The following is a 230686-nucleotide window of genomic DNA, read 5'->3' as shown; positions in this document are numbered from 1 at the left end:
AACGGCCAGGGCGTGGACGACGATATCCTGCGGATCGATCACGGCATCCTGGCCCGCACGCCGAACTGGACGATCAGCAATACGCTGTCGTACAAGTGGGACGACGTCCGCTTCAACTTCCGCCACCGCTGGATGGACAAGCGCAAGCTCAACAACAACTCGCTTGATCACCGCTATCTGCCGCCGCAGGACAATCTGGACATCTCGGTCCAGTACGAAGGCCTGAAAAAGACGACCATCATGATCGACGTCCGCAATGCCCTGGATGGCCAGTACATTTCGGCCTACGATCCGATGATCAAAACCGGCTATCCCACCAACGTCCAGCAGTACGACGTGGTCGAGCAACTCCCGAACGCCGGTTTCCTGCTCAAGCGCAATGCCCCGCGCTCGGTATGGGTGACTGTCAAGCGCGACTTCTAATCGTAGTCAGGAGGACCGAGACGAGCGACCAGGTTTCACTGGTCGCTCGTTTATTGTTGCGCACCGGCGGCGGAACTATTCCGCCGGCCAAACAGACGAGGAAGTCCATGCGTAAATCCGTTTTGCTCTTTTCCCTGTCCGTTGCCCTGACCGGCTTGGGCGCATTGCCGGCGGTCACCTTCGCCGCCGACCAGCGCGCGGTCGAAGTCGAAGACCGGCGGATTTTCGTCAAACCCGGCGGTGTCCACCTGGCCTTTTCGGATGAAGCCATCCGCGATTTCAAAAGCCGGATTGCCAGCAATGCCGAAGTCGCCGGGCAATGGCAAAAGATCAAGGCGGAGGCCGACCGCCAGGTGGACCTGCCGCTCAAGGAGACGGTGCGGGACGGCCGCAGACTGCCCGACAGCCTTGAACCCCTGATCCTTGCCTATCGCATGACCGGCGAGGCCCGTTACGCGGACCGGCTTCATGAGGCCCTGAAGGCGTTCTGCGCGCAGAAAAACCTGGTGACCGATGCGCCGCTCCTGCAGCGCGATCCCGTGTGGAATTCCGATCTCGGCATGGGCTTCTCTGGCGAAACCTTTGGCCTGGTCTACGACTCCATCCGCGGGTCGCTGACGCTGGCGGAACGGAAGGCGCTGACGTCGGGCTTCCTCGAAAAGCTGGCGGATCCTGTTTTCAATGACTGGATCGATGGCAGAAAGCGCATTCACACCCTCGATACCATGGGCCATAACTGGTGGGCGCATATCGTCTTTGGTACCGGGGTCGGCCTTGTGGCTATCTCGCGTGACGATGCGCGCGCCATGCCTTACCTGGCGCGGTTGGAACGCGCGTCCGTCGAATGGTGGAATTTCAACGGCAGCCGAATCGAAACGAAGATCGCGACCTTCGACCAGGACGGCGGCTTCCTGGAAAGCGTCAACTATGCCGAGCTGGCGGTCGGCACCTATCTGGAATTCCGGTTGGCGTGGCGCGAGATGTTCAACGAAAAGCCGGTGGATATTCCGGTCCTGGAAAAGTCCGTCGATTTCCTGATCAACAATGCCTATCCCGCCAGGGACAAGCTGCTGCACGTCAATTTCGGCGATGGCAGCATTGACAAGAACTATTCGCGCACCGTCGCCAACTACTATTTAAGCGAACGCCGGCGGGCCGACCATCTCTGGTACATCACGAAATCGGCGTCCGCCGGAACGGGCGGGGATATCCGTTATCAGCCGCGATACCTGGTGAACATGCCCCTCAAGTCGGAAGCCGGCGGGGAGGGGCGCCCGACCGACATGCCCCTGAGCGTCTGGTATCGCGGCATGGGGTGGGCGACGCTTCGCAACGCGTGGCAGGACGATGCGACCCTGCTGGCGGTCCGCTCCGGCTTTACCTGGAACCACTCCCATGCCGACGCGGGTGGATTCGTCCTTTTTCATAAGGGCAAGCCGTTACTGATCGACTCCGGGAATGCGTCCTACGGCCGAAAGGAATATGACGAATATTATCGCCAGACCGCCGCCCACAATGTCGTGACGTTCAACGGCAAGGCCGAACCCGCCGAAGATACGTACATAGGGTCGCACCTGTCGGGTCAGATTCCCAACATGCTTGACGCTGGCGGCTTCCGCTACGTCTTTGCTGACGCCACCGGCCCGACCTCGGCCTATTTCGCACGTAATTTCCGGCACTTCCTGTGGGTTGACGGGGTCATCCTCATCTATGACGACCTGAAGGCAAGAGAGCCCGGCCAGTTCGCGTTCCAGCTTCATACCGAAGGTGAAACCGTACGCCAGGGCCAGAACCTGGTGGTGAAAAACGGCGATGCGGTGGTCAGGGTCCGCCCGCTCTTCCCGGCACCGTTTCCGGATGCAGGCCTGCCGACCGATTACCCGGAAAATATGCGCCTCAGAGAATTGCAGGGCTACAAGGACCACGCTCCGGATACCCGCACGACCTATTACGCCTTCGAGCCTGCCGAAAAGACCGAGCGCCAGAAGTTCCTGACGGCGATCCTCCCTGAGGACGGCGCACCGGCGCCGCAGATCGAACGCCTGACGGGCCAGGACATGATCGGGGCGCGCATCCGGCGCGACGGCAAGGTGACGGACGTCTATTTCAACCTCAAGGCCGACGGCAGCATCCGCCACCGCAATGCGACCGTGACGCTCTCGGGTTGGCAAACCGATGCCTATATGCTGGCCATCACCTATAAGGCGGGCGTCATGCCATCGCCGGCCACGGTCGAACGCCTGTTCGTCGCCGATGGCAGTTATCTGCGCCATTCGGATACGCTGCTGCTCGACAGCCTGTCAAAGCGCTTTGTGATCGCCGATTACGGCGCCGAGCCGCACGTCTGGATACAGGGCCAGGACGCCGCGGAACTGGGCTTGTGGCTGCCAAAGGCGGTCTCGCGCCTTCAGGTCAACGGTCAGCCTGTATCGGTCTCGGCCAAGGATCGCTTCGTAAGGTTGAAGTGCTGTTGAAACGAAAGGCGTCCAGATGACTCCCGACTACGGCATGCAGGTTGTCGCGCCCTTCAGCCCGCTCATTATGAAAGCCACTGCGCCGGCCGATATCGTCATGCGGCTGAATGACCGCGTCGACCGGATCATGGCGGCGCAAACGGAAAAGGCCGAGCGGGACTGGGGGAAGCACCTGGCCGGAAATGTATCGGCCGAAGTCCGCATAACCGACATTATCCGCGCCATGCCCGACCTCAGCGATTTCCTTTACGACGTCGCGCGAACCTACACCTACCGGTGTGAGAACGTCCTGCTGAACTACGGCAATTACGAAGATACCGAGGAATTGAAGGACAAGACGCTGGAGATCCAGATCAAGGAAGGCTGGGTCAACGACATGGTCGCCGGTGATTTCAACCCGGTGCATTATCATCAGGGCTGCGTCTACAGCTGTGTGCTGTTCCTGCGGGTTCCGGAAGGATACGAAGCCGAGTGGCGCGCCGACAAGCATCGGCAGAACACGGTCGGCTGCCTGCAATTCATCGACAGCCGGACCGCCGTAGGCGCGAGAAACCTCTTTGTCGTCAAGCCCGTGGTCGGCGAGTTCTACCTCTGGCCGTCATGGATGCTCCACTGCGTGTATCCGTTTCGCGGCCAGGGCGTCCGCCGCAGCATGAGCGTGAACCTGGCCGTCATTTAGTCAGACGGGGCAAGAAAGGCGTGTGGAGGGGGGTAGCCGTGACGGAATGGTGGAGCTAAGCGGATTCGAACCGCTGGCCTCCTCATTGCGAACGAGGCGCTCTACCAACTGAGCTATAGCCCCATTCCGATCCGGAGGGCACCTTTTAAACCACAAGACAGGCCTGTCAAGCGGTCCTTAACTTGTGCGTTTTACGGAAATGCCTATATTCCTAAGCGACTCGAAAAAAAAGGGGCAGGACGGCATGGCCGCGATTATCGGTTTTATTTTCTTCATACTGCATGGCCTGTTTTCTCTGATCATATGGGCGCTCATCATCAGCGCCATCCTGAGCTGGCTGGTGGCGTTCAACGTCATCAATACGCGCAATGGCGCAGTGTGGCGGATCATGGAGGTGCTGGACCGGATCACCGCGCCGATTCTGGAACCCTTCCGCCGCATTATTCCGCCGGTCGGTGGGCTCGACCTCAGCTTCCTGGTCGCCTTCCTGGTCATCCAGGGCATCAAGATCTACCTGCTGCCGGCGGCGGAAACCGCTATGATCCAACTCGTCGCGATGTGAGCCGGCTGTTCGTCCGGCTGACGCCCAAGGCGTCGGTGGATCGCATCGACGGCTGGGATGAGGACGAACACGGCCGCCGCTTCCTGAAGGTCCGCGTGCGCGCTGCTCCCATCGAAGGGCAGGCCAACGCCGCCCTTATTGTCTTTATCGCCAAAACTTTGAAAGTGCCAAAGTCGCGCGTCAGCCTGATCGCGGGCGATACGGCGCGGCTGAAATGCCTTGAGATCGAGGGCGTTGAGACGTTCGAAACTTTGGCCTAAGACCCCACCGCCTCGCGCGTTCGCAAAGCGAACTTCACGCGGTCCCCCGCCCCACATGCCTGCCGGCGAGGCTGAGGCAGTATAGAAAGAGCCCCGGAAGCTTGCGCTTGCCGGGGCCAGTTCACCTTTGCGAGGTGGTCTCTTAAACTTAAATAGTAGCCATTAAGCGTTGGTCAATGCCGCTTCACGGATCTGGTCGTTGATCGCCTGGGCAACTTGCGAGCCCGAAGCCGTACCGCCCAAGTCGCGCGTCAGCACGCCCTTTTCAACAACCGCATCAATGGCCGCGTCGAGCGCATCGGCTTCGGTCATCAGGTTCAGCGAGAAGCGCAGCATCATGGCGACCGACTTCAGCGTGCCGATCGGATTGGCCAGGTCCTTGCCGGCGATGTCCGGCGCCGAGCCGTGGATCGGCTCATAGAGACCCTTGCCCGTAGCGCCCAGCGACGCCGAACCTAAGAGGCCGATCGAGCCCGGCAGGACCGAGGCGAGGTCGGAGAGGATGTCGCCGAACATGTTCTCGGTCACCACGACGTCGAATGAGCGCGGGCGGGTGACCAGGTGCATGGCCATCGAGTCGACCAGGGCGTGTTCCAGCTCGACATCGTTATATTCTTCGCGGTGCAGGCGGATGACCGTCTCACGCCACAGGCGGCTCGTTTCGATGACATTGGCCTTGTCGACCGAGGTCACCTTGTTGCGGCGCTTGCGGGCGGCGTCAAAGGCGACACGGGCGACGCGTTCGATTTCGGCGACCGTGTAGACGCATTCGTCGGTGGCCGAGGTTTCGGTGCGCGTCTGCCTGCCGAAATAGAGACCGCCGGTCAGTTCGCGGACGATCAGCATGTCCGAGCCTTCGACGACTTCGGCCTTGAGCGGCGAACGGTGAACCTGTGACGCCTTGACGTCCATCGGACGCAGGTTGGCGAACAGGCCCAGCGACTTACGGACGGCCAGCAGGCCCTGTTCCGGACGCTGTTTCCCTAAGTCCCACTTCGGACCGCCGACAGCGCCCAGCAGCACGGCATCGGCCGCCAGACAGGCGCGGTCGGTGTCTTCCGGGTAGGGGTTGTTGTCGGTGTCGATGGCGATGCCGCCGATCCGCTTTTCTTCGAAGTTGAAGGTGTGGCCGTAGACGTCGCCGATGGTCTTCAGCGCGTTGACGCCGGCGGCGGCGACTTCGGGGCCGATGCCATCGCCCGGCAGGACGACAATATTGAAGCTTGCCATTACGCGGCCTTTCCGTTGGTCTTTTCAAATTGTTCGATGTCGGGCAGACGCTTCAGCAGCCAGCCCATAGCGTCGACGCCTTCCAGCAGGCACTGGCGCGCAAAGGCTTCGATCTGGAAGGTGATGACGGTGCCGTCTTCCAGGGTCAGGCTGTTCGATTCCAGGTCGATCGACACGCGCTGTTGCGGGTTGGCCAGCAGCTTGTCGTGCACGGCCTTGTCGACGACGATCGGCAAGAGGCCGTTCTTCAGGCAGTTCGATTTGAAGATGTCGGCGATTTCGGTCGAGATGACGGCCTTGAAGCCATAGTCCATCAGCGCCCACGGCGCATGTTCGCGCGACGAGCCGCAGCCGAAGTTGTTGCCGCCGACCAGGACGCGGTGCTCGGTCGGGTCGATGGTGTTCAGGATGTGCGGCTTATTCGAGCCGTCGGCATTGTAGCGCCAGTCATTGAACGCGACCTTGCCGAGACCGGCCTTGGTCGTGGTCGTCAGAAAGCGCGCGGGGATGATCTGGTCCGTGTCGATATTGGCTTCGGGCAGGACGACGATGCGCGACGAGAAGGTGTTGACGGGTTCCTGGTTGGACATGTGGATCAAGCCTCCTCAAGAGCCATGAATTGACGGGGATCGGCGACGTGGCCGGCGATGGCCGAGGCCGCCGCAGTGGCCGGCGAGGCGAGCACGGTGCGCGAGCCCGGACCCTGGCGGCCTTCGAAGTTGCGGTTGGAGGTCGAGACGGCCAACTGGCCCGGCAGGACGAAGTCGCCGTTCATGGCGATGCACATCGAGCAGCCCGGCAGACGCCATTCGGCGCCGGCTTCGAGGAAGATCTCGTGCAGGCCTTCCTTTTCGGCTTCGACGCGGACCCATTCCGAACCCGGAACGATCAGGGCGCGCACGCCTTCGGCGACCTTGCGGCCCTTCATGATGGCGGCGGCGGCGCGCAGGTCGGCCATACGGCCGTTGGTGCACGAACCGATGAAGACGACGTCGACCTTTTCGGCCTCGCGCTTCTCACCGCCGGTAAAGTTCATGTACTTTAGCGCGCGTTCGTCGTCCTCGCCTTGCGGCATGGGCACGCCCTTGGCGATGGCGGCGCCCTGGTCCGGGGACGTGCCCCAGGTGGCCATGGGCTCGATGGCCGAACCATCGATGGTGATTTCCTTGTCGAAGACAGCGCCGGCGTCGGACGCGAGCGACAGCCAGCCCTTGGCAGCTTCGTCGAAAGCCGCGCCTTGCGGCACGTACTGGCGGCCGCGCAGCCATTCGACCGTCTTCTGGTCGGGGGCGATCATGCCGCAACGGGCGCCGGCCTCGATCGACAGGTTACAGACCGTCATGCGGCCTTCCATATCGAGCGCTTCGATGACCGGGCCGGCATATTCCAGCGCGTAGCCGGTGCCGCCCGAGAAGCCGAGCGTGGCGATGACGGTCAGGGCCACGTCCTTGCCGGTGACGCCCGGCTGGAGCTTGCCCGTGATGTTGATGCGCATCGTTTTTGGCTTGCGCTGGGCCAGGCACTGGGTGGCCAGGACGTGGCCGACTTCCGAGGTGCCGATGCCGAACGCGATGCAGCCAAAGGCGCCGTGGGTCGAGGTGTGGCTGTCGCCGCAGACGACGGTGAAGCCCGGCTGGGTCAGGCCCATTTCCGGCCCGATGACGTGGACGACGCCGCGGTTTTCAGCATCGTAGCCGAACAGGCGGACGCCGTTCTTGGCGGCATTGGCTTCCAGCGTTTCGACCTGTGTCTTGGCCTGGGCGGTGACGTAGGGGCGGTTGCCGTCGGCGTCGGGGCGCAGGGTCGGAATCGAGTGATCGAGCGTGGCGAAGGTCCGGTCCGGACGGCGGACCTTCAGGCCGCGCGCGTCCAGTTCGGAAAACGCCTGCGGGCTTGTGACTTCGTGGACGAGATGCAGGTCGATATAGATGACGGCGGGCTTATCGGCCCCTTCCGGCTCCACGACGTGGGCGTCCCACACTTTTTCAAACAACGATTTCGCGGTCATAATAGGTCTCTTGTCTGATGGACCTTCGCCTCCCCTATTTATGGGGGAGGTGGATTTGCCAGCGTCAAGCTGGCAAAGACGGAAGGGGCTTTACCGTCGGTTCAGCCCCGCCCACCGCCTGACGGCGGTCCCCCCTCCCCATAAATGGGGAGGGCGAAGGTGGTACGAGTTATTCCGCCGGAACGGTGGCGTCGATCGGATCGAGCCAGCCGAAACGGTCTTCGGTCGTGCCGTTGAACAGACCATGGAACAGGGTCTGCAAACGGGCGGTGATCTTGCCGCGGCCATTGGCGCGGACAGGGATATCGTCGACGCTGCGGATCGGCGTGATTTCCGCCGCCGTGCCGGTCATGAAGATTTCATCGGCCAGGTACAGCATCTCGCGCGGCAGGTCCTGCTCCAGCACCTCGATGCCGTCGGCCTTGGCAAGCTTGATAATGGTGTCGCGGGTAATGCCGCCCAGGATCGAAGCCGCAACCGGCGGCGTGTAGATCTTGCCGTTCATCATGACGAACAGGTTTTCACCCGCGCCTTCGGAGATCAGGCCGTTGACGCCCAGGCCGATGCCTTCGACATAGCCGCGCGAACGGGCTTCCTTGCCGATCAGGTACGACGACAGGTAGTTGCCGCCGGCCTTGGCCATGACAGGGATGGTGTTCGGCGCGGCGCGGTTCCACGACGAGATGCAGACGTCCACGCCCTTGGTCAGGCCTTCTTCGCCCAGATAGGCGCCCCACGGGAAGGCGGCGATGGCGACGTCGACCGAGACATTCTCGGGCTTCGGCGTCACGCCCATGCCGCATTCGCCCAGGAAGGCGATCGGACGCCAGTAGGCGCTCTTCAGGTTGTTGGCCTTGATGATATCCTTCGACGCCTGGATCATTTGTTCCAGGTTAAACGGGATAACAAAGCCGTAGATGCGGGCGGAGTCTTCCAGGCGACGCAGGTGGTCGCCTAAGCGGAAGCCAACCGGGCCGTTCGGCGTGTCGTAGCAGCGGATGCCTTCGAACACGGAGGTGCCATAGTGCAGCGCGTGGGTCAGGACGTGAACCTGAGCGTCCTCCCAGTTGATGACTTGGCCATTGAACCAGATTTTTTCAGCGAGCTTTTTCATGTGTGTCAGCTTATCGGTATGATTTTTTGAGTGGGCGCTTTGCGGTTTTGCCCGGATGGGCTTCTCTACTCCGTTTAGCGGAGACCACAAAGGCGATTTATCGAACGCATCGGATTATGCGCGAAGCCTTGATCATACCTGGCCGGGGCCGCGACCACGGCCCCGATAAACCTTCTCTCCTGTGTTCAAAGTCGTCATTACGCCCTGGCCTCCTGCTTCGCCTTGGCAGGCTTTGCGGTGGCGCCACGCGGATCGGCGTCCAGGCGGGTAATGCCGTAGAGACGATCGATCTGCAGGTTCAGCGTCTCGAGCGTGCGGCCGGCGTCACGGACGCGAACGGTCACGTTCAGACCACGCTTCGTCTCACCGAGATCGAAGAGTTCGATACCATCGATGTGGAAGCCGCGCCGCTCGATCAGGCCGAGAATACGCAGGAGGCTGCCTTCGAGACGATCCAGCTCAATATGAATCAAGTGGCTCATCCCAGCGTTCCTCCATCATGTCCGCGTTGGACGCGCCCGGCGGCACCAGCGGCCAGACATTTTCACGCGGATCGATAACAACATGCAAAAGTGTGGGCCGCTCGGCCGCCAGCAGGCGGTCCAGAGCCGCATCGACCTCATGGCGATGGGTGATGCGGAAGGCGTCCAGGTTGAACGCCTTGGCGACGACGACGAAGTCGGGATTGTCCGACAGGTCGATTTCGGAATAGTTCTCCTCGAAGAACAGTTGCTGCCACTGGCGCACCAGGCCCAGCGAGGAGTTGTCGAGCAGGACGATCTTCAGGGGGATGTTGTAGCGATTGAGCGTCGCCATCTCCTGAATGTTCATCATGAAGCTGCCGTCGCCCGAAACAGTGACGACGTGCATCTCGGGACGGCCGAGTTTCGCGCCAAGGCCTGCGGGCAGGCCGTAGCCCATGGCGCCCGAACCGCCTGATGTCAGGTGGGCCCGGTTGTTCGGGAATTCGCAGTGCTGCGCGACCCACATCTGGTGCTGGCCGACGTCGCAGGCGACCATGAACTTGTCGCCGGCCTTTTCGGACAGGGTCTTCAGCAGGCCCGGGGCATAGATGCCCTGGCCCGGTGCGTTATAGCGGAAGCGGTGTTCCCACTTGTCGGCCTTGCACTTTTCGACCCACTTCTGGATCGGGCCGACCTTGGGGTTCAGCGCCGGCAAGCCGATCTTCAGGTCGCCGACAATGCCGACATCGGCCTTGCGCAGCTTGCCGATTTCGGCGCGGTCGATGTCAAAATGGATGACCTTGGCGTTGGGGGCAAAGGCGTTCAGCTTGCCGGTGGCGCGGTCGTCGAAGCGCGCGCCCAGGACGATCAGCAGATCGGCTTCCTGGACGGCATTGTTGGCGGCGCGCGTGCCGTGCATGCCCAGCATGCCGAGCGCCAGTTCGTCGGTCGTCGGCAATGTGCCGAGGCCCTTCAGCGTCGAGACCAATGGGATGCCCGTGCGGGCGACCAGGTCGCGCAGTTCCTGCGCGGCGCCAGCCATTTCAACACCGCCGCCGACGTAGAAGAGCGGCTTCTGGGCTTGTCCGATCAGCTTCTCGGCGGCCTTGAGCGCATCGGCGTCAGGCGCCGGCGGCGTCCATTCCGGGAAGGTGGCGGCGTCGGACGTGGCGACGCGCGTGGCGGCGATGTCGCGCGGGATGTCGACCAGGACAGGGCCGGGGCGGCCTTCGCGGGCGATGGCAAACGCTTCGGCCAGGATGGCGGGAATTTCGGCCGGGTTGCGGACCAGCCAGGAGTGCTTGACGATGCCCAGCGTCATGCCGAGGATGTCGACTTCCTGGAAACCGTCCGTGCCCATCAGGTGCGTGCCGACCTGGCCGGTGATGCAGACCATCGGCACGGAGTCCATATAGGCATTGGCGATGCCGGTGATCAGGTTGGTGGCGCCGGGGCCGGACGTCGCCATGCAGACGCCGGTACGCCCCGTGGCGCGGGCATAGGCATCGGCGGCGAAGGCGGCGCCTTGCTCGTGGCGGACGAGGATGTGCTGCAAGCCGGACCCGGCGAGCGCATCGTAGATGGGCATGATCGCTCCGCCCGGATAGCCGAATACGGTCTCGACCCCCAGCGCCTTCAGCGTGGAGATGACCAGTTGTGCTCCGGACGGTTGGTTGCTCATCGGTGTAAACTTCGAGGTTAGTTGAACCAGATAATTCCCGACCTGTTTGAGTGGGTCGAGTGCAGCGAAAGTATAGCTTTCGCCAGCGAGCGGGACCGCGAAGCGGTGGGAGGGGGAAGGCCCCAAGCTCCTGCGCTTGTTGATCCGGTGGCTTCCCCCTTCCGTCGTTTGCTCCGCAAACGCCACCTTCCCCGTAAACGGGGAAGGAAGAAATGAAAGAGCTCTTCCAGACAGAAAAGAGGTGGTGGCGGACCCGCCTAGGCCCGCCACCTGCGGCGGTGTGGACTGTTACGCGTCCACGGATTGCTTGTTTTGCAGCCACGACATGCGCGAACGCAGGTCCTTGCCGACGTGCTCGATCTGGTGATCCAAGTCCTGCTTCATCAGCGCGGTGTAACGCGGACGGCCGGCCATGTTTTCCAGGATCCAGTCGCGGGCGAAGTCGCCCGACTGGATGTCGTTGAGCACTTCGCGCATACGCTCGCGGGTCTCTTCGTTGATGATGCGCGGGCCCGAAACCAGGTCGCCATACTTGCAGGTTTCCGAAACGAACGAGTGCATCTTTTCGAAGCCGCCTTCATACAGCAGGTCAACGATCAGCTTCAGTTCGTGCAGGACTTCGAAGTAGGCGATTTCCGGGCGGTAGCCGGCGTCGACCAGGGTTTCGAAGCCGAGCAGGATCAGCTCGGTCGTGCCACCGCACAGGACGGCCTGTTCGCCGAACAGGTCGGTTTCGGTTTCTTCCTTGAAGGTCGTTTCGATAACGCCGCCGACGGTGCCGCCGATGCCGCGGGCATAGCCGAGCGCCTTGGTCGCAGCCTTGCCCGACAGATCGCGGTCAACCGCGAACAGGGTCGGAACGCCACGGCCGCGCTGGTATTCGCGGCGGACCAGGTCGCCCGGGCCCTTCGGGGCAACCAGGATGACGTCCATGTCGGCGCGCGGAACGACGCGGCCGTAGAGGACCGAGAAGCCGTGGGCGAACAGGAGGGCGACGCCTTGCGGGGCGTTCGGCTCGATGACGTCCTTGTACAGGTCGGCATGGGTCATGTCCGGCGTCAGGATGGCGATGATGGTCGCATCCTTACAGGCGTCGGCAACCGACAGAACCGTGTGGCCGTCAGCCTTGGCCTTGACTTCGCCGGCGCCGCCCGGACGCAGGCCGACCACGACGTCGGCGCCGGAGTCCTTCAGGTTCGAGGCGTGGGCGCGGCCCTGGCTGCCGTAACCGATGATGGCGATGCGTTCGCCCTTGAACGCGTCGGGCGAAACGTCGTCATTCGTATAGATCTTCACAATGGTCTCCGTGGTCGTGAGAGGTTAGACGGCGCGATTAGGCGCCTGTTGAAATCATGGATGCGTAGCGTTCGGCAGCCGCGCCGAACATTTTCGCGCCAGCCTTCTTTTGGCGAGCGCCGCGGCGGATGTCTATATCCGCCATGATGTCGATTCTGCGGCCGGCGATGTCGATATGGATGATATCGTCGTCCTGGGCATAGGCGATCGGCCCGCCGTCAGCGGCCGACGGCGCGACATTGCCGATGGCGGCGCCGACAGTCCCTGAGCCGATGCGGCCGTCGGTGATGATGGTGACGCGGTCCAGGCCCGAGGCCTGCAGGGCCGAAGCGACGCTGGCCACGCCGCCGGTCGCGAACAGGTCGGCGTCGCGGGCGTCATTGCGGATGATCAGGATGTCGCAATCGCGGATGCGGCCCTTGGCAATCGCTTCCAAGGCATCGCCGGCGGCCGAGAAGACACGCGCCGGGCCGTCGAACACTTCCGTAATAAAGTCGCCGAGACGAACCACGCAGCCTTCCGGCGCGAAGGTGCCATGCAGGATGGCGAAGCCGCTCTGGGCTTTCATGACGGGAGCTTTATCGAACTGGGTCAGGACGCTCATTTGCCTTGTCTCTGGTTGGTGTGTTCAGGTCAGTTCGGGCGGATATCGAGATGTGCGAAAAAATCCCGCCCGTTTTACGGAGCGGGAGGATGTTTCATCCTCAAAAGCGTGGGGTCAGCCCTTCGCTACCACTCCATCAAGGGGCGTAGTACGCCCCCAATAAGCGATACGATGCTAATCACGACAGCCGACGAAAACAGGCCCATGCCCAGAACCTTGAGGTTCCTGGCCGTGGTGTTTTCGATAGCAATGGCTTGCGCCGAAGTCATAATTGGGCTCCAAAACGGCCTCCTCACGAAGCCGTTACAACTGTATAACCTCAAATAGTGTGCGAATGCAAACGCATTTTGGAAAAATTTTCCGCACATTCAAGATATTACGGCGGTGCAGCAAAATTATTTTTCCCATATAGCGTTGTTTGTGAAATTATTTTTCATTGCCGGACGGCAATTGCCGCAAAACGCCGCCAGACTCCGGCGAATCTGGAAAGGTTCTGCCCTCGTTGAAAATGATACGATCCGGCGGGTGCTTGCGTGAACGCAGGCGACGACTATCATAAGGGCATGCTCGCACCCATTGCCACCTTTCGTTTGACCTGTGCTGCAGCCTTGTTTGCGTTGTGCATGGCCGTGCCTGTCATGGCGCAGGAGCGCAAGACGGGCGATTATCCGCTCACGGCCGACTCTCTGGTCCAGGCGGATATAAAGCATGGCCGGCTGGAAGGGCCGTTCGAGTTTCATTCGAAACTGATACCCGATACGGTCCGCCGCTACTGGATCTATGTGCCGGCGGGCTATGACGCCAAGACGCCGCCGAACCTGCTGGTGTTTCAGGATGGCCAGCGCGCGACCAATCCGAACGGTTCGCTGCGCGTTCAGAACGTGCTCGATAACCTGATCGCCAAGGGCGAGATACCGAAGACGCTCGGTGTCTTCGTCACGCCGGGCAATACCAGTGCGACCTATCCCGACAATCTGGGCATGAGCAATCCGAACCACCGCGCCGAAGAGTACGACGCGCTGTCGGACACCTATGCGCGCATGCTGACCGAAGAGCTGCTGCCGCACGTCGCGAAGAGCTATGCCTTTACGTCGGACCCAAAGCGCCGTGTGATCGGCGGGACATCGTCGGGTGCCATTGCCTCATTCACGACGGCCTGGAACCATCCGGAAGCCTTCGGCAATGTCATCAGCATCATCGGCTCGTACACGTCGATTGGCTATAAGCCCGCGACGGCGACGACGCCGTTTGTGCCGGGCGGAGACATCTATCCGGGCGTGATCCGCAAGTCGAAGATCCGCCCCTTACGCATCTTTATCCAGGATGGCTCGAACGACCTCGACAACGAACACGGCAACTGGTTCCTGGCCAACCAGCAGATGGTCAAGTCAATCGAATGGGCCAATGCCAACGCCGACAAGTGGGACCTGGGGCCACATCGCTACGACCTGAAATATGTCTGGGGCGATGGCGCGCATTCCGACCAGCACGGCGGCGCGCTGCTGCCCGACATCCTGCGCTGGATCTGGCGGGATCAGAAATGACCGTCATGACGAAAATTATTCCTTCCCCGTTTACGGGGAAGGTGGCATCGAGCCTTGGCGAGATGACGGAAGGGGCGTTCGCTGAACTACCGCTTCCCCCCTTCCGTCGCCGCTAAAGCGCCGACACCTTCCCCGTAAACGGGGAAGGAAGTAAACTCACTCAATTCTAGTTCATAAGGTTTCACCCCATGCCTACCTATCGTTCCCGTACCACCACAGCCGGCCGTAACATGGCGGGCGCGCGGGCGCTATGGCGGGCGACCGGCATGAAGGAAGCCGACTTCCAGAAGCCGATCATCGCCGTCGTCAACTCCTTCACCCAGTTCGTGCCCGGCCACGTCCACCTCAAGGACCTGGGCCAGCTGGTGGCGCGCGAAATCGAAGCCGCCGGCGGTGTGGCGAAAGAGTTCAACACCATCGCGGTCGATGACGGCATCGCCATGGGCCACGGCGGCATGCTCTATTCCCTGCCGTCGCGCGACCTGATCGCCGACAGCGTCGAATACATGGTCAATGCGCACTGCGCCGACGCCATGGTCTGTATCTCAAACTGCGACAAGATCACGCCGGGCATGCTGATGGCGGCCATGCGGATCAACATCCCGGTCGTCTTCGTCTCGGGTGGCCCAATGGAAGCCGGCAAGGTCGTGTGGCCGGACGCTGATGGCGCGCAAAAGACGCACAAGCTCGACCTGGTCGACGCCATGATGCAGGCCGGCGACGACCGCATTTCGGACGCCCAGGTCCAGGCCGTCGAAGAAGCCGCGTGTCCGACCTGCGGCTCGTGTTCGGGCATGTTCACCGCCAATTCGATGAACTGCCTGACCGAGGCGCTGGGCCTGTCTCTGCCCGGCAACGGCACGACGCTGGCCACCCACGCCGACCGCGAAGCGCTGTTCAAGAACGCTGGCAAGCTGATCGTCGACATCACCAAGCGCTACTATGAAAAGGACGACACATCCGTCCTGCCGCGCGCGATCTGCACCAAGGCAGCGTTCGAGAACGCCATGGCGCTGGATGTGGCCATGGGCGGTTCGACCAATACCGTGCTGCACATCCTGGCGGCGGCGCAGGAAGCCGGCGTCGATTTCACCATGGCCGATATCGACCGGATTTCGCGAGTCACGCCGTGCGTCTGCAAGGTCGCGCCGGCAGTCCAGAATGTCCACATCGAAGACGTCCACCGCGCCGGCGGCATCATGGGTATCCTGGGTGAACTGGCGCGCGGCGGTCTGCTCGACACCAACGCCAAGACGGTCCATGCGCCGACGCTCGGCCACGCGCTCAGCTATTGGGACATCCGCCAGACCAATGACGAAGAGGTCACCGAGTTCTTCAAGGCGGCGCCGGGCGGCGTGCGCACCACCCAGGCCTTCTCGCAGGAGCGCCGCTGGGACGAACTGGACCGCGACCGCGTCGGCGGCGTGATCCGTTCGAAGGAAAACGCCTTTACCAAGGACGGCGGCCTGGCCGTGCTCTACGGCAATATCGCCGAAAAGGGCTGCATCGTGAAGACGGCCGGCGTCGATGAGTCGATCTGGCGCTTTAACGGCACGGCCAAGGTGTTCGAAAGCCAGGACGAGGCGGTCTCGGCCGTCCTGACCAACAAGATCAAGGAAGGCGACGTCGTCGTCATCCGCTACGAAGGCCCCAAGGGCGGCCCGGGCATGCAGGAAATGCTCTATCCGACGACCTATCTGAAGTCGAAGGGTCTGGGCAAGGCGTGCGCGCTTTTGACCGACGGGCGTTTTTCGGGCGGCACGTCGGGCCTGTCGATCGGCCACGTTTCGCCGGAAGCGGCGTCGGGCGGCCTGATCGCGCTCGTCAAGGACGGCGATACGATCGAAATCGACATCCCGGCGCGGACCATCCACCTGGCGATCTCCGACCGCGAAATGGCCGAGCGCCGTGCCGCCGAAGAGCATCGGGGCAAGGCGGCTTACACGCCGCACGACCGCAAGCGCACGGTCTCCGCTGCGCTCAAGGCTTATGCGGCTCTGGTGACCTCGGCCGACACCGGCGCTGTGCGGGACTTGAGCCAGCTCGAGCATTAACCAGCTTGCTAAGCCGGGGCTTTGCGGTAGGTTATTCCCTGAACAGGGGAATTGGCGATGGATCGGCGGACACTGGTTGCGGGCCTGACTGGCTTGGCGGGGACGGCGGCGTGGGGCGAAGCCGTGGCCGCCATCGGCGACAAACAGGCGCAGTCGGCCCTGCGCCAGATGCTCAATGACGGCACGGTCGCCTCGGTGACCAGGCTCGGCAAGACTGACGGCTATTGGGGCGACTCGCTCGTCCGCATTCCCTTGCCGAAGACCTTGGCTAATGCGCAGAAGCTGGCCAAGCCACTGGGCTTGTCTGGTGTTTTCGATGAACTGCACCTGCGCATCAATCGGGGTGCCGAGCAGGCGGCGCCTCTGGCGCGTGACCTGTTCCACGATGCCATTACCTCGATGACCATCAAGGACGCCGTCAGCATCATCACCGGTGCACCGACGGCCGGGACGCAGTATCTGCAAAAGACGACCACGCCGCGCCTGACGACGGCCTTTACGCCGATCGTCGAGAATGCGCTGCAGTCGGCGGGTGCTGTGACCTATTTCGACCGTGCCGTAAAGCGCAACAACCTGCAGAGCTTCGTCAAGACCGACGCCAAGACCTATCTCGGCAAGTATGCGGTGACCTATGCCTTGACCGGGCTGTTCCACTATATCGGTGTCGAGGAAGCCGCTATCCGCCGCAGCCCGGCCAAGCGCGGCAGCCAGATTTTAAAGGCGGTGTTCGGTTAAAATTGGCCCCCACCACCACATCTAGCGCTGGGCGCGCCGTCTTGCGCTTGCCGGGACTATATCCCGGCTACGCTCACCCGACCTCCCCACTTGCTTCATTGCGCTGAACGTGTGAGCCGCTCGTAGGGAGGAGTGACGGAGAGTCTTATTCCTCCCTGAGAGCGTCTCGTGGTTTCAGCGCAATGAAGCGAACGGGGAGGGGGACCGCGACCCGAAGGGGCGTGGTGGTGGGGGCCTTTAAACCTCCGACCGCAGCGCGGCGGCGGCGCCCCGGAAGGAACCACTGTAACGCTCCTGCCGGGCGGAATTGCCGGAGAGTAACGCACCGACATATTTCACCGCATTGACCGCCATCAGCGCCAGGGCAGGCGAGGGCAGGCCGTATTTACGCGCGATATAGACCTTCGACCACGACTGATGATAGCGGCAAAGCGCGATCAGACCAGGGCTCAGCGCCGACGACCCGCCGCGCAAATGCCAGACCCGTGCCGCCGCGACATAGACTATGGCGCGTTTGCGGTCGCTTAGGCGCCGGCACAGATCGTCGTCTTCGTAATAGAGGAAGATGTTCTCGTCGAAGCCGCCCATGTCGAGGAAGAGGTCGCGCCGCATCATCAGGCATGATCCCTGGACCATCAGCGTACAGACGTCGCCCACCGGGCTTTCGCTGGCCTTGGGACCCGGATTGAGGAAGCCGCCGGTCTTGAAATATTCGCGGCCGTCGGGCTCGATGATGCGCGGCGCGTAGAGCCCGGCTTCGGGGTAGGTCGTCGCGGCCTCCAGCAATGCTGAGACAGCTTCGGGCGAGACGGTCGCGTCCGGATTGCAGATCAGTACGTGTTCCGTGGTCGCCGCCCGCACGCCGATATTGTTGGCGCGGCCATAGCCAAGATTGCGGCGATTGCGGATGACGATTGCGCCCATGGCGGCGGCAATGACGGCGCTGTCGTCCGTCGATCCGTTGTCGACGACGATGGCGCGGACGCCGGCGCGGTGCAGGGCCGTCAGGCACGCTGGCAGGACGGCTGCGCTGTTATAGGTAACGACGACGGCGGTCAGGGTCTCGGTCATGCCGCGCCCCTGGCAAACTGCGCGGGCAGGGCGGCGAGCTGGTAGATTTCCGAGCCATAGGCCGTCAGGTCGATGAAGCTGTAGCCGCCGTTTGCGCGGTCGCAGACATAGAGCCCGCAGCCCGAAACTTGCGACGCCATGTCCGGATCGGGCAGCAGCCGTTCCTTGCGGCGGACGGCGCTGAGGCGGCTCTTGCCGCGCTGAGCGCTGATGCCGATGATGAAGTGGTCGCTGGTGATGCACAGGCCACGCGCATAGCCCAGCACCGACAGGACCTTCTCAAAGCCGTCGTCCCCGATGCGGTAGAGCGTACCTGTCATTGATTCCAGCACATAAAGGCTGTCGCCGTCCGAGGTAACGCTGTGCGGATCGCTTAGCCCGTCAAAGTAGGGGCTGCCGTCATTGAGGCTCATTAGTGTGCCGTTGCGAAGGCCGTACCTGCGTCGGGCGCCGAACATCGAAAAGACGATGTCGCCGCGATGACGGCAGATATCATTGATGTGGTGGGCGTCTTCGCCGGCGGTCGGAAAGGGCTGAAGCATTTCGTAACGGTTGAGGTCGGGCCACAACCGCAGGACGCCGTCCGTACCGGTTGAAACGGCATAGAGGGCATAGCCGGCGTCGATCAGGCCGTGGGTATCCGACAGGCCCTTGGGGTAGACGATCCGGCGGGTGCGAAAGCTGGAGTCGAGACGGGCAATGGCGCTGCGGCGGTTCGACTGAATGGCGACGGTCACGTGCCCAGCCCCGACGACGAAGCCGGTGGCGCCCGTTACCCGGCCGTCAAAAGTGATGGGCGTTACGGTTCCGTCCGCCGCGACGACCAGCATGTGGGGTTGGCCCGGCAGGGTGTTGCACAACGAAATCAGGCAGGCCTGATTCAGTCGTGGCGATGGGTGTGGCTGGGGTTGTCTGGCGGTCCGGAACCCGCCGATGAACTCGAACATGTACGCTCCTCTCGGTCTCTGCCGAAACCCTCGGTCGCGCGGATGGCTTTCGTATTTCGCATGTGTCGCGCCGGCGGAAATGTTGTGTCGGGTTCGCGGGCTTTGCGGCGGCCGTGCGCCGGATGCGTCAGCGCTGACATGTGATCCGTACGAAACTTGACGTGAACGGAAATTTCGGCTTTCCTGCCGTTAACGAAAATGCGCCGCTCATGAGCGCTTAAACACAGGGAAACGCCATGCACGGCCTGATGATGGATGCGCCGCTGCTTATCTCCGGAATTCTGGAATATGCGGCGAAGTATCACCGCGACACGGAGATCGTGTCGCGCAACGAGGATTCGAGCCTCAACCGCTATGGCTATGCGGAGGCCGCCCAGCGGACGCGCAAACTGGCCAACGCCCTGTCGCGGCTGAACGTGACGGCGGGCGATCGGATATCGACCCTGGCGTGGAACAATCACCGCCATTTCGAAATGTATTTCGGCGTGCCGGGCGTCGGGCTGGTCCTGCATACGGTCAATCCGCGCCTGTTTCCCGAACAGCTCGTCTTCATCCTGAATGACGCCCAGTCGCGTTACCTGTTCGCCGATGCGTGCTTTGCGCCGCTGGTCAAAGGACTGCGTCCGCACCTGCCGCAACTGCGCGGCGTCGTCTTCATGTGCGACCGCGCCCACATGCCGGAAGGTTTTCCGGACGCGCTGTGCTACGAAGATCTGCTCGCCCCGGAAAGTGACCTTTATGACTGGCCGCAGTTCGACGAGCGCATGGCGTCGGGCATGTGCTACACATCCGGGACGACAGGCAATCCAAAGGGTGTTCTCTATTCGCACCGTTCGACCGTGCTGCACGCCATGGGCGTCAACCAGCCGGGCCTGTTCGGCATCGCGCCGGGTGAGTGCGTCCTGCCGGTTGTGCCGATGTTCCACGTCAATGCCTGGTGCGTGCCCTATGCGGCGGCTCAGGTCGGCGCCAAGCTGGTCCTGCCGGGGCCGCGGCTGGACGGGCCGGGTCTGCTGGAGGTCATTCACGGTGAAAAGGTCAGTATCGGCGCCGGGGTGCCGACCATCTGGCTGAACCTGCTGAATCACGCCGACCAGGCCGGGCAGTCGATCGCGCCGATGAGCCGCGTCGTCATCGGCGGCGCGGCGTGTCCGCAGACCCTGATCGAGCGGTTCAATGCCCACAAAGCCCTGACCGTTCATGCATGGGGCATGACCGAGACCTCGCCGCTTGGCTCGATCAGCGTGTTGTCGGATCACCATGGCAGCCTTCCGCCGGCCGAGCGGATGAAGTTGCAGCTCAAGCAGGGGCGGGCGCCCTTCGGCATCGAGATGCGGATCAGCGGGCCGGACGGCAAGCCCTTGCCGTGGGATGGCGTGTCGCGCGGCGAGCTGGAAGTGCGCGGACCGTGGATCGCGTCGGGCTATTATAACAATGCCGACCGCAGCCAGTTCACGGCGGATGGCTGGTTCCGCACCGGCGACATTTCGACGATCGACGCCGAAGGTTTCATGAACATCGTCGACCGGTCGAAAGACGTCATCAAGTCGGGCGGCGAGTGGATCAGCTCCATCGAGCTTGAGAACGTGGCCATGAGCCATCCGGCGGTGCTGGAGGCGGCGGTGATCGCTCGCGCCGACAGTCGGTGGAGCGAACGGCCGCGCTATCTGATCGTGCTGCGCGAAGGCAAGACGCTGAGCGGGCCGGAACTGAAGGCTTTTATCGCGCCACACGTCGCCAGCTGGTGGATCCCCGAGGACATGATCATCGTGAAAGAGCTGCCCCACACAGGCACTGGCAAGGTGATGAAGGCGGCCCTGCGTGAGCAGTACGGAGCGGAAGTGCATCCGGAGGCGGTGAAACTGACTCTGTAGAGTTTCGGGGTGTGGGGTCCGTGACCCCACAAAGCCTTCTTTTCAAACAAAAATCCCGCCCCTTAAAAGGGCGGGATTTTTGTTTGAATGGAAAGTCTTGGGGCCGCAGGCCCCAAACCCTGTAACGCGCCAGTGTCCGTTACGCGCTCAGCAGATCCATCTCACGCTTCACCGCTTCCGACGCTTCCGCCACTTCCGAGAAGGTGTGGCTGATATTGTCGAGGCTCTCATTGATCTCACCAACCGCGACGACGGCCGCCTGCATGTTGCCGGTGATCTCATGTGTCGCGGCCGTCTGCTGTTCCAGCGTCGCGGCGACGGAGCTGACATTTTCCAGCACCGAGTCCATGGAAGTCGAGATCAGCGACAGGGTGCCCACCACCTCTTCGGTGACCGACTGCATGGAGGTAATCTCATCGGCAATGGTCCTGGTCGAATTGGCCGCCTGGTTGGCCAGGTTCTTCACCTCGGACGCCACAACGGCAAAGCCCCGTCCAGCCTCACCGGCCCGAGCCGATTCGATGGTGGCATTGAGCGCGAGAAGATTGATCTGGCCGGCAATGTCCTGGATCAGCGTGACGATGTTCGTCATGGCGGCCGCGGATTTGTTGAGCGATTCCGCCGACGTATTGGCCGTTTCCGTATGCTTGAAGACGCCGGCGACGCTTTCGCGCGCATTGCCCATGCTGTCGGATATGCCCCGGACACTCTGCGCCAGTTCTTCCGCCGCCGCCGCGACGCTGTTGATAATGGCGCCGGTTTCGGTCGAGGCCGTCGACGCCACCGACGCCTTTTCGTGCGCATCGGTAATGCGATGCACGACAGACCCCAGTTCGGCGTTCAGTTCGAGACCGCGACGGCGCTTGTGCACGGCTTCGGTAATGTCGGTCGCGAACTTGACGATCTTCACGACGGCGCCGGTGTCGTCGAAGATCGGGTTATAGGTCGCCTGGATATAGACTTCCCGCCCGCCCTTGCCGAGCCGGCGATACTCGGCGGCCTGGAACTCCCCGCGCCGCAAGGCCTCCCAGAACCGTGCGTATTCGGCGGATTCGGTTTGCGCCTTTTCGCAGAACTGGCTGTGCGGCCGCCCGACGATTTCCGGCAGGGTATAGCCCACGGCGTTCAGGAAATTGTCGTTCGCGGTCAGCACGATGCCGTCGGGTGAAAATTCGATCACCGCCTGGGCGCGTGAAATGGCATTGACCTTGCCGGCGAAGTCGATGTCGCGCCGCTTGCTCTCGGTGATGTCAGAGGCAAACTTGATGACCTTGATCACCTTGCCCGACGCGTCGCGAATCGGATTGTAGGTCGCCTGCAGCCAGATGACCCGGCCATCCTTGCCGAAACGCTTGAAGGTGTTTGACGCGAATTCGCCGTGCCCGAGGCCGGCCCAGAAGTCGCGGTACGCCGCGCTCTTGGCGTATTCGGGGTCGCAAAACAAACTGTGATGCCGCCCCTGAATATCGTTGAGATTATAGCCAACCGTATTGAGAAAGTTGCTGTTGGCGGTAAGAATATCGCCGGTGGGGGTGAATTCGATAACGGCCTGGGACGCATTCAATGCCGTGATAATTGCCTTGTCGTCCGTATTGATCGCCTTGAAAAACATAATTTACCCGCCTGCGCTGTACTCTCATCATAAAGGATGATTTTTTTCAGTTAACGCTGGGTTAAATGAGGGTAAAAATATACTTTTGGTTGAAATCATGGGGCTTTTCTGAGCGGTGCCTGGGCATTGCAGATGTCGAGCGCGTTTGCCGGCCGGACAAAGAATGCGCCTGAACGGCTGGCGCGCGCCTTGACCCAAGCATCGAAAGCCGGCGAGGCCGTGTCCATGACCTGCCACGACGGCGCGCCCGCCCCGATGTCGGACGCCATCCTTGCCGAGACGATCTTCACGCGCTCGGGATCGGTCTTGTAGAAGCCCAGGGCCTCGCCGCCGCGTGGCCGGTCAGCCAGCAAGTCCATGCCCGAAACGATCCGCCCGACGACGGCCAGGTTGCGGTCGAGGTGGCGCGGCGCGTGGCCGATAATGGTATAGAGCTGCGTCGCGTCGCCGGTATCAGGCGTATTGCCGCGCGCCACGCCGATCATGCCGTAGCAATGAACCAGCCAGGTCGCGCTGCCGTCTGACGCCGCCGGCCATGAGGCGATGTGGCCGGTCTTCGGCGCATAGGCGTCGCGCCACGGCAGCGCCCTGAACGTCTTCGGTGTGCCCGCGACCTCGTATTCGGCCGGCGGCGTTTTAGTGATGCCCTTGGCTTCGGTGGTGTCCTCGTCCGGGCGGCCCCACTGGACGACATAGTTATCCTGGACACGCAGGATTGAGGCGCCGTCGAAATAGCCGGAGCGGACAAGCTGGCGGATATTGGCGACGTGGACGGGCGCGAAGTCGGGCGCCAGCTGATAGATCACCTCCGCGCCGTCGGCCAGCTTCATCACCACCAGGTCATCTGCCTTGATCGTCGCCCAGGCCGAAGCCGGGGCGGCATCGACAATCTCCTGGGGACTGGGGGCGGGTTTGGGCGCTTCGGCGGCCGCCGTCAGGGCCAGCGCCGTAATCAACAAACCGCTTATGAGTCCTGCCTTGCCGTACGCCGCCATGTTGCCCTCCGTAAGAGCGATATGCCAAAACGCGTGCAGCGGTTTTTGGCTGAATATCGCGATAAAACAAAAACCTGGAGCATGATAGCGGTCCGACTTAAACGCATCATGCTCCAGACGTATCGCGTGAGACTATCCTGCCCGCGAAACCGCGCAAGCAAAATAGCTGTGGACATGAGAACATAGAGTGAACATATTTGCTGACAGATGGCGCGAAGCACCCTATCGTCAGGTGTCTGTTTTCGTGTTCGGACGCGGGGTAAGGGAATATGTTCGAGAGCCAGGCCGTTGAGACTCAGCCAAACCTGTATGAAGGCGCGTATGTACGCCTGGATGTCCGCTGGCACCACAATCCCATCTTCCTGTGCGAGCGGGAAGGCGACCATTTCAAGGTCGCCGGCTACTATTACACCGGCGAAGGCAAGCCGCTGAAGGCGCATATTCCGACGCCGACCATCGCCGGCATCGTTCGCTAACAACAAACCCCGGCATGTATGCCGGGGTTTGTTTGTCTGTATTTAACGGCGCGGATAGGCGCTGCGCCATGGATCGTCGCGATAGTCATGATCCTGGTCGCGGGCCCGATCATCACGGCGGTCGTCATGATCGCGGTTGTAGTCCTTGTCGAACCTGCCGCGGACCTCATATCGGTCATCGAAGCGGCGGTTGTCGTCGTAGCGGCGCTCATCCGACTGACGCGGGCGATAGTCGTCGCGGTCGCGGTTGCCGAAATTCCGCCAGCGCGAACGGTCATGATCGTAATCACGGCCGTAGTTGCTTTCGGCACGGCGTTCATTGTCGCGGTCATAACGATCGCGTTCGTCGCGTGAACGGTTGTAGTCGCGGTCGCCGTAGCTGGGTTGCAGGTCGCGGCGGTAATAAGGGTCCTGATCGCGGTCCGTGCGGTAACGGTTCTGATCCCGTTCGTTGCGATGGCGTTCATCGGGGCCGTACTGGCCGCTACGATAACGCTCGCTATTGGCCCATCGGCCACCCGTGACATTGAAATCGTCGTCTTCGCGATTCCAGGGCGTGACCCGGGGTTCGTAGGTATGGCCGGTCATCGAGGTGCCGCCGGCACTGCCGGTCTGATAGGGTCTGGGCATAAGAGCCTCCTTCGAAATTCGGTTCGAAACCATAGGCCCTGGGCCGTAAGATTGGCATGCCAAGGGCGGGAGGCAGGGGTAAATTTGGCGCTAAAGGTCTTTGCGAAACCACATGTGGGCGTAGGGGCTGTCGTTATAACGCGGTATTTCCTTGTAGCCCTCGGAACGGTAAAGCGCCTGGGCGGCGCCAAGCACGCGGTTGGTGTCGAGCTGTACCTGCGTCATGCCGGCATCGCGCGCCAGATCCTCCAGCGTGCGCAGCAGTCGGCGGCCGAGTCCCAGTCCGCGCACGTCCCCGGCCGTCCACAGCCGCTTGATCTCAGCCGTCGTCGCATCCAGCCGTTTCCACGCGCCGCAGCCGACCGCGAGGCCCTCCGACCAGGCCACCAGGAAGGCGCCCCTGGGCTGGCGGTAATCATCGTGGTCCGGCGGGCCGTCGTTCGAAGCATCGTAGCCGCCCTCGAACACCTCCGCCAGCCCGGCGCCGTAGGCCTTGAGGCAGGCGAGGGCGGCGGGACTGTCCGGTTGCTCGACGGTGACGGTGATCGCGGCCGCGCGCAGCAGGCGCTCGACCTCCGCCATGGCGGAGACCAGGCGGTCGCGTTGGTCGGCATCAAGCGGCGCCAAAATGCCCTGGGCGCGGTCGTCGGACAGGCGGTCATAGGTGGCCACGGTCTCGCGGCCGGCCGCGGTCCATTCGGCGCGGCGCATGCGGCGGTCTTCCTGCGACGGCGCGACCTGTATCAGGCCCTCGCGCTCCAGTGACCGCAGCAGACGGCTGACATAGCCGGAATCGAGCCCCAATCGGTCGCGCAATGTTCGCACATCGCAGCCGTCGTCCGAGATTTCGAACAGCAGCCGCGCTTCGCCCAAGGGCCGGCCCTGGCCGAGATACGAGCTGTCGAGCACGCCCGCGCGCTGCGAGACGATACGGTTGAAGCGGCGCACCTGCTGGATCTGTGTCTGCATTCTCTGACTTTAGTCAGATAATTTCGCCGCGTCAATTTCGAAGGATGACGACTCCGACGCGGTGCTCGCAACTGTTGCGCGGCGGCGCATCGGCGGGTGCGTTTGGGTCCGCAAAGGCGGTGTGAAAGCAGGTGCCCGGCGCGGCATCCGGGCTGTCCTTCATATATTCGAAGATCTTGAAGGCTAGGACCTCTTCGGGCGTCATGTCGGGATAATACCACCACTGCTGTTCGGGCGAATATCGCAGCGACAACTGGTTGGTATTCTTGCCGGTCGGGGCGAAGCCAACGAGAGCTGCGTGGACCTTGTCTTCTCTCTTGACGGTATGGGGATCGCACACGGCCAGCGGCATGTGCTTCAACGCCGCGTCCATATAGACCGTTCGCCAGAAATTGATGACCACGAAGCCCGCGACCTCCGGCCGGTCGAACCTCTGCCGCCACGCTGCCGCATATTCCGGCGTCGACCAGGCTTCCAAGCTTTCCTGGTAATCGTCGGGTGTCAGACCGTAGTCGTTATGTATGCCCTGTGCGTAGCCATTAGTACTGGGCCCACGCCGGACGATGTAAGGGCCCTGTTCGATTTCAAGCGCTTTGCCTGGCAGCAGGCGCTGACGAATGATGGCCTCGACTTCGGGCATGTAGATGCGCGCGATCTCGTTCTGCTCATAAGGTGTGGCGCCGCCTGAATCCCAGTCCTTCACGGCAGACTGATGCTTCAGCAGGACAAAGCCGTGGTCCTCCAGAAACGCGTCTTCGCTCGCGCCTGCCTGCGGCGGCCGGGCATCGCGAATGTCGACGGGCGGCGCGGCCTCCCATGGTGCGTCAGGACCGGCGGGGCCGTTGATGCGGATCAGCACCGGTCCGTCCGGTTTTAGGTCACGGCGGATATAGCCGTTCAAGGTGGTGGTAACGGTCATGAGGCCTCCCTGTCCGTCCAAGATTGGCATGGATATGCCTTTCGGCAAGGCGGCTTGCGCACCCGCTGCTGACCTGGCACACCTGTGGGCTGCGGGGAGGGATAATGCGCGCCTATTACACAGCCGATCGCGCCAGGTTCGAAAGCGACACTGACGACCATATTCTGGGCGAGCTGACACGCCGGCATAATTTCGCGCTCGAGATCGAGCAGAAGAGCGCGTGGCTTCAGCAGATTCGCATCATGCGCAACGCCTTGGCGGCAATCGACGCCTACACGCTGGCGTTTGAGTTTTCGATCCCGCGCATGGGCAAACGCGCAGATGCCGTGCTGGTCATCGGCGATTGCATCTTCGTCATCGAGTTCAAGGTTGGGGCCGAAACCTTCGATCGCCACGCCATCGAGCAGGTCGAAGACTATGCGCTCGACCTCAAGAATTTCCACGAGGGTAGCCACGCCCTGTCGATCATTCCCGTCCTGGTGCCGACCAAGGCGCCGGCGGCGCGCGCTGTGCAGCTGGAAATGGCGCTGGCGCAGGTAGCCAGGCCCGTGCTGTCGAGCGTCATCGACCTGGCCGACATTATTCGCATGGCCAGCGCCTATCATCGTCATATCCAGATGGACGCGGCCGCCTGGGCCGCTAGCGGCTATCGGCCGACCCCGACCATCATCCAGGCGGCGCAGGCGCTTTACGCCAATCATAATGTCGAGGAGATCACGCGTCGCGACGCCGGCGCTATCAACCTGACGCGGACCGAGGCGGCCATCGGACAGGTGATCGATGATGCGCGGGCGAATGGTTGGAAGGCGATCTGCTTTATCACCGGCGTGCCGGGTGCCGGCAAGACCCTGGCCGGGCTGAATGTCGCCACCAAGCGCAGCGAGGACCGGACCGCCCACGCTACCTACCTGACCGGCAATGGTCCGCTGATCCAGGTGCTGCAACAGGCGCTGGCACGCGATCAGGCCGCGCGGGAAGACGTGTCGCGGGCCTTCGCCCACAGCAAGGTGCGCGCCTTCATCCAGAACATCCACGAATTTCGCGACGAATACGCGACGCGCAGCCAGGCCGCGCCGTCCGATCACGTCGTCGTCTTCGACGAGGCCCAGCGCGCCTGGACGCGGGCGCAGGCGTCGAGCTTCATGCAGCGCAAGAAGGGCGTGGCCGATTTCGACATGTCCGAGCCGGAATTCCTGCTCAGCGTCATGGATCGCCACCCCGACTGGTGCACGGTGGTCTGCCTGATCGGCGGCGGCCAGGAGATCAATACCGGTGAGGCCGGCCTGTCGGAATGGATGGCGGCGATCCGCGACCGCTTCCCGCACTGGCGGGTCCATGCCTCGGCGCAGATCGTCCAGCCGGACTATGACCTCAATGCCGATGCCCGCATCTTTATTGAACAATCGCATGTCAGTTTGAACGAAGATCTGCACCTGAGCGTGTCGATGCGGTCCTTCCGCGCCGAAACGCTGTCGGCATTTATTGCGCATGTGCTGAACGGTGATGTGGAGGCGGCAAAAGCGGCATCGATGCAACTGAACCAATATCCGCTGTTTGTGACGCGCGATCTCAGGGCCGCGAAAGACTGGCTGAGGACAACGGCGCGCGGCTCGGAACGCTATGGGCTGGTAGCATCGTCAGGCGCGCATCGCCTACGGCCGGAAGGCCTACACGTCAAGGCGGGCATCGACCCGGCCAATTGGTTCCTTAATGACCGCAACGACGTCCGCTCGTCTTTCTATATGGAGGAGGTCGCCAGCGAGTTCGATGTCCAGGGGCTTGAGCTCGATTATGCTGCCGTCTGTTGGGATGCCGACCTGCGTTACAATGACGGCTGGCAGAGCTGGAATTTCAAAGGTACGCGCTGGCAGGCGATCAATGATCGCTTCCGTCGGCTGTATCTGCGTAACGCCTATCGCGTCATCCTGACCCGCGCGCGCCAGGGTATGACCGTTTTCGTGCCGAAGGGCGACGCCGCCGACGCCACGCGCCCGCCGGACTATTACGACGGCACCTACGACTATCTCATTGACTGCGGCTTTACCCCGCTAGTCTGATTTTTGGCGCGCTTTCTGTCCAAAAACCGCTTCACACTTTTTGGAAAGCGCTTGTTTAACGGAGCAGCGACCCGGCCATGTTTGTCAGCACGCCGTCGTCGAATGGCTTGGGCAACTGTCCGTCGGCGCCGACCACCTTCGCGGCCAGCAATGCCTTTTCGGTCGGCAGGCGCATCTCGAGCCCGGCCGACATGGCGATGACCTTGACCCTCGGCCAGGTCGTCTTGATGCGCTTGATGCCTTCGATGCCGCCCATGCCGGGCATGAAGATGTCGCTGACGACCAGGTCAACGTGGGCGATGTCGATGTTCTTGAACGCCTCTTCCATCGTCTTGGCTTCGCTGGTGCGATAGCCGGCCTTGTCGAGCACGTCGATCGTGTGATGGCGCACGAAGCGGCAGTCGTCGACGACCAGGGCGTGCTTGCGACGGCCGCCGCGCGTCTGTTCGATGCGGGCGCTGGTCAGGATGGGGCGGATCTGATCCGGATTGAACGGCTTTCTCAGCACGAAGTCCGCGCCGGCATTGCGCGCTGCGTTCAGCGCCATGGCGACGTCTTCGTCCTTGGTGCCGGCGCTCATGACGGCGATCGGCGTCGATGGCGCGGCTTCGCGCAAGGCCGGCAGGTGCGGCAGGCTGGTTTCTTCGGCCAGGTAGATGTCGATCAGCATCAACTGGACCTTTTCGTACTTCAAAAGATCGCGTGCGGCCTTGATCTCCTTGCAGAGGACGTAATTCCATTCCTCGCGCGCCAGCATGCGGCCAATAAATTCTCCCTGGGTTTGACTATCTTCGATAATCAACGCGGTACTCTTACTCATGGCGGTCCGCTCCTTATATTTGAGAGCAAGAGTACGAATCGAGTCTTGAAAATTGATGAATTGGTTCAATTGGTTTGGCGGCCATCAAGGTGAAGGATATCATTTCAACGCGCGCCGGTTGCTCGGTCTATTCTTGAGCGTTATCTGAAAAAACTTCCAGTTGAGTGCATTTGTGCACTTTTGACCTATGCAAACATTTCGTTTGAAAACGGTTGCGCCCATTGTTCTGCGGTAGCCGCGTATATGGGCTTAAGGTCTTGAGTGTCGGCCTTCAGGGTCTCTTATACATTTTTGGCAATATTTATGACTCAAAAGTGGCGGTTTTTTTCACATGTTAACGGCACATTTCGGGTAGAAAGGGTTCCGTTTTTCGCCTGTTTGGCGATTTACGCACAGGATTTTTCGCCTGAGTCGTCACGTCTAAGTGTGTGATTTAAAAGATTCATTGCCAAAAAATGGCCGTAAAAAATCTGTGAACTGTCTATTTTCTTGACTCCGGACTCTTGCTCCCGATTCGCAAATCACCTTACCCGAGGGGAGGTGTTAAGCTTAACGAATCTGTAGGGATTTCCTGTTTAGCATGAAAGTTAACAGGACAGGCATCCCGCCTGGGCCGATCTGTTCCCACAAGCCGGGAGGGGCTTATATGCGCGTACTGCTGATTGAAGACGACAGCGCCACCGCTCAGAGCATCGAGCTGATGCTCAAGTCGGAAGGCTTCAACGTTTACACCACCGACCTGGGCGAGGAAGGCGTCGATCTGGGCAAGATCTACGATTACGACCTCATCCTGCTCGACCTGTCGCTGCCCGACATGTCGGGCCTCGAAGTCCTGCGTCAGCTGCGCGTCGGCAAGGTCAACACGCCTGTGATGATCCTGTCGGGCACCGCCGAAATCGAAACCAAGGTCAAGACACTCGGCGGCGGCGCCGACGACTATATGACCAAGCCGTTCCACAAGGACGAGCTGATCGCCCGTATCCACGCCGTTGTCCGCCGTTCGAAGGGCCACGCCCAGTCGGTCATCCGCACCGGCGACATCGTCGTCAACCTGGACGCCAAGACCGTCGAAGTCTCCGGCAACCGTGTCCACTTGACGGGCAAGGAATACGAAATGCTGGAGCTGCTGTCGCTCCGCAAGGGCACGACGCTCACCAAGGAAATGTTCCTGAACCACCTGTACGGCGGTATGGACGAGCCCGAACTGAAGATCATCGACGTGTTCATCTGCAAGCTGCGCAAGAAGCTGGCAGTCGCCGCCGACGGCAACCACTATATTGAAACCGTCTGGGGCCGCGGCTACGTCCTGCGCGACCCGCACGATCAGTCGGGCACTGTCGCCGCGTAAAGCGCAGCCCGATTAGAAGACAAGAAAACGCCTGCCGCCCTCCTCGCGGCAGGCGTTTTTGCGTCTGGTCGTCCTTATCGCAGAGTATTTTCGAGCGCGCGGCCGATCGTTTCCTGAAGCCGCAGGTCGAGCTGCTGGCCGGCGACGTCCTTCTGGAACTGGGTCAGGTCCGGCACGTTCAGCGTGACATTGACCTCCTGGCGGATGTCGCGATTGTCGGCCGTGTTGAAGATCAGGCCCGAGATCTGGTCGCTGTCCAGGCCGTGCAGCACCACCGTCCCGCCATTGTCGCCCGGCAGGAAAAGGCCTGTACCCGGCGCGCCATCGATATGGATGCCGGCGCCGGCGGCGTCCGACAGGTCGGCGCCATTGGCGGCCGTGGTCGTCTGGACCGCGCCCTGGTCCGTCCACGTCAGGTGGGTCTGCAGCGCCAGCTGCCCGTCGACATAGGTGCGGACCTCGGCGCCGAAGCCGACCTCAAGGCCCGAAGGTGTCTGGAAGCCTCCAACTTCGCGTTCCAGTTCTTCGGTCGCCAGAGGTGGGCCGTCCTGCGCCAGGGCGGGGGAGGTGGTGAGAAGGGCAATCAGGCAGAGTGCGGCGTATTTCATGTGTCAATTCCTGCCGATGGAGCCGTCGATCGCCACCGACACCTGGTAGATCGGTGGCAGTTCGCGTGTGAATCCCGACAGCGAATCGTCGGTCAACGGGCTGCCCAGCGGCGCGATGGCGTAGGGCGTCCACTCTTCGTCACGGTTATAGGCGGCCTTCGTCCTGTTCGACGCGTGAACGGCGAAGATGACGCCGTTCCACATGGCGGCGAATTCGGCCTTGGTATAGGTCTTCAGGCCCAGGGCCGGATCTCCGACCAGGACGCGGCCGTCGCGCACGCCCTTGATGACGACGAAGTGGCGATAGGTGCCGACTGTGACAACGGCTATGGCCGGACGGTTGACCTTGGCCAGCTGTTCGAAGGTGGCGCGGTAGCCATCGGCCTCGAGGCCATGGCTCGCCAGATATTTCTTGATATCCAGAAGCGAGAAGCCGACCTTGCGGATGCGGTCCTTGTCGCCGACGGCGTACATGGCCTTGAAGACTTCGCCTTCGGTGACCGGCAGGTCATAGTGATAATGGAGCAGGGTCGCCAGCGCCGCCGAGCCGCAACTATAGTCGTATTGCTGGCGGACGACGGTGCGGAAGGGAATGTCCGCCATGCTGACGACGGGCACGTTGAAGTGGATGCCGCCGTCGGCAAGCATTGCCTGTGCCTGGACAGCGCACGGCGCGCAGGTGAATAACAGGGCGGTGATGACGAGCGGACCTAATTTCATGTTCTTCGGAACTTAGGGCAGGGACGGAAGATCGGCGCTGTTGGTGATGGTGACGCTGATGCTGCCCTGCAGGTTCGAATTGTTGCCGGTATTGGTGACGAAGTTGCCGACGCCGCTGAAGCCGCTGAGCGCTCCGGCTGAGAACGAGATGTCGCCATTGGTAAGCGTATTGGCGACGATGGTGTTGCCGCTGTTGACGGCGTTCAGGTCCTGGTCGGAAATGGTGTTGATCTCGACGCCCTGCGCGGCGGTGGCGTCCAGATCTTCAATAGCCATGGGCGTTTCAGAACTTTCGGCCGCAGGTGTCTCGATTGCCGGCGGTGCGGTGACCAATGCGGCGGCCAGCAGAGCGGCCGGGAAAAGCGTAATCATTGAGATATCCCTTGTTCATTCCCGGAAAAACCAGACCCGGGCCGGCTGCCTGGCCGGCCCGGAGTTGGCAGTCTCAGGTCTTATTGACCGAAGCTGATGTTGGCGTTGGCCGAAACAGCCGTCGCCACCTGGTTGACCGAACCGATGCCGGTGTTGTTGCTGGCGGTCTGGATGCCGGCGAAGTTGGCATAGGAGCCGCCGTCGGTGTCGATGGCGCCGGTGTTGACCTGGCCGTCATTGTCCTGGTCGGTCGATTGATCGATGCCGACGCCGCTGACCGAGGCTTCCAGTTGCTGGGTGTTCAGGCTGGTATAGGTGACTGACGAGTCGTTATTCGAGTCGTTGACCGAATTGTTGTTGCCCGAATCCGACTGGCTCCAGCTGGAGCTGTCGTTGTTGGAGTCGTTGACCGAGTTGTTGTTGTTCGAATTGTGCGTCGAGTTGTCCGAGTTGTCCGAGTTGTCGTTGTTCGAGTCATTCATCGAGCTGTTGTTGTTCGAGTCGTTTGTCGAATTGTTCGAATTGTCGGAATTGTCGGTCGTCGAATTGTCGCTGTTGTTCGAGTTGTCCGAATTGTCCGTGGTCGAGTTATCGGAGCTGTCGGTGTTGTTCGAGTTGTGAGTCGAGCTGTCGCTGGTCGAGTTGTCCGAATTGTCGGTCGTGGAGTTGTCGGAATTGTCAGCCCAGGTCGAGTTGTCGGTGGTGCTGTTGTCCGACGCATCGTGCGTCGAGTTGTCAGAATTGTTCGAGTTGTCCGAGGCATCGTGCGTCGAGTTGTCGGAGTTGTTCGAGTTGTCCGAATTGTCGGTCGTGGAGTTGTCGGAATTGTCAGCCCAGGTCGAGTTGTCGGTGGTGCTGTTATCCGATGCGTCGTGCGTCGAATTATCCGAATTGTTCGAGTTGTCAGCCCAGGTCGAGTTGTTGGACGAGTCGTGCGTCGAGTTATCGGAGTTGTTCGAGTTATCCGAATTGTCGGTCGTCGAGTTGTCCGAAGCATCGTGGGTCGAGTTGTCGCTGTTGTCGGCCCAGGTCGAATTGTCGGTCGTGGAGCTGTCGTTGTTCGAATTGTGGGTCGAAGCATCGCTCATCGAATTGTCGTTGTTCGAGTTATGCGTTGAGGCGTCGCTGGTCGAATTGTCGGAATTGTCGGCCCAGGTCGAGTTGTCCGTGGTCGAGTTATCGTTGTTAGAGTTGTGCGTCGAAGCGTCCGAAAGGTCGTTGTTCGAGTTGTGCACCGACCCGTCCTGGTTTTCGGTGTTGGTCGAATTGTTGTTGTAGCTGTCGGTAATGTCCTGCGCCATCGCGCCACCGGCCAGCGTCAGGCCCAGAGCCATGGCCGATACAGAGGCCAGTAACGTCATATTCTTTGCGGTCATTTCAGTCTACCTTTGAGATTTGAGTTCGGAGGGATGTCCTCCCGGAAGTACAATCTCTAGAACTAGACTTTGGTTGCATGCTTTTAAAAATATTTTTACTAATTTTATTTCTTGAAAAATGGACGCAAATCATGCGCATAAAGAATTGCGATCTCATTTGTATAATCTGGTTTATAAAAAAGCAGTAATGTTCCCCGGCCTCTTTACGCTTTGTGCTTAAAATCGGACCGGCAGGCTGAACACCGCCTGCATACCGGGGGCGTCGGAGGTTACGCCGAACTGAAAATTGTTGGACAGGGTCAGCTTTTCGGTCAGGCGGAACGACCAGCCCATCAGGATCGAGCCGACCTGGAGGCTGTTCGATTCCTGCCACGTCGAGCCGATCTCGGTCTTGGTCGGGAAGATGTAGTTGTGGCTGTAGCCGAAAGACACGGAGAAGCGCGGATTGAGCGACAGGCCAAAGCCCAGGGACGCGCCAATCGAGTCGCCGGGCTCGACGCGGCCGATCATGGCATCACCGATCTCCTTGTCGATGTCCTTGGGCAGGTTGTGCAGGTAGCTTAAGGACGCGAAAATGACGGCCGGGTCTGTCGGATACAGCATGGTCACGCCGCCTTCGATGGCGTCGAAGCCTGAACCGGTCGACAATTCCTTCGCCACGCCGAATTCGTCGTAGCCGACGTCGTAGGGGCCCAAGCCCGTAGCCGGCTTATATCGCGCATTGGCGACGAAAATCGGCTTGCCGGGCCTGACCTCGTTGATCTGGTAACGTGCCGAGATTTCGACATCGCCGGCGCCCTGGCCGTCGAGTTCGATGGTGCGCGAAATCGTCTCATCGCGCTGGGCGACGGTCGTTACGCGGTCGTGGCGATAGACATAGGGAATGCGGCCTTCGATTTCAAAGCGGCGAGTCAGGCCGTAGCGCAGGCCTATCGCGCCTACGGCTGAATCGCGGTCTGCGTCATTGGCCTCGATCACACCCAACTGGATGCCCGGTACGATTTCGACCCCGCGGAAGACCAGACGGTTGGAACTGGAGCGGACATATTCGAAGGACGGCGTCATAACGAACTTGCCGCGTGGTGTCAGCACGCCGACGCGTTCGGGCAGGGCGGTGACCTCGACCTTTCGTTCCGGCGGCGGCGCTTCACCGACCGGGCGCTGTGGCGTATTACCGGTCACGGGTTCGACCTGCATGGCGCCGGCCAACGCTGTGGCATAGCCGCCTGACCCGGCGCGCACCGTGGCCAACGCCGCATTGGCGCTGCCGCTGCCAAGCACGGGGTCTTCGGGCGAGCCGCCATTGGTGTAGGCCAGCACGCGGTCGCGCAGCTTTTCGCGCGTGGTGCGCGGATCGCTTCCGGCCAGCTGCGGCGCGGCGGTGCGTGAACGCAGGGCGACCAGTTCGGTCTCCTGGCTTTTCAGACGCGCTTCCTGCTCGGCCAGCCTCTTTTCCTGCGCCGCCAGCCGCTCTTCATACTGACGCATCATCTGTTCGATTCGCTCCAGCCGCTTGCCGTCGGCCTCGTCCGCCATGGCGGGGGAGGCGAGGCTGATCAGGCCAAGCCCGGCCGTCAGGGCCAGCAGCGACGGGCGGAAGGTGAAGTGGCGGGTCATGCGGGGATCCTGGGATAAAGAAATGATCAGGCGGAAAGGGCTTGGACGTCGTCCGTGAGGGCCATCAGGCGGTCGCGGGCGCGGCTGACCCGGCTCTTGAGCGTGCCGATGGGGCAATCGAAGGCCTGGGCGGCTTCCTCGTAGGAGGCGCCATGGGCGACCACCATCAAAAAAGCGTCGCGCGTTTCGGGCGCCAGCCGGTCGATGGCCGCCAGCATCTCGGCATAGAGTACAGACCATTCCTGGGGCGCAGCGACCATCTGTTGCGCGGCGCAACGGCCTTCGACGTCCTGGATAGTGTCGCGGCGGCGCGAGGCGTCCTTATAGAAGCAGTTCTGCAGGATCCGGCACAGCCAGGACTTCATGCTGGTGCCGTCCTCGAAGGTGTCGCGGTACCGTAAGGCGCGCATCAAGGTTTCCTGGACCAGGTCGTCGGCTTCCGTGCGCGACTTCACCAGCCGCAATGCGAAGGCTTTCAGGACGGGAATCTGCGCAAGCATGGCCTCGCGGAAGGCGTCAGGCGTCTGCATGGTCTTTGTTTCCTCTGGCGTCACTTATGGTCGTTGACCTTTTGTTAAGCATTACGAGGCGGGTGGTTTTGCCGGATGCAGCGGCCGAAACTTTTTTTCATGCGACATGCAACCTTGGCCTGAAAGCGACCTCCATTAACCGAGCCACATTGTAAATTTACGCATTGTCCGCGCACATGACGGCGACGCATGGGAGATAACGGGTTATGCCAACAACCACGGGCCCAGCCGCGCCGGCCACCAGTTTGAACACACTGTTGATTCGCGTTGCTGAAGGCGATCCGACCGCCTTGAAAGCTCTGTACCAGGACACCGCCGGACGCCTGTTCGCCATCCTGACCCGAATGGTCAAGCGGCGGGATGTTGCAGAAGAACTGTTACAGGATACCTTTGTCACTGTCTGGCAGAAAGCGTCGCAATTCGATCCCGAACGCGGCGAGGCGAATGCGTGGCTGTCGTCGATCGCGCGGCGCAAGGCCATTGACCGTCTGCGCGTCTCGCAGCGCGAAAAGATTGGCCTGGACGCTATCTTTGACTGCGTTGGGGCAAGCGAGGAGCGGGAAAGTGTTCCCGTCGATCCTGAAACCCGCATCACACTTTCGCATCTGCGAAAATATTTGAAGCCGGATGTTAACCGTGCGCTGGAACTATGCTATGTCATAGGACTGACACACGAGGAACTGGCTGAGGAGCTGAACGTGCCCCTGGGTACGGCCAAAAGCTGGGTCCGTCGCGGTCTGAACCAACTCAAGGACTCGATGACGGCGGCATGACTGATTCCCTCGATATCCTGGCCGCACGGTACGCCCTGGGTGTCGCCGCGCCGTCTGAGATAGCGACCGCCGAGCGCCTGCTGGAAAGCGACTCGTCCTTTGCCGCCCTCGTAGCGAAATTCCAGATCACGTTTGACGACCTGCATGGCGGTACCCAACCGATAGATCCGCCGCCCGCGGTTTGGGACCGGATCGAAGCGGCCATTTCCGGCGATGCCCCGCCGCCGCTCACAGTGTCACCCGGCGCCCTGCCTTGGCGGCCGGTGGCGCCCAACCTGGAGCTGAAGGTGCTGCACGAGGATGGCGACAATGGCATCCGTATGGTGCTTTACCGCGCCGGACCGGGCGCCGTTGTCGATCGTCACCTGAACACAGTCGCCGAGGAATGTCTGGTTCTGGAAGGCGAAATCCAGATCAACGGCACGGTGTTGAAGGCGGGCGACATGCAGCTGATCGCGGTCGATACCTTGCACGGTCCCATCACCAGCGCGAATGGCGCCATTATCTATATCCGCGAAGCCTTATTTTAGCGGGCTGGCCGGGTGCGAAAAAGCTGCCGCCGGCAGCTGATCCGCATTGTCTTTTGCCACGATCTGATCCTGCTTCGCGAAAAGATTAAGCTTCATTTACCCAATTCATAAATCATGGAATAATGAGTGTGTGCTTACATGCTCTTCTAGGCCGGTACAGAAGGCACCGGTATTAAGGGCGAGCGTATGAAAAAGAAATCCGGTCCCATCAATGTCCTGTTTGTCTGCGAGCACAATTCGGCGCGTTCCATCCTGGCGGAAGCCCTGCTGAACCGCCTGGGCGCAGGCCGTTTCGAGGCCTGTTCCGCCGGCTTCGATCCGGTATCGGACATCAGTCCCTATGCCCGCGCCATGCTGCATCGGATGCCGTACAATACCGGTTGGGTATCGACCAAGCCGGTCGAGGCGCACATTGGAAAACATGCCCCTGTTTTCGACGTGATCATCCGCCTGTCGCACGGCCATCCCGCCGGCGGCCAGTGGCCGGCCTGCCGTGGCGGTCAGCCGGTCATCGTCGACTGGTTCTTCGACGATCCGCGCGAAACCCATGTCGCCATGGCCAACATCGCCCGCGCCTACGAAGAAATCTATATCGAGCTGGCGGCTCGCATCGACGCTCTGTCCAAGATGCCGCATAACCTGTTCGAGTCGGGCAATGTCGCTGGCTGGCTGGAGCGGATGGACGAGACTCCGCTACGCATGGCTTCGTAAAAAAGCCAGCGGCGCGCAGCAAAAAGCAAGCCGCAATTCGCCACGGCTCTATAACATTATTTTTATAGGCGCGCGGACCCGCGCGCCTTTATATTTCCAAAATTTCGTAATAGACACTGATCGGCTAGCGTTATTTCCCAAAAGGCTGAATTATGACCAACGACGATGCGGTAGTTAATCTCTTTGCCCTGGCTCATCCGGGCCGCCTGAATGTCTTCCGCACCATCGTCAAGGCCGGCCCGAATGGCATCGCCGCCGGCAAGATCGCCGAAAGCGTCGGCATTCCCGCCAACACGGCCTCAACCCACCTAAGCATCCTGACCGGGGCCGGCCTGCTGACCGCCTATCGGGATGGCCGCTCCATCATCTACCGGGCCAATTTTGCGCATTTTTCTGAGCTGGTCGGCTTTATGGTTGAAGAGTGCTGCGAAGGCCATCCTGACGCTGCCGTAGCGCTCAACGCCTATTTTAAGAAAAATGGCGACGAGCCCGCAGCCAAAGTCGCCAAGGCCAAATAACGACTTGTGGATAAGGGCGGCGGGCCTCAGGATTTCCTTAAGCCCGCCATAGACTCGCCAAATTGCCGCATTTTCAATTGAAATCCATATTCGTTATTTATTTTTCCAAAATATATAACATCCCTTTATTTATATCTGAATTGCATCGGGGTCATATTCGCAACAATCCTTTCCTTTAGTCTTGGTGTTCCCGACGGACGTGATGCCTTGATTGGCGTAAACGCGTCCATTCATTCCGGATATACTCGAAAGGAATCGCGATGACGCGTAAGTTCAAATATACCGCCACCGCTATACTGGCTTCTGTCATGACGGCCGCCGCCTTTGGCGCCTCTGCCCAGGATGCTACCGCTCCAACGGCTGCCGACACCCAGGCTGTCCCGCCGGTGCAGCAGACCCCGACCACCGATCCGTCCGCTGCGCCAACCTCACCGGCCCAGCCGGCCGTTCCGCCGGTTGCCGACAATACTGCGACGGCCGCCGGCACGACGGCGCCCAAGGACTTCATCCAGCAGGCTTATCTTGCCAATGAGTTCGGTGTCGCCGCCGCTCAGGTCGCCCTGAAGACGTCCACGGATGCCGAGGTCAAGACGGCCGCGCAAACCCTGCTGACTGACGGCACGGCGACGCGCCAGGAGATGATCAAGGCCATCCAGGGCTCGACTGCCGACATGCACTTCGACCAGGCCTGGCCGCAGGAATACAAGCAAAAGCTGGCCGATCTCCAGTCAGTGACCGGCAAGGACTTTGACCAGAAGTATGTCGAACTGCAAGGCGCGGAACTCGACAAGGCCACGGCCCTGTTCCAGTCCTACGCGTCGACAGCGACCGATGCCTCGACGAAGACCTTTGCCTCGGCGACCCTGCCGAAGCTGCAGGCCCAGTCGGCGGCCCTCGACGCCGCGGCCCCTGCCGCCACGGCCGGTACGCGCTAATCTCAGCGTCGTTGTTTAAAAAGCCCCGGAGCGATCCGGGGCTTTTTTTTGCTTTCACAAATTGGTCATTGCCAGAGACGCCTCACCGTAACGCGCCCCGGCAAAGCCGGTTTCGGCGATCGTGTCCTTGATCACCTTGAGGTCGGCGGGCGTCAATGTAATGTCGGCGGCCGCGATATTCTCCTGCAGACGGTCGAGATGGCGCGTGCCGGGAATGGGTGCGATCCAGGGCTTTTGCGCCAGGAGCCAGGCCAGGGCCAGCTGTGCGGGCGTGACGCCGCGATCCTTCGCCACTTCGGCCAGGGCGTCGACCGTGCGCAGGTTCTGCTTACGCGCCTCGCCGTTGAAGCGCGGCTGGGTGCGGCGGCGGAAATCATCCTCGGTCAGGTCGTCTTCATTCTTCAGCGCGCCGGTCAGGAAGCCGCGGCCGAGCGGCGAGTAGGGGACAAAGCCGATGCCCAGTTCTTCGAGCACGGGCAGGATCTCGGCTTCGGGATCGCGCGTCCACAGCGAATATTCGCTTTGCAGCGCGGTGACGGGTTGGGTGGCGTGCGCCCGGCGGATCGTCTGGGCGCCGGCTTCGGACAGGCCGAAGTGCAGGACCTTGCCCTCCTGGATCAGGTCACCGACCGTGCCCGCGACATCCTCGATCGGCACTTCAGGGTCGACGCGGTGCTGATAGAGCAGGTCGATGCGATCGGTGCGAAGACGCTTCAACGAGGCTTCGGTGACCTCGCGGATGTGCTTTGGGCGGCTGTTAACACCGCTGAGGCTGCCGGGCTCGCCCAGCTTGAAGCCGAACTTGGTGGCGATGACGACGCGGTCGCGCACCGGCGCCAAGGCTTCGCCAACCAGTTCCTCATTGGTGAAGGGGCCATAGACCTCGGCGGTGTCGAAAAACGTAACTCCGAGGTCGACCGCCTGGCGCAGGAGGCTCAGGCACTGGTCGCGGTCGGACGGCCCATAGGCCCAGCTCATACCCATGCAGCCCAGACCGAGTGCCGAGACTTCCAGTCCGTTACCAAGTACGCGTGTTTTCATGGCGCTGCCCTTTCGTAGCTCAATCGCCTCGGCAATATGGTGCCGCGACGCCGAGGCCGAAAGGGTGCACGAGCGATATGTCGAAAAGTGTGCAGAGGTTTTCGACTAGAGCATGATGCGTTTAAGTCGAACCGTCATCATGATCTAGGTTTTTGTTTGTCGCGATATGCCAAAAACCGCTGCACACTTTTTGGCATATCGCTCTAGATATCGCGACCAAGCAGAGGCTATTTCCGCCGATACTTGCCGTTCATGAACACTTTCCACGTGCCGTCGGTCTGCAGCACCTGCGATTTCAGGCTGCGCGCATCAGGACCGTCCAGTGTGTATATGTCCTGGTAGCTGTCCATCTGGCCGGGGCGATCCCAGCTGGGGCCGACGCTGTTGAGCACCAGCGCATTGCCTTCGCGCAGGCCTTCATAGACCCACAGGTGGTCCATCATCGAGCCGATCCAGGTGCCGACATACTTGCCTCTGGAGGCATCGAAGCCGAGCGTGAGAATGCTTTCGGCCTTGCCGCCGCCGGGCATGGTGCCGTGTGACTGGATGACCAGCCACGAACCGGTTTCCAGCATACGGCCGCTTTCGTGCCAGTCATCGGTGGTTTCTTCCGGCGGGGCGTCCGGATCGGCCAGCATCTGCCATTCGCCGGCAAAGCCTTCCAGCCAGCGGTGTTCGTCCCTGATTTCGACCTGCATGGTGCATCCTCCGTTTTCGGGTCGGGGAAGCATAGGTGATATGAAGCGAGAGACCTACGGGCGAGGAGATACCTCAGGCAGATGTGATCGGCTTTGTGAAGCCAGGCAGCATCAGTGCGCCTGGGAGGACTTGTCCCTGAGCGCGCGGCTCAAACTTTCCAGCGCGGTCCACACCGTGGTGAAGTTGCCGGGACCGGGATCGTCCAGCATCTTCTGCAGCAGGTCGTCTATGCCCGCCTGGCACAGGTTCAGCGCCTCGTCCTGGGTGCGGACGGTCTGGCGCAGAGTGCGGGCGCGGGTGCGCACGCGCGCGGCCTCGCGGCTGTTCCGCAGGACATAGGACAGCTGGTAGGAGACGACGCGCCAGTTGAGCGGCTTGAGCACGAAGGAGGTCGCGCCGACCGTATAGGCGCGGTCGATAGCCGCCATGTCGTCGCGGCTGGTGGCGACGACCACAGGGAGGGTGGCCAGGCGTTCGTCGGCGCGAATGCGTTCGATCAGCGTAAAGCCATCCATGACCGGCATGTCGAGGTCGACGAGGGCGATGTCGATGCCGCCGCGCTTCAACCGTTCCAGGCCTTGCGCGCCATCAGCGGCGGTTTCCACGGTGACGAAGGCGGAGGTCAACTCGGCGGCGGCGAATTCGCGCAGGATCGGGTCGTCGTCGACGGCCAGCAGGCGGGCCGGCTCGAAACGGACCGACGGGTCCATGGTCATGTCTCCGGCCTTCCTCTGTACGCGGAACTTTTGCCGCAGTTTAGAACCGAGGCGTTAAGGCGGAGATAAAACGAAAAAAGCCTCCGTTTCCAGAGGCTTCCATCGTCTGTCGGGAAGAAATCAAGCCAGTTTGCGCAGTGGCGTCGATTGGGCGACCTGATTCTTGACGTAGAGGCCACGCATGCCCTGCATCGGCTTGAAGACGTCGGTGATGCCCAGCACGGTTTCGGCCGCGCCCAGGAACAGATAGCCGTCATCGGCCAGCAGGGTGGCCATCTGCTCAAGCACCTTCTTCTTGGTTTCGAGGTCGAAATAGATCAGCACGTTACGGCAGTAGATCACGTCCTGGCGGCCGACCATGCGCAGATCGTCGAGCAGGTTGACCTTCTTGAAGCGGATCGACTGGCGCAGCTTGGGCGAGATGCGCCACATCTCGTCGACCTTCTCGAAGTTCTTGACCATCATGGTGATCGGCAGGCCACGCTGGACCTCGAACTGCGTGTAGAGGCCGGACTGCGCCTTTTCCAGGCAGCGGTCGGAAATGTCGGTCGCCAGGATGTCGAGATTGACGCGCGGGAACTGGATGCGCGCTTCGTCCATCAGCATGGCCAGCGAATAGGGCTCCTGGCCGGTCGAGCAGGCGGCGCACCAGATCTTGATGTCGCCGTTCATGCGGGTCTTGGACAGGGCCGGCAGGACGTCCGACTTGAACTGGTCGAACGGCACCTTGTCGCGGAAGAAGAAGGTTTCGTTGGTCGTCATGGCGTCGGTGACGACGGTCATGAGCTTTTCGTCGCGCTTGGTGCGCAGCGAGGCCAGGAGCGCCGAGACGCTGGCGAAGCCTTCGCGGCGCGCCACCGGGGCCAGGCGGCTTTCGATCAGATAGGTCTTGTCCGAACCGAGGATCAGGCCCGAGCGGGCCTTGAGCATGGTGGCGAGGTGGTCGATGTCTTCGTTTGTCATTCTGTTCCCCGCCTTTTACGGACGCTCGCCGCGCGCAAAAGCCTTACAGGCTGCGCTCAGGCCTTCGATCGGTTTGATAATTTCGGCAAGCCCGGCTTCGGCCACGGCGCCCGGCATGCCCCAGACGACGCTGGAGGCTTCGTCCTGCACCATGACGGTGCCGTTGACATTAACCAGAGCCTGGGCCCCGTCGCGGCCGTCATGGCCCATGCCGGTCAACACGACGCCGAGCGCGTGGTTGCCGTAGACCTCGGCGGCGGACTTGAACAGGGGATCGACCGCCGGCCGGCACCAGTTGACCTGAGGGCCCTGGTCGAGGCGGATCTGCTTGACGATCGGGTCAGGACGGATGGTCATGTGCCAGTCGCCGGGCGCGATATAGACGTTGCGGCTTTCGATCAGCATGCCGTCCTTGGCTTCCTGCACCTTCTGCGGCAGCGCCTTGTCGAGGTGCTCGGCCAGGATGGCGGTGAAGGTCGCCGGCATGTGCTGGACGATCAGGATGGGCAGTTTCCAGTCCGGCCCGAGGCCGAGCAGGAAGGTGCGCAGCGCCGGCGGACCGCCGGTCGAGGCGCCGACGACGAGCAGGTCGATACGCTTGGGGCCCGAGCGCGGGCGGACGGTGGGCGCGGCCGGAACGACGGGTTTCGGCGCGATCGGCACGATCTGCGGCCTGGCTTCTGCATCTCGTGCCGCCGGTAAGAAGGCGGACGGCGTGGGGTGCGTCGGCGTCGGCGCAGGGGCGGGCGTGGCGCCGGGCATGGGCCATTGGCGCGTGCGGCCGCACAGGGCGCGGATCTTGGTCAGAAGCTCGGTACGGAAACCGTCGGCGCCGCCGATGCGGGTCGAGTCGGGTTTCGGGATATAGTCCGCGGCGCCCAGTTCCAGGGCGCGCAGGGTGACATTGGCGCCGCGCGTTGTCAGCGTCGAGGCCATCAGGACCTTGAGGCCGGGCTTGGCGGCGATCAGCTTGGGCAGGGCTTCGAGGCCGCCCATGTTCGGCATTTCGATGTCGAGGATCAGGACATCCGGCTGGACTTCACGGACCTTGTCGATCGCCTTCTGACCATCGATGGCCAGGCCGGCGAGAACCATGTCCCGCTCCTGCTCCAGCCAGCGCGAGATCAGGCCGCGCACGACAGCGCTGTCGTCCACGATCATGATCTTCAGGGGCCGCAGGGACGCGGCGGGAATAGGGTTAACAGACATGGTCCCGGACATCTGCAGTGAACAAAAACGCAGCTACTTTTTTAGTCTTGTCGTGTGCCGCACGGGCCGCCTCCAGGAAGCGCGACCCACGTCGCGCGTAACCTCGGGCTGCGTGTGCGGCGCCTTCCGGAGGCTTGCCCCTCCGGCAGGCATCAAATCAGATCAGGCCAACTTCGGAGAACTTGGCTTCCAGGATTTCGCCGTCGAACGGCTTCATGATGTATTCCGAGGCGCCTTCGGTCAGGGCTTCGGTGATGTGGGCCAGGTCGTTTTCAGTCGTGCAGAACACGACGACCGGCGCCTTGCCGCCATCCTCCTTGCGCAGCTGGCGCAGGAAGGTGATGCCGTCCATGACCGGCATGTTCCAGTCGAGCAGGATGGCCGAAGGCATCTTTTCCTTGCAGGAATTCAGCGCTTCGAGGCCGTCATTGGCTTCGATGACCTCGAACTGCAGGTTTTCAAGGATGCGCCGGGCCACCTTGCGGATAACGCGGCTGTCATCGACGACGAGGCAGGTTTTCATCTTCTGTTACTTCCCTAATAAAGCCAGTTACGCGGCTTTGAGATGTGCGGCATCCAGCAGCGTGTGTGGATCCAAGACTATCAGAAGTTCCTTTTCCAATTGATAAACGCCGACGATAATTTCTGCCCAGCGGGGCGGAAGATTACCAGGAGGCGAGTGGAACTTCTCATCGTCCAGCTTCAGGACTTCGTCGACTGAGTCGATGACCAGGCCATAACTGTCGCCATGGACTTCGAGGCCGATGGCCAAAGGTTCGGGCGAGCCTTCCGGGCGCGGCGGCAAGCCGAGACGGCGGCGGGCGCAGACGGCGGTGACAATGCGGCCGCGCAGGTTCAGCACGCCGGCGATTTCGGAGCGCGACAAAGGCACGGGCGTCAGGCCACGCGGATGGAAAACGTCGTGGACGCGGGCGGCGTCGACGCCAAACAGCTGGCCACCCACACGCAGGGTTACGTAGTCGCGGATGCTCATGCGACGGCCCTTTCTTCATTCGAGGATTGCGGGCGGCGCTGGTGTTCGGCCAGGCCGCGCAGATGGTAATGGCTGACGTCGAGGATTTCGCAGGCCTTGCCGGCGACGACGGCGGTGCCGCGTACGCCTGCACGGTCCGGCGACAGCTCGATCTGCAGGCGGTCCTCGACGACGTCGACGATCTCGTCGACCGCCAGGCCGATGGCATAGCCTTCGCCGGTCAGGACCAGCAGGGGCTGGATGTGGGTGCTGTCGCCATGGAGCAGGCTGGAATAGTCGCCATTGACGGTCAGGATCGGCATCAGCTTGCCGCGGTATTGCAGCGCGGCGCGGCCGTCCATGATTTCGATCTGCGACGATTCGACGTGTTCCAGGCGCGTGATGTGCTCCAGTTCGACCGCCTTGGGGGCGCCGGAGCCGGCCTTGAACAGCAGCATGGCGACACGTTCGCTTTCGCTGGAGTCGGTGACCACTTCGGCGTCCTCGTCCTGCTTTTCTTCCAGCATGTTGCCGGCGCGCTCGCTCATGGCGTTCGGATCGAGGATCAGGACGACGGAACCGTCACCCAAAATGGTGGCGCCGGAGAAGAGGTTGACGTCGCGCAGGATGGTGGCCAGCGGCTTGACGACGATTTCCTCGGTGTCGAGGACGTCGTTGACGACCAGGCCATAACGGCGCTCGCCGACCTGGATGACCATGACGAAGGTCGGGTCTTCTTCCTTGGCGGCTTCGAGCTGCAGCGTCGGGCCCAGCTGGACCAGCGGCAGCAGCTTTTCACGCAGGCGCAGGACCAGGGCGTCGTTGATCTTTTCGATCTTGTGCTCGGCGTTCTGGCCAGTGCGGACCAGCTCCATGACCGAGGTCTGCGGCACGGCGAACTTCTGGCCGCCGGCGCCGACGATCAGGGCCGACACAATGGCGAGCGTCAGCGGGATCTTGATGGTGAAGGTCGTGCCCTGGCCCGGCAGCGAAGTCAGGTCGATCTGGCCGCCGATCTGCTCGATATTGGTGCGGACCACGTCCATGCCGACGCCGCGGCCGGACAGGTTGGTGACCTTGGCGGCGGTGGAGAAGCCGGGCGCGAAGATAAAGCGATGGATCTGCTGATCGTTCATGCCCTCGACTTCGACGCGCGAAGCCAGGCCCTTTTCGATGATCTTCTCGCGGATGCGGCCGGTGTTCAGCCCGCGGCCGTTGTCGGCAATGCGGATGACAATATAGCCGCCCTCGTGGAAGGCCGACAGCTTGATCGTGCCGTTGGCCGGCTTGCCGATATCGATGCGTTCCTGGGTGCCTTCCAGGCCGTGGTCGGCCGAGTTGCGCACCATGTGGGTGAGGGGGTCGCGGATCAGTTCCAGAACCTGGCGGTCCAGTTCGGTGCCTTCGCCTTCCATGACGAGGTCGATCTTCTTGCCCAGTTCGTAGCTCAGGTCGCGCACCAGGCGGGGCAGCTTTTTCCAAGCCGCGCCAATGGGTTGCATGCGCGTCTTCATGACACTGTCCTGCAGTTCGCCGGTCAGGGTCGACAGACGTTGCAAGGGTGTCGCAAACGCCGAGTCCTCGCGGTTCCGGCTGATCTGCAACAGTTGATTCCGCGTCAGGACCATTTCCGACACGAGGGTCATCAGGCCTTCCAGTACATCAACGGACACGCGAATCGACTGGATTGTATTGATACCCTGGCCGTCTTCTCCACCCAGACCCTGAAGCGCGTCGGCGGCCGGTGCCGGAGCAGCCGCGGCAGCCTTGGCGGCGACGGGCGCCGGAGCAACCTCGGCGACGGGCTCGGGTTTGGTATCGACGACTTCCGTGACCGGCTCGTTCATCCAGTCGGGCGATTCAGCGGCGGCAAAAGCGGCTTCGAGGTCGGCTTCGGAAACTTCGCCGGGGCGCAGGGTGCGGCCGGTGGCCGGATCGACATCGCCCGGCTGGAGGCCCATGCCCGGGCCATCGGCGGCGTCGAAGGCGGCCTGCAGGTCGGCTTCGGAAACTTCACCGGGGCGCAGGGCGCGGCCAGTCGACGGATCGATGTCGCCAACGCCGAGCGCCGGGGCGTTGATTTCGGCGGGTTCGATTTCGCCGCCGATCGGACGGTCCGGCACTTCGACGGCCTGGACGGCGGTCAGGTCGACCTCATGGCCCTCGGCCATGGCTTCCAGCTGCGAGATCAGGTCGTGATCGTCACCGTCGGGCTCGTTACCGGTCTGCTCGAGGCCCGCCAGGATCACCTTGATGCGGTCGATCGAGTGCAGGACGAGCGTCACGGCGATCGGCGTGACTTCCAGCTTGCCATCGCGGAAACGGCCCAGCAAGGTCTCGCCGGCGTGGGCGACCGCTTCCAGGCGCTGAAGTCCCAGGAATCCGCAGGTGCCCTTAATGGTGTGAACCAGGCGGAAAATATTATCGAGTGTCTTGCGATCGTTCGGATTGGCTTCGAACCTTACGAGTTCGCTATCGACGACTTCCAGGCTTTCGGCCGTTTCGGTCAGGAATTCAGCAATTAAGTCGTCCACGACGTACCCTCGTATTGAGAATGTGGGGGCGACAAAAGATACACCTCGCCCAACCAGTCGGGGCCATATTGCTGAACTTTGGTTAAGAGAGGGTTCGCAAATGATTACCGAAATCTGAATTTCGCCAAAAACGTGCGGACGATCACAATCGTTTGCACGCAAGCGGTCCTGCACACACCGTCTTGATCGAGGCCGCGCCGCGCAGCGGCTTGGCTTGGCGCTTGCGCCCGGTTGCCATGTCGAACACGAAAGTCGTCCTGATTCACGCGGCTCAATTCGCGCCACGTCACGCCAGCCATGCAGGCCTTTCGCAACTGGCTCCTGGAGGTGGCGGTTTCGTAGCGCTTACGTCTTTTCCAGCTCTTCGGCAGCGGATGAGGGTTCCGTGACCGGAGCGGCAGGAACGGGCCGTTTCAGCGCGGCGACAAAATCGTCACGCCAGTGGCCGACATCGAAGCGACGGACATTGTCGTACAGCGCTTCCCAACGCCGCTTGCGCTCCTTGAGTGGCATGGTCAGCCCGCGGTGAATGGCCTCGGAAATGTCCTCGCGGCTGAGAGGGTTGACGATCAGGGCGTCCTTCATCTGTTCTGCGGCTCCGGCGAACTGCGACAGGATAAGCACGCCGGGATTGTTCGGGTCCTGGGCGGCGACATATTCCTTGGCGACCAGGTTCATACCGTCGCGCAACGGCGTCACCAGGCCGATATCGGCCGAGCGGTAGATGCCGGCCAGTTCATCGCGACGGTAGGGGCGGTTGACATAGCGCAGCGGTACCCATTCGACCGTGGCGTGGGCGCCATTGATCTTGCCCGAGAGGTTGTCGAGGCGGGCGCGCAGGTCCTGATAGGCGTCGACGTCGTCGCGCGACCGCGTGGCGATCTGAAGCAGGAAAAGCTGTTCCTGCATTTCCGGATTGTTGGTCAGGAACGTGTCGTAGGCGTTGAAGCGCTCTTCCAGGCCTTTGGAATAGTCGAGCCGGTCGACCCCCAGCACCATCTTGCGGCCGCGCTGGCTTTTCAGCATGGCCTTGTAGAACAGCTCGGCGCGTTCGCTCTTGAGGGTCTCGGCGAAGTCGGTCGCATCGATGCCGATGGGGAAGGCGCGCGCGCGGATCGACCGGCCATAGGCGGTGATGACGCCATCCTGCGTTAGGGTCGCCGAGGCGTCATGGACGACATAGTCCTCGAAGGCCTCGCGGTCATCGACGGTCTGGAAGCCGACCAGATCGTAGCTGAACAGCGACTCGACCAGTTCGGCGTGTTTGGGCAGGGTGCTTAAGATTCGGCGGGCCGGCCATGGAATATGCAGGAAGAAGCCGATGCGGTTCTGCACACCACGCGCCCTGAGTTCGCGCGCCAGCGGGATCAGGTGATAGTCCTGCACCCAGATCAGATCGTCCGGCGCGATCAGCGGCAAAAGCGTGTCGGCGAAGCGCTGGTTGACCCGGGCATAGCCCTCGTCGAAGCTGCGCTCATAGCTGACCAAATCGGGACGATAGTGAAACAACGGCCACAGGGTGCGATTGGCGTAACCGTTGTAGTATTCGTTCTGATCCTGGGGTTCGAGGTCAAGCAGGGCGACAGTGACGCCGCCGACCTTCTGCATCGAAATCTGGCCGGTATACTGCTCCACCGTCTGGCCCGACCAGCCGAACCACAGGCCCTTGTCTTCGCGCAATGCCGCGGCCAAGGCCATGGCCAGCCCGCCGGCGGTGCCGACGCCGGAATCGGCAGGAGGGTTGACGCGGTTGGAAACAACAATCAGGCGGCTCACAGGGGACTCTCCAAACTAAAAACATTGTCGCTGAGCGCCTGGTCCAGCCAGGCATGGACGGCGCGTTCGTCGGACAGACGGTAACGGGCCTGGGTCTCGCGCTTTGGTCCGACAAGGACGCCGAAGCCGCCATGCGCGGTGGCGGCGGAAAAACCATCCTCGTCGGTCAGGTCGTCGCCGACGAAGATCGGCTTCGTGCCGGAAAAGGGTGCTTCGGCCATGAAGGCGCGGACCGCCTGGCCCTTGTCGCCGCCAGGGGTGAGGAATTCGGCGACCATGGATCCGCGCTGCAGCTTGAGGCCGGTGCGGCTGGCCAGGTCGTCGGCAAAGACGCGCGCCATGGGCTCGACCGACGGATTGCCACGATAATGAAAGGCGACGCTGAGCGGCTTGGTTTCGATGCGGACATCGGCGAACTGTCCGGCGAACCGTTCCAGTTCAGCCATCGCAAGCGCAAGCTGTGGATGGGCCTCATTGGCGACCAGGGCGCCTGGCGTGCGGCGTTCCAGCCCATGACTGCCGGCCATGGCGGCAACCGCGCCTTCCAGGATGCGGTCGAGGTCGGACAATGACCGGCCGCTGACGACCGCCACGCGGCCGTTTAGCCTCTCGACAACGCGTTTCAGCCGGGCATTGCGTTCCCTGTCCGGGCCAACACCGTCCGGCGTGGCGGCGAACGGCGCCAGGGTGCCGTCGAGATCAAGAAAAAGCGACACGGTATCGAGGCGAAGTCTTGTGACATCGGCAACGGTCATGCGCCGCACCGCGCCCACCGGTTCGGGTGAAATATGTATCCAGTCATAGCCTCAGCCTCCTCTTGTTACGCCACGCACCTAGCCCCATTCGCACATGCAAAAACTGATGCGCTCAGTTGTCAGCGCAATCAATACAGAAAACATGTGGATGAATCGCAGTTATTCTAAAGTAATTGAAAAAATAAGAAATTCATAAAGGGCGTATACTATATGGTTAAGATTATTGAATGGTAACGCCTATGTCTACCTTTGCCTATATATTTTTGCATCATCTCGCGGTTCTGTGATGTCTGCTGCAAATTTTTGTGAACGCTGAGTGTTATCTCCTCATGATAATGCTCTGTGCTTGCCAAAGGAGCGTTTCATGCCCGATAGCCGCCCTGACAGTCATCCGGACCTGGTTTTGCAATCGGCCGCTGCCGCACCGTCGCAACACGATCTGGACCTGGCGCCGATCGGCAATTGCGCGGCGGCGGCGCTGATCGACCGGCGGGGACGCTTTATCTGGGCGTGCTGCCCGCGCGTCGATGGCGAGCCGGTCTTTTCCAGCCTGCTCAATCCGTCGGCGGGGGATGACGCCGGCATCTGGGCCGTTGAGATCGAGGACCAGGCGGAGATTACACAGGACTATATCCGCAATACCGCCTGCCTGCGCACGGTCCTGACCGACAGGCAGGGGGGCAGCCTCGAAGTCATCGATTTCGCGCCGCGCTTTCACCAGATGGGCCGGACCTTTCGGCCATGGGCCTTCTACCGGTTGGTGCGGCCGCTGTCGGGCACGCCGCGCATCCGTGTCTGCCTTAGGCCTACCGGCAACTGGGGCAGCGACCTGGCGCGCGAGACCGTCGGGTCCAGCCATGTACGCTATGATTGCGGCGCCGCCGCCATGCGGCTGACGACCAATGCGCCGCTGACCTATTTGCGTGACTGCCAGACCTTCCGGCTGGAAGGCCCATTGGCGTTCCATCTGGGTCTCGACGAACCCTATCCGGCCGACGTGCTGAACGACGCCGAGCATATGCTGCGGGCGACGACGGCCTATTGGCAGAGCTGGGTGCGGACCCTCTACCTGCCGCTGGAATGGCAGGGCGCCGTCATCCGCGCCGCCATCGCGCTCAAGCTGTGCTCCTTCGAGGAAACCGGCGCCATCGTCGCCGCGCTGACGACCTCGGTGCCCGAAGCGCCGGGCACGGAGCGCAACTGGGATTACCGCTATTGCTGGATCCGCGACGCCTATTATGTGGTGCGCGCGCTGAATCGGTTAGGTTGCGCCGACATGCTCGAATCCTACCTGGTGTACCTGCGCAACCTGACGGACCGGTCGGCGGGGGGGCACGTCCAGCCGCTCTATAGCGTCAGCCTCGAGCCCGAACTGTATGAGCGCCTGGCGCCTGGCATGAACGGCTATCGCGGCATGGGACCGGTGCGTATAGGCAACCAGGCCTATGAGCACTTCCAGCACGATGTCTACGGCCAGATGGTCCTGCCGCTGACCCAGTCCTTCTTCGACGAGCGTTTCCTGCACCAGGGCACGATTTACGATTTCCACGCTTTGGAAAAGGTCGGCGAACGCGCCTTTGCCATGTACGACAAGCCCGATGCCGGCCTTTGGGAGTTCCGCACCATCGCCCGCGTCCATACCTATTCGGCGCTGTTGTGCTGGGCGGCGTGCGACCGGCTGGCCAATGCTGCGTCGTCCCTGGGGCTGGTCGAGCGGACCATGTACTGGGTCGAGCGCGCCAATACCATCCGCCGCGCCATCGAGGAGCGGGCGTGGAATGCCGAAAAAGGCTACTTCGCCGGCTCGTTCGGCGGCGAGGAGGTCGATGCCAGCCTGCTGCAGCTGTTCGAGCTGGGATTTTTGCCGGCGGACGATCCGCGCTGCGTGGCGACCTTCGCTGAGGTCGAGCGCCAGCTGCGCCACGGCGACAACCTTTACCGTTATGTCGAACCCGACGATTTCGGCGAGCCGGAGACGGCCTTCAACTTCTGTACCTTCTGGTATATCGAGGCGCTGCACATGATGGGCCGGACCGAAGAGGCGCGCGACCTGTTCGAAGCCATGCTGGCCCGGCGGACCCATTCCGGCCTGTTGTCCGAGGACGTCAAGGTCGATACCGGCGAACTGTGGGGCAACTTCCCGCAGACCTATTCGCTGGTGGGGCTGATCACCTGCGCGGCGCTGCTGTCAAAGCCGTGGACGGCGATCCGTTAGACTGTCTCGACGTGGAAAAGCAAAAGGCCTCGCTTTGGCGAGGCCTCAGGCTACTGACAAACCCCCTATCTTTTTTGAGAAGGGCCAATTGCCACAATTTGATTCCGATATGTTCACCGCTTGATTCCGAGACGTTCCGTGAATCAGGTGGCAATATACCGCATGAAAATTGTCCACAGACTTTGTCAGCAGCCTGAGGCCTCGCTTTGGCGAGGCCTCCTTTTTTGATCTTGCGAACCTGTAATTAAGCGCCGACCGTGGTCTTGGCCTGCCCGGAGGCGGCATCGGCCGCGTTATTGGCCGTCTGCATGGCGCGGTTCGTGGCCTGCTCTGCCGAACGCGTGAAGGCGCCGATGAACAGGCTGTAGATTCGCGCCGTCTCGTTGATATTGTCCTGCATCTTCTGCAGCGCCGTCGTCTGCAGGTCGATGACGTCCTGCGTCGTGCGGCAACTCAGCGCCTTTTTCGACAGCTCATCATAGTCGGTGAGCGAGCGGCTATAGGCTTCGGTCATGGCCTTGTTGACGTCGCCCAGGGCGCTGGCGGCCTGCTTGCCGGCCTCGACATAGGCGCCCATGGCCTGGTTGCCCATTTCCAGGCCTCGGCTGGCCATGTTCGATGCGTTTTCGCTGGCGCGGCGCATGCCTTCCCGGCCGGCGTCGGCGGCACGCTGTGCGTTTTCGCGCGCGGTCGCCTGAACCTTTTCTGCGGAGTCCTTCAGGCGGTTCGGAATGTCATTCGGGGAGTCGGCCATGGTCGTATCCTTTCTGCGGAGGGAGAGGTCGCAGCCCAGGTTACGCAATGCTGCGAGTGCGAAAAGTCATACCGCAAGCCGCGTAATGATTTCGCAGGTATTGGCCGTGCGCGCGTAAGGATTACGTAAGGGAAGTTAAACAGGCGTCAGGTACTGAAAACTTACGGGGCCGCGGGTAGTCTTGTCGAACGTCGCCTTTGAAAAGCAAAGGTGTTTTGCGCGGCAGTAGGCCCTGTGTCAGGAGCCTTTGCCGTGTGCAATGATTATGAACAGCATGTCCGCTGGCAGGCCTATATGCAGGCCCTTCATGCATTGGATATCGGTACACCTTCACACCAATCCGAGCGCGACCTGCCCCAGGCCGACGATATCCGTATCGGGTCGATGGGGCCGGTCATGCGTCAGGCGGGTAATGGTGTGGAGCTGGCGCAGATGACATTCGGCTTCCCACCGAAGGGCAGGGGCGGGCCGGTGTTTAATTTTCGCTCGGAAGGCCGGCATTTCGGCGACAGCCAGAGATGCCTGATCCCGGCCTCCGCCTTCTTCGAGTTCACCGGCACGAAGTATCCAAAGGCCAAGCATCGTTTTACGTTAAACGATGCGCCCTTCCTGTGCATCGCCGGGCTGTGGCGAGAGGGCGAAGGCAATAAGCCATCGAGCTTTACCATGCTGACGACCGAGCCGGGGCCGGACATAAAACCCTATCACAATCGCCAGATCGTGGTGCTCCGGCCAGAGTCATGGATGGACTGGCTTTATCTCAGCAAGCCGGAAGACGCGCTGCTCAGGCCTTTGCCACAGGGCTCGCTATCAGTCGAAACCGTTCGCAAGGGAAGCGACGAACCCGTCCGGCAACCGGAGCACGCCTAGGGATCAGGCTGGCAACTTTACTGTCAGGATAAGACCTTCGCAGGTACCCGCAGGGCGAAATGGTTCTGCTTCTGTTATTCCATATCCGCTTTTTATGCGCGTCTTCCTACTTAACGGTGGCTGGGCGGAAGATTGAGGTGCTCTCATGCGCGCAGAGGTTCGTCATCGCACAACAGTCGTCAACGGCGTGGAAATTTTCTTTCGGGAGGCGGGTCCTTCCGATGCGCCGGCAATTGTCCTGCCGCACGGCTATCCGTGTTCGTCATACGAGTTCCGGCGCTATATGGAGGCGCTGGGCGACCGTTGGCGTATGCTGGCGCCGGACTTTCCCGGCAGCGGCCTGAGCGCGACGCCTGAACATTTCCGTTACGATTTCGACGGCTTCGCGGATATCCTTGAGGCCTTTCTGGACCAGCAGGGCGTCCAGCGCTTTGTCCTGTATCTCCATGATTTCGGAACCTGGATAGGGCTTCGTCTGGCCATGCGCCGGCCTGAGCGTATTGCCGGCCTGATTATCCAAAATGGCGATATTTATGAAGACGCCATGGGGCCGAAATATGCCGGCCTGAGGGGGGCTTGGGAAAAAGGAGAGGAGGCGGGGCTGGCCCAGATTCGCGAGGCCGTCAGTCTGGACGGCTTCAAGGAGGAGTTTCTCAATGAGGTGCGTCCGGACCTTGCCCGGCGCATTCCGCCCGACCTGTGGCATTTGCATTGGGCGCTGACCACGGATCGCCGGCGCGAGATATATGCCCGCACCATCTTTGACCTGAAACAGAACCTCGCCTGGTTCCCGCGCTACCAGGCCTATTTGCGTGAGCACGCACCGCCCTTACTGATCCTGTGGGGGCCGCAGGACGGTTACATGCCCGAAGCGTCGGCGCGGGCCTATCTGCGCGATCGTCCGGATGCGGAGCTGCATCTGCTGGATGCCGGGCACTGGCTGCTTGAAACCAGCCTGGACGAAGCCGTCAGCTTAAGCCGGGCATTTCTTGCCCGATTGCGACAGCCCGTTATGCCGGCAGCTTGACCGTCAGGATAAGGATATCGGTTTCGGCGACCCAGCTAATCTCGCCGCCGGCTTCCGCCACGACGCTGTAGAGCCAGTGCGGCTGGATCCATTGACCGGCCAGGCCGTCGCTAAGAGGCACGCCGCTCAGGCCTTCGACGACCTCGGGCTTGAGGCGGGCGCGCGGGCCGCGAGCCTCGGCCGTGATGATCAACTGACCGTCTTCATTCGACGTTTCCAGCCGCATCTTGCCGCCCATGGGCAGCGAATTGCCGGCCAGCAGGCCGAGGTTGAGCAGGGCCCGCGCGGCGGGCTTCTCAAAAATGACGTTCGGCTCGATGCGGAAGTCGAGCTCGGCGCGCAAGGACGCGTAGACGTCGTTCAGAATCTTGTTGAGCTGGGCGGCGTTGAAGGCTTCGGCCGTATTGGCGGCGCCAAAGGCCACGCGGGCGAAATAGACCAGGGACACCAGCTTCTTGGCCGAGGTCGAGATCAGGTTCAGCGCCTCCTGCTTCATGTCCTGAGCGGACGGGTCTTCCAGCAGGTCGAGGCCCGACATGATGGCGCCGGCGGGCGAGATGAAGTCGTGGCATAGCTTGGCGACCATCTGGGTGGCCAGTTCGTGGCGTCCGGCCAGGTCCTGGGCTTCCGGTGCGGCCGCTTCGGCTGGTGTTTCGGCGGCCGGCGCTTCCATGCCCTCATTGGTTGCGGCGGGGGTCAATACCGGCGAGAGATCGTCCATGCTCATCGTCATACCTTTTTCAGCGGCCGCGCACCTTGACAGGGCGGTAAGATTAGTTTGTCTCACACAAGATGTGAGGTGATTTGGCTTAACCGGAAAGTTAAGACGCGATAATATCTCTTAAAATGTTCTTAACGAGGGATTAACAAAAGCGCACGGGCGCACGCTTTCCCTTGTCGCGTAAGGCATCTGCCTCTTCACTATTTTTAACGTTTCTTCAAGGAGCACGCCCCATGGCCTCTTCCGACGACCCAAAGCCGTCCGCCACCACCCGCTTTGCCCGCAAGGGCCGCGGCAGGGTCTTTGATTCGATCCTGGACACCATGGGCGACACACCGCTGATCCGCCTGCCGCGCCTGTCGGCCGAGTACAACGCCAAGGGTACGGTCCTGGCCAAGCTCGAATTCTTCAACCCGATGGCCTCGGTCAAGGACCGGATCGGCATCTCGATGATCGAGGCGCTGGAAGCCTCGGGCAAGCTTAAGCCGGGCGGAACCATCATCGAGCCGACCTCGGGCAATACCGGCATCGCGCTGGCCTTCGTCGCCGCCGCTAAGGGCTACAATATCGTCCTGGTCATGCCGGAATCGATGTCGATCGAACGCCGCAAGATGCTGGTCCTGCTGGGCGCCAAGCTGGAACTGACGCCGGCCGAAAAGGGTATGCGCGGCGCCGTCAACCGCGCCCAGGAACTGATCAATGAAACACCCGGCGCCGTCATGCCGCAGCAGTTCGAAAATGAAGCCAACCCCTACATCCATGAAATCTCGACCGCCGAGGAAATCTGGAACGATACTGACGGCGCCGTTGATGCGGTCGTATCGGGCGTCGGCACCGGTGGTTCGATCACCGGCATCGGCCATGTGCTGAAAAAGAAGAAGGCGTCGGTGAAGATGATCGCCATCGAACCGGAAGCCTCGCCCATCCTGTCGGGTGGTGAGCCCGGCCCGCACAAGATCCAGGGCATTGGCGCGGGCTTTGTGCCGGGCATCCTCGACCGCGGCATCATCGATGGCGTCGAAACCGTGTCGAACGACGCGGCCTTCGCCATGGCCCGCAAGGCCGCGCGCACCGAAGGCCTGCCGGTCGGCATCTCGTCCGGCGCGGCGCTGGAAGTCGCCTTCCGCCTGGCCGGCCGCGACGAATATGCCGGCAAGACGATCGTGGCGATCATCCCGTCGTTCGCGGAGCGTTACCTCTCCACCGCCCTCTTCGACGGTCTTTGACATCCAAATCCGTGGTCGATAAGTGCGTTGGCGTCGCTAGGCTGTATAAAAATACAGCCGTCGCTCGCCGCCTGCTTCTCGACTCACGGCTTCGGCGTCAAAGCAACGTCACGATGAATTAAGACTCCCTGACGCATCAGGGGGCCTTTTGTCAAAGCGACGCTTCTATAAATCTATTCCTCCCTACTTGTGGGGAGCGGACGAGCCCCTCGCTCCGTACGGTTTTTTAAACCTCGGGGACCTCGGGGTCTCGTCCGCGACCACACTATCGCGCATTTCCATGAGACAAGGGGGACCATCTGCGGAGCAGATGGTGGTGGGGGCCTCTTCTTTACTCTAACCCCGTCCGACGCCGGGGCGGGTCGTTTGCTTGGCCCAGTCAGCGATACCGAGTTTGGCGGGCAGGGCTTCCATAGTCTTGTTGAGCTGGTCGTTCTTTGTCGAACGGCAGCCGCGGTCGTGCTGCAGGACGGTTTCGGTACCGTCGGCCGCCGTCCAGACGATGCGGTAATGCTGCTGGTCGCTCATGCGCGACTCGCACTCCGTGTCCGCCGTTGTGCCGGTGGCCGGGCGGTAGGCGGCAAGCGCGTCGGAAACCGTCCGGTAGGCCTGCGCGCCGCCGTCTTTTCCCTGTTTGCCGAGCGTTGCCGTGTGGCGTTCGCCTTCGAAGGTGATGTGTCCATCCGGCATTACCGAGACGTTGTAGACCGGACAGAAGCCGAAGCATGGCCCGACCGAATAGCTGATGGTTTCCGCATCCGCCCCCGGTGTATCGGCGGGCATCATGGCGCAGGCGCTTAGGGCTGTGGTCAGTGCCAGGGCGGCGATAAGAGATAAGACTTTCATGGTGTGCTCCTGCGGCGGTAGTCCGCTACTCTGGCACCGAAATATGTCAGGGATTGAGCGCCACGGGAAGATATGCACAGTTTTGCCGCGCGATTGCCTATACAAATACTTAACGCATCCCCGGCATCATGCCCGCCATGCTCAATGCCAGTTCGCTCCCCGAAGAATCGATCGATTCCGTGCCCGCCGGCGAAGGCGCTGGCGTCGACCTGTTCGACGACCTGGCCGTGATCCCGCCGTCGGCGCCCTCGCGCCAGGTGCTGATGCGCCGGCTGGCGGACGTCGTGTGCCTGCCCGAAAGCCGCATCAACGCGTTTGAGCGCGCCGTCACCGCCGACCTGCTGGTCGAAATGCTGCGCGAGTCCGACGTGGCCGAACGCGCCCGCGTCGCCAAACGCCTGAGCATTCTGGCCGAACTGCCGAACTCCCTGGTCCGCCTGCTGCTGGTCGACGAGGCCGACGTCGCCCGTCCCCTGATCGAGGACGGCGAAGCGCTCAGCGACGCCGACCTGAACTATTGCGCCCGTCACGGCAAGTTCGCCCACCGCCAGATGCTGGCCGCGCGCAAGGGCCTGTCAAGCCTCTTGTCCGAGGTCCTGGTCGAGGGCGAAGAGATTCCGGTAATCGAGACCCTGCTGAAGAACGGCAAGGCGACCTTGTCGCAGCAAGCGCTCGAGACCATCGTCGCCATGAGCCAGAACGAGCCCTCGCTTATTCCGCTGCTTATGCGCCGTCCCGAACTGCGGCCGTCGTCGGCCTATGTGCTGTTCTGGTGGAGCCCGGCGGAGGTGCGCAAGGTCATCCTCAGCCGCTTCGGCGTCAACCGTGAAATCATGCAGGACATGGCGTCGGACGTCTTCGCCATGGCGGCCAAGGAAAAGTGGCAGGACGCCATGTCGCGCAAGGCGCTTCAATTCATCGAGCGCCGCCAGCGCAACCGCGAGGCGCTGAAGAAGTCGCCGTACGAGTCCCTCGAGGCCGCCATCGCCGACGCCGCTAAGAGCGGCATGACGCGCAAGATGGCCGAGGAAATCGCCTATATGTCGGGCATCAAGCCGTCGACCGGCGCCAAGATACTCCGCGACGCCGGCGGCGAAGGCCTGGCGGTGCTGTGCAAGGCGACCGGCCTGTCACGCAAGGCGTTGAAAGCTCTGTGGAAGGCGCTGCGCCGCCCCTTGCGGACCGCCGAAGGGCATATCCATCCGCAACTGGCCGAAGTCCTGATCGTCTACGACATGCTGGCCGTCGACCGGGCACAGACTGTATTGCGCTACTGGAACTGGTCGCTGTCCTCGGCCCTGACCCATGTCATGCTGAAATCGCTGGCCCGGGGTGAAGATATGGATCTCGACGGTCTGTCCGTACCGCAACGCGCCGCCATGCTGGCCTTCGCCCAAGACCTGAAGTCCTGACGAATACAGTATTCTAACAGGTATTCTTCGCTTCAGCGTTGCGGGCCGCTTTGCTGAAATCACAGGGCGATCGCACCATCTCCTTTGCCATTGATTTGCCAGAATCACTAAATTGCTGCTGGTATGCAGTCTTGCCGGCGTCTGTACAAGCAGAGTCCATGATTCTCTTGTAAGATGCATTGGCGCAACATCTCTTTACCCGCTTTTCAAGTAAAATATGTCCCAATATGGGTCCGTTCGTTTTTTTTAATATTCATGCTTGAATAATTCGCGAGCTTGCATTAGCTAAAGCGCAGGTTTTACAAGGGACAAGTATAATGGAAAACAAGACTGATGCGCTGGATATGACAGCAGACATCGTTTCGGCTTTCGTTGGCAACAACTCGCTACCGGCTGCTGAACTGCCGTCGCTGATCCAAAGCGTCTATCAGGCGCTGAATTCGATTTCGACCGGTGAAGAAACCAAGGTCGAAGCGCCGAAGGAACCGGCTGTCTCGGTTAAGAAGTCCATTTCCAACGACTATATTGTCTGCCTGGAAGATGGCCGCAAGTTCAAGTCTCTGAAGCGCCACCTGCGCACCAAGTACGGCATGAGCCCGGAAGACTATCGCGCCAAGTGGAACCTGCCGAAGGACTATCCGATGGTTGCCCCGAACTACGCCAAGGCGCGTTCGGACCTGGCCAAGCAGATGGGCCTGGGCCAGGGTGGCCGCACCGTTACCCGCAAGAGCCGCGCCAAGGCCTGATCTGGGCCTTATCCGGTCAAAGCAAAACAAAAATAGAACAAAGGCTCTCATCTTGCGGTGCGAGCCTTTTTTCTGTGGCTTTTTTATGATGGCAAGCTGGCGTTAACTCTTTTTTGCTTGCCAAGGAATCGCCTGTTAAGGGAAGGTGAAAAACAGGTGATTCGCTGGAAACTACAAAAACATCTGTTTTGTTTACTCAGGGCCGTAGTACACTTTCCTCATGTCTGGTTTAGCGTCCGAAATGTTGGCAGCCTTGCGCTCCCATGAGGAGATCTTTCGGTACTGGAAAGGTTTGCGTCGCCGTGGCCGGCTGCCGTCGCGGGCGGATATCGACCCAGGCGCCCTGAAACGCCGCCTTTCGACCATCTCGCTGATCGATGTCCTCGATCCCAATCCTGACAGCGAAGCCTCGTGTTTTCGCCAGCGTCTGGCCGGTACGGAACTGTTCGACGCCTATGGCCAGGAAATCACCGGTAAGACGATCAACAAAATCTATACAGCATCCGAAGCGCAATACTGGGCCGAACATCTGACCTTTGTCGTCGACCAGAAGAAACCCAATGTCGGCCTGCATTCGATGGCCTGGCGGGGCGCCAAGGGCCTGAGCCTGTTCTGGCTGCGCCTGCCCTTGGCCAGCGATGGGGTCACGGTTGACATGATCCTCGGCCACGATGCGTTGATTGGTAAGCTCGACATCGCGCAGACCGGGATCAAGAGCGCCTGATCTCCTTGACTTGAAAGTAACGAAAAAGGCGCGGACCGCAATCCGCGCCTTTCTATATTCAAGTTAAAACGATTACTGAGCCGGAGCCGGGGTGGGTTCCGAAACCACGGGCTGGTTTTCGGTGGGCGCCGGCGCCGGTTGCGGATTGGTTGTGACCGTGTCCGCGGCGTCGCGGGTGGCCTCGCCGACCTGGGCCGGGACTCTTTCGACCGTCGAGCTGAAGCGTTCGACCGTGGTGTTGGAGGTATTGGTGCTGGTGCCGGACGATAGGTAGATGGCGGCCGCGACGGCGATGGCGGCGATGATCAGGATCGCCAGGATGATGATGCCGGTATTGTTGCCGCTCTGGCTTGGGGTCTCGTATTGCGTGGCCATTGGCTTTCTCCTCAAAGGACGCGTCAACGGGTGACGGGAAAACCCTAGCGCAAGCCGTGCAAAATGGCGGTGCCGGAGATGCATTGCCGACCTAAGAATGGCGTCAATGTCTTGGCGATCGGTATGATTTTAAGTGGAAACATCATACCGATCTAAGTTTTGGTTTTGTCGCGATATTTAAGGCGAAAACCCCAAAAAACGCATCTTGGCACTTCTCGCCAGATCGCTCTAAGGGCAGTATTTATGGGTTTCAGCGCACAAGAAAGGCGGCCTTGATGGCCGCCTCAGGCTGCTGACAAAGTCTGTGGACAATTTTCATGCGGTATATTGCCACCTGATTCACGGAACGTCTCGGAATCAAGCGGTGAACATATCGGAATCAAATTGTGGCAATTGGCCCTTCTCAAAAAAGATAGGGGGTTTGTCAGTAGCCTGAGGCGGCCTTGATGGCCGCCTTTCGCAATTGCTCGTATCCCATCCTTTACATGCTGACGGTATCATCCTGTCGCACGATGACCACATTGCCGTCGTCCTCGATGATCCGGCCAGGCAGTGTGCCTTCGTCTTCAAGGACATAGCGCGGCTCCGGAGCCGACTGTTCTTCGGCGTGGACCATGGCTTCGGCGGCGGCGACGTCGACTGCAATGGCTTCGGCGATGGCGGCGGTCTGCGCCGATTGGGCCGAAGGATAGGTGTCGAGATGGGCAGCCAGTTCGGCGGCCTCCGCGCCGGTAATTTCGGCTTCGACCTTTTCGACGGCCGTGGACGTGTTCCGGACCGTGAAGACAGGCTGATTGGCGTAGACCGGCGGCGTCAGCACAGCCAGGCGACCATGGGTCACGCCGCTTTTACGGGCGGCGTTTTCCTGCCATTGCAGGCCAGTATATTCCGTAATCGGGCCAACCGCGTCGCCCGGATCGACAATCGGCAGGCTGCCGAGCCGATTGACAATGATGGCGCCGCTGGCGACCGACAGGGTGACGGCGGCGATCAGGCTGGTGAACAATGGGCCGGGCTTGCGCCGGCGTTCGAACGGGCGATAGGCCTCGGCTTCGTACTTGCTGTGATATTCTCTTCCCCCGAAATCCGCGTGGCTGGCGTAGGACATGTCGGTACTCATCTTCGTGCGTGTTTGATCCGGCCTGGGCTATTCCCTCAAAGGTCTGCCGGTTGCTGAAGATGAGATTAAATCGTCGGCAGTAAGGCGTCAGTCCGGGAGACGCCGATACAGGTGGCTTTGCCGTTAAGGTTGACGCTTAAGGATTGGGGCGACATTGCGGCAGGATTAACCGGTTGCCGACCGATTATTATCGCGTCTTCCCGTCGTGTGCCGTCTTCCTGACTGCATGCTTATTTATCGCGAACGAAACCGGCGTTTTGGTTCACTATACGGTCGCCGGCATGCCATAAAAACTCCATCAGGCGCGGCTGGCCTGTTTCAACCGCTCGACCATGGAAATGAGGCCATTGGTCCGCTGTGACGACAGGGCCTCGTCGAGACCAAGTCTGTGAAGCGTGTCACGGATCGAGAATTCCTGAATTTCCGTAATGGGAAGGCCGTCGAGCAGCCGGACCAGGACGGCGATCAGCCCCTTGACGATAAAGGCGTCGGATTCACCACGAAAACGCAGGATTCCTTCCGGCGCCGGGTCCATGACCAGCCAGACTTGCGAAGCGCAGCCGAGCACGCGGGTTTCTTCCGTTTTTTCGGATGCGTCCAGCGGCGGCATATCCTTGCCGAGATCGATAATGTAGCGGTAGCGCTCTTCCCAGTCGTCGAACAGCTCGAACTCTTCGAGGAGGGCGTCAAGGCGGGTCTGGAATTCAGACATGAAGGCGTACACTCAAAAGCGGGACGGAGGGCGCCCCGTATATGCGTATCCTTACGCGGCCTTCAAGCGAAGAATGGCCCTGAGCGACTGACCCTCGAAGCTTTCCACTTCGAATGTGCCGCCCATGGCCTGAGCGTTCAGCCGGACGATGGCCCAGCCAAGACCCGCGCCCTGGCGGGTGCGGGCGGCGCTGGAGCTGCCCTGTTCGAACGGCGCCATCAGGCGGTCGATGTCGGCCGCCGGCGGCGCGTCGCCGCGATTGAAGACGGAGAGCTCGACCATGCCACCCCGGATCGCCGCATCCAGCTCGATGCTGTCGCCGGGCGCCGTGAAGTCCATGGCGTTATGCAGCAGCTGATCCAGGCACGAGGCGAGACCGCGCGGATCGAACCAGGCCTCGAGGTTTTCATCCAGCAGGCGGATATCGAGATGGACGCCGCGCGCCGATGCGACGCCGCGCACCTTGGCGACCGCGTCTTCGAAGGCGGCCAGCACGGCGTTTGGCTGCGGCTTGAGGTCGCCGCCGCCTTCAAGGCGGACGATTTCGATGAAGCTGTTGAACAGGGCCAGCAGCTTCTTGCCGCTGTCCTGGATAATGCCGGCATATTCGACATAGTTCGGCGACCCCAGCGGGCCGTAAAGCTGCTGATGCAGGATTTCCGAAAAACCGATGATCGAATTCAGCGGCGTGCGCAGTTCGTGGCTGACCATGCGCAGGAAGGCACGGCGCGCGGCATTGTCGTCGCCATTGGCGGCGGTAGCGGGCTGCCAGGGCGCAACAGTGTCGCGTGCCTGGGACGTCTGCGGAGCAGTGGCCATGTGCCTGAACTCTGAAACAAGAGGCGCAGAGCCTCGTAAGTCTCCAATGTAACAGACGCGGCTTAAGCTTCAGTTACCCGTCCGCCTTCGGCCTGTTCGAGGGCTTCGGCCAGGGTCAGAAGGCGCGCCCACAGACCGATAACCTCGCCGGCCGGCAGGCCGTGGGCCTGGCGAAAATCGATGACCTTTTCGAGCGTCGCGGCCTGGAGCCTGACCTTGAAGGCCCTGTCCTTGCTGTTCGTCATCCTTTGCCTCCTGTCGTGTGACGGAAGCTTAGGGACGCGCACGGTGAATGGCATGAGGCCGGTCTGAGGCCCTGCTGAAAAGTTTCGCCGACGCTGGCGGACGCGTCGCGTTCGGACTTCAGCCGGTGCTGGCCCTCCACGGCCGGATTGCCAAGTCCTCCCGGCTATGTTTCATTGATTAAAACAAAACGCATAAGTTGGGGGAAGATCATGAGACACATTCGTGGTTTGCTGACGGTAGCCTTCGCCTTGATGGCGGTGCCCGTCATGGCGCATGCCCAGAACGACGGGCCGGTCGTCATCAAGGGCGCGAAACGCGTCAGGCCGGCGCCGGACGCGCCGCTGCCGGCGCTCGACATGTTCGTGAAGGCGGCGCGGATGGAGCGCGTCGCCCTGTCGGCCGATGGTAGCCAGGTCGCCTTCACCACCCACGTCGACGGCAGCCATCTGTTGGCGCTTTATGATGTCGCCACCGGCAACAAGCGCGCGATCAAACTCAAAGATGAACCGCTGTCGTCCATCCGCTTTGTCGACAACGACCATCTGATGATCGCGCACACCCACACGGGCCTGCGCAGCACTTGCGCCAATGGCACCAATCAGCAGGCGCAGAACGGCTTCAACTCGATGGTCCAGCGCCCCAATGTCGATTTCAAGAGTCCGAATGCGGGGCCGGGCTCGGGCGTGGCCGCGGTCGAAGCAGCCCTGGCCTTTTCGGCGCTCAGCCGCCTCAAGTCGCCGAGCTGCGTGAACTACGGCGTGACCGCGACCAGCGCCATTATCGTCGTCGACCTCAAGACGGAAACAGCCACCCAGATCGGCTTCGGCCTGAGCGAATATCATCACGCGGCCCTGAACATCCCCGTGACGGTGACCGCGAATGGCAAGCCGGAACTGGTCGGCGGATTTCTGGAGCTGCGCGGCCAGTCGATGAAGGACCAGCCGACGCAACGCGCCTATCTTTGGCGGGTCGATCCTGCCACGGGCGCCGGCCGGATGGTCGACGACGGTGGCGGCGATCTTGACCGCGAGTTCCGCTTTCCTGATGATTGGCTGATCGGTCCGGACGGCGGCATCCTGGCGCGTACCGTCTATCAGTACGACACCCAGACCTTCTCGATTCAGGTACGGGATGGCCAGGAGAAGAAGGGCAAGACGAAATGGAAGCCTGTCCTGTCGCGCAAGGTCGCGCACAATCTTGACGCTTTCGCGCCGCAGATGGCGGGTCTCGGCCGCGATGGTCAGTCGATCCTGATCATCGACCGCGATGCCGCCGGCATCTATCGTTATTATGAATTGTCGCCGGATGGCGCCCTGTCCGAGGCGCTTAATCCAGGCGACGCCACGACCGACCGGCCGATCTTCCATCCGCAGACCCGTCGGCTGGCGGGCTTCGTCAGCCAGCAGGAGAGCCCGGCCTATACCTTCTTCGACGCCGGCCTGGCCAAGGTCTATGCCGCCGCGCGCGACGCCGCGCCCGGGCAGGCGGTCCGCGTCGTGGCCATGGCCGACGATCCGCGTAAGCTGATCATCTCGACGCATGGCGATGTCGAGGCCGGCAACTACTACTATCTCAACCTGACCGACGGCAGCTTCATCGATCTTGGCAACGACCACGCCGCCGTGCCGCCCGAATGGGTCGCGCGCCAGTCCGTGGTCAGCTACAAGAGTCGCGACGGGCTCGACATCCAGGCCGTACTGACCTTGCCGTCCAAGCCGCAGGACGAGAACCTGCCGGTGGTCGTCCTGCCGCACGACGGGCCGTACGGTCACGATCGGCTGGAATTCAACTGGCTGGCCCAGTCGATCGCCTCGCGCGGTTTCGCCGTGCTGCAGCCGAACTATCGCGGGTCGAACAATGCCGGTCCGGCCTTTACCGCCGCCGGCGACGGGCAGTGGAGCGGCAAGATGCTCGACGACATGGCGGACGGGGTCCGCTACCTCGCGGACGAAAGCATTGGTGACGCCAAACGCGCCTGTATCGTCGGCCAGGGCTATGGCGGCTATGCCGCACTGGCCGGTGCGGTGGCGGGCAACGGCACTTACCGCTGCGCCGTGTCGATTGGCGGCATTGCAGACGTTCCGGCATACAAGGAATGGTTCATGCAGAACCAGCCGCGCATTAATCCGGACGACTTCGGTGGCCTGGAGCCCGACCCGGCCTGGCCGCGCGCCTTCAAGGCGGCGAGCAATTCCGGTGACCGGCTGAAGCGCCAGCTTGGCGCGGGTGACCCGGCGGCCATGTCGCCGGTCGCGAAGGCGGAGCAGGCGGTGCCGACCCTGGTGCTGCATCCCGAAGCCGACAAGGACGTGCCGCCGCAACAAAGCCGTTTCATGCGCGACGCCGGCAAGGGGCGGATCCAGTACCTGCAGATGACGGATTGCGATCACGGCCTGAAGACCGAAACCTGTCGTCTTCAGGCCGCGCAGGCCGTCACCGACTTCCTGGTGAAGTACAATCCGTAAGCATTTCCGGAAAGGTGTGAAGCGGTTTTCGAATTAGGAAACGGGACAAAATAAAGAGGTTGCCGCAATCGCGCTCACGATATGGTCTTTCATTGTAACGGAAGTTGAAAGCGAAACGAGTCGAAAACCTTTGAAATTTGCTGCGGCGCACCATATAGTGAGGGTGTTCGGCGCTTTTGCGCTGATTGCCCTTCCTGGGCGTTTCCTCCCTGTAAACTTTTAGCCGCGCTGTTTAGCGCGGCTTTTTTTTGCCTTAGGCAGGGAAACCGAAAAGAAAACGTCGACCTAGATGACGTAGGCGACGTCGTCCGACAGATGCAGATCGGCGCGGGTACCGGTCACCGACCAGGCATTGTTCTCTTCCTTTGGCGCTGCCTGGTCCTGGGAGGAGATCCAGCGGACGGCGCTGTGAAAATCGGAAAAGTGGCAAATGGCGCGGCTGGGAACGGCAGGAGATACGGATGGGGTGCGCGTCCGGTCGAGAGGGTTGCAACTGACGACCGCCAGCTTGGAGCGCGGCGTGCCCGGAGGTACCATGGCGTGCCAGCGGCGGCCCATTTCTTCGATATAGTCTTCGGAAATCTGGCCGTCGAAACGGCGGAAATCCATGATCCGGTTATAGGTCCACGGTTTGTCGATGCGGCCATAGGCCTCGAACAGTCGGTCGACAAATTCCGCACTGGGCATAAGGCCGATCACGCGGACCGTCAGCACGCGCCGTTCGTGATCAACGAAGACTTTAAAGCGATAGGGTTCCATGTGCCCGTGCTGAAGACCTTAGATGTGTACCGCAATTAAGAGGGCGTTATCTCACAACGCCATTAAGGCCCTCCTAAAGCACAAGGTAAACGCGAGGCGTTCGCACTTTTATCCCCGTCTTTCCCGCGGTGACCTGTTAACCGCATCGTCCTTTTATGATCGACCTGAGAATAATGACACCCGAGTCCGGATGGACGACCTTGCCGGCGGCCGGGCGAGAAGCGCCGGTGGCAGCCTGAATCTTTTCCACAAATCATCGGAGGGTGTCATGGCGCACACCGGTATCGACCAGCGGGCAGCGGACATCGTGCACCGGCTGAGGGAGGGGGAACTGGCCCTGGAGGACGCGCGGGCGCAACTGCGGCGGGAACTGGTGCCGGACGCCACCCCTGTCGCCGAGGCCCTTTCGGACAATGCCCTGGCGGCTGTCTGCGCGCACAATATCACCGAAGGCGAGGCCGTGGAGGATATCGTCACTGCCGCGGCGCTGTGCGACATCGACCAGCTTTAGCCTGGCCGCCCGGGGCGCGGCGCCGACTCGGCTTTTGCCGGCGGGGAGGGCAATGGCCTTGGCAGCGCACCGCGCAGGGGCGCACCGTACCACGCCAGAGGCGCGGGTTTGAGCGCCGCATAGCTGTCGTGCGGTTCAATAATGGACACGCTCATCACCGATTATCTCTCGTTCGGTTAAGGTTAATGGGCATGGTGGATTTTCACGAATGAAATTCGCGGGCATTGGGTTTTACGATGCCACGGTCTTCGGTTAACGCAAGTCACACCCCCGTGTGCCGGACCAAAAACCGGTGCATATCGTTCTAGCCTTTGACATTTGGCGTGCCAAAGCTTACCTCCGCCGCCATGTCAAAGACCCCCGCCACCGAAGCGCCGCGCCGCAGAACCTTCGCCATCATCTCCCACCCGGACGCCGGTAAGACGACGTTGACCGAGCACCTGTTGCTGGCCGGCGGATCGATCCGCGCCGCCGGACAGGTGCGGGCGCGCGGCGAAAACCGCCGCACGCGCTCGGACTGGATGAAGATCGAACGCGAACGCGGCATCTCGGTGTCGTCCTCGGTCATGACGTTCGAATATGGCGACCTGCTGTTCAACCTGCTGGATACGCCGGGCCACGAAGACTTTTCGGAAGACACCTATCGCACCCTGACCGCCGCCGACGCCGCCGTCATGGTGCTCGACGCCGCCAAGGGCATCGAGCCGCAGACGCTGAAATTGTTCGAAGTCTGCCGCCTGCGCGACATCCCCATCCTGACTTTCATCAACAAGTTCGATCGCGAAGCCGAAGACCCGATGGCCCTGCTGGACGAGGTGGCGGCCAAGCTGCAGCTCGATCCGTCGCCGCTCTACTGGCCGGCGGGCTCGGGCAACCGCTTCCGCGGCATGGTTGAGCTGAAGAGCGGCCTCTTCTATCCCTTCACCAAGCGCGAGTCGGGCGCCGAATACGACCAGGGTCACGAAGACCCGGCGCCGCTGGCCGAAGCTGTGTCAAAAGGCTGGCTTAGCCAGGATGAACTGGATGAGTTGAGCGAGACCGCCGAGCTGATCGAAGGCGGCTTCAAGGGCTTTGACAAGGAGTCCTTCCTGGAAGGCCATATGACGCCGGTCATCTTCGGCTCGGCCCTGCGTCACTACGGCGTGAATCAACTGTTGAGCGCGCTTGGCGCCTATGCGCCGCCGCCTAAGAAGGTCAAGGCGGAAAAGGCCGGCGCCGGCATGCAGGTCGACCCTGCCGACAAGGAAGTTACCGGCTTTATCTTCAAGGTCCAGGCCAATATGGACCCGAACCATCGCGACCGCATCGCCATGCTGAAACTGACGTCGGGCAAGTTCGAACGCGGCATGAAGCTGAAGGTCCAGAACACCGGCAAGCAGTTGTCGGTCAATGCGCCGATCATGTTCTTCGCCTCGGACCGCGAACTGGCCGAGGAAGCCTTTGGCGGCGACGTCATCGGCATTCCGAACCACGGCGTCCTGCGGGTTGGTGACAGCCTGTCGGAAAGCGGAACGGTTCGTTTCCAGGGCCTGCCGAACTTCGCGCCGGAAATCCTGCAGCGCGTGCGCGTCAAGGATCCGCTCAAGGCCAAGCACCTGAAGAAGGCGCTGGAATCGCTGGCCGAAGAGGGCGTGACCCAGCTGTTTCGCCCCGCGATTGGTGCCGACTTTATCGTCGGCGCGGTAGGTCAGCTCCAGTTCGAGGTCATGGCCGACCGCCTGGCCAACGAATATGGCCTGGAATGTATCTTCGAGCCGTCGCCCTTTTCCGAAGCGCGCTGGCTGGCTGGCGATCCGGCCAAGATCGAGGACTTCGCCGGCAAGTACCGCTCGGCCATGGGCACGGATCTCGATGAGGCGCCGGTTTTCCTCGGCAAGTCGGCATGGGAAATCAACTATGTGGCCGAGCGCTTCCCGGATGTGACGTTCCAGAGGACCAAGGAGCGGGGCTGATCGAAAGCGCCGTCGGATTTCGTTCGCTTGGCCGTTCGACCTGAAAAAGGGAGAACAACATGGAACTGAACCGGCGCGCATTCGGATTGGGACTGGCGACTGCCGCCGTGGCGGGGACGGCGTCGGCTGCGGACACCGCCGCTCGGCCGTGGCCCTACCTGATTGGCGCCGATGTGTCGTGGATTCCGCAGGACGAAGCCATAGGTGCCGTCTATTTCGAAAGCGGCGTACAGAAAGATCCTCTGCTGATCCTGAAGGATGCCGGCTTCAACGCCATCAAGCTGCGCCTGTTCGTCAATCCTGAGCTTGGCTATTCCAAATCCGCGCCCGAGAAGAAGTGGTGCGGGCTGGAGCAGACGATTGCGTTCGCCAAACGCATCAAGGCGGCAGGGTTTCACCTCAGCCTCACTTTTCACTACTCCGACACCTGGGCAGATCCGGAGCATCAAAACAAGCCTGCCGCGTGGGCGAATCTGGCCTTTCCGGCGCTGGTCGACGCAGTTCACAAACACACGGCCGATAGCCTAAAAGCCATGAAGATGGCCGGATGCGCGCCAGACCTGGTGCTGATCGGCAATGAGACGACATTTGGGACGCTGTGGCCGGACGCGCGTGTCGCCCTGACGATTCCGACGGGCAATCCGGTGACCGACGGAAACCACATGAAGGTCAGCGGCATTGGCGGCTATGACAACTTCGCCGCCGTGTTGAAGGCGGGGCTGGCAGGCGTCCACGATGTCCTGCCTGGCGCGAAGACGGCGCTACATAACCACCTTGGGCGCCATTGGGGAATCGTCCAGGCGTGGACGGATAACCTCCTGAAACGCGATGTCCGTTTCGATGCGCTGGGCTTTTCCTGTTACCAACAGGCGGCGGAGGGTGATTGGGAGCGGACCTTCGGCAACTTCACCAAATCGTATCCACAGTTGGGCTTCTTCGTGGCGGAATATTCCAGCCGCAAAAGGTACGTGAACGATCTGGTTCATGATCAGCCGCACGGCTGGGGCAGCTGGATCTGGGAGCCGACCCGCCATCAGGAAGCGGTGTTCGATAAGGATGGAAAATCCGCAGGGGAGGGGCCGCGGCCGAACCTCTTGTCGCAAGGTATCAATACGGCCGAAGCGCCGGGTTCGACGCCTGCGCCTGCCGCGCCGCCGAAACGGCGAAGTCCGGCAGGACGATATGATGCGAATAGTTTGTTGGATGCCTATCGCATCATGGCGAAAGATTACGACTTAGTCCCCTCTCCCCGCTTGCGGGGAGAGGGTTAGGGGGAGGGGCGGTGGTCGAAGCGACAAGTTGAGTTGGTGGCGCGTGGAAATACTGTGGCCCCTCATCCGGTCCTTCGGACCACCTTCTCCCCGCAGGCGGGGAGAAGGAAAGACCGACTATCCCAGCAGCCCGAACCCCGCCCGCACAATCATCGTGCCCAGCGCCACCCAGGACAGCACAAAGATCGCAAAGCGCAGCATGACGACATTAACCGTCGCATGGATGACCGAGTGGACGTATCGCAGTCCGACATAGGCCCAGGCGCTCCACAGGTGCACCACATCCGCCTGGCCCAGCGCAACGATGACAATCGCCACCGCATAGAAGACCGTCGGCGCCTCGGCCAGATGGTTGTAATTGTCCGCCACATTGCGCGCCCAGGCCGGCAGGCTTTCGCGGCCGCCGGGCCTGGCCAGTTTGTTCGCGCTCATCTTCATGGCGATCATGGCCGGAATGCGCGTCGCATAGAGCGCAACGCTCATGATCAGGTGCAGGAAGGCCAGCGCGATGACGCTGGCCAGTATTCCCGTTGCCGGCGTCAAGGCCTTACGCCTTTGCTTTGGTGTTGCACACGGCCAGTTGGGCTTCGTCCAGGGTGCGGCCGCGCCAGTTGAAGCTGGTCACCGCGCCCGTCACCGCCACCACGCGCTTGCAGCTTCTGAGCGCCGGCATGTCGTCAACGAAGCCCGAGCGGCACGACGTGCCGTCACAGCTCCAGCGGGCGCCATCGATAATAAATTCGTTTTGCGCGGCCGGTTGCTGTAACGTCAACTCAGCCGACTCCGTGCGGGCAGTGGCTGTCAGCGGCGCAAACGCAACGGCAGCGGCAAGCGCCAGCGCGGCAAGGCGGGAAATGGTCATTGGATCACCCTCATTTTTGTTGCTCGTGCAATTCAACCGAAAACCGTACGATAGAGATACGGACACTTTTCGGATTGCACGAGTATTTTGTACCAACGAGTACAAAATAAATGCAGGACGGGGGTGCGTGTCAAGAAATTTTGTGCAATATGGTACAAAAAGAAGAAAGTGATGTGACAATGCCAGCGTCTGCTGCCCCGAAACTGCGTGGCCGGCCCAAGGCCTACGACCGCGACGCGGCGTTGAAGGCCATGCGTCAGGTGTTCTGGACCAAGGGGTTTTCTGCCACCTCGCTGGACGACATGAGCGCGGCGACCGGCATGAACCGCCCCAGCCTTTATGCGGCGTTCGGCGACAAGACCGAAGCCTTCCGCGCTGTGCTCAAGGACTATATCGACGATGCGCGCCCGTTATACCTTGCGGCGTTCCGGACGCCGGCGCCGTTGCGCGAAAGCCTGATGAAGGTCTATGAGACGTCGATCGCCATCTATCACAATCCGCAGGCGCAAGGCATGGGCTGCTTTATGATTGGTGCGGCCCTGACGGACGTGAAGCGCGACCCGGAGGTCGGCGAGATGATCTTAAGCGCGCTCAAGGACATGGAGGCGGGCTTTATCCGCCGGTTCGAAAAGGCGAAGGAGGCGGGGGAGTTGCCGGCCGACGCCGATGTCAAGGCGCTGGCACGGATCGCTTCGTCGGGCCACAATACCATCTCGGTGCGCATGCGCGCCGGCGAAAGTGTCGATGATATCCGCCAGTACCTGACTCAGATGGTCGACGTCATGGTGCGTTGAGCCGGAACTATAGTCAAAAAGTGTGTGGCGGTTTTTGACGAGATATCGCGACAAAGCAAAAAAGCCTCCGAGCTTTGCAATTAAAAGTATTTTGTCGACAAAGCCCGGCTTGTATTCAGCTTGTCCGCCCGCATATTTTATGATTACAGTCCGCGCCGGGGGCGTGCCCGCATCTCAATTTTGATCGGGTTTCGATAAAGGCATCAATTGGTTAAGGGAAAAGTAACCATAAAATCCCTGGCCGGATTCCGGGTGGAAATGCGCCTCGCAGACTCTTAAGAGCTGTCTTGCTGCCATGAAAGGATGAGTATGAGTATTTCTCTGCAAAAAAACGCGTCGGTGAGCCTCAAGAAGGCGGGCGGCGAGGGACTTACCAATATCACCCTGGGGGTCGGCTGGGACGTGGCGTCCGGCGGCATTCTGGGCGGCCTGTTCGGCGGCGGTGGCAACAGCATCGATCTCGACGCCTCGTGCATCGCTTTCGACGGCAACCGCCAGGTCGTGGACACAGTCTGGTTCCAGCAACTGCTGAGCCGCGACGGCTCGATCCGCCACAGCGGCGACAACCTGACCGGCGAGGGCGACGGCGACGATGAAACCATCGCCATCGACCTGACCCGCCTGCCGTCGAACATCGAGACCCTGGTCTTTACCGTCAACAGCTTCCGTGGCCAAACCTTCGACAAGGTCAAGAACGCCTTTTCGCGCGTCGTCGACAGCCGCGCCCGCAAGGAATTGGCGCGGTATGACATTTCCGAGAGCGGCCCGCACACCGGCGTGGTTCTGGCCATCGTCAAGCGCGACGGCGGCGAGTGGACCTTCAAGGCGATCGGTGAGCGCACGACCGCCCGGACGGTGAAGGACATCACCACCCTGGCGTCCCAACTGATCTGATTACCAGGGGAGGGCGCTTCAAGGCCCCTCCCTCAGACCACAGGATAATGCATGCAATTGCAGCAAGGCGAGAAGCGCAGCCTGGCCGATTTCGGGCTGGGCGCGCGGTGTAAGGTCAAGGTCGATTTCGGTCTCGATGGCGCGGATATCGCCGCCTTCGGCCTCAACAAGGACCGCAAGATCGGCGACGACCGCTATGTCGTGCTGTTCTCCAATACGCGGTCGCCCGAAGGCGCGATTACGCTTTCGCCCTCGGCCGGTTCGGCGGTGTTTGAGCTGGAGCTCGACAGGCTGCCTGACAGCATCGACCGGATTGTGTTTACGGCGACCCACGACAGCCGCCCGATCGGCGATTCAAAGCCTCTGCTGGTCACGCTCGGCGACAACCTGGCGACTTTCGACGTCGCCAAATCCCTGAGCAACGAAAAGGCCGTCATGCTGGCTGAGGTCTATCGCCACAGCTCGGGCTGGCGCATCGGCACGATTGCCGCCGGGTTCGCCGGCGGGCTGGCCAGCCTGATCGGACATTTCGGCGGCGAAGTCGAAGCGGCGCCGGCGGCGGCTCCAGCACCTCCGCCGCCTCCGGCACCGCCAGCGTCCGCGCCGATCAGCCTGAAAAAGGTGACGCTGGAGAAGAGCAGCCCGCGCGTCAGCCTGCAAAAAGGGGCGGCCGGTTTCGGCGAGATCGTACTCAATCTCAACTGGAGCCGCCAGGAACAGAAGGCCGGGCTTTTTGGCGGCGGTGGCAAGAATATCGACCTCGACCTTGGCGTCCTGTTCGAACTGGAAGACGGCTACAAGGGCTGCATCCAGGCGCTGGGCGGCAATTTCGGATCGTTTGACCACGAGCCCTTTATCCAGCTGTCAGGCGATGACCGGACGGGCGCGGTTTCGACCGGTGAAACCATTCGCGTCAACGGCCGCCACTTCGACAAGATCCGCCGCATCGGCGTCTTCGCGCTGATCTATGACGGCGTGCCGAACTGGCAGCAGACCGACGGCGTCGTCCGCATCACCATGCCGGGCCAGCCGGAAATCGAGGTCCGTCTCGAAGAAGGCCGCAACAATACGCGGCTGTGCGGCATCGCCGTCATCAACAATGTGAATGGCAATATCCAGGTGGATCGCCATATCCAGTATTATCGCGACCAGAAGGGTTTTGCCGACGACATCGGCATCATCCTGCAGTGGGTTGCCGGCCGAAAGAACTAAGGGCGAAAGAACTAAACACGTATGAAAAACTTTTATGGATCGATCGTCTTCAGCGTCGTTTCGCTGATCCTGGCGGGCCTGCTGGGCTATTCCCAGGGCGGCGTCAGCGTGGCCATGCAACTGGTGTTCCTGGCCTGCGTCCTGGGCGTCATGGAAACCTCGCTCAGCCTCGACAACGCAGTGGTCAACGCCTCGATCCTCAAGGACATGGACCCGGTATGGCAACGCCGCTTCCTGACCTGGGGCATTATCATCGCCGTCTTTGGCATGCGGATCATCTTCCCAATCCTGATCGTGTCGATCTCGGCCATGGTGACGCCGTGGGAAGCCACGCGCATAGCCATCATGGACCATGCGCGTTACGAGGCCATCGTCACCTCAGCCCATATCGGCATTTCGGGCTTCGGCGGCGCGTTCCTGATGCTGGTCGGGCTCAACTTCTTCTTCGATGACGACCGCGAACATCACTGGCTGGGCTTCATCGAACGCCCGCTGGCGGCGCTGTCGAAAATCCCGTTCGCGGCCTATATCGTCACGGCGCTTCTGATCGGCGGCCTGTCCTTCCTGCTGCAGGGCGAAGAACAAAAGACCTTCCTGATCGCCGGTCTGTCAGGCGTTGCGACCTTCTGGGCGGTCCAGGCGTTCGGTGACTGGATCGGCGGTGAAAAGGATGCCACGGGCACTGTGGTGCGCACCGGCGCCGGCGCCTTTATCTACCTCGAATTCCTCGACGCCTCCTTCTCGTTCGATGGCGTTATCGGGGCATTCGCCATCACCAACGACATCATCCTGATCGCCCTGGGTCTTGGTATCGGCGCCATGTTCGTGCGCTCGATGACCATCGCGCTTGTGCGCGGCGGCCACCTGGCCGAGTTCCGCTTCCTCGAGGCGGGCGCCTTCTACGCCATCATCGCACTGGCGACGATCATGCTGCTCAGCATCGAGCTACACATTCCGGAAGCCGTTACCGGCCTGATCGGCGCGATCATCATCGGTGTCTCGCTATGGGTGTCGATCGAGCACAAGAAGCGCTTTCCGGAGGAATATGCCGAGGACGGCGACGCCCAGGCCATCCTGCCGACGGGCGAAGTCATTACCCACCAGCATACCCGTCCGGTGGCCGAAGACGTCCGGAAAGACTGATATTTGCGTAAACAATGGGCTCCCATGGCGGAGGGTGCACCATCCCGATACGACCTCCGCCAAGATGAAAAGGAATATTCGATATGGCAATTTCGCTTTCCAAAGGTGGCAATGTCAGCCTGAGCAAGGAAGATCCTTCGCTCGATGAAATCATCGTCGGCCTGGGCTGGGACGTCCGCGCCACCGATGGCACCGACTTTGACCTGGACGCCTCCGCCTTCCTGCTGAAGGCCGACGGCAAGGTCCGCGCCGACAACGATTTCGTCTTCTATAACAACAAGGCCGTGCCGGGCGTCGAACACCTGGGCGACAACCGTACCGGCGCTGGCGAAGGCGATGACGAACAGGTCAAGGTGACGCTCAGCAAAGTGCCAGCCGACATCGACAAGGTCTCGATCGTCGTCACCATCCACGACGGTGAAGCCCGCCGCCAGAGCTTCGGCCAGGTCGCCAACGCCTTCATCCGTCTGGTCAACCAGAAGACCAATGTGGAGATTGTCCGCTATGATCTGTCGGAAGACGCTTCGGTCGAGACGGCAATGATCCTCGGCGAAGTCTACCGCCACAACACCGAATGGAAGTTCCGCGCCGTCGGACAGGGCTTTAAGGGTGGCCTCGGCCCGCTGGCCACCAACTTCGGTGTCAATGTCGGTTAACTGAGCGATATGGCGAAAGTGTAAGCGGTTTTCGCCAAAAATATCTCGGCAAAGCAAAAACTAGACTAGGAAGCGGCCGGCGCGTTCCGGCCGCTTCGATATCTCTCCAAGGATCGCATAATGGCAGTTTCTCTCGTCAAGGGCGGCAATGTTTCGCTGTCCAAGGAGGCCCCGGGCCTCACCTCCGTCACGGTTGGCCTCGGCTGGGATGTGCGCAAGACCGATGGCGCGGCCTTCGACCTCGACGCTTCGGCCTTTGTGGTCGATGAGGGCGGCAAGGTCCTGAGCGACGGCCACTTTGTGTTTTACAACAACAAGACCTCGCCCGACGGCGCCGTCATCTATGGCGGCGACAACCGGACGGGCGACGGCGCCGGTGACGACGAAACCATCAAGGTCGACTTCTCCAAGCTGCCGGCCAACGCCAGGAAGGTGACGGTTGCCGTCACCATCTACGAAGGCCAGCAGCGCAAGCAGAACTTCGGTTCGGTCCAGAACGCCTATGCCCGCGTGGTCAATCAGGCGGACGGCAAGGAACTGGCGCGCTACGACCTGTCGGAAGACAGCAGCACCAATGCCGCCATGGTCTTCGTCGAGCTGTATCGCGGCCCGCAAGGCGACATCAAGGTCAAGGCGATCGGCGAGGGCTGGGAAAGCGGCCTGTCCGGCCTGGCGTCCGCCATGGGCGTCAACCTGGCCTGATGATGCGTATCTGGTTCAATCGCGGGTTTTCCCTGGCCAGCATTTCTCAGGCCATGATGTCTGCGGAACCGGGGTTAGAAATCTATGCCAGTGTGGCCAAGGGCAAGCCGCAACATTCCGGCCCGGTGGAAACCTGGGTGGAACCGGAAACGGACCCTGTCGGCTATCTGCAATGGGTTCAGGACAAGGTGGCCGACAAGGCCATCGATGTCCTGATCCCGACCCACTACCGCAACACCCTGCGCGATGCGGCCCTGCCGTGCCGTGTCGAGTTTCCGGGCAGCCAGGACGTCCTGAAGCTGCTCGAGGACAAGTTCCGCTTTGCCGAGGACCTGCGCGCGGTCGAATTCCATTTGAATACCGAACTGGTGACGTCGAGCGCGCAGCTGGAAGCGGCGATTGCGACGTTCCCTGAACGCTTCGGCGACGGCGCCATTCCGTGCGTCAAGCCGCGCAACGGCGTCAATGGCTTCGGCTTCTGGAAGCTGATCCCTGACAGGCCGATGGCGCATCTCGAAAATCCGGATGCCCGCGAAATCAAGGCCGATCTCTACCTGGCGGCGCTGCGTCAGCAGGAGCAGACGAAGCCGTTTCGCGACATGGTGCTGATGGAATATCTGCCCGGCCCGGAGGTTTCATTTGACATCCTGGCCGATCACGGGCGCATGCTGCGTTATGCGGCGCGGACCAAGCTGGCGACCGGCAAGCAGCGTATCCAGACCGACCACCCTTTAAGCGCCTATGCCGGACAGCTGGTCGAACGCTATGCCCTGAACGGCGTGGTCAATGTCCAGTTCCGCAAGCATACGGACGGAAGCTGGAAGGTGCTTGAGATCAATGCACGCCCCGCCGGTGGTGTGGTATATGCCGAGGCGGTAGGCGCCGGTATCCTGGCCGGCTGGGCGGGACTGCTGACGAGACGCCTGAGCGCCGACGAAGTGGAGGGGACGATGATTGATACCGAGATCAGCTTTGAAACCGCCGTCCAGCGGCTGGCGTCCTGAGGCCATCCCATGTTGACGCCGTCACCCGGTCAGCGGCTCCAGGTCTCCAAAGACGGAGACTGGGCCGTCAGCATCCACGGCAGCGACGCCGATCGCGTCGTCGTTTGCGCTGTCGGCGGTGATGGCGTGATCATTCCTTTCAGCGAAGAGGGCGGCCGCCGCTGGGTGGCGCCGTCGCCGCTGATCCGCGACACGCCGCTGGAGGTCATCGCCTATATCACCGACGACCGCAGCGGCGGCTTCGTCAATGCCGCCTATCCGATCCATGTCGAGATTGCCGGACAGGTGCACAGCTTCCCCGAACCCGACGGGCAACTGGCGGCGGTCATCCTGGCGGAAATCTACGCCAAGGACGGCGTCTGGCGCGCCAAGGTCGCCAATGAGGGATTTACCTTCGGCATCGATGCCTATGCCCGCGCCCGCAACCTGAAAAACGCCGATTTCCCGTCACGCCCGCGCCGCGAAGGCGCCCCTTCGCGCCCGCCGCGCGGTGCGACCGCATCCGGCAGCGGCGTGCTGATCGCGCCGGGTCTGGTTGTCACCAATGCCCACGTCATCGAAGACGGCACGGCGCTGGAACTGGGCCGCAGTCGTAACAAATTGCGGCCCGTGGCCGCCGACCTGATCCACGACCTGGCCCTGCTCGAAGGCGAAGTTGAAGGCGAGCCCATGGCGCTGCGCCACGGTGCGCCCCTGTGGCTGGGCGAAAGCGTGCTCGCCGCCGGCTTTCCGCTGATGGATGTGCTGGGGGCGGACCTCAAGGTCACCACGGGCAATATTTCCGGCCTGACTGGCAGCAGCGGCGATGTTTCGCGCTTTCAGTTCACCGCGCCGATCGGCTCGGGCTCATCGGGCGGAGCGGTCATCGACGAGTTCGGCAACCTCGTTGGCATCGTCTCGGCGTCTCTGGCGCACGGCAATATGCGCGACCGGGGCTCGATCTCGGAAAACGTCAATTTTGCCATCCGCGCCGGCATGGTCTACGAGATGGTCGCGGCCGCGGGTTTCCCGATCCCGGAAGCCAAGCCTTCGCTGAATTGCGACCGCCGGGACGTTGTCCAGCGCCTGCGCAAGTCCGTCGTCAGCATTATCGTTCATTTCTAAGGTAGCCATGACGGGCGCGTACACAGCCGACCTTTCCGAAACCATCACCTTGCCGACCGGCGAGTTGTCCCTGCGCGTTTACGACGGCCCGCCTTTGCGCGATCTGTGCGACTTCGCCGCGCGCTCAAACCCCAAACGCGGCTTCCTGATCGTCTCGAAGATTCTTGGCCGCCACCTGCCGGCGTCGCCGGTCGAGATGCGCCGGTCGATGCAGGTCCTGGCGCAAAAGATCGCGGCCGACCTGCCGCAGCCAATCGTCTTTCTGGGCCTGGCGGAAACGGCGACGGCGCTGGGTCAGGGCGTGTTTGCCGCGTTTCAGCAGATCCACCCGGCAGCGAAGGTTTTGTACCTGCAAAGCGCGCGGCAGAGGGTCGAGGGCGTGCAGGTGCTGACGACTTTCGAAGAGGGGCACAGCCACGCCACGACCCATCTGGTCCAGATCGCCGATCCTGAGCTGGAGGCGCTTGCGCGATCGGCGCGGTCGCTGGTCATCGTCGACGACGAGTGCAGCACGGGCAATACCTTTATCGGTGCCGCCGAAGCGCTGGCCAATGTGATGCCGCACCTCGAATGCATCGAGACCTGCTGTATTACCGACTGGGGCGGCGGCGCCTATCTCGACGCCATGCCGCTGCCGACGCAGGCGCGCGCCATCCTGTCGGGCAGCATGCAGTGGCAGGCGGCGACACTTCCGGCTCAGCCGGTGCTGGCGGCGCGCACCAACCAGCCGGGCGGCGCGCCCGCCGAAGGTATGCGCAGCCGAACAGGCCTGACCCGTCCGGAACGCGCCGTGCGCCAGCCAATCAAGGCTGTCGCTGGTGAGCGCATTCTGGTGCTGGGCGAGGGCGAGCATTCCTACGAGGCGCTGCTGGCCGCCGAGGAGGTCGAGGCGCAAGGCGCCATCGCCGCCGTCCAGTGCATCACCCGCAGCCCGGCGCTTCTGGGTCACGCCATGCAGAGCGCGTCAGCGTTTTCGGACGCCTATGGCAGCGGCGCGCCGTGTTTCCTGTACAATATTCTCGGTCATCGCCCCGATCGCATCCTGATCCTGAGCGAGGTCGTCAGGGACCAGGCGGCGGAAGCCCGCGCGGCATTGGCGCAGTTGGGCCGTGACATCCTAGTCGAGGTTGTCGCCTGCCGTTATGGTGACGGCCAGTGAGCGCCCCGATCATCCTTGCCGACCTGGACGACACCCTGTTCCAGACCGCCCGCAAATGCCCCGGCGGCGTGGCCGACGGCCTGCGACTGATGAGCCGGCTGAACGATGGCAGTCCCAGCGGCTATGCGACGGTGCGGCAGGAAAGCCTGCTGAAGTGGCTGCGCGTCGGTAAGCTGATCCCGGTGACCGCGCGCAGCCGCGAGGCGCTCAGCCGCGCCGATATCGAACAGGCGCCGGCCATCTGCGGCAATGGCGGCTGTATTCTACTGGACGATGGCGAGATCGACCAGGCCTGGCATGATCAACTGTTGGCTCAGGCCCGCGATGGCGAAGCTGTTGACGACGTCTATGCCGCACTTACCGGGGCGCTTGATACGGCCGCATTCCGCCACTGGGTCGCGGCAGAAAACGGCATGCCGCAATTTATCGTCGTCAAGAGCAACCGCGATGGCGGCGAGGTGCTGGCAGACATTGAACGCGACCTGGTGCACCGATTGCCGGATGGCTGGCGCGTCCATCGCAATGACAACAACCTGGCCTATCTGCCGCCCTGGCTGAGCAAGCGACACGCCGTCCGCTACCTTATCGAAAAGCTGCGGGCCGACGCGCCCGATGCACCGGTGATCGGCATCGGCGACAGCGTCTCCGACGTTGGCTTCATGGACCTGTGCGACTTCGCCATGACGCCCACGCAATCCCAGCTTTGGACGCACGTCGGGGGCGACAATGTCTGGATTGACTGAAGCCTTTTCCGGCACCTACGCGGCTGAGGATGTGGTCATGCTGCTCAAGCCCGCAGACATCGCGCCTACACCGGTCGCCGAGAAGGAACGCCTGATCCAGTCGGGCGTGAAGCACTATTCAGAGATGCTGTCGGCAGAAGCCGTGCCGGACGCGCGTTACATGCAGCTTTATCACGATGCCCTGGCGCGCAATGCCGGGCGGCTGAAAAATGATATCGCCACGCTGGCGCAGAAGATCGCCGCGCGACCGCAAACGCAGGCGCAATGCGTCATCATTTCGCTGGCCCGTGCCGGAACGCCGATCGGCGTGCTGGTCAAACGCGCGCTGGAGCGCTTGGGCGTCACAGCCTTTCACTACACGGTCAGCATCATTCGCGGCCGGGGCATCGATCTCAATGCGCTCAGGGCTATCACGGCGCGTCATGGTACGGCGTCCGCGATCTTTCTCGACGGCTGGACCGGCAAGGGCGCCATCAGCCGCGAACTGGAAACCTCGCTGGCGCAGTCAGACCTGGGCTTTGCGCCGTTCCTGGCCGTAGTCGCCGATCCGGCCGGGACCGCCAGTCTGGCGGCGACGACCGACGACTATGTCATCCCCAGCGGTCTTCTGAACGGCATTGTCTCGGGGCTGATCAGCCGCACTGTGTTGACCGACACATTGGTCGGCCCAAATGACTTCCACGCCTGCCTGTTCCAGCAAGACCAGGCGCCGTACGACCTGACCCACCACTTCCTCGAGGCCGTCGAGGGCGCCGATACCGTTGCCGTCTCCGTGCCGTGGTCACCGGAGGCGGCGAAAATGGCGGCAGCAACGAAAGACCGCATTTTGCGGCATCTTGCGGATACTTATCAGGTTACCGATATTAATCGCATCAAGCCCGGCATCGCCGAAGCAACGCGGGCGACCCTTCGCCGTCTGCCCGAACGGGTGCTGGTAAGGGACCTCGACGATCCGGAGACGCAGCACCTGCGGCATCTGGCGGAAAAGGACGGCGTGCCGGTGATGGAACGCGATTTGGGGGGCTACCGCGCAGTGACGATTATCAGGAATATAAAGGGCGAGCAGGAATGAGAGCGATCGAACTGGGCGCCACGCTCTATACCCCCGCGCTGAACCCGGCGGCGATGGACAATGCCTATGGGGCCTGTCCCGATCTGCGTTCCATGGTCATCTGCCTGGAAGACGCTATCCGCGATGACGAACTGGCCGGCGCCGAGCAGGCGCTGAAGGTCACGCTGCAACATTTCACTCTCATGTCGCCGACGGTGCATGTCTTTGTCCGGCCGCGGAGCCCGCAAATGCTCGCACGCATCCTGGCCATGCCCGGCGCCGAACATCTGGCGGGCTTTGTCCTGCCCAAGATCACGGCCGGGACCGTCGACGACTGGTTCGGCCTGCCGGGTATAGACGGTCACCTGTTCATGCCGACCATCGAAGGCAAGGAGGCGTTCGATCCGGTCAGCCTGGGCCAGTTGCGCGACCGGCTTCTGCCTTTCCGCGAGCGGATACTGGCCGTGCGTGTCGGCGGCAACGATATCCTCAGCCTGATCGGCGTGCGCAGGTCGCGTTTCCGCACGGCCTATGACGGTCTTCTGGGCGTCGCCATACTCAATATTACCGCGGCCTTTGCCAGCCACGGTTTCAGCGTCACGGCGCCGGTTTTTGAGCATTTCGGCGACCACAGCCTGCTGGCCGAAGAGGTCGAACAGGATATCGAAAACGGCCTGCTGACCAAGACGGCGGTCCATCCGTCGCAGATCCCTGTCATTCAGCGGCTGTACAAGCCTTCGGCCGCCGACCTGATGGAGGCGCGCGCGATCTTGGACAACGCCTCGCCGGCGGTTTTCGGCGCGAACGGCAGCATGTGCGAGCCGGCGACCCACAGCCGCTGGGCGGAAAATATCGTCCAGCGCGCGCAAATCTATGGTATTGCTGAGGGCCTGTCTGCGGCCGATAGTCGAGTCGCTTGACGGCATCGGGGGGAAAGGCGGGCCATACTGAATTTTCAGTTGTGGCAACGGGCCTGCGATCTTACGATCACGCTCTGAGATGCAAAGCCGTTCGACGGTACAGTAGCGTTTAAATTAAACCTTCTCTGGGGAAACACGACTATGAGTGATCTCGTTCTTGAGGCTCCGGCCCCTGTTGCCGCCGTTCCCGTCGAAAAGGCCGCCGGACTGGTGCCGATCGAAACCTCGGTAAAGTCGGAATTGGAGACCAAGGTCGAGACCTACATCGCCGACCTGGTCAGCGTCGACGCCAACAGCCCGGACTTCGGCACCAAGATCAACCAGCTTAATGCCCTGGGCCAGCGCGAAATCTCGGCCCTGTCGTCGCAGAGCAACCGCTTCCTCGACCGCCCGACTAAGCAGATGGAAGGGGAGGGCAGCGTCGGCAACTCCCTGATCGAGTTGCGCCACACCATCGAAGGCCTGGATCCGTCGCGCGGTGGCCTCCTGACCGAACCGCGCAAGCTATTCGGCTTCATCCCGTTCGGCAACAAGCTGAAGGCCTATTTCGACAAGTATCAGTCGGCCCAGACCCACATCAACGGCATCCTGGTGACCCTGGCGCGCGGCAAGGACGAGCTCCTGCAGGACAATGTCGCCATCGACGGTGAGCGCCGCAAGATGTGGGAGATGATGGGCAAGCTGGAGCAGGTCATCCATATCTCCAAGACGCTCGACAGCCGCCTGGAAGAGCGCGCCAACGATCTCGACAGCTCCGACCCGACCAAGGCGCGCGCCATCCGCGAATCGGCGCTCTTCTATGTCCGTCAGCGCACGACCGACCTGCTGACGCAGATGGCCGTGACGGTGCAGGGCTATCTGGCGCTGGACCTGATCAAGAAGAACAATATCGAGCTGATCAAGGGTGTCGATCGCGCCTCGACGACGACCATCGCGGCCCTGCGCACGGCCGTGACGGTCGCCCAAGCCCTAGCCAGTCAGAAACTGGTGCTCGACCAGATCACGGCGCTGAACACCACCACGTCGAACATGATCGCCAGCACCAGCGAGCTTCTGAAGTCGAACACGGCGCGTATCCACGAACAGGCGACCTCGGCGACCATTCACGTCGAAACCTTGCAACGTGCCTTCGCCAACATCTACGCGACCATGGACGCCGTCGACGAATTTAAGATCAAGGCGCTGTCGAATATGAAGACGACGGTTGATACCTTGTCGCACGAAACCGAGAAGGCAAAGGGCTATATCGCCCGCGCCCAGGGCAACAGTGCGGACAATGGTTCGAACTCGCCGCTGGCTTTGAACTAAACCGCAGCGCTTTCCCAAAAGTGTTAGCGGTTTTTTGGTAGAAAGCGGGGCTACTTAATTCGAGCCGTGGATTTTTTGGATTCGCGGCTTATTATCGGTAAGTATGAATCTCATGGAGTTCTTCCGAAGGCTGTTTGCCAAGCCCTCGCTGCCGCCTCCGGCACCCTTGCCGCCGGGGCCGGAACCCGTGCGCGTGGACTACACAGATGACCGAGTGCCGGACAGCGCCCAGGCGCGCATCCGGCGTATCCTGACCACGCTCGATGAGGTTCATGAGGCCGCCAAGCGCGAGCACGCTTCGACGGTCAACCGCTTTGACCTCGAGCAGATGCGTGACCTGCATCTGCCCAAGCTGGTGAAGAGCTATATTGATATTCCGTCCGCGCACCGGTCCGAGATCTTTCGCAAGACCGGCAAGTCAGCCAGCTTCATCCTGGATGAAAGCCTGGACAAGATGCAGGACAAGCTCGACGACATGCTGCGCAGCCTGGCCCAGCACGATCTGGATGCCTTTACGCACAACACCCAGTTCATCGGCCAGCGTTATGCCGACAAGGACAATCCGTTTCTTTGAGCAATAGGCCGAACGGTGTCAGCGGTTTTGGCTGGATATCGCCCCAATGAAATCCGCCGTCAGCTGTTCGTCGGCCACGATGGCGGCGAGGGCCAGCGTCCGGTAGAGCTGATCCTGCGTCATCACACGGCCTTTCGCTTGATCGATAAAGCCGGAATCTTAAGCCGGCGAAATAATGCGATTGCAATTGCTGCCGTCTACGCCCATCTGCCCAGCAAACAAGGAGACTGACATGACGGCAGCGAACAGCGGAACCTTCAGGATCGGTGGGGAACTGAGTGTCAACCGGCTGGGGTTCGGCGCCATGCGCGTCACTGGACCGGGTGTCTGGGGGCCGCCGGCCGATCGCGACGAGGCCATCCGCGTGTTGAGGCGCCTACTGGAGCTGGGCATCGACTTTATCGACACCGCCGATTCCTACGGGCCCGACGTCTCCGAAGAGCTGATCCACGAGGCTCTGCATCCCTACGGCAAGACGGTCATCGCCACCAAGGCCGGGCTGGTGCGGCGCGGGCCGAACATCTGGATTCCCAACGGCGATCCCGACTACCTGATCGAAAACGCCAACCGGTCACGCGACAAGCTGGGCATTGAGATCATCGACCTGTGGCAACTCCACCGCATCGATCCGCGCGTGCCGCGTGACGAACAGTTCGCGGCGATCAAGTTGCTTCTCGACAGCGGCGTTATCCGCCACGCCGGCCTGTCCGAGGTCTCGGTCGAAGACATCAAGGCGGCACAGAAGGTCTTCCCGGTCGCCACCGTCCAAAACCGCTACAACCTGGCCGAACGCGGCAGCGAAGACGTGCTGAACTATTGCGAATCCCATGGCATCGGCTTTATCCCATGGTATCCCCTGGCGGCGGGTGACCTGGCCAGGCCGGGGACGGTGCTCGACAGCATCGCGATGGCGCACAACGCCGCGCCATCGCAGATCGCGCTTGCCTGGGTGTTGAAGCGCTCATCCGTCATGCTGCCCATTCCGGGCACCAGCAAGGTCAAGCATCTTGAGGAAAACGTCGCGGCGGCGAACATCGTCCTCAAGGATGACGAGTTCGCGGCAGTGGACAGGGCAGCGCGCGCTTGACCTGTCGTTAACGGTGTTATTTCACTGGATGCTTAAGGTTATCGCGTAGGCTCCTTCCCAAAGATGATAACATCTGTTTGGGATAGTTGACTGCCTTGAGTACCAAAGGTCTGAAAGATCGTATCGCCGGATTTGCCGGCAAAGGCCTGCGCCTGGCCGCCAGCGCCAAGTTTGAAGTGGCGCTACTCGGCCTGCTGCTGTTGACGGCCGGCGCCATTGCCGGCAAGGACCAGTTGCTGGGCCGTACAGTGGTCTTCACACCACAAAACACAACCCGTAACGCGCATCTCGTTTTTTCGGATGGCGACGCGGGTGTCGGCGGCAAGACCGCGACCTACGATAAGGGCGGGCTTAAGTGGGACTGCGACCTGCACGTCCAGCACCCTTACCGATACTGCGGCTATGAGCTGTTTCTCGACGGCGACCGGGGCATTCACGGTCTCGACCTGAGCAATATGCGCGCGATGCGCATCACCATGATGTACAAGGGGGAGGCGACCTCCTTCCGTGTACATCTCAAGAATTTCGATCCGTCCTACAGCATCCGCGCCGACGACGAGAGCCCGCAATATCTGCGCGTCGAGGCCGACACCACGCCTGGCAAGCTGCAAACCATAGAATTCACCACGGCCGATTTTGGCGTTGCCGACTGGTGGCTGCGCAAGCACAGGCTGGCGCCGCAGTTTGGCCGCCCCAAGTTCGACAATGTGACCTCGCTGATCTTCGAGACCGGGACGGAAGCGCCGGTCGGACATCATTCGTTTGAAGTGCGCGAAGTGCTGATCCGCAAGGCGATCCTGAGCGATGCGCAGGGTTACCTGCTTCTGCTCGGCATGTGGATCGTGATGATCGTTGCCTATCTTGGCTATCGCGTCGCCAACCTGCGCAAGGCCCTTTTGGAGCGCCAGACCCTGGAAGCCTTGGCCTTGCGTGAAGCGCAGGAAGCCGCGCGCCGCGACCATCTGACCGGTGTGCTCAATCGCCGGGGCATGATCGAAGCGTTCGACGGTATGGCCGGGCAAAGGCGCGGCGCCTTCGACCTGGCCGTCATCCTGATCGACATCGACCACTTCAAGGCCTTGAACGACACCCATGGCCACGATTTCGGCGATAAGGTACTGGCGGCATTCGCCGGCGTTATCGGCCGCAATGTCCGCATGCAGGACATGGTGGCGCGCTGGGGCGGCGAGGAATTCGTCGTCGTCTGCGCCGATGTCGACCGCCGGGGCGCCCAGAAGATCGCCGAAAAGCTGCGTGAACGCGTCGAAGGCCACGACTTCGGTCCGTGCGGGCCCGTGACGGCCAGCTTCGGCATCCACTGGGCCAACGGCGCGCAGCCCGATCTGTCGCGCATGGTGTCCCTGGCCGACACGGCGCTCTATGCCGCCAAGGCCGCCGGCCGCAACTGTTGCCGCCTGCTCCGCGCCGATATGTCGAAAGCGGCTTAACGCCCAAACATCGTTCCTTCGGCAACAGCGGGACGCTAAAACCAGATCGCCGTTAACCTTTTGTTGACTCTTCGGCGGCCCTGGGATTGCATCTGTCCGTTCGAGCCTCAAGCGCTGCGTATCGTCCTGATACGTTTCTCGCCTTGAGGGGGTAACGGGACATGTTCGAATTCGGTCGTGAAATCAGACGCATCTTCGGCAATCAGGGCCGGGTCGAAACCGATCCGTCGCTCTATGAGCTGTTGAATCTCAAGCTGCTCATCGCCCAGGGGCGCCATCTCGATATCGAAGGCGGCCGCGTCTCGACCAAGAATCGCTTCACGCCCTACCTCGAAGCCGCGCAGATCTGGCGCGAATATGCGCGCCGGACCGGTGATCCGGTGGCGCTCCGCCGCGCGGCCTCGGCCGCCGAAAACGCCGGCAAGGAGGCCAAGACGACGTCGGAAGCCGCTTCCGCCGCGCTGGAGCAGGCCCTGACCTGCATCCTGGGCAGCGAACTGTTCGAAACGCACGAACTGCTCGATTCGGCCGAAAGCCTGCTGAGTGGCGGCAAGGCGGCCATCGCCGACGACGAGGTGCTGAAGGTCCGCTTCGCCGCCGTCGAAGCCCGCCTGGCCGCCCGTAATGCGGCGCGCAAAGGGGCACAGGACCTCGATCCGGCGCTGCACGCCATGTCGCGCATCGACCGCGCCATCGACCGCGCCGACCAGCGCGTCCGCCAGACCAATGCCGCCCGCGACAAGCTGGACGCCGCCCATGCGCGCTTCGACCGCGGCGACCTTTTGATGATGGTGGGGCTCGACCGCGCCGACGCGACGCTGATGGCCGCGGTCATCACCGATTTCGACGCCCTGCGTCAGCGCCTCGACCCGGACTACGAGCCCGTGACCTATGCCCGCGTCACCCTGCGCCTGGCGCTGGCCCGCATCTGGCAGGGCCAGATCGAAGGCAAGCCAGAAGGCATCAGCCTGGGCATCGCGCTGCTGTCGAACGAAGACACCGCGACGCTCGACTACGAGCATTCGCCGCTCGACTGGGTGGAGCACAAGCAGGCCCTGGCCATGGGGCTGCAGGCCCTGGGGGAACTGACGCTCAACCAGGAGGTCTGCGACCAGGCGATCGCCATGTACGACCTAGCGCTGAAGCGGCCGATGCAGAAGCAACTGACCCTGCGCGCGCAACTGGTCAACAACCGCGCCGTCTGTCAGGCCCGGCAGGCCGAACTGAAAGGCGACCTGAAGTCGCTGGACGCGGCCGAAGCGGCATTCAAGGACGAACTGCGTATGCTGAAACCGCAGGAAGATCCGGTCGGCTGGGCGATCGTGCAGAGCAACCTGGCGCGGCTCTATGTGGCGCGTGGCGACATCACCGGCTTCATGATGGAGCGCACCGAGGCGGCCTATGCCCTGGAAGCGGCGCATGAGATCTTTTCGGAGCACGGCATGGCGGCCCTGGCCGAAAGCGTGCAGGCCCAGCTTAGCCGCGTGCGCGAGCAGGGGTAGCTTGTTGGCTCGATGAAGCTCGGTTAAGCTCTCCCAAAAATCATAACAGTTTTTGGGAGAAGACCATGCGTTTCACACTGGATCGGCGGAGTCTCATGGGCTCCGGGCTGGCGGCATCGCTGCTGACGACGGCAGGCTGGGCGCAGACGCTGTCTCCCTCCACCATTCCCATAGCGCCCTTTGTCGAGGTCGAGACCGCGAAAGGCCGAGTCCGTGGCGGTACGGCGCGTGGAGCCTTGAGCTTCAAGGGCATCCCCTATGCCGGTCCGATGGGCGGCGCCCACCGTTTCCGCGCGCCGCAACCGGTCAAGCCCTGGACGGGCGTGTTCGACGCAACGAAACTGGGCGCGCCGGCCTTGCAGAAGCCGAAGTCGACCTACGGCGAGCAGGAGCCTGGCTACAGCGAAGACTGCGGCGTGCTGAACGTGTGGACGCCGGCGGCCGACGGCAAAAAGCGGCCGGTCATGTTCTACCTGCACGGCGGCGGCTTTGTGACCGGCTCGGCCGGCTCGACCTCGCAGGACGGCGGGCGGCTGGCGGCGGTCCACGATGTGGTGGTCGTGGCCGGCAATCACCGCCTGGGCCTGATGGGCTACCTGTGGGTCGAAGGCGAAAACCGCGTCCCCAATGCCGGCATGCTCGATATCGTCGCAGCGCTCGAATGGGTCAGGGACAATATCGCGGCCTTCGGCGGCGATCCCGGCAATGTCACGATCTTCGGCGAGTCCGGCGGCGGTGGCAAGGTCGGTACGCTGATGGCCATGCCGGCGGCGCACGGCCTGTTCCACAAGGCGATCATTCAGAGCGGCGCCTGGCCGCGCCGCTTCACCGCCGAGGCCGCGCGCGAAACCACTCGCCGCCTGATGAAGACGCTGGACCTGACGGACACGGCGCGGCTGGACACCATCCCGGCGCAGGTCCTGCTCGACCTGCAACTGTTGGCCGACCAGGACCAGGGGCCGCTGGCCAATCCCCGCAAGGGCCCGCGCCGCCTGTTGCCCGCCGGTGGTGACGCCAATGAGGCCGGCCATTTCGGCCCGATCGTTGACGGCGCCGTCCTGCCGATCCAGCCTTTCGATCCGAAGGCGCCGGCCCTGTCCGCCAAGATTCCGCTGATCATCGGCTGGGATCGCGACGAGGCGACCTTCTTCAACATGGGCCGGCCGGACACCTTTACCATGGACGAGGCGGCGCTGAAGGCCAGGCTCGACACGGAGTTCGGCGCCAGGGTGCCCGAAATCCTTAGCGCCTATCGCGGGCTTTACCCCAAGGCCACGCCGGCCGACGTCTATATCGCCATCGCCTCGGCGCGTGTTTTCGGCAATGACAGCGTGACGACCGCCAGCCTGAAGTCGGACCAGTCCGCACCTGTCTGGCTCTATCGCTATGACTACGAATCGAACTTTCCGATCGCCGGCACGAACACGACGCTGAAGGCCGGCCACGCCACCGATATCGGCGCGACCTTCCACAACTGGGACTTAGGCGGACTGCACGGCAACGGTCCGGGATTGGAACAGGCGTCGCGCAACCTGTCGACGCTTTTGACAACGTTTGCTCGCACAGGCAAACCTTCCGCCAAGGGGCTGCCGGACTGGCCGGTCTATGACCGCCGGCACCGCGCCACCATGCTGGTCAACACCACCTGCCGCGTCGAGAACGACCCGGAAGGCGCCGCGCGCGCAATGTGGGGCGCGGGATAAGAAGTGTGAGCGGTTTTTCGCATTAACGCCGCGACAAACCAACGGGATTTTTGCGCCCATCGGCGCGGAAATGTGTCACAAGCACCTGTTACCGTTTACACGCAACAGGCGAACTGTCATAGGTTATGCAAAGGATTGCTGAACCATCTTCCGGAAACTGGGCGCTGTTCATGACCTTGCGGGCGCGTATTTCCATTCTGATCGGCGGACTGGTCGTCATGTCGCTGAGCGTCATGCTGTTCGGTTTATCAACCCTGTCCGACTACAACCGGATGATGGCGGATTACGGCCGCGCCTATGAGAACGCCTATATGGGAGAGCGGCTGAACCGCCTGATCAGTTCGGCGGTCATGGAGTCGCGTGGCATCTACCATTCGCGGTCGCAAGACGAAACGCGGATGTTCGCTGCCCGGCTCGATCGCAATCTCGATGAAATCGATGCCGTGCTGGTGCAATGGCGCGGCAAGGGAACGGCCGACCAGGACGTCGGGCTTGACCGGCTGGAAGACCGCGCCCGCCAGTTTATCGAGGTCCGCCGGGGGTTGAGCAAGGCGGCCGTCGCCCAGGGGCCGGCGGCCGCTGAAGCCATTGGTGTCGCCGATCGTCCCGTGCGCATGAGTTTCCAGCGCGATATCGACCGCGTGGTCGCCGCGACTCGCCGCACCCTGGATTCGGAGACGGCGCGTGCCGACACCTACCGCCGCGAGAGGGTGATCAGCTTCGTCGCCGTAACGCTGGTGTGGATCGTCTTGGCCGCCGCCCTGAGCTTCTGGATCGTCCAGCACTTCATCATGCGCGAACTGGAGCGGGCGCGCGTCGCCGACGAGAACCGCGAGCGGCTGCTGAAACAACTGATGGAGTCGAACACCGAACTGGAACGCTTCGCCTATGTCGCGTCGCACGACATGCAGGAGCCGGTGCGCATGGTCAATATCTACAGCCAGCTGGTCGCCGAAGACTATCACGACCGGATGGACGAGAAGGGGCGCCGCTATCTCGGCATCATCAGCTCGTCGGCGACGCGCATGCACCTGATGGTGCAGGACCTGTTGCGCTATTCCCGGCTGAAGCATGAACCTTTCGAGGACAGTGTCGTCGATCTCGATCGTCTGCTCGTCCAGGTACGCGCCAACCTGGGGCAGCGGATCGCCGAAACGGACGCGCGGATCGAAAGCGACAATCTACCGAAGGTGTCGGGAAATCCCGTGCAGTTGCAACGGCTTTTCGAGAACCTGATCGGCAATGCCATGACCTACCAGCCCGAGGGGCGGCTGCCGGTGATCACCGTGTCGTCGGTGGAGGCCGGGGGGCGCTGGCGGATCTGCGTCACCGACAACGGTATCGGCATCGAGCCCGAATACGCCAAGCAGATCTTTGAGCCATTCCGCCGTTTGCATACCTGGGACAAATATAACGGCACCGGCCTCGGCCTGACCATTTGTCGCAAGATCGTCGAACGCCACGGTGGCGAGATCTGGGTCGAGCCCGCGCCCGGTCATGGCGCGCGCTTCTGCTTTACGCTGGCGAAGGCGCCGGAAGCTTCGATATCCGAGGCCGCGGCGGCCTGATCCTTATTTGGCAACGGGCTTGCCGCCCGGTTTCCATTGCGGAACGTAGTCGCTGTTGGCCAGCCAGCGCGCCGGGGCGATCAGCGACTGGATGGCGCTGGTCATGAAATCGATATTCAGGTTGGCGACCGTATCTTGCGGGCTGTGGTAATTCGGCGTTGTCGCCCAGCCTGAGACCGTATGGGCAACAATGCCCTGCAGCGCCAGCTGATAGTTGTCGGAGCGCTCGAAGAAACGATATTCCGGATAGGGGTCGGCCGTCACCTGGGCGCCCTGCGCCTTCATCGTCTCGCCGAAATCCGACCGTTCGAAACCCGTCATCATCAACGTATTGGCCGGCAGTTTCGGGTCCTGGGCACCGATCATCTCGAATTCGAGATTGGCGATAATGTCCTTGAGCGGCACCGGCGGGTTCTTGGCGAAGTAAAGCGAGCCCAGCAACCCCAGCTCTTCCGCGCCGTACGCCACAAACATGACGCTGCGCCTCGGTGGCTTGCCGGCTGCCAGGGCCCGGGCGATTTCAAGCACGGCGGTAGTGCCCGACGCGTCGTCATTGGCGCCGTAAACGACAGTGTCGCCCTTGACGCCAAGGGCGTCCAGGTGCGCGGTATAGAGGATGGTGCCGGCCGACAGGTCGGATCCCTGAAGGTAGCCAATGGCGTTGGTCGTCTGGCTGCGCGTCTTGATGATTTCGGGCAGGGTCAGGACCGTGTCCGCCCCATCCCTGGCCAACCGGTCATAGGTGGCGGCGGGCAGGATGGCGATGGCCATGCCGGGTTTGGCGGGCGGGTCGCTTTCCAGGTAGGCGGACATGCCCGTCGTCTTGCCGCCGGCTTCCCAGTACTTTTTCGTGTCGTCGCTTTCGCGCAGGATGATCAGCTTCGCACCCTTGGCGCGCGCGGCGCGTGTCAGGCCCGGCAGGGGCGTCTTCGCGCCCGGTGTCGCCATGATGACGTCGGCGGCCGACATGGTCTTGGTGTCTTCACCTGTGAAGACCTTGATCTTGCCGGAGATATTGTTGCCGGATGAGCTCAGGAGCTGGACGCCGTCAACCGCCTGGCCGCCGATGGACAGCGTGACCGGGCCTTCGAGACGCGGCTGGATAACCCAGGCGGTCTGCAGGTAGCCGGTCATGCCCGGTGCGGGCTTCAGGCCGAAGCCTTCGAACTGCGAGGCGATATAGGCGGCGGCGATGGCCTCGTCGCGGGTGGCGCTGCCGCGGCCCTGGAGCGCTTCGGACGCCAGGAAGTTTTCGTGGGCGCTGACCCACTCGCGTTTGACGGTCCAAGTCTCGGCAAGGGCGGGAGAGGCAAAGGCAAGCGTCAGCGCGGCGGCGCAGAGAAAAGGAGAACGCAAGGTCGGGAGTCCTGAAATGGTTTCAGCCGACACTGTGTCGGACGCGGCGCGAAGCGTCAAGCGGAGTTGGCCCCGCCCTCCATCTGTTCCGCAGATGGTCCCTCCTCTTCATAAATGGGGAGGGCGAAGAAGGTGCCAACGTGTCTCAAATCGCTATGGAGATTAACGGAGCAATCATGAATACGAAAAAGCACCTCGCCCTCCCCATTTATGGGGAGGGGGGACCGCCGAAGGCGGTGGGCGGGGCCTTTGAAAGATGAAACAGACTTTATCTTGCGGAGTTCTACGAGATACCGTGGCGTTTGAGCGCGACCTCTAACAGAGCTTGCATTGTAGCTACGGGTTATGGCGAACCCTAATTGGCCCCGCCCACCGCAGCAAGCTGCGGTCCCCCCTCCCCATAAATGGGGAGGGCGAAGTGCTAAGTGCTCAGCTTTTTACGCCGCGTGGCCTTCGGCGCGGCGCATGCGCCAGAAACGGATGGTGCGCTGTGCCGTGTCCAGCGGCAGCTGCATGTAGAGCTGGCCGTATTCGGCCGCCTTGCCCATGGCATTCTGCTGATCCGACAGCATGATCATGGCGTAGGTCAGGAACAGGGCCTTGTCGAGGCCCGCCGCCTTGCACGCTATGGCGAGCGCGTCGATCTCCTTCTTTTCGACCAGGTGCCTGGCGGTCAGGAAGTCGATGTCCGCCATCTGCGACAGGGCGCACAGGAAATAGGTCGGGTTGGGATCGCGCATATACTTGGCCAGAAGCTGTGGCGTCAGGCGCTGGTTCTGGCGCAGCACCGTCACATCGGCATTGATGCGCTCATAATCTTCCGGGAAGCTGCCATAGGCGACGGCGACCTTATCGCGGCTTTTCGAAATGGCCTTTTCGACCATCGACGGATCGAGCTTGGCGTTTTCGGCGATGATGCGTTCGCGCAGGCGCTGTTCGACGACGAAATACATGTCGTTCATCAGGTCCGCCGGAAGATCCTTGCGGTTGACGACGACCTCGTGCAGGGCCGGATTGGCCTGGGCGCGCTGGACGGCTTCCTCGTTCGAGGCCCGCGACAGGCGCGCGCCGTCGTTGCTGAGCAGGGTATGCAGGGTGTCGTCGTCGCCCCGGGTCACGATGACGCCCGAGACGCTTTCCGGCACTTCGTCGCGGCGCGACACAGCGCGCATGTGTTCCTGGCCCTTGGTCTGGACGACGTGCAGTAGGTCGCTTTCCGACAGGGCCTTGGAACGCGTGAGAATCGGTTCGGCGACGTCGATATCGTCGGTGGCCAGACGGCGCAGGAGGCCCAGCGGCGCGACCTTCGCCGACGCCAGGGTATTGGCGATTTCGGCCCGGACCATGATTTCCATCTCGGCCGACAGCTGGCTCATGACCTGGTCATAGAGCGCCATTTCCGGGCCTTCGATCTCCTCCGGATGCGCCATGAAGATGCTGGTCACCTGACGCAGCAGTTCACGGCGCTTCGCGCTGGACGGCTCCTTGGCAAGCTCGATGAGGCTGAGAAGGGACGACATTTACTTTCCTTCGGACTTCGCCTTGGGGGCCTTGCCGTTTTCCTTGGCAGTGTCCTTGGCGGGTGTTTTCGGCGCGGCTTCGTCGGCGTGCAGGTCGGCGCCATCCAGGATGGTGCCGTTGCTTTCGGGGGAGACGGTGATCGGGTCGGGCTGCAGGCCGTACATGCGGTGCAGGCTGTACAAACGCGGTGCATCGCCTTCGTCCTTGTAGGTCTCGCCCGGGATGAAGACGTGGTCGGTCTCGTGGACGGCCAGCTGTTCGGACGGCTCCGGCGCGGTGGCATCGTCTTCCGCTTTCTGACGCGCCAGATCACGGGCCTGGGCAGCGCGGGCGGCCTTGATCTGGGCGGCGTACTTGCTGGTGGCCGGGACCTGGTAGCCGTTATCCTGCGCAGGGGCCGGCTGGGGCGGTGTCTGGTTTTGGCTTTGGCTCTGGGGCTTGGACGCGGCGGCGACCGCCTGCGGAGCGACGGTGACGGGCTTGGCGGCCGTCAGAGGCGTTGGCGTGCTGACCGATGCCGTGTGGGCTTCAGGCGGGCGCGGGGGCGCAGCCGGCTTGGCGACGGACAGGATCGGCGGCGGCGGAGGCGTGGGGTCGACGATCGCTGTCTGTGGCGCCGGTGCGGCGGGCAGGGGCTGGACCGTAACGGATCTCGGTGTTTCAGGACGCGACGCGACGGCTTGAACCGGTTGAGCCGGCGCGGTTTGCGCATGGGTGGGCTGATAGGGGCGCGGGCCTTCGCTGGTCGCCTGAGGCTTGGTGGCCGGGGGCTGTGGCGCCGGTTGCGGCAGGGCCTGCGGCGCCTTTTTCGCCGGCCAGTTCAGGTTGCGGCGGAAGGGATCGCCGACCTGGCCGTAGGGGGAGGGAGGAGCCGGATAGGCCATGGCCGCAGGGGTATCGTCGCCCTGCGGCTCGGAGGCGGGCGCGGTCTTGTTCTGCCAGGTCAGGTAGGTTCCGGCGCTGTCCGCCAGCGCGCAGGCGGGCAGGACGACGGTTACGGCCAGGACGGCGTAACAGGTATAACGGAACGTAGGCGCTGGCATTCTGACCCGGACGCGAAGAGTTGCAACGCCGTGAGCATACTTTACGCCGCTTAATAGAGCGCTAATGCTGAAAGAACAGCGGATTCCTCCACAGGCACGCCGTGTGGTGCGGCCTTACCTTTGCTTTAACCCGCCAGGCTTTCGCGCTTTTCTTCCAGTTCCAGCCACTCCATCTCGCCGTTTTCCAGGTCGGACCGCAGCTGGTCGAGCTTTTTCATGGTGGCGTCGAAGGTCTTGGGATCGCGGCTGTAGAGCGTCGCGTCATCCAGGACCGTCTCGAGCTTCTTGATCTCGACCGTCCACTTCGGCATCAGCTGGTTGAGGTCTTCGAGGCGCTTCTGGTCCTTGTAGCTCAGCTTCTTTGGCGCGGACTTGACCGGGGCCGGCGCAGCCTTTGGCGCATCGGCCTTGATCTTCTGCGCTTCCTTCTGTGAGATTTCGGCGAAGAAGTCCGGGTTCTGGCGGATGAAGTCCTGCCAGCCGCCGGGCGTTTCCGCCGTCTTGCCGTCGCCGTTAAGTGCAAGCGTCGAAGTCGCCAGCCGGTCGATAAAGTCGCGGTCGTGGCTGACCAGGATCAGCGTGCCGTCATAGTCGGCCAGCAGGTCCTCGAGCAGGTCCAGCGTGTCCATGTCGAGGTCGTTGGTCGGTTCGTCGAGGACCAGCAGATTGGTCGCTTTCGCCAGGGCACGCGCCAGCTGCAGGCGGTTGCGCTCCCCGCCAGACAGCGACTTCACCGGCTGGCGCAACTGCTTTTCGCGGAACAGGAAGTCCTTGGCGTAGGCGGCGACGTGGCGCGGCTGGCCACGCACCATGATCGAGTCCGAACCCGAATTGGCCAGCACGTCCCACAGGGTCTCGTCGCCCTTGAGCGCGTCGCGGCCCTGGTCGAGATAGGCGACGTCGAGATTGGTGCCGAGCTTGATTTCGCCCGAGTCAGCCGGAATCTGGCCGATCAGCAGCTTGACCAGGGTCGACTTGCCGGCGCCGTTAGGGCCGACAATGGCCAGCCGGTCGCCGCGGATGATGCGCGTCGAGAAGTTCTTCAGCAGGGTCTTGTCGCCGAACGATTTCGAGATGCCGCGCAGTTCGGCCACCAGCTTGCCGGAGGTCGCGCCCGAGTCGATGACGATCTCCATCGGCTTGTCCATCAGCTTCATGCGTTCGGCATGGTCGCGGCGCATCGCTTCCAGGCGTGCGGCGCGGCCTTCGTTGCGGGTGCGCTGGGCGGTGATCGAGCGGTAGAAGGTATAGGTTTCGCGCTCGATCGCCTTTTCCAGGCGGCGTAAAGACTCGGCGGTCTCCGCCTCCATCTTGGCCTGCCACTCGTCGAAGCCTTTATAGCCTTCGTCGCGGCGCAGGATGCGGCGTTCATACAGCCAGTAGCAGCGCTGGGTCACGCGCTCCAGGAAGGTGCGGTCGTGGCTGACGATCAGGGCGGCGCCACGAAACGCGCGAAGCCGGTCTTCCAGCGTCTCGATGGCGAAGATGTCGAGGTGGTTGGTCGGCTCGTCGAGGAAGATCAGGTCGGGATCTTCGGCGAATGCCTTGGCCAGGGCGGCGCGGCGCTTTTCACCGCCTGACATCGAGGTGGTCGGGCCCGACGGATCGATGCCGAAGGCCCACAGTTCGGATTCGGCCGTATAGTGTTCCGCCCCGCCCGAGCACGCCCAGTCGAGGATGGTGTCGCCCTTGGGTTCCGGTTCCTGCAGCACGTGCGCGAAGCGGATGCCTTGCTGCATGTAGCGTTCGCCTGAATCAGGCTCGATCAGGCCGGACAGCATGCGCATCAGGGTCGACTTGCCGGCGCCGTTGCGGCCGACCAGGCAGGCGCGGACACGCGGTTCAAGCGCGATATCGACACCGTCAAACAAAGGCGTCATGCCGTCCATCAAGCGGACGTCTTTGAGGGCGAGCAGGGGGGGCTTGGAACTCATGCTCGGGGGTTTAACGTTTGGACGTAACGAATGGAAGCCCCTCACCCGATCGGCTTCGCAAAAAGCTCGCCTCTCGTCCTCTCCCCTCAAGAGGGGAGAGGTGAAAGCTATGCGATTGCCGGTTTTTTCGGCGCCTGTTCCAGCCACGCAAACAGCCATGCCGCGCCCATCAGCATGGAGATGGGGACGAACGGCCAGGCGAATGAGATGACTATGGTCCCCGATGCCAATTTACCCATTATCATTCCAGCAAGACCGAATATCGTCAGGGCCAGGGCCGGCACCGCAGCGGCGGCGCAGGCCCAGAGGAATGGCCTGGGCCGCCAGAACACCAGAAAACATGCCGCGGCCAGATGGCTTAGCCCCATGCTTACTTGCCAGCCGAGGAGGAAGGGCAGGTGTAGTGGCGGGTTATCGCGTCCCATGCCATTGCTTGTGAAATACAGGAATGCCAAAGCGTACAGCACCGTAACGAGGCCAACGCCAAGGCGGCCAGCAAATACAAAAGCCTTCATGAAGGTAATCCTTTCAGACAGGGCGGCCCACAGGCAGCCGGCGGCAAAGAGAATAGCGTCCCGGGGGTTATCGATGGCGGCGACTTCGGCGGCCATGGCCTCGCCCCAGGCGCGGCGGTGGGGGGGCAGGATGCGGGCGGCCCATCGGGCGATGGTAACGGCGAGGCTCATGCTTCGGCCTCGCGCAGGCCTGCGGGTGCAAGCGTTTCAGCTTCGCGTTCGGCGGCCAGGGCCTGGCCTTGCGCGGTCAGGCGATAGGCATGGCGTGGCGGCTTTCCGGGCTGAAGCGGCTTGCGCCATTCCGTCTCAAGCAGGCCCTGGTCGGCCAGCCGGATAAGCAGCGGATAGAGCGTGCCGGATTTCAGGCCGGTTTCCTTTGACAAGTCATAGCCGTGGCGCCAGGCCTGAGGCTGGGCGAAAAGGGTGGCCAGGACCGTGCGGGTCTGGGGCGATATGTTCGGGCGTCTGGGCATGCGTATATGTCAACATATGTAGAGTTTTAAGTCAATGGATAAACTCTACATATGTTGGCCTCGATCGCGAGCCGGAAGTAAAAAAGCGGTAATTGGCCGGACAAGGCGGGCGGGCTATGGGTTGGTGGTTACCAAGACAGGAGAGCCGCCATGCCCCGATCGTTCTTGCGTATCCTCAGTCTGGCCCTGTCCCTCTGCCTGCCATTGACCGGAACGGCCAGGGCCCAGGACCTCAACATGTACAGCGTCATTCCCCACGACTATGTGATGAATGACATTCTCAACCGGCAAAGGATTGAGGCCGCCATCAGCCAGCCGCTGGACGGGCCTTCGAAGCGCACCGTGCCTGTGCCGAAGGCCGCGCCGCCTCAGGCCAGCAGCAGCGGGCCTACGACCTATGCGCGTTCACCCGAGATCAGCCGCAAGGTCGAGGCGGAGTTCGTAGCTCAGATTCGCGAGCGCGCCGGTCATGAGCCTGCCGCGCAGATCGACTCTATTCTGAAAAGCAATGATGCGGTCGCCAGCTGGGCTTCGATCATGGCTGACGACGGTTTAAGGCCGGGCGATATAACCGATGCCTTCGCCGGCTATTGGGTGTTGAACTGGGCCATGGCCAATGGCACCGACAGCACGAAGGTCCAAACCCTGGCGGTCCGCGACCAGGTCAGGCCGATCATGGCGGTCTATGGCGGCTTAAGTGATGCCCGCAAGCAGGAACTGGCCGAAACCTTTATGCTGAACACCTTGTTGCAGCACGCCGCGTATGTCGATGCCATGAAGCGCGGTGATACGGCGACCCTGCGGAAGTTGGGTGACGCCGCCGAAGCCCGCTTCCGCGCCGACATGGGTATAGGCCTGCGCAACCTGAAACTGACCACCAAGGGCTTTGTGCCGGCCTGAGGGTTGATATCGCGTCCTTATGCCGGGCGGGCGTACAGTTTTCCGGAAAGGAGATCGTCATGACCGATGCCGCAAAAACCGAGACCCGCGCGACCGATACCGATGTCGACGTCGCTGAACACGCCGAACGCCAGCAGGCGCAGAACCAGCCCGATCCATTTCCCGAAGAGGGGACCGATGACAAGACGGTCCAGGGGCCGGCGCGCGGCGACCAGCCCCTGAGCGAAGGCGAGGCCCTGCGCGCCACCAAGGCGGTGATCGCCGCCGGCCTGTCGGGTGGCGGCAAGACCAGCGCCGACTGGCCGGACGGACAGCCCGCCGAAGCTTTGGATGACGGCACCAACAAGCCCGGCGGCGCGGCCGATAGTTCCGGCAAGCCCCAGCCCGGCTTATGATTTTCTGATGAACCGCGAATGTGTCCTTCGCGGCGGTCTTATCCCCTCCGGTGCTAGGGTTCTGAGGTCAATCGCTATCGCTTCAGGAGATGACTGCCATGCAAACCTTGGACACCGCCGTCAAGGATACCCCGCAACAGGCTCGTGAAATCAAGGGCCTGCCCTTTTCCGAGCACCTTAACAAGCTGCCCGCCCCGGTAAAGGACTTCATTGCCCGCCGCCCAGGTACTGCCGTCGGCATAGCCGCCCTGGCGGGCCTGGCCCTGCTGGTTGCCAAGCGCCGGCCGGCATAATTCATATCAGGGCCGCCTCATAGGCGGCCCTTATCAATTTGTGGGTAGTGCATATTTGTTGATAGCGGACTATATAGCCGCGATGAGTGACAGTGCTTTACCCGCCACCCCTTTCTGGGAAACCAAGACCCTCGCGCAGATGAACGCCCAGGAATGGGAATCCCTGTGCGACGGCTGCGGGTTGTGCTGCCTGGTGCGCTTCGAGGACGAAGAAACACTGGAGGTCATTCCGACCCGCGTCCACTGCAAGCTGTTCGACAGCGAATTGTGCCGGTGTTCCGACTATGCCAACCGCAAGAAATATGTGCCGGACTGCATCAAGCTGACGCCCGGCAATATCGAGGCGCTGGAATGGATGCCGATGTCGTGCGCCTATCGCCGGCTGCATGAAGGCAAGCCCCTGCCGCGCTGGCATCACCTGATCACCGGTGACCGCGAGACGGTACACAGGGCGGGCGTATCCGTGCGGGGCCAGACCATTTCCGAAGTCGCCCTGCCCGATGTCGAGGACGCGCTCGACTTCGCCGCCTGGGACCTGAGCGAGGACCGTTCGGACTGGCCATGCGATATTGACGAGGATGAGACCACGTAGCCTTACTCCCGTTTGACTTTGCAGGCCGCGTGCCGTGTTTCGCGCTTACGCGCGGCGGCGTTCAATCCGGCCCATGAAAATCGCGACCTATAATGTCAACGGCGTCAATGGCCGTCTGCCGGTCCTGCTGCGCTGGCTGGAGGAGGCGCAACCCGATGCGGTCTGCCTGCAGGAACTGAAGGCGCCCGACGAGAAGTTTCCGGAAAAGGCGCTGGAAGACGCCGGTTACGGCGCCATCTGGCACGGGCAGAAGTCGTGGAACGGCGTCGCGATTCTTGCGCGCGGTAAGGCGCCGGTCGAGACGCGACGTGGCCTGCCGGGCGAGGACGAGGACACCCATAGCCGCTATATCGAAGCGGCCGTGAACGGCGTCCTGATCGGCTGTCTCTATCTGCCGAACGGGAACCCCTGGCCGGGGCCAAAGTTCGATTACAAGCTGCGCTGGTTCGAACGGCTGAAGCGCCACGCGAAGGACCTGCTCGACAGCGGCGCGCCGGTGGTGCTGGCCGGCGATTACAATGTCATGCCGACCGACATCGACGTCTATGCGCCGGAGCGGTGGCAGGACGACGCCCTGTTTCGCGACGAGGTGCGCGAAGCTTTTGCGTCACTCGTGGCGCAGGGCTGGACGGATGCCCTGCGCAAGCTGCATCCGGACGAGCGAATCTACACCTTCTGGGATTATCTGCGGAAACGCTGGGAGCGGAATGCGGGCCTGCGAATCGACCATTTCCTGCTCAGTCCGGACGTGGCCAAACGCCTGAAGCAGGCAGAGGTCGACCGCCATGTGCGCGGCTGGGAAAAGACCAGCGACCACGCGCCGGTGTGGATCGCCCTGCGTTAACCGGGTTCATGTCCGGTTCAGCTTGGCGGGCCTAGCCTCCAGAAGGACGGTGCCGTGAAGCTGCCGGGAGTGCGGAGCCGTCTGACAGGAAGGGCTCAAACGCCATGAAAAGAATTGTTGTGCTTATGCTCGCTTCGGCCTGTGTGCTGACGCTGTCCGGTTGCGCGCATGATTATTACGGCGGCGGCGACTGGGGGCGGCATGGCCGCCACCGTGACCGCGACCATGACCGCGGCGACCGGCATGACCGGGACAGGGGTGACCGCCACGACCGGGATCATGACCGCGGCGGCCACCGCGATCGCGATCGGCATTAAACTACGAATAGGCGAATTCGGCCGGCGGCCCGGCGATTTGTCCGGCCGGCGGTTTCGCGCGCCGCGCTTGCCTCTTGAAAAGTTTGTCTGTAGGACAAAATTTGTCGCGCAGGAGGACTTTTACAACAGTGGCTAACGACCCTTACGTTGAACTGGGCGTCACGCGCGGCGCCAGCGACGCCGAAATCCAGAAAGCGTTCCGAAAACTGGCCAAGGAACTGCATCCCGACCAGAACAAGGGCAACAAGGCGACCGAAGAACGCTTCAAGCGTATCACGGCCGCCTATGATTTCCTGAAGGACGCCGACAAGCGCAAGCGCTTCGACCGGGGCGAGATCGACGCCGACGGCCGGGAGATCTATCGCGGCTTCGGCGGCGGCGCGGGCCCAGGTGGCGGCTTTGGCGGTGGCGGGACGTCAGGCCGCTTCGAAGGCATGGATTTCGAGGACATATTCGACATGTTCGGCGCCGGCGGCCGGCGCGGCGCCGGCGGTGCGGGCGGCGGCGCGGGTGGCTTTGGCGGTTCGCCCTTCGGTTCACCTCCGCCATCCAAGGGCAACGACGTTAAGGTCAAGCTGGATATCGACCTGCTCGATACGATTGTCGGCAATACGCGCCGTGTCCTGTTCTCGGACGGACGCACGGTCGACGTCAACATCCCCAAAGGCGCGCGCGACGGCCAGATGCTCAGGCTGAAAGGGCAGGGCTCTCCCGCGCCCGGCGGCAGGGGATCGCCCGGTGATGCGATGATCGAACTGCGCGTCAAGGAACATCCGGTCTTCCGGCTGGAAGGTAACGACCTGCACATGGACCTGTTCGTCTCGCTGCCCGATGCGCTGCTGGGTGGCAAGGTCCAGGCGCCGACGCCCGACGGTCCGGTCAGCGTCAATATCGCCGCCGGCACCAATTCCGGCGCGACGCTGCGACTGAAAGGCCGGGGCGCGTTCCATAAGGACAATGAACGCGGCGACCTGTTCGCCCATATCGCCATTGCCCTCCCGGACGGCCAGGCGGAAAAGATGCCGGACGACGTCCGCAAGGATCTTATGGCGCTGGCCGAACGCTGGCGGGCCGTGGCGCCCTACACGCCGAGCCTGCGCAAGAAATGAGCGTTACGGAGCGATTATTCTCCTGCAACGCGAAATTTTTTGCAGGCTTACATAGCGTCATATAACGACTGATGTCTAAGTCATTGTTTTACTGTGGTCTTATGCATGACATGGCCCGGTAATTTTTTGCATCCCGGGCTATGTCTGATCGGGTTGTTCAGCTAAGGTTCAGGTCTGCGGCCTTATTGTCGGGAACATGAAACGGATTCTCGCTCTTTTCTGTCTGGCTCTGACTGTCGCGCCTGTGGGCGCGCAGGCTGACACCCTGCACGATTTGGTGCAGGGGCTCGACACCGCCGTTGTCGTCAAGATTGGCGGCGATCAGGAACGGCGCCGGCCGGGACGCGACCGGGATGATCGCGATGATCGGGGCAACAATGGCGGCAGCAACTGGCGCGACAGCCGTGACAACGATCGTGGCGGCGCCGCCCGGCGTGAGGACCGCAATGACGGCCGTATCGGCCAAGCCATGGCCATCGCACGCAGTCGTGGCTTTCGCGTGCTCGATGCGGGGCAACAGAGCGGCTCGATCTTTTGGGTGCGCGCTGCTGCGCCGGACGGCCGCCGCGTCGACCTCTTGGTCGATGCTGACTCCGGTCGTATAGTCGGCGAAAGATAATCACAGAAAGAGACGACGATTTGCGTATTCTGCTTGCCGAAGACGATCCCGACCTGTCGCGTCAGTTGAAAGCCTCCCTCAGCGATGCCGGCTACGTGGTCGACCACGCGCCGGACGGCGAAGAGGCGCACTTCCTGGGCGATACCGAACCTTACGACTGCATCATTCTCGACCTGGGCCTGCCCAAGATCGACGGCGTATCCGTGCTGGAACGCTGGCGGCGTGAAGGCAAGACGACCCCCGTGCTGATCCTGACGGCGCGCGGCGCCTGGAGCGACAAGGTGTCGGGCTTCGACGCCGGCGCCGACGACTACCTGACCAAGCCGTTCCATACCGAAGAGCTGCTGGCCCGCCTGCGCGCCCTGGTCCGCCGCGCCGCCGGCCACGCCCAGCCGCTGCTGACCTGCGGGGGCTTGCGGCTGGACCCGCGCGCCGCCCGTGCCTCGGTCAATGGCGAGCCGCTGCGCCTGACTTCGCTGGAATACCGGTTGCTGCACTATCTCATGTTGCACCAGAACCGCGTGATCTCGCGCACCGAACTGGTCGAACACCTGTACGATCAGGATTTCGACCGCGATTCCAACACGATCGAAGTGTTCATGGGGCGGCTGCGCAAAAAGATCGGCAATGACCGGATCGAAACCGTGCGCGGGCTGGGCTATCGTTTGAAGCCCCTGCATGGCGAAGTGGAAAACCTGTGAGGGCAGGGGCGTGGGCCAGCTTACGGTTTAGCCCCGCCTACCATCTGCTCCGCAGATGGTCCCTGCGCTTGCGAAAGCTATACTTTCGCTGCGCTTACCCCATGAATGGGGAGGGCGAAATTTTCCCAATTCGTTGTGTGTTTCAATGACGGACGCGCCTCCCCTCGCGAAGGAAACGGAGCGTGTGCGCGGCTTCTGGCGGCTGATCTCCAGCCGCAGCAATTCGCTGGTCGGGCGGCTGATCCGCCTGGCCGCCGTCTGGTTTATCTTCATGCTGGTCATGACCGGCATCGCCCTGACCTACTACTTTCATGAAACGGCGCTGCGCCGGTTCGAACTGGGGGTCGGCCAGATCGCCGACAACCTCTATGTCGATACCGATGTGGCCAGCGATGGCCGCATTGTCACGCCGCCGTTCTTCGACACCCGCACCAACCGCGTTTATTCCGGCCTCTACTGGCAGGTCAGCGAGATCGCCAAGGACGGCAAGGTCAGCGATGCGGCCCGTTCGCGGTCGCTGTGGAACGCGCGCATTCCCATCCCGGCGGAAATCCTGGCCGAGGTGCGCGGCACTTCTGGAAAGCCTGTGTTTTACAACAGTTTCGGCCCCCAGGACGAGGCGCTGCGCGTGGCGGCGATCTTTTCGATGATCGATGGCCGCGCCTTCGTCTTCGTCGCCGCCGAGGACCGCCGTCCGATGGACAAGCAGGTTGAAACCTTCGCCCTGATGACGACCCTGGCCCTGCTGCTGCTGGCGATCGGGTCGCTGCTGGCCATCTATTTCCAGGTGCGTTTCGGCCTGCGCCCCCTGTTCGACCTGACGGGAGAGATCGCTGCCATCCAGCGTGGCGAACAGCAACGCCTGCTGAAGACCTATCCGGCCGAGATCACCCCGGTCGGCCGCCAGATCAATGCCTTCCTTGACGACGCCCAGGAGATGATGGAGCGCCAGCGCATGCACGTCGGCAACCTGGCCCACGCGCTGAAGACGCCTCTGTCGGTGCTGCTGACGGCGGCCGATACCACGGATGGATCGCTTAACGAGTTAGTGCGCAAGCAGACCGAAGCCATGCGCGCGCAGGTCGACCATCACCTGCGCCGCGCCCGCGCCGCCGCCCGCGCCCAGTCGATGGGCGAACGCACCCAGGTCGAGCCGGTGCTGGACGAGCTGGCCGTCATGCTGGAGCAGGTCTTTCATGACAAGGGCGTGGTCATCGACTGGCGCGCGCCGGAAAGCCTGATGTTCCGGGGTGAAAAGCAGGACCTGCAGGAAATCGCCGGCAATCTGCTGGAAAACGCCTGCATCTGGTGCAAGCGGCGGGTGCGGATCACCGCCGAATTTTCCGAGGCCGAGCATGTCATGGCGCTCAATATCGAGGATGACGGCCCGGGGCTTGACGAGGCGCGCTTCGACGAGGTGCTGAAGCGTGGCGCGCGGCTGGACGAAAGCGTACCGGGAACGGGGCTTGGGCTGTCGATCGTCGATGAACTGGTGCGGGCATACAGCGGCACGCTGAAGTTCGAACGCTCGACCCTGGGAGGGCTGAAAGTCCGTATTCGCCTGCCGGGCGGCGTCCAGGATCTGGAGGCGTAGGGGGCGGTCCGCCCATTGTGGTTAAGTGCACTTTGGCACACAAATAGTTCAGTCTTGTCGGTAACTTAAAGAAATGAACTGCCATTTTGGTTACCCGCTACCGTCAGAGAAAATTAACCAGATATCTCTAAAGATTTTCGTCTGACACAGTCGGCACTTTTCTGCGTACTACGGCTGCCGGGGACTATTCCATCCAATGAGCGTGATAGCGGACAAGCGGCTGGTATTGCTGAAAGGCCTGATCAAGACCTTGCCTCAGGCGTCGCTGCGTTCGCTCGAACTGGCCCTGGGCTTGACAAAGGACGAGGCGCTGATCGAAGTCCGCGAACTTATCAGCATCGAACTCGAGTTCCGCTACGCCAGGGAAGCCGTCTTCGCGCCCTACCTGCCGCTGTTCGAAACGCGACACGACGGCCTGAACGCCGTCGAATTCCCCCACTGGCTGCTCGATAATCTGTGGCGCGCGCTGGAAAGCCATGAGCCCGAACTCTATCAGCAGTCGCGTTTCGCCCTGCGCGGCCTGCGCGCCGAAGATCCGACGCCGGTCGTCTTCTTCCGGCTGGTAACCTCCGCCGCCGCCATCTGCCGCGACCATCCGGGTGACGTGCTGCCCAAGTCGCCGGCGCGTGGTGACGCGGAGGAAGTGGCGGAATTCGCCCACTATCTGGACCTGCACCGCATCGTGCGCAACGTCCTGGCCAAGCTGCCGGATTTCCTGGGCCGCATCGACGCCGAAAAGGCCGCGGCGCTGCGCCTGATGTTCAAAGACGCCTGCGCCATTTCCGAAGAGGGCGGCATGCGCTTCATGGAGGTCATCTTCTCGAACCTCGAGGACGGCGCCCAGATCATCAAGTTCATCGCCACCGTTTCCGACCGTCCCAATGACCGGTTCCTGGCTGAGTCGGAACTGGCCGATTTCGGAGAGCGCATCCTGGAGCGTATCGAGGAGGGACTTGCCGATCTCAAGGCGGCTTTCGGCGGCAAGGGCGAGCCACAGCCCGACGCCGGCCTGCGCGTGGCGCAAAGTGTCGGGCAGTTGCAATCTTTCAGCCACTATATCGAACTGACGCGTGATGGTCCGTGGAGCAAGCGCGTGGCGGAGGCGAGCAAGCAGATCGCCGGGCTGGTCGAAAGCCGTCTCAAGGGCGCCGAGCGCATCTTCGAGGACACGCTGGTCATGAGGTCCGAGCGCGTCTACGGCCGCGTCAAGAAGGACGTGCCGAAGATGGACAAGTATCCGAAGCCGGAAGTTGTCGATCGCGCGCGCAACTGCGCCGCCTTTGTGCGTGAGGTGCGCGCCACCGCCAATGCCGGCGGCTTCGCCACACTGCATACCAAGACGGTGCAGGCGCTCGAGGCACAACTCGACGCCTATTTCGAGGCCCTGCTTGACGTCGCCAACGGCGAGGATCCGTTCGACAGCGAACAGGTCATGAGCTTCTTCGAGCTGGTGACTGACCTGATGGAGGCCCTGTGCGGCGAGGAAAAGGCCGTTGTCGGGCGCCGCCGCGTGGCGTCTTCCAACGTCCTGAACCCGCCGAAAGTGGCGTAAGCGGCTCAGGCACGGTTAATTTTCTCTTAACGCTAGACGGCGCGTATGACGGTTCCCGTGCGGATTTAATCGTTTTGCGGGTGGCCGTGCGCGGCGGCTAAAGGTCGGGGGCATTCCTTACAAAGCCCCGCCATGATCACACTGACGCTCGGTACGCACTACGAAGAGTTTATCCGGCAGCAACTGGCGGCCGGGCATTTCGACACCCCTTCCGACCTGATGCGCGAGGCCTTGCGCCTGATGGAAGAGCGCCAGCCGAAACTGCCGGGTGGCCCTTCGCCCGACCGTCCGCTCGGCGTGCGTGAAACCCGTTCGATCTTCGCGCAGGTCCGCAGTCAGTTGCGCGTGCAGTCGTAAGACATAGTCGGTAATATTGTCGCACGACGCGCCGGGGTCTTGGCTTTGACATAATTTGCTCTATGTCAGGGGACCTATGATCGGTCTTGTCCTCACCTGCGTCGTCATTGCCGCCGCGCTCATTGCTATCGTGGGCCTGTGGCACCGCCGCGCGCCGGCCATCGACGCCCTGGCTTTGGCCAAGGCGCAGTATGAAGGCTTTGTCGTTGATGTCGAACGACGCGAAGGCCGTGGCGACATCGACGCCGAACTGGCCAATGAGGAGCGCGTCGAGGCCGCCCGTGCGCTTCTGAAGGCGGAGGCGGCGGCGACACCTGCCTACAGCCTCAAACCCGCCCATGCGGCGATTGGCGCGTTTGCCGTAGCCGGCATCAGTTTCGCGCTCTACGCGCTCTATATCGGACACCCGGAACTGGGCGACCAGCCCTACGAAACGCGCGTCGTGCAGTGGACCGACGCGGCACGGCGGAACATCGACAGCCTGCCGCCCGAGGCCCTGTCGGCTGTCCTGCATCGCCGCGCATCCGAGCCGGATAACGTCAAGAACCCCGACTTCTGGCTGTTCCTCGGCAAGGTCGACATGATGGCCGGACGTTATTACGAAGCCGCCAAGGCGTTCGATACCTCGATGAAGCTGTCCCCCAAGACCTTCACCGGCTGGTCGGATCTTGGCGAAGCGCTCTATTTCGTCGCCGGCGGTTCAGTCGGTCCGGATTCGCAAAAGGCCTTCGACCTGGCGCTGGCGCAGGACCCGAAGGACGCGCGCGCACACTACTATCTTGGCCGCCGCGATCTCGACCAGGGGCGCTACGACAGCGCGCGGGCGCACTTCGTGACGGCGAAGGCGGCGCTGGCTGTCGACGATATCCGCCAGAACGCCATCGCCGAACAGCTTGCGGCCGTTGAGACGGCGCAATCGGGCGAAGCGGCGGCCAGGACGCGCATCGCCGGCATGGTGGCGGCGCTGGAGGCGCAACTGACTGAGCAGCCTGACAATGCGGACGGCTGGGCGCGGCTGCTGCGCTCCTACGACGTGATGGGCGACGCGGCCGGCAAGGCCCGGGTACTAAAGGAGATGCAGGCGCACTATCGCGACCGGCCGCAAGTGGCGGCGGACATCGTGCAGAAGTCGAAAGGCGCCGTCGGCGCCGAGAATACGGGAGGCCAATAATGGGCCAAATCCTGCAAAAGATGTGGCCTAAATCGGTCAAAGCCAGGCGGCGTTTGACAATATTTCTGATCGCCGCGCCGCTGCTGGTTGCGGCGGCGGCCTTGAGCCTTTATGCGCTCAAGGGTACGGCGATCTACTTCTATACGCCGGCCCAGATGATCGAGGCCAAGGTCAGGACCGGTGAGGTTGTGCGGCTGGGCGGTCTGGTCAAGGCCGGCAGCGTCACCAAACTGGCCGACGGCTCGGTGAAATTTACCGTCATGGACAAGCTCAAAGAGATCGAGGTCGCCTATAAGGGCGACCTGCCGGATCTGTTCCGCGAAGGGCAGGGCGTGGTTTGCGAGGGCGAGGTGACGGCGTCGGGCCTGCGCGCCACCCAGGTCCTGGCGAAACACGACGAGACCTACATGCCCAAGAACGTCAAGGAAGAGCTGGAGCGGCAGGGCGAATGGCGGCCGGACGCCAAACCGGCCGAGCCCAAGGCGGATCGGCCGTTCGGGACATGATAATGATCGACACGGCTTTTCTTCGCCCTCCCCATTTATGGGGTAAGTGCAGCGAAAGTATAGCTTTCGCAAGCGCAGGGACCGCCGAAGGCGGTGGGCGGGGCTATCGTCTGCCTGAACCAGAAGGTCGTCGGTTATTTAGAAATTGTCATGGGAGACAGCCCCTCCCACCATTCGCTCCGCTCATGGTCCCCATCACGGGCGAAAGCTATACTTTCGCTACCGCTCTGCCCCATAAATGGGGTGAGCGAAAGAAAGATGTCGCATGACCTTTCTGAACGAAATCGGTGTGTTCGCGCTTGTCTGCGCCTTTGTGCTCAGCGTCGCGCAGGTGGCTCTGGTCGCGGCCGGGCAGTGGAAGCGCCTAAGCGGCATTGAGCGCTATTCTGAAGGCGTGTCGCTGGCAGCGGCGCTCAGCCTGATCCTGTCGTTTGCCATCCTGATCGCCGCCTTTGTCCGTTCGGACTTCTCGGTAGTGAACGTCTACGAACACTCCCACACCGACAAGCCGCTGCTCTACAAGATCTCCGGCGCCTGGGGCTCGCACGAAGGCTCGATGCTGTTGTGGTGCGTCATCATGCTCAGCTTCGGCGCGCTGATCACGCTTTTGGGGCGCGGCCTGCCCGACAGCTTGAAACACAAGGCGTTGGGCATCCAGGGCCTGCTCGGCGCTGCCTTTGTCGGCTTTACGCTGTTCAGCTCCAACCCGCTCGGCCGCCTGGCGGAGGCGCCGCTACAGGGGCGTTCGCTCAATCCGGCGCTCCAGGACCCGGCGCTCGCCTTTCACCCGCCCATGCTCTATCTCGGCTATGTCGGCCTGTCGGTGGTCTTTTCCTTCGCCGTCGCCGCGCTGATCGAAGGGCGGCTCGATCGCGCCTGGGCGCGCTGGGTCAGGCCGTGGGTGCTGGCCGCCTGGGTCTGCCTGACTATTGGTATCACGCTCGGCGCCTACTGGGCCTATTATGAGCTCGGCTGGGGCGGCTGGTGGGCGTGGGACCCGGTTGAAAACGCCTCCTTCATGCCGTGGCTGGCGGCGACCGCTTTGCTTCACAGCGCTATCGTCATGGAAAAACGCGACGCCCTGAAGGCATGGACGGTGTTCCTGGCGATCCTCGCCTTCACCTTCTCGATGATGGGGGCCTTCCTGGTGCGCTCGGGGCTTCTGACGTCGGTGCACGCCTTTGCCGTCGATCCGCAGCGCGGCATCCTGCTGCTCACCATCCTGTTCGTGACGGCGGGCCTGGGCTTCGCGCTGTTCGCCCTGCGTGTGCCGGAATTGAAGCCCGGGGGCCTGTTCGCGGCCGTCTCGCGCGAGGCGTCTTTGGTGCTCAATAACCTGCTGCTGTCGGCGGCGCTACTGTCGGTGTTCCTGGGCACGCTTTATCCGCTGTTGATGCAGGCGCTTGTCGACAAGGCCATGTCGGTCGGCGGGCCCTATTACCTGGCGGTCTTCGGGCCGATCATGCTGGCGGCCATCGCGATTATCCCGATATCGCAACTGATGTCGTGGAAGCGCAGCGACCTGAAGGGCGTGGTCCAACGCCTGGGCCTGGCCTTTGGCGTGGCGTGTTTGAGCGCCGCCATCGGTTCGCTGTTCTACGGCGGGGCAGGAGTATGGAAGCAGGTGACCTTCTTTGTCGGGCTTCTGGCCGGCTTCTGGCTAATCTGGGGATCTTTGCGTCTGCTGATGGAGCGTGTCGGGTTTGGTGCCGCGGCGTGGCGCAAGTTTACCGCCCTGCCGCTGGCAACCCACGGCATGATCCTGGCGCATGTCGGCCTGGGTATTTTTGTCCTGGGCGCCGTCGTCGAAGGCCATTCGCGCATCAGCATCCAGCAGGGCATGCAGGTCGGTGATACGGTCAGGCTGGCGGGTTACGAGATGACCTTTACCGGCACCTATCGTCAGGATGGCGCCAACTACGATGCCCAGGGCGGGATATTCGTCATCGAAAAGAATGGCCGTCAGGTCTGCGAGGCGCGGCCGCAGCGGCGCTTCTATCCGGCTTCGGGGTCGATGCAGAGCAAGGTCTGGCTGTGCTTCGAGCCGCTGAACGATCTTTATGTGGTATTGTCCCAGCCGCAGGAAAGCGTGGGCGGCAAGCCTGTGTGGCAAGTGCGCTGGTTCTATAATCCGTGGGTGCGGCTGATCTTCCTGGGGCCGGTGCTGATGGCGCTGGGCGGGGTGTTGTCGCTGTTCGACCGGCGGTTACGGCTGGGTGTGGCGACGAAGGCCCGCAAGCTCAAGGAAGCTGTTTAATGAACAGGAAGCGGCAGGACAGAGTCACTTCGCCCTCCCCATTCATGGGGAGGGGGGACCATCTGCGGAGCAGATGGTGGGCGGGGCCCACCCCTGTTTCCCAATGTTTGACGGTAGTTATCGCTGCGCTGGCGGTCAGCCCCGCCCACCGCTCGCTCCGCTCACGGTCCCCCCTTCCCATGAATGGGGAGGGCGAAAGACGGTCAATGTCCTTGTTGGCGGTCTTGTTTCTCCTGCTCCTTCTCCCCTTCACCGCCCACGCCGACGCCGCCCACGCCGACGCCGCCCACGACGAAGCCCGCGCAAAGGCCCTCTATCGCGAAGTGCGCTGCGTCGCCTGCCAGAGCCAGGACATCGCCGATTCCGACGCCGCCATCGCTGCGGACATGCGCCGGGAAATCCGCGAGGAGATCGCGCAAGGCCGCAGTGATGCGGAAATCCGGGCGGGACTGTCAGCGCGCTATGGCGACTATGTTCTGTTCAGGCCGCGATTCTCGCTCGGTAACCTGCTGCTGTGGAGCCTGCCACCGCTCATCCTGGTCGGCGGAATAGCTGTCTTCGTCGCCATATCCCGCCGCAGGGGCGCTGCCCGCGATTACGTGCTCAGCGAGGCCGAGGAGGCGCGTCTGCGCGACATCCTGAAGAACGACCGCTAAGCGTGCAGAAAAACTACGAAAGTTTTCGGAATGTCACGATTTTGCCTCAGCGATGGTTATAGTCGATAAGGACCTGATTTTTGTGCGCGGGGGAGGTTGTATTCCCCTGGCGAAACGCTCAGATTGGTGCGGAAACGCCCGCACCCAACCCTAATAAGGAACAGTGAAGTACCATGGGGAAAAATACCTTTAGTGCTTTCTTCAAAAACCGCTCGACCGTCGCGGGCGCCGTTGCCGGCCTGGCGCTGGGCGCAGGCGTTGCCGCCGCCGCAATGTCGGGCTTCAATGGCCAGGCGCCGGGCATTGGCTATGACGGCGCCCAGTTGATCCGCGCTGCCGACCTGACCCCGGTCAAGCCGCCCAATGGCGCGCCCATGTCCTTCGCCGACATGATCGAGCGCGTGTCGCCGGCCGTCGTCTCCATCGAGACCAAGGGCAAGATGAAGGTGCCGACGGGCATTCCGGCGCTCCCGGGCTTCGATTTCCCCGGCCAGGACGACGACACCCCGGGCGGTCGCGAACAGGAAGTGCGCGGCGCCGGTTCGGGCTTCTTCATCTCGGCCGACGGCTATGTCGTCACCAACAACCACGTCATCCAGGGCGCAGACGACATTACCGTCAAGCTGACCAATGACAAGGAACTGAAGGCCAGGGTCATCGGCCGCGATCCGGCGACCGACCTGGCCGTGCTCAAGGTCGAAGGCCACGACTTCCCGTTCGTGCGCTGGGAACTGGAAAAGAAGCCGCGCGTCGGCGACTGGGTCGTCGCCGTCGGCAACCCGTTCAACTTCTCCAACACCGCCACCGCCGGCATCGTTTCGGCCTATGGCCGCGACCTGCGTGAATCGGGCACCAGCTATATCGATTACCTGCAGATCGACGCCGCCATCAACCGGGGCAATTCGGGCGGCCCGACCTTTGACCTCTATGGCCGCGTGATCGGCGTCAACACCGCCATCGTCACGCCGTCGGGCGCCAATGCCGGTGTCGGCTTCGCCATTCCGGCCGATATCGCCAACCGCATCACCTCGCAGCTGATCCGCGGCGTGAAGATCGAACGCGGCTATATCGGCGTCACCATTTCGCCGGTGACCCCGGAAAATGCCGAGGCGTTGGGCGTCACGGATACGACGGGCGCCTACATCACCGAGACGACCAAGGCAGGTCCTGCCGACAAGGCTGGCGTCCAGGCGGGCGATATCGTCCGCACCGTCAATGGCCAGCCGGTCAAGAGCCCGACCGAGCTGACGCGCCGCATCGCCGACGTCAAGGTCGGTGAGAAGGTGACATTGGGTGTGGTCCGCGGCGGCAAGGTGGTCAACCTGACCCTGACTGCGGCGCTGCGTCCCAGCGAGGAAGACCTGGCCAAGGGCCTGAACGGTGGCGACACCGGTCCGGAATCGCCGGGCGCAGAATCGACCGGCACGCCGTCGGTCATGGGTATGAGCGTCAAGCCTCTGACACCGGAAAACCGCCGGACCTACGGCCTCGACGCGGATATCAGGGGCGTGGTCATCACCAACGTCGACATGAACAGTGACGGCGGCCAAAAGGGTCTCAAGCCCGGCGACGTTATCGTTCTGGCCGACCAGCGTCCGGTCGCCACCCAGGCTGACTTTGCCAAGGTGGTCGATGAGTTGAAGAAGGCGGGCCGCCCGTCCATCCTGCTGCTGATCAGCCGCGATGGCCGTAACCTGCCGCTGCCCCTGTCGCTGAAAGACGCGAAGTAAGCTTACGGACCATGTCTGCAGAAAGCCCTCCGGCGACGGAGGGCTTTTTTGTTTCCCGAAGGCTTAATTGCGAATATTTAACGGGCTTGCGAAGATGATCCGCGCTAAAGCACGATGACGGGTCGTCATAATGCTTTAGCCTTTTGTTTGTCGCGATATTTCGCCGAAAACCGCTCACACTTTTCGGCATATCGCTTTAAACACGTTTCAGAAATAACGGAAAGAGTCGCACATGCAGGTCCTGATTGTCGAAGATGACATGGAAGCCGCCCTCAACATGCAGAAGGGCCTGAAGGAGGCCGGCATCGAGGCACGCCTGGCCGGGGACGGCCAGCAGGGACTGGAGGCGATCCGTCAGCAGGCGCCCGACGTCATTATTCTCGACCGCATGATGCCGGTCATGGACGGCGTCAGCATGCTGACGCAACTGCGCGCCGAAGGCGTCGATACGCCGGTCCTGTTCCTGTCGGCCCTGGGGGAACTTGAAGACCGCGTGTCGGGCCTGCGCGCCGGCGCGGATGACTATCTGGTCAAGCCCTATGCCCTGCCGGAACTCTTGGCGCGGGTAGAGGCCCTGGCGCGGCGCAAGGAAAAGGACCAGGTCGAAACCATCCTGCGCGTCGGCGACCTGGAAATGAACCTGATCTCGCGCCAGGTGAAGCGCCAGACGACGCTCATCGACCTGCAGCCGCGTGAGTTCCAGTTGCTGGAATTCCTGATGCGCCACGCCGGCCAGAGCGTCACGCGCACCATGCTGCTGGAAAAGGTCTGGGCCTATCATTTCGACCCCCAGACCAATGTCATCGACGTGCACATTTCCCGGCTGCGCTCGAAGCTCGACAAGGGTTTCGACCGGCCCATGCTGCACACGGTGCGCGGTGAGGGGTATCAGTTAAAGGCGTGACGGTAGTAGGAATGGACAGTTTTTCGCCCCCCCCATTCATGTGGAGGGGGGACCATCTGCGAAGCAGATGGCGGGCGGGGCCTGACCATGCTTGCCTCACGCTTTATTCTGCCAAATTTGCCCATGTAACCTTGGATCCTTTGCAAGAGGCCCCGCCCACCATCCTTCGGATGGTCCCCCCTCCCCATGAATGGGGAGGGCGAAATGATAGTCACTCGGCTTTGTGGGGTACGCTCCATGCCCAGTAGCCTCCTGTCCAATCTGCGCCAGAACCTGTCGGATTTCTGGAACCTGACATTCTTCCGGCCGAACGTCTTTCGCCAGACGCCGTTCCGCCTGACCCTCGTCTTCCTGAGTGTCTACCTGTTCGTCGCCATGCTGGTCTTCGGCTATATCTGGCTGGCGACGTCGACGGAATCGCGCGCCTGGGGCAACAGTTCGATCGATGCGCGCGTCAAGGTGCTCAAGGACCTCGATCAGAGCCAGGGCCACGCCGCCGTCGTCGGCAAGATACTGAGCGACGAGGCGGTCGAATGGGGCTTCGCCAAGGGCGTGTTCGATTCGTCGGGCACCATCCTGGCCCAGAACACCCGCACCAAGATGGAAGGCCGCGACCTGCCCGATGAGATCATCCGCCGCGGCATGGAAAATCTCGACAAGGAGGCGACCTCCTTCAACCTGACCTATTCGTCGCCTAATACGCCGGGCAACTGCTGCCGTTTCCAGGGGCGGATCGTCCGTTTCGACGACGACTTCTACGTCTTCGTCGCCATGGACATGTCGTGGGCCGACCACGGCTTCCAGCAGGAGGTCAACGCCGCGATCGGTGGCGGCGTGCTGGTCATCCTGCTTGGCCTGTTCGCCGGTACCCTGATCAACCAGGAAGTGACGCGCTCGGTCACCCGTGTCACCAATGTCCTCAGCCAGGTACAGGAAGGCGACCTCAAGGCGCGCATCGCGGTGCGCGAGACCGGTGACGAGTTCGACGCCCTGGCCGCGCGCATTAACCAGACGCTCGACCGGATGGAAAAGACGATGGGCAATCTCAAATATGCCGGGGACGCCATCGCCCACGATTTGAGATCGCCGTTGTCGCGCCTGCGCTCAAAGCTTGAGGTGTCGCTGTTCGAGGTCGACCGCGATCCGTCGCAGGCCCACGACGCCCTGCAAAAGGCGCTGGACGAGACCGATCAACTGCTGCGCACCTTCCACACCGTCTTCGCCATTTCACGGCTGCAGGCGGCCGGCCAGGCGCCCGACCAGGTCCTGTTCCCGGCCAGCGACCTGGCCAACGACATGGCTGAATTGTACGAAGCCGTGGCGGCCGACAAGGGGCTGGAGTTCGAAGCCGAGATCGAACCCAATGTCCGAGTGCTGGGCAATCGCGATTTTCTGGCCCAGGCCCTGGCCAATCTGCTCGACAATGCGGTGAAATATACGGCCGCGGGCGGCATCACCTTCCGCCTGCGCAGGACCTCGCAGCGCGAAGTCGAATTCTCGATCACCGACACGGGGCCGGGCGTGCCCGAAAAGGACCGCCCGCGCATCGCCGAGCGCTTTGTCCGCCTGGAAAACAGCCGGTCTCTGCCGGGCGTGGGCCTCGGTCTGGCCATGGTCGAAGCCGTCGCCGTGGCGCACAAGGGCCGGCTGACGATCGACGAGGGGCCTGGCGTGTTCGACGGCAATGGGCCGGGCTTGCGCACGGCTTTGGTATTGCCGCCGCTGCAAGGGTAGGCCGGTCCGAGCATATGGCTTTGCGAAATCCCTGAATCGTTGCAAACCATAGCTCTTGCGGGCCGGACGGCGGTGCGGCACAAGGAATGCTATGAACGACGTGCTTTTTTCCTCGCTGGTCGAACGCCTGCACAGTTGCGGGCCTGTGCTGAACGCCGGTGCGGCCGATTATACGCTTGAGACCCTGCATGAGGTCGCCAAGGCCGAGGGCTGGCGCGACGTGCTGCTGCAGGCCGAAGCCGCCATCCGCCCGATCGTCGCGGCGTCACCCTATCTCGCCGGACTGATGCGCCGCGATCCGCAGCGCCTGCGCGAAACCCTGATCACCGCGCCTGAAGCGCGCCTGAAGGCCATCCTGCTGGCGACCGAAGCGCTGGAGGCCCAGGCCGCCACGATCGAAGCACCCGACGTCAACGCCGCCAAGAAGATCCTGCGTCACCTCAAAGCCGACACGCACCTTTTGACCGCCATGGCCGACCTCGGCGATGTCTGGAGCCTGGACCACGTCACGGCGGCGCTGACACGCTTCGCCGACGCCGTCACCTGCGCGGCCCTGGCGCTGGTCGTGCGCGAGGAGCGCGACAAGGGGCGCCTGCTACCGCCCGACGATCCCAAGTGGGACAAGGACCGCGGCGTCCTGCCGGGCCTGTTCGTGCTGGCCATGGGCAAGCACGGCGCGGGGGAATTGAACTATTCGTCGGACATCGACATCACCTTCTTCTGCGACCTGGACCGCCTGCCGCTGAAGGACACGGTCGATCCCCAGACCTTTGCCGACCGCGTTGCGCGCCAGGTGGCGGTCATCCTCAGTGAGCGTACCGGCGACGGCTATGTCTTCCGCGTCGACCTGCGCCTGCGTCCCGATCCGTCGTCGACCCCGACCGTGGTCAGCGTGCCGTTTGCGTTGAATTACTACGAATCGGTCGGCCAGAACTGGGAGCGCGCCTCCTTCATCAAGGCGCGCCACGTCTCGGGCGACCCGGTCGAAGCCAAGGCGTTCATGACCGACCTGACACCCTTCATCTGGCGGCGCAGCCTCGACTATCCGGCCATCGCCGACGTCCATTCGATTAAGCGCCAGATCCACGTCTACAAGGTCGATGAGCGTCTGGAGGCCGCCGGCGCCAACTTGAAACTCGGGGCGGGCGGCATCCGAGAGATCGAGTTCTTTGCTCAGACTCAACAGTTGATTCTGGGCGGGCGCGATCCGTCGCTACGTTCACGCCGGACATTGGACGCCCTCGATGCCCTCAGACGCGCCGGCCACCTGGCGCCGGCGGTCGCGAAAGAGCTGAAACAGGCCTATGTCCGCCTGCGCAACTGGGAACATCGCGTCCAGATGATCCACGACGAGCAGACTCACGAATTGCCCGAGGCCGAGGACGGCCGCATGCAGGTGGCGGTGTTGTCGGGCTTCTCCAACCTCAGCCGCTTCGACCTGGCCGTGTCGCGGACCCTGCGTCTGGTCAATGGCCATTATGGCGAGTTATTTTCCGAAGCCGAGCCGCTATCGTCGTCGTTCGGCAGCCTGGTCTTCACCGGCGTCGAGGACGATCCGGAAACGATCAAGACCCTGCAACGCATGGGTTTCGAACATCCGGACCAGGTGGCGGCGACGATCCGGTCCTGGCACCATGGCCGCATTCCGGCGACGCGGTCGGAACGCGGCCGCGAACTGTTTACCCGGCTGGTGCCGCGCCTGCTCGAGGCGCTGAACGAGACCGGCACGCCGTCGATCGCCTTTACGCGCTTCGCAAAGTTCTTCGTGACCCTGTCGGCGGGTGTTCAAATCCAGTCGCTGTTCCTGGCCAATCCGAAGCTGTTCAGCATGGTCGTTGAGATCATGGGCTTCAGCCCGCGCCTGTCGGGCATGCTGGCCCGCCACCCGACCGCGTTCGACGCCATGTTGGACGCCGGCTTCTTCGAGCCGCTGGGCGAGGAACTGGACGCGCTGATCGGCCGTGAGGTCGAGCGCGTGCCGGCCGATATCGAAGCGGTAATGAATGCCCTGCGCCGCGTCGGCCGCGAGCAGCAGTTCCGTATCGGCATGCAGATCCTGTCCGGCCGGCTGTCGACTGAGGCGGCGGGCGCGGCTTACGCCCGGGTCGCCGATGCCTGCGTCAGCCATCTCGCGCCGCTGGCGGTCGAGGACGTGACGCGCCAGGCCGGCCGGCTGGACGGCCAGATCGCCATCATCGCGCTCGGCAAGCTGGGCTCGCAGGAGATGACGGCGACGTCGGACCTTGACCTGATGGCGGTCTACCTGCCCGACGACCCGTCGGCCGGATCGACGGTCAAGGGCTGGGCGGCCGAGACCTGGTTCGCGCGCGTGACGCAGCGCCTGATCGCGGCCCTGTCGGCGCCGACCCACGAAGGCACGCTCTACGAAATCGACATGAAGCTCAGGCCGACCGGCGCCAAGGGGCCGGTGGCCGTGTCGCTGGCGGCGTTCGAAAACTACTACACGCGCGAAGCCGATACCTGGGAGTTCCTGGCCCTGACGCGGGCACGTGTCGTGTGGGCGTCGTCGGCCGATTTCGCCGACCTGGTGCGGCTGAAGGTCGAGACCATCCTGCGCACGCCGCGCTCGCGCGGGGAGACGGCGCTGGACGTGCTCAATATGCGCGCCCTGATGGAGAAGGAGCGGCCGGCGAAGACCTTCTGGGACTTCAAGCTGAGCGTCGGCGGTCAGGTCGATGCCGAGTTCGCCGCCCAGTTCCTGCAATTGGTCCACGCCTCCGAAGGCGGGCCGCTGCGCTCTGGCACGCTTCAGGCGCTGACGGCCATGCAGCGCGCGGGGCTGGCGCCGGCCGCCGAGATCGACGCCCTGATCCTGGCCTGGCGGGTGCAGCAGTCGCTGGCCCAGGTGATGCGCGTGTCGCTGACCGAAAACGACGACCCGCACAACGAGCCCGAAGCCTTTCAGCGCAAGCTGGCCCGCGCGGTCCATACCCGCCGCCTCGACACGCTGGAAAAGAAGCTGAAGGACATCCGCAAGCGCGCCCGCCAGGCGTTCGAGCGGGTCGTGTCGCCCGAGGGCTAACACCCAAATATTGAGACGACCGACGGAAACCCCATGTCCCCCCGTTGAACGATCATGATGCTGGGGAGCTTCATCTGTTGGCGGTTTTACATGACGTGCGGTTCGCAAAGGCCGGTTTTCTGTGCTAGGAATGGAGCGGGCCATGCCTGACACGACCATTCTTGCCTGGCCGGGAGGGCCTTCACCTATTTCGCGGAGCGCTGTGAGTACGGATCCTGACGAACACCTGCTGGAGCGCATGGGACGCGGCGATATGGCCGCGGTGTCGATCCTTGTCTCGCGCAAGATGCCGCGTTTGATGGCCCTGGCCCGGCGCATGCTGGGCGATCCCGTGGAAGCCGAGGACGTCGCCCAGGAAACCCTGCTGCGAACCTGGAAACAGGCGGCGACCTGGGTGCCGGGCAAGGCGCGCATCGACACCTGGATGCATCGCGTCGCGCTGAACCTCTGCTACGATCGTCTGCGTCGGCGCCGCGAACAGGTCTCGACCGACGACGTCGAAATCGTCGACGGCACCATCAGCGCGCCGGCGAAGATGGAAGCCGCCGAAACCGCCAGCCAGGTCCAGGCGGCGATCAACGCCCTGCCGGACCGCCAGCGCGAAGCCATCGTCCTGACCTACTATCAGGAACTGTCCAACCAGGAAGCCGCCAACGTCATGGACGTCAGCGTCGAGGCGCTGGAAAGCCTTCTGGCGCGGGGGCGCCGTGCCCTTCGCGCCGCCATGAGTTCTCATATTCCCCACACCCCTGCGGCTTCCGGGAAGAGCCGTCAGGAGAAGGGAGCGTAACATGCCCAATCCCAGTGTAATGACTGAAGCCCGTTTCCGGGAAATTCTCGAGGCCTATGGCGCGGATTCGAAGCGCTGGCCGCAGGCCGAGCGCGCGGGCGCCATCTCGTACATGCTCGACCACGCCACCAGGGTCCAGTCGTGGCTGGACGAGGCGCGCATAACCGACGGCCTGCTCAACACTCTGTCCGAGGCGGATCGCCTGAGCCTGGAAGACAGCCGCAGCCTGCATTGGCAAACCCTGGAACACCTGGCGCGCCGCATGCCGGAAGACGTCGGGAATGTCGTGGTGTTGAAACCCAGAGTCCGCCCGCCTGTCCTGTGGGCGGCGGCGGGCATGGCGGCCTGCATCGCCGGTGCGATCTTCGGCATCACCTTCAGCATGTCCACCCTTGCCGATGTGCGCGCCCAGGCCGTACTGGAACAGGCCCAGGTCTTCGATGACGAGGCCGTGGGATGACACCGAAAACCTTGAAATGGCTGCTCGGCGTCTCCGTGGCGCTGAACCTGTTCCTGATCGCCGGCGGCATCGGTGCGGGCGTCGTGCTGAACCAGCACATGAAGCGTCCGCCGGCCGCGGCGAACTGGGGCGGGCACCCGAATGAGACAATGACGCCGGAAGCCAAGGCGCGCATCAAGGCCGTGATCAAGAAGGCGGCCCTGGAAGGCGAGCCGGACATGGAAAAGGCGCGCACGCTCCGGAAGGATGCCGGTAAGGTCGCCGCGGCCGAACCCTATGATGCGGCGCGGGTCATCGCTCTGTCCGACCAGGCGCGTTCCTATGAGGACATGGCGCGCGGCAAGATCGAGACGGCGCTAATCGAGGACATGGCGCAACTGTCGGCCAAGGAACGCGAGGCCGTGGCGAGCTTTATTCTGCGGCCGTCCTTCCGGTTCCGCAAATTCCTCGAAAAGGACGGCGCGCCCCAGCCGAACGGCAAGCCCGCGCCGGCATCGGCTTCGGCGAAGTAACGAACCTCAACGGCTTTGGCAGGTCACACCCGGCAGGTCGTAGATATCTTTCGTATCGCGACGCACAGCCAGGCAATGGCCGTCTTCGCTGACGATATCGAACTGTACCGGCAGGGCCATGGAATGCGTCTCGCGCGGGCCCAGGGGCGGGGGCAGGACAGTCACGCTCGACGTGTTGGCCGATGCCGATGGTCCAAGCTCGATCCGCCCACGGCCGACAGCGCGCGCCAGGGCGGATTGCAGCGCTTGGCGCGTCGCCGGGTCATCGAGATTGACGGTCGCCGCCTGCGTGCCGGCAACGGTCTGGCAGGCGCTTAAACCCAGCATGACGATCAGGGATGTGGCGAGCCCTTGACGCATGATTACCGCCGCATCGTCATGTCGCGGTTGGTCGTCATGATCCAGGGCTCCGGCCGTTCAAGCTTGAGCGATGTGCCCGAAGAGGTGCTTGCCGCGCTGCTGCTGCCGACGGCGGTGATCGTCGCCGCCGGACAGGTGCCGTTAGCGCCAAAGGTCATGGCGGCCTTCAGTAGACCTTCATTGGCGTCGCCGAGCTCATGGCCAAAATCGTCCGCCACGGCGCAGCCGGCGATCTTGACGCCGTAGGTTTCGGTCGAGTTGGCGGCTGTGAAGCCGTCGGCATAGTCGCCGAAGCCGACCTCGTTCACGCCCTGGAACTGGATGGTATAGTAGGTCTCGCCGCAATTGTCCTGCGGGTAGAAGCCGTAGGGCTTGCCGCAGGTCTTGCCGCCGACCAGGATGACCTCGACGCCGACGCCGCGCAGGCCGTTGATGACCGCTTCACTGGCGCTGCAGGTATTGCCCGTCGTCAGCACGAAGACGCGCGGCAGGTTCAGGGCGGGCAGGGCAGTGCCGTTGGCGACCGTGAAGCCGAGGCCGGTTTTGTAGAACGGCGTCGGATTGTTCACGGCGCCGGTCACCGGGTTGAGCGTGCCGGCGGCAGTGTTGAAGCGCAGGCGCTCGAAGGTCTTTCCGGTCGTTTTTGCGTCGCCCGCAACCATGTAGCTCAGCTGCGACGCCACGGCCAGCAGGCCGCCGCCATTGTAGCGCAGGTCAAGCACCAGGTCGGCGACGCCCTGGTCCTTCATGCTCTGCATCGCCGTGACGATGTCGTTTTCGCTCGAATAGGGGCTGAAGGTGTTGAACAGGATATAGCCAGTCTTCCTGCCGGCCCCGTCGGTCAGGACGCGCGTCCGGTTGACGGGCTTCGACACCAGGTTGGCTGAAACCAAAGTAACGCTGCGGTTGGCCGACGCGCCCGGATCGCGCACGACCAGGTTGGCGGTGACGCCGGCCGTGGATGGGAAGAGGGTGTTGTTGAGGGTGTCGATTTCGGCCTGCGTCGTGCCGCCGTTGACGACGTCGATGCCGTTGACCGTCAGGATGCGCGTGCCACGAAGAAGCTTGCCGTCAGCGGGCGTGCCGGGATCGGTGAAGACGACGCGGACGTCGCGCGGCACCGTGCCGGACAGGATGGCGATTTCGGCGCCGTAGCTGGCGCTGGCCGACGAATTGCGCCGCGCCAGGTATTCGGCGGTCGGCTCGCTGAAGTGAAACTCATCCTTGTCCCGGCCCGAAGACGTCTTGAGCAGGGTTTTCAGCGTATCAAAATACTGGACGCGCGTGCTGCTGTTGTTGGGGTTGGTGTCGATGACCTCAGTGTTCCACAGATAGGTCTCGTGGGTCCACGACCGCAGCCAGTTCTTTTCGTCAAGCGTCGTGCCGGCCTTGTCGGGGAAGGCCGTGCCTTCGATATCAAAGCCGGTGCGCGGAGCCTGGCACTTGTCCTTGAAGGTGCTGGCGGCCTGGAAGACGCCCGATACCCAGCCCGTGGTACTGGATGAACTGCTGCTGCTTGAGGCGGAAGATCCGCCGCCGGAGGGGGCGGACGAGCCGCCACCGCCACCTCCGCCTCCACAGGAGGCGATGACCGCCGTGGCGGCGATGGCGATACACAGGTGCGCGACTTTACCGATACTGAACTTGCTCATAAGGCGAAGATGACCACGTTTTCGCCAATCCGGCAAGCGGGGCGTCAGGCATGTTTCAGGCGGCACGGTCCGCCGAGCGCTCGCCTTCGGTCTTGGTGGGCTGGCGGATCGGCAGGATGAGATGCACCCTGGTGCCTTCGCCGGGCAGGCTGTCGAGCTCCATGCGGCCGCTATGCATTTCGGTCAGCGATTTGGACAGCGCCAGCCCGAGGCCCGTCCCCTCCTTGGTACGCAGATACTGGTTGTCGATCTGCTCGAACGGCCGGGCCAGCTTCTGCAGATCTTTTTCGGAAATGCCGATGCCGGTATCGGAAACGGTGATGTGGACGTTTTCGTCGGTGCGGACGGCGGACACGGTGATGGTCCCGTCCTTGGGGGTGAACTTGACGGCGTTGGTCAGCAGGTTGAGCAGCACCTGTTTCAGCGCGCGGAAATCGGCCTCGATCTCGGGCAGGTCCGGCGGAATGTGCGTGCGCAGCTTCAGGCCGGCCTTTTCGGCGCGCTGGCGGATCAGGCGCAGCGTGTCGTCGGTGACTTCCTCGACATTAACGGGCTCGAAGCGCAGGGTCATCTTGCCGGCCTCGATCTTCGACATGTCGAGAATGTCGTTGATCAGGCTCAGCAGGTGCTGGCCGGAATTGAGAATGTCGCCGGAATATTCCTTGTAGCGCGGATGGCCCAGCGGCCCGAACATCTCCGACGACATGATCTCGGAGAAGCCGTTGATGGCGTTCAGCGGCGTGCGCAGTTCGTGGCTCATATTCGCCAGGAACTCGCTCTTGGCGTGGTTGGCGGCCTCGGCGCGGATCTTGGCCATCTCGTACTTGCGCGCCAGAACCTCCTGCTGCTTGCGGCTCTGCTCCAGTTTCTCGACCAGGGCCTGCAGCTGTTCCTCGTTCCGGCGGCTCAACTCTTCCTGGACCTTGACGGCGGTGATGTCGGCGCTGGTGACGACGCGGCCGCCTTCGCGCGTCGGGCTTTCCGATATCTGAATCCAGTGGCCGTTGTTCAACTCGGCCTCGATGACGCCGTCGCGCCCGTCAGCCACCGGAACCTGGCGCCGGATGGCGATCTGGATGACCTGCTCGATCAGGTCGCGCGGCGTACCCTGGCGCAGGAACCGTTCATCGATGTTGAAGGTGGTGCCAAACGTCTTGTTCCACATGGTCAGGCGGCCGTGGCGGTCCCACAGCACAAAGGCGTCGGACACCGAGTTGATGGCGTCGAGCAGCCGCGCCTCGGCGCGCTGGGCCCTGATCTGCGCCGTGCGTTCGTCGGTGACGTCGAGCGCCACGCCCGACAGGCGTGTGAAGCCGGAGGCCGAGCGTTCGCCGACCGCCTGGCCGCGCGCGTCGATCCACAAGGACCGCCCGCCTTCACGCGGCACACGAAACGACACATCGAAGGCGCCGGTCAGGCGCGCATCCATCAAGGCTTTCGTCACCGCGTCACGATGGTCGGCCGCCAGACGCGCCAGGACCTCGGGTGTCGAGGCCACGCCGCCACCGCCCCAGCCCAGCATGACGCCGGTGACGTCGGACATGTAGATCAGATCCTGCTCCAGGTCCCAGTCCCAGATGCCGCAGTGCGCCGCCTCGACCGCCAGCCGGTAGCGCTGTTCGCTGGCCTGGAACTGCAGGGTCTGGCTGCGGCCGCGCCGCGCCTGGTAGATCAGCAGCAGGGTGAAGAGCACGCCGACCAGCAGGGGGCCGCCGATGAACAGGAGGCCGGTGATAAGGCTGGCCGAGACAGAAAAGAACGGCTCGGTCGGAATGGCGTTGAGGACCAGCAGGCCCTCGCCGTTGTCGGAGCTGATACGCGCCGAGGCGATCTTCACGAAGCCCGCGCCCTCGCGCGCGCCCTGGATAAGGTCGCGGCTGTCGGCGCGATCGCGCAGTTGCGCCGGCGCGACGGCCAGCGCCGTGTCGGTGTCCAGGCCGACCATGCGGCTGTCGGACGCGGCCAGGATCACGCCATCCTTGTCGACCAGCAGGCCGAGACGGCCGTCACCGGGCGTCGAGAGAACGGCGGGGTCGAGACGCGCGACCAGGATACCGCCGGCGGTTTCCAGCGTCATATAGGCGCGGGCCTGACCGCTGAGGCGGGAATTGAGCACATCGATGGCCAGCCGCCGGCCGGTTTTCGCCGCCGCGGCTTCGGCCGCCTTGCGAACCAGGGCATGGTCGTCATTGCCGGACATCGCGGCGATCGTGCCGTCGCCGCCTTCGACGCGGACGACGGCCAGGCTGGACAGGTTGCCGCGCGCCAGCCGCAGGCCGGTCTCGGTGGCGCTTAAGGTATCTGTGGGCGCCAGCGCGATACGGTCGGCGCTGGCTTCCAGGGCCGCCCGCGCCAGCCCCAGCCGCGCTTCGGCGCGCGCCGCCCCCATTTCCGCGCCTTCCAGCAGGACTTCGCCCTGGCGATCCTTGTCGGCCGACAGGGAATTCCCCAGCTGCAGCGTCGACAGGGCCGAGAACAGCCCCATGCCCAGCAGCAGGACCAGTATGGTCAGCCGCATCCATAGCGGCACGGTATTGGGAATGAAGCTCAGGGCCGCCCGGGTAATACCGCCTGTCACGCTGTCGTCCGGTGAAGTTGCGGCGCGCGCCTTCGCTTCCGGCGGTGCCGGGCGGATGCGGGAATGTGGGCGCCGTGCCGTCAAGCTTTGATTCGCTTTGCTTCCGCGCCCGCCGTCTGATCCGAAATGATCATGCGATGAGCCGCAGGTTATTGTTTTTTCAGCGCTATTCCGAAAACCGCGTTCGGGTTTCCGGGGGCCGCCAAGGTGTCCGTGATTCGCGTTAACAAACAGGGTAAACGCCCTGTTAATCTATTGTCGAGAGTCTTAAGGTCAGATGAATTCGAATAACGGCTATGCGGTATGATTATCCGCCGCCGCAAATGAAAAATTAGCTGGCCGCCGCTTCGCCACGGCTGTTATTCGGCGGCTGGTGATCGGCCGTCCAGCCTTCGCGCCGTTCCGGGCCGTCATACTTCGGGTCCATGCGGCGGCGCCGGTCCGGGCCGAAATAGCTGCTCGTTTTGATATAGGGGCGGGGATAGTCGACGATGGCGACGACTTTTCGATAGAGCTCCTGCGCCGTTACCGGCTTGCAGCAGAACTCATTGGCGCCGGCGTCGCGCGCGGCGAGGACGCGCGAGCGCTCCGAGTGCGCCGTCAGCATGATGATCGGGACATAGCGGTTCGGGCTGTCGGACGAATTACGCACCAGCTTGACGAACTCGATGCCGTCCAGGACTTCCATCTGGTAGTCGGTGACCACTATGTCGATCGAATCGTGCTTAAGGCGGTGAAAGGCGTCGGTGGCGTCCTTGGCCTCGAAGATCTGGGTCGCGCCGAAGCCGCGCAGGATCGTTTTGACAATATTGATCATGTGGGCGTTGTCGTCCACTACCAGGAACCTGACGCGTTCGAGGCCTGCCAATATCCTGTCCTTCACTCAAGCCCACGCGTGGCAGGCAACCCGTTCACAGTCTATGAAGGCCAATGGCTTAAGAAGGGTTAATAGAATGCTATAACCCAGCCTTCGGTTACCCTTCCAGCGCCTTGGTCGCCAGTTCGGCGACGTTCTTCGACAGGTTGGGCGCCTTGGCGATGGTTTGCAGGGCGTCCTTCATCAGGCCGTTCCAAGGCGCGGCGTAGAAGCGGAAGCGGCTGAGCGGCTCGATCAGGCGCGCGGCCGTCATCGGGTTGAAGGCATCGACCATCAGCACCTGCTCGACGAGGAAGGCGTAGCCCGCGCCGGACGGATCGTGGAAGACGCTCTGGTTGCCGGCGAAGGCCTGGACCAGGGCGCGCCAGCGGTTCGGCGTCCTGGCATCGAAATCCGGGTGGGACTTGAGCGCCTGGACGCGCTCCAGCGTCGCCGGGTGCGGGCAACTGGATTGCAGGGCGAACCATTTGTCGATGACCAGCGGTTCGGCCTTGAAACGGTGATAGAAGGCGTCGAGCGCCTTTTGGTACGGCTGGCCCTGGACGGACATCAGGGCGGTGATGCCGCCGACCATGTCCGTCATATTGGTGGCGTTGACGAAGTGCGCTTCGGCCAGGGCGACCAGGCCTTCCTTGTTGTGGCTGTCGTTATAACCGGCCAGCATCAGGTCCAGAAGGGCATTGCGCAAGGCGCGCAGGCCGGCGGCCTCGGCGTCCGGGCTGAACGCGACCGGTGGAATGATCGCGTTATACAGATCGTGCAACAGGTGGTTCAGCCTGTCCGACAAGGCTGTTTTCAGGCCCGTTCGCTGTTTGTGGATAAAGGCGGGATCGATCGGGCTCATGGATTGCGCCAGGTCCGCCTCGGTCGGCAGGGCCATGATCAGCGCCTTGAAGGCGGGCTCCAGGCTGTCGTCCTCAAGGCAGGCCTTCAGCGCGTCGGCGAAACTGTCGATCAGGGAGGGTGCGGGTTCCGGATCGAGGATGATGGCGCGCGCCAGGCCTTGCGCCGCCTCCCAGCGATTGAACGGATCGGCGTCGCCCTTGAAACGGGCAAAGGCGTGGTCGCGCGGTTCCTCGACCGTCAGGATGACGGGCGCCGAAAAGTGACGCAACGCCGACACGACGGGCTGTTCGGTGACGCCGGTCAGCACGATGTGTTCCGCCTCACGGCGCAGGACGTGCAGGCTCTCGCTGGCGGTGCCACCATTATAGGTCATGGGCGCGCCGCGCGTGGTCAGAAGACCAAAACGCAGCGGGATCGGTACGGGCGACTTGTCCGGCTGGCCTGGCGTCGGCAGGGTCTTCTGGCGCAGCTTCAGGGTCAGGGTTTGGCCGGCGGCATCATAGACCGGCGTGATGTCGAGCCGTGGCGTCCCGGCCTGGGTGTACCATTGCAGCCACGGCGAGAAGTCCTCGCCCGTGACGGCTTCAAAGCTCTTCAGGAAGTCTTCGAGCGTCGCCGCCGTGCCGTCATTGGTCTCGAAATAGTGGTCGAGCGCCTTGCGGTAGGTTTCGGGGCCGACATAGGTCCTGAGCATGCCGACGATCTCGGCGCCCTTTTCGTAGATGGTCGCGGTATAGAAGTTGTCGATCTTGACGTAGGACGACGGGCGGACCGGATGGGCCAGCGGGCCGGAATCTTCCGGAAACTGGCGGGCGCGCAGCGCCTTGACGTCCTTGATGCGGGCGACGGCATGGCCGCGCATGTCGCCGGAAAAGCCCTGGTCGCGATAGACGGTCAGGCCTTCCTTCAGGCACAGCTGGAACCAGTCGCGGCAGGTGACGCGGTTGCCCGACCAGTTGTGGAAATATTCGTGGGCGATAACGCTTTCGATGCGCTCATAGTCGAGGTCGGTCGCGGTCGCGGGATCGGCCAGCAGCAACGAGGCGTTGAAGATATTCAGCCCCTTGTTTTCCATGGCGCCGAAGTTGAAGTCACGCACCGCCACGATCATGAACAGATCGAGATCGTATTCGCGGCCATAGACGTCTTCGTCCCACTTCATCGAGCGCTTGAGCGCGTCCATGGCGTAGGCGGCGCGCGCCTTCATGCCGGTGTCGACATAGATTTTCAGCGCGACGCTCCGGCCGGACATGGTCGTGAAGGCGTCTTCCAGGACGTCGAGTTCGCCGGCGACCAGGGCAAACAGATAGCAGGGCTTGAAGAAGGGGTCTTCCCACTGGGCGTAGTGGCGGCCTTCAGGCAGGTCGCCGGTCTCGATCAGGTTGCCGTTCGACAGGAGATGCGGGAAGTCGGCCTTCGGCGCCTCGATGCGGACGCGGTATTTCGACAGGACATCGGGCCGGTCGAGGAAGTAGGTGATCTTGCGGAACCCTTCGGCCTCGCACTGGGTGGCGTAGCGGCCGGACGACATGTAGAGGCCTTCCAGCGTCTTGTTATCCGACGGATTGATCTCGACCTCGGTTTCCAACGTGAAACGGTCCGGAACGTCGGCGATGGTCAGGGTTTCGGCGGTGACCTGATAGTCGGCCTCGCCAAGCGCCTTGCCGTCTATGCGCAAGCTGATCAGCTTCAGCCGCTCGCCCATCAGGACCAGCGGACCGGGCGCCTGGCGTTCCAGGATCAGCCGTGCCATGACCCGCGTCGTTTCGGGCGCCAGGGCGAAGTCCAGCTCGACTTCGGGGATGCGGAATTCCGGCGCCTTGTAGTCGGTGAGGCGGATAGGCTGGGGTGTGTCGGTGCGCATGGGCGGGCGTCCTGCAATCTCTAAGCGTCGAGTCGATTTAGGGACTCATTTCAAAGATTGCAGCACCCGGCAATTGTTTTGCGGTGGGATAAAGTAAGAAAGGCTTTAAGCCGTCGCCGCTTTTGCCGTCGCCAGGGCATCCCCGTCGATGATCTTGCGCAGCTGTTCGGCGCGCTTGGCCAGGGTAATGATGTCGTCATCGACGTCGGTATTCTGGCGAACATAGTCGCGCAGGTCCTTGGCGATTTTGTAAAGCGCCGGGCTGGCGGCGATCAGGCGGGCCTGCATTTCGATCAGGTCGGGATCACGTTCGTATTCGGCGCCTGGCACACGCCAGCCGCCCCAGTCATTGACGTCGGTGACGACGACCGGATAGGTGCCGGGGAAGGGGTGGTGACGGCTTTCGTCCGGGCTTTGCCACTTATTGCGCGCGCGCATCAAGCGCCAATGGCCCATGCCCGGCTGCTTGTCCGACGCCTCATTGTTGCGGGTATCGGCCGTCAGTTCCTCCGCGGAGAAATCGCGCCCCAGGCCGCAGTCGTAGGTGACGCGGACGGGTTCGTCGAAACCCTTGACCCAGACGGGATTGACCTTGTCGATCACGGCCCAGGTACCGACCGGTTCGACATAGACCCGCTGGTGGCGGTGGAAGGAGGCTTTTGCCATGGGAAACCCTGTTTTCGTTCAGGCTGTCCACCAGCATTACGCGAAAAAACTTTAGAAATGGCAAAGAAACGGTACCCGGATAATTTGTTGCGCGTGCAACAGAGTTCACAATATGAAAAAATTTCAGGAAAATTTTTCATATTACAAGGTCTTGTTTTGACTGGACTGTTATCGCTACCTGTTCAGGTGCCACTCATCCGGCGTCGGATGGGCTGCTTTGCAGTGCACAAATTTCCCGCTAATCTGTGCTTGATTTGTGTGTGGAGGCGGATGCCATGGATGACACTTCTCTCGATCCCGTAAGGCATCATATCGCGCTTTTGGACGGCCTGTTGCATGAGGCGGTGCGCGATTTCGGTCGCGACCATATCCTCGACCTGATCGATGGACTGATCGCCGGCAAGTGCGATCTGGCGGCCTTGAGCGAGTCCGAAGCTGCCCACGCCGCGCGCATCATGACCTGCCTGTCGACGCTGCAGGTGATCTCCGAGGACGTCGATCAGCTGAAAATGGTCGACAAGTTCACCGCCTCGGATGGTTCGCGTCAGGCGACGACCCTGACCAATGCCGTGGCCTCGGCAAAGGGCGAGGGCATGACTCAAGGAGAGGTCGAGACGCTGCTGGCTGATATCCTGGCCTCGCCGGTCTTCACTGCCCATCCGACCGAGATGCGCCGCGCCAGTGTCACCATGCGCGAGACCGAGATTACGCAACTGCTGCAGGCCTATGAGAAGTCCGGCAGCGACAAGAAGACGATCGAGGACGAGCTTTATCGCGCGATCGCGCTTCTGTGGAACACGCGCCTGAACCGGCCCGAGCGGATCACGGTCAAGGACGAGATCAACAATCTTCTGGGGCACGTCGAACGCTCGATCCTGCCGGCGCTGGTGTCGCTGTATAACGAGTGGGGGCGTAACCTCGACATCGAGCGCGCCCTGCCGAGTGTGCTGAAGCTCGGCACCTGGATCGGCGGCGACCGCGACGGCCACCCGCACGTCGACGAGGTGACGCTCAACTACGCCATCAAGACGCAGGCGCGGCTGGCCTTCCGCTTCTATTTCACGCAGCTTGAACAGCTCGACACCGAACTGACCCTGTCGGACGAACTCACCAAGGTATCGGAATCGTTGCTCGAAATGTCGCGCAAGTCGATGGACGGCAATATCCATCGTGTCGACGAGCCCTATCGCCGCGCCATCGCCTGGATCAAGGACCGGCTGGCGCGGACGCGCAGCCTGATCCTCGACGAGGACGACCGCCGCGGCAATGTCGCGGCCCCGCCCTATGAGACCTGCGACGCCTTCATCAAGGACCTCAAGGTCCTGTGCGACTCGATTGCCGAACATGGCGGCAAGCGCATGGTCGGCAAGACGCTGAAGAGCCTGATCCGCATTGCGCGCTCGTGCGGCTTCCACCTGCTGGCCATCGACCTTCGCCAGAACTCGGACGTCCATGAGCGCGTGATCGCCGAGCTGTTCACCCAGTCGTCGGAGCTCATCGACTATCTCGGCATGTCGGAAAGCGAGCGCTGCTCGCTGCTGCTGGCGGAACTGACCAATGACCGCATCTTACGCTGGCCCTATGCGCGTTATTCCGACGAGACGCGCCGCGAGCTGAAGATCGTCGATGCGGCCGCCGCACTGATCAAGACCTTCGGCCCGGAAGCCTTCGGCGCCTATATCATCTCCAAGGCGGCGTCGGTCTCCGACATCCTCGAACCGCTGGTCCTGCTCAAGCAGGCCGGCCTGGTGCGCGGCGGACCCCAGCCGCATACCATGATCAAGATTTCGCCGCTGTTCGAGACCATCGGCGACCTGGAAGCCGCGCCCGACATCATGAAGAAGTGGCTCGGCAACTACGCCGTCCGCTCGTTGATGGGCCGGCCGCTGATCCAGGAGGTCATGCTCGGTTATTCGGATTCCAATAAGGATGGCGGCTATACGGCGTCGCGCTGGTCGCTGCACAAGGGCTCGAAGGCCGTCAAGGCCGTCTGCGACGAGAGCAAGGTGCAGTTGCGCCTGTTCCATGGCCGCGGCGGCAGCGTCGGGCGCGGCGGCGGTCCGGCCTTCGAAGCCATCCTGGCCCAGCCGGAAGGTACCGTCGGCGGACAGATCCGCGTCACCGAACAGGGCGAGATGATCGCGCGCAAGTTCGGCAATCCGCAGGTGGCGCAAAAGACGCTCGACGCCTTTGCCGCCGCGACCTTCCTGGCATCCAAGCCCAATGGCCACACCATGCGTCCGGCCGGCGACAGCGAATTGGAGGCGCGCTTCACGCCGGTCATGGATCGAATCTGCGAAGCCTCGTTCAAGGCCTATCGTGGTCTGGTCTATGACGATCCGCATTTTCTCGCGTTTTTCCGTTCGGTGACGCCGATCTCGGAAATCTCGGGCCTCAAGATCGGTTCGCGCCCGGCATCGCGTACGGCTTCCGGCAAGATCGAGGACTTGCGCGCCATTCCGTGGGTGTTTTCGTGGTCGCAGTCGCGTCTCATGCTGCCGGGGTGGTACGGCTTTGCCGCCGGCGTGCGCGAGGCCGGTGTTACCGACGCCGAGCTGCAGGAGATGGTCAAGTGGGACTTCTTCGACGTCTTCCTGGCCAATATGGAAATGGGCATGGCCAAGGCCGACATGGGCGTGGCCGAGTCCTACGTGGCGCTTGCGACCGAGCCCGAGGAAGCCAAACGCATCTTCGCCCAGATCCGAAGCGAGTTCGACGACACCGTGGCGCTGATCCTGCGCATTCGCGGCGCCTCGACGCTTCTGTCGACGCATGAGCGCCTGCGCGGCCAGATCGAACGGTCGAAGCCGGTGCTCGATGCGCTTAACCGTCTTCAGGTGCATCTGATCGGCCGTCTGCGCCGTGGTAACGATCACAAACTGGTGCAGTTGGCCGCGCAATTGACGGTCAATGGCATCTCGGCGGCGCTCAGGAATACGGGCTGATTTTGCCGGCGGCGCCTTCGGAGCTGACAGGTAAACTGAGGTGACATAAGCCTTGGCGGCGGTTGCGATGCCTGTGGTCAAGGTTGATTTGCCCCTCACCCCAGCGCTCTCCCCGCGAGCGGGAAGAGCGCGTGAAACTCATTTCTTCCGTTAGCGCTAACAATTGTGTAATGGCCTTGTTTCGCAAGGGCAAGTTCCTCTATATGGGACGAAATTACAGTCAGTCAGGGAACGGTTAGATGGCGATATCTTCCAGCGCGCGGCAGCAGGTCTTTGTCCTTGTCGGCGGCACCGGCGACCTGGCCATGCGGATGCTGTGGCCGTCCCTGGCCATGCTCGACCAGGACGGTTATCTGCCGGATGACCTCCGCATTATCTCTGTGGCGCGCGAGGACTGTGGTACCGAGGTGTGCGTCGATCGCATCGGCAATGCGGTGCAAAAGCGGATCGGCACCGATCTGGAGCCGTCGACCCTGCCGCGCTTCCGCAAGCGCATCGTCCACGTCGCGCTCGACGCCGCCAATGACGACTGGGGGCCAAAGCTCAAGGCCGAGCTTGGCAATGTCGACGCGCTCGACATCGTCTACTTCCTCTCTGTGTCGCCGACCCTGTTCAAGCCGATCTGCGAGCATATCGAGCGCGCGGGCCTCAACAAGGCGCCGAACCGCGTCGTCATTGAAAAGCCGATCGGCCGCGACCTGGCGACGTCGAAGATCATCAACGACTCGGTCGCCCACGCCTTCTCCGAAGATCGCACCTTCCGCATCGACCACTATCTGGGCAAGGAAACCGTCCAGAACCTGATCGCGCTGCGCTTCGGCAATACGGTGTTCGAGCCGCTGTGGAACGCCCAGTCGATCGACCACGTCCAGATCACCATCGCCGAAACCGTCGGCACGGGTGAGCGTCTCGGCTATTACGACGAATACGGCGCCATCCGCGACATGCTGCAGAACCATCTGCTGCAGCTGCTGTGCCTGACCGCCATGGAGCCGCCGGCCGGCCTGTCATCTGACGCCCTGCGCGACGAAAAGGTCAAGGTGCTGAGATCGCTTAAGCCCATCGACGCCTCGAACGTCACCCAGGTGACGGCGCGCGGCCAGTATGGTCCGGGCTTTGCCGATGGCGGCGCCATCCGCGGCTACGAAGCCGAAAAGGGTTCACCGTCGGGCACAGAAACCTATGTGGCCGTCAAGGCCGAAATCCAGAACTGGCGCTGGGCGGGGACGCCCTTCTATCTGCGGACCGGCAAGTGCCTGCCATCGCGCGCCACCGAAATCGTCATCCAGTTCAAGGCATTGCCGCACTCGATCTTTGGCGGTGAAGATCGTGCCAACCGCCTGATCATCCGCCTGCAGCCCGATGAAGACATCAAGCTCAGCATCATGAACAAGTCGCCGGGTCTGACCGCCGAGGGGATGCACCTGCAGTCGCTCGACCTCAGCCTGTCGCTGATCAATGCGTTTGATGGCAACGGCAACAAACCATCGCGCCGCCGCATCGCCTATGAGCGCCTGATCCTCGATGCCCTGAATGGCAACAACGCCCAGTTCGTCCGCCGCGACGAGGTCGAGGCCGCCTGGGCCTGGGTCGACGGCATTTCCGAGGCCTGGAAACAGGCCTATCCCAAACCTCAAACCTATCCCGCCGGCACCTACGGCCCGGTCAGCGCCTATACGCTGCTGGACCGTGACGGCCGCACCTGGAACGATTGAAAGGTGGACGGGCAGGGCCACATGATCACCTTCGACGGCGCCAAGGGGCCCGTCGCGGTGCGTTGCTTTGACAGCGCGGCGGAAGCCGGGGCGTGGATCGCGCCAAACATCGCCAAGTCTCTGAAGGACGCCATCGCCCAGCGCGGCAAGGCCATCTGGCTCGGCTGCGGCGGCAATACGCCGAAGCCGATCTATGAGCAGCTGGTCACCGAAGACATCGACTGGGACAAGGTCAAGCTGTTCCAGGTCGACGAACGCTTCGTGCCGACCGATGACGCCGCCTCCAATACGCGCATGATGCGTGAAGCGCTCAGCAGCGTCCTCGGCCAGGGCGCCATGGAGCTGATCTCGCTGATCCAGGACATCGACGACCAGTACGCCTGCGCTGCCAAGGCCGAAGCAAAGCTGCGTGAGCTGGGTGGTGGTGAGCCGCCGGTGTTCGACTTCGCCCTGATGGGCATGGGGCCGGACGCCCACTATGCGTCGATCTTCCCAGGCCACGCCATCAACGGCGTCGTCTACAATACGGATGCCCTGGTCCTGCCGGTCTCGGCCTCGACGACCGAGCTGGAGCCCAAGCTGCCGCGCATTACGCTGACGGTGCCGGCGATCAACGAATCGCGCCGCATTCTGTTCTATATCACCGGTCAGACCAAGCTGGACGTGCTGAAGACCGCCGCCCAGTCGACCGATCCCTATACTTCGCCCATCGGCGCCTTCCTGGCCCAGGCCAGAGTTGCCGTCGAATTCGTCTGGGCACCCTGAGGTAGTCATATGGCTGAACTGCACCCTGTCCTCGCCGAAGTCACCCAGCGCGTCATCGAACGTTCGAAAGACCTGCGCGCCGATTTCATGAGCCGCGCCGACCGTTATAAGTCGGACGAGCCGCGCCGCAAGAAGCTCAGCTGCGCCAACTATGCCCACGTTGTGGCCGCGTCCTCGGATACCGACAAGCTGCAACAGGCGCTGGATGCCGTGCCGAATATCGGCGTTGTCACCTCGTACAACGATATGCTGTCGGCGCACCAACCCTATCACGACTACCCGGACAAGATCCGCGTCGCTGCCCGTAAAGTCGGCGCCACGGTCCAGGTCGCCGGTGGCGTGCCAGCCATGTGCGACGGCGTCACGCAAGGCCGTCCGGGCATGGAGCTGTCGCTGTTTTCGCGCGACGTCATCGCCATGGCGACCGCAATTTCGCTTAGCCACGACGCGTTTGACGCTGCGTTGATGCTGGGGATCTGCGACAAGATCGTGCCTGGCCTGGTCATCGGCGCCCTGTCGTTTGCCCACCTTCCGGTCATCTTCGTGCCGGGCGGTCCGATGTCTTCCGGGCTTCCCAATCCGGAAAAGGCCAAGATCCGCACGCTGTATGCCCTCGGCGAAGTCGGCCGCGACGCGCTGCTGGCGGCCGAAATGGCCTCCTATCACGCCGCCGGCACCTGCACCTTCTATGGCACGGCCAACTCCAACCAGATGATGATGGAGATGATGGGCCTGCATGTGCCGGGCGCGGCATTTGTCCATCCGAACACGCCGCTGCGCGAGGCCCTGACGGCCGCCGCCACCGAGCGCGCGGCAAAGACGGCCGAAAACGGCAAGGACCCGAAGCGCCTGGCCGACGTCCTGTCGGAAAAGGCCTTTATCAATGCGGCGGTCGGCCTGCTGGCCACCGGTGGATCGACCAACCACACCCTGCACCTGCCGGCCATGGCGCGCGCTGCCGGCGTCATCCTGACCTGGGAAGACATGGACCAACTGTCGCGCGTTGTGCCGCTGCTGGCGCGTGTCTATCCGAACGGTTCGGCCGATGTGAACCACTTCCACGCCGCCGGCGGTGTCGGCTTCGTCATCCGTGAGCTGCTGTCGGGCGGCCTGCTGCACGAAGACGTCGATACCATCTGGGGCCACGGCTTGAGCCAATACGCCACAGAACCCTTCCTCGATGAGGGCGTGCTGACCTGGCGCCCGGTGCCGGAACACAGCCTCGACGAGGCCGTGGTGCGTCCGCTGTCTAATCCGTTCCAGCCCGAAGGGGGCTTGCGCGAACTGAAGGGCAATCTCGGCCGCTCGGTCACCAAGACGTCGGCCGTCAAGCCGGAGCATCAGATCGTCGAAGGCCCCTGTGTGGTATTCGACGACCAGGACGATTTCCTGGCGGCCTTCAAGGCCAAACAACTGCCGGAAGGCGATTTCGTTTGCGTGGTCCGTTTCCAAGGCCCAAAAGCCAACGGGATGCCGGAACTGCATTCGCTGACGCCGTCCTTGTCGTCGATCCTCGATCAGGGCCGCAAGGTCGCGCTGGTCTCGGACGGCCGCATGTCGGGCGCGTCAGGCAAGGTGACCGCGGCGATCCACCTGACACCCGAAGCGGTGGATGGCGGGCCGATCGCGAAGCTCAAGACCGGCGACCTGATCCGGGTCGATTGCGTCGCCGGAACAGTAGATTACCTCGGAGATGCCGCCGAGTTTGCTCAAAGACAAAACGCTGAACGGCCCAGAGAGGCTGATGGTGTGGGTCGGGAACTTTTTGCGCATATGCGCCGCGTCGTGGGGCCAGCCGACGCGGGCGGTGCCGTCTTTTGGTAAGGTAATGACAGCTCAATCAGGAATTTCTGGCCGCACGCTGCGCGGTCTGGTCGGTGACATCGGCGGCACCAATGCGCGTTTCGCCGTGGCCGAACGGACGGACGGCAAGACGACTTTGTCCAGTTTCAAGTCGCTGGAATGCGGCGACTATCCGGACGTCTATGAGGCGCTCAAGGCCTATTTCGGCATGATCGGCGGCCGTCCGGCGCTCGACTATGCCTGCGTGGCGGTTGCCGGTCCGGTCAAGGATGGCCGGATCAAGTTCACCAATCTCAGCTGGATCATCGAGGAGCGGCTGCTGGCCGAATCCGTCGGCGCCCCCAAGGCACGCCTGATCAACGACTATGCCGGCCTGGCCTTTGCCTTGCCGCACCTGTCGGATCAGGACGTCAAGACGATCGGGCCGGTGACGCAAGGCTTCGGCAATGTCCACGCCGTCATGGGGGCAGGGACGGGCTTCGGCGCTTCGGTGCTGGTCGGCGGCGCATATGGCCCGTACTGCCTGTCGACCGAAAGCGGTCATATCAGCTGGGCCCCCGTCAACGACTACGAAGCCGAGATCCAGCGCTTCCTGCGCAAGAAGTACGGTCGCGTCACGGTCGAGATGCTGCTGTCGGGCCCGGGCCTGGTCAACCTCTACCAGGCCATCTGCTCGATCCGCGGCGAGGGCTGCGAGCCGTTGACGCCCGCGCAGATCACCCATCTGGAAGGCGAGGACGCGACCGGTAGCCGCTATACGGTTGAGGCGTTCCTCGACATCATGGCCAGCGTCTGCGGCGACCTTGCCCTGGCGCACGGCGCGACGTCCGGCATGTTCATGGCCGGTGGTATCGCACCGCGCCTGATCAAGCATATCGACGAACTGCGCTTCCGCGCCCGCATGGAGGCCAAGCAGCCGATGGTGCATCTGGTGTCGGCCATTCCGTCGCGCATCATCATCCATCCGTATGCGGCCTTGCTGGGCTCGGCAAATGCGCTTACTGACAACGAGATAACGGGCTGAACCATTCCTTCCTTCCCCGTTTACGGGGAAGGTGGCATCGCCGGAGGCGATGACGGAAGGGGGAAGGCCATAGAAACAAATCGGGAGCGGATAATCCCCCTCCCACCACTTCGTGGTCCCCCCTCCCCGTAAACGGGGAGGGAATAAATTGACCCGATCAGGCTAAGGAAACGACCATGTCCCAGAACAACAAAGTCCAGAAATATATGACCATGGGCCCTGTGCTGCCGGTCATGGTCATCTCGAAAATCGAACACGCCGTGCCGCTGGCCCAGTCGCTGATCAATGGCGGCATCAAGGTGCTGGAAATCACGCTGCGCACCGACTGCGCGCTCGACGCCATCAAGCTGATCAGCGAGGAATGCCCGGAAGCCGTCGTCGGCGCCGGCACCGTGCTGACGCCCAAGGACGCCGAAAAGGCCGCCAAGGCCGGCGCGCAGTTCGCCGTGTCGCCGGGCCTGACCAAGGCGTTGGCGCATCAGGACGCGCTGCCTTTGCTGCCGGGTGTAGCGACCTCGTCCGAAGTCATGCAGGCCATGGAATGGGACTTCACCTACCTGAAGTTCTTCCCAGCCGTGCCGGCTGGCGGTGTCAACTACCTCAAGGGCATCGGCGGCCCGCTGCCGCAGGCGAAGTTCTGTCCGACCGGCGGGGTCGATGTGAAGAACGCGGCCGATTTCCTGGCCCTGCCGAACGTCCTGTGCGTCGGCGGCTCGTGGGTCGCCCCAGCCAAGGCGATGGAAGAGGGCAACTGGGCCGAGATCACCCGTCTGGCGGCCGAAGCTGTGTCGACCTTCGGCAAATAAAGCCTTAAGACTTGCGTGGGCATTCTCCGGCTGCACGACAAAAAAGATCAAGGCAGGGTGGAAAGCGTTTCCAAATACTCATGCTATTGACAAATTTGCACAGGTGAAGAAAGTTTTGCCAGTAATCGGCGGATATTGGAACGGCATTCAGTGAATCAAACCAAGGCTCTCCCGGAAGGCACGGCGCCCGCTCCGGGCATTGCGGGTGCCATTTCGACCATCAATGACGTGGCGCGTCTGGCCGGTGTATCGATCAAGACCGTTTCGCGCGTCATGAATGATGAGCCGAACGTGCGCGAGGAAACGCGCGCCAAGGTCAAGCAAGCCGCCGACGTCCTGCATTATCGTCCGAACCTGCTGGCCCGGTCTCTGGCCGGTGCGCGCAGCTTTCTGCTGGGCCTGCTCTATCACAACCCCGTGCCGACCTACATCATGCAGATGCACCACGGCGTGGTGAAGCGTTGCCGGGAAAGCAACTACCATCTGCTGGCCGAGCCGCAGGACCTGACAAGCGGCGAGGTCGAAAAGTCGATCGCCAACCTGCTGTCTACCATCCGCCTCGATGGCGTCATTCTGACCCCGCCCTTGTGCGACATGGCCGTGGTGCTGCAGACGGTCGAGGCCGCCAATGTGCCCTATGTCCGCATCGCTCCGTTTCTTTATCCCGGCCGCACGGCGACGGTCCGCATGGACGAGGCGCGCGCCGCCTATGAGATGACGCAGTATCTGCTGAACATGGGGCATCGCGACATCGGCTTTGTCATGGGGCACCCGGAACACGGCGGCACGCACCTGCGCTACAAAGGGTTCATGAGCGCCATGCGTGACGCGGGCGTCGAACCTAGGCCTGAATGGATCAAGCAGGGTTATTTCAGTTTCGAATCCGGCGTCGATGTCGGCAACGCCTTCTTCGCGGATGGGCAGGCCAGGCCGACCGCCATCTTTTCTTCGAACGACGACATGGCGTTCGGCATGATGAGCGTGGCGCAGCGCCTCGGCATCCGCATTCCCGATGACCTGTCGATTGTCGGTTTCGACGACACGCCTGGCTGCGAGCTGATCTGGCCGCACCTGACGACGATCCGTCAGCCGGTAACCGACATGGCCTTCGCGGCAGCGGATATCCTGCTGGAGCGGAATAACGCCGACGAGGACGCGCCGCCATTCAGCAGCATCGTCCGCGAACTGCCGTTCACGCTGATCGAACGGGATTCCGTCCGGAAGTTGTAGTCATCTCCGCTATCAATAAACAGAAGCCTCCGAGCCTTTTAGGCGAGGCGAGGGCGACCGCCCGCGCACTTTTGCGCGAGCCCCGCGGCACTTGAGCGGCAAAAAACATAAAAAAAACCCGATGAACCGGAGTTCATCGGGGTTAAAGGCCAGTGCCTTCCAAATAATGCCACATTTAAGAAGGCGCTTTAAAACCGCACGCTGACTGGCATGAAAAAGGGAAAGAGCCAGGCACCGCCGTTTTAAAGAGAAACCTCGTTCCGTCAAAACTGACGCAAAGAGGAAACAGGGTAGATTCCATATATTGATATCTGACAACGCTGTCAAATAAATAATGAAACCAAAAATATTTTTCTTCGGGAAAACAGCGTTATGCCTTATTTTATAAGGAAACGGTTAAAGCAATCGACTTGACGGCGGTTGATAGCGCTGTCAATAATCCGCGCGGAAGAACCGGAGCTATAAAATCATCCGGAACAGGCGCAGGGTGGCCGCGGTTGCAGGTTGTTGACCTCGACTGACGGCTGCGATCAAACTGAATAATAACACTGGATTACAGCGGGAGCACTATGTCCTTCACACGTCACGCCTTCGGGCCGGCCACTATGCGCAAGTCGCGCACTCTGAAAATGACGCTGAAGTCGGGATTGGGCATTGCGCTCGTCCTGGCCCTGGGCATGGTCGGCGCCGCCGAAGCGAAGAAGGCCAAGAAGCCGGCGGCCAAACCCGCCGCGGCCGAAGAGGTCATCACCGTCGATCCGGCGTGGCCGGCCGTCGAGGATGCCGGTATCGTCGACGCCAAGACTGAAAAGCGCATCGACGAGATCATGGCGCAGATGACGCTGGAAGAGAAGGTCGGCCAGACCATCCAGGCCGACATCAACTTCATCAAGCCGGATGAGCTGAAGGAGTATCCGCTGGGTTCGATCCTGGCCGGCGGCAACTCGTCGCCGAAGCAGAACGAGCGCGCCTCCCCGGAAGAGTGGCTGCAACTGGCCGACGACTACTGGCGCGCCAATGACGCGCGCAAGACCAAGGTGCGCATTCCGCTTTTGTTCGGCATCGACGCCGTCCACGGCCACGCCAACATGGTCGGCGCCATCGTCTTCCCGCACAATGTCGGCCTGGGCGCCGCCCACAATCCGGACCTGATCGAAAAGATCGGCGAAGTTACCGCCAAGGAAATGTCGCTGGCCGGTGTCGACTGGACCTTCGCCCCGACCGTGGCCGTGCCGCGCGACAAGCGCTGGGGCCGCGCCTATGAAGGCTATTCCGAAAACCCGGCCGATGTCGCCGCCTATTCCGGCCGCATGGTCGAGGGCCTGCAAGGCGATGACGGCGGCCGCAACGGCATCAAGCCGGGCCGCATCATGTCGACCGCCAAGCACTATCTTGGCGATGGCGGCACCAAGGACGGCAAGGACCAGGGCGACGCGATCATCAGCGAAGCCGAGCTGGTCAACATCCACAATGCCGGCTATCCGCCCGCCATCAAGGCCGGCGCCCTGTCGGTCATGGTCTCCTTCTCGTCGTGGAACGGCCAGAAGCTGACCGGCTCCAAGCACATCATCACCGGCGCCCTCAAGCAGCGCATGGGCTTTGACGGTTTCGCCGTCACCGACTGGAACGCGCAGGGCCAGGTGCCGGGCTGCACCAACGAAAGCTGCCCGATCGCCATGAATGCCGGCGTCGACATGTTCATGGCGCCCGACAGCTGGAAGGGCCTGTACAAGAACACCCTGGCCCAGGTGAAGGACGGCACCATTCCGATGGCGCGTCTCGACGACGCCGTGCGCCGTATCCTGCGCGCCAAGATCAAGGGGGGGCTGTTCGAGCTGGAAGCCCCGAAGGACCGTCCGCTGGCCGGCAAGTGGGACCAACTGGGTTCGGCCGACAGCCGCGCCGTGGCCCGTCAGGCCGTGCGTGAATCGCTGGTCCTGATCAAGAACCAGGGCGGGGTCCTGCCGCTGAAGGCCAACGCCCGTATTCTGGTCACGGGTGACGGCGCCGACAATATCGGCAAGCAGTCCGGCGGCTGGACGATCACCTGGCAGGGCACCGGCAATTCGAATGCCGACTTCCCGAACGGCCAGTCGATCTATGGCGGTATCGCCGATGCCGTGAAGGCAGCCGGCGGCACGGCCTCGCTGAGCGTCGGCGGCGTCTACAAGGAAAAGCCGGATGTGGCCATCGTCGTCATCGGCGAAGACCCTTACGCCGAATTCCAGGGCGACCGCGCCAATCTGGGCTACAAGACCGGCGACAGCAGCGAACTTGACATGATCAAGAAGCTGAAGGCCGAGGGCATCAAGGTGGTGACGGTCTTCCTGTCGGGCCGCCCGATGTGGACCAACCCCTACATCAATGCGTCCGACGCCTTTGTCGCCGCATTCCTGCCGGGCTCCGAAGGCGGCGGCGTGGCCGACGTTCTGGTCGGCGACACCAACAAGCAGCCACGCAACGACTTCAAGGGCAAGCTGACCTTCTCGTGGCCCAAGAAGGCCAACCAGGGTCCGCTCAATGTTGGCACGCCCGGCTATGACCCACAGTTCGCCTATGGCTACGGCCTGACCTATAAGGACAAGGGCGATGTCGCGCCACTGTCTGAAGACTCGGGCCTCGGCAACGAAGCCGTGGTCAATGTCGATACCTATTTTGCCGCCGGCCGCGTCAAGGCGCCGTGGAAGCTGCAACTGGCGGACATGAACGGCGTGGCCGACGGGGATCTCGCGACCTTCTCCAGCCCCGGCGGTATGGTCACGCAGTCGGCTGTCGATGCCAACAACCAGCAGGAAGCCGGCCGTTCGCTGGTCTTCAAGGGTAGAGGCCTGGCCGCCATTGTCGGCGAGCCGGTCAACCTGACGCGCCAGACGACGGGCAAGATGACGGTCGGCATTCGCTACCGTCTAGATGCGCCGGTCCAGGGGCCGGTCATCATGGCCATGGGCCACAGCCTGAACGTCCTGCAGACGGTCGATATCTCCAAGGCGTTGACCGCTCCGGTCGGCGAATGGAAAACGCTGAAGATCACGCTCGACTGCTTCGTCGCCGCGGGCCAGGACATGAACGCCGTGTCGATCCCGTTCGCCATCGGTTCGGAAAAGCCGCTGTCGATCAGCTATTCCAGCATCAAGCTGGAGTCGGACGAGGGCGACGCGACCTGCCCGGCGCGGTAATCTGAAGTCAGACTCAGCTATAAAAATCCCCGTCCGGGCCACGCGTCCTGGCGGGGATTTTGCTTTGTTCTGCAAAGGTCATATATAAATTGTAATCCATTACACTCTGTGCATCATGCCGGCGACGAACTCGATCGGTATGATTTTAAATGGAAACATCATACCGATCTAAGTTTTTGTTTTGTCGCGATATTTAAGGCGAAAACCGCTTACACTTTTCGCCATATCGCTCTAGCCCCGGAGCTCAGCCATGACCAGGTCCTTCCCCCAAATTCTTACCCGCCGGACCCTGGGGCTCGGGCTTCTGGCCGCCGCCCTGCTCGCCGGAGCCGCCGCACCTTCGTTCAGCGAAGCGCCCAACTGGACGCAGGTCGCAGGCGAGGGCGCGCCGGCCGCGCGCCATGAAAGCGCCGCCGCGGCACTTGATGGCCGTATCTATATCATTGGCGGCCGGGGCGAGCGTCCGCTCGACATCTATGACAGCAAGACCGGCAAGTGGACGAAGGGCGCGCAGCCGCCCTTCGAGATGAATCACATGCAGGCCGTGGCCCATGAAGGCAAGATCTACATTATCGGCGCCCTTAAGGGCCCGTTCCCCGAAGAGCAGATTGTCCCGCGCGTCCAGGTCTATGACCCTCAAGTCAACCAGTGGAGCGAAGGCGCCGAAATTCCTGCCGATCGTCGTCGTGGCGGCGCCGGACTGGTGGTGCATAACGGGCTGTTTTACCTGATCGGCGGTAATGCCCGCGGGCACAATTCCGGCTTCGTGGCGTGGACCGACAGCTTCAATCCGGCGACGGGTGAGTGGAAGGCCCTGGCCGATGCGCCGCGACCGCGCGACCATTTCCATGCCGCAGTGCTGGACGGGAAGATCTACGCCGCAGGTGGCCGCCGCAGCGCCTTCGACGCCGGCAAGCCGATGGAACTGACCATTACTGAGATGGACGTCTACGATATCGCCTCCAACAGTTGGACGACGGCGGCCGCGCCCTTGCCGACGCCCCGCGCCGGGTCTTCGGCCGTTGTCCGCGGCGGGAAGATCGTCGTCATGGGTGGCGAAAGCGGCCGTCAGGTCGCGGGCCACGCCGAGGTCGAGGCTTTCGATCCAAAGACCGGCGCGTGGACCGCCTTGCCACCCCTGCCGGTCGGACGGCATGGCTTCCAGGCTGTTGATATCAAAGGCAATATCCACGTCATCGCCGGCAGCGGCAACCGTGGCGGCGGGCCCGAGCTCGCCGACCACTGGGCTTTGAACAGATAAGCCGGCCGCATAACTCCGCTATCGCAGGATTGATTCTGCTGCTAGCCTGTGATTAAGTCATGCTAATTGTATGATATATCGGCCCGCTAAAAGAGGCCGGGGGAACGGGAACATGCCTGATTTAAAACACTTACTGCCGGCGCACAGCTTTCTCTCCAGCATCGACATCTGGATCGTGCTCTTCTATGCCGTCGCCATCTTCATTCTGGCTCAGGTCGTCTCGCGCCGCAAAGCCGGCGAGGAGAAGTCGTCCAAGGGCTACTTCCTGGCTAACAACCAGCTGCCGTGGTGGGCCATTGGCGCCTCGCTGATCGCCGCCAACATCTCGGCCGAACAGATCGTCGGCATGTCGGGATCGGGCTACAAGATCGGCCTGGCCATCGCGTCGTATGAATGGATGGCGGCGATCACGCTGATCATCGTCGGCAAGTACTTCCTGCCGGTCTTCCTGCGCAATGGCGTCATGACCATGCCGGGCTTCCTCGAGCAGCGCTTTGGACCCAGCGTGAAGTACCTGATGGCGGTCTTCTGGCTGATCCTCTACGTCTTCGTCAACCTGACCTCGATCCTGTGGCTGGGGGCGACGGCGGTAGTGACCGTGACGGGCCTCGATCCCTTCTGGGTGCTGGCCGGCTTAGGCGTCTTTGCCCTGCTGTATCAACTGACCGGCGGCCTCAAGGCCGTGGCCATGACCGATATCGTCCAGGTGACCCTGCTGGTGCTGGGTGGCCTGATCATCACCGGCCTGACCCTGACCAAGATTGGCGGAACGCAGGACCTGGCGGGCTTTGTCGCCGGTTTCAACCGGCTGCACACCGAGTTCCCGGACCACTTCAAGATGATCCTGGATGAGGCGTCGCCGCACTATAAGGAACTGCCGGGTCTGGCGGTCATCCTGGGCGGCATGTGGATCATGAACATCTCGTACTGGGGCTTCAACCAGTACATCATCCAGCGCGCCCTGGCCGCCAAGGACCTGCCCGAAGCGCAGAAGGGTATTGCCTTTGCCGCCTATCTCAAGCTCCTGATGCCGCTGATCGTCGTCGTGCCTGGCCTGGCCGCCCTGGTGCTGGCGCCCGACCTGGCCCGTCCGGACCAGGCCTATCCCAGCATGATGACGCTCTTGCCATCCGGCCTGCTGGGGCTGGTCTTCGTCGCCCTGACCTTCGCGGTCATCGCCTCGACGGCGTCCAAGATCAACTCGATCGCCACCATCTTCACCCTGGACATCGTGGCGCCACTCAAGCGCGACATTCCGGATACCCAACTGGTCACGATCGGTCAGGTCGCGGCGCTGGTGTCGGTCATCATCGCCATCTTCACGGCCGAGCCGCTGCTGGGCAAGTGGGACCAGGCCTTCCAGTACATCCAGAACTTCACCGGCTATTTCACCCCGGGCATCGTGGTGATCTTCGCGCTGGGCATGTTCTGGAAGCGCTGTTCGACCGCGGGCGCCTTCGCCACCATCATCGGCGGCGTCATCATGTCAGCCATGTGGTCCTATTTCGATCCCGAATATCCGTTCATGAACCGGGTCGGCTGGGTCTTCGTCGCCTCGACCGTGTTGTGCGTACTGGTATCGCTGGTCCTGCCCAACAAGCGCGAGGTCTCGACCCTGACGCTGGACGGCGTGAACTTCAAGACTTCGCCGACCTTCAACGTGCTGGCGGTCGGCGTCATCGCCATCCTGGTCGGGCTATACGCCTGGTTCTGGTAATCGCTTTACTGGCAAGCGCGTAAAGCAAGAAAAGGAGCCCGGCCCTTGCGCCGGGCTTCTTTAAATACGGTCGTGGCATTTAACCGCTGGTTAGCCCCCTTACGGGTTCCTTATTTTTCTCTTTGAAAACCTCATCGCCCTTTTATCGGGTCGGGCACATTCCTGAAGGGTACGGCGGGGTGAGCCGGGGCCAGAGTTTTTTCAGAGCAAAACACATGTTGGATGCCGCCTTCGAGGTTGCTGATGAGCCCGTCAGTGCAGGAGGCGAACTCAACGCACTCCTCCACGCTTTGAACGCCCTGCGCAAGGGCCAGTCCGATGTCCGCCTGCCGGCCGACTGGACCGGTATCGCCGGCAAGGTCGCCGACGCCTTCAACGAAGTCGTCGAGATGAACGAGCGCATGGCGTCGGAACTGGGGCGTCTGTCCAAGTCCGTTGGTAAGGAAGGCCGGCTCAGCCAGCGGCTCAATCTTGGCCATGTGTCCGGCTTCTGGCAGGACTCGGTTGAGTCGGTGAACGACCTGATCGACGACCTGGTGCATCCAACGACCGAAACCGCGCGCGTCATCGGCGCGGTGGCCCAGGGCGACCTGTCGAAGACCATGGCGCTGAAGATCGACGACCGGCCGCTGCAGGGTGAATTCCTGCGTACCGCCAAGACGATCAACACCATGGTGGATCAGCTGGGTTCGTTCGCCGCCGAAGTGACGCGGGTGGCGCGGGAAGTGGGTACCGAAGGCAAGCTGGGTGGCCAGGCCAAGGTGGAAGGCGTGTCGGGGACGTGGAAGGACCTGACCGACTCGGTGAACTCGATGGCCGGTAACCTGACCAGCCAGGTGCGGAACATCGCCGAAGTGACGACCGCCGTGGCCAATGGCGACCTGTCGAAAAAGATCACCGTCGATGTTAAGGGCGAAATCCTCGAGCTGAAGAACACCATCAACACCATGGTGGACCAGCTCCGGTCGTTCGCCTCGGAAGTGACGCGGGTGGCGCGCGAAGTCGGCACCGAAGGCAAGCTGGGCGGCCAGGCCAAGGTGGAAGGCGTGTCCGGGACGTGGAAGGATTTGACGGATTCCGTTAACTCGATGGCCGGTAACCTGACCTCACAGGTGCGGAACATCGCCCAGGTGACGACGGCCGTGGCAAACGGCGACCTGTCGCGCAAGATTACCGTCGACGTTAAAGGCGAAATCCTTGAGCTGAAGGACACGGTCAACGCCATGGTGGACCAGCTCAACTCGTTCGCCGCCGAAGTGACGCGGGTGGCGCGCGAAGTGGGTACCGAAGGCAAGCTGGGTGGCCAGGCCGAGGTGCGCGGCGTGGCCGGAACGTGGAAGGACCTGACCGACTCGGTGAACATGATGGCCGGTAACCTGACGGGCCAGGTGCGGAACATCGCCGACGTGACGACCGCGGTGGCCAATGGCGACCTGTCGAAAAAGATTACCGTGGACGTCAAGGGCGAAATCCTTGAGCTGAAGGACACGGTCAACGCCATGGTGGACCAGCTCAACTCGTTCGCCGCCGAAGTTACGCGGGTGGCGCGGGAAGTGGGTACCGAAGGCAAGCTGGGCGGCCAGGCCGAGGTGAAGGGCGTCGCCGGTACGTGGAAGGACCTGACCGACTCGGTGAACTCGATGGCCGGTAACCTGACGGGGCAGGTGCGTAACATCGCTGACGTTACCAAGGCCGTGGCGGCAGGTGACTTGTCCAAGAAGATCACCGTGGACGTGAAGGGCGAAATTCTCGAACTGAAAAACACCGTCAACACCATGGTGGACCAGCTGTCGTCGTTTGCGTCGGAAGTGACGCGGGTGGCGCGGGAAGTGGGTACCGAAGGCAAGCTGGGCGGTCAGGCCGAGGTGAAGGGCGTCGCCGGCACGTGGAAGGACCTGACTGACTCGGTGAACATGATGGCCGGCAACCTCACTGGCCAGGTACGTAACATCGCCGACGTGACCAAGGCCGTGGCCGCGGGTGACCTGTCCAAGAAAATCACTGTGGACGTGAAGGGCGAAATCCTTGAACTGAAAGACACCATCAACGCCATGGTGGACCAGCTGAACGCCTTCGCGTCGGAAGTGACGCGGGTGGCGCGGGAAGTGGGTACCGAAGGCAAGCTGGGCGGCCAGGCCAAGGTGGAAGGCGTTAGCGGCACCTGGAAGGACCTGACCGACTCGGTGAACTCGATGGCGTCGAACCTGACGGCCCAGGTGCGGAATATCGCCGACGTGACGACCGCCATCGCCAATGGCGAGCTGAAGCGCAAGATTACCGTCGACGTGAAGGGCGAAATTCTTGAGCTGAAAGACACCATCAACACCATGGTCGATCAGCTGTCGTCGTTTGCGTCGGAAGTGACGCGGGTGGCGCGCGAAGTCGGCACCGAAGGCAAGCTGGGCGGCCAGGCCGACGTGCAGGGTGTCGCCGGTACATGGAAGGACCTGACCGACTCGGTGAACTCGATGGCCGGTAACCTGACGGGTCAGGTGCGTAACATCGCCGACGTCACCAAGGCCGTGGCCGCGGGTGACCTGTCCAAAAAGATCACCGTAGACGTGAAGGGCGAGATCCTCGAACTGAAGAACACCGTCAACACCATGGTGGACCAACTTCGTTCATTCGCGTCGGAAGTGACGCGGGTGGCGCGCGAAGTGGGTACCGAAGGCAAGCTGGGTGGCCAGGCCAAGGTCGAGGGCGTGTCGGGGACGTGGAAGGACCTGACCGACTCGGTGAACATGATGGCCGACAACCTGACCAGCCAGGTGCGTGGCATCGCCAAGGTCGTGACCTCGGTCGCCAACGGCGAACTGAAGCGGAAGCTGACCGTGGAAGCCAAGGGCGAAATCGCCGAACTGGCCGACACCATCAACTCGATGATTGATACCCTCGCCACCTTCGCCGACCAGGTGACGACCGTGGCGCGCGAAGTCGGCGTCGAAGGCCAGTTGGGCGGCCAGGCCAAGGTGCCGGGTGCGTCGGGCACGTGGAAGGGCCTGACCGAGAACGTGAACCAGCTGGCGGCCAACCTGACGACCCAGGTGCGCGCCATCGCCGACGTGGCCACGGCCGTGACCAAGGGCGACCTGACGCGCTCGATCACCGTCGATGCCCAGGGCGAAGTCGCCGTCCTGAAGGACAATATCAACGAGATGATCAGGAACCTGCGCGACACGACGCAGAAGAATACCGAACAGGACTGGCTGAAGACCAACCTCGCCAAATTCTCGCGCATGCTTCAGGGCCAGCGCGACCTGACGAACGTCGGGCGCATGGTGCTGTCGGAACTCTGTCCGGTGGTCGGCGCCCAGCAGGCCGAATTCTACGTCATGGACAAGCGTGGCCAAAATTCCAAGCTGACCCTGCTGGCCAGCTTTGCCTCCAAGGGCACCAATGACCTCGGCAAGCAGATCGAGCTGGGTGAGGGCGTGCTGGGGCAATGCGCCGTCGAAAAGCGCAAGTTCCTGCTCAACGACCTGCCGGGCGACTACATGGTCGAGATCTCGTCGGGGTTAGGGTCGGCGCCGGCGCGCGCCGTCATGGTCCTGCCGCTGATCTTCGAAGGTGAGGCCAAGGGTGTGCTCGAACTGGCCTCGTTCGAAGGCTTCAACCCGTCGCACCAGGCGCTGCTCGATCAGTTGACCGAATCCATTGGTATCGTTCTGAACACCATCGACGCCAACATGCGGACCGAAGACCTGCTGACCCAGTCGCAGTCCCTGGCGCAACAGCTCCAGACCCGCCAGGAAGAACTGCAGCAGACCAACGAGGCGCTTCAGGAAAAAGCCCGCCTTCTGGCCCAGCAGAACCACGAGGTCGAACGCAAGAACTCCGAAGTCGAACAGGCGCGCCAGGAACTGGAAGACAAGGCCAAGCAGCTGGCTTTGACGTCGAAGTACAAGTCGGAATTCCTGGCCAACATGTCGCACGAACTGCGCACGCCGCTGAACTCGCTGCTCATCCTGTCGGACCAATTGACCAAGAACCCCGAGGGCAACCTGACGCCCAAGCAGACGGATTCGGCCAAGACCATCCATGCGTCCGGCACTGATCTTCTGATGCTCATCAACGACATCCTCGACCTGTCGAAGATCGAGTCGGGTACCGTGGTGGTGGAATCGGGCGAACTGCGCCTCGACGACCTCAATGGCTACGTCAAGCGTACCTTCAACCACATGGCGGAAAGCAAGAATATCGACTTCCAGGTCGGGTTCGACCAGCGCCTGCCGAAGTCGATCCATACCGACGCCAAGCGTCTGCAGCAGATCATCAAGAACCTGCTGTCCAACGCGTTCAAGTTCACCCATCACGGCAAGGTCACCCTGTCGGTCGAGCCGGTCATCAACGGCTGGTCCTACGACAACGAGGATCTGAACCGCGCGCCGGAAGTCCTGGCCTTCTCGGTCACCGACACCGGCATCGGCATTGCCGCCGACAAGCAGATGATCATCTTCGAAGCCTTCCAGCAGGCCGACGGCTCGACCTCGCGCAAGTATGGCGGCACGGGCCTCGGTCTCGCCATCTCGCGCGAACTGGCGCGTCTCCTGGGCGGCGAAATCAAGCTGCAATCGGTGCCGGGCCGTGGCTCGACCTTTGTGCTCTACCTGCCGGCGGTCTATGCCCAGCGGCCGCGCAAGGGCCTGTCCGAGGCCATGATGCGCCTGGATGTGCCGGCGGTGGCCAAGATGCCGATGCCGGAGACGGATCTGGCCGCCATCACGGCCGACGAGCCGGCGGCGGTGAACGAGGTCGGCGACGACCGGGCCTTCATCCAGCCGGGCGATTCCGTCATGCTGATCGTCGAGAACGACCTGGGCTTTGCCCGCTTCCTGCTCGATGCGGCGCGCGCGCGCGGCTTCAAGGGGCTGGTGACGTCGCTGGGCGCCTCGGCGCTGGCCATGACGCACGATCATTCGCCCGATTGCATCCTGCTCGATATCCACCTGCCGGACATGCAGGGCTGGCGCGTCATGGAACGGCTCAAGGCCGACATGGCCACCCGCCACATCCCCATCTGCATCATCTCGACGGACGAATCGCGCGACCGGGCCCTGACGTCCGGGGCGCTGACCTTCGTCGCCAAGCCGATCCAGAACCACGAACTGGTTGATCAGCTGATGCAGTCGCTGAAGGGCTATATCAACCGGCGGTCGCGCAGCGTCATCGTCGTCGAACCCGACGCTACGCGCCGCGACCAGATCGTCCAGCCGCTGAAGATGGACGGCATCGAGGTCCTGCCGGTCGCCAATGGCGCGGCGGCCCTGAAGCGCATGCGCAAGAGCCCGGTGGACAGTATCCTGTTGTCGGGGGCAGCCCCCGAGGTCGTCACCGACCTGCTGGAGCAGGGCGAGGCGGCGGATACGATTACCGGCCGCATGCCGGTCATCCTGTTCGGCGATCCAGGTGTGGACGAAAGCGCGCTCAAGCGGCTGTCGGCGCTCTATCCGGTATCGACCGTACAGTCGACCGACCGCCTGCTCGATGTGCTGACCCTGCACCTGCACCGCCGTGTCGACAGCCTGCCCGGCGAGGCGCAGGCGACGCTCAGCGACCTGCACGAGTCGAACAAGCTGCTGGTCGGCAAGAAGGTACTGATTGTCGATGACGACGCCCGCAACATCTTCGCTCTGACCAGCGTGCTGGAAGAGCACGAGATGGACATCCTGTCGGCCGACAACGGCCGCGACGCCATCAACATCCTGATGGAGGATCCGGACGTTGATATCGTGCTGATGGACATCATGATGCCCGAAATGGATGGCATGGAAACCATTCAGGAAATCCGCAAGGTGTCGCGCCTCAAGAACCTTCCCATCGTCGCCGTGACCGCCAAAGCCATGAAGGGCGACCGTGAGAAGTGCATCGAGGCGGGGGCATGGGATTATCTGTCCAAGCCCGTGGATTCCGAGCAGATGATCAAGGTCCTGCGCGCCTGGCTGCATCGCTAGTGTCCTGATTCTGAAATTCGCGCGCATTTGATATCGGCCTCAGGCGAATTTCAGAATCAAAAGGACACTCATAAATTCTAGTGTCGTTCTCGATTTCGAAGTTCGTTTCGGAGGGCGATATCAAAATCGTACGAACTTCGAAATCACGACACTAGGTCGCCCATTGGAACAGAATAATTTTATGAGGAAACCGAAAGCCAGCGCCCCCGCAAACGATTCCGCTCCGGTCGAGGACGAGGCGCCGCGCGAGTACATCCTGCTGGTGGATGACCGGCCGGCCAACCTGATGGTCTACAAGTCCATCCTGGAAGAGCTCGGCCAGACCATGATCACCGCGTCTTCGGGGGAAGAAGCGCTGAAACTGGTGCTCAAGCACGACTTCGCGGTCATCCTGCTCGACGTCAACATGCCGACCATGAACGGCTTCGAGACGGCGAACCTGATCCGCAAGCGGCGCAAGTCGGCATCGACGCCGATCATCTTCCTGACCGCCTTCAACGACGAGATGAACATCATCCAGGGCTATGCCTCGGGCGCGGTGGACTTCATGCCGACGCCCGTCATTCCCGAGGTGCTGATCGCCAAGGTGCGCGTCTTCATCGAGCTGTCGCAGATGCGCCGCCAGGCGGCGATGCAGGCCGAGGAACGGGCGCGGCGCAAGGCGGCCGAAGAGGCCGCCCAGAGTTTTGCCTTCCTGGCGCGCGTCTCAGAAGGCCTGTCGCGGTCGCAGAGCCGGGGCGACTTCATGCGCGCACTGGTGCGCCTGCCCGTGCCTGACATCGCCGATGCGGCGCTGGTCTGGTTCAAGCGCGAGGGCCAGCCGGACCGCATCGAATGGGCCGAAAGCGACGGCCGCATGACCGCCAGTCCGCCGGTGCTCGACCGGCTGGAACCTTCGGTCAACCGCGCCATTACCGAAAACCGGCCGCTTTTGTTCAGCGACGTCGTGGGCGGCAAGCTGGCCTATGGCCAGATACTGCCCCTGACCGTACAGGGCGAAACGCATGGCGTGCTGGTGCTGGGTTCGCGTACCCCCCAGACTGAGATCAGTCCGCTGGCCAGCGACGTCGCCCACCGCGCCGGCGTGGCGCTGGAAAACGTCATGCTGATGGAGCGCATCCGGGAGGCCGATCGCCGCAAGGACGAGTTCCTTGGGATGCTGGCGCACGAACTGCGCAATCCGCTGGGGCCGATCGTCAACTGTCTGCAACTGCAGAAGATGCTGCCGCCGGGGGATCCGCGCGGCACGGCGATCCGCGACACCATGGACCGGCAGGTCAAGCATATGGGCCGGCTGATCGACGACCTGCTCGACGCGACGCGCCTGGCGCACGGCAAGATCCTGCTGCGCACCGAACGCTGCGACCTTAACCAGATCATTCGCCAGACCGCGGCCGACTATAAGAGCCTGACCGATGCCAGCGGTGTCGCGCTCAGCGTGCATACGCCTGAAGAAGCGGTCTGGGTCGAAGGCGATCCCACGCGCCTGCTCCAGGTCGTCGGCAACCTGCTGCATAACGCCAACAAGTTCAGCCACGCCAACGGCGTCATCACCCTGTCGGTCGAAGCGAATGGCGCCACGGCGCGGGTCAGCGTTTCCGACACCGGCATCGGCATCGAGCCCAACATGCTGGGTCAGGTGTTCGATGTCTTCCGCCAGGCCGAACAGGGACTCGACCGTTCGCGCGGCGGGCTGGGGTTGGGGCTGGCGCTGGTCAAGGGGCTGGTCGCGCTTCATAGCGGCTCGGTCGAGGCGCGCAGCGAGGGGCTTAATCGCGGCGCCGAGTTCCGCATCACCCTGCCTCTGGCCGTGCCGGCGGAAGAACCCACGGCGCCGGCTCCGGCGGCGAATACGGTGGCCGAGCCGCTGCGCATCCTGCTGATCGAGGACAATGTCGATGCCGCCGAAAGCGCGCGCATGCTGCTGGGGCATGACGGCCACGAGATCGACATCGCCTTCGAGGCCGAAACAGGCCTGAGCAAGGCGCGCGCGTTTCTGCCGGACGTGATCCTGTGCGATATCGGCCTGCCGGGGATGGATGGCTATCAGGTCATCCAGAAGATCCGCGAGGACCATGAGATCGCCGAGACCTATGTCGTGGCGCTGACCGGCTATGGCCGCGATGCCGACCGCAAGCGCGCATTGGAGGCGGGCTTTAATCTGCACCTGACCAAGCCGATCGATTGGGCGACGCTGACGGCCGCGCTTGGCAAGGCGGATATGCGCAGAAGGCAAGCGCCGGATGCGGTGACGGCTTAAGAGGCCCCCACCACCACATCTCATTCGCTTCGCTCACTCGTGCGGTCCCCCTCCCCAAATCTATTGGATTTGGGGAGGCAGAAGTTTCGGCAATCTCCTTTTCCTTAATGCTGAGCTGTGGCGTGTCTCTCTCCTGCCTCCCCAAATCCAATAGATTTGGGGAGGGGGACCGCGCCCCGGAGGGGCGTGGTGGTGGGGCCTCTTTCTTGCTTAATACCCGCCAATGATCGGCAGTATCTCGCCAGTAATGTAGCTTCCCGTCTGCGGCGAGGCCAGAAACACATAGGCCGGGGCGATTTCCTCCGGCTGGGCCGGGCGCTTCATCGGCACCTTCTCGCCGAAGTGTGCGACCTGCGGCGCCTCCTTGTCGGCGGGGTTCAAAGGCGTCCATACCGGTCCTGGCGCTACACAGTTCACGCGGATGCCCTTCGGCAGCAGATGCCCCGACAATGAGCGAGTAAAGGCGTGGATGCCGCCTTTGGTCATCGAATAGTCGAGCAGCTCTTTTGACCCCTGGATGCCGGTGACCGAGCCGGTATTTATGATCGAACCGCCATACGGAATATGCTTCGCCGCCGCCTGGGCCATGTTGAAATAGCCATAGAGGTTGGTCTTAAGCGTCTTGTCGAAGTGTTCGGCGGTCAGGTCCTCGAAGGTCTGGACATGCAGTTGGAAGGCAGCGTTATTCACCAGGATATCGAGCTTGCCCAGTTCGTCGACGGTCTTCTGCACTGCCGCATAGGCAAAGGCGCGGTCCGACACATCGCCCGAAATGAGCAGGCAGCGGCGGCCCTCAGCCTCAACGGCGGCCCTGGTGTCTTCAGCGTCCTGATGTTCGCTCAGGTAAACGATGGCGATGTCCGCACCTTCGCGGGCATACAGCACCGCCACGGCGCGGCCGATGCCGGAATCGCCGCCAGTGATCAGCGCCACCTTGTCCAGCAGCTTGTCCGAACCCTTGTAATAGGGCGCGTCGTACATGGGTTTGATGGCCAGGTCGGCTTCGATGCCGGGCTTTTCAAGGTGCTGGCCCGTCAGGGGCGGCTCGGGATATTTGCGGGCCCCGGCCTGCAGGGCGCCGCCTTCGCTTTTGGGCTTGCCGCTTTCGCGCTGTTCGAGGTCGTCCTGGATGCGGCGGTGGTCTTCGGCGGTGGATTCCGCCTGCTGGCGATAGTCGAGCGGGGTCATGAAACTGTCCTGATATGCGCCCCGTAGCCAGGTGACGGTTAATGCCGGACCGCAGATCAAATTTCGATACTTCCTTTCTCCCCGCAGGCGGGGAGAAAGGATTTGATGTCTATTCCGCGGGAATTTTCAGCGCTTCGAGGACCTTGGCCGGCAAGGCCTGGCGGAGTTTGAATATCTCTTCCCACGGATCGTGTTTGCGTTTGCCCAGGACATCGACCGCCGTGCGGATATTGAACTCGGACGGCTTCAGGCTGGCGCCAAGATCGTCCCATTCGACCGGCATGGCCACCGGCGCGCCGGGCCGCGCGCGCAGCGAATAGGCCGCGACCGCGGTCGCTGTATGGTCGTTGCGCAAGTAATCGACAAACACCTTGCCCTTGCGCGCCGTTTTGGACGCAGTGGCGATGTAGCGCTTCGGGTTATCGTGCGCCATCGACTGGGCGACGGCGCGGGTAAAGGCCTTGATGGCGTCCCAATGGAACTTCGGCTTGATCGGCACGACCACGTGCAGCCCCTTGCCGCCGGTGGTCTTCAGGAAACTCTTCAGCCCGAACTCCTTCATGCGCGCGCGGACTTCGGCGGCGCCATCGGTGACGTCCTTCCAGGTCGCTTCCGGATCGGGGTCAAGGTCGAAGATCATGCGGTCAGGCAGGTCGGGCTCATAGGCCTTGCAGCCCCACGGGTGAATTTCCATCACGCCCCACTGCGCCAGGCTGATCAGGCCGTGAATATCGTCGATCATGACGTATTCTTCGTTGCGGCCGTTGACCTCTATGCCGGTGTCGTGGACGTGCGGCACCCGGCCCTGGCTTAAATGGCGCTGGAAGAAGCACTGTTCACCGATGCCTTCCGGGCAACGGATCATCGAGATCGGCCGGTTGACGATGTGCGGCAGGATATGGTTGGCGACGGCGTGATAGTACTCCGCCACGTCCTGCTTGGTGACATTGTCCGCCGGATAGACGATCCGGTCCGGATGGGTAATGGTGATGCCGCCGACGTCGGCGCCCTTGGATTTTTTCGTGGTCACGATGCGCTTCCCGACAGGTTGTTTTTCAACGGTTTCAGTGTGGATGGGTTTGTCACGGCCGATTTCCGCAGGGGGCTTGTCTTCGCGCAGGCCCTGGAAAGACGGGTGGCGCAGGCGGCCATCCGGCGTCCATTCGGTGAATTCGATTTCGCAGACCAGCTTCGGCGTGACGTAGCGTGCCTCGCGGCGGACCTCGGGCGGTACGGCTTTGAACGCGCCGGTTTTTGATCGTTCGAGGGCCAGCTTGTCGAGCCGCCGGCGCAGGTCCATCGAGTCGTCGAGATTAAAGCCGGTACCGCACTTGCCGGCATAGATGAATTCGCCCTGCTCGTAATAGCCCAGCAGGAGGGCGCCGATGCCGCGATGGGCGTGGGTTGGTTCGGTAAAGCCGCCGATGACGAATTCCTGGCGCTTGTGGCACTTGGTCTTGAGCCATGACTTGCCGCGCCCGCGCGAATAGGGAGCGTCGGCGCGCTTCGAAATCAGCCCCTCCATGCCGATCCCGCACACCTGGTCAAGGAAGGCCTCGTCGCGATCGCTGAAGTGCTCGCTGTAGATGATGCGGCCATCGAAGTCCTGGCTTTGCAGCAGGGCCTGGAGGCGGGATTTGCGCTCAATTAGCGGCAGGCCCGTCAGGTCTTCGCCATTGAGATGCAACAGGTCGAAGGCGTAATACTGCAATGGCGCATCCGACTTTTCTTCGCCCAGCACCGCCTGCAGGGTCTTGAAGCTGTGGCTGCCGTCGGGATTGGCGGCGACGATTTCGCCATCGATAATAGCCGACGACACGTCCAGCCGGTCGAACAGGCGGGGCAGGGGCGGGAAGCGGTGCGACCAGTCGAGCCCCTTGCGCGTCAGCAGCCTGACGCCGTCCGCGTCGATCAGCACCTGGACGCGATAACCGTCGAACTTCAGCTCATGCACCCAGTTGCCACCGGACGGCATGGCATCGGCCAGGGTCGCCAGTTCCGGCTCGATAAAGGTCAGGTGCCCCGATCTAATCGGGCCAACCCTACTTGGGTCTGGCGATGCGGGCTTTTTTTTTGAGCCGGCAGGCTTGGGCTTGGTCTTCTTTTCAGCGCGGTTGGAGTGCCACTCATTATCGCCCTCGGCGATCTCCTCCATCGACCGGCCGCTGACGATGCTCGTGCCTTGGGTCTCCAGCCAGGCCTCGGCGTCATCTTCGTTCGATATGTCGTCGCGGTGCTTGATCAGCAGCCAGTTCGACCGGCCGCGGTCCTCGGGCCGGCTGCGCATCCGCGCCAGCACCCATTCGCCGGTCAGGCGCTCACCGTGCAGGCGGAACTTCAGATCGCCCTTTTCCAGGCCTTCGTGCGGATCGCCGACGGGCTCCCAGGTGCCTTGGTCCCACAGCATGACGGTGCCGCCGCCATATTCGCCCTTGGGAATTGTGCCTTCGAAATCGCCGTAGTCGACCGGATGGTCTTCAGTCTGGACCGCCAGTCTTTTGTCAGCCGGATTGAAACTGGGGCCGCGCGTCACCGCCCACGATTTCAGCACGCCGTCGAGTTCCAGTCGGAAATCGTAGTGCAGGCGCGTGGCCGCGTGTTTCTGGATCAGGTAGCGATGGCCGCCCTTCTTTGCGACCTTGCCTTCGGGCTCGGCCGTTTTCGAAAAATCGCGCTTGGCGTTGTATTTCGCCAGTCCAGCCTGATCCGCCATGACTTAGCTCGCTTTCTTGCGCGACGCAGCCTTCTTCCTGGCTGCGGGTTTCTTGATTGCGGTTTTTGGCGCCGCTTTACGCGGTTTGCGTTCGCTCGATTTGGCTGGCGCCTTTCGTGGCGCGGGCTCTTCCTCGGCCAGGCTCTTGCGCAGGGCATCCATCAGGTTGACGACCTTTGGCGTCGGAATATCCTCTTCCAGGGCGACCGGTTCGCGGTTTTCGATCTTGGCTTCGATCAGTTCCTTCAAGGCTTCGCGATAATGGTCGTGGAACTGGCCGGGATCGAACTTGGCCGTCTTGCGCGTGATCAGTTCGCGCGCCAGGTCCAGTTCCTCGGAATCATGTTTCGCCGTGCGGATATCCTCGAAATACGGATCCTCGTCGCGGACTTCGTCCTCATAGCGCAGGGTCATCAGCACCATGCCCGAGCCAAAAGCCTTGATGGCGCACAGCCGTTCGCGGCCGGCGATCGCCAACTGCCCGATCGCCATTTTTTTTGTCGAGCGCAGCGCATCGCGGATCAGGGAAAAGGTCTGCTCGTCGCCGCTTTTCGAAGGCGCGACAAAGTAGGGATTGTCGAAATAGACGTCATCGACCTCGTCGATGCCGACGAACTGCTTGATGTCGAGCGTCTTGCTGGACGGAATCTTGAGGTCCTTGATCTCGTCGGGCTCGATCAGGACGTATTGGCCTTTTTCGACCTCATAACCCTTGATGATATCCTCGCGGTCGACTTCATCGCCGTCCTCGGTGACATTCATGTGGTGGACGCGCTCGCCCGAGTCGCGGTCGATTTCATGCAGCGGCAGGCTGCGCGCGCGGTTGATCGCCGAATAGATGCTGACATTCAGGGACACCAGCGACATGCGCAGATTGCCGGTCCAGTAGGGGCGCGTAGCCATGGTCAGGGACTCCTCCGGTGGGACGCCGATCAAATTGCGCGGCCGGCGCTAAAGAATCGACGCCGGACAGTCAGCCCGAGGTAAAGAAGGGGTTAGCCAGCCGGATGAGGGTGTCCGGATGCCTGTTTCCCAAAAGTCACGTCATTAATCCTTTCGGAAACTGACACGGCTTCGTCAGGAAAGGTTGCGCCGTTTGTCATGAAGTGCGGCTAGCTGGCTTGTCCCATGGATCACTCCGATCCCTGGGGATACCTTCATGAAATTCGCACTGCTTTCCAGCGTTGCCGCGCTTGCCCTCCTCAATGCGGGCGCGGCCTCCGCTCAGGACGCCACAGTCGCCGCCACCGAAGCCGCGCCCGCCGCTGCGGAAGCTTCGGAAATCATCATCCTGGGCCACGGCCAGAGCCGGCAGACCCAGACCGTCCGCGCCAGCGACCTGATCGAAGTCGCGCCGGGCACGTCGCCGCTCAAGGTCATGGACAAGCTGCCGGGCGTCACCTTCCAGTCGGCCGACCCGTTCGGCGCCTATGAATGGTCGACCCGCATCTCGGTGCGCGGCTTCAACCAGAACCAGATGGGCTTCACGCTGGACGGCGTGACCCTGGGCGACATGTCCTACGGCAACTACAACGGTCTGCACGTTTCGCGCGCCATCATCAACGAAGACATCGCCCGTATCGACATGGCGCAGGGCGCCGGCTCGCTCGATTCGGCGACCTCTTCGAACCTGGGCGGCACGCTTAAGTTCGTTTCGCGCAACCCGTCGGAAATCATGGGCGGCGAACTGGCCGTCACCATGGGTTCGGACAGCATGCACCGCGCCTATGGCCGCTTTGAAACCGGCGCGATCGACAGCCTGAACGGCCTGCGCGGCTTTGTGTCGGTTGCCGACCAGAAGACCGACAAGTGGAAGGGTGGCGGCGAGCAAAAGCAGTTCCAGGCCGACACCAAGTGGGTGCTGCCCGTGGGTGAGGGCGACCTGACCGCCTTCGTCAACCATTCGGAACGCCGCGAACAGGACTATCAGGACCTGTCCTTCGCCATGATCGACCGCCTGGGCTATGACTGGGACAACTTCCAGCCCGATTACGCCAAGGCCATCGGCGTCGCTTCGGTGCTGAACAACCCGGCCAACTATTACCACGCGACACTGAATCCGACCGGTACGCTGGACCCGGCCTCGGGCTACTGGCGTGGCACGGGCACGAACCCGTATGCCACCTACGGCGTCGAAAACCCTGACGACGCCTATTACTATGGCGGCGGCGTGCGCGACGACACCCTGATGGCCCTGAGCTTCAAGACGCCGCTGTCGGACATGGTGTCGGTCTCGGGCACCGTCTATAACCACCAGAACGAAGGCCAGGGCCTGTGGGTCACGCCGTACACAGTGTCGCCGAACTGGGGCGTCGCCGGCGCCACCCAGGACAATGCCCCGCTGTCGATCCGCACGACGGAATACGACATCGACCGTACCGGCTTCATCGGCGGTATCAATTTCGACCTGGGGGCTCACCAGGTGTCGGCTGGACTGTGGGTTGAAGACAATGACTTCAACCAGGCCCGCCGCTTCTACGCCGAAAACCTGACGGCGCCGAAGCGCGACAGCCTGGGCTTCCAGGAAAACCCGATCCGCACCCAGTGGGAATACGCCTTCACGACCAAGACTACGCAAGCCTATGTCCAGGACACCTGGACGATCAGCGAAGCGCTGAAGGTCAATTACGGCTTCAAGGCGCTGAGCGTCGAGAACACCGTCAAGCAAAAGGTCGGCGGCAATATTGCGGCCGAACTGAAGTCGGAAGACAGCTTCCTGCCGCAGATCGGCGCCGTCTATGAACTCGGCAATGGCTACGAGCTGTTCGGTTCTTACAGCGAGAACATGAACGCCTACGTCTCGGCCGCCACCTCGGGCCCGTTCAGCTCGCAGTCGCAGGCGAACATCGACTTCGTCCGTGACAACCTGAAGCCGGAAACCTCCAAGACGCTGGAAGGCGGCTTACGCGTCCGCAACAACCGCTTCCAGGGCGTCGCCGCCCTGTACTCGGTCGACTTCGACAACCGCATCCTGGCGGTCGCCCAGGGCGCCGGCATCATCGGTAACGCGCCGGTGCTGTCGAACGTCGGCGGCGTCAAGACGACCGGCATCGAGCTGGCCGGCACCTTCCGCATCACGCCGGAATGGAAGATCTACAGCGCCTATAGCTACAACGACTCCAAGTATCGCAACGACGTCGTCGCGGCCGACGGCACGATCAAGGCCCGCACCAAAGACAAGACCGTCGTCAACACGCCGAAGAACATGCTGAAGAGCGAACTCAGCTACGACAACGGCAAGGTGTTCGGCGCCCTGTCGGCCAACTTCACGGGTGAGCGCTATTACACCTATGAAAACGTCGGCGGCCTGGTCGAAGGCAGCACGATCGCTGACCTGTCGGTCGGCTACCGCTTCGTCGACCTGGGCCTGACGGTCCAGTTCAACGTCACCAACCTGACGGACGAACAGTACATCTCGACCATCGGTTCGAACGGCTTCGTCAACAGTGACGCCGGCGGCACCAGCCAGACCATCCTGACCGGCGCGCCGCGCCAGATGTTCGTCTCGCTGCGCAAGACCTTCTAGGGTTGGCTAAGGTTGACGAAAAAAGCGTCACAGATTTCCACTAACCCAGTAAACTGAAAGCCAGCCTGCGGAATGTCGCAGGCTGGCGCTTTTTCTTCCGGAGCGCCATCATGAACCGCCGCCAGTTGCTGACGACCGGAGCCGCTGCCTTGACCCTTTCTGCAGGACATGCCACCGCCGCCGAACGGCAAAAGCCACTGGTCATCGCGCACCGCGGCGCGTCGGGCTATCTGCCCGAACATACGCTTCCGGCCTATGAAATGGCGATCAAGATGGGCGCGGACTATATCGAGCCCGACGTGGTGTCGACCAGGGACGGCGTGCTGGTTGTCCGCCACGATCCGGTCCTGACCGATTCGACCGACATCCTGAAGCACCCCGAATTCGCCGATCGCAAACGCACGCTGAAGCTGGGCGCGATCGAAATCACGGACTTCTTCGTCAGTGATTTCACCCTGGCCGAAATCAAGACGCTGCGCGCCACGCAAGTCTTCGCCGATCGCAGCCACGCCGAGGACGGCAAGTATGAGATCCTCACGCTTGCGGAGGTCATCGACCTGGCCCAGGCGCGGGCGCGCGATACCGGCCGCGTCATCGGCATCGCGCCGGAGATCAAGTTACCGACTCTGCACCGCATGAACGGCCTGGGCATCGAGGAAAAGCTGGTCGCGATGCTCGACCGCGCCGGCTGGAACAAGGCTTCCTCACCAGTCATTATCCAGTCGTTCGAACAGGGTAATCTGAAAGCCCTGCGTAAAGCGACGCCGGTGCGCCTGCTGCAGCTGGTCAGCGGCAGCGATATCGACGCCATCGGCAATGTCGTCCTGAAGGCGCCGGACGACCGCCCGTTTGACTGGGCCGCTTCGGGGCGCGCCGGTACCTATGCCGACCTGCTGACGCCCGAGGGCCTTAAGGAGGTCGGGACTTACGCCGACTATGTCGCGTCGTGGAAGCGCTGGCTGATGGCGCCCGTGGGCACGGATATGGTCCGCCGGCCTGAGATCGTCGCCAACGCCCATGCCGCCGGCCTGAAGGTTATCACCTGGACCCTGCGCAACGATCGCCTGGACGCCTACTATAAGGGCGATACGGCGCGGGAGTATCTCGACCTGTTCGGCATGGGCGTCGATGGCGTGTTCAGTGACTTTACCGACACGGCGGTCGCGGCGCGCAATCGTTTCGCAGTCTCTTAATTTCTTCGTCAAATCCCTGTCATCAAAGCGGATTAAGCGCAACCAGGACATCAGCTATCCCCAAAAGGGAGACCGCCCATGCCTATCAGCCGCCGCCACGCCCTGTTTGCCCTGGGCAGTACCTCAGCTATTCCCGCATTCGGCGGCTCGAAGCCGGCGCCCAGCACCGGTATTCGTTTCGATCACGGGGTGGCTTCGGGTGATCCGCTGGTCGACCGCGTCATCCTGTGGACACGGGTCAGCGGCCTTACCAAGGCAACCGAAGTCATGTGGCAGGTCGCCACCGACGACAGCTTCGCCAGGCCGGTGGCGCAGGGCCGCTTCACTACGGACGCTGAACGCGACTACACGGTGAAAATCGACGCTGCCGGCCTCAAGCCCGGCACCGACTATGTCTACCGTTTTACCTGCAAGGGCGTGACTTCGCCGACAGGCCGGACGCGCACCCTGCCGGAACAGGCGACCGACGTCGTGCTGGCTGTCGCTTCGTGCTCCCTCTATCCCAACGGCTATTTCAACGCCTACGGTGCCATTGCCGACATGGACCGCCTCGACGCCGTCGTGCACCTCGGCGACTATATCTACGAATACGGCGCCGCTCCCGACGACTACGGCATGGGCAATGGCCGGACGCTTGGACGGGCGCCGCAGCCGGTCTATGAGATCGTCAGCCTCAGCGACTACCGCACGCGTCATGCGCAATACAAGGCCGATCCGGATCTCCAGGCGGCCCACGCCCGTGCACCGTGGATCTGCGTCTTCGATGACCACGAAATCACCAACAATCCGTGGACCGACGGCGCCCAGAACCACAATGCCGGCGAAGGCGATTGGTGGGCGCGCAAGGCGGCGGCGCTCAGGGCCTATCGCGAGTGGATGCCGATCCGCGATGCAGGCCCGGGCCAACTGGCTGAAACCATCTACCGCAGCTTCCGCTTCGGCCAGGTCGCCGAACTGGTCATGATGGAGACACGTCTGCTGGCGCGCACCAAGCAGCTCGAGTTCGAAGATATCCGGATAATCGACGGCAAGCCCGACTATGCCGGCTTCCGCGCCAGGCTGAACGATCCCAAGCGCGAACTCCTGGGCGCGACGCAGAGCCAGTGGCTGGGCGATACGCTGAAGGCCTCGACGGCCGCCGGCGTGCGCTGGCAGATTTTGGGCAGCCAGATGATCATGGCGCGTGCGCCGGGCCCCGACCTGATCGGATTGATGGGCCAGGACCGAGTTGCCGCCCTGCTGGCGGCCCTGCCGGAAGGCTTGCGTACCAGGGTCGGCGTCATGGCTGGCCTGTTTACCAAGGACATCGCCCTGCCGCTCAATCTCGACGCCTGGGACGGCTATCCCGCCGAACGCGAGCGTCTCTACGACCTGATCAAGGCGGCGGGTGCGCGCACAATCGTCGTCTCCGGCGACAGCCATACGGCGTGGGCCAACGAACTGAACGACGCAGCCGGCAAGCGGACGGCCGTCGAATTCGGCGTGACCTCGGTCACCAGTCCGACGCGCTATCTCGACAGCTGGCTGCCTGACCTGCAGTTGGCGGCGACCATGGCGAAGCAGAACCCGGAGATTGTCGCCGCTGATGATGGCCATAATGGCTTCCTGCGTCTGCGCCTGACCGCCGAAGGCGCGACGGGCGAGTGGATGGGCGTCAGCACCATCACGTCGCGGGACTTTTCCAGTAACGCCGTTCAGCGCTTCGATGTCGTAGAGACGAACGGCGCCCTGGGCCTGGTCACCGTCTAACATTGGCGGAATTCGCCGACATCTTATGGCTTGTAAGCACTTGAATCGCTTACAGGCTGCGGGGTTCCAATTGGATTTCTGAATGTGGGCCTTTGCGACTCGCTTATTTTTTCAAAGTCGCAACCCGAATTACGAATATTTAGCAATTAAGCATTTTTATTGATTACGTGCATAAACGCACAGATGGGTAAGGCTGGCGGCACAGGTCGTTTTGCTAACGATTGCAGTGCCGGGCAATTGCGTTGTCAAAGCTGGAATCCAACAACCGGGAGTGTGGCGTATCATGTTTTTTTCCAGATCTACGGCATCCGATCGCTTCGTGGAAGCGCTCGAGTCGTCCCAGGCGATTATCGAATTCACTCCCGAAGGCCGGATCGTCCGCGCCAACAGCAACTTCCTTGACGCGGTCGGCTATGCCGAGCGTGAGATCACCGGGCAACACCACAGCATATTCTGCACTCCGGAATACGCGGCGACGCAGGCTTATCGCGACTTCTGGAAAGACATGGCCGCCGGCAAGTTCCGTACCGGCGAATTCAAGCGCATCGGCAAGGGCGGCCGAATTGTCTGGCTCCAGGCCTCTTATAACCCCGTGGTCGACAGCAAGGGCAAGGTCGTCCGTATCGTAAAGCTGGCATCGGACGTCACCGAAGAGAAGGCGCTGAGTCTTGACCACGCCGGCAAGGTCATGGCCATCGGCCGCGCCCAGGCCGTGATCGAATTTTCGACGGATGGGCACATCCTGACGGCCAACGACAACTTCCTGGAGACGATGGGATACCGGCTCGACGAAATCCAGGGCCGCCACCACAGCCTGTTCTGCGATGACGAGTACACGCGGTCCGCCGAGTACCGCCTGTTCTGGGAAGCGCTCGGCCGGGGCGAATTCCGCGCGGCGGAATACCGGCGCATAGCCAAGGGCGGCCGCCCGGTTTACATCCAGGCCTCCTACAACCCGATTTTCGACGACACGGGCGCGGTCATCAAGGTAGTCAAGTTTGCTACGGATGTGACTGAAAAGGTCAATCGCCGCCTGTACAATGACGGCATCAGCCGCGATATCGACGGCCAGCTCAATGGCGTCCTGTCGCAGATGGACGAGGCCAACCACATGGCGTCGGGTGCGTCCAGCGCTTCGACCGAGACCAGTTCGATCGTCAGTGCCGTCGCCGCCGCCGCCGAGGAACTGAGCGCCAGTGTGCGCGACATCGGCTCCAACATGCTGGCGGCCAAATCCAGCGTCGAAGGTGTCTTCAAGCATACGGAAACCGCCAACAGCTTCGCCGCCAACCTTTCCGAATCCGCCGGCGCCATGAACAATGTCGTGGCCTTCATCCAGGGCATCGCCTCGCAGATCAATCTGCTGGCGCTGAACGCGACGATCGAATCCGCCCGGGCGGGTGAGGCCGGCAAGGGTTTCGCCGTCGTGGCCTCGGAGGTCAAGAATCTCGCCAACCAGGCGGCGGCCTCGACCAAGACTATCGGCGAGGAGATCAACAAGATCCAGGCCGTGAGCGCTGAAGTCGCCACCGCGCTGGAATTCATTTCGACCTCCATGACCGACGTCCTTGCCAATGTCGGCAATGTCGCCAGCGCCATCGCGCAACAGGAGGCCGTCACGGGCGAGATCTCGGGCAATATGCAATCGGCCGTATCGGCGGTTCACGAGATTGAGGAAAGCCTCGTGCGCATCACGGAAGCCTTTGCAGTCGTGACCTCTTCGTCGGCGACTGTGAAGACAAGCGTGGAAAAACTCGTCGCTTAACGGAGAAGACGGGCGATTTGTTCCGCTAGAGCATGATGCGTTTAAATCGAACCGCTATCATGCTCTAGGTTTTTGTTTTATCGCGATATTTAGCCAAAAACCGCTGCACACTTTTTGGCATATCGCTCTAGGGCCGGACCTCCCCTGTTCGCCCGCTCTTGAAGTGAACCGGTCTGGAACGGGTTGCCTGTCGGCGACGGGGCGGCAGGCCGGTCCAGGTTGAACGCCTTTGATTCCCCGAAAGCTTGCCAACCCCCGTCATATCCTCGATATGAAGGTCGATCCGTGCGCCGAAAGGCCGTCTTTGCGTCTTTCCAGGTGTGTCGGTTTTCGCTTTAGTTCGTTGAGTTTGCTTAAAAATGGCCGAAAATCAGTCGTATAGATTCAGTGTGGCGCCCATGATGGACTGGACTGACCGGCATTGCCGGGCGTTCCATCGTGTCCTGACGCGGCGCGCCTTGCTCTATACCGAGATGGTAACATCCAAGGCTGTCATTCACGGCGACCGCGAGCGATTGCTGGGTTTCTCCGATGTCGAACACCCGGTGGCCCTGCAACTGGGCGGTTCCGAGCCCCTTGAGCTGGCGCAATGCGCCAGGATCGCCGAAGACTGGGGCTATGACGAGGTCAATCTCAACTGCGGCTGTCCGTCCGATCGCGTGCAGTCGGGATCGTTCGGCGCCTGCCTGATGCGTGAGCCGCAATTGGTCGCCGACAGCATGCGGGCGATGCGCGAAGCGACGCGCCTGCCGGTCACGGTCAAGTGCCGCATCGGCGTCGACGACCAGGAGCCGCGTGACAGCCTGTTCGCCCTGGTCGAGGCCTGTAAAACCGCCGGTGTCGGCACCTTTATCGTTCATGCGCGCAAGGCGTGGCTGAAAGGGTTGTCGCCCAAGGAAAACCGCGACGTGCCGCCGCTCGACTACGAACTGGTCTACGAACTGAAACGCAGCCACCCGGACCTGATCATCAGCATCAATGGCGGGATCGGCACGCTGGATGAGGCCGAAGCGCATCTTCAGCACGTTGACGGCGTGATGCTGGGGCGGGCGGCCTATCATGAGCCGGCGCTGCTGGGGCAGGTCGATCGGCGCTTCTTTGGCGAAGGCGATGATGTCGGCCCTTTCGCGGCGTTGGAGGCTTACCGGCCGTACATGCAGGCGCAGCTTGAAGCCGGAACGCCTTTGCCGCACATGGCGCGGCACATGCTGGGGGTTATGCATGGTTTACCCGGTGCTCGCGCCTTCCGGCGTATCATGACCGTCGATGCGATCGCGCCGGGGGCAGGGCTCGAGGTGCTGGACCGCGCCATCGATGCCGTGCGCGATGCGATTGAGGCGGGCCGTCTGCGGCGTGAGGCGTATGAGGCGGAGAAGGCTTAAGGGATAACCACGAACCACACGAATAGGCACGGACATAAAAACGTTTGTGTCTGTTCGTGTGGTTCGTGGTAAAAAAAAGCGTCTGCTGGACAGAAGCGCTACGGATGCAGGATCAGGCTCGACGGTGTCGCCTCGAACCGGCTCAAACGGCCGAGATAGCTCATGCCCAGCAGCGAGGTTTCCAGCCCGTCCTTGACGATCAGCGCATCGACATTGCGCACTTCGCTCTGGCCTACTCCGACCTTGGCCAGGTTGACCAGGGCGGCCGTGGTTTCGCCATTGGCGGTGGACACCGTGTGATCGAAGGGAAGGGTCTTGAGGTCGAAGCCCAGGCGCTGGGCATCGGCAGGTGTCAGGACGACGACGGTGGCGCCGGTATCGACCAGCAGGCGCACCGCCTTGGAATTGACGACCGCATTGGCCCAGAAATGACCGTCCGCCGCCTTGGGTATCGCGGTGGTATGCGGATTGGCCGTATCGGCTTCCGAACGGGTTTCCGACGCGACGGGGGAGGCCACGACGACGGATGTGGCATGGGTCTGCGGACTACGGAAGCCGTCGCTGAGAGACAGCATGCCAAAGCAGGCGGCAATGGCGGACACAACGGCGCTGCCCAGGACAATGACCGATTTGGACATAGGACGCGGAGAACTCCTGACGCAAACCCCTTCTGGGTTCGTGGGCAGCATAGGCCCATAGGGTTAGTTTAGCGTGAACATGTCCGTTAAAAGCCTTCTTGGCTAAGAATCGCATGAAATTGAATTTGCGGAAAAATTATATTCAATAATATCAATTATATAATGACAATGTAGAAAATTAATTGATCCGTATTCGGATTAATGATTGCAATCCTGTTCAATTGTGGCACACTCAACTTCGACGCGACGACGGCTGTGAGGGTGAAAGCCCCTGGGAGTTTGCGACGCGTCTTCTGGTCCGTGTGCATTAGGAAAAGGAGACGCAAAACCATGCAAGACCAAGACAAGAAACAACATGCAATGACTTCGTTTGCCCTGTTTGGCGGCCTGTTTGGCAGTCCACGATCGGGTTCGGACAAATCGCCGCGCAATATCAGCCGTCCGCAGGACTTCCGGCCGTTCGAACGCAAGTAAGGCGGCGCTGAACCGGTAAATAAATAAGGCCCTCCGCATGCGGAGGGCCTTATCATGTCAGCATCCCTGAATTCACCAGGCGGAGCGGGAAGCTCCGTTGCTCTGTCGGGTCAAGCTTAGTTCGAAGCCAGCTTGACGCCGGCCTTGGCTTCCGCCGCGGCCATGTTCGGGCTGGCCTTGTTGACCTTGGTCGTGGCGTTGCCGCCCGTGCCGTCAAACTTGGCGTTCAGTTCGACCCAGTACAGGCCGTCAGCCGCCAGAAAATTGTACTTGAAGTCAACGATGTAGCTGCCGGCGCGGAAGTCGCAGCTCGAGATGTTGACCATCTGCTTGCCGGTGACGGCGATGACCTTGGAGACGGCGGCCTTGCCGACACCAGCGGCCAGCATACCGGCGGTGGCTTCCTGGTCTTCGCTGCATTCGCCGGCGAAGGCGCTGCCGGCGGTGAGGGCCATGGCGGCAATACCGCCAGCGATAATAAGGTTTTTGATCATCTGGGTAACTCCTTGATGTTCTTCAGGGTAGGGCCAGACTAAACGAAATAGGATAAGTTTCAGTAAACTGGCCTGTAAACCCCTGGGCAAGCTTGATTAACGCGGCCGAAAGCAGGGCCTTGTCCTCAAGGACCAAATAATTAATGGTGAATACCGCGCCGGCATCTGACCAAAAAATTTTTCGGCCCATTTTACCGCACGACTAGCTTTTTACCCGTTTCATGTCGTTGCCTGAAAACGTAATCGGCTCACACAATAAGATTATTGAACGCGGCGACCATCGCGCCAAACGCGGACACAAAAAAGCGGAGGCCAGTTTATATGGCCTCCGCTTATTTTGCGCTGCGACACAGGCTTAGTTGGCGGCCAGCTTAACGCCCTTCGAAGCCGAAGCCGAGGCCAGGTTCGGGCTCAGCTTGGTCAGGGTCAGCTCGGCGACGGCGCCGCCGGCCAGCTTGGCCTTGCCTTCGGCCCAGTAAAGGCCATCGGCGCCAATGATGTTGTACTTGAATTCAGCGCTGACCTTGGCGCCGGCGGCATCGCAGGTTTCCAGCGACAGCATCTGCTTGCCGGTTCCGTTCAGGACCGGAGTGATCTTGGCGGCGGCGGCCGAAGCGATGGCCTTGCCGATCTGGGTTTCCTGACCTTCGTCGCACTCGGCGAAGGCGCTTGCGGCGGTGAAGGAGAAGGCGAGGGCGGCCGTGGCGGCCAGGAGGACATTGCGGGACAGGTTACGCATTTTGCAGAGTCTTTCTCAGTACGCGATTCTACGGGAGCGCTACGGCGGTAGCGGTGACATCGGTGTCAGTCACGAAGCGCTTCTTACGACTTCAGGTTTAATACGACGTGAATCATTTCGCGGTTGCAGCAAAATTTTTGCAACAAAAAAAGGAGACGCTGTTGCCAGCGTCTCCTCAGGCTGCTGACAAAGTCTGTGGACAATTTTCATGCGGTATATTGCCACCTGATTCACGGAACGTCTCGGAATCAAGCGGTGAACATATCGGAATCAAATTGTGGCAATTGGCCCTTCTCAAAAAAGATAGGGGGTTTGTCAGTAGCCTGAGGAGACGCTGTTGCCAGCGTCTCCTTGTTGTCAGTCCGGGCCGGCCTGCAGGGCCTTGCGAGGTCGGCTGGACCGGCGTTTTTAAGCCGCGGTCAGTTCCGCCAGGAAGCGGCGGATGTTCTCGCTCATGGCTTCCGTGCGCTTGGTCAGCTGGTTTGCGGCGCCGAGCATTTCGGTCGAAGCCTTTTCGGTGTCCGCCGCCGAAGCCGACAGCTGGGCGACCGAAGACGAGGCCATCGAGGTGCCGTCCGACGCTTCGTTGACGTTGCGCGCGATTTCGTTGGTGGCGTCGCCCTGTTGATGGACCGAGTCGGCGATGGACGAAGCGATTTCGTTCATGTGCTTGATGGTCTCGCCGATGCCGCGAATGGCGTTGACGCCATTCTGCGCGGCCGCCTGGATGTCCTTGATGCGATCGCGGATTTCATCGGTGGCCTTGGCGGTCTGCTGGGCCAGCGACTTGACTTCCGAGGCGACGACCGCGAAGCCCTTGCCGGCTTCACCAGCGCGGGCGGATTCGATCGTGGCGTTCAGGGCCAGCAGGTTGGTCTGCTGGGCGATGGCGTTGATGAGGTCGACGACCTCACCGATCTGGTCGGCGGCGCGGCTCAGTTCAGCCATGGACTCGTTGGTACGGTCGGCTTCCGACACGGCTTCGGCGGCGATTTCCACCGAGCGGACGGCCTGGTCGCCGATGACGCCGATCGAGGCCGACAGTTCGGTCGTGGCCGAGGCGACGTTCTGGACGTTGTCGGCCGAGTTGCGGATCGACGACACGGCCGATTGCGAACGGCGCTCATTCTCGCCGGCAATGGTCAGCAGGGTGCGGCCGTTGGCGTCGAGGTCCGAGGCCGCATTGGACAGGGCGTCCAGCATATCCTGGGCTTCGTGGCGGAAGCGTTCGGCCAGTTCGGACATTTGACGGGCGCGCTCTTCGCGGGTCTTGGCGGTGGCCGCCTCGATCGCCATCAGGCGTTCCTTTTCCTCGGCATTCGACTTGAACACGTTGAGGCTGTCGACGACCGACTTCAGTTCGTCCTTGCGGGCCAGGGCCTGGATGTCGACATTGAGGTTGCCGTTGGCCAGTTCCTCGGTCGTCTTGGCGATGCGGTTGATGCCGTTGACGGTCATGCGCGAGAACAGGAAGGCGATGCCGCCCGACAAGCACGCCATGATGACGGCGAAGATGGTGAGGAAGGTGATGCCGGTTGCCTGTGCAGCCTTGGCGTCGGCGGCCGCCTTGGCGGCGGAGGTCTTGCTGCCTTCGATGATCTTGTCCGACAGGTCCGACATCTTGGCGTAGCCGTCGTCGAACTGCGACATCATCGGACCGACCGAAGCGAAATCGACGTCCATGACGGAGCCGGCGAATTCGACGGCTTCCTTATATGTCTTCACTTCCTTGTTCAGATCGTTCAGTTGCTTCTTTTGCGTCGCATCCGTTGCCGTGTCGGCGCTTTGCTTGACGCGGTCCGAAATCTTGCCGAGATCCTCGGTAACCTTGGCGACGTCAGCCGAGGCATTGGCGCCCGGATTGGTCGCCTTGGTCAGCAGGGCGTTGTACAGGTCGCCGTTGGCTTCCTTGATGTCGGCCTTGATGTCGGCGATCTTTACGATTTCCGGCATGGCGACATTGTTGATGCGGTCGATGGTCTGGCCTTGGCCGTTCATGACATAGATGGCGCCGCCGGTCAGGATCGCCATAACGGCGGTCGCCACGGCTGCGGGCGCCATGAACTTGATGGTGAACGGCCAGTTGGAGATATTCAGTCCAACAGCCGGCTTTGTGGCACTCTGTTTCGTCATTTTGGCCCCTGACTTAACGTAGATATGGGTTGTCAATCTGTTATGCGGACGCGGGAATGGCGTGCGTTTGGGCCAAACTGTCAGATTAAGGTTGTTGAAATCCTAACGTTATCGATTTTGTCGCAAATCGGGACAAAGACCGACATCGGTGTCCCATTGCCTGGAATGAAATAAAAAGCCCGGCGCGATGGCCGGGCTTTGATACGAATCGGTCGGTGTGATCTTACTGCGTGCCACCTTCGGGGCGCAGCGCTACTTCCGCGACGATTTCCTGGGCGGACTTGCCGGTGATGACAGTCTTGACCGGGATGGCCTTGGCTTGACTCTGGGCGGCGTCCGCCTTGTTGACCGCCGAGACCAGCTGGGCGCGGGCTTCGCCTGTCGGCGCGGTCGTTGCGGGTGTCGCCGCCGGAGCAGCCGTTACCTGCGCCGCGTTCAAGGCGTCGCTCGGCTTGACCGTTTCGGTCGTGCTGGCCTGGACCAGCACCGCCGGAGACTCTGAGGTCTGAACGGACTCGAGGCTGTTGTCGATGCGCGAGCCACGGCCGCGGAACTGGTAGAAGACATGGCTGCCGACCGTGCCGACGCGGACCATGGTGTTGGACCAGCCCGGCGCGACATAGGTGGCGTGGAAGTGGGTGGCGGTGCCGACCGACTTCATGACGTAGCCTTCCAGCGCGGCGGCGGCGACTTCGCGCGAGCGGCGCCAGTTATAGGCTTCCACCGGACGGCCCATCATGCCGTTGCAGGTAAAGCTGAACTGGCACGAGATGCGGCGGTTGGCGCCCTGGTAGACGACACCGCAGATCGACTTCGGGAAGGCCGGATGGCGGACGCGGTTGAGAATGACCTGGGCGACGGCGCGCATGCCGTCGATGCCTTCGCCGCGCGCTTCGTAGTAAACGGCCTGGGCCAGGCAGTCCGAATCGTTCTGGCTGGCCTTCTTGAAGACCATGGCGGCGGCGGGACGCACCGAGGCGACCAGCGGGGTCGTCTTGAGCGCGGCAAGCGGCGAGGCCGGAACGGTTTCGCTGGCGCGGACCACCAGGCCCTTCTGCGAACGGATGTCTTCGGACACGCGCATGGCGGCCAGGGTCGGCGCGGTCGCCGAAGCTTCCGCGGCACCGCCGGACATGCCGCCGTATGGGGCGAAGCGCGTGGCGATGCCAAGCGCGGTTTGATTCAAAGGCGCGATGCCCAGGGCCGAAGACGGCGAAACGTCGCCGTTCAGTTCGGTCATTTGCAAGACGCGGGCGGCATTGCTGCTGGCGTCGGCCTGACGCGCAAGGCGGCCGCCGAGATAGGCCGCGCCCGCGGACGCGCCAACCAGCAGGCCTATGGAAGATGCTGCCATAAGGGCGCGCATCCGGTAGCGCGCCATGGTTATCGAGCTCAACGCTGTCTATCCTGTGTGACGAGGGCAAAAGAGGCCCCCCGGAAAGGCATCCGGAGAATGAATCCGTCATTTCTCCAGATCGGGTAGCCGGACAGGACAAGGGTGGCAAACCTCGTCTCTCTGGGCCCGGCAAGTCCGGCTCTTACGGGCCAATTGTGGCGAAAATGTGTTCAGTTATGGTTAACAAGATGTTAGCTATAGTTGTTTGGTATTTTATCGGCTCTTTATGCAAGCACATGCAGAGCGTTTGTGACAGTCATTCGCACATATATTGACATGTTTTCGCCAGTATTTGATATTTAATCTATACGGACTTTCTCAACGTTATTATTTCCGAAAACACTATAGTCATTTCGCTCTTCAGTTAAAACTCAATTTAAGAAACCGTTAAGGAAGCATTTCGACCGCATTTTTACCAGAACGGAAACCGAAGCCGATCGGGTTACGATTTTAAGCGACTGAATCGTGGTGAAAAATCCGGAAAGACCGGCGACGGCGCTGACAAGTTTTGGCGTGGCCGGGTGGCAGGGTAATGGTTAAGCTGCCGCAAGGGCAGGGTGGGGCTCAAATTTTTTTGATTTCCACAGGCATGCGCTTGCCTCTTTCAATTTTTTGCTCCGTCCTTATGTTGCCGTTCATGCCCCGTTCCGCACCGCCTTCCGGCTTCTCCGACAATTCCGGCGCTTTCATCGCCGACTTTACTCCCATGGCAGCGACCTGGGTGCCGCACCGGCCCGTGCGCCCCGACAAGTCCGAAGGCGGCCGCAAGTTCCGGCTGGCCGCGCCCTATGAGCCGGCGGGCGACCAGCCGACCGCCATCGCCGAACTGCTGCAGGGGATCGAGGCGCGCGAGCACGACCAGGTCCTGCTGGGGGTCACGGGCTCGGGCAAGACCTTCACCATGGCCAAGATCATCGAGCAGACCCAGCGGCCGGCCCTCATCCTGGCGCACAACAAGACACTGGCGGCGCAGCTCTATTCGGAGTTCAAGGCCTTCTTTCCCGACAACGCGGTCGAGTATTTCGTCTCCTACTACGACTACTACCAGCCCGAAGCCTACGTCCCGCGCACCGACACATATATAGAGAAGGACTCGTCGATCAACGAACAGATCGACCGCATGCGCCACTCGGCGACGCGGGCGATCCTCGAGCGCGACGACGTCATCGTCGTGGCGTCGGTCTCGTGTATCTACGGCATCGGTTCGGTCGAGACCTACACGGCCATGACCTTCGACCTGAAGGTCGGCCAGACGATCGACGAGGCGCAGCTGCGCGCCGACCTGGTGGCGCTGCAATACAAGCGCAACGACCAGGCGTTCGAACGCGGCACCTTCCGCCGGCGCGGCGACGTCATCGAGATATTCCCGGCGCACTACGAGGATCGGGCCTGGCGTATCAATATGTTCGGCGACGAGATCGAGTCGATCTCCGAATTCGACCCGCTGACCGGCAAGAAGATTGTCGACCTGCGCGATCTGAAGGTCTATGCCGCCAGCCACTATGTGACGCCGCGCCCGACCCTCAACCAGGCGGTCGATCGCATCAAGGCCGAACTGAAGACGCGCCTGGAGCAGTTGCACGCCGAGGGCAAGCTTCTGGAAGCGCAGCGCCTGGAGCAACGCACCACCTTCGACATCGAAATGATGCAGGCGACGGGTTCGTGCGCCGGCATCGAAAACTATTCGCGCTACCTGACCGGGCGCGGTCCGGGCGAGCCGCCACCGACCTTCTTCGAATACCTGCCCGACAATGCCCTGCTGTTCGTCGATGAAAGCCACGTCTCGGTATCGCAGATCGGCGGCATGTATCGCGGCGACTATGCGCGCAAGTCGGTCCTGGCCGAATACGGTTTCCGCCTGCCGTCGTGCATCGACAACCGCCCGCTGAAGTTCGAGGAATGGGACGCCATGCGGCCCCAGTCGATCTATGTGTCGGCGACGCCTGGCAACTGGGAGCTGGAGCGGACCTCCGGCGTCTTTGCTGAACAGGTCATCCGCCCGACCGGCCTGATAGACCCGCCGGTCGAGATCCGCCCGGTGCACAAGGACGGCTTCAACCAGGTCGATGACGTCATCGCCGAGGTTCGAGAGGTCGCCAAGCACGGCTACCGCTCGCTGGTCACCGTGCTGACCAAGAAGATGGCCGAGAACCTGACCGACTATATGCACGAGCAGGGCGTCCGCGTCCGCTACATGCACTCCGATGTCGATACGCTTGAGCGGATCGAGATCATCCGCGACCTGCGCCTGGGCGCCTTCGATGTGCTAATCGGCATCAACCTGCTGCGCGAAGGCCTCGACATTCCGGAATGCGGCTTTGTCGCCATCCTCGACGCCGACAAGGAAGGATTCCTGCGTTCGGAAACCTCGCTGATCCAGACGATCGGCCGGGCGGCGCGGAACGTCGACGGCCGCGTCATCCTCTATGCCGACAAGATGACCGGCTCTATGGAGCGGGCGATCGCCGAAACCAACCGCCGCCGCGAGAAGCAACAGGCCTACAATGCCGAACATGGCATCACGCCGGAATCGGTCAAGCGCGGCATCAGCGACATCCTCGACAGCCCGTACGAAAAGGGCGACCGCGTCCAGGTGCCGATGGGCGTGGCCGAAAAGGACGCCAAGCCGTTCATGGGCTCGAACTTCCAGGCGACGCTCAAGGACCTTGAGGCCAAGATGCGCGAGGCCGCCGGCAATCTGGAGTTCGAGACCGCCGCCCGGCTGCGCGACGAGATCAAGCGGCTCAAGCTGCTCGACCTGGAGTTCGCCAAGGATATGCTGGACGGCGCCCAGCCGAATTAGGACTTCTCTTTATACTGGACGGGCGTGACGCCGGTCGTCGCCTTGAAGGCCTTGTAGAAGGCGGACTTCGAGTTGAAGCCGACCTCGAGCGCGATATCGAGCACCGTCCGATCACTTGTCCGGATCAGGGGCTGGGCGGCTTCGACGCGCCAGCGATTGACATAGGCGAAGAAGTTTTCGCCCAGAGTCTCGTTCAGGGTCTGGGAGATGGTGTTGGGGGCGACCGCGATATGCGCCGCCAGCTTCTGCAGGGACAGGTTGGGATCGAGAAACAGCCGGTCCTCGCGCATGGCGGCTTCAATGCGGCTGGCGACGCGCCGGGCCTGTTCGGGGCCAAGCGCGGATTTCTGATATTTCTGCTGAGGCGTTTTGGGCGCCGCCGGAGTTTCGGGTTCGGGCAGGTAGCGGCCCGCGAAGCCGGGGCTTTGCCGCAGCCCACAGACGGCAAAGGCCCAGAAGGCCATCAGGCCCAGACCGTGAAGCCAGGCGGGAGATATCAGCGCGACGTTGATGGTGCTGTCGAGAATGACCTGGATCAGGGCCAGTCCCCAGATGATCGCCATGATCATAACAAGCACGCTGACCCAGCGAAGCTCCCTCTGGTCGTTATTGGCAAAGAGGTCCATCAGCCGCAGGCGATAACGGGCGAGGCGGCGGAGAAGGCGCCAGCCATAGGCGACGGTCTGGCCTATCCAGGTCAGGACCAGTGCGAATATGAAGACAGCGGTGAACAGGGCGAAAGGTAAGGGCACCATTTCACCGCGCACCAGCATGGCATCGCGCTCTGCCGCCGGCAGGGCGATGACGCATAGCAGGGCCAGGACGCCAAGTGCGGCCGGTATGGCGTGCCAGGCGTGACGGCGCCGGGGATGCCACGGTGTCTCCGCCGTCAGCGCCTCGACATAGAGCCATAGCGCCGGTGCCATGCCCAGGTGCGCTGGCAGGCTGAGGGCGGTGAAGAGCGGCGCGGCTGAGGGAAACAGCTCCGCCACCGGCTGCGGGAGGGCGATCATAAGCGCGGCGACGAATACGGCCGCGAGCGGCAGGTCAGCGGGGCCGCGTGAACGCATCAGGAGCAGGCTAAGGCAGAGCGCGGCCTGACCCAGGGCCATCGCCATCGTGATGAGAATCACCGCCTCCTGCATGCTGTTTCCTCTGCTTTTTCAACCCATAGCATTTTTTGCGAGCCTGTCAGGTCCTGGCGGGTTCTCGCCTGCAGGGAAGGACGACGCCAGTCGCATGTTGTGCTGTTTGGCCGGTGGATCATGTCATCGACAAAGGGAGGCAATCATGACCGCTGACAATAAACCGGGGGCGCCTTGGCATTTCTGGGCCGTGGCCCTCGTCCTGGTACTGTGGAACGGGCTGGCGACGTTCGACTATGTTTCGAGCGTCGTGCAGGGCGACGCCTATTATGAGTCATCCGGCATGACGGCGGCGCAGGTGGCCTATTTCAACACACTGCCTATATGGGTAACCGTGGCCTGGACGGTTTCGGTATGGGGAGCGCTGGCGGGGGGCGTCGCATTCCTGTTCCGTCGCAAGCTCGCAGGCCTTCTGCTGGGCGTCGCCACGGCGGGCACGGCCGCTTACGTTTTTCATGCCTATGCCCTGTCGGACGGGCGCGCCGCCATGGGGGTAATGTGGCCAATGCCGGCGATTGTCACGGTGATTCTGGCCTGTCTTGTCGGGTATGTGGCCTTGCTGGCGCGCCAGGGCATTGTGCGGTAAGACGAACGGTGTTTTTATTTCCCCATTTTGGGAATTGATTGATCGCGAATTTGCGACAAATTTGTGTGCACTGGTTAACACCCAGATTAACCAAGGCGTTGCGAAGGGTGAAAAGTTTCCGGAAAATTGGAAGAAAGTGTTGCGTACAGGTTTCAATCCATACGCAACCGCACCCCAAACGCGCGAATTACGGCCTATTTGGACATATTCATACTGGATTTTTATATCAAATCGCGCGACCTTAACCTCACGAAAGCGCGACTGGCCCGGCCTGTGCATCCCATGCACCAGGCAGGCCGGCGGTGTCTCGAAATAAATCGATTATTAACCGTGACTTTTTAGTCTGGTCTTAATCATCGGGCAACACTTGCGCGGCGTTTTGAACGGGCGCTGAGCCAACTGGGGTGAATGGATGCGTAGGACTAGACTGAATGTGGTGCCGCCCGTCTCTAAAGAGATCGCTCTGGGGCCCGTGATCAACGGCACGAACGGCGTGAATGGCGTCAACGGAGCCATGAACGGCGCCAAGAACGGAAGCGGTGACAAGATGGTCAGCCTGCCCGCGCAGATGGCGGCGACCGCCGTGGCGACGCACAAGCTCGTCGGCGAAGAGATCGTCACCTCGGTGGCCACCGCGCCGCGCGAAACCCGCACCCAGCGCGTCAAGCGCCTGCAGGAAGAGGCGCGTGCCCTGGCGCGTGAGCAGATCGGCGAGTTCGAACTGCTGCTCGACGCCACGGCCAAGATGGCGACGGAAATCGCCGACGGCGGCGAAGTCTACTCGATCGGCGCGCGTGAAATCTGCCGCCGTCTGGCCGACGAACTGCCGCGTACCCTGCAAACCCTGCAGGTCATTTCCAAGAAAAAGAACTAAGGACCATCCCTGAATTTCCCTGTGGACGACTGCCTGTTCGCGGTCGTTCACGCGGAAATGTGACTGGAGTGGACTCAAGCATTCCCCTACCTCTAGCTTCCACTTTCAGGGGAATCCGCTATGTCCAAGACCGTTTACCGGTCAGCGTTTTGTTGCGTCCTTGCCGTCACAGCCATGGCTGGCGGATGCGGGAAGAAGCCCGAACCCCCTAAAAAATCAGAACCCGTCAGGGTGATGTCCGCCGTCAGCGTCGCGCCGCGCCCGATGCAGGTCCTGCCGGCGCGTCAGCCGGGACTGTGGGAAACATCAGTGCGCGAAGATGGCAGCGACGACGTCCAGACCCTGCAAATCTGCATCGACGGGGCGACCGATGCCCGTCTGGGCCTGCGCGGCAATGACCTGGGTGGCGACCGCTGCGGGCCGAAGTCGATCAGCCGTATCGACGCGGACAGCTGGAAGGTGATGACGACCTGCCGGGTCCCGGACGGCGGCGCGGAGGCCTATTCCGGAACCTTCACGGGCGATTTCGCCACGGCCTACACCATGAAGCTGCGCGTCCAGACGACCGGCGCCGCCATACCGCAGATGAACCGCGTGACAAACTACATCATCGAGTCGAAGCGGACCGGCGACTGCAAGCCGGACCAGGCGCCCGGCGACGTGACCAATGACGGCGTCACGGTCAACCTGTTCGAAATGGAAGGCGGCAAGGCGCCGCGTCCCTAGAGCATGATGCGTTTAATTCGGACCGCCATATCGCTCTAGATTTTGTTTTGTCGCGATATTCGCCAAAAACCGCTGCACACTTTTTGGCATATCGCTCTAGCTTAGACCATCCAGCTTTTCGGGTTGGGGTGGGGCCGGTGGTAGAGCAGGTGATTGAAGCCGGTCACGCAGCGGCCGGCCAGGTAGATGAGCGGGACCAGGACCAGGGCCAGCGACAGGATCTGGTTGCTGATGCCCTGGGCGCGCAGGACAAGGCCGACGACGAAGCAGATGACAATGGGCGCGACCCCCAGCCAGAAGGTTCGGCGCTGGAATACATAGTGGCTTTTCAGCCAGTCGGGCGCGTCGTCCTCGCGGAAGCTGGCGATCAGGAGCGCGATAATGCCGGTCAAACCAAACGTCAGCACCATCAGGAACAGCAGCAGATAATTAAGGAACACGATCTTACGCGGATCGGCGAGAAATGGCGGATTGGCGGGCGCGGGCTTGCTCATGGGACTCGGACGCAGTGATGATGGTTGAGCCTAGCCTGAGCGCGCCATACTGCATAGCCGCAATTACATAACGGGCATAAAGGGTGCCGGATCGGTCACACCTGGATATCAGGCGTCCGCCGGCACGAGATCATTGAGGCTGAGGTCGGGACGGTGGCACCATTCCCCCAGCCGGATCGGGCAGGCGGCGATGTCGCCGGATGTCAGGATGACGCTGTTGGTCGGCGTTTCCTCGATCTCGAAACGCACGCATTCGAAGGCCGGCAGATGGACGGCCAGTATGGCGTTGAGCTTCATGTAGAGCGCCGTGGCGACGGCTTCGGTCGTAGGATCGCCCTGGATGATCAGCAGGCGCGGCAGCAGTTCCGGCTCATGCATCTGAAAATAGCCGATCATCGGGTCGTCGTGGCCCAGCTGGAAGGCATGATCGAGCGCATCATCGACGAAGCCGTGCCAGTGGCGCTTCATGTCGGCGAAGCTGGCGGCGTAATTGGACGCGCCCCAATCGACACCGCGTGCCTCCGCCCTGGGTTTCAGGTCGACGGTCACGAACTCATTGTGGCCGTGCGGCGTCATGCACTTCGAATTGCGGTCGAAGCGCAGGCGATGGGCCATGGAAAAGCGGCGTTTGAACTGGATGAGCATGTCGCGCCTTCAACAGCAAAGCGCCGGGCGAGTCAATCCGCACAAAGGGGCGGCAGATGCGAAACAAACACGTAGTTAGCGCGTGATTCGCCACCTGACGAAATCGTTAATTCATATTCCTGTGATACCGATTATATAAAGAAACTGTAAGCGGGGGCGTTTATGGCGAGTATCATGCGTACGAGTGCAGTTTTGCGTAAGGCCGGGCGTACTATCGGCAAGCTGATGCGACGGAAAGAGGTCGCAACGGCAATTTCTTTGTCCAGCACGGCCCTGCTGACCGCCTGTGGCGGCGGAGGGGGCGGCGGTTCCTCCGGAGGCGGGGGCGGAGGCGGTGGCGTGACGCCGCCACCCGTTATCGTCAGGCCGACCCAGGCCGAGGCCAGCCGTTTTCTCATGCAGGCCAGCTTCGGCGCCACCGACGCCGACATTACCGCCATCACCACCACGACCTTTTCCGACTGGATCGCGGCGCAGGTCGCCATGTCCGCGGGGACGCCGCACCTTGCCTGGATGGACCGCCGCCTGGCGGAAATCCGCGCCGCCAATCCTTCGTCGAACGTCAGCGCCAGCCAGTTCTACGAAAGCTTCTGGAGCCTCGCCGCATCGGCGCCGGATCAGTTGCGTCAGCGTGTCAAGTTCGCCCTGTCGGAAATCTTTGTCATTTCGTTCGCCTCGGATACCGAAGATCCGCGCGGCAATGCCTCATATTATGACATGCTGGGCAAACACGCATTCGGCAACTTCCGCGACCTGCTGGAGGACGTAACCTATCACCCGGCCATGGGCCTGTACCTGACCTATCGCGGCAACCAGAAGGAAGACACCCGGACCGGGCGCAATCCCGACCAGAACTACGCCCGGGAAATCATGCAGCTGATGACCATCGGCCTGTATCTGCTGAATAACGATGGAACACTGAAGAACGACCTGTTCGGCAACGCCCAGCCTACCTATGGCCAGAACGACATCGACGGCCTTGCCAAGGTCTTTACCGGACTGAGCTGGTATCATCCGACGCCGACCAATTCGACCTTCAGCGGCGGCTCAAAGGACGACGATCGCCATATCCGGCCAATGATCGCCTATAACAACTACCATTCGATATCGGCCAAGAGCTTCCTCGGTACAAATATTCCCGCCACCACCACGGCCGATACGGTCGGCGACGTTAAAACCGCCCTCGATACCCTGTTCAACCATCCGAATGTCGGCCCGTTCATCGGAAAGCAGCTGATCCAGCGCCTGGTGACGTCGAACCCCAGCCCGGCCTATGTCGGTCGCGTCGCCGCCACCTTCAACAACAACGGTTCGGGTGTGCGCGGCGATATGGCCGCCGTCGTCCGGGCCATCCTGCTCGACAGCGAGGCGCGTTCGGCAGGCGACGCCGCCTATGGCAAGCTTAAGGAGCCGATCGTGCGCCTGGCCAACTGGATGCGCACCTTCGAAGCGGCCTCGCAGAGCGGCAACTGGCTTCTGAGCGCGACGTCGGCGCCGACCTCGCTGGGGCAATCGCCCCTGACTTCGCCGTCCGTGTTCAACTTCTATCGTCCGGGCTATGTGCCGACCCGCTCGGCTCTTGGCACCAAGGGCCTGCTGGCGCCGGAATTCCAGGCGACCGACGAGGTCTCGGTGGCGGGCTATATCAACACCATGCAGGCCGCCGTCGGCTCCGGCATCGGCAGCGGAAACGATATCCGGTCCGCCTACAGCAAGGAAGTCGCCCTGGCCACGGACGTCCCGGCGCTGCTGGACCGTCTCAACCTGGTGCTTTACGCCGGCACACAATCGGCCGGCCTGCGATCCAAAATCAGCGCCGCCGTCACCGGGATCACCATTCCCGGCGGCACGGCCAGCCAGTCGCAGATCGATACGGCCAAGCTCAACCGCGTCAAGCTGGCTGTCTTTCTCAGCCTGGCTTCGCCCGAATACATCGCGCAACGGTAATTTATCCATGACCGCTCATCTCGATCGCCGCGAATTCCTTCGCATGTCCGGCGGCTTGGCCGGCCTGACCACCGCCGCCGGCTTCGGCCTGCAGATGGCCGCGGCCGGTTCCGCCGCCGCGGCTACGGCCAATGACTACCGGGCGCTGGTCTGCGTCTTCATGTATGGCGGCAACGACGCCAACAATATGGTGCTGCCGACCGACAGCGACTCCTGGGGGCGGTATTTCTCCGCCCGCAACCAGGGCACGGACCCGATCGCGCTGATGCCTGTCGGGACGCCGGTCACGCCGGTCGGACAGGTCAACGCCGTCACAGGCCGGACGTCGCAACTGGACCGGCCGGAAGGCTGGGGCGGCGTCCTGCCGATCGTGCCCCTGACGGCCCAGGCTGTTCCTGCCGGAACCTCGGCCTTGACCCGCACCTTTGCCCTGCATCCGGCGATGGCGCCGGTGCAGGACCTGTTCAATGCCGGGCGGCTGGCGGTGCTAGCCAATGTCGGCACCCTGATCAATCCGGTGACCAAGGCGCAGTACAAGGCGAGGAGCGTTCCCCTGCCGGCCAGCCTCTATTCGCACAACGATCAGCAGTCGACCTGGCAGGCAGGCGCGACCGAGGGCGCGCGGCTGGGCTGGGGTGGGCAGATGGGCGACCTCCTGGCCAGCCAGAACGGCGTCAACACCATCTTCACCGCGATTACTGCGACCGGAACCGCCGTCTTTCTGTCCGGGCGCAATGTCATCCAGTATCCGCTCAGCACCACGACGACGCCGGCCATAGCGGTCAACGGCGTCTCGGCCGGCAACCTGTTCGGATCGACGTCCGCGCCCGCAGCGCTCAAGGACATCATCATGGACATGAGCGCGTCCAGCGACTTCGCCAATGACTACGCCGCGATCACCGGCCGTTCGGTCGGGGCGGCGGCAACGGTCAACAGCGTGTTCAGCCAGACCGTGGTGACCGACATTCCGTCACCGCCCGTCTATACCAATCCGACGCGGAACACGACCGAGACCAATGCGCTGGCCATGCAGTTGCGGACCGTGGCGCGCATGATTGCAGCCGGCCCGACCTTCGGCCTGAAGCGCCAGGTCTTCCTGGTCAGCGCCGGAGGCTTCGACACCCACGACAGCCAGAACCGCGACCAGCCGAACAACCTGGCCAAGCTGGCCCAGGCGCTGAAATATTTCGATGACATACTGGCCAATATCGGTGGCGCCGACATGCGCGCCAATGTGACGACCTTTACGGCGTCCGACTTCTCGCGCACCTTCAACACCAATGGCGACGGTACCGACCACGCCTGGGGCGGCCACCACCTGATCATGGGCGGCGCGGTCAGGGGGCAGGACATGTACGGCCAGTTCCCGACGGTCGGCATGGATATCAACGGCTTCGACAATCCCGACATGGTCGGCAGCGCCTTCGTGCCGACGACCTCGGTCGATCAGTACGCTGCGACGCTGGGCGCGTGGTTCGGGGTCGACAACAGTGACCTCAACACCATATTCCCGAACCTGCGCAACTTCAGCACGGCCAATTTGGGGTTCGTATAAAGCCGCTTACTAATTGATCCACATCGCAATTTATCGTTGAAACTTGCGAGCATTTTGTTACGCCTGTCGTGTAGCGGGAGGCAAGCGGCGTTATGCCCAAACAGATTACGCAATATCGCATCTTCGTTGGCTCGCCAGGAGGGCTGCAAGCTGAACGTAAAAAGTTTCGGGACCGGTTGCAAAAATGCTCCTCCGATCATGGCTTAGCACGTGATGTTTTATTTCACCCAGTTGGCTGGGAGGATACAATTGGAGGTGTTGGCCGTCCCCAAGCTTTGATTAATGATGATCTGAGGACGTGTGATTTCGCGGTCTTTGTTTTTCATGACAGATGGGGGTCTAAGACCGGGAACAGCGACAAATGTGGTACCGAAGAAGAGTGGGAGCTGGCTGAGCAGCTTTATGAAACCGCTCAGATTCGTAACATTGCGCTCTTCTTTAAAGCCGTTGATCCAGGAAAGTGTGCCGATCCTGGAGAGCAATTAACGCCTGTTCTAAGGTTCCGGCAGAAAATTATTGATAGCAAGCGATACCTCTTTCGTGACTACCAAACGCTCGAAGAATTTGCGGATGTGTTAGACAGCCATTTGGCAAAATGGCTAGAAATGCATGATGCCAAAGGTAATAGTTCTGCTCTAGCGGATGTACCGCCTTCTGATTTGCCTCGGCTTTCTCAGGCTGATCCAGGGTTTGCTTTTTGGATGTCAGAAGCAAAGAAACTTTTGCCTCCAGATGGGAACGCTGCTGAAGCAGCGTTAATTTTTGCGTCTCGTGCGGTTGCCGTCGCTAAAACCAAGCTTGAGTGGGCGGAGGCTGAGCATCTTCATGGTCGGGCGTTGTGTGAAACGGGCGCTCTTACAGAAGGAATGGCTGCATTTACAGGAATCGTCGAACGATTCTCCGATTCGAACGAGCCGGAGGAGCAAATATGGAGAGCCAAAGCGTTAGGAAATAAAGGTATAACGTTAGGTCGGCTTGCTCGTTCGGAAGAAGAATTAAACGCGTACAATGAAGTGATTGTGCGCTATGGTGCCTCGAGTGACCCCACGTTGCGTGAGCAAGTATGTAAAGTGCTTTTTAACAAGGCATGCATGTACGGGCAGGCGAAAAATTCTAATGAGGCCGTTTCTGTATTTGATGACTTGATAGCCAACTTTGGATCGTCTTCTGAAGCAAACTTGCAGAGTATTGTTGCTAAAAGCTTTGTTAATAAAGCAGTTGCGCTTAGACACCTAGATCGAAATGATGAAGCAATAAGTGCTTGTGACAGCATGATCGCGCGCTTTGGACTCACGACTGACTCATCCTTCGATGAGGTGTTCGCACGGGCTGCTGCTAATAAAGGCTTAGCATTACAAAAATTAGGTCGTCAAAAAGAAGCAATAAAAGTGTATAGCGAAGCAATAGTGCGGTTCAAAAACACTAAAGATGACGGCGCTAAAGAAATGATAAAAGCAATTCGAAAGTTCAAAAGCCGGCGATAACGCCGGCTTTTGTGCATCAATTAATGATGTGCCTTCCACATGGCCATCATCTCGTCCTTGGACAGGCTATTGTCCTTGTTCGTGTCGGCCGCCGTGAACTTTTCCTCGCCTGCGGCGTTAAATTCGTCGCGGCTGACCGAGCCGTCGTTGTTGGAGTCCTTCATATCCAGCTTCTTCGCCGACATTTCGGTTGCCGACAGCATGCCGTCACTGTTGGTGTCGGCGCCGGCGAACTTTTTATCCATGGCAGCCTTGTGTTCGTCATGGCTGATCATGCCATCCTTGTTGGTGTCCATCATCCCTATCTTGTGTCCCATGTCACCCTTATGGGCGTCATCGGCAAAGGCGGGCAGGGCGAGGGCGGCGCCAGCAAGGCAGGCGGCAATGAGCGCGGTTTTCATTGGGTATGTCCTGTCTGAAATAGTGGCCGGAAAGTTCGGCCAGCGACCTCTTAGGACGCCCCAAATCAAGGTTCGATAGGGATTTGCGCGCCATGCGCGCTTTTTTCGCGCAACAGGCGAGGCGGCGCGGCGATCAGGCACCGCCGCGCTTTATGAATCAGGCCTTTACGCTTTCGGCGGCGTAGAATTGGGCCATGGCGGTGAGGCCGACCGGCTTGATCTTGGGGGCCTGGCCGGCGGCGCCGAACTGTTCAAAGCGGTCCTCGCAGACCTTCTGCATCATGGCGTAGGCCGGCTTGAAATAGGTGCGCGGGTCGAAGACCGACGGTTGTTCCTTGAACACCTTGCGGATGCCGGCGGTGATGGCCAGGCGCAGGTCCGTGTCGATATTAATCTTGCGCACGCCCATCTTGATGGCCTTTTGCAGTTCCTCGACCGGAACGCCCCAGGTCTGGGGAATTTCGCCGCCGAACTCGTTGATCAGGTCCTGCAGTTCCTGCGGCACGGACGATGAGCCATGCATGACCAGGTGGGTGTTGGGCAGGCGCTTGTGGATTTCGGTGATGACGTTCATGGCCAGGACTTCGCCGTCCGGCTTGCGCGTGAACTTGTAGGCGCCGTGGCTGGTGCCCATGGCGATGGCGAGCGCGTCGACATTGGTCTTGGCTACGAAATCGACAGCCTGATCCGGATCGGTCAGCAGTTGCGAATGGTCGAGCACGCCTTCGGCGCCGTGGCCGTCCTCGGCTTCACCCATGCCGGTTTCCAGGCTGCCGAGCACGCCCAGTTCGCCCTCGACCGACACGCCGCAAGCATGGGCCATTTCGACGACCTTGGCGGTGACATCGACATTGTAGTCATAGTCGGCGGGGGTCTTGGCGTCGGCCTTCAGCGAGCCGTCCATCATGACCGAGGTGAAGCCATGCTGGATGGCGGAGGCGCAGGTCGCGACCGAGTTGCCGTGGTCCTGGTGCATGCACAGCGGAATTTCGGGGTAGATCTCGACCAGCGCGTTGATCATGCGCTTGAGCATCAGGTCGTTGGAATAGGCGCGGGCGCCGCGCGATGCCTGGATGATGACCGGCGACTGGACCTTGCGGGCGGCCTCCATGATGGCCAGGCCCTGTTCCATGTTGTTGATATTGAATGCCGGCATGCCGTAGCCGTTTTCGGCGGCGTGGTCCAACAGCTGACGCAAGCTGATACGAGCCATATAAATCTTCCCTCTTTTCTCGGCGCGCTTTGGTGGTCTGCAAACGCCCGTCTTCCTGCGTTCCGGTCCTCACGTAATCAAATACGCTCCGCTCCGGTACTCGGAAACCAGACATTTTCGACTCACCACAGGGCGCCTTTGGCTGTGGTAGACCTGCTGGATGTGGCCTCCAGTCAGATCCGGTGAATTTTTGCAGGCTTGGCCTTTTGACCTTTTTGCACCCGCGAAATGTAAATTTTAAATAGTGTTGTCGCTTCAGTCTACCGCCATGCAAGACCTGTACCGACCTATTTCTCCAATGCGGCTACACCCGGCAACGCCTTACCTTCCATCCATTCCAGGAAGGCCCCGCCGGCGGTCGAAACGAAGGTCATGTCCTCCGACACACCGGCATGGTTCAGCGCGGCCACGGTGTCGCCACCGCCTGCCACGGCGACCAGTTTACCGGATTTTGTTTGCGATGCAGCAAATTTCGCCGCGGCCACAGTGGCCGCATCGAAAGGTGGCAATTCGAACACACCCAAAGGTCCGTTCCAGATCAAGGTCTTTGACTCGGCCATGACCGATTTCAGTTGCTCGACCGTCTTTGGACCTGCGTCGAAGATCTTGTCTTCGGCGGACAGGGGCGCGTCGAGACCTTGCGTGCGGTTATTGGCATTGGCCTTGAATTCCTGGGCCACGACGACGTCCAACGGCAGCAGAATCTTGCAGCCCTTGGCCTCCGCCTCCTTCAGGATTTCCAGGGCGGTGTCCTTGAGGTCCTTTTCGCACAAGGAACCGCCAATGTCGTGGCCCTGAGCGAACAGGAAGGTGTTGGCCATCCCGCCGCCGATGGCCAGCGCGTTGAGCTTGGCGACAAGGTTCTTGAGCAGGTCGAGCTTGGTCGAGACCTTGGAGCCGCCGACAATACCCAGCGTCGGACGCTGCGGGTTACCGAGGGCGGCATCAAGCGCCTGCAGTTCACGCTTCATCGATTCACCGGCATAGGCGGGCAGCAAGTGCGCGACGCCTTCGGTCGAGGCGTGCGCGCGGTGGGCCGCCGAAAAGGCATCATTGACGTAGATGTCACCCAGCGCCGCCAGTTGCTTGGCGAATTCCGGATCGTTCTTTTCCTCGCCCGCATGGAAGCGGACGTTTTCGAGCAGGGCGACGCTGCCGGCCGGCAGCAGCTTCAAGAGGTCAGCGGCGTCCGGGCCGACGCAGTCCTTGGCGAAGCCGACCGTGACGCCCAGCAATTCCGACAGCGGGCCGGCAACGGGACGTAGCGACATTTCCGGCACGACCTTGCCCTTGGGGCGGTCGAAGTGGGCCAGAAGCGCCACCTTCGCGCCAAGCTTCACCAGTTTTTCGATCGTCGGGATGGCGACCTTCAGACGGGTATCGTCGGTGATGCGGCCATTTTCCATCGGTACGTTGAAGTCAACGCGCACCAGGGCGGTCTTGCCGGTCAGCGAGGTCAGATCGTCGAGGGTCTTGAAAGGCATGTACCGGCTCCTGCATGAAGTGTCATGCAGGCTTTAGGACGCCCGGCCCATATGATCAAGGCTTTTACAGCACCGCTTCGAGACCGATGCTGACCAGCCACGCAGCGAACAGCTGAAGCGCCAACTGGACCAGGCCCCAGGCCACGAAATGGCGGGTATCGGGTGTTAAACCGGGCGTGAAGCGACGATAGTTCTGGGCCAGCGAGCCGTAGATACTCAGCCAGATGACCGGCATGACGACCAGCATAGCCAAGTTCAGCGCCTTGAGCTGACCATCGGTCGTATGGGTGAAATTGATATAGAAGGCCGGCATGAGAACGGCGCCGATGGCGGTCGCCCAGCCTATAAATCTCAAATAGCTAAAGGGCTTTGGATAACAAACGTCCGCGGGTCTTTCCATTGTCGTCCCCCGATGTGCGACTTCCGTCAAAGATGGCTGCCAGTCATATGGGGCGAATTTACCGTTCGCCAGTACCGTGCATTTTAGTCCTTAAGCATATTTCGCAAAACCGGCATTTCGTCGCAGCTGAAAAAAGAAAACCCCGCCAGAGTGTCTCCGGCGGGGCCAATTTCCTAAAAACTGGTCTTTTACAGGAACTTTGAGAAGGCAATGGCCGTATCGGCCATGCGGCTCGAGAAGCCCCATTCGTTGTCGTACCAGCTGAGAATGCGGACCAGCTTGCCCGAAATGACCTGGGTCTGGTTGAGCGCGAAGGTCGACGACGCGGGTTCATGGTTGAAGTCCGACGAGACCAGCGGCTCATTGGTGTAGGCCAGCACGCCCTTCATCGCGCCGTCGCCGGCGGCGACGATGGCGGCGTTGATCTCTTCCTTGGTCACTTCACGCGAGGCGTTGAACACCAGGTCGACGGCCGAGACGTTGGGGGTCGGGACGCGGATCGACGAGCCGTCGAGCTTGCCCTTCAGTTCGGGCAGGACCAGGCCGACGGCCTTGGCGGCGCCGGTCGAGGTCGGGATCATGGAGAGTGCCGCGGCGCGGGCGCGGTACAGGTCCTTGTGCATCTGGTCCAGCGACGGCTGGTCGTTGGTATAGGAGTGGATCGTCGTCATATAGCCCGACTCGATGCCGCACAGGTCGTGCAATACCTTGGCGACCGGCGCCAGGCAGTTGGTCGTGCACGAGGCGTTCGAGATGACCATGTCTTCGGCCGTCAGGGTATCGTGGTTGACGCCGTAGACGATCGTCTTGTCCGCGCCGTCGGCGGGCGCGGAGACGATGACGCGCTTGGCGCCGGCTTCCAGGTGGGCGGCGGCCTTGTCGCGGGCGGTAAAGATGCCGGTGCACTCAAAGGCGATGTCGACCTTGAGGTCCTTGTGCGGCAGCTCGGCCGGATTCTTGATCGCCGTCACCTTGATCGGCGCGTAGGTGCGGCCGTTGGCGGTGATGACCAGGCTGTCACCTTCGACCTTGACGTCGGCGGGGAAGCGGCCATGGACCGAGTCGTAACGCAGCAGGTGCGCATTGGTTTCCACCGGGCCCAGGTCGTTGATGGCTACCACTTCGATATCCGTGCGATTGTATTCAACGATCGAGCGGAGGACGAGGCGGCCGATACGGCCAAAACCATTGATGGCGACGCGAAGAGCCATGGGTGGAATTCCTTTCTTGCGACGAAGCGATATGCGCGGCCGTTTTTTAACCTGAGGGCAGGGAAGTCAAGCCTTAAATGTCCCGGATATCAGGATGATAGCGATAACGGCTAGCTGCACCGCCTAGATAGGTCCTGCGTGCAATGATCACAAGGAATGCAGGTCAAATCTTGCCCGGCCTGGGCAGGGTCAATTTGGCTTCCAGGCCTGAAATTGTACGGCCTTCGTAGCGGTTGGCCAGCGTCAGGGTGCCGCCTTGGGCCTCAACGAGGGCACGGGCGACGCTTAGGCCCAGTCCGGCGCCGCCGGTATCGCGGTTGCGCGACGTTTCCATGCGGAAAAATGGCTCGAAGACGGCCTCAAGCATGTCGGGCGGCAGGCCCGGCCCGTGATCGCTCACGCGCAACTCGACGTGATCGCCGCGCGCCGTCAACTCCAGCCGGCAGTCGCCGGCATAGCGGCAGGCGTTCTCGATCAGGTTGGTGATGACGCGTTTGAGCGCGACCGTATCGCCGCGCACCATGATGTTGGGATCGATACGCGCCGGCTCCATGGGGCAGACGGCGGCCATGTCCTCGGCCAAGGCCTCCACCAGGGCCGAGAAGTCGACTGGCCGCAGGGATTCGCCGAGCTTGTGCGCCGCCGTGAAGCTCATGGCCGACTTGATCAGGCCGTCCATGTGGCTGATGTCGTCGCCCAGCTTGTCCTTCAGCGGCGAAGGCAGGTCCTCGATGCGCAACCGCATCCGGGCCAACGGGGTCTTGAGGTCGTGGGCGATGGCGCCCATCAGCGCGGTGCGGCTTTCCATCTGCTTGCGGATGCGCGCCTGCATGGCGTTGAGCACGTCGGCGGCGGCGCGGACCTCGCGCGGGCCGACGGCCAGGATCGGCGGAGCGCCGGCTTCGAAACCGACCTTGGACGCGGCTTCGGAAAAGGCGATGATGGGCCGGGTCAGGCGGCGCGACAGCCACCACGCCAACGGCAGGATGAGCAGGGCCGTCAGGCCGAAACCAAGCAGAAGCCGGGTCTGCCATGGCTGGATCCACGCCTTGGGCGGGGTGACGACGCGGTAGCGGCCGTCGGCGAGCTTCCAGGCGGCGCTGAAGCTGGGATAGAAGACGTCATCGCCGTTGCCAGTCGAGAAGACGCGGAAACGGGGGCCGGGCTCGCCCTGGGGCAGCGGCGGCGGTCCACCGTCGCCAGGTATACGCATCCTGAATTCTTCACGCATGACCATATGCGGTCCGCCGCCATCTCCGGGCGGCGGCCCATCATCGATACGCCGGGCCCAGCGGCCGCCCATGTGGTGCGGAGTGAATTTCACCCACACCGAATCCGCCGGGACCTTCAGTTCGGCGGCCAGGCGCGCCGCCAGCATAGCTTCGATGGCGCGGAGGCGACGATGTTCGGGTGAGGTATCGACATAGGCCGGCGCGACGGCGGTGGTTTCGGCCCTGAGGCGCTTGCCGTTGTTCAGCCTGACTTCACCACTGCGCAGGGCCGTGGCGACTTCGTGGATGGAATAGCCGGGCGGCGGCGGATCGGGCGCCTTGAGCACGATCAGGGTGTTGATGCCGAGCGCCAGGACCAGCACAGCCAGGCTCAGGCCCAGCACCTGCCAGAAGATGGGCAGGGAGATGAGGTGATGGGATTTGGGACCAGACGAAGACACCTATTCGCCCTCCCTGCTTGCGGGGAGGGGGGACCATTGGCGGAGCCAATGGTGGGCGGGGCCTCTTAGGTTGGATAGGCAGACAAAGGAGTTGATCAAGCGCATTACTGTTTGAAAGGCTGGAGCAAGCCGGATGTTCGGTAAGCCCCGCCCACCATCTGCTCCGCAGATGGTCCCCCCTCCCCATGAATGGGGAGGGCGAAGATGCGGGCGTCCTTGTGCTTCAATCATCTCAGCGGTTTGAACATATAGCCAATGCCGCGGATGGTGCGGATGATTTCCTCATTGTGATCGTCGCCCAGCTTGCGGCGCAGACGCGAGATCTGCACGTCGATCGCCCGGTCGAAACTGTCCGAATTCGGCCCGTGCATGGCGTCGAGAATCTGGTCGCGCGTCAGCGCCCGGCCCGGCCGTTCCAGGAACACCCGCAGCAGTTCGAACTCGGTATTGGACAGGGCGACCTGGACGCCGTCCGGCCGCGTCAGCGTGCGCTTGATATTGTCGAGTTGCCAGCCGAAGAACTGCGTCACCGGCGACTTGGCGCCGAACTGCGGGCGTTCTTCGCGGCGGCGCAGCACGGCGCGGATGCGTGCCAGCAGTTCACGCGGATGGAATGGCTTGGCCATATAGTCGTCGGCGCCCAGCTCAAGGCCGACGATGCGGTCGATTTCCTCGCCGCGCGCGCTCAGCATGATCACCGGCGGCCCGCCCTTTTCCGTCAGGCGCTTGCAGATCGACAGGCCGTCTTCGCCCGGCATCATGTAGTCGAGCACGATCAGTTCGATATCGCCACGCGCCAGGATCTTTTCCATGTCGCGGCCGCCCGCCGCCGTATGCACCTCAAAGCCGTTATTGCCCAGAAAGGCGCCGGTCAGGTCACGGATATCCTTATCGTCGTCGACGATCAGGATGCGGGGAGAGGGGGGAGAGGAGAGCTGCTGCATGGCGGCCATGGACATGGTGGAAGACCCTGAAAAGACTTGAGATGAGCGCAAACTCTCTGATCCTTTGGGCCTTCTGATTGCGGTGGGGCAATATAGCATCTTATTGCCGCCACAATCCGCCCTTTTTTGACATCACGTGGCAATGTGGCCTGCCTAACCTGGACAAGCCCGGGGTATGCCCCGGTGACTGACACAGGGAACTGCCATGTCGAATCTCAAATCCCCTTATCTTATCGGCCTGACCGCCGCTGCGGCATTTGGCCTGATCGCCGCCGTCGCTGTTGCTGCCGACAGTCCCAAGATTGAAAAGCGTGACGTCATGATCCGCATCGCGCCGCCGGCCTTCGCCGATATCGACACCAACAAGGACGGCGCCGTTTCGCCGGCTGAATTCGACGCCTTCCATGCCGCGCACGAACCGCCTCTGGCTGAAGGCGACCTGCCGCCACCGCCGCCAGGAGGCAAGCGGATGCGTATTCTGCGGATGGAGGGCGGCGACCTCGATGCCAACAAGGACGGCAAGGTCAGCTTCGCTGAATTTTCCGGGCCCATGAAGGCCCATTTCGACGAGATGGACGCCAATAAGGACGGCGTGCTCGACGACAGCGAGCAGCCGAAAGACCGCATGTTCGAGCGGCGCCTGCGCAAATAGTGTCCGGGTACGGGCTCCACCTCCCGGAGCCTTACCTTGCGCGGCAAGAGTTGAGAGTCTCTTGCCGCGCCAGACTGACCGGAGCGTCCCCCACGCTCCGGTCTTTTTTTATCACAGGCGCGACGGATCGTCCGGACGGGTGCGTTTGATGACTGAAGCGGCCCGGCACGATCACGCAAACCTGACTGGCGTGGTTAACGGGAAGCCGATAGAACATAAGAGCTTCTGATGTGATCTGGTATTTCCCGGCACCAGAATCTGCAGAAGAAAGTCGTGGCGACCGCCGTTGCCACGACTTTTTCTTTGCCCAATCCGCTAACGCTTAGCTTTCCAACGCGGATAATCAACATTGATTGTTGTGGCGGGCCATTCGCCGTACCACGAATAACCCGAACGGCGTTCCGGATGGATGTCGGCGTAACTTGCTACGCGTTTGCCGTCGCGATTGGCCAGTACGACCGAGTTGTCATTCAGGTTATAGAACCGCGCCCACAGGGGCGGCGCGGACGGATCCGCCACCAGCCGGCGATCGGTTGTGGCCGTGTGGTAATCGTACTTGACGGGCTCGGGCAGGGTAAAGGTCTCCAGCCGCACACCGTCGATCTGCGATCGCTTGAGCCAGGCGACCGAACCCTCGATACTGGCGATGACCTCTGGCGACGGATCGGGAATCGTCATCAGATAGCGCAGCACCTCGACCGTTTCCTGCGACACGATGGCCGGCAGTTCAAAGCTGCGCCCGCCCGATGGGGCAAGTGAAACCGGATCATATTGTCCCGCCCATCCTGTCAGTTGGCCCTGCTGCCTCACCTGAAGCTTCAGAAGGCAGGCTTCGCCCCTGGCAACGGAATCAGAACTTCGGCTGCGGCGTGTTTCGTCAACAGACTTAAAGGGATAGGCGTTTCCCTTAATCTGCCGTAGCAGGTTTAGATTGCCCGAGGTTACCTCGTCGGCAATGGTCAGCTTGGGGTGGTAGGATTGCTTGGCGGGTACGGTGTGCGGCCAGCCGCCACAAGCCGTCATCTGCTGGTTCAGGATCAGGTCGAGCCCTTTCAGCGCGCTTTCGCGATAGTCCTTGCGGCCGGTCTGTTCATAGGCCGCCATCAGATAGGCGACCTGGGTATAGATGTTGCGATTGTCGAAGGAGAAGTCAGGCGACGGCTTTTCCGCCAGCGCGGCGGCCTTTTCGTCGGCGCTCAGGATGCGTGCCGGATCGCGGTTTTCGATCCAGCCGCCATTGTCGTGCTGAAGCAGCAGAATGTTGTCGGCGATCGCCGTCACGTCGTCAGACGCATAGCGCGCGTAGTCGCTGCCGTGCCGGTTCTGCCAGTGATGAACGGCGTCATCGAACCCGGCCAGAGATGGCGCAGCAGAAATGGCCGTCATGGGGATGACGGCCATTGCACAGCTCAAAAGCAACGATCTGAACATGACATGTCTCCATCCAATGATCTGGATGGAGACAGGATTACAGCGCGGCCTTGGCGGCGGCAACCACGGCGTCGGCGGTGATGCCGAATTCCTTGAACAGACGGTCCGCCGGGGCCGAAGCGCCGAAACCCTTCATGCCGATGAAGGTGCCGGTATCGCCGATGAACTTTTCCCAGCCCATGGGGCCGGCGGCCTCGATGGCGATGCGCACCTTGGCCTTGCCAATGACCGACGCCTTGTAAGACTTGGTCTGCTGGTCGAACAGGTTCCACGACGGCGTCGAGACGACGCGGGTCGCGATGCCTTCGGCTTCCAGTTGTTTCTGGGCGGCGATGGCGATCGAGACTTCGGTGCCCGAGGCGAACAGGGTGACCTTGGCGTCGCTTGATGCCGCGCTCAGTTCGTAGGCGCCCTTTTCGACCAGGTCGCCGCCTTGACTGCGAACGGCCGGGACCTTCTGGCGCGACAGGACGATCATCGACGGACCGTCGGCCTTCAGGGCCGCCTTCCAGCTTTCGGCGGCTTCGACCATGTCGGCCGGACGGAACAGGTTCAGGCCGGGCATGGCGCGGAACGAGGCCAGTTGCTCGACCGGTTGGTGGGTTGGGCCGTCTTCGCCGACACCGATCGAGTCGTGCGTCATGACGTGGACGACCTTGGCGCCCATCAGGGCACCCAGGCGGATAGCCGGGCGGCCGTAGTCCGAGAAGACGAAGAAGGTGCCGGCGTAGGGAATGACGCCGCCGTGCAGCGCCATGCCGTTCATCGCCGCGGCCATGCCGAATTCGCGCACGCCATAGTGGACGTAGCGGCCGGTATAGCCGGTGGTGTCGAACGCTTCCATGCCCTTGACGAAGGTGTTGACCGAGCCGGTCAGGTCGGCCGAGCCACCCACCAGGGTCGAGATCGCCGGTACCAGCGTCGCCAGCGCCTTGCCTGAGCACGAACGCGTGGCGTCGGCGACCGGGGTCGCGATCGAGGCCGCGATGTGGGCGTCCAGCGCCTCAAACGCGTTATCCGGCAGCTTGCCGCTCATGACGGCGTTCAGTTCCGCGAACTTCGGATTGGCCTTGGCGGCGTCTTCCCATTGCTTGCGGACGCGGCTGGCCTTGCGACCGGCCGACAGCCAGGCGTTCCTGACATTGTCGGGCAGGGTGAAGGGCTCGTGCAGCCAGTCCATGTGCGCGCGGGCGGCCTTGATCTCGTCGTCGAACAGGTTGTAGCCGTGGCCGTGCTTGTCGCCTTCCAGCGAGCCTGCGCCCTTGGACACCTTGGTGCGGCAGGCGATCATCACCGGGCGGTCCTGCTTGGTCGCCCAGCGCATGACCGCGGCCAGCTTGGCGTGGTCGTGGCCGTCGACCGACTTGACGGCCCAGCCCGCAGCCTTGAAGCGCGCCAGTTGGTCGCCAGTTTCGGCCAGCGTCGCCCAGCCGTCGATCGTGACATTGTTGTCGTCCCACAGGACGATCAGGTTCTTGAGCGCCAGACGGCCGGCCAGCGAGATCGCTTCGTGGCTGACGCCTTCCATCAGGCAGCCGTCGCCGGCGATGACCCAGGTGCGGTGGTTGATCAGGTCGTCACCGAAGCGGGCATTGAGGTGGCGTTCGGCCATGGCCATGCCGACGGCGGTCGCCAGCCCCTGGCCCAGCGGGCCGGTGGTGCATTCGACGCCCGGCGTATGGCCGTATTCCGGGTGGCCCGGCGTGGTCGAACCCCACTGGCGGAAGTTCTTGATGTCTTCCATGCTGACCGACTTGAAGCCGGTCAGGTGCAGCAGCGAGTAGAGCAGCATCGAGCCGTGGCCGGCCGACAGGACGAAACGGTCGCGGTCCGCCCAGTCGGGTTTCTTCGGGTCGTAGCGCAGGAACTTGGTCCACAGGACGGTCGCCACATCCGACATGCCCATCGGCATGCCCTGGTGACCGGATTTGGCGCGGTGCACCGCCTCCATCGACAGGACCCGGATGGCGTCGGCCATCAGGACGCCGGACGGTTTTGCCGTGGTTTCAGAGGGGCTTGTGGACATGGGTGAGTCTCGATTAATCTATTAAGGATTCGTTGATTTGGTTCGAGCCTTTACCCGAAGCGTTTACATTAGGGTAGGGGGTAATGACGGGTCACCGGCAAAATGTCTCTTGAGTGGGAGCGTTGAATGGAAAATCCGCAATCGACAGGCCAGTTCGGCGGGTCGTTGAGCATGGCGGTGGATCGCCTCGACCGGGCTTTGGCGGCTCTCGAAGCGCGCGTCCAGGCGCTGAACAATGGCGAGCCCTTGCCGGAGTATGCGCCGCCGCCCGCCCAGACCAGCGAGGACGTGCAGCAAATCCTTCGGGAACTGGACAATGTCCGGTCCGAGAAGGAGCAACTGGCTGCCGCCGCCAACGACGCTTTCGAAGCGCTGGGCGCCGCCGCCGCCAATATCCGCATCCTACTGCGCGACGAGGCGGCGTAATGGCTGAGGTTACGGTCAAGGTCAACGGAAAGCCCTATACGATCGGCTGTGCCGATGGCCAGGAAAGCCGTGTCCAGGAGCTGGCGCGCGTTTTCGACGAACACGTTGGTATGGTCGTGTCCGATGTTGGCTCCATCGGCGAGGTCCGCCTGTTCCTGATGGCGGCGCTCCTGATGATCGACGAGATGCAGGACCTGCGCAGCCAGGTCAATGACGCGACCTCGGTCAATGCCCGCATCAATGCCGGCGTCCACGAGATGGAGCGCAAGGCGGCGTTCGCGATCTCCGACGCTGCTGCCAGGTTGGAAAGGCTTTTAGGAGTCGCGTAGGCTGCTCTACCGCCTCAAATCTTTCAGGATTTGAAGCGTAGGTATGCCATCTTTACCGGCATTGGTCTAAGGCCGTCGCTTGCGGAAGGATTTCCTATGAACGCAACGGCGCCGGCCATCGACCCAAAGGACATGCGCGGCATCATCATCGGCCTGATGATGGTCATGCTGCTGGCCGCCATCGACCAGACGATCGTCTCAACCGCCATGCCGACCATTGGTCGCGAACTGGGCGATATCGAGCACCTGCCGTGGATCGTCACCAGCTATCTCCTCAGCTCGACTGTGGTGACGCCGCTCTATGGCAAGCTGGCCGACATCATCGGCCGGCGGACGACCATCATCACAGCAATCGTCATCTTCCTGGCTGGCTCGGCCCTATGCGGGCTTGCGAGCAATATGTGGTTCCTGGTTGTCGCCCGCGCCATCCAAGGCCTGGGCGGCGGCGGGCTGATGTCGCTGGTCCAGACGGTCATCGCCGACATCGTGCCTCTGCGTGAGCGCGGCAAGTACCAGGGCTATTTCGCCGCCGTCTTTACGACCTCCAGCCTGGGCGGTCCGGTACTGGGCGGTGTCATGGCCGAAAATCTCGGTTGGGCGTCGATATTCTGGGTCAACCTGCCGGTCGGGCTCGTCGCTTTGTGGATTGTCCATCGCGGCCTGGCCAAGCTGCCGCGCTATGAACGGCCGCACAAGCTGGACTTGATAGGGGCTGGCCTGATGGCGATTGCTGCGGTGGCCCTGCTGATCGCTCTGAACACGCACGGCGGGACGATAGCGGGCGTGCCGTTGTGGGGACTCTATCTGGCATCCGGTGTGTTCTGGCTGGCCTTCGGTCTGCGCCTGAGATTGGCCGATCAACCATTGATTCCGACATCCTTGCTCGGCAACAGCATCGTGCTGCGCGCGACGATCGTGTCGACCCTGGCCATGGGTGTCCTTATGGGGATCGGTGTCTATAATCCCCTGTATCTTCAACTGATATATGATCTGAGTGCGTCGCAGGCGGGGCTGGCCCTGACGCCGCTCAGTCTGGCGATAGTGGCGGGTTCGCTGATTTCAGGCCGGCTGATCACGAAAGGCAACGGCCAGCATTACAAGCTGGCGCCGATGCTTGGCCTTTTGGCAGGCGCGATCGTCTATGCCGTCCTGGTCGCCTTTCCGAGCGGCCTGCCATTTTGGGCCTATATCGCCATCCTGATGGTCGCCAATCTTGGTATCGGCACTATGTTCCCGGTTACGGTGTCCGCCATTCAGAATGTGGTCGAGCGTCACCAGATGGGCACCGCCACCGGCATGATGAATTTCTTTCGCGGCCTGGGCGGTGCGATCCTTGTGGCGGGCTTTGGCGCCGTTTTGTTCGGGCAGATTTTCCAGTTGCTGGGTGAAGGGGCAGCCGCGGGCCTGACGCCGCAGGTGCTGGACGAACTGAAGCATGTCAATGGTGCGGCGGCAATCTTCCGGCCGCTGTTCGGCCTCGGCGCCCTGGGTCTGGCGGCCAGTTTTCTGGTCCTCTGGTCGATGGAAGAAAAGCCCATCCGCGGCTCCGAACCAACCGTGCCCCAGCAGGTCGAGGCCGCCACGCCCGGCGTGCTGGAAGGTGCTGATCTCAGCAAGTCGAACCCAAAAAAGTGAGTCGTTTCAGAGACTGAGCTTTAAACCTGCAGAGTTGGATTCAAGACGTACGTCGACGGTAACGAGATTGATAAAATTCCTTTACTATCATATAGTTAAGGAATGATTCTAATCTTATTGGCGTCGTGCCAGGGTTATCGCCTTTTCCGGGCAGGATTGCACGCATAGCCCGCAGGCGCGGCAGGCCTCGGCATTGACGGCATAGGCCTGCTTCCAGCCGTGGACGAAGCCCCTGACCCTGGCCAGCATCCCAAGTCCTGAGCGATCCTCCTGCGGGACGATGCCCAATTCGAAGACCTCATAGGGGCAGATGACCACGCAGTCGGCCTTGCCCTCGCAGGCGGCACGATCGATCATCGGCGCGAACACACCGGGTTCCTGCTTGCATGAATCGCCTTTGGCCATGGGTTATTTTCCCCCGTTTCGGGTGCTCCGCACACGCTCTTTTAAGCCTTGTGGCCTAGGGTATGCGCAGAAATGGAGTCCCTTTGCTGATGAACGCCCGCGCCGCCTATGGCAAGCCCGCAAACACCGCCAATGGCGAAATTCGCAACCTGGCCAATCTGGGCGAGACGGCGTCGACCAGCCGCGTGCTGAACCTGGCGCAGATTTCCATGACATGTTCGCGCGAGGACGGCTACGCTTCGCAGCCTTTTTTCCGCAATTCGACGCTCAATCGCGCCCTGCTGATCAAGCACACCCTGCGCGCCAACGAACGCGACCTGTTCGCCAAGCCGCGCCGCACCGTCACCAAGGTCATTCTGCCGTTCGACGCCAACGACCTGCGCCTGGGCGGCCGGTCGATCTTCGTCAATCAGATCGGCTTCGACTCGTTCGCCAAGTCCTACTTCAACGTCGACAATCCGAATGCCAGCCTGGACGTCCAGCTGCTGAGACATCTCGACGATATTCCCTCGCTTGACCCTTTCCTGGTCCGCGAGCACCTGGCGCGCTACGAGTTCCGGCCGGCGGCCTGCTATCTGAAGATCTCGCCGCGCGATCTCGAGGAGATGGCGACCTTCACCAACGAGGAAATTCGCCGCCTCGTCCTGGCGGCGTGCGGCGAAGGCATGGAGGTGGCGGCGATCAAGCTCACCTCGAAGATCCTGGCCAATAACCTCGATTCCGATCTTGAGCCGCTCCGCCAGACCTTCCGCATGAGCCCTGAGGAGTTCGCCGAAGGCATGTTCTCATGGCGCGGCTTCCTTTATTTCAAGTGGCGCCAGACGGCGCTGCAGGCCGAGATCGGCCGCGTGGTCAAGGGGCTGGCGGAATATCGCCCGCTTGGGCCCGCCGATGAAGGCACACGCGATTACTTAAAAACCGCGCCGACGCGCCTGTCCAAGCAGATTATCACCGCCATCCTCAATACCCGCCGGACGCTGGACGTCTATGACGGCGCGTACAAGGCGCTGATCGAAGGTTCGGACCCGGCGCCCTTCCGCAAGTTCCTGCTCGACGGGCCGTCGATGTTCTTCGGCCTCGGCGAATGCATGGGCGTGCTCGGCCACATCGGCTCGTTCTGGTCGTACCGCATGGGCGGGAAGATGCGGCACCTGCGCCTGACGCCGCCCGAGTATGCCGACATCCTGGTCGATTTCGAGGACAGCCTCGTCAATATCGAAGGCCTGGCCATCGACGACTAAGCTCAGGAAAGGCACAGCCAGCCGGCGAACAGGCCGTAGAGCAGGCCCACGGCGGTCAGGGCGCGCGCATCCATCCTGCCGCGCCGGAACAGGACCAGCATGACGACCATGGCCAGGCCAGTGACCAGGCCCGAGACCAGCAGGGTTGCGTCGAACCGCCACGGCGTGAAGAACAGGCCCAACGCCGAAGGAATGCTGGCCTGGATCATCATGGCGCCGGAGATATTGGCCAGGGCCAGTTTCGCCTTACCCTGGCGGACCCAGATAATGGCGTTCATGGCCTCGGGCAGTTCGGTCGCGACCGGGCTGAGCAGCAGGGCGACAAGGTGGGGAGACAGCCCGGCAAGCGCGCCGATGGCCTCCAGTTGACTGACGAAGACGTGTGAGGCGCCGGCGATGACCAGCAGGGCGAGGCCGACCTGAAGCGCCGCCCATTGGAAGCCGGGCTTGGAAGGCCGCAGCTTCAACGGTTCCAGTTCCGCGTCTTCGGCCTGGCCATGTTCGCTGCGAATTTCGCGCCAGACGTAGACAGCGTAGGCCGACAGGAACAGGACGCCCAGCCACGGTTTCCAGGCAAAGGCAATGAGGCCCAGCGACACCTTGACGATGAACAGGCCGAGAAACGCGATCTGGTCCTTGGCCAGCGCACGGCCGTCGGCGTCGATGATGTAGCCCGACGCCTTCAGGCGGTTGCGATTGAGCCACCAGACCAGGCCGACAATGCCATAGGCTATGGTCGCCAGCACCAACGGCCCGCCCATGGCGGCGCCGACGCCGATATCCTTTTGCTCGGGCGTCTGACCGAAGACGACGGCGGTGAAGGTGACGGCCGATTCGGGCAGGGCAGTGCCAAACGCCGCCAGCACGCTGCCAACGGCGGTGGCGCCGAGTTTCATATGCTGGCCGCACCATTCGATGCCGTTCACGAAATACTCGCACGCCAGATAGATGGCGACCGCTGAGCCGAAGAACAGGAGGAGGGTGATAAGCATGGTCATCCGGGCCGGGCAAGCAATCGAAACCGATGGCGCAGAAATACGGCTCGCCCGGCAAGGCGTTCGTATCCCTGACCAAAGGTCTTGCCTGCTATGCCTGCGCCATGGACCTGCGGGTCCAAGTATGTTGACGCGGGCGGCGCGTTCGCGCGGATCAATGCGCGAGGCGTCGGCTACTCCCCAATGACAGTGGCGCGTCTATGAAGACCGGCGCCGGATAAGTCAAGTCACTTGCCGTGCGACACTTTTGCGACTTTGGCTGGTGCTGCCTCTTGAGTTCGGGGCTTCGCGGCCTTATGTTCAGTCCCGGCGGGTCTTGCTGCGGCTCACGTCAGCGATCACCTAATCCTTCTGACCTTAATCTCTTAGAACGGGGACTGTCCCTGACTGAGGCCGTGGTCTCTATCACATGGTTCCCACCTGACTAGTCAGGTCTGAGTGGATTTAAACGCATCGCAACGGTTCTTTGTGGCGCCGCCACCCTTTCTCTCAAAGCATCGGCTTTAAGACCGGGACTCTCATTCGCTTCACCCTTCGCGCGTCAGATGACTTGCGCAAATTGCTTTGCCAAGTAAAAAGCACCGATGCACGATCCTAAACCTCTCCTGCGTAACGAGATGAAGCGGCGCCGCGCCGCCATGGCCTCCGCTCAGCCGCTCGCCGGCGACATGCTGGCCGAAACGGTGTCCGCTGCTTTCAATGCCGGCGAATGGCCCGATGTGCGCGCCGTCGTCGCCGGCTATTATCCGATCCAGTCGGAGATCAATCCCTTTCCGCTGATGCAGGCTTTTCAGTCGCGCGGCCACGTCATGTGCCTTCCGGCCCTGGTGCCCAGTGAAGAAGGTTTCCGCATGGTCTTCCGCCGGTTTGCCATCGGCGACAGCCTGATTCTTGGCCCCTTCGATATCCGCCAGCCGGTCGACAGCGCCGAGGAGATCGATCCGGACATCGTGCTCCTGCCCATGCTGGCCTTCGATCGGACGGGCCGGCGACTTGGTTATGGTGGTGGCTATTACGACCGTGCGCTGGAATCCTTAAGGATGCGCAAGGCCATCAGCGCCGTCGGAATCGCTTTTTCAGGGCAGGAACTTGCCGAAATACCGTTTGAAGTGCATGATCAGCCGATCGATGTTATGTTTACCGAACTGGGTCTGGTTGGGGCAGAACCATCTGCATAGGGCGCCAGCCCAGGATTTGAAGATTTATGCGAATTGCCTTTTTTGGTGACGTTGTGGGCCGCGCGGGACGCGAAGCCCTGACGGAACATCTTCCTGGCCTGCGCCGCCAGCTCGATCTCGAATTCGTCATCGTCAACGCGGAAAATGCGTCGGGCGGCTTTGGCATTTCCGAAAACTCGGCGCGTGAGCTGTTCGATGCGGGCGCGGATTGCCTGACGCTGGGCAACCATTCATGGGACCAGAAGGAAGCGCTGACCTATATCGTGCGCGAACCGCGCCTGATCCGGCCGGTCAACTACCCGCCTTTGGCCGACGCGCCGGGACGAGGATCGAACCTGTTCGAGACGCGCTCGGGCAAGCGCATCCTGGTCATGAATGTGCTCGGCCTGGTCCACATGGCGTCGATGGACGATCCGTTCGCGGCGGTCGATCGCGAGCTCGAAGCCTGCCCGCTGGGACTTGCAGCCGACGCGGTGGTCGTAGACATGCACTGCGAAGCGACCTCGGAAAAGATGGCCATGGGCCATTTCTGCGATGGCCGGGCGACGCTGGTCATCGGCACCCACACCCACGTGCCGACGGCGGATGCGCAAGTTCTGCCCAATGGCACGGCCTACCAGACCGACGCCGGCGCCTGCGCCGACTATGACAGCGTCATCGGCATGGACAAGGAAGAGCCGCTGCGCCGCTTTACGACACGGATTTCGCGCGAGCGCTATCGTCCGGCTTCGGGGCCCGCGACGATCTGCGGCGTCTATGTCGAAAGCGATGACAAGACGGGCCTGGCGCTGCGCATCGAACCCATCCGCGTCGGCGGGAGGTTGAAAGAAGTCATTCCCCAGGTGGCTGCGCTGACTGCGGTTTGAGTCGTGACAAACTCTGGCTGACAAGCTAGAAACCGCGATCCATTCGCGATGCGCGATGCATCGCATTCACCAAAAAGCGAAAAATTCTCGAAGGGCTGCCCTGAGAGACTTTTTCTCGATACCGAGGGACACAAGCGGCTCAGCGTAGCTGAGACATCTTGTGAGACGATTATGGCTGGCCATAGTAAATTCAAGAACATCATGCATAAGAAGGGCCGCGCCGACGCTGCCCGCTCCAAGCTGTTCTCCAAGCTGTCGCGCGACATCACCATCGCCGCCAAGATGGGCATGCCCGATCCCAACATGAACTCGCGCCTGCGCCTGGCCGTCGCCATGGCCAAGGCCGAATCCATGCCGAAAGACAATATCGAACGCGCCATCAAGAAGGGCGCGTCCGGCGAAGCCGACAACATGGAAGACATCCGCTACGAAGGCCGCGCCCCGGGCGGCGTCGGCCTGATCGTCGAAGTCCTGACCGACAACCGTAACCGCTCCGCCGGCAATGTCCGCAGCCTGTTCACCAAATATGGCGGCCAGCTGTCGGACACCGGCTCGGTCAGCTTCATGTTCGACCGCCTCGGCGAGATCAAGTATCCGCTGAAGGCCGGCAGTGCCGACAAGGTGTTCGAGGCGGCCATCGAGGCCGGCGCCGCCGACGTCGAGACCGACACCGACGAGGAAGACGGCGGCCACACCATCTATACCGGCTTCGAAGACCTCAACGAGGTTGCCGAAAACCTGACCAAGCTGTTGGGCGACCCCAAGTCGACCGGCTTTGTCTGGAAGCCGCAGTCGACCAATCCGGTCAGCGGCGACCAGGCGCGCACCCTGATGAAGCTGATCGACGCGCTCAACGACGACGACGATGTGCAGAACGTCTACGGCAATTTCGAAATCAGCGACGAGGAACTCGAGGCGCTCGGCCTGTAAGACGGTGAGGAGGCGGCGAAACGTGGCCATAAGGGCACGCAAGCCGCGTGATTTTAACCCTTTGCCGCTTTCAAGGCTTTGATTGCGGTCGAAAATGTGCCATTGTCGCGTATTAACTAAGTTTTCACGAACCAGCTGTGCGGGGGATTGCATGAACGCGTCGAAACTTATCGTGGCTGGGCTGGGCCTGGGTATGATTGTGAGCCTTGCCGGCTGTAACACCTATCAAACCCGCCGGGTTGAGTACCGCGAAACCCGCACCGCGTCGGAACGTGCCGCTGCCTGCGTCGCCGCCTTCGAAGGCGAGAACCCCAAGGCGCCGCAGGTCATGACCTATGACAGCGGCACGGGCACGGAAACGCACCTGAACACCGAGGGCCGCAAGGTCACCGTGACCGCCCAGAACGCTGACGACAAGACTTCGGCCGGCATGGGTGTGACGCTGGGTGAGCGCCGGCCTGAAGCCTGCACCAGCAACGATCCGATTCCGCGCGATACGGACCGCCGCGGCGATCGCAACTATCGCAATTCTTACACCGGCTACAACTAAGTTCCGGGCAATTAAATCGAAAGCCCCGCTTCGGCGGGGCTTTTTTTGTGCGTGTAGCAGCCGTATGAGGGCTGGCAATTCCGATACCACCGGCGTCGGTGCGAAGCGTTTTCCCTTGCAACAAGGGCATATAAAGAAACGCCCGGCTTTGAGGCCGGGCGTTTCTTGTGACGAGATTTGTGCTTAGTTGCGAACCGGATCGGCGGCGCGGGCCGGGGCCGGTGTCGTCGATACCGGCGCCGATGCGATCGCATTCTCGCGCGGCCAGTACTGATCGAACATGTATTGATCGCGGGCATCGCCCGGAACGTCGAATTCGGAGCCTTCATACCAGGGGGTGCAGATGCGCTCGGACGGCGGTATATTGCCCCACTTAAGCGTCTTGCAGCCATCCAGATCAGCTTCGATGCGGTTGTCGACCGCGCGGATTTCGCCGTTGCTCGACGCCAGGATACCTGCGGTGCGGACGCGGGCGACGCGGTTGTTGCCGACAAAAGCCGTGCCTTCGACAACATCGATGCCGATCTCGCTGGCGATGACCGTGTTTTCGATGACGCGCAGGCGGTTCAGCGAGGCGACAATGCCGTGGTCGGTGTGTTCGACCAGCGAATGCGCCAGCAGGGCTTCACCGGCGCCATCGAGCAGGATGCCGCGGGCGAAATAACGCACCTTGGTGTCCATCATGCTGAGGATCGAATTGGCGCTGTCCAGCTTCAGCTCGATGCCGATCGCACCTTCGCCGCGCTGGAAGCCGCGCCAGTCGGCGAGCTGCTGGACGCTCAGGCCCTGGACCTGCGAGTCGCCGCTCAGCACGCCGTAGATGCCACCGGCCGTCGTCGCGATTTCCGAATTCTCGGCAAAGAACTCGCCATTGTTGATGGCGACCGCCACCGACCGCGTCTTGGCGATGATGTGCGAGGATTCGGTGATGTTCAGACGTCCGCCCGACAGGTGCACGGCCGCGGCATCACCCTGGTAGCGAACCTGGCTGTTCTGCAGCGTCAGCTCCGAACCGGAGGCTTCGATACAGGCCGTCTGGTCGCCGCGCGGACTGGAGATGTAGGCGTTCTTGATGATGACCTTCTCGGCCGTCGGCGCGATGCGGATGCACGACTGGCCGTCCGGCGCGACCAGGACCGGGATGTCGCGCGGGCTATAGCCGGTGCCGACGATGGTGATCGACTTCTTCAGGTCCAGGCTGGCGATACACGAGCGGTTCTTGGCCTTCAGGTACAGGACGCCGCCGGAACGGATGCGCTCCACGACGTTCTCGACATAGCCGCGCGGGGCGGTGTCGCAATTGATCGTCGCATCGTAACGGCCGCCATGGTAGCCATACAGGTAGCCGCTTTCGCGGTAGTGACGCTTGCCGCCGCAGCTGCGCAGTTGCGCATCTAGCAGCATGCCGAAGCAGGGTTTGATATAACCGCTGACGCGGGCGGCGTTGTTGCCGTCATAACGGTTCTCAGCGCCGGCGACGGCGGGGAAGGGGGCGGTGACTGCGAACGACATCACCAGACCGGCGATAGCGCCCGCCACTCCGAGCGAAGCGCCGGGGCGTACATGGGCAGCTTTGTCTTTACGCATCCACATCTGTCTCTTCCTCAGGCCGCCGCCGGTGAGCCGGTGCGGCAATGTCATCATAAGTGTCCCCGCGGCCGGTAGGGCCTGGTGTTACTGATCGGGGTTACGCGAAACCTGATTGAGCACGGCCTGCAGGCGGTTCGCCGACGGACGGAAACCCGCCAGTGCGGAGTCGAGTTGCAGGACGACCGACTCGGCTTTGTTCTGGTCGGCGACACCGGCCAGGCCCAGATCGAAATAGGTCGACATGGCGTAGCGTGCCTCGGGCGATCCCTGCTTTTCGGCCTGCTGGTACCAGTAGAAGGCGCGGGCATAGTTGACTTCGACGCCGACGCCTTCGGAATACATGACCGCCAGGACCAGCTGCGACTTGGAGTCACCGTTGACGGCCGCCAGCTGAATGGCGCGCACGCGATCGAGATAGGTCAGGCGTTCGCCGGCCGGCATGCCGATCATGCCACGCAGGCCGTCGATGGTCTGCTTCGGGATGTCGCCCGGGCCTTCGCATTCGGTATGCAGCAGGTCCAGATAGTTCAGCGCGCGGACAATGTGGACGAAGGGCAGTTCCTCCATCCGCGACACGGCATAGACGGCGGCTTCGTCCGGCTTGCTTTCATCCGAGTGCGGAACGCCGCCCTTGGGCGTTTCGGTCGGATAGATTTCGTAGGGCGCCACCCAGCGGCGGGCCTTGGCTTCGACGAAGGTCGCATAGCGCTGGCGTTCCGGCGCCGACTTTTCGAAGTCCTTCAGAAGGACGTAGGCCCCGACATCGCCGGTTTCCATCGCCTTGTAGTTATAGAGATAGGCGTCGACGTCCGAACGTTCGAACAGCGAACGCGCGTTGACGAGCGCATAGTCGGAACCCCGGCGCATGGCGCGTACGGCTTCGCGGTCCTTGGCGGGCTCGCCCATCGGGCCATACTGCTTGTCGTACAGGCGCGCCAGGGTGCGGAAGCCTTCGGCGCCCATGTTCGACTGGATGTAGATGACGCGGTCGCGAACCTTGTCGCGCTCGGACGCATCCATCATCGACAACTGCTGGTCCAGCATCTTGTAAGCGCGGGCGCGTTCATAGGCGCGGCACTTGTCGTAGCGCGACGCCATCGGACCCGACTGGGTGTCGCGGTCGGCACGGGAATAGCCTTCGGGATTGGCCAGGGCCATGACCAGCCACACCGAGGACTCCACATCGTCCTCAAGGTTCTTGTCGCCGGCGTTCAGCGCGGCGTAGCGGTTGGCGAGCTCGAGCTGGGCGAAGAAGTCATTGCCGAAGGCGAGGTGGCGGAAATAGCGGATTTCCTTTTCTTGGCCGTTGAAGCCGCCCTGCTGGTACATGTCGGGCGGACGCGGGCAGGCATAGCCGCCTTCGCCGGAAATACCGCGTTCCTTGCCGCCGCGCAGCCAGGCCAGATCGCGCGAGTCGCATCCCGAAAGCGTGAGGCTGAGGCACAGCATACCCGCCAGGGCCGCCATGGCCCTGGTGCGTCCACCCCGCTGCTTGAAGATCGGTCCCATGGCGCCTGAAGCCCCCAAAACCGACCCTGAACTGTCACGTTTCGACATCAGCAATCGCTCCGACGAAAGTCGGCAAAAATATGGTTAACGCATTCTTTGTTAAGGAATACCCGGACTGTCAAGCTATGCCCCCCTTTGGCTGCCGTTATATCGCCGAGCGTTGCCAGATTGTCGCGAAAGGTTGATTCTGCCCCCGCCGACCTCAGCCCGTATTCCCTTACTCTACCCCTAGGACCGGAGTCCATCACAGCCATCATGGGGCAAAACCAGCGACTTGGGAAGGGAAAAGTGTTAATGGCTGCGTATTCCTTCCGGCTTTCCCGCCAGACGTGTCGGCGGTCCACCGGGGGAAGTGGAAATACGCTTTTGAGGAGAAAAACATGAGCGCAGTTATCTCAACCCTGCCCGACGATGCCAGCAAAAGCGAAACCTATCAAAGTGTTATGCGCGACCTCAAGGCGGTACTCGACGGGGAAGGCAACCGCGTGGCGCGTATGGCGACGACCGTTTGCCTGCTGACCCAGGCGTTTCCGGCGTGGTTCTGGACCGGTTTTTATGTCGTGGATGAGGTTAAGAAGTCACAGGGGGAGGACGAACTGGTCGTCGGCCCTTATAATGGTACCCTGGGCTGCCTGCGTATCGCCTTCAGCCGGGGTGTGTGCGGCGCGGCGGCGCGAGAGCGAAAAACGCAGATCGTGCCGGACGTCCACGCCTTTCCGGGCCACATCGCCTGCGACAGCCGCTCCAACTCCGAAATCGTCGTGCCGGTATTCGACGCAAATGGCAGCCTGATCGCTGTTTTCGACGTCGATTCCGAAGCCCTTGGCGCCTTCGACGCAGAGGACCGCGACGGACTGGAAGCGATCATGAAAAGCGTGTTCGCAACAGACTGATTTCCGTCTTGAGATTTGGTGACCCCTCGGCTAAACCCGCGCCAACACTTAATTCCCCGACAGTTTGCATTATCTCAAAGGGTGCTCGCTCCCCATGGCGCAACAATATATCTTCCAGATGCAGGGCCTGACCAAGCATTACCCCGGCGGTAAGAAGGTCTTCGAAAACATCTGGCTCTCCTTCTATTCCGACGCCAAGATCGGCGTTGTCGGCGTCAACGGCTCCGGTAAGTCGACCCTGCTCAAGATCATGGCCGGCATAGACAAGGAATTCACCGGCGAGGCGAAAGCCGCCGACGGCACCAAGATGGGCTACCTGCAGCAGGAGCCGCATCTCGACGAAAACCTCAATGTCTGGGAAAATGTCATTTCCTGGTGCGAGGAAAAGAAGATCTTCGACCGCTATAACGAAGTCGCCACCCTGATGGGCGAAGAATATAGCGACGAGCTGATGGAGGAGATGAATGCCCTCCAGGAAAAGATCGACGCCGGTGACCTTTGGGACATCGACAGCCGGATCGAAATGGCCATGGACGCCCTGCGCTGTCCGCCCAACGATTCGGGCGTAACCAAGCTGTCGGGCGGTGAAAAGCGCCGCGTGGCCCTGGCCCGCCTGCTTTTGTCCAAGCCCGACATGCTGCTGCTCGACGAACCGACCAACCACCTCGACGCCGAGTCGGTCGCATGGCTTCAGCACCACCTGGAAGCCTTCCCGGGCTGCGTTATCCTCGTCACCCACGACCGCTACTTCCTCGACCAGGTCACCAAGTGGACCCTGGAACTCGACCGCGGCAAGGGCGTGCCGTACGAAGGCAACTACTCCGGCTGGCTGGAGCAGAAGCAGAAGCGCGTCGTGCAGGAACAGTCGGAGTCCGAAGCCCGCCAGCGCGCGCTCACCAAGGAACTGGAATGGGTGCGCTCGGGCGTCAAGGCCCGCCAATCGAAGTCCAAGGCACGTCTGGCCGCCTATGACGACATGGTGCGCGAACAGGAAAACGCCCGCGCGGCGCAAACCTTCGCGACTATTCAGATTCCGCCCGGTCCGCGCCTCGGCAACCTGGTCCTTGAGGTCAACGATCTCGAAAAGGAATATGGCGACAAGGTCCTGTTCAAGGGCCTGACCTTCCGCCTGCCGCCCAACGGCATCGTCGGCGTCATCGGTCCGAACGGCGCCGGCAAATCGACCCTGTTTAAGCTGATCACCGGCCAGGAACAGCCCGACAAGGGCACGATCCGTCTCGGCGAGACGGTCAAGCTGGCCTATGTCGACCAGTCGCGCGACGACCTGCAACCGGACCACACCGTCTGGCAGGCCATTTCCGGCGGCACCGACATCATGGTGGTCGGCAAGCGCGAAATCAATTCGCGCGCCTATGTCGGCGGCTTCAACTTCAAGGGCGGCGACCAGCAGAAGAAGGTAGGATTACTTTCCGGCGGTGAGCGCAACCGCGTTCACTTGGCCAAGACCCTGGCGGCCGGCGGCAATGTCATCCTGCTCGACGAACCGACCAACGACCTCGACATCGAAACGCTTCAGGCGCTCGAAGAGGCGCTGGAAGAATTCGCCGGCTGCGCCGTGGTCATCAGCCACGACCGCTGGTTCCTCGACCGTCTGGCAACCCACATTCTCGCTTTCGAAGGCGACAGCCATGTCGAATGGTTCGAAGGCAACTTTGAAATGTATGAAGAAGACAAAAAGCGTCGTTTGGGAACGGATAGCTTGATCCCGCATCGGATTAAATTTCAAAAGTTCAGCCGTTAAACGACGGCCTCAGGACGATGAAAGCGCCGGTCTCACGACCGGCGCTTTTTCTTTAGCTGGCGTCGGGTGCGGCGCCATGGTTGTGCCCATGCGTCAGGTCAAACTTGATCTTTTTGCGTTCCCACAGCCACTCGTGCAGTGGGAAGGCCAGGGTCTGCACCAATGGCTCCAAAAGACCGATGCCCAATGCGATCGCCCAATTGCCGGTCAAGAGATAGGCGAGCGTTGACGCGATAACGACGTGCATCGTAGCGTAGGAAAGCGTTTTGGCGACGAGACGCATGGGGCGGGCTCCTGTTCTGTTTCCAGAATACCGCCTTCATGTGCAAATGTAGAATTGATAATCATTATCAATAAGTCAAATTTTACTTATGACCAGCGAAAGCCAGGTTTTTCGCGAAGAACGGCAGCAGGTCGGTCATGACGCGGCCATCCTTGCCCCAGGTCCGTTCTCCCCACCAGGCGCGGTATTCTTCGGCCTCATAGGTCACGCCATATTCGTCCAGCATCCGGGCAAAGGCCTGGTTGGCGATGACGTGATCATAGTTGCTGTCGTTTCGACCCCAGTCGAACTTGAAGGCACGCAGGCGTTTCAGATTGCCGGCACGCTCCGGCAAGTGGTTGACCAGCAAAAAGTTTTTGATGAGGCGGCCGGTTTGTGCGGCATCGACGTCCACGACGCCATTTTCGCGTCGCGCTGGCAGGTCGACGTAAAGCGGAGGGTGCGCCGCGTTGGGCACATGCGCTTGATAGATGCTCGTGAAAATGCTGCCAAACAGATCGCCGTCAAGATCAGTGAGTGATTTCGCGGCTTGCAGACGGTCCCAATCCGGGCGTCCGTGCATGGGTTGGACACCGTTTCCAGTACCTACGGGATGCAGGGCGTAAACCGCGCCGAAGACGTCGGGATGCGTCATGCCGAAGCGGATGGCGCCGTACCCGCCCATGCGGTCGCCGGCCATGCCACGCGAATCCCTTGAGGCCAGGGTGCGGTAATGGTTGTCGATATGGGGCACCAGTTCCTTGACCATAAAGTCCTGCCAGTTACCGGTGACAGGCGAGTTGACGTACCAGGACGAGCCGAGCGGCGTGGAAAAATCCGCCGTGACGACAATGACGCTGCCAATCGTGCCGTCGGCAATAGCTGCGTCCAGCAGTGCCTTGGCGTCATATGTGGTAAAGGGCTCGGTCTCGGTTTCCTTCATGTTGTTGAGAAAATAGATGACTGGAAAGCGTTTGCCCGGCGTGTCGTAATCCGGCGGCAGATAGACGCTGACGCCGCGCATCGGTGAAATACCGATCTTGTTGCCGGCGAGGCTTGTCGCGCGGATCCGGGTGTGATCGAGCCGACTCTCGGCTTCGGCGTTTGCCGCGAAAGCAAGGCACAGAAGGGCAGCGGGTATGGATAGCCATTTCATCTCGTTTCTCCGGTCAGGCGGTGTGGTAGTGGGTGCCGATCTGGCGATGTAACTTCAGCTCGCCGTCGGGCATGCGCTTCCACAGGCGGATGCCCGCGCCGGTGACGACACCGGAAGCTTCGCGCGCGCGCCAGCGGACGCGAAAGCGTGAGTATTCAACGACATGGGCAGGAAAAGCCTCGAAGCCGTCGTTCCAGACTTCGACCGTATCGAAGGTGGCGCCGCTGCCATTTTGCACATAGCGCCGCAGGTGGGCGGCGATGGCCGCGATGCCTGATTTCGGCCTATCGGCGAATGGCATGAAGATGGCGTCTTCGGTATAGAAGCCGATCTGCGTTTCAGCGTCTTTCCGGCGCACGGCTTCGGCGTTGCGCCGGTTGAGGTCGTCCAGTTGCCGTTTGATCTCAGGGTCCGCCGACATGGCGGGCGGTTGGCCGGGAGGCAGATCGACATGGAAGGCCTGCGGGTCGGGGAGAGGCCGCAGATACCCCCAGGCATCGGCCATGATCCTTGGCGTTCCGGACGTCAGCGACCAGAGGATGAGGTATTTGCCGGCCTCGCGCGGGCCGTCCTGCCAGGCGATGTCGAATATGCCGGTTTCGATCGCCGCGCCACCGAGGTCGATGACTTCGGCGGGGGCGGCGCGGTAATCGATCACGCGTTTGCGGGCGAGCAGCGCCTGATGGTAGGCCCTGATTGTGTCGACGCCGTAAAGCGCGGGCTGATATTCCGGCAGGCTCCGGGCGTCACGAAGATACAGCGCCGTGCGTCCGGTGACATCATTGTTGCGGATCGCATCCGACAGGCGGGACCGCGCTTCCGCCAGGCCTTTGTTCCCGGCCCGGACCACGTGGGCGGACAGAAGGCTCGCGGGTATCGCCAGCAGCAATGTCCGCCGGGCAAATATGTGAGATCTGGACATGGCGCCTCCGATGCGAGTTCGGAAGCGATTTGAAATGACAGGTGAATGGCGGCAATCATCGTTCGCCGAGCGGGACGGCCCTGTCGCCGAACGGCTAGGCCAAGAGGCCGGCCAAGCCGTCACGGAAGCGGCGGCTGACCTTTAGTTCCGTGCCGCAGGTCAGACTTAAGGCCCCGTCACCATGGGCGCCGGTGCGGATTTCAACCACGCGATCGAGCCGGACAATGGCGGCGCGATGGATGCGGGTAAACTGGCTGGCCGGCAGGCGAGTCGTAAGTGCACTCAGCGAGTCGTCGATCAGATAGGACCGGCCTTTGCAGTGGACTTCCGCGTAGTCGCCGGCGGCGCCGATCCAGTCGATGTCTTCGAGGTGTATGACGCGCATCACGCCGCGCGACCGGGCGATCAGCTTGGGCGGCTGTTCCGCCATGATGTTCCGGATGCCGCCGGACTGCGAAAAACGTTGGCGCGCGCGCGCGACCACCCTGGCAAAGCGCTCATCGTCAAAGGGTTTGAGCAGATAATCCAGCGCCTGGACTTCGAAAGCCTGGACGGCATAGGCGTCGAAAGCGGTGACAAAGACGGTCGCCGGCATGGCGTCAACACCGACGGCGGCGATGACGTCGAAGCCCGACATTTCCGGCATCTGGATATCAAGAAAGACCAGGTCAGGTTTGAGCGTCGCGATCATGTCGACGGCTTCGGCGCCGTGCCCGGCTTCGCCGGCAACGACGATGTCGTCCTTCAGCAGCGAAATTACTCGCCGCCGGGCCAGCGGCTCGTCATCGACGACGAGAGCGCGGATCATCGCGGCACCTCGATGATCACCTGGAAGCCGGCGTCGGGCGCGGTGGTTATGCGCAAGGACTGGCGATCGCCGTAAAGCTGGTGAAGCCGCCGTCGCGTATTGCCGAGGCCGATGCCGTCCCGGACTTCCACTGCCCCACGCCCGTCATCTGAAACGATCAGCCGGACACCATCGGTCGTTCGCTCGGCGCTCAGGGTCAGGGTACCGCCACGCACGCGCGAGGCCAGGCCGTGGCGGACGGCGTTTTCCGCTAAGGGCTGAAGGAGCAGAGCGGGGACCTGCGTGTTGAGGGCTTCCGGGTCGATCCGGCGGACAACGGTCAGGCGGTCGCCCAGCCGCTCTTGCTCGATGGCCAGGTAAGCCTCGGTAAAATCGAGCTCTTCGGCCAAAGTGCAGATTTGTCCCCGGCCGTCAATCGACAGGCGCAGCAGGTCGCCGAGGCGCGCGATCAGGCGGTTGGCGCGCGCCGGATCTTCCGGGACCAGGGCCGAGATGGCGTTCAGCGTATTGAACAGGAAGTGCGGCTGCAACTGCGCCCGCAGGGCGGCGGTTTCGGCTTCGGCCAGTTGCGCCTCCAGCCGTACGGAAGCAACTTCGCGGTCGCGCAGGCGGGCATAGGCGCGCCCGGCGATGGTGAGACCGATGACCAGGCCATAGATCATCAGGTTGATGTGGATGCTGCCGGACAGCTTGATGGCGATCAGGTCGGCGGCGGCCGGAAAGTGCGGATTGTCGCGGTTGATAAGGCTGGCCATGGCGACGTAGATCAGCGCGTGGCCGATGGCCACCGCGATACCGGCTGGCAGGTGGACGGCGATGAAACGGCCGATGGTGCGGCTGTTGAAATCGAAGCGCACGGCCAGCCAGACGGCAAGCGGCGTCAGTAGCGCCCAGGCGAAATACCAGGGCAGGGTGGTTGTGAATGCCTGAAGCCACGGCTGCGGCGTGCCTGTGACGCGCGACGACACGTACATCTGCAGCGAGATGATGAAGGATACGACCAGCCAGATGGCGATCACCATGGCGAACCATAAGGCTTTGCGCCGGAGCGTCGGCCAATCAGGGAGGCGGGGCGGTGTCATGTCCGGAAGATCAGCCATTTGGTGTCTTCATGCAAGACGCATGAAAAAGCGCCGGACCTCGCGGCCCGGCGCTTTTCGTATTGCCGGTAAACTCAGTCCTGGTGGAGCGAGCCCGATCCGGAAATGGTCGACTCGAGACTTTCCGGCTTGGTCTTGAGCTCGACATTGCCCGAACCCGACAGGTCGACCTTGACCTTTCCGGAGGCGTGGATGTCGGTCCCGCCCGAGCCGCTCAGGCGCACCGTGGCGTCCTTGGCGCGCAGGTCCTCCAGATCGGCCTCGCCGCTACCGGAAATATTGATGTTGGCGACCTGGGTCACGCCCGAGCCGTGGAAGGAGCCACTGCTGTGAACTTCGACATCGATCTTCGGCTGGTCGTAGTTATGGATGTCAAGGACGCCGGATCCGAGCACCTGAAAGCGCGTCACCGAAGGCGCCGTCACGACAATGCGCAGGCCCTCCTTGTTGGATTGCGCGTCGATGCCGTCCTTTCCGATCGTGAAGTTGACCGAATCCGGAATGCTGGGCGCATCAAGCATCCACAGCTTGCCATTATCGAAGCGGATCGCGTCGACCAGCACCTGAGGGCCCGTAATGCGGATCGACGCGTCGGCGCCCTGGACGTATTCGACATCGGCGTCCAGGTCTGACGACAGGAAGTCGCTGCCCGTCCAGGCGATGGTACGCGTCACCTGGGGCGTCGGCTTGGCGGCGTCGCCCTTGCGGAAGCGAATATGGTCGCCGTCTTCAACAACGCTGATCGAATAGCCCTTGGTGGTGATTTCCTGGCCCGCCAGGGCGAAAGCCCCAGCAAGGCAGACAATCGATACACCCGCGGTAACGCCAGCGATGACAAACAATTTCTTGATCATATCTGCCTCCCAATCAGGCGTGCGCGTCAAGCGCGGGTTTCAGGACCTTGTAGTGCAGGCGGGCGTACCAGACGACGCCATTGACCAGCCAGATGGTCAGGGCGGCGGTGAACGCACCGACCGCGGTGGCGCCGGCCATCATGCCGATGCCCATCAGAAGCGCCACGATCCAGCCGCCCGGCAGGGGCAGGAAGGGACCGACCGCGAAGACCACGCCGCCGCCGATAAAGACGCCGATAGACGCGGCGAAGAAGCCGACCAGGGCGCCGGCGACGCTGCCGAGCAGGGGCAGGAGGATAAAGACGTCAAGCGCGCCCAGGCCAATGATGCCGGCGATGGCGCCGGCCGCCGATGAGGGTGTCTTGGCCGTCTCCCAGTTCTTCATGCCGGCTTCGGCGCGCAGTTCGCGGGCCAGGCGATCGGGGTCGCCAAGGGCTGAGGCCACTTCGGCCTCGGAGCGGCCGGCGGCGGCGGCGTCATTGAAGTGCGCCTCATAGTCGGCGGTGATGTCGGCGATGGTCGAAGGCGAAAGGCCGTTCAGGCCGCGCTTCAGACGATCCATGAATTCAGTGCGAGTCATTTCTCTCAAGCCTCCGGAGCGGGCTGGGACGCCATAAGCGGCGCAGAGGGGGTCAAAAGGGCGTCGACGGCGCGCGAAAAGCCGCGCCATTCCTCGGTCTGCGCTCTCAGCGCCTCATGGCCCTGAGGCGTGAGGCGGTAATATTTGCGCGAAGGGCCGGACGACGATTCGACCAGATAGGTTTCGACCAGTCCGTCGGACTGCATGCGCCGCATCAGCGGATAGATGGTGCCTTCCCCCATGCCGATGGCATCGGAAAGCCTGGCGGCGATCTCGTAGGCATAGTTCTCGCCGCGCGCCAGCACGGCCAGGACACAAAAGCCCAGGACCCCTTTTTTCAGTTGGATATCGATGGATTCAGCCATGATCCTTGGTTCCGGTTGGGCCGCCCTGTCCCGAATGAGTGCCTAGAACATCCGGGACGAGGCGGGCAGCACTGCGATCTGCAGCGCCATGGTCAGAGACTACGGCAAGCTACCTGTTGATGCAAGGTATATAACATTAAATGATAGTAAGCTTTGACAGGTAGCTATCAAAGCTCAATTGGATAAGGCTTTGTTATTGACTGAGTTGGTCTATCAGGCGCAGAACGGCCTGGGCGTGGCTCTTAAGAGGATCGGGATCGCCATAGATGTCCAGGCGTTGATCCGGCGTAATGCCTTGGCCTTCCGGCCAGCGTCCCTGGACGTCGCGGTAGACTTCCGCCGACAGGGTGAAGATCCAGCCATTGTCGAGCGGCTTGGGGATCTGGTCCGAAAAGGCGCCGCGCGTGGCGGTTCCGATCGTCGTGACGTTGGGCAGGGCCTTCATGGCCAGGACGAAGGTTTCTCCGGCGCTGACCGTGATGTCGCTGGTCAGGACATAGACCGGGCCGGCGTAGCGTACACGCTGAGAGGGGCGGACGTAGAAGGCCTGCGGCGTGGCGTCGGGTGTGGCGGCCGGGCGCTTGGTGTAGGCCAGGTGCGGTTCGGCGGCGAAGCGTGAGGCGATGGCACGCGCCGTGGAATCGTGACCGCCGCGATTGTTGCTGACATCGACGATCACGGCTTTCGTACCGGAAAACGCCGTCAGGGCTTCGTCCAGTATGGCATCGAGCGTCGCCAGGTCGCTGCTGCCGTCCACCGTGTAACCGCCCATGGTCATGACACTCAGATAGCCAATATCGCCGCGCCGGCCCCAGAAAATTTTCTGGTTACCGACGTGATGCCCTTTGCCTGCCAGAACGTCGTTGAGAATGCCGTCGCGATAGGCGCCGAGCCAGGTCTTGACCGCAACCTTGTCACCGAGCCGGATGATCGTCGCCGCCTGGCCGCCCTCCACAGTGTCCACGCCATTGCTGACTTCGCTGTGTGGTTCGTCGAGCGCCGTATAGACTTCCGTCAGGGCGTGCCAAAGTTGCGCATCGCTATTGAGCCGCGGATGGCGGGCGCGAATGTCCTTCATCAGTTTCGGCCAGTCGACGCCGACGCGTTCGAATGACGGATAATGCGTGCGCAGGGTCGCCGTCACGAAGGCGAAGCGCCGTTCGGGCGTCCAGGCTTCTGGCGACCGGCAGGCGGCGGGCAGGCCGGGGATAGGTTCGAAATCATAGAGGGTTTCTTCCGGGCCGGGTGTGAGGGCGACATGGCCGCCCGGGCGCGCTTGCCATTGCACGAACAGGCCATCGGGGTCGTCGCCGCCGCGTGGGTCTTTCAGGCACAGGCCATCCGCGACATGATAGAGCGTCAGCCGATCCGGCGCGATATCGAGGACGTAGCCGTAACCCTTCGCCAGCCACTGTCCGGTAAGCCGCGTGTCGTACCCTTCCGCTGTCCTGACCTCGGCCAAGGGCGCGGCGGCAAGACCAAAGGCGAGCAGGTAGCTGATCATGGATGTCTCCCGTAACGATGGGAGTCTAGCCAATTTCGCATGGCGGCGCGCGGCGAATTTCGCTGCCAAAACGGCGATATTCGCCGTATACTCGTTAATTGCCGGCGTATTTCGCAGGGAGGCTTCATGGACGCATTCGACCGCAAACTGCTCGATCTGGTGCAGCAGGATTGCAGCCTGTCGCACGGTGAGCTGGGGCGGCGCGTCTCGCTGTCCGCTTCAGCCGTGCGGCGCCGTCTGGCGGCCATGAAGGCGTCCGGGATCATCGTTGGCGAAGTGGCTTTGGTCAGCAGCCAGGGGCAGACCGGCATCACCGTTATCGTCAGCGTTACTTTTCACCAGGAGACGGTCGAGGGCTACGATGCCTTCCGCGCCCGCATGCTGGCGGATGCGCGCGTCCTGCAGTGCTACTCCGTCGCCGGGCAGTTCGACTTCATGCTGGTCGTCGCGGCCCGCGATCCGGCGGACTACGAACAGTGGGGCGAACGCGTCCTGATGGCCGATCCCGTCATCCGCCGCTTCGACAGTTTCGTGGCGTGGTCGACGACCAAGTTCACCACGCGACGGCCTGTGTTCGATCAGGGTTTGTAGAAGATAAAGGCGGCGCCGCAGGCGATGAAGGTGAAGCCGACCGCCGTCTGCCACTTCAGCGGTTCACCAAGATAGAGCCAGGAAAACAGCACGAAGACGATCAGGGTAATGACTTCCTGGATGGTCTTGAGCTGGGCGGCACTGAAGGTGCCATAGCCGATGCGGTTGGCCGGAACCTGGAAACAGTATTCGAAGAAGGCGATGCCCCAGCTGGCCAGCACCACGATCCACAGCTTCTCCATCTTGAACTTGAGGTGGCCGTACCAGGCGAACGTCATGAACAGGTTGGACATTATGAGCAGGCCGATCGTGGCGATCGACGGGGGAATAGTTGGCATCGCTTTGGTCCGGCAAGAATCACTGGCTGCCAACAGCCATATGCCGCATTACCGCCGGACGGAAGTCCAGGATGCGTTCTTAGGCCATCTGGAAGCGTTGGGCGTCACGCTGGGCATTATCCGCCATGGCGCGAAGACCGGCATGGTCCGGAAGCTGGGCCGACAGGTCGCTGAATACCGTGTGCGCCTTTTTATAGAGCGGACCGGCCCGGTCGAAAGCGCCTTGCATTTCGCGGGCCTGGGCGCCGCGCGCCAAGGCGATGCCCTGAGCGGAGCGCGCCTGGACGTCGTCGGGCTTCAGATAGGCGCGGGTTTCGTGCAGTCGGCCCAGTTCTTCGAAGGCGTCGCCAGCCGCTTCGACCTCTCCGGCCTTCATCTTCAGGTCGGCATAGGGCGTCAGCAGTTCGAGGCGCGTCGACGGATCGCCGATCACGGTCAGGGCGCGTTGCAGAACGGGAAGGAGCTTGCCCGTATCGTTCGACATCTGGTAGCGGCGGGCCAGGTATACGTGGATATTGGCGTCGGTCGGATCCAGTTCGGACACGTTCTCGTAGGCCATCAGCGCCTTGGGATCATCGCGGCCCATGTTGAGCGCGCCGATGACGCGCCAGACTTCGGCGGCCTGCGGGTTGGCGCCCGACGCTGCCAGGTCGGCGGCGTGGGTCTGAAGCGTGCTGGCCGCTGCGGAGAGGTCGCCGGAAGCGATCTGCTGGAAGGCCTGGGCACTTTGCGGCGCCTTGTCGTAATAGAGGTAGGCGGCGCGCACGCCCAGTTCATCGGCGGCAATGGCGCGCGTGCTGTCCGGCCATACCGACAGGGCCATCTGCACGGCCTGGCGAATCACGGCCTGATCATCCGCCGGCTCCATGGCGGCGGCGATGGCGTGAAAACCGCTCAGCTCGGCCGGTGGCGCGGCCTGTTCCGAAGCGGAGGCTTCCGCGACAGCTTCGACAACCGGCGGTGCGGGAGCGGCAATGGGCTCGCCCGCGGGCGCATTGAGGAAGGCCTTGGCGGACGAGACGACGGCGTTGATGTCGCTTGGCGGCACGGCGCGCGGTTCGACGGCGGCCGGCTCGGCCAGCAGCGCGGCTTCGACGGGGTCGTGCGGCGCGTCAACGGCCTCCGCGACGGTCTCGACCTTCACGTCTTCGATCTTTACGTCGGGGCGAATCGGAATGACCTGGGCCGACGTGATATGCAGGCCATGGGTTTCCGACAGGGCGGCGTTTGCATCGAAGCTTGATGCATCGGGGGCCGGCTTTTCCGCCGCCGCTTCGGGCTGGCGCGTCAGAAAGCTGTCCGAGGCATTGTCGGAAAAGATGGCGGGTTCCAGCGAGCGAATCTCGACCGTGCTGATTTCCATCGAAGGCGGTTCCGCGATCTGGGCGCCCGCGCTCGGCACGGCTTCGACGGCGGTCGCCGGGATAACGATGCCGTTGGCGGCCATGCTTTCAGCGTCGAACTTCAGGCTGGCGCGGGTATTGACGGGCTCGGCGGGAACGCTGACGGCGGTATCGAAGGGCGAGGGAGCGGCCAGGGAGGCCTTGCTAGTGCGCGGACGCGAGGCCGAGGCGGCCACGCCGCTGATCAGGCGCGCGATCATGCCGGCCAGGCCGACAATCAGGACGATGACGCTAACGCCGAAGACGATCGGCCAGGTCGGCTCGGTGCGCAGCCAGTCGAACCAGTCGGCGACAAAGGGGCTGGTCAGCGGCGCATTGCCGATGAAAAGCGCACCGCCGCTCGCGGCCAGCGCCACGATGGTCAGGATGACGAAGCCCGTAATCTTCGGACCTTCGGCGACGTCTTGCGAATCCGTAGTCGAAATGCTGCTCATTCAAGCCCCCGATACGCTCTGTTCATTAAACCTTAACCCCGACTTTGGCTTTCTGGCAATCGCAACTTGGACATCCTGTCCCAGAATTGCGAAATAAGCATACATTTGCGTCCGTTCTGCAACTTTCTCGCCAAAGCCTTGCGTCGTGGAGCGGATGCCGTTAGAAGTCGAACATATGATGAACAGAGTGCGGATTCTGGGACTGGACCCCGGATTGCGGCGGTTGGGCTGGGGCCTGATCGATGTTGACGGGGCGCGTCTGTCGTGGGTGGCGCACGGCGTTATTGAACCCGACCAGGACCAGGACCTGGCCGTGCGTCTGCTCAACCTGTTCGACGGCCTGTCCGAGGTCATCGAACAGTGGCGGCCGGATGAGGCGGCGATTGAGGAGACCTTCGTCAATATGAATCCATCCTCGACGCTCAAGCTGGGTCATGCGCGGGCGGCGGCCATGCTGGCGCCGGCGCGCGCCGGGCTGCCGGTGGCCGAATATGCGGCGCTCGATATCAAGAAGTCGGTGGTGGGCGCCGGCCGCGCCGACAAGGACCAGATATTGTTCATGATCAAGCGCTTGCTGCCGCTGGCCGGCCAAGCCGAGGGCGGGCTGAAGGCCGACGCCGCCGATGCCCTTGCTTGCGCCATTACCCATGCGCATAAGCGGAAGATGCGCGGCCTAAAGGCAACCCTGTCGGGGGCGCGGCGCGCGACAAGCGCCTCTTCGCCCTCAAGTAGCGAAGCGATAGGACAAGCAAGGAAAGGTGTTGCGTGATTGGTCGGTTGCGGGGAACCCTGCTCGAATTAAGCGAAGAAGAGGTGCTGCTGGAGTGCGGCGGTGTCGGCTATCTCGTGCGCTGCGGCGTGCGTACCCTGTCGGCCGTGCCCGAACTCGGTAGCGAAGTGATCCTGCACATCGACAGCCAGACGCGCGAGGACGGCACGCGGCTTTATGGCTTCCTGTCAAAGGACGACCGCAAGGCGTTCCAGGCGCTGCAAGGCGTGCAGGGCGTGGGGCCGAAAGCGGCGCTTTCGGTGCTGGATGTGCTGACGCCGGGCCAACTGGCGCAAGCCGTGGCGCACGAGGACAAGACGGCGGTCGGCCGCGCCAATGGCGTGGGCCCCAAGCTGGCCCAGCGCATCGTCATCGAGCTGAAGGGCAAGATACTGCAGACGGCCGAGTTTGAGCCCATTCCTTATCATGCGCCTACGCCCGCAAAGCCGTCGGTCAGTGGAGAGAGCGTCGCGGCGCTCGTCGGCCTCGGCATTCCCGAAAACCAGTCGCGCCAGGCGGTCGATGCTGCCCTCAAGCAACTGGGCGAAGAAGCCGAGCTGGCGGCGGTCATCCGCGCGTCGCTCAAGGCCATGGGCAGGTAAGTCATGGCGCGTCTCGTTTCCGGCGATGCGAACGCCGACGACATGGAAGAACGCGTCCAGGACCGGGCGCTGCGGCCGCAGAGCTTCGACGATTTCGTCGGCCAGGCGCCGCTGAAGGCCAATCTGAAGGTCTTCGTGGCCGCCGCCGCCGGCCGTCGTGAGGCGCTGGACCACGTGCTGTTCTACGGACCGCCAGGGCTCGGCAAGACGACCCTGGCGCAGATCGTGGCGCGCGAACTGGGGGTCGGTTTTCGCGCCACGTCGGGGCCGATGCTGGCCAAGGCCGGGGATCTTGCGGCCATCCTGTCGAACCTGGAGCCCAACGACGTCCTGTTTATTGACGAAATCCACCGGCTCAACCCGGCGGTCGAGGAAATCCTCTATCCGGCCATGGAAGACTATGTGCTGGATCTGATCATCGGCGAAGGCCCGGCGGCGCGCACCGTGCGCATCGACTTGGCGCCGTTTACGCTGGTGGGCGCGACGACGCGGGCGGGACTGTTGTCGACGCCGTTGCGAGACCGTTTCGGCATCCCGCTGCGACTGGAATTCTATACGCCGGAAGAGCTGGTCAGGGTGGTCTTGGGCACGGCGCGCAAGATGGGCGCCAGCCTGTCCGAGGACGGCGCCCTGGAGATCGCCTCGCGGTCGCGGGGGACGCCGCGCATCGCCGGCCGTTTGTTGCGCCGCGTGCGTGACTTCGCGGCGGCCGACGGCGCGGAGACCATCGACAAGAAGGCGGCGTCGAAGGCCTTGGCGCGGCTCGAGGTCGATACATCGGGCCTCGATCACTCCGACCGGCGCTACCTGCGCGCCCTGATCGAAAACTATGGGGGCGGGCCGGTGGGGCTTGAAACTATCGCGGCGGCGATCGCCGAAGCACGCGACGCCGTCGAGGACATGATCGAGCCCTACCTGCTTCAGCAGGGCTTTATCCAGCGTACCCAGCGCGGGCGGACGGCGTGCGCGCGCGCTTATTTGCATCTGGGCCTGGCGCCGCCGGCGCAACCGCCGGCCACGCCGGACCTCTTCGAGGGTTAAGCCTTGCGCGCGATCCAGTAGTCGGCGCCGAAGCGGCCCGAGCCCGTAGCGACCAGCACCGCCGACAGCAGCAGGATATAGACGTTTTCCGGCGCGTCGGGATAGACGAAGACCGCGATGACCGTCGTCATGACGAACAGTCCCGCCGCGGCGAAGCGGGTCAGCAGGCCCAGGACCAGCAGGACCGGCAGGGACAGTTCCGCGGCCGTGGCCATCAGGGCGGCGATTTCCGGCGGCAGGACGGGAACCTTATATTCGTCGCTGAAGAGCGCGATCGTCGTCGTCCAGCTGGCGAGCTTGGTCAGGCCGGAGAAGAAGAAAAATTTGGCCAGCCACAGCCGCGCGGCCAGGAGTGCCGCGCCGGGCAGCCAGTCGGCCGATGACAGGCGCTGCTCCAGATCGGCGTAGATGCGGATAAGGCCGGACAGGGGAGAAGCAGGCACAGTTCGGGTGTTCATGGGCGTGTCCATGGTGATTTCCTTTGATTTTCAGGTGGATGTCAGAAGGCTGTTTTGAGAAAGCCTGGCCAGCAGGGTTTGCAGCAAGATGAGGTCGGCGGCGTCGGGATCGAGCGCGTCGAGGGCAGCGAACAGCGAGCCATGGGTGTTAATGAGCTTGAGAAAGTGCGCCTCCAGCGGGGCCAGACAGAGCGAGACGACCTCATCATCCGCGGTCCTGCCGATCAGAAGGTCGCAGGCGACCATGGCTGGGGTTTCGCACGCGCCGCCAGCCAGCAGGGCGGCGTGGAGCGGCTTGATGTCGTGATCGAGGCGCAGGATGCTGACCGAAGGATGGAGCGTGCAGCTGGCATCGGGCGCCAACAGGGCCTCAAGCGCACACGGCTCGGCGTCGCGGCCGTGGTGGGCGTGTTCCAATGCACTTTCGAAGGCGGCCAGATCCGCCAGCCACGGCAGGGAGGCGGCTTGCGGGTGATCGCGCAGAAAGGCCGGAAAGGCGTGACCATAGGCGTTGCGATCGCCCGAGGTCAGGGCGTGGCTCTGCACGTAGTCACGGGCAAAGGCGTTGAAAGCCTCTTCGCCGAGCGCCAGCCGGCTTAGGCGGAAGCGCTCCCCCAGCACTTCGATTAGGCCGAACAGCCAGGTGTCGTGGTGGATGCGTAATCCAGCCGGGGCGGTGGACGGCGGTCGCATGACGTTTGTCAGGAAGTTGCGCTGGAAGGTCGCGAGGTCAGGCATGGCTGGCCGCCATGAGGTTTCGTGCGACCCGGGCGCGGCGGGCGTCGGCACGGGCGGCTTCACCAAGCAGGACGTCGAGATCGGGCAGGGCCGTGTCCCACTCGATCAGGGTCGGCCTGTCGCCGAAGCGCTCAAGTGCCGTTTCATAGAGCGCCCAGACCTCCTGCCGGATGCTGTGGCCGTGGGTGTCGATAAGAAGGACCTGGCCGTCATCGCCCGGTGCCTCGTCATGGCCGGCCAGATGGAACTGCCCGATGGCTTCACCGTGCCCCAGCGCCGCCAGATAAGCGTAGGAATCGCGGCCGAGGTTATGGGCGCTGACATAGACATTATTGATGTCGATCAGAAGGCCGCAACCGGTCATGGCCGAAAGCCGCAGCAGAAATTCCGGTTCATCGTAGTCGAGACGGTCGAAAATCATGTAGTTCGACGGATTTTCAATCAGTACCTGTCGGCCAAGCACGGTCTGGAACCGGTCGATATGGCGGGCGAAGACATCCAGCGCCTCGTGCGTGAACGGTACAGGCAACAGGTCCGGCACGGCGACATGGGCATAGGCGCTCCAGCTCAGGTGCTCGGACACCAATGCCGGCTCAAAGCGTTTCACAAGGGTGCGGACCTGGGCGAGATGGTCCTCGCACAGACCATCGGCGCGGCCGAGCGACAGGCCGACACCGTGAAAGGACAGGGGATAGTCCACGCGCAGACCCTCAAGCACCTTCAGCTTCGCGCCACCGCCGAAATAGTTTTCGGTGTGGACCTCAAGAAAGCCTAAGGGCGGCGTCTGCGCGCGGACAGCTCCGATATGAGGAGCGCGCAGGCCAATGCCCGTGCGCGTGCCGATCGGCGGATTCGGGGGAAAATCGTTCAGCATCGGCACCCTCATTCGATCGGAGTCTTACTTTACGACGGTGCCGCCGGCGATCTTGGCGCAGGTGCCGGTGGGCACATAGATCCATTCGGACGGATCGCGGTCAGCCTTGGCCTGGCCGGCGCACGAATGGGCCTTGGTGGCGCAGTCGTTCATACGCGCCTTGGCGACGCCGGCGCACTTTTCAAAGCCTTCCTTGGCGGTAGCAGTGGTGGCGACGGCGGCGGCGCCGCCGACCAGGGCGGCCAGGACTGCGGTGACTTGCAGGACGCGGACTGTGTTCGACATATGGGTAATCCTCTCATTGTTCCGGGGGCACTGTGCCCGCCTGATGAGGATTACGCGGCGTGCCGGAACGCGGTTACAGAGGCGCCGCAATTTTTTTGCTCGCCAAAGCAGTGAGGCGCGTCTTACATGCATATGATGGCGGGCAGGTGTAACCTTACGACAGATGCACACGTATGAACCCGATATATGGCAGGCGCAGATGCGCGCGGCGCTTGGCGGTGACGCCGATGCCTACCGGGCGCTGCTGGGGAGCTTGCGCCCCTGGCTCGTTTCCTATTTTCGCCGGCGCCTGAAGGGCGCGGACAGTGAAGACCTAGTACAAATGACCCTGTTGAGTTTGCATGAAAAGCGCCACACCTACGATCCGGCCTCGCCCTTCCTGCCGTGGATCGCGGCGGTGGCGCGGCACAAGCTGATCGACTATGTCCGCAAGTCCGGCAAGCGTGTCCACGTCGAACTGGACGACGACATTGTCGGCGACGACAGCGGTGGCCTGCCGGCAGACCTGGCCCGGCGCGATGTAGAGGTCCTGCTGGCGCAACTGCCCGCGGATCAGGCGCGCATCATCAGCCTGCACAAGCTTCAGGAACTGAGCATAGACGAGGTGTCGGCCACGACCGGCAAGAGCCCGTCGGCGGTCAAGGTAGCCATCCATCGCGGCCTCAGGAAGCTACAGGCTCTGGTTGGCGGCAAACCGGCGGAGACCGCCGATGAGTGACGATATCCTTGATCATCTGGCCCGCGACCTGAAGCCGGCAAAGCCTCTGAGCGTCAAGGCGCTCGGCATCGGCGCGGCCGTCGCCACGGTGCTGGCCGCCGTCTATATCTTTGTCCTGTATGGCGCCCGTCCGGAACTGAAGGCGCTGCTGGGCGGCGATTTCAGCATCGATCCAATGGCGTGGTTCAAGCCGTTGTTGTTTATCGCCATAGGCGCCGGCGCCCTGTGGTCGGTCGCCGATCTCGCAAGGCCAGAAGGGCGTTTGCGCCTGCGCACCCTGGCGCCGCTTCTGATCGCGCTCGGCTTCGTGCTGGTCGCGCTGGTGGCGGACCTGTTCGCGCGCGGCTTTGGCGCCTTCCGCAATATTGGCGATCCGTCAGTGCTGTGTGTGCTGACCATAGTCTGTGGCGGAGGCGCGGGCCTGATCCTGATGTGGCGGTTATGGCTGCGCAGGGCGGCGACCTCGCATCCGGGGGTGCTGGGCGCCATGAGCGGGCTTGCGGCGGCGTCGCTGATGGCCGCGGCCTATGCCGTGCACTGCGACCGCGATACGCCGGTTTATATCCTCGGCATCTATGGTGGCGGCGTCGCGATCGTGACCGCCGTGGCCGCCGTGCTGGGCCGCAGGCTGCTGCGCTGGTGAGCCAGTTAGAGCGATATGGCGAAAAGTGCCAAGATGCGTTTTTTGGGGTTTTCGCCTTAAATATCGCGACAAAACAAAAACTTAGATCGGTATGATGTGTCCACTTAAAATCATACCGATCTAGAACTTAATTCGTCTTCATCAGTGCCTGCCGGATCGGCAGGAAGCGGTCGTTGAAGGGCAGGATGCCCGCGCCGCGCGCCGCCGCATCGACGGCCAGATCGGCGCGCCGGACCGGCGCCAGGTTATGGATACGGTTGGCCTGTGTGCCCAGGCGCTGGTTGAGCCGCGTGCACAGCTGTTCGATAAGCTCTGAAGGCAACCGGCCGCCGATAAAGAAGGCTTCAGGGTTCAGCGCGCAATTCATGACCAGGAAGGGCTGGAAGAGGTGGTCGGCAGCGCGGTCCATCCAGGCGTTGACACGCACCAGGGCCGCTGGCGGCAGCCTTTCGAGATCTTCAGGTGTGGAGACCTCAATTCCGGATTTACGCAAGTAGTCATAAAGCGAATAGAGGGAGACGACCTCTTCCAGGCTGCGCGTTTCGCCGGCTTCGTCGCGAACGGGCAAATAGCCGATTTCCCCGGACATGCCATCGGCGCCGCGATAATAATGGCCGTCAATGACGACGCCGCCACCGAGTCCCGCGCACATGATGGTGTAGACAAAGCTGCGGTACTGAAGCCCATGGCCGAACTGCATTTCGCCGATGGCCGCCGCGGCTGCGTCGTTTTCGACAATCACCGGCACCGGCAGGATTTCGCTGAACATCCCGGCGACGTCGATTTCGGACCAGATCTCGTAGGCGTCGGGCCGGTTGGCGACCGGCACGCGGCCCAAATCGTTCGGAATCGCCACGCCGATTCCGATCAGCCGGTCGATATCGATGGCGCGCGACGCGATGATCTTGTCGACTTCGGTGCGGAAGAAGGCGATGACGTCCTCCGGCATGGCGAAATGGACTTCGCGGCATTCCCGCGCGCGCACATTGCCGAGGAAGTCGAGCGCCACGATGCCGATGTGGTCACGATCGATGTTAAGGCCGATGGAGAAGGCGCCGTCGGGATTAA

Annotated in this window: 208 protein-coding genes, 1 tRNA gene and 1 riboswitch (2 of these 210 running past the window's edge); of the genes, 112 read left to right on the top strand and 97 right to left on the bottom strand. The window is 62.2% G+C overall.

The features are described 5' to 3' along the window. From J2X24_RS02180 to J2X24_RS02170, 3 genes are all read left to right on the top strand, one after another. Positions 1–423, top strand: the final stretch of a protein-coding gene (locus J2X24_RS02180) for a TonB-dependent receptor plug domain-containing protein (protein WP_209715898.1). 2442 nt of this gene lie to the left of the window's left edge; only the last 423 of its 2865 coding nucleotides appear in the window; the start codon falls outside the window, past its left edge; its stop codon occupies positions 421–423. 107 nt (positions 424–530) lie between these two features. Continuing rightward, positions 531–2897: a heparinase II/III domain-containing protein gene (locus J2X24_RS02175; RefSeq protein ID WP_209715895.1), complete on the top strand. Its 2367-nt coding sequence runs from the start codon at positions 531–533 to the stop codon at positions 2895–2897. A 16-nt stretch (positions 2898–2913) separates the two neighbouring features. Continuing rightward, positions 2914–3576 (top strand): putative 2OG-Fe(II) oxygenase, encoded by a 663-nt coding sequence (locus J2X24_RS02170; RefSeq protein ID WP_209715893.1) that lies wholly within the window; start codon positions 2914–2916, stop codon positions 3574–3576. A gap of 47 nt (positions 3577–3623) precedes the next feature. Here J2X24_RS02170 and J2X24_RS02165 read toward each other — a convergent pair. Beyond that, positions 3624–3699: transfer RNA gene (locus tag J2X24_RS02165), tRNA-Ala, on the bottom strand. 121 nt (positions 3700–3820) lie between these two features. Here J2X24_RS02165 and J2X24_RS02160 point away from each other — a divergent pair. Both J2X24_RS02160 and J2X24_RS02155 read left to right on the top strand, forming a co-directional pair. After that, complete coding sequence (locus J2X24_RS02160) at positions 3821–4138, top strand: YggT family protein (protein WP_209715891.1); 318 nt, start codon at positions 3821–3823, stop codon at positions 4136–4138. Beyond that, entirely contained in the window at positions 4135–4398 is a 264-nt protein-coding gene (locus J2X24_RS02155) for a DUF167 domain-containing protein (RefSeq protein WP_209715887.1), read from the top strand. Before J2X24_RS02160 ends, J2X24_RS02155 begins: the two co-directional genes overlap by 4 nt. A gap of 162 nt (positions 4399–4560) precedes the next feature. Here the strand turns inward: J2X24_RS02155 and leuB are convergent, their stop codons facing one another. The 8 genes from leuB to J2X24_RS02115 all read right to left on the bottom strand — a co-directional run bounded on the left by leuB (position 4561) and on the right by J2X24_RS02115 (position 12795). After that, a complete protein-coding gene (gene leuB / locus J2X24_RS02150) occupies positions 4561–5628 on the bottom strand; it encodes a 3-isopropylmalate dehydrogenase (protein ID WP_209715884.1) in 1068 nt (355 codons plus the stop codon). Then, positions 5628–6218, bottom strand: coding sequence for a 3-isopropylmalate dehydratase small subunit (leuD, locus tag J2X24_RS02145; RefSeq protein WP_209715881.1), 591 nt, complete (start codon positions 6216–6218; stop codon positions 5628–5630). The genes leuB and leuD overlap by 1 nt, the downstream gene beginning before the upstream one ends. A 5-nt stretch (positions 6219–6223) precedes the next feature. After that, positions 6224–7636 (bottom strand): 3-isopropylmalate dehydratase large subunit, encoded by a 1413-nt coding sequence (gene leuC, locus J2X24_RS02140; RefSeq protein ID WP_209715878.1) that lies wholly within the window; start codon positions 7634–7636, stop codon positions 6224–6226. Between the two features lie 169 nt (positions 7637–7805). Beyond that, a complete protein-coding gene (locus tag J2X24_RS02135) occupies positions 7806–8750 on the bottom strand; it encodes a branched-chain amino acid transaminase (protein WP_209715875.1) in 945 nt (314 codons plus the stop codon). Positions 8751–8947: 197 nt separating this feature from the next. Then, the gene (locus J2X24_RS02130; RefSeq protein WP_209715872.1) at positions 8948–9232 is read right to left on the bottom strand and encodes an ACT domain-containing protein; all 285 of its coding nucleotides are present in this window, start codon (positions 9230–9232) and stop codon (positions 8948–8950) included. Beyond that, positions 9210–10895 carry an acetolactate synthase 2 catalytic subunit gene (gene ilvG, locus J2X24_RS02125; protein ID WP_209715868.1) on the bottom strand — a complete coding sequence of 562 codons (1686 nt, stop codon included), beginning with the start codon at positions 10893–10895 and terminating at the stop codon, positions 9210–9212. Before ilvG ends, J2X24_RS02130 begins: the two co-directional genes overlap by 23 nt. 288 nt (positions 10896–11183) lie before the next feature. Beyond that, positions 11184–12191 carry a ketol-acid reductoisomerase gene (ilvC, locus tag J2X24_RS02120; protein ID WP_209715865.1) on the bottom strand — a complete coding sequence of 336 codons (1008 nt, stop codon included), beginning with the start codon at positions 12189–12191 and terminating at the stop codon, positions 11184–11186. Positions 12192–12228: 37 nt separating this feature from the next. After that, entirely contained in the window at positions 12229–12795 is a 567-nt protein-coding gene (locus J2X24_RS02115) for an IlvD/Edd family dehydratase (protein WP_209715862.1), read from the bottom strand. A gap of 533 nt (positions 12796–13328) precedes the next feature. On the opposite strand from J2X24_RS02115, the gene J2X24_RS02110 reads away from it, so the two are divergent. The 3 genes from J2X24_RS02110 to J2X24_RS02100 all read left to right on the top strand — a co-directional run bounded on the left by J2X24_RS02110 (position 13329) and on the right by J2X24_RS02100 (position 17128). Next, complete coding sequence (locus J2X24_RS02110) at positions 13329–14339, top strand: alpha/beta hydrolase (RefSeq protein WP_310002375.1); 1011 nt, start codon at positions 13329–13331, stop codon at positions 14337–14339. 188 nt (positions 14340–14527) lie between these two features. Beyond that, positions 14528–16393 (top strand): dihydroxy-acid dehydratase, encoded by a 1866-nt coding sequence (ilvD, locus tag J2X24_RS02105; protein ID WP_209715859.1) that lies wholly within the window; start codon positions 14528–14530, stop codon positions 16391–16393. A gap of 57 nt (positions 16394–16450) precedes the next feature. Further along, a complete protein-coding gene (locus tag J2X24_RS02100) occupies positions 16451–17128 on the top strand; it encodes a DUF4197 domain-containing protein (RefSeq protein WP_209715856.1) in 678 nt (225 codons plus the stop codon). Between the two features lie 237 nt (positions 17129–17365). On the opposite strand, the gene J2X24_RS02095 is transcribed toward J2X24_RS02100, so the two are convergent. Both J2X24_RS02095 and J2X24_RS02090 read right to left on the bottom strand, forming a co-directional pair. Further along, entirely contained in the window at positions 17366–18199 is an 834-nt protein-coding gene (locus tag J2X24_RS02095) for a glycosyltransferase family 2 protein (RefSeq protein WP_209715853.1), read from the bottom strand. After that, a complete protein-coding gene (locus tag J2X24_RS02090) occupies positions 18196–19146 on the bottom strand; it encodes a DUF4915 domain-containing protein (protein ID WP_209715849.1) in 951 nt (316 codons plus the stop codon). The genes J2X24_RS02095 and J2X24_RS02090 overlap by 4 nt, the downstream gene beginning before the upstream one ends. 236 nt (positions 19147–19382) lie before the next feature. Between J2X24_RS02090 and J2X24_RS02085 the strand changes: the two genes are divergently transcribed. After that, positions 19383–21020, top strand: a complete 1638-nt coding sequence (locus tag J2X24_RS02085) for a long-chain fatty acid--CoA ligase (protein ID WP_245344362.1) — start codon at positions 19383–19385, stop codon at positions 21018–21020. 139 nt (positions 21021–21159) lie between these two features. On the opposite strand, the gene J2X24_RS02080 is transcribed toward J2X24_RS02085, so the two are convergent. Further along, positions 21160–22632: a methyl-accepting chemotaxis protein gene (locus J2X24_RS02080; RefSeq protein WP_209715846.1), complete on the bottom strand. Its 1473-nt coding sequence runs from the start codon at positions 22630–22632 to the stop codon at positions 21160–21162. A gap of 95 nt (positions 22633–22727) precedes the next feature. Then, the gene (locus J2X24_RS02075) at positions 22728–23627 is read right to left on the bottom strand and encodes a peptidylprolyl isomerase (RefSeq protein WP_209715844.1); all 900 of its coding nucleotides are present in this window, start codon (positions 23625–23627) and stop codon (positions 22728–22730) included. Between the two features lie 269 nt (positions 23628–23896). On the opposite strand from J2X24_RS02075, the gene J2X24_RS02070 reads away from it, so the two are divergent. After that, on the top strand, positions 23897–24103 hold the full coding sequence (locus tag J2X24_RS02070) for a hypothetical protein (RefSeq protein ID WP_209715841.1): 207 nt from the start codon (positions 23897–23899) through the stop codon (positions 24101–24103). 42 nt (positions 24104–24145) lie between these two features. On the opposite strand, the gene J2X24_RS02065 is transcribed toward J2X24_RS02070, so the two are convergent. The 3 genes from J2X24_RS02065 to J2X24_RS02055 form a co-directional block, all read right to left on the bottom strand. Then, complete coding sequence (locus J2X24_RS02065; RefSeq protein ID WP_209715838.1) at positions 24146–24733, bottom strand: hypothetical protein; 588 nt, start codon at positions 24731–24733, stop codon at positions 24146–24148. A gap of 90 nt (positions 24734–24823) precedes the next feature. Next, complete coding sequence (locus tag J2X24_RS02060) at positions 24824–25642, bottom strand: bifunctional helix-turn-helix transcriptional regulator/GNAT family N-acetyltransferase (RefSeq protein ID WP_310002374.1); 819 nt, start codon at positions 25640–25642, stop codon at positions 24824–24826. A 91-nt stretch (positions 25643–25733) separates the two neighbouring features. Continuing rightward, complete coding sequence (locus J2X24_RS02055) at positions 25734–26621, bottom strand: CmcJ/NvfI family oxidoreductase (RefSeq protein WP_209715831.1); 888 nt, start codon at positions 26619–26621, stop codon at positions 25734–25736. A gap of 104 nt (positions 26622–26725) precedes the next feature. On the opposite strand from J2X24_RS02055, the gene J2X24_RS02050 reads away from it, so the two are divergent. Next, positions 26726–28678: a DUF2075 domain-containing protein gene (locus J2X24_RS02050; RefSeq protein ID WP_209715828.1), complete on the top strand. Its 1953-nt coding sequence runs from the start codon at positions 26726–26728 to the stop codon at positions 28676–28678. A gap of 55 nt (positions 28679–28733) precedes the next feature. Here the strand turns inward: J2X24_RS02050 and J2X24_RS02045 are convergent, their stop codons facing one another. Then, the gene (locus tag J2X24_RS02045) at positions 28734–29498 is read right to left on the bottom strand and encodes a response regulator (RefSeq protein ID WP_209715825.1); all 765 of its coding nucleotides are present in this window, start codon (positions 29496–29498) and stop codon (positions 28734–28736) included. 646 nt (positions 29499–30144) lie between these two features. Here J2X24_RS02045 and ctrA point away from each other — a divergent pair. Further along, complete coding sequence (ctrA, locus tag J2X24_RS02040; RefSeq protein ID WP_209715822.1) at positions 30145–30846, top strand: response regulator transcription factor CtrA; 702 nt, start codon at positions 30145–30147, stop codon at positions 30844–30846. Between the two features lie 74 nt (positions 30847–30920). Here ctrA and J2X24_RS02035 read toward each other — a convergent pair whose 3' ends face one another. From J2X24_RS02035 to J2X24_RS02010, 6 genes are all read right to left on the bottom strand, one after another. Further along, on the bottom strand, positions 30921–31454 hold the full coding sequence (locus tag J2X24_RS02035; RefSeq protein ID WP_209715819.1) for a hypothetical protein: 534 nt from the start codon (positions 31452–31454) through the stop codon (positions 30921–30923). A 3-nt stretch (positions 31455–31457) separates the two neighbouring features. After that, positions 31458–32174 carry a C39 family peptidase gene (locus J2X24_RS02030; protein WP_209715816.1) on the bottom strand — a complete coding sequence of 239 codons (717 nt, stop codon included), beginning with the start codon at positions 32172–32174 and terminating at the stop codon, positions 31458–31460. 12 nt (positions 32175–32186) lie between these two features. After that, positions 32187–32546, bottom strand: a complete 360-nt coding sequence (locus tag J2X24_RS02025; protein ID WP_209715813.1) for a hypothetical protein — start codon at positions 32544–32546, stop codon at positions 32187–32189. Positions 32547–32626: 80 nt separating this feature from the next. After that, complete coding sequence (locus J2X24_RS02020) at positions 32627–33922, bottom strand: hypothetical protein (protein WP_209715810.1); 1296 nt, start codon at positions 33920–33922, stop codon at positions 32627–32629. Positions 33923–34138: 216 nt separating this feature from the next. Beyond that, on the bottom strand, positions 34139–35539 hold the full coding sequence (locus J2X24_RS02015) for a tropomyosin (protein ID WP_209715806.1): 1401 nt from the start codon (positions 35537–35539) through the stop codon (positions 34139–34141). Between the two features lie 26 nt (positions 35540–35565). After that, positions 35566–36069: a sigma-70 family RNA polymerase sigma factor gene (locus tag J2X24_RS02010; RefSeq protein ID WP_209715802.1), complete on the bottom strand. Its 504-nt coding sequence runs from the start codon at positions 36067–36069 to the stop codon at positions 35566–35568. Between the two features lie 206 nt (positions 36070–36275). On the opposite strand from J2X24_RS02010, the gene J2X24_RS02005 reads away from it, so the two are divergent. The 5 genes from J2X24_RS02005 to J2X24_RS01985 all read left to right on the top strand — a co-directional run bounded on the left by J2X24_RS02005 (position 36276) and on the right by J2X24_RS01985 (position 39536). Then, on the top strand, positions 36276–36842 hold the full coding sequence (locus tag J2X24_RS02005) for a sigma-70 family RNA polymerase sigma factor (protein WP_209715800.1): 567 nt from the start codon (positions 36276–36278) through the stop codon (positions 36840–36842). Then, positions 36839–37372, top strand: a complete 534-nt coding sequence (locus J2X24_RS02000) for a cupin domain-containing protein (protein ID WP_209715798.1) — start codon at positions 36839–36841, stop codon at positions 37370–37372. The genes J2X24_RS02005 and J2X24_RS02000 overlap by 4 nt, the downstream gene beginning before the upstream one ends. Before the next feature lie 186 nt (positions 37373–37558). Further along, on the top strand, positions 37559–38083 hold the full coding sequence (locus tag J2X24_RS01995) for an arsenate-mycothiol transferase ArsC (protein ID WP_209715796.1): 525 nt from the start codon (positions 37559–37561) through the stop codon (positions 38081–38083). Between the two features lie 152 nt (positions 38084–38235). Then, the gene (locus J2X24_RS01990; protein ID WP_209715793.1) at positions 38236–38601 is read left to right on the top strand and encodes an ArsR/SmtB family transcription factor; all 366 of its coding nucleotides are present in this window, start codon (positions 38236–38238) and stop codon (positions 38599–38601) included. 260 nt (positions 38602–38861) lie between these two features. After that, on the top strand, positions 38862–39536 hold the full coding sequence (locus J2X24_RS01985) for a DUF4142 domain-containing protein (RefSeq protein ID WP_209715790.1): 675 nt from the start codon (positions 38862–38864) through the stop codon (positions 39534–39536). Positions 39537–39590: 54 nt separating this feature from the next. On the opposite strand, the gene J2X24_RS01980 is transcribed toward J2X24_RS01985, so the two are convergent. The 10 genes from J2X24_RS01980 to otsB form a co-directional block, all read right to left on the bottom strand. Then, positions 39591–40577, bottom strand: coding sequence for an aldo/keto reductase (locus J2X24_RS01980; RefSeq protein ID WP_209715787.1), 987 nt, complete (start codon positions 40575–40577; stop codon positions 39591–39593). Between the two features lie 227 nt (positions 40578–40804). Next, complete coding sequence (locus J2X24_RS01975) at positions 40805–41275, bottom strand: DUF1579 domain-containing protein (protein WP_209715784.1); 471 nt, start codon at positions 41273–41275, stop codon at positions 40805–40807. A 111-nt stretch (positions 41276–41386) separates the two neighbouring features. Then, positions 41387–41986: a response regulator gene (locus J2X24_RS01970; RefSeq protein ID WP_209715782.1), complete on the bottom strand. Its 600-nt coding sequence runs from the start codon at positions 41984–41986 to the stop codon at positions 41387–41389. 126 nt (positions 41987–42112) lie between these two features. Continuing rightward, the gene (locus J2X24_RS01965; RefSeq protein WP_209715779.1) at positions 42113–42955 is read right to left on the bottom strand and encodes a CheR family methyltransferase; all 843 of its coding nucleotides are present in this window, start codon (positions 42953–42955) and stop codon (positions 42113–42115) included. Positions 42956–42970: 15 nt separating this feature from the next. After that, on the bottom strand, positions 42971–44164 hold the full coding sequence (locus tag J2X24_RS01960) for a protein-glutamate methylesterase/protein-glutamine glutaminase (protein ID WP_245344361.1): 1194 nt from the start codon (positions 44162–44164) through the stop codon (positions 42971–42973). A 157-nt stretch (positions 44165–44321) separates the two neighbouring features. Next, positions 44322–44687 carry a response regulator gene (locus J2X24_RS01955; protein WP_192621872.1) on the bottom strand — a complete coding sequence of 122 codons (366 nt, stop codon included), beginning with the start codon at positions 44685–44687 and terminating at the stop codon, positions 44322–44324. A gap of 27 nt (positions 44688–44714) precedes the next feature. Next, positions 44715–45158, bottom strand: coding sequence for a chemotaxis protein CheW (locus tag J2X24_RS01950; RefSeq protein ID WP_209715776.1), 444 nt, complete (start codon positions 45156–45158; stop codon positions 44715–44717). Then, positions 45155–47671 (bottom strand): chemotaxis protein CheA, encoded by a 2517-nt coding sequence (locus J2X24_RS01945; RefSeq protein ID WP_209715773.1) that lies wholly within the window; start codon positions 47669–47671, stop codon positions 45155–45157. The genes J2X24_RS01950 and J2X24_RS01945 overlap by 4 nt, the downstream gene beginning before the upstream one ends. A gap of 345 nt (positions 47672–48016) precedes the next feature. Next, positions 48017–49447, bottom strand: coding sequence for an alpha,alpha-trehalose-phosphate synthase (UDP-forming) (gene otsA / locus J2X24_RS01940; protein ID WP_209715771.1), 1431 nt, complete (start codon positions 49445–49447; stop codon positions 48017–48019). After that, positions 49444–50202, bottom strand: a complete 759-nt coding sequence (gene otsB / locus J2X24_RS01935; RefSeq protein WP_209715768.1) for a trehalose-phosphatase — start codon at positions 50200–50202, stop codon at positions 49444–49446. Before otsB ends, otsA begins: the two co-directional genes overlap by 4 nt. 364 nt (positions 50203–50566) lie before the next feature. Here otsB and J2X24_RS01930 point away from each other — a divergent pair, with 364 nt between their 5' ends. After that, positions 50567–52417 carry a glycoside hydrolase family 15 protein gene (locus J2X24_RS01930; RefSeq protein WP_209715764.1) on the top strand — a complete coding sequence of 617 codons (1851 nt, stop codon included), beginning with the start codon at positions 50567–50569 and terminating at the stop codon, positions 52415–52417. A gap of 244 nt (positions 52418–52661) precedes the next feature. Here the strand turns inward: J2X24_RS01930 and J2X24_RS01925 are convergent, their stop codons facing one another. Continuing rightward, positions 52662–53171: a phasin family protein gene (locus J2X24_RS01925; protein ID WP_209715760.1), complete on the bottom strand. Its 510-nt coding sequence runs from the start codon at positions 53169–53171 to the stop codon at positions 52662–52664. 252 nt (positions 53172–53423) lie between these two features. On the opposite strand from J2X24_RS01925, the gene J2X24_RS01920 reads away from it, so the two are divergent. Both J2X24_RS01920 and J2X24_RS01915 read left to right on the top strand, forming a co-directional pair. Next, the gene (locus tag J2X24_RS01920; protein ID WP_310002373.1) at positions 53424–54041 is read left to right on the top strand and encodes an SOS response-associated peptidase; all 618 of its coding nucleotides are present in this window, start codon (positions 53424–53426) and stop codon (positions 54039–54041) included. A gap of 145 nt (positions 54042–54186) precedes the next feature. Then, the gene (locus J2X24_RS01915) at positions 54187–55068 is read left to right on the top strand and encodes an alpha/beta fold hydrolase (RefSeq protein WP_209715757.1); all 882 of its coding nucleotides are present in this window, start codon (positions 54187–54189) and stop codon (positions 55066–55068) included. On the opposite strand, the gene chpT is transcribed toward J2X24_RS01915, so the two are convergent. Beyond that, complete coding sequence (gene chpT, locus J2X24_RS01910; protein WP_281064911.1) at positions 55052–55789, bottom strand: histidine phosphotransferase ChpT; 738 nt, start codon at positions 55787–55789, stop codon at positions 55052–55054. The genes J2X24_RS01915 and chpT overlap by 17 nt on opposite strands. 233 nt (positions 55790–56022) lie before the next feature. On the opposite strand from chpT, the gene cysK reads away from it, so the two are divergent. Continuing rightward, on the top strand, positions 56023–57015 hold the full coding sequence (gene cysK / locus J2X24_RS01905) for a cysteine synthase A (RefSeq protein WP_209715754.1): 993 nt from the start codon (positions 56023–56025) through the stop codon (positions 57013–57015). Positions 57016–57351: 336 nt separating this feature from the next. On the opposite strand, the gene J2X24_RS01900 is transcribed toward cysK, so the two are convergent. Continuing rightward, positions 57352–57861: a DUF6438 domain-containing protein gene (locus J2X24_RS01900; RefSeq protein ID WP_209715751.1), complete on the bottom strand. Its 510-nt coding sequence runs from the start codon at positions 57859–57861 to the stop codon at positions 57352–57354. A gap of 137 nt (positions 57862–57998) precedes the next feature. On the opposite strand from J2X24_RS01900, the gene J2X24_RS01895 reads away from it, so the two are divergent. From J2X24_RS01895 to mopJ, 3 genes are all read left to right on the top strand, one after another. Then, entirely contained in the window at positions 57999–59273 is a 1275-nt protein-coding gene (locus J2X24_RS01895; RefSeq protein ID WP_209716446.1) for a DUF2336 domain-containing protein, read from the top strand. A gap of 317 nt (positions 59274–59590) precedes the next feature. After that, entirely contained in the window at positions 59591–60019 is a 429-nt protein-coding gene (locus J2X24_RS01890; RefSeq protein ID WP_209715747.1) for a Ros/MucR family transcriptional regulator, read from the top strand. A gap of 220 nt (positions 60020–60239) precedes the next feature. Next, positions 60240–60743, top strand: a complete 504-nt coding sequence (gene mopJ / locus J2X24_RS01885; RefSeq protein ID WP_209715744.1) for a motility/cell cycle regulatory protein MopJ — start codon at positions 60240–60242, stop codon at positions 60741–60743. Positions 60744–60815: 72 nt separating this feature from the next. On the opposite strand, the gene J2X24_RS01880 is transcribed toward mopJ, so the two are convergent. From J2X24_RS01880 to J2X24_RS01860, 5 genes are all read right to left on the bottom strand, one after another. Then, positions 60816–61118 (bottom strand): hypothetical protein, encoded by a 303-nt coding sequence (locus J2X24_RS01880; protein WP_209715741.1) that lies wholly within the window; start codon positions 61116–61118, stop codon positions 60816–60818. Positions 61119–61599: 481 nt separating this feature from the next. After that, entirely contained in the window at positions 61600–62226 is a 627-nt protein-coding gene (locus J2X24_RS01875) for a hypothetical protein (RefSeq protein WP_209715738.1), read from the bottom strand. A gap of 310 nt (positions 62227–62536) precedes the next feature. Then, on the bottom strand, positions 62537–62950 hold the full coding sequence (locus J2X24_RS01870) for a SufE family protein (RefSeq protein WP_209715735.1): 414 nt from the start codon (positions 62948–62950) through the stop codon (positions 62537–62539). Between the two features lie 51 nt (positions 62951–63001). Further along, positions 63002–63769 carry a sensor histidine kinase gene (locus tag J2X24_RS01865; RefSeq protein ID WP_209715732.1) on the bottom strand — a complete coding sequence of 256 codons (768 nt, stop codon included), beginning with the start codon at positions 63767–63769 and terminating at the stop codon, positions 63002–63004. A gap of 62 nt (positions 63770–63831) precedes the next feature. Next, positions 63832–64014, bottom strand: coding sequence for a hypothetical protein (locus J2X24_RS01860; RefSeq protein ID WP_209715729.1), 183 nt, complete (start codon positions 64012–64014; stop codon positions 63832–63834). A 210-nt stretch (positions 64015–64224) separates the two neighbouring features. Between J2X24_RS01860 and J2X24_RS01855 the strand changes: the two genes are divergently transcribed. Next, positions 64225–66480: an alpha/beta hydrolase family protein gene (locus J2X24_RS01855; protein WP_209715727.1), complete on the top strand. Its 2256-nt coding sequence runs from the start codon at positions 64225–64227 to the stop codon at positions 66478–66480. Between the two features lie 285 nt (positions 66481–66765). Here the strand turns inward: J2X24_RS01855 and J2X24_RS01850 are convergent, their stop codons facing one another. Next, positions 66766–67239, bottom strand: a complete 474-nt coding sequence (locus J2X24_RS01850) for a hypothetical protein (protein WP_209715724.1) — start codon at positions 67237–67239, stop codon at positions 66766–66768. 190 nt (positions 67240–67429) lie between these two features. Between J2X24_RS01850 and J2X24_RS01845 the strand changes: the two genes are divergently transcribed. Continuing rightward, positions 67430–67750 carry a hypothetical protein gene (locus J2X24_RS01845; protein ID WP_209715722.1) on the top strand — a complete coding sequence of 107 codons (321 nt, stop codon included), beginning with the start codon at positions 67430–67432 and terminating at the stop codon, positions 67748–67750. On the opposite strand, the gene J2X24_RS01840 is transcribed toward J2X24_RS01845, so the two are convergent. Further along, positions 67747–67905, bottom strand: coding sequence for a hypothetical protein (locus J2X24_RS01840; RefSeq protein WP_209715719.1), 159 nt, complete (start codon positions 67903–67905; stop codon positions 67747–67749). The two genes, J2X24_RS01845 and J2X24_RS01840, sit on opposite strands and share 4 nt — an antisense overlap. A 192-nt stretch (positions 67906–68097) precedes the next feature. Here J2X24_RS01840 and J2X24_RS01835 point away from each other — a divergent pair, with 192 nt between their 5' ends. Then, positions 68098–69702, top strand: coding sequence for a peptide chain release factor 3 (locus J2X24_RS01835; protein ID WP_209716443.1), 1605 nt, complete (start codon positions 68098–68100; stop codon positions 69700–69702). 59 nt (positions 69703–69761) lie between these two features. Next, entirely contained in the window at positions 69762–70973 is a 1212-nt protein-coding gene (locus tag J2X24_RS01830; RefSeq protein ID WP_209715716.1) for a glycosyl hydrolase 53 family protein, read from the top strand. A gap of 117 nt (positions 70974–71090) precedes the next feature. Here J2X24_RS01830 and J2X24_RS01825 read toward each other — a convergent pair whose 3' ends face one another. Both J2X24_RS01825 and J2X24_RS01820 read right to left on the bottom strand, forming a co-directional pair. Further along, a complete protein-coding gene (locus J2X24_RS01825; protein WP_209715714.1) occupies positions 71091–71516 on the bottom strand; it encodes an MAPEG family protein in 426 nt (141 codons plus the stop codon). Between the two features lie 4 nt (positions 71517–71520). Beyond that, the gene (locus J2X24_RS01820) at positions 71521–71835 is read right to left on the bottom strand and encodes a DUF8200 family protein (RefSeq protein ID WP_209715709.1); all 315 of its coding nucleotides are present in this window, start codon (positions 71833–71835) and stop codon (positions 71521–71523) included. A 179-nt stretch (positions 71836–72014) separates the two neighbouring features. Between J2X24_RS01820 and J2X24_RS01815 the strand changes: the two genes are divergently transcribed. From J2X24_RS01815 to J2X24_RS01720, 20 genes are all read left to right on the top strand, one after another. Next, a complete protein-coding gene (locus tag J2X24_RS01815) occupies positions 72015–72629 on the top strand; it encodes a TetR/AcrR family transcriptional regulator (protein ID WP_209715707.1) in 615 nt (204 codons plus the stop codon). 309 nt (positions 72630–72938) lie between these two features. Beyond that, a complete protein-coding gene (locus tag J2X24_RS01810) occupies positions 72939–73523 on the top strand; it encodes a TerD family protein (RefSeq protein WP_209715705.1) in 585 nt (194 codons plus the stop codon). Between the two features lie 51 nt (positions 73524–73574). After that, positions 73575–74735 (top strand): TerD family protein, encoded by a 1161-nt coding sequence (locus tag J2X24_RS01805; RefSeq protein ID WP_209715703.1) that lies wholly within the window; start codon positions 73575–73577, stop codon positions 74733–74735. Positions 74736–74756: 21 nt separating this feature from the next. Next, the gene (locus J2X24_RS01800) at positions 74757–75878 is read left to right on the top strand and encodes a DUF475 domain-containing protein (protein ID WP_209715701.1); all 1122 of its coding nucleotides are present in this window, start codon (positions 74757–74759) and stop codon (positions 75876–75878) included. 83 nt (positions 75879–75961) lie between these two features. Continuing rightward, entirely contained in the window at positions 75962–76534 is a 573-nt protein-coding gene (locus tag J2X24_RS01795) for a TerD family protein (RefSeq protein ID WP_209715699.1), read from the top strand. A 120-nt stretch (positions 76535–76654) separates the two neighbouring features. Next, positions 76655–77236 carry a TerD family protein gene (locus tag J2X24_RS01790; protein WP_209715696.1) on the top strand — a complete coding sequence of 194 codons (582 nt, stop codon included), beginning with the start codon at positions 76655–76657 and terminating at the stop codon, positions 77234–77236. Continuing rightward, positions 77236–78240 (top strand): ATP-grasp domain-containing protein, encoded by a 1005-nt coding sequence (locus J2X24_RS01785; protein WP_245344360.1) that lies wholly within the window; start codon positions 77236–77238, stop codon positions 78238–78240. The genes J2X24_RS01790 and J2X24_RS01785 overlap by 1 nt, the downstream gene beginning before the upstream one ends. 9 nt (positions 78241–78249) lie before the next feature. Next, on the top strand, positions 78250–79344 hold the full coding sequence (locus tag J2X24_RS01780; RefSeq protein ID WP_245344359.1) for a S1C family serine protease: 1095 nt from the start codon (positions 78250–78252) through the stop codon (positions 79342–79344). Positions 79345–79351: 7 nt separating this feature from the next. Next, positions 79352–80503, top strand: coding sequence for a phosphoribosyltransferase domain-containing protein (locus J2X24_RS01775; RefSeq protein ID WP_209715693.1), 1152 nt, complete (start codon positions 79352–79354; stop codon positions 80501–80503). After that, complete coding sequence (locus J2X24_RS01770; RefSeq protein ID WP_209715690.1) at positions 80500–81246, top strand: HAD family hydrolase; 747 nt, start codon at positions 80500–80502, stop codon at positions 81244–81246. Before J2X24_RS01775 ends, J2X24_RS01770 begins: the two co-directional genes overlap by 4 nt. Further along, positions 81230–82318: a cysteine protease StiP family protein gene (locus J2X24_RS01765; protein ID WP_209715687.1), complete on the top strand. Its 1089-nt coding sequence runs from the start codon at positions 81230–81232 to the stop codon at positions 82316–82318. Before J2X24_RS01770 ends, J2X24_RS01765 begins: the two co-directional genes overlap by 17 nt. After that, positions 82315–83217: an HpcH/HpaI aldolase/citrate lyase family protein gene (locus tag J2X24_RS01760; protein ID WP_209715685.1), complete on the top strand. Its 903-nt coding sequence runs from the start codon at positions 82315–82317 to the stop codon at positions 83215–83217. The genes J2X24_RS01765 and J2X24_RS01760 overlap by 4 nt, the downstream gene beginning before the upstream one ends. A gap of 141 nt (positions 83218–83358) precedes the next feature. Continuing rightward, on the top strand, positions 83359–84525 hold the full coding sequence (locus J2X24_RS01755; protein ID WP_209715683.1) for a toxic anion resistance protein: 1167 nt from the start codon (positions 83359–83361) through the stop codon (positions 84523–84525). Positions 84526–84718: 193 nt separating this feature from the next. Further along, the gene (locus J2X24_RS01750) at positions 84719–85099 is read left to right on the top strand and encodes a hypothetical protein (RefSeq protein WP_310002371.1); all 381 of its coding nucleotides are present in this window, start codon (positions 84719–84721) and stop codon (positions 85097–85099) included. Between the two features lie 15 nt (positions 85100–85114). Further along, complete coding sequence (locus tag J2X24_RS01745) at positions 85115–85330, top strand: hypothetical protein (protein WP_209715681.1); 216 nt, start codon at positions 85115–85117, stop codon at positions 85328–85330. Position 85331: 1 nt separating this feature from the next. Continuing rightward, positions 85332–86186 carry an aldo/keto reductase gene (locus tag J2X24_RS01740; RefSeq protein WP_209715678.1) on the top strand — a complete coding sequence of 285 codons (855 nt, stop codon included), beginning with the start codon at positions 85332–85334 and terminating at the stop codon, positions 86184–86186. A 95-nt stretch (positions 86187–86281) separates the two neighbouring features. Then, on the top strand, positions 86282–87634 hold the full coding sequence (locus J2X24_RS01735) for a GGDEF domain-containing protein (protein WP_209715675.1): 1353 nt from the start codon (positions 86282–86284) through the stop codon (positions 87632–87634). 161 nt (positions 87635–87795) lie between these two features. Next, positions 87796–89136 carry a hypothetical protein gene (locus J2X24_RS01730; protein ID WP_209715673.1) on the top strand — a complete coding sequence of 447 codons (1341 nt, stop codon included), beginning with the start codon at positions 87796–87798 and terminating at the stop codon, positions 89134–89136. Positions 89137–89201: 65 nt separating this feature from the next. Further along, a complete protein-coding gene (locus tag J2X24_RS01725; RefSeq protein WP_209715670.1) occupies positions 89202–90839 on the top strand; it encodes a carboxylesterase/lipase family protein in 1638 nt (545 codons plus the stop codon). A 170-nt stretch (positions 90840–91009) separates the two neighbouring features. Further along, complete coding sequence (locus tag J2X24_RS01720) at positions 91010–92407, top strand: sensor histidine kinase (RefSeq protein WP_209715667.1); 1398 nt, start codon at positions 91010–91012, stop codon at positions 92405–92407. 3 nt (positions 92408–92410) lie between these two features. Here the strand turns inward: J2X24_RS01720 and J2X24_RS01715 are convergent, their stop codons facing one another. The 6 genes from J2X24_RS01715 to J2X24_RS01690 all read right to left on the bottom strand — a co-directional run bounded on the left by J2X24_RS01715 (position 92411) and on the right by J2X24_RS01690 (position 99249). Beyond that, on the bottom strand, positions 92411–93763 hold the full coding sequence (locus J2X24_RS01715) for a M28 family metallopeptidase (RefSeq protein WP_209715664.1): 1353 nt from the start codon (positions 93761–93763) through the stop codon (positions 92411–92413). A gap of 437 nt (positions 93764–94200) precedes the next feature. Next, positions 94201–95283: a DUF2336 domain-containing protein gene (locus J2X24_RS01710; protein WP_209715661.1), complete on the bottom strand. Its 1083-nt coding sequence runs from the start codon at positions 95281–95283 to the stop codon at positions 94201–94203. Next, a complete protein-coding gene (locus tag J2X24_RS01705; RefSeq protein WP_209715657.1) occupies positions 95284–96327 on the bottom strand; it encodes a hypothetical protein in 1044 nt (347 codons plus the stop codon). Positions 96328–96452: 125 nt separating this feature from the next. Next, a complete protein-coding gene (locus J2X24_RS01700) occupies positions 96453–98261 on the bottom strand; it encodes an ABC-F family ATP-binding cassette domain-containing protein (protein WP_209715655.1) in 1809 nt (602 codons plus the stop codon). A gap of 107 nt (positions 98262–98368) precedes the next feature. Further along, the gene (locus tag J2X24_RS01695; RefSeq protein ID WP_209715653.1) at positions 98369–98947 is read right to left on the bottom strand and encodes a hypothetical protein; all 579 of its coding nucleotides are present in this window, start codon (positions 98945–98947) and stop codon (positions 98369–98371) included. Next, the gene (locus J2X24_RS01690) at positions 98944–99249 is read right to left on the bottom strand and encodes a PadR family transcriptional regulator (protein ID WP_209715651.1); all 306 of its coding nucleotides are present in this window, start codon (positions 99247–99249) and stop codon (positions 98944–98946) included. Before J2X24_RS01690 ends, J2X24_RS01695 begins: the two co-directional genes overlap by 4 nt. 150 nt (positions 99250–99399) lie before the next feature. Here J2X24_RS01690 and J2X24_RS01685 point away from each other — a divergent pair, with 150 nt between their 5' ends. The 23 genes from J2X24_RS01685 to J2X24_RS01575 all read left to right on the top strand — a co-directional run bounded on the left by J2X24_RS01685 (position 99400) and on the right by J2X24_RS01575 (position 122285). Continuing rightward, positions 99400–100149: a DUF6683 family protein gene (locus tag J2X24_RS01685; protein ID WP_209715649.1), complete on the top strand. Its 750-nt coding sequence runs from the start codon at positions 99400–99402 to the stop codon at positions 100147–100149. 59 nt (positions 100150–100208) lie between these two features. Further along, entirely contained in the window at positions 100209–100544 is a 336-nt protein-coding gene (locus J2X24_RS01680) for a hypothetical protein (protein ID WP_209715647.1), read from the top strand. A 98-nt stretch (positions 100545–100642) separates the two neighbouring features. Further along, positions 100643–100837, top strand: a complete 195-nt coding sequence (locus J2X24_RS01675; RefSeq protein ID WP_209715644.1) for a hypothetical protein — start codon at positions 100643–100645, stop codon at positions 100835–100837. A gap of 82 nt (positions 100838–100919) precedes the next feature. After that, positions 100920–101429, top strand: a complete 510-nt coding sequence (locus J2X24_RS01670; protein ID WP_209715641.1) for a YcgN family cysteine cluster protein — start codon at positions 100920–100922, stop codon at positions 101427–101429. Between the two features lie 73 nt (positions 101430–101502). After that, complete coding sequence (gene xth, locus J2X24_RS01665) at positions 101503–102273, top strand: exodeoxyribonuclease III (protein ID WP_209715638.1); 771 nt, start codon at positions 101503–101505, stop codon at positions 102271–102273. 201 nt (positions 102274–102474) lie between these two features. Beyond that, a complete protein-coding gene (locus J2X24_RS01660) occupies positions 102475–102726 on the top strand; it encodes a hypothetical protein (RefSeq protein WP_209715635.1) in 252 nt (83 codons plus the stop codon). Next, positions 102719–103699, top strand: coding sequence for a DnaJ C-terminal domain-containing protein (locus J2X24_RS01655; RefSeq protein WP_209715633.1), 981 nt, complete (start codon positions 102719–102721; stop codon positions 103697–103699). The genes J2X24_RS01660 and J2X24_RS01655 overlap by 8 nt, the downstream gene beginning before the upstream one ends. Positions 103700–103895: 196 nt before the next feature. Continuing rightward, on the top strand, positions 103896–104318 hold the full coding sequence (locus J2X24_RS01650; protein ID WP_209715630.1) for a hypothetical protein: 423 nt from the start codon (positions 103896–103898) through the stop codon (positions 104316–104318). 20 nt (positions 104319–104338) lie between these two features. Continuing rightward, positions 104339–105019 carry a response regulator transcription factor gene (locus tag J2X24_RS01645; RefSeq protein ID WP_209715627.1) on the top strand — a complete coding sequence of 227 codons (681 nt, stop codon included), beginning with the start codon at positions 104339–104341 and terminating at the stop codon, positions 105017–105019. Between the two features lie 184 nt (positions 105020–105203). Next, positions 105204–106613: a sensor histidine kinase gene (locus J2X24_RS01640; protein WP_310002370.1), complete on the top strand. Its 1410-nt coding sequence runs from the start codon at positions 105204–105206 to the stop codon at positions 106611–106613. Positions 106614–106809: 196 nt separating this feature from the next. Then, on the top strand, positions 106810–108165 hold the full coding sequence (locus J2X24_RS01635; protein ID WP_209715621.1) for a hypothetical protein: 1356 nt from the start codon (positions 106810–106812) through the stop codon (positions 108163–108165). 132 nt (positions 108166–108297) lie between these two features. Further along, positions 108298–108522: a ribbon-helix-helix domain-containing protein gene (locus tag J2X24_RS01630; protein WP_209715617.1), complete on the top strand. Its 225-nt coding sequence runs from the start codon at positions 108298–108300 to the stop codon at positions 108520–108522. 76 nt (positions 108523–108598) lie between these two features. Further along, positions 108599–109693 (top strand): c-type cytochrome biogenesis protein CcmI, encoded by a 1095-nt coding sequence (gene ccmI, locus J2X24_RS01625; protein ID WP_209715614.1) that lies wholly within the window; start codon positions 108599–108601, stop codon positions 109691–109693. Between the two features lie 20 nt (positions 109694–109713). Next, entirely contained in the window at positions 109714–110199 is a 486-nt protein-coding gene (gene ccmE / locus J2X24_RS01620; protein WP_209716431.1) for a cytochrome c maturation protein CcmE, read from the top strand. Between the two features lie 265 nt (positions 110200–110464). Next, positions 110465–112456: a heme lyase CcmF/NrfE family subunit gene (locus tag J2X24_RS01615; RefSeq protein ID WP_209715611.1), complete on the top strand. Its 1992-nt coding sequence runs from the start codon at positions 110465–110467 to the stop codon at positions 112454–112456. 206 nt (positions 112457–112662) lie between these two features. Then, on the top strand, positions 112663–113112 hold the full coding sequence (locus J2X24_RS01610) for a cytochrome c-type biogenesis protein (protein ID WP_209715608.1): 450 nt from the start codon (positions 112663–112665) through the stop codon (positions 113110–113112). A gap of 173 nt (positions 113113–113285) precedes the next feature. Next, positions 113286–114842, top strand: a complete 1557-nt coding sequence (locus tag J2X24_RS01605) for a Do family serine endopeptidase (RefSeq protein ID WP_209715605.1) — start codon at positions 113286–113288, stop codon at positions 114840–114842. A gap of 232 nt (positions 114843–115074) precedes the next feature. After that, the gene (locus tag J2X24_RS01600; RefSeq protein WP_209715601.1) at positions 115075–115746 is read left to right on the top strand and encodes a response regulator transcription factor; all 672 of its coding nucleotides are present in this window, start codon (positions 115075–115077) and stop codon (positions 115744–115746) included. A gap of 237 nt (positions 115747–115983) precedes the next feature. Next, a complete protein-coding gene (locus J2X24_RS01595) occupies positions 115984–117480 on the top strand; it encodes a sensor histidine kinase (protein WP_209715597.1) in 1497 nt (498 codons plus the stop codon). Between the two features lie 91 nt (positions 117481–117571). Then, complete coding sequence (locus J2X24_RS01590) at positions 117572–120523, top strand: bifunctional [glutamine synthetase] adenylyltransferase/[glutamine synthetase]-adenylyl-L-tyrosine phosphorylase (protein WP_209715594.1); 2952 nt, start codon at positions 117572–117574, stop codon at positions 120521–120523. 238 nt (positions 120524–120761) lie between these two features. Next, a complete protein-coding gene (locus tag J2X24_RS01585) occupies positions 120762–121313 on the top strand; it encodes an RNA polymerase sigma factor (protein ID WP_245344401.1) in 552 nt (183 codons plus the stop codon). Position 121314: 1 nt separating this feature from the next. Then, positions 121315–121773 carry a hypothetical protein gene (locus J2X24_RS01580; protein WP_209715589.1) on the top strand — a complete coding sequence of 153 codons (459 nt, stop codon included), beginning with the start codon at positions 121315–121317 and terminating at the stop codon, positions 121771–121773. Next, complete coding sequence (locus J2X24_RS01575) at positions 121770–122285, top strand: periplasmic heavy metal sensor (protein WP_209715586.1); 516 nt, start codon at positions 121770–121772, stop codon at positions 122283–122285. The genes J2X24_RS01580 and J2X24_RS01575 overlap by 4 nt, the downstream gene beginning before the upstream one ends. A gap of 6 nt (positions 122286–122291) precedes the next feature. Here the strand turns inward: J2X24_RS01575 and J2X24_RS01570 are convergent, their stop codons facing one another. The 6 genes from J2X24_RS01570 to J2X24_RS01545 form a co-directional block, all read right to left on the bottom strand. After that, positions 122292–122645 (bottom strand): hypothetical protein, encoded by a 354-nt coding sequence (locus J2X24_RS01570; RefSeq protein WP_209715583.1) that lies wholly within the window; start codon positions 122643–122645, stop codon positions 122292–122294. Between the two features lie 2 nt (positions 122646–122647). Beyond that, a complete protein-coding gene (locus J2X24_RS01565) occupies positions 122648–124297 on the bottom strand; it encodes a S41 family peptidase (RefSeq protein ID WP_209715580.1) in 1650 nt (549 codons plus the stop codon). 55 nt (positions 124298–124352) lie between these two features. After that, positions 124353–126875: a sensor histidine kinase gene (locus tag J2X24_RS01560; RefSeq protein ID WP_310002368.1), complete on the bottom strand. Its 2523-nt coding sequence runs from the start codon at positions 126873–126875 to the stop codon at positions 124353–124355. Between the two features lie 331 nt (positions 126876–127206). Continuing rightward, positions 127207–127743 (bottom strand): response regulator, encoded by a 537-nt coding sequence (locus J2X24_RS01555; RefSeq protein WP_209715577.1) that lies wholly within the window; start codon positions 127741–127743, stop codon positions 127207–127209. 106 nt (positions 127744–127849) lie between these two features. Continuing rightward, positions 127850–130462: an aminopeptidase N gene (pepN, locus tag J2X24_RS01550; RefSeq protein ID WP_209715574.1), complete on the bottom strand. Its 2613-nt coding sequence runs from the start codon at positions 130460–130462 to the stop codon at positions 127850–127852. Between the two features lie 105 nt (positions 130463–130567). Further along, complete coding sequence (locus J2X24_RS01545) at positions 130568–131128, bottom strand: hypothetical protein (RefSeq protein WP_209715571.1); 561 nt, start codon at positions 131126–131128, stop codon at positions 130568–130570. 275 nt (positions 131129–131403) lie between these two features. On the opposite strand from J2X24_RS01545, the gene ppc reads away from it, so the two are divergent. From ppc to J2X24_RS01485, 12 genes are all read left to right on the top strand, one after another. Then, complete coding sequence (gene ppc / locus J2X24_RS01540) at positions 131404–134073, top strand: phosphoenolpyruvate carboxylase (RefSeq protein ID WP_209715567.1); 2670 nt, start codon at positions 131404–131406, stop codon at positions 134071–134073. Positions 134074–134312: 239 nt separating this feature from the next. Continuing rightward, a complete protein-coding gene (gene zwf, locus J2X24_RS01535; RefSeq protein ID WP_209715565.1) occupies positions 134313–135788 on the top strand; it encodes a glucose-6-phosphate dehydrogenase in 1476 nt (491 codons plus the stop codon). Positions 135789–135809: 21 nt separating this feature from the next. Beyond that, positions 135810–136553 (top strand): 6-phosphogluconolactonase, encoded by a 744-nt coding sequence (gene pgl / locus J2X24_RS01530; RefSeq protein ID WP_209715562.1) that lies wholly within the window; start codon positions 135810–135812, stop codon positions 136551–136553. A 9-nt stretch (positions 136554–136562) separates the two neighbouring features. Next, entirely contained in the window at positions 136563–138377 is a 1815-nt protein-coding gene (gene edd, locus J2X24_RS01525) for a phosphogluconate dehydratase (protein WP_209715559.1), read from the top strand. 4 nt (positions 138378–138381) lie between these two features. Beyond that, positions 138382–139380: a glucokinase gene (locus J2X24_RS01520; RefSeq protein WP_209715556.1), complete on the top strand. Its 999-nt coding sequence runs from the start codon at positions 138382–138384 to the stop codon at positions 139378–139380. Between the two features lie 176 nt (positions 139381–139556). Then, the gene (locus J2X24_RS01515) at positions 139557–140186 is read left to right on the top strand and encodes a bifunctional 4-hydroxy-2-oxoglutarate aldolase/2-dehydro-3-deoxy-phosphogluconate aldolase (protein WP_209715552.1); all 630 of its coding nucleotides are present in this window, start codon (positions 139557–139559) and stop codon (positions 140184–140186) included. Between the two features lie 150 nt (positions 140187–140336). Further along, a complete protein-coding gene (locus J2X24_RS01510; protein ID WP_310002367.1) occupies positions 140337–141416 on the top strand; it encodes a LacI family DNA-binding transcriptional regulator in 1080 nt (359 codons plus the stop codon). Between the two features lie 629 nt (positions 141417–142045). Then, a complete protein-coding gene (locus tag J2X24_RS01505) occupies positions 142046–144592 on the top strand; it encodes a glycoside hydrolase family 3 protein (RefSeq protein WP_404977810.1) in 2547 nt (848 codons plus the stop codon). Positions 144593–144842: 250 nt separating this feature from the next. Continuing rightward, entirely contained in the window at positions 144843–145853 is a 1011-nt protein-coding gene (locus J2X24_RS01500; RefSeq protein ID WP_209715549.1) for a Kelch repeat-containing protein, read from the top strand. 112 nt (positions 145854–145965) lie between these two features. Continuing rightward, positions 145966–147570, top strand: a complete 1605-nt coding sequence (locus J2X24_RS01495; protein WP_209715546.1) for a sodium:solute symporter family transporter — start codon at positions 145966–145968, stop codon at positions 147568–147570. Positions 147571–147785: 215 nt separating this feature from the next. Then, the gene (locus tag J2X24_RS01490) at positions 147786–153521 is read left to right on the top strand and encodes a HAMP domain-containing protein (RefSeq protein WP_209715543.1); all 5736 of its coding nucleotides are present in this window, start codon (positions 147786–147788) and stop codon (positions 153519–153521) included. Positions 153522–153702: 181 nt separating this feature from the next. Beyond that, a complete protein-coding gene (locus J2X24_RS01485; protein WP_209715540.1) occupies positions 153703–155781 on the top strand; it encodes a response regulator in 2079 nt (692 codons plus the stop codon). A 210-nt stretch (positions 155782–155991) separates the two neighbouring features. Here the strand turns inward: J2X24_RS01485 and J2X24_RS01480 are convergent, their stop codons facing one another. From J2X24_RS01480 to ku, 3 genes are all read right to left on the bottom strand, one after another. Beyond that, positions 155992–156969 (bottom strand): SDR family oxidoreductase, encoded by a 978-nt coding sequence (locus J2X24_RS01480; protein ID WP_209715537.1) that lies wholly within the window; start codon positions 156967–156969, stop codon positions 155992–155994. Positions 156970–157078: 109 nt separating this feature from the next. After that, positions 157079–159682, bottom strand: coding sequence for a DNA ligase D (gene ligD / locus J2X24_RS01475; RefSeq protein WP_209715535.1), 2604 nt, complete (start codon positions 159680–159682; stop codon positions 157079–157081). Positions 159683–159685: 3 nt separating this feature from the next. Then, positions 159686–160585, bottom strand: a complete 900-nt coding sequence (gene ku, locus J2X24_RS01470) for a non-homologous end joining protein Ku (protein ID WP_209715532.1) — start codon at positions 160583–160585, stop codon at positions 159686–159688. Between the two features lie 256 nt (positions 160586–160841). Between ku and J2X24_RS01465 the strand changes: the two genes are divergently transcribed. From J2X24_RS01465 to dusA, 5 genes are all read left to right on the top strand, one after another. Further along, positions 160842–163208 carry a TonB-dependent receptor gene (locus J2X24_RS01465; RefSeq protein ID WP_209715529.1) on the top strand — a complete coding sequence of 789 codons (2367 nt, stop codon included), beginning with the start codon at positions 160842–160844 and terminating at the stop codon, positions 163206–163208. Between the two features lie 110 nt (positions 163209–163318). After that, positions 163319–164401, top strand: coding sequence for a glycerophosphodiester phosphodiesterase family protein (locus J2X24_RS01460; RefSeq protein ID WP_209715526.1), 1083 nt, complete (start codon positions 163319–163321; stop codon positions 164399–164401). Between the two features lie 78 nt (positions 164402–164479). Beyond that, complete coding sequence (locus J2X24_RS01455; RefSeq protein WP_209715522.1) at positions 164480–166150, top strand: alkaline phosphatase D family protein; 1671 nt, start codon at positions 164480–164482, stop codon at positions 166148–166150. Positions 166151–166433: 283 nt separating this feature from the next. Then, positions 166434–167915: a methyl-accepting chemotaxis protein gene (locus J2X24_RS01450; protein WP_209715519.1), complete on the top strand. Its 1482-nt coding sequence runs from the start codon at positions 166434–166436 to the stop codon at positions 167913–167915. Between the two features lie 359 nt (positions 167916–168274). After that, positions 168275–169297: a tRNA dihydrouridine(20/20a) synthase DusA gene (dusA, locus tag J2X24_RS01445; protein ID WP_209715516.1), complete on the top strand. Its 1023-nt coding sequence runs from the start codon at positions 168275–168277 to the stop codon at positions 169295–169297. A 98-nt stretch (positions 169298–169395) separates the two neighbouring features. Here the strand turns inward: dusA and J2X24_RS01440 are convergent, their stop codons facing one another. The 5 genes from J2X24_RS01440 to J2X24_RS01420 form a co-directional block, all read right to left on the bottom strand. Further along, a complete protein-coding gene (locus J2X24_RS01440; RefSeq protein WP_209715513.1) occupies positions 169396–169935 on the bottom strand; it encodes a TIGR02281 family clan AA aspartic protease in 540 nt (179 codons plus the stop codon). Between the two features lie 590 nt (positions 169936–170525). After that, positions 170526–170903 carry a hypothetical protein gene (locus tag J2X24_RS01435; RefSeq protein ID WP_209715510.1) on the bottom strand — a complete coding sequence of 126 codons (378 nt, stop codon included), beginning with the start codon at positions 170901–170903 and terminating at the stop codon, positions 170526–170528. A 355-nt stretch (positions 170904–171258) separates the two neighbouring features. Next, positions 171259–171642 carry a hypothetical protein gene (locus J2X24_RS01430; RefSeq protein WP_209715507.1) on the bottom strand — a complete coding sequence of 128 codons (384 nt, stop codon included), beginning with the start codon at positions 171640–171642 and terminating at the stop codon, positions 171259–171261. Between the two features lie 408 nt (positions 171643–172050). Further along, positions 172051–173775 (bottom strand): methyl-accepting chemotaxis protein, encoded by a 1725-nt coding sequence (locus J2X24_RS01425; RefSeq protein ID WP_209715504.1) that lies wholly within the window; start codon positions 173773–173775, stop codon positions 172051–172053. A 223-nt stretch (positions 173776–173998) separates the two neighbouring features. Further along, entirely contained in the window at positions 173999–175129 is a 1131-nt protein-coding gene (locus J2X24_RS01420; protein ID WP_245344356.1) for a cell wall hydrolase, read from the bottom strand. Between the two features lie 679 nt (positions 175130–175808). On the opposite strand from J2X24_RS01420, the gene uvrB reads away from it, so the two are divergent. Then, positions 175809–177974 (top strand): excinuclease ABC subunit UvrB, encoded by a 2166-nt coding sequence (gene uvrB, locus J2X24_RS01415; protein WP_209715501.1) that lies wholly within the window; start codon positions 175809–175811, stop codon positions 177972–177974. Here uvrB and J2X24_RS01410 read toward each other — a convergent pair. Further along, positions 177971–179119 (bottom strand): helix-turn-helix domain-containing protein, encoded by a 1149-nt coding sequence (locus J2X24_RS01410; protein ID WP_209715498.1) that lies wholly within the window; start codon positions 179117–179119, stop codon positions 177971–177973. The two genes, uvrB and J2X24_RS01410, sit on opposite strands and share 4 nt — an antisense overlap. Before the next feature lie 145 nt (positions 179120–179264). Between J2X24_RS01410 and J2X24_RS01405 the strand changes: the two genes are divergently transcribed. The 3 genes from J2X24_RS01405 (at position 179265) to J2X24_RS01395 (ending at position 181305) form a co-directional block, all read left to right on the top strand. Then, positions 179265–179705 (top strand): hypothetical protein, encoded by a 441-nt coding sequence (locus tag J2X24_RS01405; protein WP_209715495.1) that lies wholly within the window; start codon positions 179265–179267, stop codon positions 179703–179705. A 412-nt stretch (positions 179706–180117) separates the two neighbouring features. Next, positions 180118–180579, top strand: coding sequence for a hypothetical protein (locus J2X24_RS01400; protein ID WP_245344355.1), 462 nt, complete (start codon positions 180118–180120; stop codon positions 180577–180579). A gap of 234 nt (positions 180580–180813) precedes the next feature. After that, positions 180814–181305, top strand: coding sequence for a DUF3617 domain-containing protein (locus tag J2X24_RS01395; protein ID WP_209715492.1), 492 nt, complete (start codon positions 180814–180816; stop codon positions 181303–181305). Positions 181306–181406: 101 nt separating this feature from the next. On the opposite strand, the gene J2X24_RS01390 is transcribed toward J2X24_RS01395, so the two are convergent. Together J2X24_RS01390 and J2X24_RS01385 are read right to left on the bottom strand one after the other, a co-directional pair. Next, on the bottom strand, positions 181407–181799 hold the full coding sequence (locus tag J2X24_RS01390; protein WP_209715490.1) for a hypothetical protein: 393 nt from the start codon (positions 181797–181799) through the stop codon (positions 181407–181409). Between the two features lie 108 nt (positions 181800–181907). Beyond that, positions 181908–182444: a 6-carboxytetrahydropterin synthase gene (locus J2X24_RS01385; protein ID WP_209715487.1), complete on the bottom strand. Its 537-nt coding sequence runs from the start codon at positions 182442–182444 to the stop codon at positions 181908–181910. A gap of 174 nt (positions 182445–182618) precedes the next feature. Here J2X24_RS01385 and J2X24_RS01380 point away from each other — a divergent pair, with 174 nt between their 5' ends. The 3 genes from J2X24_RS01380 to J2X24_RS01370 all read left to right on the top strand — a co-directional run bounded on the left by J2X24_RS01380 (position 182619) and on the right by J2X24_RS01370 (position 187430). Next, positions 182619–184391, top strand: coding sequence for a DUF1800 domain-containing protein (locus J2X24_RS01380; protein ID WP_245344354.1), 1773 nt, complete (start codon positions 182619–182621; stop codon positions 184389–184391). A gap of 7 nt (positions 184392–184398) precedes the next feature. Beyond that, positions 184399–185946, top strand: a complete 1548-nt coding sequence (locus J2X24_RS01375) for a DUF1501 domain-containing protein (protein WP_209715484.1) — start codon at positions 184399–184401, stop codon at positions 185944–185946. A gap of 92 nt (positions 185947–186038) precedes the next feature. Then, positions 186039–187430 (top strand): DUF4062 domain-containing protein, encoded by a 1392-nt coding sequence (locus J2X24_RS01370; protein ID WP_209715482.1) that lies wholly within the window; start codon positions 186039–186041, stop codon positions 187428–187430. A gap of 20 nt (positions 187431–187450) precedes the next feature. Here the strand turns inward: J2X24_RS01370 and J2X24_RS01365 are convergent, their stop codons facing one another. The 7 genes from J2X24_RS01365 to J2X24_RS01335 all read right to left on the bottom strand — a co-directional run bounded on the left by J2X24_RS01365 (position 187451) and on the right by J2X24_RS01335 (position 194770). Beyond that, complete coding sequence (locus J2X24_RS01365) at positions 187451–187831, bottom strand: EF-hand domain-containing protein (RefSeq protein WP_209716412.1); 381 nt, start codon at positions 187829–187831, stop codon at positions 187451–187453. A 157-nt stretch (positions 187832–187988) separates the two neighbouring features. Next, positions 187989–189044, bottom strand: coding sequence for a class II fructose-bisphosphate aldolase (gene fba, locus J2X24_RS01360; RefSeq protein WP_209715479.1), 1056 nt, complete (start codon positions 189042–189044; stop codon positions 187989–187991). Between the two features lie 287 nt (positions 189045–189331). Beyond that, the gene (locus J2X24_RS01355; protein ID WP_209715476.1) at positions 189332–190528 is read right to left on the bottom strand and encodes a phosphoglycerate kinase; all 1197 of its coding nucleotides are present in this window, start codon (positions 190526–190528) and stop codon (positions 189332–189334) included. 64 nt (positions 190529–190592) lie between these two features. Continuing rightward, positions 190593–190928, bottom strand: a complete 336-nt coding sequence (locus J2X24_RS01350; protein WP_209715473.1) for a hypothetical protein — start codon at positions 190926–190928, stop codon at positions 190593–190595. Positions 190929–191116: 188 nt separating this feature from the next. Continuing rightward, the gene (gene gap / locus J2X24_RS01345; protein WP_209715470.1) at positions 191117–192139 is read right to left on the bottom strand and encodes a type I glyceraldehyde-3-phosphate dehydrogenase; all 1023 of its coding nucleotides are present in this window, start codon (positions 192137–192139) and stop codon (positions 191117–191119) included. Between the two features lie 163 nt (positions 192140–192302). After that, positions 192303–193811: a sensor histidine kinase gene (locus J2X24_RS01340; RefSeq protein WP_310002366.1), complete on the bottom strand. Its 1509-nt coding sequence runs from the start codon at positions 193809–193811 to the stop codon at positions 192303–192305. Positions 193812–194038: 227 nt separating this feature from the next. Next, entirely contained in the window at positions 194039–194770 is a 732-nt protein-coding gene (locus tag J2X24_RS01335; protein ID WP_245344353.1) for a response regulator, read from the bottom strand. 190 nt (positions 194771–194960) lie between these two features. Between J2X24_RS01335 and J2X24_RS01330 the strand changes: the two genes are divergently transcribed. After that, positions 194961–195407, top strand: a complete 447-nt coding sequence (locus J2X24_RS01330; protein ID WP_209715467.1) for a CREC-EF hand family protein — start codon at positions 194961–194963, stop codon at positions 195405–195407. A gap of 315 nt (positions 195408–195722) precedes the next feature. Here the strand turns inward: J2X24_RS01330 and pelA are convergent, their stop codons facing one another. Beyond that, a complete protein-coding gene (pelA, locus tag J2X24_RS01325; RefSeq protein WP_209715464.1) occupies positions 195723–196838 on the bottom strand; it encodes a pectate lyase in 1116 nt (371 codons plus the stop codon). 37 nt (positions 196839–196875) lie between these two features. Then, positions 196876–198864 (bottom strand): transketolase, encoded by a 1989-nt coding sequence (tkt, locus tag J2X24_RS01320; RefSeq protein ID WP_209715461.1) that lies wholly within the window; start codon positions 198862–198864, stop codon positions 196876–196878. A 126-nt stretch (positions 198865–198990) separates the two neighbouring features. Between tkt and J2X24_RS01315 the strand changes: the two genes are divergently transcribed. The 3 genes from J2X24_RS01315 (at position 198991) to J2X24_RS01305 (ending at position 201254) form a co-directional block, all read left to right on the top strand. Further along, the gene (locus J2X24_RS01315) at positions 198991–199290 is read left to right on the top strand and encodes a hypothetical protein (protein ID WP_209715458.1); all 300 of its coding nucleotides are present in this window, start codon (positions 198991–198993) and stop codon (positions 199288–199290) included. After that, complete coding sequence (locus J2X24_RS01310; RefSeq protein ID WP_209715455.1) at positions 199290–199619, top strand: cell division protein ZapA; 330 nt, start codon at positions 199290–199292, stop codon at positions 199617–199619. Before J2X24_RS01315 ends, J2X24_RS01310 begins: the two co-directional genes overlap by 1 nt. Positions 199620–199715: 96 nt before the next feature. Beyond that, the gene (locus tag J2X24_RS01305; protein WP_209715452.1) at positions 199716–201254 is read left to right on the top strand and encodes an MDR family MFS transporter; all 1539 of its coding nucleotides are present in this window, start codon (positions 199716–199718) and stop codon (positions 201252–201254) included. Between the two features lie 114 nt (positions 201255–201368). Here J2X24_RS01305 and J2X24_RS01300 read toward each other — a convergent pair whose 3' ends face one another. Next, positions 201369–201659, bottom strand: coding sequence for a 4Fe-4S dicluster domain-containing protein (locus J2X24_RS01300; RefSeq protein ID WP_209715449.1), 291 nt, complete (start codon positions 201657–201659; stop codon positions 201369–201371). 89 nt (positions 201660–201748) lie between these two features. Here J2X24_RS01300 and J2X24_RS01295 point away from each other — a divergent pair, with 89 nt between their 5' ends. Continuing rightward, positions 201749–202900, top strand: a complete 1152-nt coding sequence (locus J2X24_RS01295) for a hypothetical protein (protein ID WP_209715446.1) — start codon at positions 201749–201751, stop codon at positions 202898–202900. Between the two features lie 2 nt (positions 202901–202902). Here the strand turns inward: J2X24_RS01295 and J2X24_RS01290 are convergent, their stop codons facing one another. Beyond that, positions 202903–203892: a sodium:calcium antiporter gene (locus J2X24_RS01290; RefSeq protein ID WP_209715444.1), complete on the bottom strand. Its 990-nt coding sequence runs from the start codon at positions 203890–203892 to the stop codon at positions 202903–202905. Beyond that, positions 203887–204089: riboswitch (yybP-ykoY riboswitch) on the bottom strand. It overlaps the preceding gene by 6 nt. A 390-nt stretch (positions 204090–204479) precedes the next feature. Here J2X24_RS01290 and J2X24_RS01285 point away from each other — a divergent pair. The 4 genes from J2X24_RS01285 to J2X24_RS01270 all read left to right on the top strand — a co-directional run bounded on the left by J2X24_RS01285 (position 204480) and on the right by J2X24_RS01270 (position 207419). Next, a complete protein-coding gene (locus tag J2X24_RS01285; protein WP_209715441.1) occupies positions 204480–205073 on the top strand; it encodes a 5-formyltetrahydrofolate cyclo-ligase in 594 nt (197 codons plus the stop codon). A 26-nt stretch (positions 205074–205099) separates the two neighbouring features. Beyond that, positions 205100–205939, top strand: coding sequence for a TIGR00282 family metallophosphoesterase (locus tag J2X24_RS01280; RefSeq protein WP_209715438.1), 840 nt, complete (start codon positions 205100–205102; stop codon positions 205937–205939). 171 nt (positions 205940–206110) lie between these two features. Then, positions 206111–206869, top strand: coding sequence for a YebC/PmpR family DNA-binding transcriptional regulator (locus J2X24_RS01275; RefSeq protein WP_209715435.1), 759 nt, complete (start codon positions 206111–206113; stop codon positions 206867–206869). Positions 206870–207020: 151 nt separating this feature from the next. After that, positions 207021–207419 (top strand): hypothetical protein, encoded by a 399-nt coding sequence (locus J2X24_RS01270; RefSeq protein WP_209715433.1) that lies wholly within the window; start codon positions 207021–207023, stop codon positions 207417–207419. A gap of 183 nt (positions 207420–207602) precedes the next feature. Here the strand turns inward: J2X24_RS01270 and J2X24_RS01265 are convergent, their stop codons facing one another. Further along, positions 207603–209006 (bottom strand): right-handed parallel beta-helix repeat-containing protein, encoded by a 1404-nt coding sequence (locus J2X24_RS01265; RefSeq protein WP_209715430.1) that lies wholly within the window; start codon positions 209004–209006, stop codon positions 207603–207605. A gap of 87 nt (positions 209007–209093) precedes the next feature. Further along, complete coding sequence (locus J2X24_RS01260; protein WP_245344352.1) at positions 209094–210566, bottom strand: tetratricopeptide repeat protein; 1473 nt, start codon at positions 210564–210566, stop codon at positions 209094–209096. A gap of 332 nt (positions 210567–210898) precedes the next feature. On the opposite strand from J2X24_RS01260, the gene J2X24_RS01255 reads away from it, so the two are divergent. Further along, on the top strand, positions 210899–211411 hold the full coding sequence (locus J2X24_RS01255) for a GAF domain-containing protein (protein ID WP_209715427.1): 513 nt from the start codon (positions 210899–210901) through the stop codon (positions 211409–211411). Positions 211412–211505: 94 nt separating this feature from the next. Further along, a complete protein-coding gene (gene ettA / locus J2X24_RS01250) occupies positions 211506–213173 on the top strand; it encodes an energy-dependent translational throttle protein EttA (protein ID WP_209715424.1) in 1668 nt (555 codons plus the stop codon). A gap of 52 nt (positions 213174–213225) precedes the next feature. Here the strand turns inward: ettA and J2X24_RS01245 are convergent, their stop codons facing one another. From J2X24_RS01245 to J2X24_RS01205, 9 genes are all read right to left on the bottom strand, one after another. Beyond that, complete coding sequence (locus tag J2X24_RS01245) at positions 213226–213456, bottom strand: DUF2061 domain-containing protein (protein WP_209715421.1); 231 nt, start codon at positions 213454–213456, stop codon at positions 213226–213228. 82 nt (positions 213457–213538) lie between these two features. Then, complete coding sequence (locus tag J2X24_RS01240; protein WP_209715418.1) at positions 213539–214591, bottom strand: alpha/beta hydrolase-fold protein; 1053 nt, start codon at positions 214589–214591, stop codon at positions 213539–213541. A 13-nt stretch (positions 214592–214604) separates the two neighbouring features. Continuing rightward, positions 214605–215513 carry a DUF4440 domain-containing protein gene (locus tag J2X24_RS01235; RefSeq protein WP_209715416.1) on the bottom strand — a complete coding sequence of 303 codons (909 nt, stop codon included), beginning with the start codon at positions 215511–215513 and terminating at the stop codon, positions 214605–214607. A 94-nt stretch (positions 215514–215607) separates the two neighbouring features. Next, positions 215608–216321: a LytR/AlgR family response regulator transcription factor gene (locus J2X24_RS01230; RefSeq protein WP_209715413.1), complete on the bottom strand. Its 714-nt coding sequence runs from the start codon at positions 216319–216321 to the stop codon at positions 215608–215610. After that, a complete protein-coding gene (locus J2X24_RS01225; RefSeq protein WP_209715410.1) occupies positions 216318–217421 on the bottom strand; it encodes a sensor histidine kinase in 1104 nt (367 codons plus the stop codon). The genes J2X24_RS01230 and J2X24_RS01225 overlap by 4 nt, the downstream gene beginning before the upstream one ends. 74 nt (positions 217422–217495) lie before the next feature. Then, the gene (locus J2X24_RS01220; protein WP_209715406.1) at positions 217496–218275 is read right to left on the bottom strand and encodes a GIN domain-containing protein; all 780 of its coding nucleotides are present in this window, start codon (positions 218273–218275) and stop codon (positions 217496–217498) included. 13 nt (positions 218276–218288) lie between these two features. Next, positions 218289–218855: a DUF1700 domain-containing protein gene (locus tag J2X24_RS01215; protein WP_209715403.1), complete on the bottom strand. Its 567-nt coding sequence runs from the start codon at positions 218853–218855 to the stop codon at positions 218289–218291. 5 nt (positions 218856–218860) lie between these two features. Next, positions 218861–219220, bottom strand: coding sequence for a PadR family transcriptional regulator (locus J2X24_RS01210; RefSeq protein WP_209715400.1), 360 nt, complete (start codon positions 219218–219220; stop codon positions 218861–218863). A 193-nt stretch (positions 219221–219413) separates the two neighbouring features. Next, positions 219414–220724 (bottom strand): S41 family peptidase, encoded by a 1311-nt coding sequence (locus J2X24_RS01205; RefSeq protein WP_209715397.1) that lies wholly within the window; start codon positions 220722–220724, stop codon positions 219414–219416. 126 nt (positions 220725–220850) lie between these two features. On the opposite strand from J2X24_RS01205, the gene J2X24_RS01200 reads away from it, so the two are divergent. After that, positions 220851–221315, top strand: a complete 465-nt coding sequence (locus J2X24_RS01200; protein ID WP_209715394.1) for an Lrp/AsnC family transcriptional regulator — start codon at positions 220851–220853, stop codon at positions 221313–221315. Here J2X24_RS01200 and J2X24_RS01195 read toward each other — a convergent pair. Together J2X24_RS01195 and J2X24_RS01190 are read right to left on the bottom strand one after the other, a co-directional pair. Further along, a complete protein-coding gene (locus J2X24_RS01195) occupies positions 221303–221653 on the bottom strand; it encodes a DMT family protein (RefSeq protein ID WP_209715390.1) in 351 nt (116 codons plus the stop codon). The genes J2X24_RS01200 and J2X24_RS01195 overlap by 13 nt on opposite strands. A gap of 79 nt (positions 221654–221732) precedes the next feature. After that, complete coding sequence (locus J2X24_RS01190; protein WP_209715389.1) at positions 221733–223490, bottom strand: hypothetical protein; 1758 nt, start codon at positions 223488–223490, stop codon at positions 221733–221735. A gap of 175 nt (positions 223491–223665) precedes the next feature. Between J2X24_RS01190 and ruvC the strand changes: the two genes are divergently transcribed. The 3 genes from ruvC to ruvB are packed head-to-tail and all read left to right on the top strand — an operon-like array spanning position 223666 to position 225902. Beyond that, positions 223666–224259, top strand: coding sequence for a crossover junction endodeoxyribonuclease RuvC (ruvC, locus tag J2X24_RS01185; RefSeq protein ID WP_209715386.1), 594 nt, complete (start codon positions 223666–223668; stop codon positions 224257–224259). Then, the gene (gene ruvA / locus J2X24_RS01180; protein WP_209715383.1) at positions 224256–224861 is read left to right on the top strand and encodes a Holliday junction branch migration protein RuvA; all 606 of its coding nucleotides are present in this window, start codon (positions 224256–224258) and stop codon (positions 224859–224861) included. The genes ruvC and ruvA overlap by 4 nt, the downstream gene beginning before the upstream one ends. Before the next feature lie 42 nt (positions 224862–224903). Beyond that, complete coding sequence (ruvB, locus tag J2X24_RS01175; RefSeq protein WP_404977809.1) at positions 224904–225902, top strand: Holliday junction branch migration DNA helicase RuvB; 999 nt, start codon at positions 224904–224906, stop codon at positions 225900–225902. Here the strand turns inward: ruvB and J2X24_RS01170 are convergent. Genes J2X24_RS01170 through J2X24_RS01155 form a run of 4 tightly spaced genes read right to left on the bottom strand, consistent with a single transcriptional unit; the run spans position 225899 to position 228257 of the window. After that, positions 225899–226360: a DoxX family protein gene (locus tag J2X24_RS01170; protein ID WP_209715378.1), complete on the bottom strand. Its 462-nt coding sequence runs from the start codon at positions 226358–226360 to the stop codon at positions 225899–225901. The two genes, ruvB and J2X24_RS01170, sit on opposite strands and share 4 nt — an antisense overlap. Positions 226361–226390: 30 nt before the next feature. Beyond that, positions 226391–227098, bottom strand: a complete 708-nt coding sequence (locus J2X24_RS01165; RefSeq protein WP_209715375.1) for an HvfC/BufC N-terminal domain-containing protein — start codon at positions 227096–227098, stop codon at positions 226391–226393. Then, the gene (gene bufB / locus J2X24_RS01160) at positions 227091–227972 is read right to left on the bottom strand and encodes an MNIO family bufferin maturase (RefSeq protein ID WP_209715372.1); all 882 of its coding nucleotides are present in this window, start codon (positions 227970–227972) and stop codon (positions 227091–227093) included. Before bufB ends, J2X24_RS01165 begins: the two co-directional genes overlap by 8 nt. Before the next feature lie 24 nt (positions 227973–227996). After that, entirely contained in the window at positions 227997–228257 is a 261-nt protein-coding gene (locus tag J2X24_RS01155; RefSeq protein WP_209715370.1) for a BufA1 family periplasmic bufferin-type metallophore, read from the bottom strand. A 163-nt stretch (positions 228258–228420) separates the two neighbouring features. On the opposite strand from J2X24_RS01155, the gene J2X24_RS01150 reads away from it, so the two are divergent. Both J2X24_RS01150 and J2X24_RS01145 read left to right on the top strand, forming a co-directional pair. Beyond that, complete coding sequence (locus J2X24_RS01150; protein ID WP_245344351.1) at positions 228421–228975, top strand: sigma-70 family RNA polymerase sigma factor; 555 nt, start codon at positions 228421–228423, stop codon at positions 228973–228975. Continuing rightward, positions 228968–229618, top strand: coding sequence for an NrsF family protein (locus tag J2X24_RS01145; RefSeq protein WP_209715367.1), 651 nt, complete (start codon positions 228968–228970; stop codon positions 229616–229618). The genes J2X24_RS01150 and J2X24_RS01145 overlap by 8 nt, the downstream gene beginning before the upstream one ends. A gap of 127 nt (positions 229619–229745) precedes the next feature. On the opposite strand, the gene J2X24_RS01140 is transcribed toward J2X24_RS01145, so the two are convergent. Continuing rightward, positions 229746–230686, bottom strand: partial view of an ROK family transcriptional regulator gene (locus tag J2X24_RS01140; RefSeq protein ID WP_209715365.1) — the 3' portion only. 301 nt of this gene lie beyond the right edge of the window; 941 of the gene's 1242 nt are visible here — the last part of the coding sequence; the start codon falls outside the window, past its right edge; it ends in the stop codon at positions 229746–229748.

The organism is Asticcacaulis solisilvae (genome assembly GCF_017875235.1).
Lineage (GTDB): Bacteria > Pseudomonadota > Alphaproteobacteria > Caulobacterales > Caulobacteraceae > Asticcacaulis > Asticcacaulis solisilvae_A.
This window is presented reverse-complemented; position numbering and strand designations above follow the sequence as displayed.

Bases quoted from the DNA above. Each gene is read 5' to 3' on its own strand.
- J2X24_RS02175 (WP_209715895.1), top strand. From the start codon at position 531: ATGCGTAAATCCGTTTTGCTCTTTTCCCTGTCCGTTGCCCTGACCGGC.
- J2X24_RS02170 (WP_209715893.1), top strand. From the start codon at position 2,914: ATGACTCCCGACTACGGCATGCAGGTTGTCGCGCCCTTCAGCCCGCTC.
- J2X24_RS02160 (WP_209715891.1), top strand. From the start codon at position 3,821: ATGGCCGCGATTATCGGTTTTATTTTCTTCATACTGCATGGCCTGTTT.
- leuB (WP_209715884.1), bottom strand. From the start codon at position 5,628: ATGGCAAGCTTCAATATTGTCGTCCTGCCGGGCGATGGCATCGGCCCC.
- leuD (WP_209715881.1), bottom strand. From the start codon at position 6,218: ATGTCCAACCAGGAACCCGTCAACACCTTCTCGTCGCGCATCGTCGTC.
- leuC (WP_209715878.1), bottom strand. From the start codon at position 7,636: ATGACCGCGAAATCGTTGTTTGAAAAAGTGTGGGACGCCCACGTCGTG.
- J2X24_RS02135 (WP_209715875.1), bottom strand. From the start codon at position 8,750: ATGAAAAAGCTCGCTGAAAAAATCTGGTTCAATGGCCAAGTCATCAAC.
- J2X24_RS02130 (WP_209715872.1), bottom strand. From the start codon at position 9,232: ATGAGCCACTTGATTCATATTGAGCTGGATCGTCTCGAAGGCAGCCTC.
- ilvG (WP_209715868.1), bottom strand. From the start codon at position 10,895: ATGAGCAACCAACCGTCCGGAGCACAACTGGTCATCTCCACGCTGAAG.
- J2X24_RS02115 (WP_209715862.1), bottom strand. From the start codon at position 12,795: ATGAGCGTCCTGACCCAGTTCGATAAAGCTCCCGTCATGAAAGCCCAG.
- ilvD (WP_209715859.1), top strand. From the start codon at position 14,528: ATGCCTACCTATCGTTCCCGTACCACCACAGCCGGCCGTAACATGGCG.
- J2X24_RS02100 (WP_209715856.1), top strand. From the start codon at position 16,451: ATGGATCGGCGGACACTGGTTGCGGGCCTGACTGGCTTGGCGGGGACG.
- J2X24_RS02095 (WP_209715853.1), bottom strand. From the start codon at position 18,199: ATGACCGAGACCCTGACCGCCGTCGTCGTTACCTATAACAGCGCAGCC.
- J2X24_RS02090 (WP_209715849.1), bottom strand. From the start codon at position 19,146: ATGTTCGAGTTCATCGGCGGGTTCCGGACCGCCAGACAACCCCAGCCA.
- J2X24_RS02085 (WP_245344362.1), top strand. From the start codon at position 19,383: ATGCACGGCCTGATGATGGATGCGCCGCTGCTTATCTCCGGAATTCTG.
- J2X24_RS02080 (WP_209715846.1), bottom strand. From the start codon at position 22,632: ATGTTTTTCAAGGCGATCAATACGGACGACAAGGCAATTATCACGGCA.
- J2X24_RS02075 (WP_209715844.1), bottom strand. From the start codon at position 23,627: ATGGCGGCGTACGGCAAGGCAGGACTCATAAGCGGTTTGTTGATTACG.
- J2X24_RS02070 (WP_209715841.1), top strand. From the start codon at position 23,897: ATGTTCGAGAGCCAGGCCGTTGAGACTCAGCCAAACCTGTATGAAGGC.
- J2X24_RS02065 (WP_209715838.1), bottom strand. From the start codon at position 24,733: ATGCCCAGACCCTATCAGACCGGCAGTGCCGGCGGCACCTCGATGACC.
- J2X24_RS02055 (WP_209715831.1), bottom strand. From the start codon at position 26,621: ATGACCGTTACCACCACCTTGAACGGCTATATCCGCCGTGACCTAAAA.
- J2X24_RS02050 (WP_209715828.1), top strand. From the start codon at position 26,726: ATGCGCGCCTATTACACAGCCGATCGCGCCAGGTTCGAAAGCGACACT.
- J2X24_RS02045 (WP_209715825.1), bottom strand. From the start codon at position 29,498: ATGAGTAAGAGTACCGCGTTGATTATCGAAGATAGTCAAACCCAGGGA.
- ctrA (WP_209715822.1), top strand. From the start codon at position 30,145: ATGCGCGTACTGCTGATTGAAGACGACAGCGCCACCGCTCAGAGCATC.
- J2X24_RS02035 (WP_209715819.1), bottom strand. From the start codon at position 31,454: ATGAAATACGCCGCACTCTGCCTGATTGCCCTTCTCACCACCTCCCCC.
- J2X24_RS02030 (WP_209715816.1), bottom strand. From the start codon at position 32,174: ATGAAATTAGGTCCGCTCGTCATCACCGCCCTGTTATTCACCTGCGCG.
- J2X24_RS02025 (WP_209715813.1), bottom strand. From the start codon at position 32,546: ATGATTACGCTTTTCCCGGCCGCTCTGCTGGCCGCCGCATTGGTCACC.
- J2X24_RS02020 (WP_209715810.1), bottom strand. From the start codon at position 33,922: ATGACCGCAAAGAATATGACGTTACTGGCCTCTGTATCGGCCATGGCT.
- J2X24_RS02015 (WP_209715806.1), bottom strand. From the start codon at position 35,539: ATGACCCGCCACTTCACCTTCCGCCCGTCGCTGCTGGCCCTGACGGCC.
- J2X24_RS02010 (WP_209715802.1), bottom strand. From the start codon at position 36,069: ATGCAGACGCCTGACGCCTTCCGCGAGGCCATGCTTGCGCAGATTCCC.
- J2X24_RS02005 (WP_209715800.1), top strand. From the start codon at position 36,276: ATGCCAACAACCACGGGCCCAGCCGCGCCGGCCACCAGTTTGAACACA.
- J2X24_RS02000 (WP_209715798.1), top strand. From the start codon at position 36,839: ATGACTGATTCCCTCGATATCCTGGCCGCACGGTACGCCCTGGGTGTC.
- J2X24_RS01995 (WP_209715796.1), top strand. From the start codon at position 37,559: ATGAAAAAGAAATCCGGTCCCATCAATGTCCTGTTTGTCTGCGAGCAC.
- J2X24_RS01990 (WP_209715793.1), top strand. From the start codon at position 38,236: ATGACCAACGACGATGCGGTAGTTAATCTCTTTGCCCTGGCTCATCCG.
- J2X24_RS01985 (WP_209715790.1), top strand. From the start codon at position 38,862: ATGACGCGTAAGTTCAAATATACCGCCACCGCTATACTGGCTTCTGTC.
- J2X24_RS01980 (WP_209715787.1), bottom strand. From the start codon at position 40,577: ATGAAAACACGCGTACTTGGTAACGGACTGGAAGTCTCGGCACTCGGT.
- J2X24_RS01975 (WP_209715784.1), bottom strand. From the start codon at position 41,275: ATGCAGGTCGAAATCAGGGACGAACACCGCTGGCTGGAAGGCTTTGCC.
- J2X24_RS01970 (WP_209715782.1), bottom strand. From the start codon at position 41,986: ATGGACCCGTCGGTCCGTTTCGAGCCGGCCCGCCTGCTGGCCGTCGAC.
- J2X24_RS01965 (WP_209715779.1), bottom strand. From the start codon at position 42,955: ATGACAAACGAAGACATCGACCACCTCGCCACCATGCTCAAGGCCCGC.
- J2X24_RS01960 (WP_245344361.1), bottom strand. From the start codon at position 44,164: ATGTCTGTTAACCCTATTCCCGCCGCGTCCCTGCGGCCCCTGAAGATC.
- J2X24_RS01955 (WP_192621872.1), bottom strand. From the start codon at position 44,687: ATGAAAACCTGCCTCGTCGTCGATGACAGCCGCGTTATCCGCAAGGTG.
- J2X24_RS01950 (WP_209715776.1), bottom strand. From the start codon at position 45,158: ATGAGCATCCGCGACTACGTAACCCTGCGTGTGGGTGGCCAGCTGTTT.
- otsB (WP_209715768.1), bottom strand. From the start codon at position 50,202: ATGACCGTTGCCGATGTCACAAGACTTCGCCTCGATACCGTGTCGCTT.
- J2X24_RS01930 (WP_209715764.1), top strand. From the start codon at position 50,567: ATGCCCGATAGCCGCCCTGACAGTCATCCGGACCTGGTTTTGCAATCG.
- J2X24_RS01925 (WP_209715760.1), bottom strand. From the start codon at position 53,171: ATGGCCGACTCCCCGAATGACATTCCGAACCGCCTGAAGGACTCCGCA.
- J2X24_RS01915 (WP_209715757.1), top strand. From the start codon at position 54,187: ATGCGCGCAGAGGTTCGTCATCGCACAACAGTCGTCAACGGCGTGGAA.
- chpT (WP_281064911.1), bottom strand. From the start codon at position 55,789: ATGGACGATCTCTCGCCGGTATTGACCCCCGCCGCAACCAATGAGGGC.
- cysK (WP_209715754.1), top strand. From the start codon at position 56,023: ATGGCCTCTTCCGACGACCCAAAGCCGTCCGCCACCACCCGCTTTGCC.
- J2X24_RS01900 (WP_209715751.1), bottom strand. From the start codon at position 57,861: ATGAAAGTCTTATCTCTTATCGCCGCCCTGGCACTGACCACAGCCCTA.
- J2X24_RS01895 (WP_209716446.1), top strand. From the start codon at position 57,999: ATGCTCAATGCCAGTTCGCTCCCCGAAGAATCGATCGATTCCGTGCCC.
- J2X24_RS01890 (WP_209715747.1), top strand. From the start codon at position 59,591: ATGGAAAACAAGACTGATGCGCTGGATATGACAGCAGACATCGTTTCG.
- mopJ (WP_209715744.1), top strand. From the start codon at position 60,240: ATGTCTGGTTTAGCGTCCGAAATGTTGGCAGCCTTGCGCTCCCATGAG.
- J2X24_RS01880 (WP_209715741.1), bottom strand. From the start codon at position 61,118: ATGGCCACGCAATACGAGACCCCAAGCCAGAGCGGCAACAATACCGGC.
- J2X24_RS01875 (WP_209715738.1), bottom strand. From the start codon at position 62,226: ATGTCCTACGCCAGCCACGCGGATTTCGGGGGAAGAGAATATCACAGC.
- J2X24_RS01870 (WP_209715735.1), bottom strand. From the start codon at position 62,950: ATGTCTGAATTCCAGACCCGCCTTGACGCCCTCCTCGAAGAGTTCGAG.
- J2X24_RS01865 (WP_209715732.1), bottom strand. From the start codon at position 63,769: ATGGCCACTGCTCCGCAGACGTCCCAGGCACGCGACACTGTTGCGCCC.
- J2X24_RS01860 (WP_209715729.1), bottom strand. From the start codon at position 64,014: ATGACGAACAGCAAGGACAGGGCCTTCAAGGTCAGGCTCCAGGCCGCG.
- J2X24_RS01855 (WP_209715727.1), top strand. From the start codon at position 64,225: ATGAGACACATTCGTGGTTTGCTGACGGTAGCCTTCGCCTTGATGGCG.
- J2X24_RS01850 (WP_209715724.1), bottom strand. From the start codon at position 67,239: ATGGAACCCTATCGCTTTAAAGTCTTCGTTGATCACGAACGGCGCGTG.
- J2X24_RS01845 (WP_209715722.1), top strand. From the start codon at position 67,430: ATGGACGACCTTGCCGGCGGCCGGGCGAGAAGCGCCGGTGGCAGCCTG.
- J2X24_RS01840 (WP_209715719.1), bottom strand. From the start codon at position 67,905: ATGAGCGTGTCCATTATTGAACCGCACGACAGCTATGCGGCGCTCAAA.
- J2X24_RS01835 (WP_209716443.1), top strand. From the start codon at position 68,098: ATGTCAAAGACCCCCGCCACCGAAGCGCCGCGCCGCAGAACCTTCGCC.
- J2X24_RS01830 (WP_209715716.1), top strand. From the start codon at position 69,762: ATGGAACTGAACCGGCGCGCATTCGGATTGGGACTGGCGACTGCCGCC.
- J2X24_RS01820 (WP_209715709.1), bottom strand. From the start codon at position 71,835: ATGACCATTTCCCGCCTTGCCGCGCTGGCGCTTGCCGCTGCCGTTGCG.
- J2X24_RS01815 (WP_209715707.1), top strand. From the start codon at position 72,015: ATGCCAGCGTCTGCTGCCCCGAAACTGCGTGGCCGGCCCAAGGCCTAC.
- J2X24_RS01810 (WP_209715705.1), top strand. From the start codon at position 72,939: ATGAGTATTTCTCTGCAAAAAAACGCGTCGGTGAGCCTCAAGAAGGCG.
- J2X24_RS01805 (WP_209715703.1), top strand. From the start codon at position 73,575: ATGCAATTGCAGCAAGGCGAGAAGCGCAGCCTGGCCGATTTCGGGCTG.
- J2X24_RS01800 (WP_209715701.1), top strand. From the start codon at position 74,757: ATGAAAAACTTTTATGGATCGATCGTCTTCAGCGTCGTTTCGCTGATC.
- J2X24_RS01795 (WP_209715699.1), top strand. From the start codon at position 75,962: ATGGCAATTTCGCTTTCCAAAGGTGGCAATGTCAGCCTGAGCAAGGAA.
- J2X24_RS01790 (WP_209715696.1), top strand. From the start codon at position 76,655: ATGGCAGTTTCTCTCGTCAAGGGCGGCAATGTTTCGCTGTCCAAGGAG.
- J2X24_RS01785 (WP_245344360.1), top strand. From the start codon at position 77,236: ATGATGCGTATCTGGTTCAATCGCGGGTTTTCCCTGGCCAGCATTTCT.
- J2X24_RS01780 (WP_245344359.1), top strand. From the start codon at position 78,250: ATGTTGACGCCGTCACCCGGTCAGCGGCTCCAGGTCTCCAAAGACGGA.
- J2X24_RS01775 (WP_209715693.1), top strand. From the start codon at position 79,352: ATGACGGGCGCGTACACAGCCGACCTTTCCGAAACCATCACCTTGCCG.
- J2X24_RS01765 (WP_209715687.1), top strand. From the start codon at position 81,230: ATGTCTGGATTGACTGAAGCCTTTTCCGGCACCTACGCGGCTGAGGAT.
- J2X24_RS01760 (WP_209715685.1), top strand. From the start codon at position 82,315: ATGAGAGCGATCGAACTGGGCGCCACGCTCTATACCCCCGCGCTGAAC.
- J2X24_RS01755 (WP_209715683.1), top strand. From the start codon at position 83,359: ATGAGTGATCTCGTTCTTGAGGCTCCGGCCCCTGTTGCCGCCGTTCCC.
- J2X24_RS01740 (WP_209715678.1), top strand. From the start codon at position 85,332: ATGACGGCAGCGAACAGCGGAACCTTCAGGATCGGTGGGGAACTGAGT.
- J2X24_RS01730 (WP_209715673.1), top strand. From the start codon at position 87,796: ATGTTCGAATTCGGTCGTGAAATCAGACGCATCTTCGGCAATCAGGGC.
- J2X24_RS01725 (WP_209715670.1), top strand. From the start codon at position 89,202: ATGCGTTTCACACTGGATCGGCGGAGTCTCATGGGCTCCGGGCTGGCG.
- J2X24_RS01720 (WP_209715667.1), top strand. From the start codon at position 91,010: ATGACCTTGCGGGCGCGTATTTCCATTCTGATCGGCGGACTGGTCGTC.
- J2X24_RS01710 (WP_209715661.1), bottom strand. From the start codon at position 95,283: ATGTCGTCCCTTCTCAGCCTCATCGAGCTTGCCAAGGAGCCGTCCAGC.
- J2X24_RS01705 (WP_209715657.1), bottom strand. From the start codon at position 96,327: ATGCCAGCGCCTACGTTCCGTTATACCTGTTACGCCGTCCTGGCCGTA.
- J2X24_RS01700 (WP_209715655.1), bottom strand. From the start codon at position 98,261: ATGAGTTCCAAGCCCCCCCTGCTCGCCCTCAAAGACGTCCGCTTGATG.
- J2X24_RS01695 (WP_209715653.1), bottom strand. From the start codon at position 98,947: ATGAGCCTCGCCGTTACCATCGCCCGATGGGCCGCCCGCATCCTGCCC.
- J2X24_RS01690 (WP_209715651.1), bottom strand. From the start codon at position 99,249: ATGCCCAGACGCCCGAACATATCGCCCCAGACCCGCACGGTCCTGGCC.
- J2X24_RS01685 (WP_209715649.1), top strand. From the start codon at position 99,400: ATGCCCCGATCGTTCTTGCGTATCCTCAGTCTGGCCCTGTCCCTCTGC.
- J2X24_RS01680 (WP_209715647.1), top strand. From the start codon at position 100,209: ATGACCGATGCCGCAAAAACCGAGACCCGCGCGACCGATACCGATGTC.
- J2X24_RS01675 (WP_209715644.1), top strand. From the start codon at position 100,643: ATGCAAACCTTGGACACCGCCGTCAAGGATACCCCGCAACAGGCTCGT.
- J2X24_RS01670 (WP_209715641.1), top strand. From the start codon at position 100,920: ATGAGTGACAGTGCTTTACCCGCCACCCCTTTCTGGGAAACCAAGACC.
- xth (WP_209715638.1), top strand. From the start codon at position 101,503: ATGAAAATCGCGACCTATAATGTCAACGGCGTCAATGGCCGTCTGCCG.
- J2X24_RS01660 (WP_209715635.1), top strand. From the start codon at position 102,475: ATGGCCGCCACCGTGACCGCGACCATGACCGCGGCGACCGGCATGACC.
- J2X24_RS01650 (WP_209715630.1), top strand. From the start codon at position 103,896: ATGAAACGGATTCTCGCTCTTTTCTGTCTGGCTCTGACTGTCGCGCCT.
- J2X24_RS01635 (WP_209715621.1), top strand. From the start codon at position 106,810: ATGAGCGTGATAGCGGACAAGCGGCTGGTATTGCTGAAAGGCCTGATC.
- J2X24_RS01630 (WP_209715617.1), top strand. From the start codon at position 108,298: ATGATCACACTGACGCTCGGTACGCACTACGAAGAGTTTATCCGGCAG.
- ccmI (WP_209715614.1), top strand. From the start codon at position 108,599: ATGATCGGTCTTGTCCTCACCTGCGTCGTCATTGCCGCCGCGCTCATT.
- ccmE (WP_209716431.1), top strand. From the start codon at position 109,714: ATGTGGCCTAAATCGGTCAAAGCCAGGCGGCGTTTGACAATATTTCTG.
- J2X24_RS01615 (WP_209715611.1), top strand. From the start codon at position 110,465: ATGACCTTTCTGAACGAAATCGGTGTGTTCGCGCTTGTCTGCGCCTTT.
- J2X24_RS01610 (WP_209715608.1), top strand. From the start codon at position 112,663: ATGTCCTTGTTGGCGGTCTTGTTTCTCCTGCTCCTTCTCCCCTTCACC.
- J2X24_RS01605 (WP_209715605.1), top strand. From the start codon at position 113,286: ATGGGGAAAAATACCTTTAGTGCTTTCTTCAAAAACCGCTCGACCGTC.
- J2X24_RS01600 (WP_209715601.1), top strand. From the start codon at position 115,075: ATGCAGGTCCTGATTGTCGAAGATGACATGGAAGCCGCCCTCAACATG.
- J2X24_RS01595 (WP_209715597.1), top strand. From the start codon at position 115,984: ATGCCCAGTAGCCTCCTGTCCAATCTGCGCCAGAACCTGTCGGATTTC.
- J2X24_RS01590 (WP_209715594.1), top strand. From the start codon at position 117,572: ATGAACGACGTGCTTTTTTCCTCGCTGGTCGAACGCCTGCACAGTTGC.
- J2X24_RS01585 (WP_245344401.1), top strand. From the start codon at position 120,762: ATGGGACGCGGCGATATGGCCGCGGTGTCGATCCTTGTCTCGCGCAAG.
- J2X24_RS01580 (WP_209715589.1), top strand. From the start codon at position 121,315: ATGCCCAATCCCAGTGTAATGACTGAAGCCCGTTTCCGGGAAATTCTC.
- J2X24_RS01575 (WP_209715586.1), top strand. From the start codon at position 121,770: ATGACACCGAAAACCTTGAAATGGCTGCTCGGCGTCTCCGTGGCGCTG.
- J2X24_RS01570 (WP_209715583.1), bottom strand. From the start codon at position 122,645: ATGCGTCAAGGGCTCGCCACATCCCTGATCGTCATGCTGGGTTTAAGC.
- J2X24_RS01565 (WP_209715580.1), bottom strand. From the start codon at position 124,297: ATGAGCAAGTTCAGTATCGGTAAAGTCGCGCACCTGTGTATCGCCATC.
- pepN (WP_209715574.1), bottom strand. From the start codon at position 130,462: ATGCGCACCGACACACCCCAGCCTATCCGCCTCACCGACTACAAGGCG.
- J2X24_RS01545 (WP_209715571.1), bottom strand. From the start codon at position 131,128: ATGGCAAAAGCCTCCTTCCACCGCCACCAGCGGGTCTATGTCGAACCG.
- ppc (WP_209715567.1), top strand. From the start codon at position 131,404: ATGGATGACACTTCTCTCGATCCCGTAAGGCATCATATCGCGCTTTTG.
- zwf (WP_209715565.1), top strand. From the start codon at position 134,313: ATGGCGATATCTTCCAGCGCGCGGCAGCAGGTCTTTGTCCTTGTCGGC.
- pgl (WP_209715562.1), top strand. From the start codon at position 135,810: ATGATCACCTTCGACGGCGCCAAGGGGCCCGTCGCGGTGCGTTGCTTT.
- edd (WP_209715559.1), top strand. From the start codon at position 136,563: ATGGCTGAACTGCACCCTGTCCTCGCCGAAGTCACCCAGCGCGTCATC.
- J2X24_RS01520 (WP_209715556.1), top strand. From the start codon at position 138,382: ATGACAGCTCAATCAGGAATTTCTGGCCGCACGCTGCGCGGTCTGGTC.
- J2X24_RS01515 (WP_209715552.1), top strand. From the start codon at position 139,557: ATGTCCCAGAACAACAAAGTCCAGAAATATATGACCATGGGCCCTGTG.
- J2X24_RS01505 (WP_404977810.1), top strand. From the start codon at position 142,046: ATGACGCTGAAGTCGGGATTGGGCATTGCGCTCGTCCTGGCCCTGGGC.
- J2X24_RS01500 (WP_209715549.1), top strand. From the start codon at position 144,843: ATGACCAGGTCCTTCCCCCAAATTCTTACCCGCCGGACCCTGGGGCTC.
- J2X24_RS01495 (WP_209715546.1), top strand. From the start codon at position 145,966: ATGCCTGATTTAAAACACTTACTGCCGGCGCACAGCTTTCTCTCCAGC.
- J2X24_RS01490 (WP_209715543.1), top strand. From the start codon at position 147,786: ATGTTGGATGCCGCCTTCGAGGTTGCTGATGAGCCCGTCAGTGCAGGA.
- J2X24_RS01485 (WP_209715540.1), top strand. From the start codon at position 153,703: ATGAGGAAACCGAAAGCCAGCGCCCCCGCAAACGATTCCGCTCCGGTC.
- J2X24_RS01480 (WP_209715537.1), bottom strand. From the start codon at position 156,969: ATGACCCCGCTCGACTATCGCCAGCAGGCGGAATCCACCGCCGAAGAC.
- ligD (WP_209715535.1), bottom strand. From the start codon at position 159,682: ATGGCGGATCAGGCTGGACTGGCGAAATACAACGCCAAGCGCGATTTT.
- ku (WP_209715532.1), bottom strand. From the start codon at position 160,585: ATGGCTACGCGCCCCTACTGGACCGGCAATCTGCGCATGTCGCTGGTG.
- J2X24_RS01465 (WP_209715529.1), top strand. From the start codon at position 160,842: ATGAAATTCGCACTGCTTTCCAGCGTTGCCGCGCTTGCCCTCCTCAAT.
- J2X24_RS01460 (WP_209715526.1), top strand. From the start codon at position 163,319: ATGAACCGCCGCCAGTTGCTGACGACCGGAGCCGCTGCCTTGACCCTT.
- J2X24_RS01455 (WP_209715522.1), top strand. From the start codon at position 164,480: ATGCCTATCAGCCGCCGCCACGCCCTGTTTGCCCTGGGCAGTACCTCA.
- J2X24_RS01450 (WP_209715519.1), top strand. From the start codon at position 166,434: ATGTTTTTTTCCAGATCTACGGCATCCGATCGCTTCGTGGAAGCGCTC.
- dusA (WP_209715516.1), top strand. From the start codon at position 168,275: ATGGCCGAAAATCAGTCGTATAGATTCAGTGTGGCGCCCATGATGGAC.
- J2X24_RS01440 (WP_209715513.1), bottom strand. From the start codon at position 169,935: ATGTCCAAATCGGTCATTGTCCTGGGCAGCGCCGTTGTGTCCGCCATT.
- J2X24_RS01435 (WP_209715510.1), bottom strand. From the start codon at position 170,903: ATGATCAAAAACCTTATTATCGCTGGCGGTATTGCCGCCATGGCCCTC.
- J2X24_RS01430 (WP_209715507.1), bottom strand. From the start codon at position 171,642: ATGCGTAACCTGTCCCGCAATGTCCTCCTGGCCGCCACGGCCGCCCTC.
- J2X24_RS01425 (WP_209715504.1), bottom strand. From the start codon at position 173,775: ATGACGAAACAGAGTGCCACAAAGCCGGCTGTTGGACTGAATATCTCC.
- J2X24_RS01420 (WP_245344356.1), bottom strand. From the start codon at position 175,129: ATGGCAGCATCTTCCATAGGCCTGCTGGTTGGCGCGTCCGCGGGCGCG.
- uvrB (WP_209715501.1), top strand. From the start codon at position 175,809: ATGCCCCGTTCCGCACCGCCTTCCGGCTTCTCCGACAATTCCGGCGCT.
- J2X24_RS01410 (WP_209715498.1), bottom strand. From the start codon at position 179,119: ATGCAGGAGGCGGTGATTCTCATCACGATGGCGATGGCCCTGGGTCAG.
- J2X24_RS01405 (WP_209715495.1), top strand. From the start codon at position 179,265: ATGACCGCTGACAATAAACCGGGGGCGCCTTGGCATTTCTGGGCCGTG.
- J2X24_RS01400 (WP_245344355.1), top strand. From the start codon at position 180,118: ATGCGTAGGACTAGACTGAATGTGGTGCCGCCCGTCTCTAAAGAGATC.
- J2X24_RS01395 (WP_209715492.1), top strand. From the start codon at position 180,814: ATGTCCGCCGTCAGCGTCGCGCCGCGCCCGATGCAGGTCCTGCCGGCG.
- J2X24_RS01390 (WP_209715490.1), bottom strand. From the start codon at position 181,799: ATGAGCAAGCCCGCGCCCGCCAATCCGCCATTTCTCGCCGATCCGCGT.
- J2X24_RS01385 (WP_209715487.1), bottom strand. From the start codon at position 182,444: ATGCTCATCCAGTTCAAACGCCGCTTTTCCATGGCCCATCGCCTGCGC.
- J2X24_RS01380 (WP_245344354.1), top strand. From the start codon at position 182,619: ATGCGTACGAGTGCAGTTTTGCGTAAGGCCGGGCGTACTATCGGCAAG.
- J2X24_RS01375 (WP_209715484.1), top strand. From the start codon at position 184,399: ATGACCGCTCATCTCGATCGCCGCGAATTCCTTCGCATGTCCGGCGGC.
- J2X24_RS01370 (WP_209715482.1), top strand. From the start codon at position 186,039: ATGCCCAAACAGATTACGCAATATCGCATCTTCGTTGGCTCGCCAGGA.
- J2X24_RS01365 (WP_209716412.1), bottom strand. From the start codon at position 187,831: ATGAAAACCGCGCTCATTGCCGCCTGCCTTGCTGGCGCCGCCCTCGCC.
- fba (WP_209715479.1), bottom strand. From the start codon at position 189,044: ATGGCTCGTATCAGCTTGCGTCAGCTGTTGGACCACGCCGCCGAAAAC.
- J2X24_RS01355 (WP_209715476.1), bottom strand. From the start codon at position 190,528: ATGCCTTTCAAGACCCTCGACGATCTGACCTCGCTGACCGGCAAGACC.
- J2X24_RS01350 (WP_209715473.1), bottom strand. From the start codon at position 190,928: ATGGAAAGACCCGCGGACGTTTGTTATCCAAAGCCCTTTAGCTATTTG.
- gap (WP_209715470.1), bottom strand. From the start codon at position 192,139: ATGGCTCTTCGCGTCGCCATCAATGGTTTTGGCCGTATCGGCCGCCTC.
- J2X24_RS01335 (WP_245344353.1), bottom strand. From the start codon at position 194,770: ATGTCCATGGCCGCCATGCAGCAGCTCTCCTCTCCCCCCTCTCCCCGC.
- J2X24_RS01330 (WP_209715467.1), top strand. From the start codon at position 194,961: ATGTCGAATCTCAAATCCCCTTATCTTATCGGCCTGACCGCCGCTGCG.
- pelA (WP_209715464.1), bottom strand. From the start codon at position 196,838: ATGTTCAGATCGTTGCTTTTGAGCTGTGCAATGGCCGTCATCCCCATG.
- tkt (WP_209715461.1), bottom strand. From the start codon at position 198,864: ATGTCCACAAGCCCCTCTGAAACCACGGCAAAACCGTCCGGCGTCCTG.
- J2X24_RS01315 (WP_209715458.1), top strand. From the start codon at position 198,991: ATGGAAAATCCGCAATCGACAGGCCAGTTCGGCGGGTCGTTGAGCATG.
- J2X24_RS01310 (WP_209715455.1), top strand. From the start codon at position 199,290: ATGGCTGAGGTTACGGTCAAGGTCAACGGAAAGCCCTATACGATCGGC.
- J2X24_RS01305 (WP_209715452.1), top strand. From the start codon at position 199,716: ATGAACGCAACGGCGCCGGCCATCGACCCAAAGGACATGCGCGGCATC.
- J2X24_RS01300 (WP_209715449.1), bottom strand. From the start codon at position 201,659: ATGGCCAAAGGCGATTCATGCAAGCAGGAACCCGGTGTGTTCGCGCCG.
- J2X24_RS01295 (WP_209715446.1), top strand. From the start codon at position 201,749: ATGAACGCCCGCGCCGCCTATGGCAAGCCCGCAAACACCGCCAATGGC.
- J2X24_RS01290 (WP_209715444.1), bottom strand. From the start codon at position 203,892: ATGCTTATCACCCTCCTCCTGTTCTTCGGCTCAGCGGTCGCCATCTAT.
- J2X24_RS01285 (WP_209715441.1), top strand. From the start codon at position 204,480: ATGCACGATCCTAAACCTCTCCTGCGTAACGAGATGAAGCGGCGCCGC.
- J2X24_RS01280 (WP_209715438.1), top strand. From the start codon at position 205,100: ATGCGAATTGCCTTTTTTGGTGACGTTGTGGGCCGCGCGGGACGCGAA.
- J2X24_RS01275 (WP_209715435.1), top strand. From the start codon at position 206,111: ATGGCTGGCCATAGTAAATTCAAGAACATCATGCATAAGAAGGGCCGC.
- J2X24_RS01270 (WP_209715433.1), top strand. From the start codon at position 207,021: ATGAACGCGTCGAAACTTATCGTGGCTGGGCTGGGCCTGGGTATGATT.
- J2X24_RS01265 (WP_209715430.1), bottom strand. From the start codon at position 209,006: ATGCGTAAAGACAAAGCTGCCCATGTACGCCCCGGCGCTTCGCTCGGA.
- J2X24_RS01260 (WP_245344352.1), bottom strand. From the start codon at position 210,566: ATGTCGAAACGTGACAGTTCAGGGTCGGTTTTGGGGGCTTCAGGCGCC.
- J2X24_RS01255 (WP_209715427.1), top strand. From the start codon at position 210,899: ATGAGCGCAGTTATCTCAACCCTGCCCGACGATGCCAGCAAAAGCGAA.
- ettA (WP_209715424.1), top strand. From the start codon at position 211,506: ATGGCGCAACAATATATCTTCCAGATGCAGGGCCTGACCAAGCATTAC.
- J2X24_RS01245 (WP_209715421.1), bottom strand. From the start codon at position 213,456: ATGCGTCTCGTCGCCAAAACGCTTTCCTACGCTACGATGCACGTCGTT.
- J2X24_RS01240 (WP_209715418.1), bottom strand. From the start codon at position 214,591: ATGAAATGGCTATCCATACCCGCTGCCCTTCTGTGCCTTGCTTTCGCG.
- J2X24_RS01235 (WP_209715416.1), bottom strand. From the start codon at position 215,513: ATGTCCAGATCTCACATATTTGCCCGGCGGACATTGCTGCTGGCGATA.
- J2X24_RS01230 (WP_209715413.1), bottom strand. From the start codon at position 216,321: ATGATCCGCGCTCTCGTCGTCGATGACGAGCCGCTGGCCCGGCGGCGA.
- J2X24_RS01225 (WP_209715410.1), bottom strand. From the start codon at position 217,421: ATGGCTGATCTTCCGGACATGACACCGCCCCGCCTCCCTGATTGGCCG.
- J2X24_RS01220 (WP_209715406.1), bottom strand. From the start codon at position 218,275: ATGATCAAGAAATTGTTTGTCATCGCTGGCGTTACCGCGGGTGTATCG.
- J2X24_RS01215 (WP_209715403.1), bottom strand. From the start codon at position 218,855: ATGACTCGCACTGAATTCATGGATCGTCTGAAGCGCGGCCTGAACGGC.
- J2X24_RS01210 (WP_209715400.1), bottom strand. From the start codon at position 219,220: ATGGCTGAATCCATCGATATCCAACTGAAAAAAGGGGTCCTGGGCTTT.
- J2X24_RS01205 (WP_209715397.1), bottom strand. From the start codon at position 220,724: ATGATCAGCTACCTGCTCGCCTTTGGTCTTGCCGCCGCGCCCTTGGCC.
- J2X24_RS01200 (WP_209715394.1), top strand. From the start codon at position 220,851: ATGGACGCATTCGACCGCAAACTGCTCGATCTGGTGCAGCAGGATTGC.
- J2X24_RS01195 (WP_209715390.1), bottom strand. From the start codon at position 221,653: ATGCCAACTATTCCCCCGTCGATCGCCACGATCGGCCTGCTCATAATG.
- J2X24_RS01190 (WP_209715389.1), bottom strand. From the start codon at position 223,490: ATGAGCAGCATTTCGACTACGGATTCGCAAGACGTCGCCGAAGGTCCG.
- ruvC (WP_209715386.1), top strand. From the start codon at position 223,666: ATGATGAACAGAGTGCGGATTCTGGGACTGGACCCCGGATTGCGGCGG.
- ruvB (WP_404977809.1), top strand. From the start codon at position 224,904: ATGGAAGAACGCGTCCAGGACCGGGCGCTGCGGCCGCAGAGCTTCGAC.
- J2X24_RS01170 (WP_209715378.1), bottom strand. From the start codon at position 226,360: ATGAACACCCGAACTGTGCCTGCTTCTCCCCTGTCCGGCCTTATCCGC.
- J2X24_RS01165 (WP_209715375.1), bottom strand. From the start codon at position 227,098: ATGCCTGACCTCGCGACCTTCCAGCGCAACTTCCTGACAAACGTCATG.
- bufB (WP_209715372.1), bottom strand. From the start codon at position 227,972: ATGCTGAACGATTTTCCCCCGAATCCGCCGATCGGCACGCGCACGGGC.
- J2X24_RS01155 (WP_209715370.1), bottom strand. From the start codon at position 228,257: ATGTCGAACACAGTCCGCGTCCTGCAAGTCACCGCAGTCCTGGCCGCC.
- J2X24_RS01150 (WP_245344351.1), top strand. From the start codon at position 228,421: ATGCACACGTATGAACCCGATATATGGCAGGCGCAGATGCGCGCGGCG.
- J2X24_RS01145 (WP_209715367.1), top strand. From the start codon at position 228,968: ATGAGTGACGATATCCTTGATCATCTGGCCCGCGACCTGAAGCCGGCA.